This is a genomic window from Paenibacillus oryzisoli, from assembly GCF_050467285.1.
GTDB lineage: Bacteria > Bacillota > Bacilli > Paenibacillales > NBRC-103111 > Paenibacillus_E > Paenibacillus_E oryzisoli_A.
Map to the genome: position 1 here is coordinate 1 of NZ_JBCMUN010000007.1, position 230,686 is coordinate 230,686.

165 protein-coding genes and 3 pseudogenes (1 of these 168 cut by a window edge) are annotated in these 230,686 nt (G+C 51.6%); 46 read left to right on the forward strand and 122 right to left on the reverse strand.

Annotated elements, in window-relative coordinates; all coding sequences use genetic code 11:
* Positions 1-70: 70 nt before the first annotated feature.
* Positions 71-2,953: a cellulase N-terminal Ig-like domain-containing protein gene (locus tag ABE504_RS12675; RefSeq protein WP_430088715.1), complete on the reverse strand. Its 2,883-nt coding sequence runs from the start codon at positions 2,951-2,953 to the stop codon at positions 71-73.
* Positions 2,954-3,125: 172 nt separating this feature from the next.
* On the opposite strand from ABE504_RS12675, the gene ABE504_RS12680 reads away from it, so the two are divergent.
* A complete protein-coding gene (locus ABE504_RS12680; RefSeq protein ID WP_430088717.1) occupies positions 3,126-4,355 on the forward strand; it encodes an MFS transporter in 1,230 nt (409 codons plus the stop codon).
* A 437-nt stretch (positions 4,356-4,792) separates the two neighbouring features.
* Here ABE504_RS12680 and ABE504_RS12685 read toward each other — a convergent pair whose 3' ends face one another.
* From ABE504_RS12685 to ABE504_RS12735, 11 genes are all read right to left on the reverse strand, one after another.
* Positions 4,793-7,390 (reverse strand): DUF5054 domain-containing protein, encoded by a 2,598-nt coding sequence (locus tag ABE504_RS12685; RefSeq protein ID WP_430088719.1) that lies wholly within the window; start codon positions 7,388-7,390, stop codon positions 4,793-4,795.
* Position 7,391: 1 nt separating this feature from the next.
* Entirely contained in the window at positions 7,392-8,171 is a 780-nt protein-coding gene (locus tag ABE504_RS12690) for a glycerophosphodiester phosphodiesterase (protein ID WP_430088721.1), read from the reverse strand.
* A 14-nt stretch (positions 8,172-8,185) separates the two neighbouring features.
* Positions 8,186-8,905: a ThuA domain-containing protein gene (locus ABE504_RS12695; protein WP_430088723.1), complete on the reverse strand. Its 720-nt coding sequence runs from the start codon at positions 8,903-8,905 to the stop codon at positions 8,186-8,188.
* Positions 8,902-9,993: a Gfo/Idh/MocA family protein gene (locus ABE504_RS12700; protein WP_430088724.1), complete on the reverse strand. Its 1,092-nt coding sequence runs from the start codon at positions 9,991-9,993 to the stop codon at positions 8,902-8,904. The genes ABE504_RS12695 and ABE504_RS12700 overlap by 4 nt, the downstream gene beginning before the upstream one ends.
* Before the next feature lie 28 nt (positions 9,994-10,021).
* The gene (locus tag ABE504_RS12705; RefSeq protein WP_430088726.1) at positions 10,022-11,053 is read right to left on the reverse strand and encodes a LacI family DNA-binding transcriptional regulator; all 1,032 of its coding nucleotides are present in this window, start codon (positions 11,051-11,053) and stop codon (positions 10,022-10,024) included.
* A gap of 34 nt (positions 11,054-11,087) precedes the next feature.
* Positions 11,088-11,657, reverse strand: a complete 570-nt coding sequence (locus ABE504_RS12710; RefSeq protein WP_430088728.1) for an HAD family hydrolase — start codon at positions 11,655-11,657, stop codon at positions 11,088-11,090.
* Positions 11,650-12,666, reverse strand: a complete 1,017-nt coding sequence (locus ABE504_RS12715) for an ABC transporter ATP-binding protein (protein WP_430088730.1) — start codon at positions 12,664-12,666, stop codon at positions 11,650-11,652. The genes ABE504_RS12710 and ABE504_RS12715 overlap by 8 nt, the downstream gene beginning before the upstream one ends.
* Positions 12,659-13,723 (reverse strand): ABC transporter ATP-binding protein, encoded by a 1,065-nt coding sequence (locus tag ABE504_RS12720; RefSeq protein WP_430088732.1) that lies wholly within the window; start codon positions 13,721-13,723, stop codon positions 12,659-12,661. The genes ABE504_RS12715 and ABE504_RS12720 overlap by 8 nt, the downstream gene beginning before the upstream one ends.
* Before the next feature lie 24 nt (positions 13,724-13,747).
* The gene (locus tag ABE504_RS12725; protein WP_430088734.1) at positions 13,748-14,893 is read right to left on the reverse strand and encodes an ABC transporter permease; all 1,146 of its coding nucleotides are present in this window, start codon (positions 14,891-14,893) and stop codon (positions 13,748-13,750) included.
* A 3-nt stretch (positions 14,894-14,896) separates the two neighbouring features.
* Entirely contained in the window at positions 14,897-15,901 is a 1,005-nt protein-coding gene (locus tag ABE504_RS12730; protein ID WP_430088736.1) for an ABC transporter permease, read from the reverse strand.
* 83 nt (positions 15,902-15,984) lie between these two features.
* On the reverse strand, positions 15,985-17,958 hold the full coding sequence (locus ABE504_RS12735) for an ABC transporter substrate-binding protein (protein ID WP_430088738.1): 1,974 nt from the start codon (positions 17,956-17,958) through the stop codon (positions 15,985-15,987).
* A gap of 498 nt (positions 17,959-18,456) precedes the next feature.
* On the opposite strand from ABE504_RS12735, the gene ABE504_RS12740 reads away from it, so the two are divergent.
* Positions 18,457-18,729, forward strand: a complete 273-nt coding sequence (locus tag ABE504_RS12740) for a hypothetical protein (RefSeq protein ID WP_430088740.1) — start codon at positions 18,457-18,459, stop codon at positions 18,727-18,729.
* A 55-nt stretch (positions 18,730-18,784) separates the two neighbouring features.
* On the opposite strand, the gene ABE504_RS12745 is transcribed toward ABE504_RS12740, so the two are convergent.
* The 9 genes from ABE504_RS12745 to ABE504_RS12785 all read right to left on the reverse strand — a co-directional run bounded on the left by ABE504_RS12745 (position 18,785) and on the right by ABE504_RS12785 (position 35,557).
* On the reverse strand, positions 18,785-21,136 hold the full coding sequence (locus ABE504_RS12745; protein ID WP_430088742.1) for a helix-turn-helix domain-containing protein: 2,352 nt from the start codon (positions 21,134-21,136) through the stop codon (positions 18,785-18,787).
* Positions 21,137-21,149: 13 nt separating this feature from the next.
* Positions 21,150-22,721, reverse strand: a complete 1,572-nt coding sequence (locus tag ABE504_RS12750) for an extracellular solute-binding protein (protein ID WP_430088744.1) — start codon at positions 22,719-22,721, stop codon at positions 21,150-21,152.
* A gap of 221 nt (positions 22,722-22,942) precedes the next feature.
* The gene (locus ABE504_RS12755; protein ID WP_430088746.1) at positions 22,943-27,340 is read right to left on the reverse strand and encodes an S-layer homology domain-containing protein; all 4,398 of its coding nucleotides are present in this window, start codon (positions 27,338-27,340) and stop codon (positions 22,943-22,945) included.
* Between the two features lie 27 nt (positions 27,341-27,367).
* Positions 27,368-28,273, reverse strand: a complete 906-nt coding sequence (locus tag ABE504_RS12760; protein ID WP_430088747.1) for a hypothetical protein — start codon at positions 28,271-28,273, stop codon at positions 27,368-27,370.
* 2 nt (positions 28,274-28,275) lie between these two features.
* Positions 28,276-29,868 carry an extracellular solute-binding protein gene (locus tag ABE504_RS12765; protein ID WP_430088749.1) on the reverse strand — a complete coding sequence of 531 codons (1,593 nt, stop codon included), beginning with the start codon at positions 29,866-29,868 and terminating at the stop codon, positions 28,276-28,278.
* Between the two features lie 46 nt (positions 29,869-29,914).
* The gene (locus tag ABE504_RS12770) at positions 29,915-30,790 is read right to left on the reverse strand and encodes a carbohydrate ABC transporter permease (protein WP_430088751.1); all 876 of its coding nucleotides are present in this window, start codon (positions 30,788-30,790) and stop codon (positions 29,915-29,917) included.
* Complete coding sequence (locus ABE504_RS12775) at positions 30,784-31,758, reverse strand: ABC transporter permease (protein WP_430088753.1); 975 nt, start codon at positions 31,756-31,758, stop codon at positions 30,784-30,786. The genes ABE504_RS12770 and ABE504_RS12775 overlap by 7 nt, the downstream gene beginning before the upstream one ends.
* Before the next feature lie 278 nt (positions 31,759-32,036).
* Positions 32,037-33,095, reverse strand: a complete 1,059-nt coding sequence (locus ABE504_RS12780; protein WP_430088755.1) for a peptidyl-prolyl cis-trans isomerase — start codon at positions 33,093-33,095, stop codon at positions 32,037-32,039.
* Positions 33,092-35,557 (reverse strand): hypothetical protein, encoded by a 2,466-nt coding sequence (locus tag ABE504_RS12785; RefSeq protein WP_430088757.1) that lies wholly within the window; start codon positions 35,555-35,557, stop codon positions 33,092-33,094. The genes ABE504_RS12780 and ABE504_RS12785 overlap by 4 nt, the downstream gene beginning before the upstream one ends.
* A 341-nt stretch (positions 35,558-35,898) precedes the next feature.
* Between ABE504_RS12785 and ABE504_RS12790 the strand changes: the two genes are divergently transcribed.
* On the forward strand, positions 35,899-36,744 hold the full coding sequence (locus ABE504_RS12790; RefSeq protein ID WP_430088759.1) for a helix-turn-helix domain-containing protein: 846 nt from the start codon (positions 35,899-35,901) through the stop codon (positions 36,742-36,744).
* Positions 36,745-36,868: 124 nt separating this feature from the next.
* Positions 36,869-37,777: a haloalkane dehalogenase gene (locus tag ABE504_RS12795; protein WP_430088761.1), complete on the forward strand. Its 909-nt coding sequence runs from the start codon at positions 36,869-36,871 to the stop codon at positions 37,775-37,777.
* A 387-nt stretch (positions 37,778-38,164) separates the two neighbouring features.
* On the opposite strand, the gene ABE504_RS12800 is transcribed toward ABE504_RS12795, so the two are convergent.
* The 7 genes from ABE504_RS12800 to ABE504_RS12830 all read right to left on the reverse strand — a co-directional run bounded on the left by ABE504_RS12800 (position 38,165) and on the right by ABE504_RS12830 (position 46,632).
* Positions 38,165-38,899 carry a LamG domain-containing protein gene (locus ABE504_RS12800; protein WP_430088763.1) on the reverse strand — a complete coding sequence of 245 codons (735 nt, stop codon included), beginning with the start codon at positions 38,897-38,899 and terminating at the stop codon, positions 38,165-38,167.
* 45 nt (positions 38,900-38,944) lie between these two features.
* Positions 38,945-40,456, reverse strand: a complete 1,512-nt coding sequence (locus ABE504_RS12805; protein WP_430088765.1) for an extracellular solute-binding protein — start codon at positions 40,454-40,456, stop codon at positions 38,945-38,947.
* 61 nt (positions 40,457-40,517) lie between these two features.
* Positions 40,518-41,384, reverse strand: a complete 867-nt coding sequence (locus ABE504_RS12810) for a carbohydrate ABC transporter permease (protein WP_430088766.1) — start codon at positions 41,382-41,384, stop codon at positions 40,518-40,520.
* 19 nt (positions 41,385-41,403) lie between these two features.
* Complete coding sequence (locus ABE504_RS12815) at positions 41,404-42,354, reverse strand: ABC transporter permease (RefSeq protein ID WP_430088768.1); 951 nt, start codon at positions 42,352-42,354, stop codon at positions 41,404-41,406.
* 164 nt (positions 42,355-42,518) lie between these two features.
* Positions 42,519-44,117 carry a response regulator transcription factor gene (locus ABE504_RS12820; protein WP_430088770.1) on the reverse strand — a complete coding sequence of 533 codons (1,599 nt, stop codon included), beginning with the start codon at positions 44,115-44,117 and terminating at the stop codon, positions 42,519-42,521.
* Positions 44,114-45,856 (reverse strand): sensor histidine kinase, encoded by a 1,743-nt coding sequence (locus tag ABE504_RS12825; RefSeq protein WP_430088772.1) that lies wholly within the window; start codon positions 45,854-45,856, stop codon positions 44,114-44,116. The genes ABE504_RS12820 and ABE504_RS12825 overlap by 4 nt, the downstream gene beginning before the upstream one ends.
* Positions 45,853-46,632: a helix-turn-helix transcriptional regulator gene (locus ABE504_RS12830; RefSeq protein ID WP_430088774.1), complete on the reverse strand. Its 780-nt coding sequence runs from the start codon at positions 46,630-46,632 to the stop codon at positions 45,853-45,855. Before ABE504_RS12830 ends, ABE504_RS12825 begins: the two co-directional genes overlap by 4 nt.
* 132 nt (positions 46,633-46,764) lie before the next feature.
* On the opposite strand from ABE504_RS12830, the gene ABE504_RS12835 reads away from it, so the two are divergent.
* The 3 genes from ABE504_RS12835 to ABE504_RS12845 all read left to right on the forward strand — a co-directional run bounded on the left by ABE504_RS12835 (position 46,765) and on the right by ABE504_RS12845 (position 48,939).
* The gene (locus tag ABE504_RS12835) at positions 46,765-47,148 is read left to right on the forward strand and encodes a Rieske (2Fe-2S) protein (protein ID WP_430088775.1); all 384 of its coding nucleotides are present in this window, start codon (positions 46,765-46,767) and stop codon (positions 47,146-47,148) included.
* Complete coding sequence (locus ABE504_RS12840) at positions 47,145-48,212, forward strand: amidohydrolase family protein (protein ID WP_430088777.1); 1,068 nt, start codon at positions 47,145-47,147, stop codon at positions 48,210-48,212. The genes ABE504_RS12835 and ABE504_RS12840 overlap by 4 nt, the downstream gene beginning before the upstream one ends.
* A gap of 568 nt (positions 48,213-48,780) precedes the next feature.
* Positions 48,781-48,939 (forward strand): hypothetical protein, encoded by a 159-nt coding sequence (locus tag ABE504_RS12845; protein ID WP_164716331.1) that lies wholly within the window; start codon positions 48,781-48,783, stop codon positions 48,937-48,939.
* A gap of 771 nt (positions 48,940-49,710) precedes the next feature.
* Here the strand turns inward: ABE504_RS12845 and ABE504_RS12850 are convergent.
* The 7 genes from ABE504_RS12850 to ABE504_RS12880 all read right to left on the reverse strand — a co-directional run bounded on the left by ABE504_RS12850 (position 49,711) and on the right by ABE504_RS12880 (position 55,865).
* Positions 49,711-50,163, reverse strand: coding sequence for a universal stress protein (locus ABE504_RS12850; RefSeq protein ID WP_430088779.1), 453 nt, complete (start codon positions 50,161-50,163; stop codon positions 49,711-49,713).
* 66 nt (positions 50,164-50,229) lie between these two features.
* Complete coding sequence (locus ABE504_RS12855; RefSeq protein ID WP_430088781.1) at positions 50,230-50,394, reverse strand: DUF1328 domain-containing protein; 165 nt, start codon at positions 50,392-50,394, stop codon at positions 50,230-50,232.
* Between the two features lie 57 nt (positions 50,395-50,451).
* A complete protein-coding gene (locus ABE504_RS12860) occupies positions 50,452-51,351 on the reverse strand; it encodes a CheR family methyltransferase (protein ID WP_430088783.1) in 900 nt (299 codons plus the stop codon).
* A gap of 13 nt (positions 51,352-51,364) precedes the next feature.
* On the reverse strand, positions 51,365-54,106 hold the full coding sequence (locus ABE504_RS12865; protein ID WP_430088785.1) for a CHASE3 domain-containing protein: 2,742 nt from the start codon (positions 54,104-54,106) through the stop codon (positions 51,365-51,367).
* Positions 54,107-54,147: 41 nt separating this feature from the next.
* A complete protein-coding gene (locus tag ABE504_RS12870) occupies positions 54,148-54,930 on the reverse strand; it encodes a sigma-70 family RNA polymerase sigma factor (RefSeq protein ID WP_430088787.1) in 783 nt (260 codons plus the stop codon).
* The gene (rsbW, locus tag ABE504_RS12875) at positions 54,927-55,370 is read right to left on the reverse strand and encodes an anti-sigma B factor RsbW (RefSeq protein WP_430088789.1); all 444 of its coding nucleotides are present in this window, start codon (positions 55,368-55,370) and stop codon (positions 54,927-54,929) included. Before rsbW ends, ABE504_RS12870 begins: the two co-directional genes overlap by 4 nt.
* 57 nt (positions 55,371-55,427) lie before the next feature.
* Positions 55,428-55,865: a DUF948 domain-containing protein gene (locus ABE504_RS12880; RefSeq protein WP_430088791.1), complete on the reverse strand. Its 438-nt coding sequence runs from the start codon at positions 55,863-55,865 to the stop codon at positions 55,428-55,430.
* A gap of 155 nt (positions 55,866-56,020) precedes the next feature.
* Between ABE504_RS12880 and ABE504_RS12885 the strand changes: the two genes are divergently transcribed.
* Both ABE504_RS12885 and ABE504_RS12890 read left to right on the forward strand, forming a co-directional pair.
* The gene (locus ABE504_RS12885) at positions 56,021-56,479 is read left to right on the forward strand and encodes a Dps family protein (RefSeq protein WP_430088793.1); all 459 of its coding nucleotides are present in this window, start codon (positions 56,021-56,023) and stop codon (positions 56,477-56,479) included.
* 61 nt (positions 56,480-56,540) lie between these two features.
* Positions 56,541-56,795 carry a hypothetical protein gene (locus ABE504_RS12890; RefSeq protein WP_430088795.1) on the forward strand — a complete coding sequence of 85 codons (255 nt, stop codon included), beginning with the start codon at positions 56,541-56,543 and terminating at the stop codon, positions 56,793-56,795.
* Positions 56,796-56,805: 10 nt separating this feature from the next.
* On the opposite strand, the gene ABE504_RS12895 is transcribed toward ABE504_RS12890, so the two are convergent.
* The 3 genes from ABE504_RS12895 to ABE504_RS12905 form a co-directional block, all read right to left on the reverse strand.
* On the reverse strand, positions 56,806-57,237 hold the full coding sequence (locus ABE504_RS12895) for an ATP-binding protein (RefSeq protein WP_430088797.1): 432 nt from the start codon (positions 57,235-57,237) through the stop codon (positions 56,806-56,808).
* Complete coding sequence (locus ABE504_RS12900; RefSeq protein WP_430088799.1) at positions 57,234-57,566, reverse strand: STAS domain-containing protein; 333 nt, start codon at positions 57,564-57,566, stop codon at positions 57,234-57,236. Before ABE504_RS12900 ends, ABE504_RS12895 begins: the two co-directional genes overlap by 4 nt.
* A gap of 136 nt (positions 57,567-57,702) precedes the next feature.
* Positions 57,703-58,845, reverse strand: a complete 1,143-nt coding sequence (locus tag ABE504_RS12905; RefSeq protein ID WP_430089923.1) for a SpoIIE family protein phosphatase — start codon at positions 58,843-58,845, stop codon at positions 57,703-57,705.
* Between the two features lie 169 nt (positions 58,846-59,014).
* Between ABE504_RS12905 and ABE504_RS12910 the strand changes: the two genes are divergently transcribed.
* A complete protein-coding gene (locus ABE504_RS12910; protein ID WP_430088801.1) occupies positions 59,015-59,356 on the forward strand; it encodes a YtxH domain-containing protein in 342 nt (113 codons plus the stop codon).
* A gap of 45 nt (positions 59,357-59,401) precedes the next feature.
* Entirely contained in the window at positions 59,402-59,818 is a 417-nt protein-coding gene (locus ABE504_RS12915; protein WP_430088803.1) for a hypothetical protein, read from the forward strand.
* A 143-nt stretch (positions 59,819-59,961) separates the two neighbouring features.
* On the opposite strand, the gene ABE504_RS12920 is transcribed toward ABE504_RS12915, so the two are convergent.
* From ABE504_RS12920 to ABE504_RS12935, 4 genes are read right to left on the reverse strand one after another with little or no spacing between them, the layout of a single operon-like run.
* Positions 59,962-60,588 (reverse strand): hypothetical protein, encoded by a 627-nt coding sequence (locus tag ABE504_RS12920; RefSeq protein ID WP_430088805.1) that lies wholly within the window; start codon positions 60,586-60,588, stop codon positions 59,962-59,964.
* An 8-nt stretch (positions 60,589-60,596) separates the two neighbouring features.
* Positions 60,597-61,430 (reverse strand): amidohydrolase family protein, encoded by an 834-nt coding sequence (locus ABE504_RS12925; protein WP_430088807.1) that lies wholly within the window; start codon positions 61,428-61,430, stop codon positions 60,597-60,599.
* Positions 61,421-63,367, reverse strand: coding sequence for a hypothetical protein (locus ABE504_RS12930; protein ID WP_430088809.1), 1,947 nt, complete (start codon positions 63,365-63,367; stop codon positions 61,421-61,423). Before ABE504_RS12930 ends, ABE504_RS12925 begins: the two co-directional genes overlap by 10 nt.
* Complete coding sequence (locus ABE504_RS12935) at positions 63,364-64,287, reverse strand: aldo/keto reductase (protein ID WP_430088811.1); 924 nt, start codon at positions 64,285-64,287, stop codon at positions 63,364-63,366. The genes ABE504_RS12930 and ABE504_RS12935 overlap by 4 nt, the downstream gene beginning before the upstream one ends.
* 111 nt (positions 64,288-64,398) lie before the next feature.
* Here ABE504_RS12935 and ABE504_RS12940 point away from each other — a divergent pair, with 111 nt between their 5' ends.
* Entirely contained in the window at positions 64,399-65,229 is an 831-nt protein-coding gene (locus ABE504_RS12940; RefSeq protein WP_430088813.1) for an AraC family transcriptional regulator, read from the forward strand.
* Positions 65,230-65,497: 268 nt separating this feature from the next.
* Here ABE504_RS12940 and ABE504_RS12945 read toward each other — a convergent pair whose 3' ends face one another.
* From ABE504_RS12945 to ABE504_RS12960, 4 genes are read right to left on the reverse strand one after another with little or no spacing between them, the layout of a single operon-like run.
* Entirely contained in the window at positions 65,498-65,908 is a 411-nt protein-coding gene (locus ABE504_RS12945) for an AAA family ATPase (protein ID WP_430088815.1), read from the reverse strand.
* Between the two features lie 25 nt (positions 65,909-65,933).
* Positions 65,934-67,067 (reverse strand): Ger(x)C family spore germination protein, encoded by a 1,134-nt coding sequence (locus ABE504_RS12950; protein WP_430088817.1) that lies wholly within the window; start codon positions 67,065-67,067, stop codon positions 65,934-65,936.
* A gap of 11 nt (positions 67,068-67,078) precedes the next feature.
* Positions 67,079-68,584: a spore germination protein gene (locus ABE504_RS12955; protein ID WP_430088818.1), complete on the reverse strand. Its 1,506-nt coding sequence runs from the start codon at positions 68,582-68,584 to the stop codon at positions 67,079-67,081.
* Positions 68,574-69,680 carry a GerAB/ArcD/ProY family transporter gene (locus ABE504_RS12960; RefSeq protein WP_430088819.1) on the reverse strand — a complete coding sequence of 369 codons (1,107 nt, stop codon included), beginning with the start codon at positions 69,678-69,680 and terminating at the stop codon, positions 68,574-68,576. Before ABE504_RS12960 ends, ABE504_RS12955 begins: the two co-directional genes overlap by 11 nt.
* Before the next feature lie 132 nt (positions 69,681-69,812).
* Here ABE504_RS12960 and ABE504_RS12965 point away from each other — a divergent pair, with 132 nt between their 5' ends.
* Positions 69,813-69,980: a hypothetical protein gene (locus ABE504_RS12965; RefSeq protein ID WP_430088821.1), complete on the forward strand. Its 168-nt coding sequence runs from the start codon at positions 69,813-69,815 to the stop codon at positions 69,978-69,980.
* A 235-nt stretch (positions 69,981-70,215) separates the two neighbouring features.
* Here ABE504_RS12965 and ABE504_RS12970 read toward each other — a convergent pair whose 3' ends face one another.
* The 4 genes from ABE504_RS12970 to ABE504_RS12985 form a co-directional block, all read right to left on the reverse strand.
* Positions 70,216-70,407, reverse strand: coding sequence for a hypothetical protein (locus tag ABE504_RS12970; RefSeq protein WP_430088823.1), 192 nt, complete (start codon positions 70,405-70,407; stop codon positions 70,216-70,218).
* 130 nt (positions 70,408-70,537) lie between these two features.
* Positions 70,538-70,705, reverse strand: a complete 168-nt coding sequence (locus ABE504_RS12975; protein ID WP_430088825.1) for a hypothetical protein — start codon at positions 70,703-70,705, stop codon at positions 70,538-70,540.
* 74 nt (positions 70,706-70,779) lie between these two features.
* Positions 70,780-72,453, reverse strand: a complete 1,674-nt coding sequence (locus ABE504_RS12980; protein ID WP_430088827.1) for a ribonuclease J — start codon at positions 72,451-72,453, stop codon at positions 70,780-70,782.
* A gap of 550 nt (positions 72,454-73,003) precedes the next feature.
* Complete coding sequence (locus ABE504_RS12985) at positions 73,004-73,900, reverse strand: LysR family transcriptional regulator (RefSeq protein WP_430088830.1); 897 nt, start codon at positions 73,898-73,900, stop codon at positions 73,004-73,006.
* Positions 73,901-74,022: 122 nt separating this feature from the next.
* On the opposite strand from ABE504_RS12985, the gene ABE504_RS12990 reads away from it, so the two are divergent.
* Complete coding sequence (locus ABE504_RS12990) at positions 74,023-74,394, forward strand: CidA/LrgA family protein (RefSeq protein ID WP_430088833.1); 372 nt, start codon at positions 74,023-74,025, stop codon at positions 74,392-74,394.
* The gene (locus ABE504_RS12995; RefSeq protein ID WP_430088836.1) at positions 74,394-75,068 is read left to right on the forward strand and encodes an LrgB family protein; all 675 of its coding nucleotides are present in this window, start codon (positions 74,394-74,396) and stop codon (positions 75,066-75,068) included. The genes ABE504_RS12990 and ABE504_RS12995 overlap by 1 nt, the downstream gene beginning before the upstream one ends.
* Here ABE504_RS12995 and ABE504_RS13000 read toward each other — a convergent pair.
* From ABE504_RS13000 to ABE504_RS13015, 4 genes are all read right to left on the reverse strand, one after another.
* Positions 75,065-75,784, reverse strand: coding sequence for a YjgB family protein (locus ABE504_RS13000; protein ID WP_430088839.1), 720 nt, complete (start codon positions 75,782-75,784; stop codon positions 75,065-75,067). The genes ABE504_RS12995 and ABE504_RS13000 overlap by 4 nt on opposite strands.
* Positions 75,785-75,851: 67 nt before the next feature.
* Positions 75,852-76,754: an S-layer homology domain-containing protein gene (locus tag ABE504_RS13005; RefSeq protein WP_430088842.1), complete on the reverse strand. Its 903-nt coding sequence runs from the start codon at positions 76,752-76,754 to the stop codon at positions 75,852-75,854.
* A 555-nt stretch (positions 76,755-77,309) separates the two neighbouring features.
* Positions 77,310-78,092, reverse strand: a complete 783-nt coding sequence (locus ABE504_RS13010) for a putative protein N(5)-glutamine methyltransferase (protein ID WP_430088845.1) — start codon at positions 78,090-78,092, stop codon at positions 77,310-77,312.
* Positions 78,089-79,042, reverse strand: coding sequence for a DNA/RNA non-specific endonuclease (locus ABE504_RS13015; protein WP_430088848.1), 954 nt, complete (start codon positions 79,040-79,042; stop codon positions 78,089-78,091). The genes ABE504_RS13010 and ABE504_RS13015 overlap by 4 nt, the downstream gene beginning before the upstream one ends.
* Before the next feature lie 174 nt (positions 79,043-79,216).
* Between ABE504_RS13015 and ABE504_RS13020 the strand changes: the two genes are divergently transcribed.
* A complete protein-coding gene (locus ABE504_RS13020) occupies positions 79,217-79,579 on the forward strand; it encodes an ArsR/SmtB family transcription factor (RefSeq protein ID WP_430088850.1) in 363 nt (120 codons plus the stop codon).
* Between the two features lie 13 nt (positions 79,580-79,592).
* Positions 79,593-80,114 (forward strand): SRPBCC domain-containing protein, encoded by a 522-nt coding sequence (locus tag ABE504_RS13025; protein WP_430088853.1) that lies wholly within the window; start codon positions 79,593-79,595, stop codon positions 80,112-80,114.
* A gap of 75 nt (positions 80,115-80,189) precedes the next feature.
* On the opposite strand, the gene ABE504_RS13030 is transcribed toward ABE504_RS13025, so the two are convergent.
* On the reverse strand, positions 80,190-81,653 hold the full coding sequence (locus tag ABE504_RS13030; protein WP_430088856.1) for an RICIN domain-containing protein: 1,464 nt from the start codon (positions 81,651-81,653) through the stop codon (positions 80,190-80,192).
* Positions 81,654-81,819: 166 nt separating this feature from the next.
* On the opposite strand from ABE504_RS13030, the gene ABE504_RS13035 reads away from it, so the two are divergent.
* Genes ABE504_RS13035 through ABE504_RS13050 form a run of 4 tightly spaced genes read left to right on the forward strand, consistent with a single transcriptional unit; the run spans position 81,820 to position 85,984 of the window.
* Positions 81,820-83,427: a spore germination protein gene (locus tag ABE504_RS13035; protein WP_430088859.1), complete on the forward strand. Its 1,608-nt coding sequence runs from the start codon at positions 81,820-81,822 to the stop codon at positions 83,425-83,427.
* A gap of 13 nt (positions 83,428-83,440) precedes the next feature.
* Positions 83,441-84,637: a Ger(x)C family spore germination protein gene (locus ABE504_RS13040; RefSeq protein ID WP_430088862.1), complete on the forward strand. Its 1,197-nt coding sequence runs from the start codon at positions 83,441-83,443 to the stop codon at positions 84,635-84,637.
* Between the two features lie 8 nt (positions 84,638-84,645).
* A complete protein-coding gene (locus tag ABE504_RS13045) occupies positions 84,646-84,879 on the forward strand; it encodes a hypothetical protein (protein WP_430088865.1) in 234 nt (77 codons plus the stop codon).
* A gap of 13 nt (positions 84,880-84,892) precedes the next feature.
* Positions 84,893-85,984 carry a GerAB/ArcD/ProY family transporter gene (locus ABE504_RS13050; RefSeq protein WP_430088868.1) on the forward strand — a complete coding sequence of 364 codons (1,092 nt, stop codon included), beginning with the start codon at positions 84,893-84,895 and terminating at the stop codon, positions 85,982-85,984.
* Positions 85,985-86,053: 69 nt separating this feature from the next.
* Here ABE504_RS13050 and ABE504_RS13055 read toward each other — a convergent pair whose 3' ends face one another.
* On the reverse strand, positions 86,054-87,562 hold the full coding sequence (locus tag ABE504_RS13055) for an alpha-N-arabinofuranosidase (protein WP_430088870.1): 1,509 nt from the start codon (positions 87,560-87,562) through the stop codon (positions 86,054-86,056).
* 126 nt (positions 87,563-87,688) lie between these two features.
* On the opposite strand from ABE504_RS13055, the gene ABE504_RS13060 reads away from it, so the two are divergent.
* Complete coding sequence (locus ABE504_RS13060; protein ID WP_430088873.1) at positions 87,689-88,465, forward strand: helix-turn-helix domain-containing protein; 777 nt, start codon at positions 87,689-87,691, stop codon at positions 88,463-88,465.
* 67 nt (positions 88,466-88,532) lie between these two features.
* On the opposite strand, the gene ABE504_RS13065 is transcribed toward ABE504_RS13060, so the two are convergent.
* The 17 genes from ABE504_RS13065 to ABE504_RS13145 all read right to left on the reverse strand — a co-directional run bounded on the left by ABE504_RS13065 (position 88,533) and on the right by ABE504_RS13145 (position 116,075).
* Entirely contained in the window at positions 88,533-89,684 is a 1,152-nt protein-coding gene (locus tag ABE504_RS13065; RefSeq protein WP_430088876.1) for a hypothetical protein, read from the reverse strand.
* A 164-nt stretch (positions 89,685-89,848) separates the two neighbouring features.
* Positions 89,849-92,971, reverse strand: coding sequence for a glycoside hydrolase family 2 TIM barrel-domain containing protein (locus ABE504_RS13070; protein WP_430088879.1), 3,123 nt, complete (start codon positions 92,969-92,971; stop codon positions 89,849-89,851).
* 91 nt (positions 92,972-93,062) lie between these two features.
* Entirely contained in the window at positions 93,063-94,619 is a 1,557-nt protein-coding gene (locus tag ABE504_RS13075; RefSeq protein WP_430088881.1) for an ABC transporter substrate-binding protein, read from the reverse strand.
* 64 nt (positions 94,620-94,683) lie between these two features.
* A complete protein-coding gene (locus tag ABE504_RS13080; RefSeq protein ID WP_430088882.1) occupies positions 94,684-95,589 on the reverse strand; it encodes a carbohydrate ABC transporter permease in 906 nt (301 codons plus the stop codon).
* Between the two features lie 17 nt (positions 95,590-95,606).
* Complete coding sequence (locus tag ABE504_RS13085; protein ID WP_430088885.1) at positions 95,607-96,533, reverse strand: ABC transporter permease; 927 nt, start codon at positions 96,531-96,533, stop codon at positions 95,607-95,609.
* A 149-nt stretch (positions 96,534-96,682) separates the two neighbouring features.
* On the reverse strand, positions 96,683-98,794 hold the full coding sequence (locus ABE504_RS13090; protein WP_430088888.1) for a hypothetical protein: 2,112 nt from the start codon (positions 98,792-98,794) through the stop codon (positions 96,683-96,685).
* Between the two features lie 135 nt (positions 98,795-98,929).
* On the reverse strand, positions 98,930-101,053 hold the full coding sequence (locus ABE504_RS13095) for a hypothetical protein (protein ID WP_430088891.1): 2,124 nt from the start codon (positions 101,051-101,053) through the stop codon (positions 98,930-98,932).
* A 110-nt stretch (positions 101,054-101,163) separates the two neighbouring features.
* The gene (locus ABE504_RS13100) at positions 101,164-102,735 is read right to left on the reverse strand and encodes a response regulator (protein WP_430088893.1); all 1,572 of its coding nucleotides are present in this window, start codon (positions 102,733-102,735) and stop codon (positions 101,164-101,166) included.
* 17 nt (positions 102,736-102,752) lie between these two features.
* Positions 102,753-104,498 (reverse strand): sensor histidine kinase, encoded by a 1,746-nt coding sequence (locus ABE504_RS13105; RefSeq protein ID WP_430088896.1) that lies wholly within the window; start codon positions 104,496-104,498, stop codon positions 102,753-102,755.
* Between the two features lie 197 nt (positions 104,499-104,695).
* The gene (locus ABE504_RS13110) at positions 104,696-106,360 is read right to left on the reverse strand and encodes an RICIN domain-containing protein (protein WP_430088899.1); all 1,665 of its coding nucleotides are present in this window, start codon (positions 106,358-106,360) and stop codon (positions 104,696-104,698) included.
* 282 nt (positions 106,361-106,642) lie between these two features.
* Complete coding sequence (locus tag ABE504_RS13115; protein WP_430088901.1) at positions 106,643-108,004, reverse strand: sulfatase-like hydrolase/transferase; 1,362 nt, start codon at positions 108,002-108,004, stop codon at positions 106,643-106,645.
* 204 nt (positions 108,005-108,208) lie between these two features.
* On the reverse strand, positions 108,209-109,807 hold the full coding sequence (locus ABE504_RS13120; RefSeq protein WP_430088904.1) for a xylulokinase: 1,599 nt from the start codon (positions 109,805-109,807) through the stop codon (positions 108,209-108,211).
* Positions 109,808-109,958: 151 nt separating this feature from the next.
* Positions 109,959-111,161, reverse strand: a complete 1,203-nt coding sequence (locus ABE504_RS13125; protein WP_430088907.1) for a Ger(x)C family spore germination protein — start codon at positions 111,159-111,161, stop codon at positions 109,959-109,961.
* The gene (locus ABE504_RS13130) at positions 111,158-112,684 is read right to left on the reverse strand and encodes a spore germination protein (protein ID WP_430088908.1); all 1,527 of its coding nucleotides are present in this window, start codon (positions 112,682-112,684) and stop codon (positions 111,158-111,160) included. Before ABE504_RS13130 ends, ABE504_RS13125 begins: the two co-directional genes overlap by 4 nt.
* Entirely contained in the window at positions 112,681-113,802 is a 1,122-nt protein-coding gene (locus ABE504_RS13135) for a GerAB/ArcD/ProY family transporter (RefSeq protein ID WP_430088910.1), read from the reverse strand. Before ABE504_RS13135 ends, ABE504_RS13130 begins: the two co-directional genes overlap by 4 nt.
* Positions 113,803-114,229: 427 nt before the next feature.
* Complete coding sequence (locus ABE504_RS13140; protein ID WP_430088913.1) at positions 114,230-115,150, reverse strand: polysaccharide deacetylase family protein; 921 nt, start codon at positions 115,148-115,150, stop codon at positions 114,230-114,232.
* A gap of 100 nt (positions 115,151-115,250) precedes the next feature.
* A complete protein-coding gene (locus tag ABE504_RS13145) occupies positions 115,251-116,075 on the reverse strand; it encodes a phytanoyl-CoA dioxygenase family protein (RefSeq protein ID WP_430088916.1) in 825 nt (274 codons plus the stop codon).
* Positions 116,076-116,254: 179 nt separating this feature from the next.
* Between ABE504_RS13145 and ABE504_RS13150 the strand changes: the two genes are divergently transcribed.
* Entirely contained in the window at positions 116,255-117,139 is an 885-nt protein-coding gene (locus tag ABE504_RS13150) for an AraC family transcriptional regulator (protein ID WP_430088919.1), read from the forward strand.
* A gap of 7 nt (positions 117,140-117,146) precedes the next feature.
* Here ABE504_RS13150 and ABE504_RS13155 read toward each other — a convergent pair whose 3' ends face one another.
* The 3 genes and pseudogenes from ABE504_RS13155 to ABE504_RS13165 all read right to left on the reverse strand — a co-directional run bounded on the left by ABE504_RS13155 (position 117,147) and on the right by ABE504_RS13165 (position 120,420).
* A complete protein-coding gene (locus ABE504_RS13155) occupies positions 117,147-118,172 on the reverse strand; it encodes a zinc-binding dehydrogenase (protein WP_430088922.1) in 1,026 nt (341 codons plus the stop codon).
* A gap of 120 nt (positions 118,173-118,292) precedes the next feature.
* Entirely contained in the window at positions 118,293-119,126 is an 834-nt protein-coding gene (locus ABE504_RS13160) for a helix-turn-helix domain-containing protein (RefSeq protein WP_430088925.1), read from the reverse strand.
* Positions 119,127-119,485: 359 nt separating this feature from the next.
* Positions 119,486-120,420 (reverse strand): annotated as a pseudogene (locus tag ABE504_RS13165) (IS630 family transposase).
* A gap of 302 nt (positions 120,421-120,722) precedes the next feature.
* Here ABE504_RS13165 and ABE504_RS13170 point away from each other — a divergent pair.
* From ABE504_RS13170 to ABE504_RS13190, 5 genes are all read left to right on the forward strand, one after another.
* Complete coding sequence (locus tag ABE504_RS13170) at positions 120,723-121,115, forward strand: CHASE3 domain-containing protein (protein WP_430088928.1); 393 nt, start codon at positions 120,723-120,725, stop codon at positions 121,113-121,115.
* A gap of 88 nt (positions 121,116-121,203) precedes the next feature.
* Positions 121,204-121,707: a VanZ family protein gene (locus ABE504_RS13175; RefSeq protein WP_430089926.1), complete on the forward strand. Its 504-nt coding sequence runs from the start codon at positions 121,204-121,206 to the stop codon at positions 121,705-121,707.
* Between the two features lie 29 nt (positions 121,708-121,736).
* Positions 121,737-122,420: an ABC transporter ATP-binding protein gene (locus tag ABE504_RS13180; RefSeq protein WP_430088931.1), complete on the forward strand. Its 684-nt coding sequence runs from the start codon at positions 121,737-121,739 to the stop codon at positions 122,418-122,420.
* Positions 122,413-124,842, forward strand: coding sequence for a hypothetical protein (locus ABE504_RS13185; protein ID WP_430088933.1), 2,430 nt, complete (start codon positions 122,413-122,415; stop codon positions 124,840-124,842). The genes ABE504_RS13180 and ABE504_RS13185 overlap by 8 nt, the downstream gene beginning before the upstream one ends.
* A 542-nt stretch (positions 124,843-125,384) precedes the next feature.
* Positions 125,385-126,467: a stalk domain-containing protein gene (locus ABE504_RS13190; RefSeq protein ID WP_430088936.1), complete on the forward strand. Its 1,083-nt coding sequence runs from the start codon at positions 125,385-125,387 to the stop codon at positions 126,465-126,467.
* Between the two features lie 60 nt (positions 126,468-126,527).
* Here the strand turns inward: ABE504_RS13190 and ABE504_RS13195 are convergent, their stop codons facing one another.
* The 6 genes from ABE504_RS13195 to ABE504_RS13220 all read right to left on the reverse strand — a co-directional run bounded on the left by ABE504_RS13195 (position 126,528) and on the right by ABE504_RS13220 (position 131,213).
* A complete protein-coding gene (locus tag ABE504_RS13195; protein WP_430088939.1) occupies positions 126,528-127,349 on the reverse strand; it encodes a hypothetical protein in 822 nt (273 codons plus the stop codon).
* A 5-nt stretch (positions 127,350-127,354) separates the two neighbouring features.
* On the reverse strand, positions 127,355-127,846 hold the full coding sequence (locus tag ABE504_RS13200; RefSeq protein ID WP_430088942.1) for a zf-HC2 domain-containing protein: 492 nt from the start codon (positions 127,844-127,846) through the stop codon (positions 127,355-127,357).
* Entirely contained in the window at positions 127,843-128,385 is a 543-nt protein-coding gene (locus ABE504_RS13205; protein ID WP_430088945.1) for an RNA polymerase sigma factor, read from the reverse strand. The genes ABE504_RS13200 and ABE504_RS13205 overlap by 4 nt, the downstream gene beginning before the upstream one ends.
* A gap of 21 nt (positions 128,386-128,406) precedes the next feature.
* Entirely contained in the window at positions 128,407-129,021 is a 615-nt protein-coding gene (locus ABE504_RS13210) for an efflux RND transporter permease subunit (RefSeq protein WP_430088948.1), read from the reverse strand.
* 345 nt (positions 129,022-129,366) lie between these two features.
* Positions 129,367-129,843 carry a GNAT family N-acetyltransferase gene (locus ABE504_RS13215; protein ID WP_430088951.1) on the reverse strand — a complete coding sequence of 159 codons (477 nt, stop codon included), beginning with the start codon at positions 129,841-129,843 and terminating at the stop codon, positions 129,367-129,369.
* A 485-nt stretch (positions 129,844-130,328) separates the two neighbouring features.
* Positions 130,329-131,213 carry a LysR family transcriptional regulator gene (locus tag ABE504_RS13220; RefSeq protein WP_430088953.1) on the reverse strand — a complete coding sequence of 295 codons (885 nt, stop codon included), beginning with the start codon at positions 131,211-131,213 and terminating at the stop codon, positions 130,329-130,331.
* A 171-nt stretch (positions 131,214-131,384) separates the two neighbouring features.
* On the opposite strand from ABE504_RS13220, the gene ABE504_RS13225 reads away from it, so the two are divergent.
* Positions 131,385-132,581, forward strand: a complete 1,197-nt coding sequence (locus ABE504_RS13225) for a CynX/NimT family MFS transporter (RefSeq protein ID WP_430088957.1) — start codon at positions 131,385-131,387, stop codon at positions 132,579-132,581.
* Positions 132,582-132,613: 32 nt separating this feature from the next.
* Here ABE504_RS13225 and ABE504_RS13230 read toward each other — a convergent pair whose 3' ends face one another.
* From ABE504_RS13230 to ABE504_RS13315, 18 genes are all read right to left on the reverse strand, one after another.
* Positions 132,614-133,075, reverse strand: coding sequence for a DUF2269 family protein (locus ABE504_RS13230; RefSeq protein WP_430088960.1), 462 nt, complete (start codon positions 133,073-133,075; stop codon positions 132,614-132,616).
* A 15-nt stretch (positions 133,076-133,090) separates the two neighbouring features.
* The gene (locus ABE504_RS13235) at positions 133,091-133,819 is read right to left on the reverse strand and encodes an NAD(P)-dependent oxidoreductase (RefSeq protein ID WP_430088962.1); all 729 of its coding nucleotides are present in this window, start codon (positions 133,817-133,819) and stop codon (positions 133,091-133,093) included.
* Positions 133,820-134,013: 194 nt separating this feature from the next.
* A complete protein-coding gene (locus ABE504_RS13240; protein ID WP_430088965.1) occupies positions 134,014-134,346 on the reverse strand; it encodes a winged helix-turn-helix transcriptional regulator in 333 nt (110 codons plus the stop codon).
* A gap of 443 nt (positions 134,347-134,789) precedes the next feature.
* Positions 134,790-140,537: a polysaccharide lyase family 8 super-sandwich domain-containing protein gene (locus ABE504_RS13245; protein ID WP_430088968.1), complete on the reverse strand. Its 5,748-nt coding sequence runs from the start codon at positions 140,535-140,537 to the stop codon at positions 134,790-134,792.
* Between the two features lie 89 nt (positions 140,538-140,626).
* Complete coding sequence (locus ABE504_RS13250; RefSeq protein WP_430088971.1) at positions 140,627-142,270, reverse strand: extracellular solute-binding protein; 1,644 nt, start codon at positions 142,268-142,270, stop codon at positions 140,627-140,629.
* A gap of 25 nt (positions 142,271-142,295) precedes the next feature.
* On the reverse strand, positions 142,296-143,168 hold the full coding sequence (locus tag ABE504_RS13255; RefSeq protein ID WP_430088973.1) for a carbohydrate ABC transporter permease: 873 nt from the start codon (positions 143,166-143,168) through the stop codon (positions 142,296-142,298).
* A gap of 11 nt (positions 143,169-143,179) precedes the next feature.
* The gene (locus tag ABE504_RS13260; RefSeq protein WP_430088976.1) at positions 143,180-144,127 is read right to left on the reverse strand and encodes an ABC transporter permease; all 948 of its coding nucleotides are present in this window, start codon (positions 144,125-144,127) and stop codon (positions 143,180-143,182) included.
* A gap of 249 nt (positions 144,128-144,376) precedes the next feature.
* Complete coding sequence (locus tag ABE504_RS13265; protein WP_430088979.1) at positions 144,377-146,599, reverse strand: helix-turn-helix domain-containing protein; 2,223 nt, start codon at positions 146,597-146,599, stop codon at positions 144,377-144,379.
* Between the two features lie 154 nt (positions 146,600-146,753).
* A complete protein-coding gene (locus ABE504_RS13270; protein ID WP_430088982.1) occupies positions 146,754-150,659 on the reverse strand; it encodes a polysaccharide lyase family 8 super-sandwich domain-containing protein in 3,906 nt (1,301 codons plus the stop codon).
* A gap of 525 nt (positions 150,660-151,184) precedes the next feature.
* Positions 151,185-151,598, reverse strand: a complete 414-nt coding sequence (locus ABE504_RS13275) for a hypothetical protein (RefSeq protein WP_430088985.1) — start codon at positions 151,596-151,598, stop codon at positions 151,185-151,187.
* Positions 151,599-151,679: 81 nt separating this feature from the next.
* A complete protein-coding gene (locus ABE504_RS13280) occupies positions 151,680-152,549 on the reverse strand; it encodes an alpha/beta hydrolase (protein ID WP_430088988.1) in 870 nt (289 codons plus the stop codon).
* A complete protein-coding gene (locus tag ABE504_RS13285; RefSeq protein ID WP_430088991.1) occupies positions 152,546-156,349 on the reverse strand; it encodes a hypothetical protein in 3,804 nt (1,267 codons plus the stop codon). The genes ABE504_RS13280 and ABE504_RS13285 overlap by 4 nt, the downstream gene beginning before the upstream one ends.
* A 100-nt stretch (positions 156,350-156,449) precedes the next feature.
* A complete protein-coding gene (locus ABE504_RS13290) occupies positions 156,450-158,015 on the reverse strand; it encodes an extracellular solute-binding protein (RefSeq protein WP_430088993.1) in 1,566 nt (521 codons plus the stop codon).
* A gap of 73 nt (positions 158,016-158,088) precedes the next feature.
* Positions 158,089-158,964: a carbohydrate ABC transporter permease gene (locus ABE504_RS13295; RefSeq protein ID WP_430088996.1), complete on the reverse strand. Its 876-nt coding sequence runs from the start codon at positions 158,962-158,964 to the stop codon at positions 158,089-158,091.
* A 19-nt stretch (positions 158,965-158,983) separates the two neighbouring features.
* Complete coding sequence (locus ABE504_RS13300; protein WP_430088999.1) at positions 158,984-159,940, reverse strand: ABC transporter permease; 957 nt, start codon at positions 159,938-159,940, stop codon at positions 158,984-158,986.
* A 242-nt stretch (positions 159,941-160,182) separates the two neighbouring features.
* Positions 160,183-162,573: a helix-turn-helix domain-containing protein gene (locus tag ABE504_RS13305; protein WP_430089002.1), complete on the reverse strand. Its 2,391-nt coding sequence runs from the start codon at positions 162,571-162,573 to the stop codon at positions 160,183-160,185.
* 79 nt (positions 162,574-162,652) lie between these two features.
* A complete protein-coding gene (locus ABE504_RS13310) occupies positions 162,653-163,705 on the reverse strand; it encodes a glycoside hydrolase family 88/105 protein (RefSeq protein WP_430089004.1) in 1,053 nt (350 codons plus the stop codon).
* 569 nt (positions 163,706-164,274) lie between these two features.
* The gene (locus ABE504_RS13315) at positions 164,275-168,876 is read right to left on the reverse strand and encodes a fibronectin type III domain-containing protein (RefSeq protein WP_430089006.1); all 4,602 of its coding nucleotides are present in this window, start codon (positions 168,874-168,876) and stop codon (positions 164,275-164,277) included.
* A 230-nt stretch (positions 168,877-169,106) separates the two neighbouring features.
* On the opposite strand from ABE504_RS13315, the gene ABE504_RS13320 reads away from it, so the two are divergent.
* From ABE504_RS13320 to ABE504_RS13340, 5 genes are all read left to right on the forward strand, one after another.
* The gene (locus tag ABE504_RS13320) at positions 169,107-169,526 is read left to right on the forward strand and encodes an HIT family protein (protein ID WP_430089008.1); all 420 of its coding nucleotides are present in this window, start codon (positions 169,107-169,109) and stop codon (positions 169,524-169,526) included.
* Between the two features lie 240 nt (positions 169,527-169,766).
* A complete protein-coding gene (locus ABE504_RS13325) occupies positions 169,767-170,819 on the forward strand; it encodes an ABC transporter substrate-binding protein (RefSeq protein WP_430089011.1) in 1,053 nt (350 codons plus the stop codon).
* Positions 170,820-170,894: 75 nt separating this feature from the next.
* Positions 170,895-171,809 carry an ABC transporter permease gene (locus ABE504_RS13330; RefSeq protein ID WP_430089014.1) on the forward strand — a complete coding sequence of 305 codons (915 nt, stop codon included), beginning with the start codon at positions 170,895-170,897 and terminating at the stop codon, positions 171,807-171,809.
* Positions 171,809-172,603 (forward strand): ABC transporter ATP-binding protein, encoded by a 795-nt coding sequence (locus ABE504_RS13335; protein WP_430089017.1) that lies wholly within the window; start codon positions 171,809-171,811, stop codon positions 172,601-172,603. Before ABE504_RS13330 ends, ABE504_RS13335 begins: the two co-directional genes overlap by 1 nt.
* A gap of 176 nt (positions 172,604-172,779) precedes the next feature.
* Complete coding sequence (locus ABE504_RS13340; protein WP_430089020.1) at positions 172,780-174,309, forward strand: MDR family MFS transporter; 1,530 nt, start codon at positions 172,780-172,782, stop codon at positions 174,307-174,309.
* A gap of 102 nt (positions 174,310-174,411) precedes the next feature.
* Here the strand turns inward: ABE504_RS13340 and ABE504_RS13345 are convergent.
* Positions 174,412-174,557 (reverse strand): annotated as a pseudogene (locus ABE504_RS13345) (beta-galactosidase); the annotation flags it as partial.
* A 242-nt stretch (positions 174,558-174,799) separates the two neighbouring features.
* On the opposite strand from ABE504_RS13345, the gene ABE504_RS13350 reads away from it, so the two are divergent.
* The gene (locus tag ABE504_RS13350) at positions 174,800-175,582 is read left to right on the forward strand and encodes a hypothetical protein (protein WP_430089023.1); all 783 of its coding nucleotides are present in this window, start codon (positions 174,800-174,802) and stop codon (positions 175,580-175,582) included.
* Between the two features lie 68 nt (positions 175,583-175,650).
* Here the strand turns inward: ABE504_RS13350 and ABE504_RS13355 are convergent, their stop codons facing one another.
* From ABE504_RS13355 to ABE504_RS13375, 5 genes are all read right to left on the reverse strand, one after another.
* A complete protein-coding gene (locus tag ABE504_RS13355; RefSeq protein ID WP_430089025.1) occupies positions 175,651-176,820 on the reverse strand; it encodes an N-acetylglucosamine-6-phosphate deacetylase in 1,170 nt (389 codons plus the stop codon).
* 12 nt (positions 176,821-176,832) lie between these two features.
* Entirely contained in the window at positions 176,833-177,867 is a 1,035-nt protein-coding gene (locus tag ABE504_RS13360; protein ID WP_430089028.1) for a LacI family DNA-binding transcriptional regulator, read from the reverse strand.
* Positions 177,868-177,913: 46 nt separating this feature from the next.
* Complete coding sequence (locus tag ABE504_RS13365; RefSeq protein ID WP_430089030.1) at positions 177,914-178,912, reverse strand: Gfo/Idh/MocA family protein; 999 nt, start codon at positions 178,910-178,912, stop codon at positions 177,914-177,916.
* A gap of 11 nt (positions 178,913-178,923) precedes the next feature.
* The gene (locus tag ABE504_RS13370; RefSeq protein ID WP_430089033.1) at positions 178,924-179,673 is read right to left on the reverse strand and encodes a glucosamine-6-phosphate deaminase; all 750 of its coding nucleotides are present in this window, start codon (positions 179,671-179,673) and stop codon (positions 178,924-178,926) included.
* 800 nt (positions 179,674-180,473) lie between these two features.
* Entirely contained in the window at positions 180,474-184,076 is a 3,603-nt protein-coding gene (locus ABE504_RS13375; RefSeq protein ID WP_430089036.1) for a fibronectin type III domain-containing protein, read from the reverse strand.
* A 401-nt stretch (positions 184,077-184,477) separates the two neighbouring features.
* Here ABE504_RS13375 and ABE504_RS13380 point away from each other — a divergent pair, with 401 nt between their 5' ends.
* The 3 genes from ABE504_RS13380 to ABE504_RS13390 are packed head-to-tail and all read left to right on the forward strand — an operon-like array spanning position 184,478 to position 188,008.
* Positions 184,478-185,440, forward strand: a complete 963-nt coding sequence (locus ABE504_RS13380; protein ID WP_430089038.1) for an ABC transporter permease — start codon at positions 184,478-184,480, stop codon at positions 185,438-185,440.
* 18 nt (positions 185,441-185,458) lie between these two features.
* Complete coding sequence (locus ABE504_RS13385; RefSeq protein WP_430089041.1) at positions 185,459-186,349, forward strand: carbohydrate ABC transporter permease; 891 nt, start codon at positions 185,459-185,461, stop codon at positions 186,347-186,349.
* Positions 186,350-186,385: 36 nt separating this feature from the next.
* Positions 186,386-188,008, forward strand: a complete 1,623-nt coding sequence (locus tag ABE504_RS13390) for an extracellular solute-binding protein (protein WP_430089043.1) — start codon at positions 186,386-186,388, stop codon at positions 188,006-188,008.
* Here ABE504_RS13390 and ABE504_RS13395 read toward each other — a convergent pair.
* The 4 genes from ABE504_RS13395 to ABE504_RS13410 all read right to left on the reverse strand — a co-directional run bounded on the left by ABE504_RS13395 (position 188,005) and on the right by ABE504_RS13410 (position 194,559).
* Positions 188,005-190,344 carry a helix-turn-helix domain-containing protein gene (locus tag ABE504_RS13395; RefSeq protein WP_430089046.1) on the reverse strand — a complete coding sequence of 780 codons (2,340 nt, stop codon included), beginning with the start codon at positions 190,342-190,344 and terminating at the stop codon, positions 188,005-188,007. The two genes, ABE504_RS13390 and ABE504_RS13395, sit on opposite strands and share 4 nt — an antisense overlap.
* A gap of 110 nt (positions 190,345-190,454) precedes the next feature.
* Complete coding sequence (locus ABE504_RS13400) at positions 190,455-191,048, reverse strand: TetR/AcrR family transcriptional regulator (protein ID WP_430089049.1); 594 nt, start codon at positions 191,046-191,048, stop codon at positions 190,455-190,457.
* A gap of 21 nt (positions 191,049-191,069) precedes the next feature.
* Complete coding sequence (locus tag ABE504_RS13405) at positions 191,070-191,963, reverse strand: SDR family oxidoreductase (RefSeq protein ID WP_430089051.1); 894 nt, start codon at positions 191,961-191,963, stop codon at positions 191,070-191,072.
* A 286-nt stretch (positions 191,964-192,249) separates the two neighbouring features.
* Positions 192,250-194,559 carry a helix-turn-helix domain-containing protein gene (locus ABE504_RS13410; RefSeq protein WP_430089054.1) on the reverse strand — a complete coding sequence of 770 codons (2,310 nt, stop codon included), beginning with the start codon at positions 194,557-194,559 and terminating at the stop codon, positions 192,250-192,252.
* A 311-nt stretch (positions 194,560-194,870) separates the two neighbouring features.
* Between ABE504_RS13410 and ABE504_RS13415 the strand changes: the two genes are divergently transcribed.
* From ABE504_RS13415 to ABE504_RS13440, 6 genes are all read left to right on the forward strand, one after another.
* Positions 194,871-200,198 carry an S-layer homology domain-containing protein gene (locus tag ABE504_RS13415; protein WP_430089057.1) on the forward strand — a complete coding sequence of 1,776 codons (5,328 nt, stop codon included), beginning with the start codon at positions 194,871-194,873 and terminating at the stop codon, positions 200,196-200,198.
* Between the two features lie 190 nt (positions 200,199-200,388).
* The gene (locus ABE504_RS13420) at positions 200,389-201,999 is read left to right on the forward strand and encodes an extracellular solute-binding protein (protein ID WP_430089058.1); all 1,611 of its coding nucleotides are present in this window, start codon (positions 200,389-200,391) and stop codon (positions 201,997-201,999) included.
* A gap of 87 nt (positions 202,000-202,086) precedes the next feature.
* Positions 202,087-203,805 (forward strand): hypothetical protein, encoded by a 1,719-nt coding sequence (locus ABE504_RS13425; RefSeq protein WP_430089061.1) that lies wholly within the window; start codon positions 202,087-202,089, stop codon positions 203,803-203,805.
* A 51-nt stretch (positions 203,806-203,856) separates the two neighbouring features.
* The gene (locus ABE504_RS13430) at positions 203,857-204,903 is read left to right on the forward strand and encodes a glycoside hydrolase family 88/105 protein (RefSeq protein WP_430089064.1); all 1,047 of its coding nucleotides are present in this window, start codon (positions 203,857-203,859) and stop codon (positions 204,901-204,903) included.
* A 2-nt stretch (positions 204,904-204,905) separates the two neighbouring features.
* Positions 204,906-205,874: an ABC transporter permease gene (locus tag ABE504_RS13435; protein WP_430089066.1), complete on the forward strand. Its 969-nt coding sequence runs from the start codon at positions 204,906-204,908 to the stop codon at positions 205,872-205,874.
* Positions 205,868-206,719 carry a carbohydrate ABC transporter permease gene (locus tag ABE504_RS13440; RefSeq protein ID WP_430089069.1) on the forward strand — a complete coding sequence of 284 codons (852 nt, stop codon included), beginning with the start codon at positions 205,868-205,870 and terminating at the stop codon, positions 206,717-206,719. The genes ABE504_RS13435 and ABE504_RS13440 overlap by 7 nt, the downstream gene beginning before the upstream one ends.
* A 111-nt stretch (positions 206,720-206,830) precedes the next feature.
* On the opposite strand, the pseudogene ABE504_RS13445 reads toward ABE504_RS13440, so the two are convergent.
* A pseudogene (locus tag ABE504_RS13445) lies at positions 206,831-208,201 on the reverse strand (FAD-dependent oxidoreductase); the annotation flags it as partial.
* A 20-nt stretch (positions 208,202-208,221) separates the two neighbouring features.
* Between ABE504_RS13445 and ABE504_RS13450 the strand changes: the two are divergent.
* Positions 208,222-208,851, forward strand: coding sequence for a sensor histidine kinase (locus ABE504_RS13450; protein WP_430089928.1), 630 nt, complete (start codon positions 208,222-208,224; stop codon positions 208,849-208,851).
* An 87-nt stretch (positions 208,852-208,938) separates the two neighbouring features.
* On the opposite strand, the gene ABE504_RS13455 is transcribed toward ABE504_RS13450, so the two are convergent.
* The 4 genes from ABE504_RS13455 to ABE504_RS13470 form a co-directional block, all read right to left on the reverse strand.
* A complete protein-coding gene (locus tag ABE504_RS13455) occupies positions 208,939-213,417 on the reverse strand; it encodes an OmpL47-type beta-barrel domain-containing protein (protein ID WP_430089072.1) in 4,479 nt (1,492 codons plus the stop codon).
* Between the two features lie 117 nt (positions 213,418-213,534).
* Complete coding sequence (locus tag ABE504_RS13460) at positions 213,535-214,389, reverse strand: carbohydrate ABC transporter permease (RefSeq protein WP_430089075.1); 855 nt, start codon at positions 214,387-214,389, stop codon at positions 213,535-213,537.
* Entirely contained in the window at positions 214,383-215,357 is a 975-nt protein-coding gene (locus ABE504_RS13465; protein WP_430089078.1) for an ABC transporter permease, read from the reverse strand. The genes ABE504_RS13460 and ABE504_RS13465 overlap by 7 nt, the downstream gene beginning before the upstream one ends.
* 28 nt (positions 215,358-215,385) lie before the next feature.
* On the reverse strand, positions 215,386-216,975 hold the full coding sequence (locus ABE504_RS13470) for an extracellular solute-binding protein (protein ID WP_430089079.1): 1,590 nt from the start codon (positions 216,973-216,975) through the stop codon (positions 215,386-215,388).
* A 278-nt stretch (positions 216,976-217,253) separates the two neighbouring features.
* On the opposite strand from ABE504_RS13470, the gene ABE504_RS13475 reads away from it, so the two are divergent.
* Entirely contained in the window at positions 217,254-219,608 is a 2,355-nt protein-coding gene (locus tag ABE504_RS13475; protein WP_430089081.1) for a helix-turn-helix domain-containing protein, read from the forward strand.
* A gap of 485 nt (positions 219,609-220,093) precedes the next feature.
* Here the strand turns inward: ABE504_RS13475 and ABE504_RS13480 are convergent, their stop codons facing one another.
* From ABE504_RS13480 to kdpA, 7 genes are all read right to left on the reverse strand, one after another.
* Positions 220,094-222,742 (reverse strand): family 16 glycoside hydrolase, encoded by a 2,649-nt coding sequence (locus ABE504_RS13480; protein WP_430089082.1) that lies wholly within the window; start codon positions 222,740-222,742, stop codon positions 220,094-220,096.
* Between the two features lie 142 nt (positions 222,743-222,884).
* Positions 222,885-223,580 (reverse strand): response regulator, encoded by a 696-nt coding sequence (locus tag ABE504_RS13485; protein ID WP_430089084.1) that lies wholly within the window; start codon positions 223,578-223,580, stop codon positions 222,885-222,887.
* Complete coding sequence (locus ABE504_RS13490) at positions 223,577-225,115, reverse strand: DUF4118 domain-containing protein (RefSeq protein ID WP_430089087.1); 1,539 nt, start codon at positions 225,113-225,115, stop codon at positions 223,577-223,579. Before ABE504_RS13490 ends, ABE504_RS13485 begins: the two co-directional genes overlap by 4 nt.
* Before the next feature lie 6 nt (positions 225,116-225,121).
* On the reverse strand, positions 225,122-227,422 hold the full coding sequence (locus tag ABE504_RS13495; RefSeq protein ID WP_430089089.1) for a histidine kinase: 2,301 nt from the start codon (positions 227,420-227,422) through the stop codon (positions 225,122-225,124).
* Between the two features lie 25 nt (positions 227,423-227,447).
* Positions 227,448-228,008 (reverse strand): potassium-transporting ATPase subunit KdpC, encoded by a 561-nt coding sequence (kdpC, locus tag ABE504_RS13500; protein ID WP_430089092.1) that lies wholly within the window; start codon positions 228,006-228,008, stop codon positions 227,448-227,450.
* A gap of 26 nt (positions 228,009-228,034) precedes the next feature.
* Positions 228,035-230,077: a potassium-transporting ATPase subunit KdpB gene (gene kdpB, locus ABE504_RS13505; protein WP_430089095.1), complete on the reverse strand. Its 2,043-nt coding sequence runs from the start codon at positions 230,075-230,077 to the stop codon at positions 228,035-228,037.
* 41 nt (positions 230,078-230,118) lie between these two features.
* Positions 230,119-230,686: the final stretch of a potassium-transporting ATPase subunit KdpA gene (gene kdpA / locus ABE504_RS13510; protein WP_430089931.1), read on the reverse strand. 1,103 nt of this gene lie beyond the right edge of the window; 568 of the gene's 1,671 nt are visible here — the last part of the coding sequence; its start codon lies beyond the right edge, outside the window; its stop codon occupies positions 230,119-230,121.

Here is a 230,686-nt window from a genome sequence, read left to right on the forward strand (position 1 = left end):
AGATGGGCTGGGCCCTCTTAACTTCACCGATTCGGGCCTTTTCGGCGGATTAGCTAGGGCTAGACGCACACTACGTGACGGACACCCGCACCGTCTTTTTAAACAGCCCGATGCCGTACGACACATCGAAATAGCTCACCCCGCTCGGCACGGTCAACGTGGCCGTAAAGTAATAATCGTTCACGCCAGCCTCACTAACCGTGATCTTGCTGACAGCGCCGGCGCTCGTCGTAACGACGACCTGGCCGGTCTCCACCGCCGCCTCATTGAAGTTCAGCGGCGCTTTCAATTTGATGCCGACGACCGAGCCGGCGGCGGCGGCGCTCACTTCCGTGCTGAAGGCAGCGTTCATCACCTTCAGCTCCAAATCGTCTGCGGCGGCATACGCCAGCGAGTCGTTCCACGCCGTGTTGAACGCGACCCAGCCCTCCGTGTAGCCGCCATCTGCGGTCGGCGAGAACGGGTACGCCGACTCCTTCGGCGCGCCGTCCAGCACACCGGGGACGCTCATCAAATGGCCGTAGCCGCCATTTAAGAACGTGAACCATCCCTTATCCACCCCGGCAATCTCGGTTGGCGCGTCATAGCTGAAGTGCCGCCCGAACGGGTTGCGGCCGAACACATCATCGATCTGCGCGATGCCGATTTGCTGCAGCCTGCTCTTCACAGCCGGGTCCATCAGCACCCTGCGCGCCGCGTATGCGGACGCTTGGAAGCCGGCCGGGCTGCCCGGCTCATTGTACGCGCTGAGTCCGCCGGTCCACTGGTCCAGCGTGCCGGTGCCATCCTGCGGATCGGCGTATTTGCGCAGATCCCACAGATTGGCAGATCGTTTGATCATCAGATCGCTCCAGTTGGCAATTTTCGCCGAGAGTCCCGGCGGCGCTTGCGCCCCATACATCTCTTGAAAATAGGCCAACGCTTCCATCGTCACATGCTCGCTCATGCGCTGCCCCTTGGTGTTGGCCGGATCATTCAAATTCACACTGTTCACAAGCCACGCACAGTTGTTGTACGCCGCATCCCAGAACGCCTGCGCATTCGGGAGTCCGTCTCTTTTGGCCACTTCGTACATCATCAAGTTGGGAACAATCGCGTAGCCAGGCGGCTGCTGGCCTTTAATCGTGCCGATGACCGACTGCGTCGCGAATAGATTGTTGTCGCTCGAACCGCCGACATCGTACCACTGCAGACTGCTGTTCGGATTCGACCACTGCGCGACAGTGAAGTCCCGAATTTGCGTATACAAATTGGAACTCACATACTGGCTAATCTCCGGATAAATGTACAGGAAATACGCCAGCTGCCCTTTAATCAAGGCGTGCAAATCCTTGCCTTCATTAACCTTCAGATCGTAATACCGCTCGGCGGCAAATTTCATGAGCCAGATGATGTCGGGTTCATTTTGCACGCGAAGGTCGGGGTACTCGGTCGTGCTCAGATTCGAAATCCCGTACGGCATCCGGTCGTAGGCGCTCGGGTTTGCCATGTACTGCAGGACAAGGGAGTTCAGCTCAAAAGAAAACTGATGGCTGTCCCGCCAGCCATACCCGGTGTTGCCGCCGACATCGAACGTGTCCTGCCGGGATTGGTCCATAAACCGGAGCGCAGGCCCAATCGATACCCGCTGCATCCAGTACTTGCCGATGGCGAACGGGTAGGAGTTTTTGCCGCCGCTCTGCACGTAGTATTCTGCAATACTACTTGGATTCCACGCCGAAAAATCCGCAATCTGCCCGCTAACACTGCCTGTAAACACCGTGCTGTTGTCCGAAGCCTTTTTCACGTAAAAAGGGGTCCCATTCGCTACGTTTGTCACCGTCGCCCGCTTCGGCTTATCGAGGTCGTAGCCGCTCTGATTCACAAAAACCGCCACCGTTGTCGTGTCCCCGTTCCCGCCTGGCGGCGTCTGCGGCTCCGCGCTGTTCGCGGTGTATTCATACTTGATGGCATTCGCCCGCGTATTGCCGGAGATGACTTTCAGCGTCACGGTTAACGCTGTCCCTGAAGCAGCGCTGACGGTCGCGATGAGATTCCAGCCGTTTGGATTCAGCGTCTGGTTCACACTCTTCGTCCACGTACCATCCAGCGAGTTGATCGTGTACCGGGCGTTTGTCGTGTTGTTGCTCGTCGGATACCAGACGTACACGTTGTAATTGCCGGTTGCCGGGGCATACTGACTCCATTTGGCCGTGCTGCCGCCCGCCGTCGAATATCTGGTGGCGCTTCCATTATAACCGGACAGCGAGCTGTTGAGCCAAGTGCCGGTCTCCATGTAACTGGCGTCGCCGTTCAGCATCACGACGGGAGCAACTGCCGCTCCATCATCCACCGTCAATGAATCGAAGCTGGCGCTCTGCCCGTACGTACGCAGCCCGACCGCCCCTTGCGTGATCGTCGCATCGGTCACCGTAATCTTGGCTGTTGCGAGATCATCCACATACCCCTTCAGCGTGGAGCCGTTCATCTCCAACTTCAGCGTATGCCACGTATTCAAGTCCATTGCAAAAGAGGAAGAACCCAGCAGCGTAAACGTCCCCCCGCTTTTGCGGTACAACTGAAGACCGCTCGTGGCGTGCAGCCGCAGCAAATAATAGTTATTGCCGTCCGCATAACGGCCAATGACGCCGGAAGCCGCCGTCGCGTTCATCGTGTTCAGCTTCATTTGCGCCGACACGGTGTAATTCGCCCAGCTTGAATTCCCTGCAAACGTGAGCGATTCAGCCGTCGAGCCTATGCCGGCCTGTTTGTACACATAAGTGCCGTCGTTCACCACCGACCAGCTTCCGCTCGAAGCCGTCCATCCCGCCGCATTGCCGTCCTCCCAGTTATCGCTGAATATCGCAGCCGCATAAGCCGATCGCTCCAGGGGTAATCCCCCGAACGCCAAAGTCAGCAAACAAACCAGCAAGACGCCAATTCTCACCTTTTGCCCCCAGCCCCTCCTGCTCATTACCTGCACCTCCCCATGGTTCGGTTTCGCACTTCACTTTACTCATATGACGCGAAAACAGGGAAAAGCACGTATGGAAGGGGCTTGATGTAAACGTTTTACACGTGTATGCATGAAAAGGCAGGATCGGTGGAAAATAGAGGTAAACGCCGGTGGATAGGAGCGCGGACTTATGCAAATGACGACTTTACTGCGGGAACCCGCAAAGCGAAAATTACTGCTCAGCGCAGGGCTCAGCTGGCTGTTCGATGCGATGGATGTCGGCATCGTCTCGTTTGTCGCAGCGGCGCTGGCCGCGGAGTGGAAGCTGGGCCCGCAGCAGATCGGCTTCCTGGCTGCGATCAATTCAACGGGCATGGCTGTGGGCGCAGCCTTGGCGGGAGCCTATGCCGACCGATTCGGGCGGCGCGCCGTGCTGGTGGCGACCTTGCTCATTTTCTCCGTCGCCAGCGGACTTTCCGCCTTCGCGACCGGCTTCGCCATGCTGTGCGCGCTGCGCTTCGTGACCGGCTTCGGGCTCGGCGGCGAGCTGCCGGTAGCGTCCACGCTGGTGTCGGAATCTTTTCCCGCTCGGGACCGCGGGTCTGCGGTCGTGCTGCTCGAGAGCTTCTGGGCGGCGGGCTGGATTGCGGCGGCGCTGATTTCCTTCTTCGTCATCCCGGTTTACGGGTGGCGGGTGGCTTTTCTCATCGGGGCGATCCCGGCGATTTATGCCCTATACATACGGCGCGCCGTGCAGGACTCCCCCCGATTTAAAGGTGAGCGCAAGCTGCCGTTCCGCACGCGGTTTGCAGCCGTCTGGTCAGCGCCGTACCGAACCTCCACAGTGGCCTTGTGGGTGCTGTGGTTTTTCGTCGTTTTTTCGTATTACGGCATGTTTCTGTGGCTGCCAACCGTCATGGTGCTCAAGGGCTTCAGCCTTGTCAAGAGCTTCTCCTACGTGCTGATTATGACCTTGGCGCAGCTGCCAGGTTACTTTACCGCTGCCTATTTCATCGAAAAATATGGCCGCAAGTTCGTCCTCGTTACCTACTTGCTGCTCACCGCCGCGAGCGCGCTATGGTTCGCCTCGGCGGTCAGCGAGGGCATGCTGATTGCCGCCGGGCTCTGCCTCTCCTTCTTCAACCTTGGCGCGTGGGGTGCCATGTATGCGTACACGCCCGAGCTGTACCCGACCGCCATCCGTTCCACGGGGGCCGGGTTCGCAGCGGCGTTCGGCCGGATCGGCGGCATTCTGGGGCCGTATCTGGTCGGTTATTTGGTGGCGCGGGCGTACAGCGTTACCGCCGTGTTTGGGATTTTTTTCGCGGCGATCGTGATCGCGGCGCTGGCGGTGCTCCTCTTCGGCCGCGAGACGAAGGGGACAGATCCGGACGGCTTGGCGACAGGCCAGCCGTCGTAATGGAAAAGAGCTCATCTCCGGTTGGAGATGAGCTCTTTTCCATGCTAACGGTTACCAGCGAGCTTATTGCAGCGATAAAGTGTCGTTACACGAGCTAACGGTTGCAGCAGCGAGACTGTCGATTAATTGTTTATACTTTGGGAATCTGTGAGAGAACACAAAATGTATACGAAAAATCATATATAATGTGCTGCATTNNGATTTTGAATATGTATTCGAAAATTCATACACATTCTCTACGCGTGTCCGTTCACGGATAAAACTGTCCACAATTAATCGACAGTCTCGCAGCAGCGCCTATCGGGTCGTTAAGGGCTGCATTTCAATGCAAATCAAAGAAATAAGCCCCATGGCAACCGCTAGCGTTACAAATTCGGTATTTGGCGGCAAATAAGCTCCACTGCAACCGTTACGCTGTCCGCATCCCAGCGTCCCTCTCACGCCAGCCCCGCCGCGTGCGCTGCCAAGAAGAGCTTCAGCGTCACGATGCCAAACGGCTGCATGGTCACCATGAGGGTGTCGCCGCCGCTGAAGCCGGCAACCGCCTGCACGTCTCGCTCCACGAGGTCGCATGCAAGAGCTTTCGCGATCGGCTCCGTGAATGACAGTGTCACGGTAGAACCAACGTCGTGCAGATTTTGAAATCGCAGCACGTACGCACCGTCTCTCTCGGCCTTTTTGAAGGCCAGGATCTGAACTCCCTCCGCGCCTTCCTTCAGGAAGCCATAGCTGGGAGGGCCGGAAGGGTCCCAAGCGGCTGTCGCTTGGAGCGGCGTGAACGCTTCCAGTGCCATCTGCTGCACGCACCCCTGCTGCCAATCCCCGGCATGCGGCGCAAGCCGGAACGCGTAGTGAAAGCTGCCGCCGATCCACTGCGGGAAGTTGGTTCCCCATTGATTGTTGAACAAGTTAAAATGCAGATTAGCCTGCTGCGGTGTATACGTCTTCGAGTATTGGTAAATCCCTTTTTCACCGATGGAGAACAACGGCGTATCCATAGGCATAATCGCCAGTCCGACAGGGCCATCCTGGACATCAACCCAATGGCTTGCGCAATGGAGACGTGTATTCGCACCTTTCTCGATGTCTGCCAAGGGATTCACAACGCTGCCCAGCTTCTGAAAGCGATAGCTCGGATGGGCTGCGTTCAAAGCAAAGGTGAAATGCCCGCTCTCGGCATATGCGGTAGCAGCTTTGCGAAGGACATGAACCCCCAGATCCGCAAAGGACTGCCCCTCTTCCAAACGGATCGTCAGACGAACTTCCTCCCCATTGCCGAACGTCTCCCAGCTTTCGACGGGGGTTGTGAAGTGAACCTCAATCGCGCCCCAGCCTTCACCATTCGAGATGCTAACATCCTTGATCTGAACCGCATAGCTTCGATGATCGATTCGCGGGTAGCCGGGTTTGCCGAAATCGTTAACATACCAATCGGTTAAATCGTAGCTGTACGCTTTGACGAAATCCAGAATCTCCTCTTTCCCGTAGACATCGTACGCGTAGCGGCCGAAGCTTCCGCCCGCGGCCCATTCTTTCTGATTGTGCTTATCATAAAAGCTGACAATCGCACCCGTAGCCTGGCTAACCTCAATGCGTATCGCCGAGTTCTCCAAGACGGCATTTCCCGCTACAACCACAGCAATTTCGCTGGCCGGCCCCGCTTCCGTATTTGCTTCAAAAACAAACGTCCGGTAACTCATCGGACCGATCCTGTCCAGATACGCCTCTCCGGCTTCATTCACCCGGTACGTCTCCTGCGTCTCCCGGTCTCTCAGCGTACCGCTTCCAGGAGAATCCAGTGTCACCTTCACCTGCCTGCGTTCCCAAGCAAGCGGGTTGTACACCCCGACGATTGCGGAGCCCTCCGCGGTCAACGGCCGAAGCCGGCTTAACGCTTCCTCGGCACGGTCGACGTACGCTTTCTGCTCCAGCCAGGACGCTTCCGTCTTCGCATAAGAGTCCGGGAATCGCTCACGGTCCTTCGCCATCGCTTCCTTCCCGAAAGCCCGCATGCTGTTGCGCCCGGGCAGCAAGTTCGACTTGATATCGATCCCCCAGGTGTGCTCGCCAAACAATAATGTATGCTCATAGGCATCCGCGATAACCGCAGCAGCTCTCCGATCGCCTGCACCCTGCATGGCTGCTAGCGTCGACAGACTCTCCCGTGCGGCAATCGCCGAGCGCAGCCTCCGCACACGGGCTATTTCCTCCGGATACGTGCCGATGCCATGAATCCAGGTATCCGCCAAATCCTTGCGAACCACAGGGATATCCTGGAAATCCCTGCGCATAAAATCCTGCGCAAAATCATCCATCGTGCCGATTTTCACTTCGGTATCCGGGTACTTCTTGGCGATTTCGGCTAACAAGCCCCGCACGACATGGCCGTCATGAGGCCCGTCGTTATCCGACGTTTGCAGCAGCGCGAGCCAGATCGGATACGGCCAGTCGTCGGGAGGCGTCAAGTCCGTGCCGTACGCACCTTTGGAATAGTAGGTCAGCACCCTGCTGCCATCCGGCCCCTCCCAATGGAACAACCGGGGCACGTCGACAGGCGACGAACAGGCATTGACACCTAAATGCAGAAAGGAAATCCCTGCTTCCTTCAACAGGGTGGGCAGCATCCACGTGTGACCGGGTACGTCCGTCATTTTCGCGGATATGGCCGTATGCCCGTATTGATTGCGCAGCTCCTCCGAGTAATAGAGGCCCCGGATGTATTCCTCTGTCCCGCAAAACTCCGTATGTGTCGTAAAAGGAAGCCCATGCCACCGCAGCTGGCCGTTACGAATGAGCGCCTCCATCCGCTCTTTCCTTTCCGCATCCGGTGTGTCCAAGCACACGCGCAGCATCCAGGCGGGAAGCGTCCAGACATAATGATGATCAGGCCCATCCGCTTTCGTTTCTTCGCACACCGACGCCACTTCGTCCATCATCTGCTCCTTGTACTGCGTGACGACATGGCTGGCCAAATCCGTAAAGCCTAGATCTACGTGGGTTTTAAAAACAATATAAATTTTCTCCAACTGTTTCACGTCACACGCCTCCGCTGTCTTTCAATTGATCACCCATTCTCATTTGCTTAAGTGCTATCAACGCCTGGACATTCCGAGACGTAATCGACTGCACGCCCATTTCGACAAACGGCTTCATCGCTTCTTGCTCATCCACGGTCCATACATAGACGGCCAACCGATGATGTGCCGCAATCTCGAGAAGCGCCGGCTGTACAAGACGATAATTCACATTAATCCCGAAACAATTGGCGCTCCTCGCATCTTCGCAGCTCAGATGCGCAGCCTCCCCGTAAGCGTTAGCTTCAAATAACGCCGGATCGACGTTCAGCAGCTTGCTGAGACGCGGGTTCGAGCGCTGAACAAGATGGGCGCGGGTGGCCTCGCATCCGCTGAGCAGCACCTTTTCGTATAAGTCATACTGATCAACCATACGGGAAACGGGTTCGATGCAGGCGTCCGATTTCAGATCCAAATTCATCTTTGCGCCTGAAGCCTGCAGAAGCGGCAAAACGGACGCTAACGTTAAGAGACGCAGGGCTTCGCTGGATTTCCCGTCACGCGCCTTGAACACTCTCGTCTCGATGTCCGCATAACTCGTCTGAGCGATGCTGTATGCCGTTCCCTCCGCGGTGATTATGCGATCATCATGCGCTAGAACTAAGACGCCGTCTGCAGTAACGCGGATATCGTCTTCCACAATGTCCGCACCGCTGCGGAAGGCGGTTTCGATGGACAACCGGCTGTTCGCAGGCGTCCCCATACAGGCGGTATGTGCCGTAATCAACGGAAACGGCTTCATGCTTTTCCCCTCGCTTACTTTCGAATTTCCTCCAGAGGCGTATGATGACCATAGAAGGTTTTCGCTCTTTGGATCGGGGCTGTCCACTTCACGGCATTCGCAATGACGCGCTGAACGTCCTTATTGTGGTAAGTCGGGTACGTCTCATGGCCAGGGCGGAAATAGAAAATTTTCCCTTGACCGCGCCGGTACGTGCAGCCGCTGCGGAACACCTCGCCGCCCTGGAACCAGCTGACGAAGATTAATTCCTCTGGCGTTGGAATATCAAAATGCTCGCCGTACATTTCTTCCTCTGCCAGATCAATGTAAGGCCCTACTCCCTCGACGATGGGATGAGACGGGTCGACGACCCACAGCCGTTCTCTCTCATCCGCCTCCCGCCACAGCAGATCACAGGATGTACCCATCAACTTCCGGAACAGCTTGGAGTGGTGACCGGAGTGCAGCACGATGAGTCCCATGCCTTCATGCACACGCTTACAAATTCGATCTACAACGAGATCCTGAAAGCCCTTGTGCTCCACGTGCCCCCAATAAATCAGAACATCCGTCTGATCCAGCCTTTCTTGCGTCAAGCCATGCTCAGGCTCTTGAAAGGTCGCGCACGTGATGTCAAAATCGTCCTGGCGGATCCCGTCCGCTATCGCACCGTGCATGCCTGCCGGATAAATGCGGGCCACTTCCTCTTTGCGCTGCTCTTGCAGAAATTCATTCCATATCGTCACTCGAATCACACAAGCCCCTCCTTCTGGTTGAGATCTGTATGCAGTGTTCTCGACATGCCGTCTTTCGCCGAGTCGATGATCGCTTGCAGCACTTGTTGGTTCCGATAGCCGTCCATCAGCGTAGGGACCGTAGCAGAGCCGCCTTGCTCCAGGTAATCTACGAAATCCTGCAACATCGGCTTAAACGTTTTTTCATCCAAATGAAGACATGTCTCGGTCAACTGATGGCTAGCCCCCGCTCGCAGCGTCAGATGCACTTCATTCGGCCGTTCGACGGCAATCCGAACCGTGCCCAGATCGCCAAACAAGGTGACGTTGAACTGATTGCCCGTGCCGATCGCATTTTTATGCGTATAAAACGAGCCCATCACACCGCCTTCGAGGACGCTCTGAAAGCTGGTAAAATCGTCTACATCGACCTCCTGCAGCTCACCCGTGCGCACATCCGGGCGCCGATCAATGAACGTGCTCATCAGCCCCGACACCTGAACGAACTCGCCTACAAAAAAGCGCGCCGCATCCACCATATGCGATCCGATATCCGCCAGTATACCCGACCCCGCCGCCGCTTGACGGAAACGCCATGTATAAGGCTTGTTGAACATCGGCGCATTTTCCTCTTGCAAATAGTGCGCCGCGATATGCCGAATACGGCCCAGCGTCCCGTCAGCGACGAGCTGCTTCACATATTGGAAGCACGGCCGATACCGGTAGGAAAAACCAATCATGCATGGCATCGGGTTACTGGCATATAACGCAGCCAGCTCCTCCGCCTCTTCCATCGTTCGAGTAAAAGGCTTCTCCGAAAAAATCGGCTTGCCGCAGGCAATCGCTGCTTTCAAAATCTCCGCATGAAACTGATTGGAGACGCCGGAGATCAGAACATCAACTTCAGGATCCGCGATGATCGCGTGAAAATCCGTATACCGCTTCCCCGCCGGCAGTTGCAAACGGTCTCCAGCTTTTTCAACCGCCTTCGCATCGACATCACAGATCGCTGCAACCTTTACGTTTTCGATTTTTGACAAGTGATTCATATGGTAGTCGCCAATCCCGCCTAATCCGATGATACCTGCACGCCACGTTTTACGATTCACCCCGTTCACTCTCCTCGTCGTTCAAGCTTCACCGTTCAATCGTTGACACAGAGCTTCGCTCAATAATTTTACTTTCGACCATGAGATGTTCAGGGAACTCCCCTTGCAGCACACCCAGCTGATTCATCAGCAGTCTGACCGATTGCGCTCCTAATTCCGTAGGCTGCAAATCCATGCTCGTCAGAGAAGGATCCGACTGCACCATCATCGAGAGATCACCGCAAATAACAAAAATAGAGACATCGCCGGGCACTTGGAGATTCAAAGCCTTGAGCGCCCTGAGCGTACTGAAGGCCGTCCGATCGTCATCGGCGATAATCGCCGTTACTGGATTCCGCTCGTTGCCGAGAATGCGGATGGTCTCTTCATAGCCGTAATCCATGTACTCGCTTGAATTCAGGGCTGGCTTATGATGAATCATGTGCGCTTCCACGGGTATTCCATGCGCCTCCATCGTCGCGATGAAGCTGGCCTTTCTTTCAATTGACACAGTCATGAGCTCATTCGCATTCAGAAACATGATGTTGGTATGACCTTTGTCGATGAGATAGCTGCAAATGCTGCGCATAATCTGGGGATTATCGTTATCCACGCTGGAAAAATGCGTAATCTCTTCGTTCATCACCCGCCCGACGGTCACGAAAGGAATCTGTCCCGCATGCATCATTGCGATCCGCTCATCATTCGTGGTCGGACTCATGACTACCGCACCGTCAATGGGGTAGCTTGTCAAAAACGGGGTCTGCACCTGCTGCTCAGGGATAATATCCAGCAATACCCGGTATCCGTAATACGAGGCTTCCAAAATCACCCCGTTAATGAACTGGGTATGGAACACGCTAAAAAAGAAGCTGCCATGTGGAATGGTAAGTCCAATCGCCATCGTTTTCTTCGTGACCAAGCTTCGCGCCGTATGATTCGGGACGTAATTCAACTGTCTGGAAACGCGCAGCACACGCTCTCTGACCTCGTCGCTTGTCGGTCTTTTCTGGCTAAACACATTGGACACCGTTCCCTTGGAAACTCTCGCCAGTTTTGCAACATCATCGATTTTTGCCATGTTCGGATAAACATCCCTTCATTCCAAGATCCCTTTATGCTAATTGTTCATTTAACCGCTCTACCAACTCGATTAGTTCAACCGGATGCCCAATCGTATAGGTCGGCATTTCGCTTTCATCTCCGTGCACCTTCGGGTATCTTGGCGTCCAGCTCAAGAAAATGCTGGTGATCCCCATCTGATTGGCCCCTTTGATGTCACGGCTCAAATTATTGCCCACCATCACAATCCGGGAGCAATCCTGTTCGCTGAGGTCAAGCGCCCCAAGCGCTGCTTTAAACATACGCGGGCTCGGCTTGGCGGCCTTGATCGTTTCCGAATAAATCATCGTTGTAAAATAATCATATAAGCCATGATCGGTCAACATGTTTTTGAACGATTGCGCTCTCCCGTCAGCAACTAGCGCAAGCGTGTAGCCGCGTTCGGCAAGCGTCCGTACCATGACATCCGCGCCTGGAATGAGGTCCGCCTGAATGACAATGTCCTGATCGTCTCTGATTTCCGTGCCTTCATCGATAATGGTATCTCCGCAATCCAGAAACACAATCAGCTTCTTCGCATTCGGATTAATCTCGATTGAATCTTTGAACGTCCGACTAGCCATGAACGACACCTCTCAAGTTTAATTGGTCTGCATAGTGGCACGCTGCATAATGGTTGCCGCCCAAGTCCTGCAGCTCCGGTGCTTGCTGCACGCACTTATCGGTCTTATATCTGCAACGGGGATGAAAATGGCAGCCGCTCGGCGGGTTCGCCGGATTCGGCACCTCACCCTCCAGAATAATCCGCTCTCGCTTATAATCCGGATCCGGCTCTGGCACCGCAGACAGCAGCGCTTCCGTGTACGGATGCTTCGGATGGTCGAATAGCGAACCCACCGGCGCCAGCTCCACGATTTTACCCAAGTGCATGACAGCCACGCGATCGGATATGTTTTGAACGATAGATAAATCATGGGAAATAAAGATATAGGTAATCTGAAATTGCTTCTGCAGATCCCTCAGCAAATTAATAATTTGCGCCTTAATCGATACGTCGAGCGCGGATACCGCTTCATCGCAGACGATCAGCCTTGGCTGTGAAACCAGCGCCCGTGCGATCGCAATACGCTGCCGCTGCCCGCCGGAGAACGCGTGCGGATACCTTTTGAGATAGCTGACGTTGAGTCCCGTTTTTTCCGCAATCAACGTCACCTTCTCATCCAGCTCCGCTTTCGACAGCTTGAAATTCGCGAGCAGCGGCTCGGAAATAATGTCGTAGACGCTCATCCGCGGACTAAGCGAGGAATATGGATCTTGAAAAATCATTTGAATATTTTTTCGATATGGTTTAAATGCCTTGCCGCGAAGCCCCAGAAAGTTGACCTCTTCGTCGTGCTCCGTATGATAAATCACCTGTCCCGAGCTAGCGTCCATGCCTCTGACGATACAGCGGCCTAGCGTCGTTTTGCCACAGCCCGACTCGCCGACGATGCTGAGCGTCTCCCCTTCCATGAGCTCGAAGGAAACGTTATTGAGGACCTGTACGGAGGAAGGCCTACTGAATAGCTTATTCGTCGCTTTCACTTCAAAATGCTTCGTGAGTTCTTTTACTTTTAATATCGGCTTAGACATTCGGCTTCTCCACCCCTTCCTCCTTGTAAAGAAAGCATCTCACCATATGGTTATCGGATAGCTGGGTTTTCGGCACGGCTCTCGAATTACAGACGCCTTCGATTCTGTCCTTGCACCGATCGTAGAAGCCGCACATCGGCGGCATGTCAATTGCCATCGGAACCGTTCCCTCGATCGACTCCAACCGTTTATGACGATCCCCCGCCAGACGCGGCATCGAGCTAAGCAGCCCTTTCGTGTACGGATGTTTCGGGTTATTAAAAATTTCGCCTACCGTCGACTGCTCGACGATTTTGCCCAGATACATGACAGCGACTTCGTCGCACATCTCTGCGATGATGCCAAGATCGTGCGTCACGAGCAGGATCGCCATGCCGAACTCCTTCTGAAGCCCCTTCATGAGCTCCATGACCTGAGCTTGAATCGTAACATCCAGTGCGGTTGTCGGCTCATCGGCGATCAGCAGCTCCGGATTGCAGGACAAGGCCATGGAAATCATGGCGCGCTGGCGCATGCCTCCGGAAAACTCATGCGGATATTGATCGAACCGCTTCTCCTGATCCGAAATCCCGACTTTTCCGAGCATTTCCAGGGCAATTTTCTTGGCTTCTTTCTTATTCTTCGTCCGATGGATCAGAATCGACTCCATGATCTGATTCCCAATCGTATACATCGGGGAAAAGGCGGTCATCGGCTCTTGGAAAATCATGGCGATCTTACGGCCGCGAATGCTGCGGATTTGCTTGCTGCGCGGATTCAGCGAGAGCAGATCCAGGTGCTGCAGCGCCTTTTCCGAGTCGGAGTGATAGACGATTTTCCCGGAGGTCTCGCATTCTTTGGGATTGATGCTAATGATAGCCCGGCTAGTCAAGCTCTTCCCGCATCCGGACTCGCCGACGAGTCCGAGCGTTTTTCCCTTTTTAATTTCAAAATCAACACCATCAACGGCTTTCATTTCCCCGTTATCCATTTGAATTCGAATTTTCAAGTCCTGAACGGACAGCAGAGGCTGCTCGGCTAGTGCATGGGCAGAATCGACTGCAGCTTTCAACGTCATGGCATTTCCCCGCCTTACTGTAGTTTATTTCTTGTATGGATCGGCTGCATCCCGCAGACCGTCGCCTAGAAAGTTAAACGTTAACACGGCGATAATGACAAACCCCAGCGGAATGAGCTTCCAGGGATATAAAGCAATATTCTCAATCTGCTGCGCCTCCTGCAGGAGCACGCCCCAGCTCGTCGCCGGAGAACGAATGCCGAGTCCCAGGAAGCTCATGGCCGTCTCGCCAAGAATCATGCCGGGAATGGCGAGTGTTGTCGCTACGACCAGATAGCTGATAAATCCGGGCAGCAGATGCTTAATAATGATCTTGGCGTCGCTGACGCCGGCGATTTTTGCAGCGAGCACATATTCTTCATTTTTTAAAGAAATGAACTTGCCTCTCGCGACCCTCGCTAAATCCGTCCACCCGATGAAGGCGAAAATAATAACGATATACAAGTACATCGTAACGACCGGAACGCGCGCTGGAATGGCCGCCGAAAGTGCCATCCAAAGTGGGAGTGTTGGGAAGGAACGAATGATTTCGATAAAACGCTGAATGACCGAGTCCAGCCAGCCTCCGAAGTATCCGGATACGCCGCCGATAAACAAGCCTAGCACAAAGCTGATGGACACCCCGATCAAAGGGATGCTCAAGGAAATCTGACTTCCGAGAACGACGCGCGACAGTAGATCCCTGCCCATGCCGTCTGTCCCGAACAAGAACAACCGCCCCGGCTCATCTACACCAAACAGGTGAATCTTCGTAGAAAATAAGCCAAGGAACTTATAGCTTTCTCCCTTTACGAAAAACCGGACCGGATGGCGAAGCTTCTCGTCCTGCACGAAAATCTTTCGCAGCGTAACTGGATCCCGGCCCGATTTCAGCTCATTTACATACGGCCTAAGATGAAAGTTCCCTTCGGCATCCTTGAAGCTTAACTTTGTGGGCGGCGCGTTAACGTATTTGCTGTCATAGCTTTGCAAGCCGTAAGGAGCGATAAACTGAGCGAATAAAGCAACGAGATAGAAGCAGGCCAAGATGATTAAGCTGATACGAGCTAATTTATGTTTTTTCAACCTTTGATAGATGAGGCGCCACTGGGAGCTGTAGTACACATCGTTGTTTTTGGGGCGCTTGACGGCGGTCGAAAGTTGTTTTCCGATTTGTGTAATTGGTTTCATAGGTCACGCACCTCTGAATGCCGTACGGATTTTGGGATCGAGCCAAGCGAGCAGGATGTCGGAAATCAGCGTCCCAATAACCGTTAACACAGCCATGAATAATAACCAAGTTCCCGCTAAATACATATCCTGGGCGAGCAGGGCGTTGTACATGACTGGACCTTGAATCGGCAGGTTCAGCACAATCGCTGTAATGGTCGAACCGGTGAAGATCGAAGTTAAAGACCAGCCAATCGTGCTTACGATCGGATTTAAGGCTGCGCGCGTCGGATACTTCAGTAAGATTTTGCTTTCCGATAAGCCTTTCGATCTTGCTGTCACGACGTTCGGCTTGTTCAGTTCGTCCAGCATCTGACCTCTCATCACGCGTATGAGCTCGGCCGTATTCGCCAGACCGATGACGATGATCGGGATAATCATATGCTTGAGCAAATCCAGCACCTTTGCGAAGGACCATGCGGCATTGGCATAATCACCCGAGAACAAGCCCAGCATAGGATCGCCGAGATACACGTACGACAAATACATTAAAATAATTGCCATTAAGAAATGCGGAGTTGCCATTCCGAGGAAACCGAATGCGGAGAAAATATAATCGCCGATAGAATACTGCTTGACTGCGCAGTAAATGCCGATCGGAATCGCGACACCATAGGTAAAAATCATCGTGGCCAGCGATACAATCAACGTCAGCGCCATATACTGCGAAATCACGGACAGCACCGGTTTGTTGTAGCTAAAAGAGTGTCCGAAGTTGAAATGAAACACGATGTTCTTCATCCATTCCAGGTATTGAATGAACCAAGGCTGATCCAGCTTTAAGCTTGCTCGCATGAGATCGATGTCCTGCTGCGTCATGACCTCTCCGGCTGAAGACATCTTCGCAGCATAGGAGGAGACATAATCGCCTGGCGGCAGCTGAATGATGTAGAAGACGATAATGGATATAAAGATTACAACCGGAATCACTAAAATAATTCGTCTTAAAATATATTGAAGCATCTCCATCCTATCCTCTCCGATTAAGTCGGTGATTCCTTGAAAGCATAATGGGGAAAGAAAGCTTCCCCATTATGCCGTGACAGAACGAACTATGGCTTGATAAAGAATTGAGCCGGATGCCCGTGACCGATACTGCGGAATTCATCAGCAAAGACCAGGCTCTTCGGTACGTTGCCCATTTTGTTCGAAGCCACAATCAGCTTCGGCGTCGGGCCTGCATAGCCGATTATCCATTGATTTTTCTGGTGCAATTTAATGATCTCGTTGCTCCACTTTACAATGTCTTCCTTCGTTGTAGAGGACTTGACTTTATTCCAGTAATCGAGAATCAGCGCGATGTCTCCTTCCGGTTTCACCCCGTCCTTCCCGTTCGACGATGTGTACAAACCGTAATTCCCGAGCCAAGGCGTTAGTACACGCAGTGGCACTAAGGTATCCGGTCTGAAGGCGACGTTCACAAGCGAAATATTTTCCGTTGTAACCGGAATCTTGTTCGCATATTTGAGATCGTTATGCGTGCCGGTATCGACAACCTTAATATCTACCTTAAGGCCGACCTGCTCAAAATATTTTTTGATCAACTCCAAGAAAGAAGCGCTGTTCGTATTCGGTTCAATGATCGTAATCGTTAAATCCGAGCCGTCTGCGTTTAACCGGAAATTGTTTTTATCCCGTTTCGTAAGCCCAATTTCATCCAGCAGCTTATTGGCGCGCGCCTGATCGAATTGACTCCATTGCTGCGCCCAGCCTTGTTGATACCCGACCAAGCCTTCCGGAACCGAAGCTTGCTGCGTAGCTCCCAGGCCGTTCGTGACAATCTCGGATACTTCCTTACGGTCAACCGCGACGGATACAGCCTCTCTAAAGCGAATGTCTTGGAACAGCTTGCGCAAGTTCGGATCCTCAATCGTTTGGTTGAATTGAAGGCCTGCGCTTGACCAGGTTGGCGTCGTCCAGGACAGGACCGAGAAGCCTGCTTTCTTCTCATTTTCTTTGAGTACCGTGAAGTCCTTGAAATCAAAATCCAGCAAATTATAATTCCCCGCCAAAGCGCCGAGCACCCGTTGGGCCGGATCCTGAACCTTCGTCGCCACGATGCGGTCCATGTACGGCAGCTGATTACCTTCGCTGTCCACTTTCCAGTAGTAAGGATTGCGCTCCATAATGAATTGATCGCTGTTCGGATCGTTCTTGGCTACCCAAGCTCTGAGCGTCGGGATTTGCGGGTTGATCCAGTAGTAGTACCCTGTCGCAACCAGGAAAGATTTCGTATCTGCAAAGCCCCATTGCTTCGCGATTTCAAGCGCCTTGTCTTCGCCGACAAACTCAGGCAGAATTGTTTTTTGGAAATGAGCCGGCGCGAAGAACCATTTGTTATCAATCGCAACGCGCTCCAGGAATTGGACGCTCGGATATTTATGCGTCACTTTAAAGGTGTAGTCATCCACCTTGGTTACTTTCGCCAGCGCTTTTTCGCCGGTTACCGGATCGACCGAATAATAGGCGTCATAGATTTTTTTGCCGAACGTCTCTTTCGTCAGCATGTGCTCCCAATAGAAAATGACATCGTCCGCTGTGAACGGCACGCCATCCGACCATTTCATGCCTTTGCGCAAATGAATCGTGAACTCCGTCGAGTCCTTGTTCACTTCATAGCTTTTGGCCACGTTCGGCTCTACCGTACTTCCATCCTTGTTAAAACGGAATAACGCTTCCTCTGTCGGCTGACCCACTGCCCAGCGATCATTCGGTCCGCCCCACGGCATTTTCCAGTCGCCGCCGTATTTCCCAATCTCATCGGTTACCTTTTCAACCATGATGTCGTCTTTGTCGGGCAGCCGCTCCGCTACAGCCTTCAGCGTTCCTGCGCTCACAAGCTTGGTTAACATCGGGGCTTCCTTGTAACCTGCAATATTCGCAGGCGCTGCTGCAGTTGGACTTGCGCTCTCTTTCCCTGGTGCGCTTGCGCTCGGTGATGGGCTACTTGCACTGTCCTCACATGCCGTAAAAATAATTGCAGAAATCAACAACATCATGGCCGTTAACACCGTGTTTCTTTTCAAGCCAGTCCCCTCCAACGTGTTAGACTTGGTATTCACTTGAATGGCCTTGCTTCACCCCAAGGCAGCATGGCATTAAACCGGTTTAATAAGGAGGCAGAGGCGTCCATCGCCTTGGCGGTAAAGGATGAACCGAAACGTTTAAACCGGTTTAATAAAAGCTGAGCTACATCCTAACGATGTCTGGGATCCCCTCCTGCTCCAGTACTTAAACACCGGATTTATTAAACCGGTTTAATAAATGTAAGCGTTTGCTCGTTGTTACTAGTATCTTACCTCGGTATTCATTCGCCTGCAACCGCTTTCTTTGTCAGAATATGGATATCATTGTCGTAACGATCAGGCATCTGTATCTCCGGCAAAAAAACTTATCCCCGCGGTTAGGCCGGGCGCTAAGATTTCTCCCTTGTCGGAATCCATAGAAAAGTATACACTTTCAATAGAACATCGCAGATTCGTGCTAGATACCATTCATCCAACTTTATAGGGGGACGTTGACCGATGGCAGCTAATGAAATAAAACGCGTACAAGCCCTGCTGAACCATGCTCAGCAGCTGGCTGGCAGCAGCAAAGGCGTTGACGAAAGAGTGAAAAGCCTGAGCAGCCGTTTGGAAGCTCTGAAGCAGCTTCAAGGCGGACAAGCGACAGAAACGGAAACAGCTGCTGCAAGCGAAGAAGCAAGCGTTGCGGAAGAAGCGAAGGAAGAGACGGCTGCCGAAGAGGAAGCCGCAGAATCCGAGGAAGCAGAAGCTTCCGAAGAAGAATCAGCCTAAGCGGTGAAACAAAAGGCGGTGCTCAGGATCAACATCCTGGCACCGCCTTTCTTCCTTACCCATTAACACGCAGCAACTCTGCACGGTACTCCCCCGGCGTCCTTCCGGTTTCCATTTTAAAAGCTTTGGTAAACGATTGGACGGTCAAATAACCTACTTGATCCGCAATCTCCTGGATTTTCAAACGTTGATCGCCCAGAAGCATCCTCGCCGCCGCGATCCTGCGCTCCGACACTCTGTCCTTAATCGTCATGCCGGTTTCATCCTTATAAATTTTACGCATATGAGAAGTGCTAATCGCAAAAATTTCGCTCAATCGTTCGATGGTCAAGTCATCCGCAAGATGCGCGTCAATGTAAGCCGTAATGCTATCTGCCAACTCCTGATTTTTCAGAGAGCGCTTCTGCTCCAGCTGATCGAGCACGAGTTCATACAGCGCCTGCATATAGTTGACCATGCTCTGCATCGTTTCCATCTCTAGCAGATCGGTATGTCTCAACTGCTGGATGATCGGCTGAAAGCCGAGATTGGCGTCAATTTCGTAAACACAGCGCAGCGATGAGGAAAATAACTGCAGGAAGTAATGCCGGACCACCTCGATTTGCCTCGCATGATGCGCAATCATATGCGCTTCGAATTCTTGCAAACCAGAGACAAGACCATCGCGGTTACCCGTTTTGAAATTCGTCAATATTTGCTTCTCCAGACCAAGCGGGTACATGACAATGCCAGCTTCCGGTCGGACAGCTTCATAATAAATGACCGTATTGCCTCCGTACACGAGCTTTTGTCTTAGTGCAGAGCCCGCTTCCTGGTAGCAATCACTAAGCTCCTCAATACCTGCGTGCAGAGCGCTGACGCCAATTGTGAAAGTCATCGTCGATTCCTGAGTTAGCAGCGTCAGAAGTTGACGCAGCCAGGAGCGCAGACTGTCGGGCAGCATCTCCGAATCGACTGGCTCTTCGGCCAAATGGAGCACCAGCACCATTTCGTTCGGTTCTGCTTCCACGAGATAGCCTTGATAGCCCATCTTGCCAAAGGCTTCCTCCTGAAGTCTTTCAGACAGCTGCAGGAGGAATGTATTCCGCTCGGACTCATGCATTTTCTGAGTAAACTTGCTGTACTCGTCCATGGATATGAGCAAGACGACGAAAGAGCCTGTTTCGGGCAAGCTCAAGCCATAATAAGTTAGACGCTCCATGGTATGAGGCGATATCTGTTCATCACCACATACCAACCGCTGCAAAAATTTGTTCCGGCTCTGGATTTCATAATCCATAAGCAGTGTCGTTAAATCCCTGTTTTGATCCATCAAACGGCTAACATTACGCTCAATCTGTACGATTTCTTTGGCATGCTCCGATTTACTATCGTAGGATTTCTGGTCAATGCCACGCATCATATTCAGCAAGCGATGCATCGGATTAACAATTCTTCGCGACAGCAGCAGCGAGCCAATTAGGCTGAGAACAACAGCCATCAAGCAGATGGCGACCGTCAACCGACTCCACAAATGCAGGCTGTGCGTCACCACGGACTTTGGAATCATATAAGTGTACACCCAACCACTCGTTACGGAAGTCACATAGCAAACCAACGAGTCTACGCCGTGCACCTTGGTAAACAAGCTGCCTGATGGTTCACTGAATTGGGAAATATCCAGACCGCTAACAAAATCGCCAAAATCGGAGCTCTCCTCCTCCTCCGAAGCTTTCTGCGACAGAATATGTCCTTCTTTGTCAGTAACAACCAATTGAACATCGGGATTCGTGCTCAGGGATTGCATAATTTGCGCTAAATAATTGCCTTTGATATTGATCACCACATAAGCAGACGGTGTACCCGTTTGAATGATGGGCAGCGTCTTGACGATTGAGATGACAGACTCTTCCTTCGCTGAGGATATTTCCGGAAGAAATCTTGTGCGGACTGTCGATTTGTTCGACGTTTGTTCGACCATGGAGCGAATAAAGTCCCGATCCTGAAAGCCACTGAGCGGTAATGCCCCCTGAAGCGAGGACAAGATCATCTGCGAGCTGGCATAGTAGATGGATACCGAGTGGATATAGTCGCTGGACAACACGACATTCTCGAGCCGCTGCCTAAGCTGAAGCTGCATGTAAATATCAGCCTGATCGTAATAATCCATAAAATGGAGAAATGAGGAATCCAAGAATACCGCTTCCATGGCTTTATCGACCTCAGCCAGTACGATTTCTTGCCCATTCTTGATTAAATTCAGCGTATTACTGCTGTTCTGGATGGCATCCCTCCAGAGTAAAGTCGAAGATGAATAATACAGCGCCCCCCCTGAGATCGCTGCTACCAGTAAGGAAAGCGCCAGAAAATAGTTGAAATATTCAAACAAACTGCTCTTCATAAAGCGCTTTTCTTTTTTTTCTTTCATAGTTGCTGTCCCCCTAAATACCGGGACTCACTTTGCCCGATTTCAACGCATTGTATCTTTTAATTTTGGAATTGAGCAAATCTTCGCCACCTTTTCTCTTCCATGCAGCGACATATTCGTCCCATTTAGACAGCGGCTCCTTACCTGTAACGAATTTAATAAACATCTCTTCCTCGTATTTCGCCACATCTGGACCGTATGATTTTTGTTCATCCGTCAATGGGATGCCATAGAAAACGTCCTGGTATAAGTTGTACTTGGCTGCCGTTTCGATAAAGCGGTTATTCTCGAGCTGTACAGGATCTTTCGATGAGGCACTAATTTTGTCTGTGAGTTCCTGTCTCGAGACAATTTGGCTCAGAGGGTCCAGCCATTTCTCGTCGAACGCCTGCTGCCCTACCGGTGTCCGCCCCGAGTTCATATCGCTATAATGCTCGCCTTTGATCCCATAGTGACTAAGCTCCCAGCCCTCGTCCGTGGATAAATAATCGAGGAAACGAAGAATCGCTTCCACATTTTTCGTCTTCGACGAAATCGCAACGACAGCGCCTAAGTTGCCAAAAGACAACATGCCGCTTTTCCCTTCCGGTCCTATAATACCCGGAAAGATGGGCTCCCAGTTCACATTCGGAACAATTTCCTTCATTTTAAGTTGTTGACCCAGCGTTTGCGGCGCGATCGACCACCAGGCAGTGAAGAAGCCAATTCTCCCTTGCGCCGCCTTCTGCGTCGCTTGATCCGTCTTGATTGTGAAAATCTCTGGATCAATCACCTTGGCGTCCCACAGGTTTTTGATATAACTAAGGGCAGCCTTGTACTCCGAAGAGATCGCAACGGGATAAATCTTGTTCCCCTTTAAATAACTATTCATCGGCACACTGTTCGCAAACATCCCCGGGGAGATACCAAATGCTCCGAAAATCGGCATGAAGCTCTCCGCGTACGTGTTAACGTTGCCTATGCCATACGTATCATCCTTGCCGTTTTTGTCTGGGTCTTTGTAGGTAAACGCTTTCATAACCTGCTCAAACTCATCCAGATTTGTCGGCATCTTCATATTCAGCGCGTCCAACCAGTCCTTGCGAATGACCGGAACTTCCTTTCCTGCCGCGTTCTCATAAGGAATCACGTACTGCTTGCCATTGTACTTCGTCAACTCCCATAACTCAGGCTTTAGATTCTTCTTCAGATTAGGCGCATATTGATCCAAATAGGGGGTCACATCCAGAAACAAACCTTGATCCACAAATTTCTGATAGTCAAACGATCCCAGCCTGCTCATATCCGGAATTTCACCTGATGCAGCAAGCGCATTGTATTTGCTGTTGAAATCGTTATTAGGCAGCATATTCACGTTTAATTTCACGTTAGTTCTCTTCTCGATCAATTTCGTAACCGGATTGTCGTCCTTCCATACTCGACCTCCATCCGGCTGTATGAGCGAGAGCGTCACCGGAGCCGCAGATGCCTGACCACCAGTTGGTGGATCACTGACTTCCGTGCGGCCGCAGGCTGAGGCCATTGTTGCGACCAACGAAACCATGCATAGCCAGGCGATAGCTCGCTTAGATGAGTTGGTTTTCATTAATGGACATCTCCCCTTTTCTCTTGTCTATATTATAAGCCATATTATCCATTAATCACGTCTATTTTTTCACGAAAGCGATTTCATTCCTAGATGACAATGTGCTTTTTTGTGCTCGTTCTGCCGAATCGTCAATTTTGATAAAAAAAAGCAAAAAGTACAAGAAAAAAGATTGCCCTCCCCCTGAACCTTCACGGCTAGGAGATTGGCAACCTTTCCTATTATCTAAGCATCCAAAGCATTTGAACCGCTTCTGCTCGGGTTGCTGTACCTAACGGTCTGACCGAGCCGTCCTCATAACCGTTTAGCAAGCCGGCACGAGCCGCTTTTTGCATATCTGGCAGTGCCCAGTTCGATATCTCACTTTGATCGATAAAAACGGGCTGTTGCACAGGATCTCTGAGCTTAGCGACTTGGCCGCCTGTATAGGTCAGCCCCCGCATCAACATAACGGCCATCTCCTCACGGGTAATTCTCGCTTCAGGCAGGAACAATCCTTCTTCTTTCCCCGTTACAATTCCAGCTTGCTGTGCTGCCGTAACTGCACCGGCATAATACGCCGAAGCCGCTACATCCTTGAAGCTCGCATTTCTATCTGTTACTGCCTGCTGCTCTAGTCCTAATGCTCGTACGAGCAGCGTAACAAATTCAGCCCTCGTGACCGAGCGGTTTGGCACAAAACGGCCATTGTCGTCCCCCTCCACAACATGTGCCGCGGTTAAGGCTCTAACGGCAGGATACACCCAATGATCTTTGGAAATATCGTTGTAAGATTTCGTATACGTCATTAGGGAGTAGGCGCTGAAATGCTTCAGGATAGCCGATATCGTATGTTGGCTTGCGTCATACGTGCTTCGCACATATTCTGGCGCCCCAGTGCTCGCATTCCAGTAATAGATGCCCGCTTCATTCGGCTCTGCCAGTTCATTCGTGTTGAAGATGAGCGTGACTGGCGCCGCAAATGAATCCACCAACACTTGCTCGCCGCTCGCATTCACCGCATAAAGCGTTAGTTCTACCGGCTTGCCCATCGGTGTCAGACTTCCGCCCCATTGGGTTTGGGTGCCCGATAATCCCGACAACTGTCCAGGGGTAAAGTCTCCCTGCTCTTTGATGCCAATTCTAACACTTTTGTTGGCTTGTTCATTTCCAAACAGCGATTGCAGGATTGCCGGCGGAAGGATCAGACTCACTTCCTTCGTATCTAGCTGTAACTCTTGGCCGTTCAGCTTGCCGATCAGCTCCGCTCCCAATTCTACCATGTGCGTGCCAGGTGGAACGGAGGCCAGAATGGTACTTTTACCCGCAGGCTTCAGGTCTTCGGCTGTCAGCTTTTTCACATTATCCACATTGCCTGGTGTTCCAGCGCTTGGTGTACTCACTGGCGAAGGTGTTGCTGCTACTGCTCTCACACCGGATTTAACAGAAATTAATCGTCCCAGCACATCGAATGCTTTCAATTTCAAATTATGAATGCCAGGCGACAGATTAGCGGAAGCTGTGATGGTTTGCTCATTCATCTGATAAGAGACGGGTACGCCATCTAATTCTAGCTCTGCTGTCCCCTCTGCGATCGGAATCTCACCTTGCACCAAATCGGCTGAGATGGCAACATTCCCTGCCACAAGTTCCTGATTATTTGCCGGAACCAGATTAGTAATTTTACTGTACAGACCTATATCAGGCTGCGTATAGACGCCCACATTCTCCACTTTGAAAGAAACATCGGTTGCCGTTCTGGAATTGATGCCGATACTAAACCTCTGGATCTGATCAGGATCGAGATGGAAATTGTCATCCGGCGTTCCGAAAGCAGCGAAATCCGACCAAGGCAATTTAACTTGCTGCCATCCACCGACTGGAGTAATGCCCGTTCCTGTGAAATAGCCGGAACCATTGCTTTCATAAATAAAGCTTCTAACAACTACACCGTCTACAGGAGCTGGGAAATAGACATTGAAGGTAACCCCTTCCGTTCCAGCAAATGACAGCTCACTTGGCAAATCATAATTAGGATAGGTCCATTTGTCCCCGCTACCGAAATGGTAATCGAACTGAATGACCCCAGGGCTCGGCTGCGTCACCGTAGCGGTAGAACCTGGCGAAATGTTTTCCCCCCACTTGGCAGGATTATCATAGTCAGGCACCAACAGACTCGGCGTTACTGCCTTGTTCTCATTCGAGGCAATCAACGTCACCGACTTGGAGGTAGCCTCTCCGCTGAACATTCCTTGGAAAACGACCGGGAACTTCACATCTGCCGCAATATCCTGACTTCCTGTTAGGGTAAACGTCAGTGTCTCTTTCGAATATGGAGCGACTGTCACGTTCTGGGATGGTGCTGACAAGCTCCAGCCGCCATAAACGGTGCCGCTGACGGTCCCACTCATAGGTGCCCCGTTGAAATTGTAAACTTCCACCTCAATGTTGGTTGCTGCTGTCTTATCCAGCAAGTACCCTTTGGCTTTGGCCTTAGCCGCTGCAGCTTCGGGATACTTCTGCGTGACGACGATCCTATCCGCATTTGAAAGCTCTGCCGCCTTAGGTACAGGAGCTGCGTACACAGAAGTGGTCAAGCCTTGGAAGCTGCCAGCGATCCTCAAATAATGGATATCAGGAGCTGACGTCAAGGCATAGCTGCCGGAGGAGGATGTTAACTGCTGCTCTTTCCCCATAATATCCGTTAAGAGTGCCGTGTTCGTGCCTGTCGACAAGTTCAATGGTGTCTCATGCTCGCTCCAGTAAGCGACCACACTGTCTGTTCCGTCCTTGAACACATAACCCGCCACGCCGTCAGGCAATCCAGTCGGCTTACCTAGATAAATGGCTTCACCTAGCGCATGTGTCATTGCTGCTTCTGCATTCACAGCGGCGTATGGCGTCCCTCGGGAGGTGAAGCTGCCATAGTTCCCGATGGTTTCCTGGTAATTCGGGAACACGAACCAAAAATGCTTATCCACGCCTGAAGCGATGGATTGAATCGTGGAGGTGGTCAAATACCGCGCCTGCGTCTTTAGCTGCTCGCCATACAGCGTCTGTGTGCTGTCGGAGAACATTTGGGCTACCCCTGCTTCCGTCACATAAATAGGTTTCGTATCCAAATCGTAGCCCTGAATAAACTCCGTATGGGCTGCGAAGGAAGGGGGCATGTCCAATATCTTCTGAGTCTCACTATCGCTACGGTGACCGTGATAGTTATAGATGTCGATATAAGGAGCGATATCGTTCTCCATGAGAAGCTCTGTATACCCCCCTGGCGGATAGGCGATTCCCCCCAGCGCTACCTGAGTGCCTGATCCCGAATCCCTCGCTGCGATCGTCGTCGCCTTCACGAATGCGGCATATTGATCGGCAGGCTCACTATCCGCTGTATAGGAGATATCGGGCTCATTCCAAAACTCCCAATCCGATTGGCTTCCATAATGGCTGGCGCTTGCTTTCGCCAGTTGATAAGCATCCAACAGGTTCCGAGGCAGTTTTTTATCATCACTCTTCGTCCATGTAGGCGCAATGTGGTTCAGCTCCAAAACCCGAATGCCATTCGCCGCATAGGCGTTGTTGTAAGGATCATATTTACTGAAATCATAGGTCCCGCTGGCACTGCTAATGGAATTCCAATGCATCCGCTCTCGCACATAATCGACCCCAGTCAGCCTGACCGCACGAGCGTAATCCGCCGCTTGTGCGACAGGTATCAGCGAGCCTCCCGCCACATCCAGGGCAAAGGGGGTGTTTGCAGCAACATGGCGATCTGACGTATTCATCACGACTGAGAAGTACTCGCTGATCGGCTTGCCGTTCTGATCCGCTTCAGCGGTTACCGTATAATGGCCGCGTTGCAGCTGCGGCAACGTAACCGCATATACAGCTGTGTAGACATTCATCGTCACGCTATTCTCAAGCACAACATTGCCATCATAATCTTCCACCTTATAATCAAGGACATGTCCCTTGCTGGCGGAATCCGTGAACTGGATGGACAATTCCTTTACATCTTGTTCTTCAAAGATATTGTTGGGTGCATTTGTTGTGATTTTGTTCAATCCCCAAGGGAGCTTCGTAAATTCCATATAATCAAGGAAAAAATAGATGCGCCCGTCTGACGCTCTCCCGTTTGGAATACGAAAGGAGATGGTGTTGCTGCCAGCTTTGAGCGTCACCGGATTCAACTTAAACTTATGGAAAATATTCGCCGGCGTATCAATTTGCCCGATCTTTGTGGCGACGGTGGAATTTACAGCAAAATAATCGCCATCATTAATTTTCATTTCATAGGGCGGGATCGATGCCAAACCGATTGGGCTTCCCATAATCTCCAATCCATAAATGCCGGGAACGCTAACGTTCACTTGATAGTCGACACTGTAGTTGGAAACAGGGACACCGCTTAAGCTCTTGAGATAAAAAAAGTCACCATTGCTCAGCGAGCTGACCTTATAACCGTCCTTGGTACCACCGATCTCGTTGCCAACTTTAGAGGTGTAATTCTCCCCTTCGATTCTAATCACAGTAGAATCTGAGCCTGTTGCCGTTTCACCCGCAACGAGAGATGGATTTGCTTGTAAAATCAGCGTGAATACCAAAATGAAAGCTAGTAAAAATGATAATTGTTTTTTCACAGGTTACTTTCCTCCAAGTCGATAGTGTCACTTGCACGCCTTGCCCGGCCAATCCCACTCCTTCAAGTCCCGGCTCCAAGCTATACCAATCGAAGCATGCGTATCAAACAGCACACGCTCATCCTCGGGGCCGCTGCCGTGAAAAAACATCACAAATGCTTCCACGCCTTTCATATCCCTGAGGTCCAAGACAAATCCAGCTGTCAATCGGCCTTTCGCCCATTCCCACTCTTGCTGGCCCAACGTAATGAGGAGGTCTTCCTCATGCCAATGAACCAAATCATTCGACGTCATGACGCCAATCCCGTTCTCGGGAGAATGAAACATTACATATTCCCCTTGATCCCGAATGATGCAGACGTTCTCTCCTGCACGTTCGTTGCTGCCGCAGTAGGTCCACTGCCGGAAATTATCCGTTTTCGAGAGGCTGACGCCATTTTGCTTATAGAAACAAAACCACTCCCCTGGCCTAGCTGCATGCTCGATGAAGTAAGGATCGATCATCCGGCCCATATCCTTGTCGGCCACATGGTCATCTTTGACACGCAGCAGCTCCGGAGCTGTCCAATTTACCAAGTCTTCACTTTCCATCATCCAAATGCGGCAATCATTGTTGCCATATTTCTCGCCATTTGGCCGTGGATAGGATTGTAGACACATTCGCCAGCGGTTGTCGACACGAATCACATTGCCGGGACTGGAGAAATTCAGGTGCTGATCCCTCGGAGTCAGAAGAAGCGGCTCGCTCCACTCGCGAAGATTTGCGCTTCGGCTCATCGCCGTATACAAATAGACGCGACCATCTTCTTCTGTCTCCACAAGGGTGTAGTACAGCCACCAAATACCGTCCTGATAAAGCGCACACGGGTCCCGAAATGCTCTCTTGTGATCTCCCCTCAAGAGAATGGGCGACGTTATTTGGCAGCGTTCCATCCTTATAGGCCTGCGCTTACATTGCTTGCCTTCAGTTCATTGTACTTTTTGATTTTGGAATCCAGCAAGGATTTGCCGCCCTTCTTCTTCCATCCCTCTACATAAGAATCCCAATTAGATAGCGGCTCGGCGCCTGTAACGAACTTCAGAAACATCTCAACCTCATATTTCGCGACATCCGGTCCTAACGTATTTTGCTCATCCGTTGCCGGGATGCCGTAGAAGATGTCTGAAATCAAGTTATAGCTGGCTGCTGCATCAATATATTTGTTGTTTTCAATTTGAATCGGATCTTTCGTAGCCGCATTGATTTTGTTTTGGATGTCTACTCTGGACACGATCTGGCTTAGCGGATCGAGCCATTTCTCGTCGAACGCTTTTTGACCCTCAGGTGTGCGCGCCTCTGTGATGCTCGTATAATGCGTGCCCTTAATACCGTAATGGTTGAGCTCCCAACCTTCATCCGTGGACATGTAATCCAGGAAGCGCAGAACAGCTTCAGGATTTTTCGTTTTTGCGGAAATCGCGATTGTCGCGCCTACATTACCGAAAGACAGCATGCCGCTTTGCCCTGCCGGCCCCTTGATTCCCGGAGCGATTGGCTCCCATTTCACATTCGGCACAATCTCCTTCATCTTCAACTGTTGAGTAAGCGTTTGCGGTGCGATGGACCACCACGCGGTGAAATAGCCGATTTTCCCTTGCGCGATTTTCTGCTGCGCTTGATCCGCCTTAATCGTGAATAGTTCCGGATCGATGACCTTGGCATCCCACAGCTTCTTGATATAGGCCACTGCTTCCTTGTATTCCGGCGATACCGCAACGGGCATAATCTTGTTGTCTTTCAGATAACTGTTCATTGGCACACTGCTGGCAAACATACCGGGCGCAATGCCGTACGCTCCGAAGATCGGCATGAACGTTTCCGCAAAGCTGTTTGCCATACCCATGCCGTACGTATCGTTCTTGCCGTTTTTGTCGGGGTCATTGAACGTAAACGCTTTCAGCATCTGCTCAAACTCGTCCAGATTGGTAGGCATTTTCATATTCAAGGCATCCAGCCAATCTTTCCGAACCGCAGGTACTTCCTTCCCCGCGCCATTCTCATACGGAATGACGAACTGTTTGCCTTTGTGCTTCGTCAACTCCCACAGTTCCGGCTTCAGGTTCTTCTTCAAGTTTGGCGCATATTGATCAATTAGCTTGGTAATATCCAGGAACAAGCCTTGATCTACATACTTCTGGTAGTCAAAAGAGCCCAGTCTGGTCATGTCCGGAATGTCGCCAGAAGCAGCGAGTACGTTGAACTTACTGTTAAAATCGTTGTTGGGCAGCATCGTTACGTTCAATTTGACATTGGCTTTCTTTTCAATTTCTTTGGTGGCTGCATTATCGTCTTTCCAGACACGGCCGCCATCGGGCTGTATGAGCGAGATTGTTGCTGGGGCAGCGGATGCAGATGCGGATGGCTGACTGCCTCCCCCAGTTGCTGCCGGATTGCCTGGTTCCGAGCTGCTGCATGCTGCGGTCAATGCCGTAGCTACCGAAACCGTACATAAGGATGCGATAACGCGTTTTGTGGATTGTTTTTTCATTGTTTTGTGTCTCCCCTTTGGACAATTTTTTATGATAAGTCACTGCTTAGCCCTTCACAGACCCGACCATAACTCCCTGCACAAAGTACTTCTGCAGGAAAGGATAGACGATGATGATTGGCAAAGCTGACAGAATCACCGTGGCGGCACGAATGGTCTCTACCGGTGGCGGCAGGCTGTCGCCGTCAAGCTGCTCTACCGAAACCGTGTACATTTTGCGCAGGATCAGTTGCAGCGTCGAAAGCTTCGGATCGTTGATATAAATAATCACGTTGATATATTCATTCCAATGTCCAACACCATAGAACAGAGCCAGCGTGGCGACGATTGGAAGGGACAGCGGCAGCATAATGCGGACGAGTATGCCCAGCTCCGAGCAGCCGTCCAATCTGGCCGATTCGCTCAGGCTAACGGGAATGCCCTGAAAGAAGTTGCGCATCAAGATCAATAGCCACGCATTAATGGCGAATGGCACCATGAGCGCCCACACTGTATCGACCAAATGCAGCGATCGGACGACCAGATACGTGGGAATCAATCCGCCATTGAACAGCATCGCAATGACGATAATGGTCATCATCACATTACGCCCCGGCAGCTCCCGGTTAGAGAGCACATAGGCCCCCAAAGAAGTCATGATCAAATTGATCAGCGTGCCGACAATCGTAATAAAGATGGTGACGCCATAGGCGTCCAGCAGCCCTGAATGACGGAGTACATAACGATAACTGTCCCAGTGTATCGAGCGCGGGTAGAGTAAAACGCCTCCTTGCTGCACGTAATCCTTCATATCGGCGAACGATACGATAAGCACATTCACAAACGGGTACAAGGTGCTTAAGCATAGCAGTGTCAGGAGGAACCAAATGATATAATCCACGATGCCAGGCTTGGACATGGACTTGGATTTTCCGCTCACCATATCGCCCCCTCCTCATCAAGTTTCTTGGATACAAAGTTAGCAATTAATACGAGGACAAGTGCGATCAGGGAACGGAACAAGCCTACGGCAGTTGCGTAACTGTAATTATTCGTATTCAGTAGTCCGATGCGATACACATAGTAGTCGATGACCTCGGCCACTGGAGCTACTTGTGGATTGATCATGACCAACGTTTGCTCGAAGCTGACACTGAGAATGCCTCCCAGGCTTAGTACAAACATAATGCTAATGACGCTTCTGATGCTGGGCACGGTGATATGCCACAATCGCTGCCATCGGTTCGCACCGTCAATCGCCGAAGCTTCAATCATATCGGGATCAACTCTCGTTAAGGCAGCCAAAAAGATAATGGCCCCCCAACCAATTTCCTTCCAAATGGCACTGCCGACAAACATCATTCGGTAAAATTCCGTGGATGACAGAAACTCAAGTGTATGGCCGATGGAAGATTTGAGCAGCAGATTGATCAATCCGCTTTCCGAGAATAAGTTGTACATGAGCGCATACACGACAACCCAGGATACAAAATGCGGCAAATAGGAGACCGTTTGAAAAAAACGCTTCCATTTTGTGAATCGCATTTCGTGTATGAGCAGCGCAAACAGAATAGGTGCCGGAAAACCGAATAAAATGCGGTAAAAAGCCAACACCAATGTATTTCTGAAAATCACCCAGAAGTCGCCGCTCTCAATAAACCGTCTGAAATGCGTGAGCCCTGCCCAGCGGCTTCCGAAGATGCCGTCCATAAAGCTGTATTGCTTGAACGCGATCACCACGCCGGTCATTGGTGCGTAATGGAAGACAGCGTAATAGATGAGCACGGGTAGGAACAATAAATAAAGCGGTAAAAAGCGCTTCATCGTTCGCCAAGTTTTGCTCCGCTTCTCTGCAGCCGAGGGCTCCCGGATCAACGACTGGGGCATGGCGTGATCAGTAGCAGGTTTCATCTCATATATCCCCTCTCCGATTTCTAACAAGGCAATTCATAAAGCTGCATTCGTTTCATGATGTAAGCGATTGCGTTTTACAATTCCCTGCTGTGACCCCATTGTTACACGAGTATCGCGGCAAATATAGAAACGAAATCGCTTTTTTGTGCCCATATCGCCGATTCAGCAGTTCGGATAATAAAAAGCAGTCGTTTTAAACCCATCGAAATAAAAAAAGATCACCACTCCCCAGCATTCATGGCTAGGTGGTTGGCGATCTAATATAGAAATGATGCTTATACTTTTATTTTGTTATACAGGTTATCACTAATCTTAACTTCTGCGTGTCGAGTAAGATGGTCAATCATCTCATCATATTTGAGATTGACGTATGTCTCTAATAGTCCATTCTTTACTTCGTCGAATGTTAAATATCCGCCACCTATACTCTCCGTGCATCTGACAATGTGCATTGCGCCATTTTCATCAAACACCTCACTCATTTGTCCTGCTTCGAGTCTTTGCACAATGGATTGCATCATCGGAGATGTCCTATAGCCAAGACGCTCAGCAGTCTTATCCCATACTTGTTCCGCGTATGATATCTTCATGCTGGGATTCTTTTCATTAAAATAATCCATAATGGATTTCAAACTTTGCCCTTCATTCATTGGATTACGAATCATTTCCATTACGATCTGAGCATCATGTTGCTTACGATCCGTATCATAAGCGATGGCTATTTCTTCTATTTTCTTTGTAGCGCTAGCTCTAAAGTTCAGCTTATTCTCTTCATAGTAGCGCTTTAGCACATCATCCGATGTCAAAATTTCCTTTTGACTTTGCAGTGTTGCTTTCAGTTCTGTGATCATATTGGATAATACATAGTGATAGTAGTCTTTCTCCGCGTATTGCACAGGTCCATAAATGACTTTGTTACTTTTAACTGCAGCCTGACGTCTGCTATTCTCTTCTTTCCATTTCGTTAAAAAAGAGGAGTAACTGATCTCATCGATGACGCCCTTTTCTTTTGCTAATCGTTGTTGTACCTTAATTTTTTTTAGACTTTCCAGCGTCTTTTCTTTCACTACGGATAACGGATTTTCGCCACTATAGGTGCTCTCCCAGAAATCTTGATTGTCATCAATACCGTATTTATCTTTAAAATAAGCATAGGTGTAGGCTAAGTTATCTTTGAGAAGCAGGTTGAACTCCGCTACGGTTACAGGCTCTCCGTTGATAAGGACTACCACATCCTGAGGATTTTTCAATTTATCATAAGTGCCGATACCAGCCATAATACAAATGAGTAGAAGAAGGGGTAGGCCAAACAAATGAAGGGCTTGCCGAATCATGAATTTGAAATCCTTATATAATCAATGCTAAAGGAACCACTAGACGCAGAATTTGGATCAAGTCTGATTTGTTTGAGTATTCCCGTCCATCCTGGTACATTCGACATATCCAAGATGTATTCGGTGTAATTGGCATCATTCGCTTTAATAGTAAAAGACTTGCTCTTCGCTTCATCGTAACCGGTGCTTGAAGTTGTGGTAAAGTAGAGCTTTGCCCCTGTGCCTGACGTACTGTTCTTCATCATGATTCTAATAATTTTATTGCTGGTAATCGCTGTCCCAATGGCATCAGCTGAAGTGATATAGGGATCACTGTTCGCATTCGTGCCTCCTATAGTTCCCGAACTTTGCCATCCAAAACTAGTTACATTGGTACTGACAAAACCCTCAATCGTATGATTGAATTCCCAGGTTTGAACAAGGGATCCGTTAGAGATTCGGATATAGTCCAAGCTGAAGGAGCCGCTGGCTGCCGAGTTCGGGTCTAATCTCAATTGCTTGAGTGTTCCCGTCCACCCCGCTACACTTGACATGTCAATCGCATATTCCGTGTAATTTCCGTCATTGGCTGTGACGGTGAACGTTTTGCTTTTGGCCTCATCAAAGCTCGTGCTTGAATTCGTTGTAAAATAAATCTTGCCAGAAGTACCTGTCGTACTGTTTTTCATTTTAATTTTCATTATTTTATTATTCGTTAAATTAACGCCAAGATTATCCGCAGAAACGATATACGGATCACTGCTTCCATTCGTACCCCCGATAAATCCACCCGACTGCCATCCAAAACCACTAACATTGGCAGCTGTAAAGCTCTCGGTATTCGATGTAAACTCCCATGACTTTCCTAATCCGATGCCACTTCCATTGTAGGCGCCTCTGTTAGGAGCTAACGTAGATGAAACAGCGTTCCCCCAGTAATCTTGACCTCCGTTCCCATTGTGAGGCGCGTAAGTCTCTGTGATAAGAACGCCCGAATGTAATGCAGGGGAATTGGCCCACAATTTATAGCCATCATTCGTATTTAGTCCGTTCTGACCGAGTCCCGGGTTCACCAGCTTAGGATCCGTCGTTATTTTATGCGAATCGCTTGGCTCTCTAGAAGGATGATCCCCATAAAAGACATTATAATCATATACACCCGATGCATCTGGCGGGAAATAGTCGACCGTATTCAGCTTGTAGACGATATTATTTTTGAACGCCATATCCGTTGTTCCCGTTACAAAGTATCCGCCGTTGGTGCAATTACTAATGATTGCCGCCGTTGAACTGCTGGATTGATAGATCGTATTATTATAGACCTTTAATCGTTCGGGTGTTGCCAGCTGGGAAAATGTCAATACGCCCCAACCATTCTCATTTTGGAAAATGTTATATCTGACTGTAATATCGCTAACATCCGCTGGTTGATCCCCGCCTAAACTGCTATGCATCATCAGCATGCCGCCGCCTGCATTGTTATGGCTGTAATTGTATTGAAATACAGCTCCTTCTTGCAAAATATCCGCATCAAATCCCTGACCGTCACCACTGAATTGTGTATTATAAGATTCATTAAACTGAACAGTGGTATCATAAGACCTTGTAGGAAATATCCCGGCGCTATATTTATTGCTCGCTTGTAACAGGGGATTGTTGGTTGCATAGCTGCCAACGTTGTGATCCAAGATGGAATCCCTTGTTCCATACAAAATGATACTATCTCCCCCAGCGTAGGAAACATTGTTGTTACTAATGGAAACGGACGCACTAGCACTGCTTCTAGGTTGAAAGCTGGAATCCCAAAACACGATCCCTACGCGGTCCGAATAGGAGACGTTGTTATTCCTAATTATGGCATTAGGGAAAGAATCATTGGTCCCTTGCGCATACATGGAAATGCCCCCAAATTTATGGGGATCAATGCCGACTGGCTCCACATTGCTAACGACATGATGAATGGTATTGTTTTCAATAATGATAGTGGAGAGACTTCCTCCGCCATTATTATCAACCATGATACCGCTTCTGTAATTTCCATTGTTAGCCGCATTATTGGTCACTTCAAGATTTCTTATCGTCCAATAACTTTGATTCAATAAGTAGACGGTCCCCTGTTTGGTAGGCATCGTGCCTGCACCATTAATAATGGGAAGATTGCCGGAACCATAGGCGTCAATGGTAATTTGAGCGGCCGATGTACCCGATCCCTTCGGAGTAAGCTGTCCTGTCCACGAAGATCCTTTTGCAAAAAGAATCGTATCTCCCGCACTAAACGTGATGCTGTTTACTTTGGAAAGCGTTTGCCATGCACTGCTTGAACTTGTACCTGAATTGCTGTCATTGCCTGATTGCGAATTGACATAGTAAACCGTTCCCGCTGCATGCACCATATTGCCCTTGATTGGAATCAAGAAGGAGAACAACAGGGTAAAAACCGTGATATACACATGTGCCAGTTTGCTTAACTTTGATTGTATCAATATAATCCCTCCTCAAATTGTGTTCTTGAAGATTGTTATAAACTGATCATTTCCTCCTTTCTGATCATTAGCTGGGCATCTTACACTTCAAACGAATCACCCGTGGTAAGCGGTTACAATTCGTAAGACCCTGCTTGATTCCCATTCTGGCATGAAGGGTTCGGCAAATATAGAAAATAAGTTGCTTTTTTGTGCCCATTCTGCCGATTCAGCAGTTCGGATAAATAAAAGCGGTTTGGAAACGAATGAGGCAAAAATCATTTTAAGCAATCGTGGATTGCTTATTTGCTCGGGATTGGATAAATTATTGACAACGCCCCCCGCCGAAAGGAGATCCGCAGATGCTGCTTCTGATGTTCAGCCCTGAGCCCCGTTTTGCCCCTTATATCGACCGTATCCTGGTACAGGAAGACTTTCAAGCGGTCAATTATGCTAATCAGAATCCGGTCAAAGTATTGCCGTCCGCCTTCTGTGTAATCGGCATTCAATACGGTCATCCGATGAAACGGGTCGAAGGCGACACCGAACAGTCGATGGGAAGCAGCGGCATCACTGGCTTGCAGACCTCTCCTCGTTCTTACCTGAGCACGGGCAGCATCGGCACGATTATCCTCACGTTCAAACCCGGTGGATTGGCGGCATTTACCCCCTACTCCATCCAGGAATTTCAGGATGCGAATGTCGATTTGGACTGTATTTTCCCCAAACAGCTCGTCGCCGATATGGAGGATCGTCTACGGGAAGCGCTCGATGCTACCGAGCGGGTCAGCGTTGTGCAGGAATTTCTCGCTTGCTGCTTGCAGGAGCGGCAGCAGGACGCGTGGCTGGTCGAAGCCGCTCAGCAGATTCAACTGCTGCAGGGGAACATCTCCGTCGAGCAGATGGCGAAGGACTGGTTCGTCAGCAAGCGAACGTTGGAGCGGAAGTTCAATCGTCACGTTGGGTTGACGCCGAAAAAGTTCGCCAATCTCGTCCGTTTTCAGCACGTGATCGCTTTAAGAAAATGTGGGCTCGATTATCTGGATATAATCGCAGCGTGCCAGTTTAGTGATCACGCGCATTTGATTCACGATTTCGAAGCGTTCGCCGGCTGCAGTCCGGAAGTGTTTTTTCGTACGATGCTCCAGCCCGACTTGGCGGACCGTTTCAATGGGCAGGCAGCCGGAGAGCCGACTATATATCAATAAACGTAAATCCCCCTCCTGCCGCTCAAGAGGGATTTTTTTGTCGCTTTTTTACAATGCGCTTTTGGGGCACGCTGATAGGATAGAAAGAGGTACTACAAAAACGGAAACCAAGGAGCTGTCTGACATGTCCAATCTCGAAACACCGGCCATCCGTGCCGATTTCCCCTATGCGTCCCATTATCATAAAGTGAACGGGCATCGCCTTCATTACATCGACCAAGGAGCCGGAACGCCAATTGTGCTGCTGCACGGCAATCCCACTTGGTCCTATATGTACCGGAATATGATCCCGTACCTAGAGACGTCTTTCCGCTGCATCGCGGTGGATCTGATCGGCATGGGCCAGTCCGATAAGCCGGACATCGGCTATACATTTGCAGAACAGGCTGACTATGTCATCCGTTTTATTGAACAAATGGGGCTGCGGGATGTGATCCTAGTCGGCCACGACTGGGGGATGGCGCTCGGCTTGCAGTATGCCGCGAAACATCCTGACAACGTAAAAGCCATTGCGATGATCGAGCCGCAAGCACTCTATCCTTGCCCGGATTGGTCGGCGTTTACGCCCGCGGAATCTGCGGAGCTGTTTCAAACATTGCGCGATCCGGAGAACGGTTGGCCTTTCATGCGAGATAACAATGTTTTTGTAGAGGGAATGCCGCATATCATCATCAATCGGCCTTTTACACCTGAAGAGCATGAACATTACCGAGAACCGTTCAGAGAGCTGGAGTCGAGACGGCCGATGTGGGTGTTCCCGAACCAGATCCCGATTGCCGGCACGCCGAATGAGGTCGTACAGGCAGTTGAAGCACGAAATGCATGGTTCACCCAGTCTACGATTCCGAAAATATTGTTCTATGCTTCGCCGGGCTGCACGATTCGTGAGCCACAGCTTGCTTGGTGCAGAGCGCATTTGCAGCAATTAACGCTAGTTGACATCGGCAAAGGTTTCCACCACTTGACGGAAGAGAATCCGCATGGAATCGGACAAGCATTGCGGGAGTGGCTGATGCAGCTTCAGTTGGTGTAAGCCTTAGTTTACGATTCACCGGGAGAAAGCCTCTACGCAAGCTGAAAGACCGTCGGTCGCCCGTCGGTCAGTAATCTCGACGACGCCATCCAATAAGAGAGGTAAGCCACTCTTATTTCCCCGCGCACCACGTTCCATGCCAGGCTCGCCAGCCCAGCGTTCCTCCAAGTAGCTTATCCTGACCTCCGCACATTGAGGGAGGAGTTATTCCTCCAACACTAGCTACTCAAACCAATACACTCTACTTTTCCAACACACGCCTCTCTCCTATAACGCCAGTTGCTCCTCCAACACGATTCTGCTCCTCCCCGCCACGCAAAACAACCCCCGATCCGCCACAACGGATCGAGGGTTTCTGAGCTGCGCCGCCGCCTCACCCGGCGGCGCCTACACCAACCGCGCGAGCTCGTCATCGCCGAGCGCGCGGTTGAACACCGCCAGGCCGCCGAGATGGCCGGCGAAGAAGTTGCCCATGGCGCCGGAGCGGTACACGGCGCCAACGGTAAAGTCGGCGCCGGCCGCGCCGCCGTCGTACAATCCCTCCGGATACGCGTAGGGATTGTACGTCTCGCGCACGTCCAGGCGGCCGTCGAGGTACGTGCGCGCGTCGGCGCCGTCATATGAGAAGGCGACCGTGTGCCACTCGCCTTGCGAAACCGGCGTTGCGCCGATGGCCGTGGTCATGCACCACGGATGGCCAGGCGTCGGCCCGCCGGTGGAGGAGACGTGGCCGCACACCTGATCGGCGCTTTCCCAAATGTGCAGATCGAGGAACAGGCAGTACTGCCGCTTTTTGTCCGTCTCGTTCCACATGCCGGCGATAGCCTGACATTCGCGGTTGTCCCGCTGCTCTCTTTTGACCCAAGCAATGATCGTCAGCGCCGTATCCTTGCCATGGAAATCAAGCGCCGGACACGCAGCCCGAGGCAGATTAAACCACTGGCCGAAGCGCAGCTTCGCTGAATAAGGACCGAACACGCCTTCCTCCGCACGCTCGATCGGCCCCTCCTGCTCCGAAAGCACGTAGCCGTAAGGCCCCTGTGCCTGCCGCAGCTCCCCCGCTGCCTCCTGGAAATCCCAGAAGGCAACGAGCGACGGATGCCCGGCAATCCTATTTTTCACATCCTGCTTATGCATCCCAACCTACCTCCATCGCGCTCCAAACAGCTATTTTTTCTTCGTGTACCACTCGTTCATCGCATCGATGGCTGCTTTTCCGCCTTTGGCGTTAAACTCCTGAACAAATTTGTCGAACTCGCCAAGATCGCGCTTGCCCATAATAAATTTGAGAGCATTCTCTTCCGTAAAATTGCGAAGCTCTGTAAATTTCGTATCATAGGCATCGACAGCCGGCGCATAGGACGTTTCTTCACGGTTTTGCTTGAATTTCAGCAGCGGCTCGTAGTACGGCAGGAAGCCTTTCGCTTTCAAGCGGGCGTTAAAGCTCGGATCGGTATCGCCGAAGAAGTAGAGCGTCCGCCATGCGATATTGTTGCTTTGATCGAGCGTCTGCACAGGCTGGCCGTTCTCTACCTTGTAATCCTGACCTTCAATGCCATAAGTCAGGAATGTATCTGTTTCATTGCTCAGAATATAATTGATGTACGCTGCGGCGCCTTCCTTGTTTTTGGCCTGCTTCGGAATGACGATATAGCCGCCCGGGATGCCTTCCTCCTGGAAGCCAGATTGACCGTTCTTGCCGGTAATCGGGGCAATGTACTGGAGCGTACCGCCGGTTTTCTTGTCCGCGATGGACTTGTCAATCGTGTAGGCATCCGCCCAGTACAGCGTGCCGAACGCAGCCGTGCCGTTGATCATTTTATCCTTAATATCTTTATTAATGGCAAATTCCTGATCGATCAGCCCTTCCGAGTACCATTTTTTCATTTCGGTGAGAAATTCCTTATACTCCGGCTGCACCCAAGAGAAGGCCAGCTTGCCGTCTTTTACCACGGTTGCATTGCCAACGCCGTACGCTGCCGCATAAGGGGTGAACGAGCCCATGAACGAGCCGGGATTGCCGCCGGTTGCGGTGAGTGGAGCGATGTTTTTCTTTTCTTTGATTGTTTTCAGCGTCGTATACATGTCACCGATAGTCGCAGGATCTTTCAAGCCGAGTTCTTTCAGAATATCGGAGCGCTCCAGCATCCCGTTGCCAACTTTTTGCGCAACACGGACTGGAATGCCATAGATTTTGCCATCCAAGCGGGCGGCATCGGAAAGTTCCTTGGACAGGTAGGTGGACATGTTCGGGATATACTTCTGAATCAGATCGTCCAGCGGTTCGAAGGCCCCTTGCTGCGCCAGCTTAAAATAATTCGATTTGCCATTAACCCACAAAATATCCGGGACATCGCCAGAGGCAAGGATAATCGAAACCTTTTGATCCCCATTATCTTTCGGCAGCGATTCATACTTGACGTTGAAGCCGGATTTTTCTTTTAACACGTTGACAAGCTTGTTGTTATTGATGTTGTCGTCGCCCTTGAACTGCTCCATCGACGCATGGTACGTTCGCATGACCGTTACATCTTTGTTCTTCACACTGCCAGAGCCGGCTGATGGGCTCGAAGCCGTGGACGTGCTTGCCCCACCGCTCTCGTTTCCGCCACACCCGGCCGCAACGCCGGCCAACAGAATCGTCGATAACCCTAAGACTGCCATTTTTTTCATATTCATGCTTATACCCTCCCTTTTCATCTCATGCTTATGTTAAGCTTCGCACAGGTCCAGGGCAGCGCTACCCTTTTACCGCACCAATCATAACCCCTTTGACGAAATACCGCTGAATAAACGGATACACGAACAAAATCGGCAGCACCGCACATAAAATCGCTGCAGCCCGCACGGTCTCGGGCGTCACTTCGCGAAACACATCGCTTACGACCATATCTGCCGACTTCTCGTCGGTCACGAGCTGGAGCAGGAACATTTGCAGCGGCATCCAGGTGCGATCGGTAATATACATCATGGCCTGGAAAAATTGATTCCAATACCCGACGGCGTAGAACATGCCCACTGTCGCAAGCGACGGAACGGAGAGCGGCAAGTAAATCGCGAACAGAATGCGAAAGTTTGAAGCGCCGTCCATCCGGGCCGATTCCTCCAACGCGTCAGGGACGCTCATAAAGAAATTGCGAATCAGAATCAAATTAAACGGCGCCAGCGCACCTGGCAAAATTAGTGCCCACAGCGAGTTGAGCAGCCCGACTCCTTTTACAACCAGATACGTCGGAATGAGGCCGCCGCTGAAAAACATCGTGATGACGAACAGCAGCATCATAAAGCGCGTATACGGCAGTCCCTTGCGTGATAAGGGATAGGCCGCCAGCACGGTCAGCGCCATCGAGATCAGCGTGCCGACCACGGTGATGAAGATCGAATTGCCGAATGACGTGTAGAACTGTTTGTTAGACAGTACATATTCGAATGAAATCGTTGTAAACCCCCGAGGCCACAGCACAATATCTTTCGCCAGCACATGCGCCTCGGAGCTGAACGATTTGGCGGCGATATGGATAAACGGCAGAATCATCGTTAATGACAGAAGCGTGAGCAGCACCACGTTGATATAGCTGAAGACGTTTTCCCCTTTTGAACGGAGCATCTTGCCGCCCCCTTTCCCTTTAGTATATCCCTTCCTCGCCCATGCGTCTGGCGATCGTATTCGCCATTACGAGGAGGATGCAGCCAATGACCGATTTGAACAAGCCGGCGGCCGTCGTCAAGCCGAATTGCATCGTCCCAAGACCCACACGGAACACGTAAGTATCGATAATATCGCCGACATCGTAGACCGTCGGGTTATACATCACGAGCACCTGCTCAAAACCCGCATCCAGCACGTGACCGATCCGCAGCAGGAGCAGAATGACAATCGTCGAGCGAATCCCCGGCAGCGAAATGTGCCAGATTTGCCGCAGCCGGCCTGCACCGTCCACCGTCGCCGCCTGAAACAATTCCTCGTTGATGCCGAGAAGCGCCGCCAAATAAATGATCGCTCCCCAGCCGATTTCCTTCCACGTGTCGGAGAAAACGAGAATCCAGCGGAACAGCCCCTCGTCGGATAAGAAGAAAATCGGCTGGAAGCCCAGCGCCTGAATCACTTTGTTCACGATGCCGCTGTTCGGCGACAGCAGATCGACGGCGATGCCGCCGATGACGACCCAAGAGATAAAGTGCGGCAAATAGGTGACGGTCTGCACGGAGCGCTTAAACTTCTCCAGCCTGAGCTCGTTCAGAAGCAGCGCCAAGGCGATCGGTGCGGGAAAGCCAACAATCAGCTTCATGAGACTGATCAGCAGCGTGTTGCGGATGACGCGTGGAAATTCATCGAACGTGAACAGCTCGCGAAAATATTGCAAACCCACCCATTTGCTATGAAACACGCCTTGAATCACGTTGTAGTCCTTGAAAGCGATGACCACGCCGTACATCGGCACATATTTGAAGACGATTAAGAAAATAAGTGCGGGAAGCACCATCAGATACAAATCCCAATACCTCAGCAGCGGATGTCTTTGAGCACGTTTCTCCCGCTGCCGGGCGCGAAGGGATGTCAGCGTTGCAGCCTTCATGGGGTCTCTCCTCTCTTGGAAGCGTTTTTATCTGGTATGAGAACATCATAGCCCTTTTTCCGTTCTTTTCGTATTCACCTTCTTTTACTATCGTTGCAACTTTTTTTACTTGTTCAAAACATGTAGGGCAAATAGAAAGAAGCCGTCACCGGCTCCCCTCCCCGCTACTTATTCATCTCGCTGGGCTTAACGCCCCAGTATTTCTGAAAGCTCTTAGAAAAATAATTGACGTGCTTGTAGCCGACCTGCTCGGCCACATCGTACACTTTGAGCCCCTTCGCCAGCAGCTCCTTCGCCTGCTCCATCCGCATTCGCAGCACATAGTCGGAGAACGACTCGCCAGTGACCTCTTTGAACGTCCGGCTCAAATACGAGTAATTGACATAGAGCTGACCAGCAACTGCATACAAGCTGAGCTCTTCCTCGTGCAGCCGTTCCCGGGTATAACGAATCACCTCTTCAACCGTCAGCTGGGCGCCGGATTTGCGCTGTCCGGTGATGGCGTCGCCAATGCGCGCTGACATGCGAAGCAGCCATTCTTCAATCTGCTCCCGCGCGAGCAGACGGCCAAAACTTTCAAAATACGCATACTCATCCCGCAGCGTTTCGTTCAGTGTCCAGCCCTGCCCATGCACGATGCCGGCAAGCAGGCACATCAGGCGCAGCAGCTGCTCCTTCGCTTCGGCAAGCGGCTTGTCCGGCCCGAAGCCTTCTTCCATCAGCCTGGCCACGATTTCCTGCCTGCGCTCCGCGTGTCCGGACAGAATGGCCAGTTCTAGCTCCTTTTCCAGCTGGCCGAGCTCCGCCTGCCGCTTGGCGCCGCTGCTTGCGCCCCGGTATGGAATGGCGACATCGTGCCCCAGCACCATCCGTTCCTGAAGCGCAGCGCGACTATGCTTATACGCTAACGGCAGCAGCGCTGGCATCGTGGCGATGGAGCCGATACCTGCGCTGGCGGTCAACTTCAAGATGTCCTTGACCGTGCCCAGGAGCCGGGCGATGAGCTGATTGACCAAGCTGTGCAGCTCGTCTTCGCCGTAAGCCGGCGGCTTGATGAACAGCGCGACTACCATGCCGTCGTCGTCCTGAATGACCGCGCAGCCCTCGCCTTCGAGCAAATCCCTCGCAATCGTATACAGCGAAAATTGCACAAGAGCCCGGTCGTCCGCTTTGAATCGTTCATTGTAGGCGAGAATCGGATCCATATCCAGCGTCACGGGCAGCATGAGGCCCGCTTGCTCCTCCAGCTTCAGATCGCGGCGGTGCCTGTCCAGCTCCCATTCCGCATAGCGGCCATGGAGCCAGCCTTTATAGAACATCGCCTTCAAATGGGGCACATGCTCCTGCCACCGGCTCTCCAACTGCGCAAGATGATGCGCCTCACGCAGATCTTTTTCGCGCTGCGCTTTCGCTTCCAACACCGCACCTGCAATCTCCTCATTGTCGGCCGGCTTGACCAAATATTTCAGCACACCGTGCTCAATGCCTTGCCGCGCGTATTCAAAATCATCATAGCCGGTCAAAATGATCAGCTTGATATAGGGAGCCTGCCGCCGCAATTCGCCGGCGAGTTCGAGACCGCTCATTTCCGGCATTTGAATGTCCGTCACAATAATGTCGACATGATCGCTGCGCACAACGGCAAGCGCTTCGCCCCCCGTCGACACGGCATCGACCAGCTCGATCCCCAGCTCCTGCCAATCAATCCCCTCCGCCAGACGCTCTCGAACATGCCGTTCATCCTCCACAATTAACAGCCTCATAGCTCCTCATCCTCCTGTTTCACCGGAATTGTCAGGGCAACGGTCGTCCCTTGACCGACTACACTTTCAACCGTAACATCCGCCTGCTCGCCGTAGTACAGCTTCAAACGGGATTTCACATTTTTCAGCCCAAAATACATCTTGGCCGGACTCGCCTCCGCTTGCCGGTACGACTGGCTTGTAATCTGACTAAGCGCCTCCTGCAGATCGGCCAGCTTCTCCGGCGATATACCCTGCCCGGTATCCTTAACCTCGATCCTCAGCTTGTCCGCCTCAAGCGAAGATCGAATGGACAACTCGCCGCCCTGCCGGTTGCGTTCAAGTCCATGCACAATCGCATTTTCCACCACGGGCTGTAAAATCAGCTTAAGCAGAACAAGCGGCTTCGTCCGCTCCTCCAACTGAATGCTCACCGTAAGATGATCTGACCGCAGCTGCTGAACCCGAATGTAATACATGAGGTGCTGAATCGTCTCCTCCAGCGTAAACGTCTCTCTCCCTTTGCCCAGACTGACGCGGAAAAAGCGAGCCAAATTAATGACCATATCGCTAATCACATGCACCTTATGCTTCAGCGCGACGGAGTAGATGGAATCCAATGTGTTGTATAAAAAATGCGGATTAATCTGCGACTGCAGCAAGCTGAATTCCGTCTTGGCGAGCCGCAGCTCTTTGGCGTAATCCTCCTCGATCATACGCCGCTGCGCTTCCGCCATGCGGTTGAAGCCGTTCATCACATAGCCGAACTCGTCCTTGCGGCGATGTTTCACGCGGGCGGACAAGTTCCCTCCGCTGAACTGCTTGAACGCGCCGGACAGCTCGCGCAAGGGCTTCGAAATCGCGGCATAGACGAGCCATGCCGTCCAGACGGCCAGTACGATACTGACGGCGATAATCCAGTAGGTGATTTGCTGGAGCTGGTGCGACAGCTTGAACAATTCCGCGCGCGGCTGCTGCAGTTGAATCGACCAGAAGCCGTTGCCCGCCTTGATGGACAAGTCTTTCTTCTCCCTATCTACGGCGGCCGCCGCCTGCTGCATGTTCGTGTCCAGCACGAACTCCTCGTTGTAGTACAGCGTGATGTTCATATTCGCTGACGTCTGTAAATGTTGAATGATTTGCCGAAAAGAAGACTTATCCACCGCTAGGACGAGCACGTTCGGCTCCTTGTTGCGGCTGAGCACGTCCAGCAGCCTGGCAAAATAGATCGTATCCCGCGTCAAATACTTGGAGGCGCCGGAATTGGAGGCAGTCGGCACGTACACGACGAGGCCGCCGTTCGCGTCCAGCGTCCGCCTGAACCACGTTTCCTGCTTCACCCCCGGCCATTTTATGCCGCCGGTCGCCGTGGAGAGCCCATTTTCGCTGCTGCCATGCAAAATAAAAGCCTCTTTGATCGCGCCATTGACGTTGGTCAAGGCCGACAGCTGCTGCTGCACCGTATGAAGCTCATACAGGTGCTCCGGGCTTAGCGGATCGTCGATATTGTTCCATACGTCGACGATCGTCGGGTTCGAGCCGATCAGCAGCGTTTGCTGATCCATATTTTGCGTCAACTGCTCAATGTACTCGAGCGTCGTCAGCAGCGCGCCCCGCGTGCGGTCGTTGATCTGTCCGTTCAGGATGCGCTGCGAGTAATCGTTAGCGAAAATGCTGACAAAGACCAGCGGCAGCAAAATGAGCAAAAACGTGCCGGTCAGTTTGAACTGAATGGAATGTAAGCGCTCTACAATTTTCATGAAAGACGCTGCACCTCCCGCACGATGGACGAGGGCGGGTAGCCCATCATTTTTTTGAATACACGGTTGAAATGCGCCTGGTCGCTGTAGCCGAGATAGTCGGATACCTCACGAATCGTCATGCGGGTATTGAGGATCAGATCCCGCGCCGCATGGACGCGAACCTGGTGCAGGTAACTGATCGGCGTCAAGCCCATCACTTCCTTGAACGACTGCGTAACATAATTCGGCGCGCGATCGACAAGCTGGGCCAGTTCCTCAATGCGAATCGGCTCCCGGTAGTGCGCCGCAATGTACTTCTGAACCTCGCTCATCAGGCGCAGCTTGACGGAGGTGAACCGGCTGTCCATCGTTTCCTGGACGAAGCAGCCGAGCAGTTCAATCGCGATACCGCTGCAAATCACATCGGCGCAGGGCATTTGCCCGAACCAGTGCTGAGATAAAATCGCGAATCGCTGCTTCATATAGTCGTAGCTTCGGGCTTTTAGCATGCGATAGCCGCCTGCTTCCGCAACCAAATCTCGTCCCCGCTCATTCAGATGGAAGTGCGCGGAATATTTTTGATGCGGACCTTCGGCCGCATTCTCACCGGAGCGCATGACTCCTTTGCGGATGAGCAGCAGATCCCCTTTTTCCAATAGCAGCGTCTCCTCCTCCAGGGTATACAGCACGCTGCCATGCGTAACTAAAATCAAAATATCCGTCAACGTCGCTTCGGCTTCCTTGCGCCACTCCGCATTCATATCGTCCAGATACACCGACACCAGCTCCAGCACAGCTTCGCCTCCTCTCAGCTACAATCTTTTTATAAACCTTAGAATCGTTCAAATAGAAGTTGTTTCCTCAATGGCTTTCGATGGTTATTGTCTCTACAATGAAATCATAAACCACTAAGGGAGCTGAGGCAAATGGATTTATATCCAGTCTCCGCAGTAGACGATCTGCCAGAGGGGAAATTTAAAATCGTTCAAGTAGGTAAACGCTCCATCGGCGTGTATAACGTGAAGGGCGACTATTATGCCGTGCTCAATTACTGCCCTCATCAAGGCGCTGAATTGTGCAAAGGCCCGGTATGCGGGACGACGCTGGAGTCGGATGTCTTTGAATTCATCTACGGCCGCGACCAGGAAATTGTCCGCTGTCCCTGGCACGGATGGGAGTTCGATCTCAAAACGGGGAAATCGCTGTTCAGCGAGAAAGTCCGAACGCGCAGCTATCCGGTCGTCGTGGAGAACGGCACCGTACACCTGGTCATCGGCACGGAAATGAATAAGGAGGGTGTTCAAGTATGAAAACCGAAACTAAACTGCCCGTCATCGATTGCGACGTCCATAACCAGCTTCGCAGCGGCAAGGATTTGCTTCCTTATCTGGATGAACCGTGGCGCAGCCATGCCGCCCAATTCGGCATTCCCGGCGCAGGCCTGCCTTATTCTTCGCCGATCGGCAATAAACGCAAAGATGCCAATCCGCCGGGCGGCGGCCCTGTCGGCTCCGATCCCGCGTATATGCTGGAGCATTACGTCAATCCGTTTAATGTCGAGTACGCGCTGCTGTGCTCGGATTCCTTTATTAGCGCATCGGGCTTGGCCGATGCCGACTATGCCGCTGCCCTATGCCGCGCCTACAACGACTATGTGCTCGCCGAATGGATTCCGCAGAGTCCAAAGTACAAAACATACATGTGCATAGCCACGCAGGATCCCCAGCAAGCGGTGCGAGAAATCGACCGGATCGGTCCGCACCCGGACATCGTCGCCGTCAGCGTGACCGGCGGTTCGCGCATGCCGTACGGGCAGCGCTTCTTCCACCCGATCTATGAAGCATGCGAGCGCCACGGCCTGCCTTTGGTGATCCACCCCGGCTCGGAAGGCGCCGGCATCTTCAACGCCCCGACCGCCGTTGGCTATGTGTCCAACTACTTGCAGTGGCATACGTGCCTCTCTCAGACGTTCATGGCGCATCTCGTCAGCTTCGTCTGCGACGGGGTGTTCGAGAAATACCCGAACTTCAAAGTCGTGTTGTGCGAAGGCGGAGTTACGTGGCTGCCTCCTCTGCTGTGGCGGCTTGACAAGAACTACAAGGCGCTCCGCTCCTCCGTCCCTTGGCTGAAGCGGCTGCCGAGCGAATATGTCCGCGATCACTGCTTTATCACAACGCAGCCGATCGAGGAACCGGACAATCCGAAACATCTAGCGGCGATGTTCGAGATGTTCGACGCCGAGAATATGCTGCTCTTCTCGAGCGACTATCCGCATTGGGATTTCGACGATCCGACGAAAATCCTGCGGTGGCTGCCCGAGGACAAGCAGCGCAAAATTTTTAGCGAGAACGCGCGGAAGCTGTTCCGGTTGTAAAAAAGGGAGAGCTCTTCTCAATGTTGTCAGGTTAAGCTGTACTCAGGCTGAATAAGCATTCGAGGAGGGCTTATTCAGCCGCGAAGTGCCGGATTTCGGCCAATAGACACTCGACAAGTGCTTATTACTTCCAAATCTGCCCGTTAAGCAGCGTATTGGGTTCAATAAGCACTCGCGGGATGCTTATTCCGTCGCAAAGCGCCGACTTTCATTCATTAAGCACTCGAGGCGTGCCTATTTCACCAACTGCAAGCCATTTGAATTGCCTTTCTACCCCTCAGTTTGTAAAGAAATAAGTTAACTCGTATTTAAGATAAGACTGTTATCTTATTCCTGGAATTCAAGGGCAACCCGTGATAATAAGTTATTAAAAGTAACCTATTTCGAAGAGCCGCCAGCTTTCACATGGGAAAACCGACATCTCACTCTCAGCCTACGGCCTTAACCTGACAACATACGGGCTTCCCTCACTCACACCTTCCTTGGGCCTGCCTGTGATTCAGCATCCCTCCAAACGGGTACTGCTAAGTAGGGTGATTGACCATTCCAAGCGAGGGAGCTGATCGAGATGGAACCGATGAAAAGCGTAGACATTGAAGAGAAGCATATCGAGCAAAAGTATGACAAAGGCCTTGTCGCCTCCACCTTCATCAAATATGCGGCGTATATCGTGATCGTCTTCGGACTGCTGTATTTCCTGGTTCGTTACGTGTTTCCGTTATTCTAGAAACCGTTTCGCAGCACAAGCCCCTGCGTTCGTTCAGCGCGCAGGGGCTTGCTGCGCGTTGCGGGAGGTTGCCTCAAGTTCACAAGCTCTTGGTCACTTGTATTCCCGACTCCGCCGCTCCGTACCGCAAGCTCTTTCCCTCGTCCTCCCGTCCCCCGCCGCTCCGTACCGCAAGCTCTTTCCCTCGTCCTCCCGTCCCCCGCCGCTCCATACCGCAAGCTCTTTCCCTCGTCCTCCCGTCCCCCGCCGCTCCGTACCGCAAGCTCTTATTACTCGCACTCCCACCACTGAGTACCGTATCCTCCCCCTCCCCCAAAGTTTTCCTGTATTTTGTACAGTTCTTTTCCGAAAAATGCGCTATTCCAAGCGATTACCTGCAAATACTACATCAAATTCGGCCGTATTTTCCAAAACCAGCCCAAAATCAGCGATTAGCAAGAAATTAACTGTATATTTCGCAGGTAAACTACGATTCTGGCCCTATTTCTTCAGAATTTGCTGTATGTTTTGCAGGTTCATGTGAAGAAGTGCTGCCTGCGCGACCTTAGTACGGTGCGAGAGCTAGAGAGATGAATTTTCCCTGGGGGAGATGGCGGAAGGTTGGAGGAGATAGCTTATGTTTGGGAGTTACATTGAGGCTCAGCGACTGCAAGCACATCAAAACGCCCCTTCCAGCTCACACTTGAGCCGAAAGGGGCTTCTGCATACATGCGCTTGGCTCCGGACCGCCGCCGAGCGTCGACGGCGCAGCTTGCGTCCTGCGTTTGCGCACTACATATCTTCCTTAACCACCAGCACCGGAATCGAGGCGTTCTGCACGACATCGTGACTGACGCTGCCCAGCAGGAACTTCTTTAAGCCGCTTAATCCCCGATTGCCGATCACGATCAGGTCGCAATCGTTGGTTTCGGCAAAGCTTACGATAGCGGCAGCCGGATTGTTATCGATGAGCGATTCATACGAGCACATCGCATGCAGGGCAAGCCTCGATTCCGCTTGTTCCAGCGTATGCCTTGCCTCCGCTTCCAATTCGGACTGCACCTCCACCGATGCGATGGCCGGCATCATGTACGCCTCGCCGGCGGCAACCAGCTTCGGCTGATTCACGTTCAGCACATACACGTGCACGTCTTTATTCCATTTACTGAGCTCAATCGTTTTCTCGAGCGCTTTGTTGGCTCCTTCGGAACCGTCATACGCCAGAACAATTTTTCGACAAAACATAAGATACACCTTCCTTCCAGAATTTGAATGGAAATGATAGCTGCTCTTCTGCTAGCCTAGATTCGTCTACACATTGCTGCGTTTTCCGAAAATAAAGGAGAGGATCGACATAATCAAGAAGACGAAGAACAATATTTTAGCAATGCCTACCGCCGTGGATACGATGCCGAAAAATCCGAAAACAGCTGCAATCAACGCAATAATCAGAAACATGACAGCCCAACCTAGCATAGACAACACCTCTTTTCATTATTGTAATTCGGCTACAAGATCTATTACCCGCTCTGCCTATCGCTGAAACATACCCGATGTTCCAATCGCTTCAGCTGCTTTTCGATAAATTTTCTCGCGAGGAGCAAACTCCTCATAGAGCTGCCGATCCATACTATTAAAGATCGATTCTTTATTGCCGAGTCCCAGAAATCCGCGCTTGGACAAGCTGTTGTACAATAGGCGATGCACGTGCTGCTGAAGCTCGTGATCGAAGTAGATCAACACATTCCGGCATAGAATCACATGGAATTCATTAAAGGAGCCGTCCGTCACGAGATTGTGCTGGGCGAAAATCAGCGACTTTTTAACTTCCTCGTCCAAATAAGCATATTGGGAATCGGTCGTGTAATACTCCGAAAACGACTTCGTGCCGCCAGACTCCTGGTAATTCCTGGTGTATATTTGCATCTGCTTCAGCGGAAAAGCGCCTCTTCGCGCGGCTTCAAGCGCTTTCTCGTTCATATCGGTCGCATAAATTCTCGTCTTCTCCGCCAGCCCTTCCTCCAGCATCATAATCGCCATGGAGTATGCCTCCTCGCCGGTTGCGCATCCCGCATGCCAAATGCGGATTTCGGGATACGCTCTCAGCTCAGGGATGACCTTGGATCGGAAGACCGCGAAAAAGTCCGGATCCCGGAACATTTCCGTGACACGAATGGACATGTCGTTCAGCAGCCTCGTCAAACACGCTGAATCGTGCAGCACTTTATTGAGCAGTGCGGTAATTGTCGTCAGGCCCTCAGCCTTCATGCGGTTCAGGACACGCCTGCGAAGCGAAGTTCGCACATACTGGCGAAAATCGTATTCGCATAGCTGATAAAGCCCTTCCAGTAGCAAACTCAGCTCAATATGCTCTACGCTTCTCACTTCCTGCTCCTCTGGCTCCATCAAGGGACTCATCGGTTGAATGGTCATCAGGCGCCCCCCCTTACTTGGCCAGCCACACTCGCATCAGCGAGAACAACTGCTGGATTTGAATCGGCTTCATAATATAGTCCGAAGCGCCAGCTTCAATGCATCGCTGACGTTCTCCTTTCATGGCTTTGGCCGTCAACGCAATAACCGGCAGATCCTGCAGATCCGGCTGGCTCCGAATCGCTTTCATCGCATCATAGCCGTCCATGACCGGCATCATGATATCCATCAGCACCAGATCGTAACGCTCCTGCTCGAGCTGCTCCAGTGCCTGCTTGCCGTTGCTCGCGGTATCGACGTTGATGTTCTTCATCTCCAAAGCGGTGAGCAGCGCGTAAATATTGCGCACGTCGTCATCGACAAGCAGCATTCTTTTTCCTTTAAAAATAAGATCATCGGGGGAAATCGCAGCTTCCTCCTGAGGCACTCCCGTCAACTCCGCTTCCGTAGCAGTTGCGATGTGCCGAGGGGCGAGCGCCAGCTCCCGCTGCGCCGTCATCTCCTCCGTCAAGCTGCTGAGCTGCTCCGACATGCTAGGAAGATAGAGCGTAAATGTACTGCCTTTGCGCACCTCACTTCGCAGCACGATGGCGCCGCCGAGCAGCCGCGTAAATTCACGGCAAATGGACAGCCCAAGTCCCGTTCCGCTATACTGACGGTTCATCGTACCGTCCACCTGTTGGAACGCCTCGAAAATAATCTGCTGCTTATCGATCGGAATTCCGATGCCGGTATCCGTAATTGAGATCGCAAGCACGTCTGTCTCTTCCTCTAATCGCAGCACTTCCTTCACACGTGCAGCGGTTGCACGCTCAATGCGCATGTGTACCGAGCCTCGCTCGGTAAATTTAAAGGCATTGGACAGCAGATTTTTCAAAATTTGCTGCAGCCGTTTCCCATCCGTGAAGAGAACAGCGGGCACATCCGGCCCGATCGTTGCTTGGAAGTCCAGTTGCTTCTTGTCCGCAATCGGGCCGAACATCGCCTGCATCAGCTGCGGAAGCTCCGTCACATTCAGTTCCTCGGTAAAGATCTCGACTTTCCCTGCTTCCACCTTGGAAAGATCCAGAATATCGTCGATCAGCGACAGCAAGTCTCTGCCTGCATCATAAACAACTTTGGAATACTCATGAATATCCGTTCGCTGCAGTTCCTCGCTGTTCTCTGACAGCATTTGCGACAGGATCAGAATGCTGTTGAGCGGCGTTCTCAGCTCATGCGACATGTTCGCAAGAAACTCGGACTTATACCTGGAGCTCTTCTCCAGCTTAATGGAATAATCCTCCAGCTCTTGCTTGGTTCGTTTCAGTTTGATCGCTTCCTGCTCAGCCAAATAGTTCTGTTCCTCCAGATACTTGTTCGTCACTTGAAGCTGCTCTTGCTGCGTTTGAAGCTCCTCGGATTGCATCTGAAGCTCTTCCGCTTGGGCCTGCAGCTCTTCGGTCATAACTTGGGACTCCCCAAGCAGCCGCTCAATCTCCATATGATCCAGCACGCTGTCCATGACTGAACTGAATTTGTCCTGCAGCCGATCCAGCAATTCCAGATGCTGCGCCAGGAACGGCTTCATCCCCGCCAGCTCCACCACCGCCTCAACCCGGCCGTCGGCCATAATCGGGGCCACAAGCAAATGGCATGGGGCCGACTCCCCTAGACCGGAGACGACCCGTACATGCCCTTCAGACAGATTATCCAGCAAAAACATTCGCTGATCCGCCGCGCACTGCCCCACGAGACCTTCGCCCATTCGGAAGCTGTCGACCGCACCGGCTTCCCCGGAAGCGGCGTAGGCCGCGGTTTTGCTGAACATCGTCTCGCCGTTCTCCATTTTACGGAAATAAATGACGCCATACGTCGCATCCAGCAGGCGCCCCAGCTTGCCGATGAATGCTTGCGCCAGGGAATTAAGATCCGTGAGCCCCTGATACATAAAAGAAACGTCGGTAACGCTCTTCTCAATCCAGCTCTTTTTGCTGAGCGTATCCAGCAGCCGATTGGTCGCTTCGGCGAGTTCCCAGATTTCATCCTTCGTGCTGACATGGATGCGGGTGGCAAGCATACCATCGGATTTGCGAATGTCCTCGATCGCGCGCGTCACCTGACGAATCGTCTTGACGATCGTGCTCGACAGCACCACGCCTATGGCAACCGAAATGACGGCCGCCAGGCCAACAAGAACGAAAATAGCGATACGAAGATTGTAGTTGCTCTGTTCCAGCTGCCGCGTCCGAGCGGTCGTCAACTTCTTCTCCATTTGCAGCATCGTATCCATCTGCGTGCGCAGTTGATCCATCAGTTTTTTGCCCGTGTTCTGTTGGAAGTACTCATTCACAGATGTGATCTGGTTCTCCTTTTTGAACCCAATCACGTTGTCGCTGCTTGCAATCCAGTTTCGAAAGACAGGCTTAGTCTGCTCCAGACTGCGCAATTGCTCCGGATTATCTTCCAAGAGCTGATACAGCTTGTTATAGTTGTCCGTCCAGGTTCGACTCCCGAGGTCGTAGGGTTCCAAATATTGCTCGTCCCCAGTGATGATATAGCCGCGAACCGCCGTTTCCATATCCAACATATTCTTCTGCACGAGATTGAGCAGATCGTGAACGTCAATGTCGTGACCAGACACATAGTCAACCTCTTTTTGCAGCGTCGCAATGCGCCCGCTAATCGTAATCAACGACAGACCTAGACACAGAAGAATGAACAAATAACCTGCAAGAATCTTGGTGCGAACAGTAAATCTTATGGGTTGAAACAACAATGACGCCCCCTGCTTTCATTTTATCCGTTGCCGCCTGATCACGGCGTTTCGGCTTGCCATGCGCCTGCTTGCAGCGCCGCCTTCATCTTGGTCATCGCCCGCTTCTGAATTCGGCTGACACTCATTTGGGACACTTGCAGCCGGCTGGCAACCTGTCTTTGCGTCTGGCTCTCATAGTATATCAATTGGAGCACTTGGCGCTCTTCCTCCTTAAGTCCTTCCATCGCCTCGCGAAGATCCAGATGGTGTTCGAGCTGCTGATAGTCGTTGGAGGGAACCGCCACCACATCTGCAATCGTTGCGCTGTCCGTTTCGCTCGATAACGGTGTGTCCAAAGACGTGTAGTGATAATAATCGCGCCCTGCGAGAATTTCAATTGTTTCCTCCAGCGACAGGCCCAATCTTTCAGAAATTTCCTCCAGTTTCGGCGAGCGTTCCAGCTGCACGGTCAGCTCATCGATGGTTCGTTGAATCGCAGTCCCTTTCTCTTTGATCCGTCTGGGCACTTGAATGTACCAGGATTTATCGCGCAAGTAGTTTTTCAAACTTCCGACGATGCTCTTCATCGCATAGGCTTCAAACGGAACACCCACCTCGCTGTCATACTGCTTGAACAGCCGCAGCATCGCCAATTGCCCCACTTGGAACAAATCCTCGTACAGATCGGGACGACTGCGCGCTATTTTCCCCGCAGCCATGCGGACGACAGGCTCGTAATGCTGCAGCAGCACGGTCGCCGTATCCTCGCAGTCCGTCTCCCTGTACAGCTTCATTTTACCGTAAATTTCATATAACGGGTTAGCGGAAGAATGAGCGCTCATAGGATGACCTCTTCTCCGTGCAAACGCTTGGTCAGCACAATCGTCGTTCCTTTACCACTCTCCACCGCAACCTGAACGTCATCCATCAGCGCTTGCATCAAGTAGAGCCCCATCCCGCTCGTACGTATCCGGGCAATTCCCGTCGGCGGAACAGGCGCTTCGAAGGACGAGGGGCTCACTTCAAAACTGCGGCCGTAATCCTGGACCGTGATGGCCATCTCCTCACCGATAAGCTCCATCCGTATGTCTACCGAGCCGCCCGGCTCCTCCCCATACGCGTGCAGAATCGCGTTATTGCAAGCTTCCGCGACGGCCACTTTCATGTCTTCGACATCTTCGTACGAGAATCCGGCCTTGGAGGCAAAGCCGAATAAATTCAGTCTGACAATATCCAGATACTCGGCTTCCGCCGGTATCGTTAATTGAATGTAGGGATGCATAGAATCTCTTCCTTTACCACTTGTTTAGACGTACATCGCCACGATCACGACCCTGCGCTACGACATCGGCTTCTTTCGTTTGGAATCAGCGAAAGACTTGCGGCTGGCACGTATGGTCTGCCAGACGTCCCAAGCGATGCCGAGCCCGCTTAGCACAGCGTTCGGCTTGGCCGCCGATGCCGACGGCTCGGTGCCGACGGCCATTTGCTTCACAGATGACGTTAGACTGTGCACAACCCGACCGATGTCATTTGCGGAACCGAACCAATGATTCAGCGTGGACAGCTTGGACTTCACATCGATGGCGAGTTCATTCGTATGCTGGATGACGCTTCGCACGTCTCCGCCGATTTCCTTCACTTCCATATTGACTTGCCTCATCGCCGCAGTCGTCTCCTCGAGCGACGCCCTAAGCGACCTCAGCGTTTGAATTAAATAAACAACAAGTACAACAAACGCAATGGCAACAATCAAAACACTAATCTGCAGCAGCATCAAGATCTACCTCCTCTTGCAGCTATACGCTTTAGTTACCCCGAAAGCCGAATACCGAAACACGCTGCTTTTCAATTTTTCTGGTTTCAATCCGCACTATGCGGGGTAATAAAACGTGTCAGCAACATTACTCATATTCGGAGGTGCTTTCTATCATGAAGACAACAACGCAAACCAAGCCTGACTTGAACGTCATTATGGACAAGCAGGTTGCCAACTTTTCCATCCTGTATATGAAGCTCCATCATTTTCACTGGTATGTGAAAGGGCCTGACTTCTTCACGCTGCATATCAAATTCGAGGAATTCTACAATGAAGCCGCCCTGCATCTGGACGCGATCGCCGAGCGCATGCTCGCCCTGGGCAAGCGGCCGACGGCCACACTGAAGGAGCAGCTCGCCCTATCCTCCGTGCAGGAAGCGAGCGGTCACGAGAATGCCCATCAGATGGTGCAGTCCCTGAGCGACGATCTGGAGATCGTGCGGGCCGAGCTTAGCGAAGGCATCAACTTGGCTGAGCAAGGCGGCGATCAACCGACAGCCGATCTGTTCATTGCCGTCCGCGCCTCGCTGGAGAAAACCGGCTGGATGCTCCAAGCCTACTTAGGCAAATAAAGCGCAAGCGGTGATTAAGCAAAGAAGCCTAGCGAGAATGTGCTAGGCTTTCTTTGTGCTTTTGGCGCAGCGGATAGCGTTCAGTCTAAATTCGCCGCATCCCGCCGGAAATCCCCCAGCCATTGAAATGCTTGCCGAACAGGGAAGATATATTCCTGCGAAAAGGCAGGCTTTTTTTCACAACAATGGTGGTTTTCGCACAAAACCTGCAATAGAGCAGTTTTTTAGTCCAAACTCGCTTAAAAAAGGCCGTACCGCCGAAAATACCTGCCTTCTTGCAGGCTTGCTGCTCCAGTTGCCCGTCGATGGCCGTTAACGGACAACCGTCACGTCGTGGTGTTTATGTTCGTATACTTAATGAGCGTAACTTCCATGCCATGCTGCGCATCCACTTCAACTTCGTCCATCAAAGCCTTCATCAAATAGAAGCCCAAGCTGATCTTGCTCGCCTCCGCCTGAAGCCCGGCCTCAGCAGATCCTGACGGCGCTGCCAAGAAAGCTCCTGATCCAGGCGCTTTAACCGTCACGGCCAAAGCTTCCGTGCGCGCATCGAAACGAATCCCGAGCTCGCCGGGGGCCGCATTGCCCGTCAGCTCGGCATGCAAGATCGCTTGATTGCACGCTTCCGAGACGGCTACCTTCAAGTCTTCGATATCTTCATAGGTCAAATTCAATTTCGACGCAATCCCGAAGACGGTTAGTCTGACGAGCTCCAAATAATCCGCTTGGGCAGGTATTTGCAGGTGTACTTCGCTCATTTGCCGCCTTTAACTCCTTCGTTCAAATATGGAGAAATGCCTGTCATATCAAAAAGTCGTTTAATTTTAGACGGAATGTTCGTCACATACAGCGGCGCTTTCAGCTTATCGCGGGTTTTCACCGCAGACACCAGGATGCCGATGCCCGTACTGTCGATATACGCAAGCTTCTCCAAATCGAGCGTAAGCTCGCGGTCTGCGCTATACACGACGGACTCCAGCGCCTCGTGAAATGCTGCGGCAGCAGCCAAATCCAACTCGCCGCAAAGGTGAAGCTTAATGGCCGAACCGTTCTCTTGCCTGTCAATTTGGAACTTGTTCACTGTCATAAACCTCACTCACTCCTCTTGTTTGCTCTCATCACATGATTGTATGCGCTTCTTCCTGTATAAAAAATATACCCTGTTTCTATACTCTTCGTAAATAGGAGCGTATATATGACCGCCGCCGGCTCGTACCAGCACCTTAGGAAACCGAAACCATAATCAAACACATATCATCCGGTGCCGGCACCGGCTCTTCACCCAAATCCGGCTGCAATTGCTGGAATAACGCTTCCGCGTCCTGCGCCTCAGTCGTCTGTATGCGCTGCACGATCCGATCTGCCGCTTCGTCCAGATCGCCTGACATCCATTCGGCCAAGCCGTCGGTATAGAGCACAATGCGGGCCTCCCGCTCGTAAGTCATGCTGCCGGGTTTGACCTGAATGTGGTCGAACAGTCCTAGGGCGCAGCATCCGGTATCCAGCTTTTTGACCTTGCCGTCGACAAGCGCAAGTCCAGCAGGATGACCCGCATTGACATACTCAATCGTGCGGGCTTCCGTGTCCACGACCAGGTAAATCGCCGTAAAATAATAATTCATTAAGTTGTCCGCCCAGTGCAGCTGCGTCATACGCCGGTTTAATTCCTGCATGACGCCCTCTAAATCGGATATACCCGTGAGGGTATCTTTTAAAAAAGAATAAATATACATGCACACCAGCGAAGAAGCAATGCCATGCCCCATCATATCCAATAGAATAATACCGAAACGATTGGCGCCGAGCGGATACCAGGCGTAGAAATCCCCGGCAAGCTCGGAAGAAGGCTCGTATTTAACCGTAACTTGCACCTGCTCGTTCGCAAACGGCTTGCTGAGCACGTTCTGCTGCACCTGCTTCGCCAGGCTCAGCTCATACTGAATTCGCTTGTCCCGCTCGCGATGCCAGTCCTTCTCGTATTTCAAACGCAGGGCTGAGCGAATTCGCGCCAGAAGCTCCGTCTTGTTGATCGGCTTCATCACATAGTCGGTCGCTCCCGCGTCCAGCGCCTCCGCCATCTTATTCGAGTCCCCCAGGGCTGTTACGAAAATGATCGGAATGTCCCGAAACCTTTCCTGCGCCCGGATCGCTCGACAAGCTTCGATACCGTCTATTTCGGGCATCATCATGTCCATGAGAATCAAATCGGCAATGCTCTCCGAAGCAAGCGCCGAATCCATGCCCATAAACCGGTATAGTTCCTTGGCGGATGAGAACATCGACAGATTTCTGTAGCCGGCCATTTGTAAAATTTTCTCAATAATGAGCAGATTCGTTTTATTATCGTCCACGATGGCAATGTTCATCTCGTTCATAGAGCGATTCCTCCGATTCCCGATCGCCAAAGCTTGCTAACGGACGGGATATTTGAAAAGAATATAGCACACTTGCCCCCTGTTTCAAATCACTTTCGATGGGGTACAGGCTAGTAGGATCGGTTGCCTACTTATACCCCAATCAAAGGAGAGATGAAACATGAATACAGAGACGACAGGACAAAGAAACGGACTTCTATCCGGGATGATCATCGGTGCGGCGTTAGGTGCGGTCGCCTCCTTGTTGTTCGCTCCCAAGAAAGGCGCGGAGCTGCGCAAGGAGTTGGCCGATACGTGCCTGACCTTCCGCGATCACGCGGTGCAGCTTGCCAGCACGGTGAAGGACAAGGCGGAGGATATGGCGCAGAGCACCTGCGAGCACTCCCAAGAATTGGCCGACGAGGCTCGTGAGGCAGGACAGCAGATTGCCGAAACGGCAGGGAAAATAAAAGACGAAACTTTGGAACGTCCGAACCGGGAGTTCACGACAGAGTCGTTATAGGGCCTGGTCTCGAAAGTACCCATTCTGATCGAGGAGGGATTTCACATGGAACAAGCCGCACTCCAGCGACTGCTCACCGAGCATGGTTTTGAACGTACCCGACACGCGGAAATATCGACCTATCGACTGAACATCTCCCACAGCACTTCCGGGAATGACTATCCGTTTATCGTCACGGCGGTTTCAAGCGAAGAAGACGGCGTCGCCATTCACTGGGACGAAGCACGCTTCGAGGGAAAGGAATTTGTCCCGCTTCAAGTCCGCAAGACGGCACTGGAGAAGCTTATCGAGTTGGAAAAGATGCTGAACCGACCGACCGGCAAATCGATCGAGGAGGCGGATAACGGCTCCATGTCGCAGGACATGCAAGAGGTCAAAAAGCTCGGCGCAGAGATGAAACATATGAAGACGAACAGCGAACTGATGGCCCAAGGATTGATTCCAGATCCGATTCAATCATAGATAAACGGCTCCGCCGTCCTGTCGAGGACGGGCGCGTTTACTGATGGCATAGAGCCACTTCGAGGATATACTTACTGATATGCAGGAAAAGCCGCCCCGCCTCCAATAGGAGGTTGGGTCGGCTTTTTTGCTGTGCCTGAACGTCAAAAGCTGTAGATCAGATTCATTTTCTCCCAAAGCACCGGCCCTTGATCTCCCCCAGGCCATGGCTGAAAATGCGGCTCCATAAGCTCATGCCAATCGGCGCTCGGCAAGATCGACGCAGGCCACGTCTGGCGGGTCGCGCCAGACTCGAACGCCGGCGCAGGCCGCTCATGATAGGAGAAAATCAGCTCCTCATGCGCGCCGATCACATACGTAGGGTTAAAGCTGTTCGGCTTCTCCTCCTGGAGTGCGAAGTGATAGAAAATGTAGGAACTGTACATCTCCGGCCGGAGCCTCGCCAGATGGCCCAGCCGCTCGTGAGCGCCCGTTCGCCGCACATCCACTGGCTCCCCGTCGCGGTAGATCGGCAACAGGGGCACCGTGTCACGAGGGTTCCCCTCTGCCTTCGGCCAGACCTCGAGATGATCTCGACAGGCGTAGGGCCAATGCCAGAGGGCAGCCTCGTTCATAGCCTCCAGGTAGACAAAGAGGCTGCTTTCCTTCGCGAAAATCGCGATGCTTGCTATGCTTTGCCCGCGCAGATCATACTCCCAGTCTCTAGCAGACTCCGCGAGTGCTGATACAAAATCCGTTTCGCTGCCCGCCTTCACCTGTGCTCGATACATCCATCGCTTCATCGCTGTATCGGGTAGAACCGCCGGGCATTGCCTGCGCGAATCTTCCCCTTCTCCTCCTCCGCGAGTTCGTCTCCCAGCACTGCTTCAAACAAGCGGATGACGTCGCCATAGCCACCGGCCTGCAAAGCAATCGGCCAATCGCTGCCGAACAGCAGGCGATCGGGGCCGTAGAGCTGGACCAGCCGGTCGACATACGGCTGGAGCAGGGCCGGGCGGTACCCGCCGGCCATCGTGATCATGCCGGACAGCTTCACCGCTGTCCGGGGCAGCTCGGCTAACCGCGCCATGCCGGTTAGCCAGGGGTCTGAGGGCTGCTCCCGCACAGGCGGGCAGCCCAGGTGGTTCACAACAGCCGGGAGCTGCGGCTGTTCCTCAAGATAGCCGGCGACCGCTGCGAGGTCGCCGGGCTGCACGAGCAGGTCGAGCGTCAGCCCGGCCTGCTGCAAGGACGCGAGCGCCGCGCGCAGCCGGCGCTGCTCCGCTGCGGGGCGGCCGGCGCGAAACGCGCTGCCGCCGAAGCGGACGCCGGCGAAGCGCGCGCTCGCCTGCAGCTGCGCGAGCTCCGCGTCGAAGCGCTCCGCAAGCGGGTCGAGCCCGCCGCTGACGCCGGCGATGGCCGGCACGGTCTGCGCCAGCTCGAGAAGGAACGCCGCTTCGGCCGCCGTTGGCGCCGCCTGTACGGCGATCACCTCCTCGACGCCGTGCACCGTCAGCTCCGGCAGCAGCTGCACAGGCAGATAATCCTGGTAGAGCAGCGGATTATCGGGCTTGAGCCAGCCGTAGTCGCCGCGCGCCGGCTGCCAAAAATGAACGTGACTGTCTACATACATGTCGCGTCGACATCCTTTCGCCCGGCCAGCACGCTGTCCCGATAAGGGCTCGGCCATGGCATGTCATAGCTCGGCGCATTCGCATAGCGTTTCATGCCGAGCTTCAGGCGAATGCCGGTGCCGCGCAGCAAATGGACAGCGAGCCATTTGCCTGCGATGGTCTCCGCGTCGCTGAGCGGCTCGCCTTCGCGGTCCAACCGCTGCACGCTCGTGAACGCATGCTCGCCGAACGTCCCCGCCTGGATGACGACCTCGCGCTCGTCGAACAGGCTCGTGTTGCACAGCTGCAGCGTCACGCTGTCCGCCGTGAGCGCCTCGACGAGTGCCGATACGCCCTGCGGCAGCCCCGGTCGCCGCTCCTGCGCGTCGAAGTAGCGCACCCGCGCATGCTGCAGGCCGCCGTGCGAGATATGCATCGGGCCGCCAAGCGTCAGCTGCACCAGCGACTCGAAGTACACCGGGCACATCTCCTGCCAAATATGAATAGAGGAGTAATTGCCGTCCGCGTAGCCGATACTCCACTGGTACGGATCGCCTTTCTCGGAACGCATCCGTTCCAGCTGCCGGCCGATCAGCTCCATATTGGCCGACAGTATCCGGCTCGGATAATCCGGGTTCAAGCCGCGAATGTATTGGAACCACGGCTCCGTATTGCCGATGTAGTGCTTCGTCTCCCGTCCGGTGCGGCTGTCTCTGCCGGAGACGACGGGCACCGTGATTTCGTTCCAATCAAGGTCCTTCGGAATGCGGTCGATGCGCTCAAGGTCTTCGTCCGCCATCGACATCGTCCAGAGATAGACCGGATACTTCGGCAGCGCCTTGCGCCAGTCGTGCCAGCCGTGATCGCCATGCTTGTTCGGCACGAGCGTCAGGCCGTTCTCCTCCTTGCGCAGCGCCCAGTTGGCGTCAAGCTGATTCCGTGCCAGTGCCAGCTTGCTCATATCGCCGGTCAGCAGCACCGCGTTCATGCAAGCGTTCGTAAGCGGCTCGATGATCGTCATAAAGCCGTGCGGCCAACGCCAGCCGTAATATCCGCCCCACCATTTGCCGTCGTTGTATTCGCCGATCTGGCCGGAAAGCCCGACATTATCGGGAATGATGCCGCCGTTATTGCGTGTCCGCTCTTCCCAAGCGGCGAGATACTGCGTCACCCAATCGCGCAGCGCCGGATCGCCTGTGTGCATGTAAGCGTGTGCAATCAACCCGCTGGCATTGAGATTCAGCGGTACGTCTCCGCGATTCATCCGCTCGTTCATCATGTTGAGGATTTGCCCATAGACCTCATCGTTCGACCACGGACATTTGCGGCTCTCGTAGTCGACGCCGGGAATATCCTCATACGGCGCAGGATAGTGATCCAGAATCGCGCGATGCGTGCTCCAGTCCTCCGCCGTGACGACAAAACGCGGGCCATCGCTGCCGGTAAGCGGCGACCGGATCAGCTTCAGCTCTTTATCGTAATTCGGCGCAGCCGGGTCGTCTCCCGTGTACATGCGGGCGAAGTTTACGGCTCTTTGCCGATCCTTCAGCGTTGCCGGCCCCGCCAGGCCAAGGAAGTACAGGAACAGATAGCCTTCCCCGTGATGCATCCAATCGTAATAACGATCAAATTCGCGGTTCACCTGCCCGTATTCCGTCCATTGCCACGTGATCGCCTCCCATAGCTGACGGGAAACACCGTGCAGTTCCTTGCTGCCGCCCAGCACATAAAGCAGCGCCAAGTTCATGAAGCCCTCGTACGGATCGTCCGAGCCGTCCATGCCTGGCCATTCCTTTTGCCAGATGAGGGTTCCATCCGGTTCCGTATACCGCGCCACAAACTCCTTCGCCGCCTCATTCAGCGTTTGAAAAAGCCACTGCTCCTGCAGCGCCCACGCCGGGGGAGCCATCCGCTCCTCTGCGGTAATTCTCGGCAAATTGCTTTGCTGCTGACTCATTTCTGCACCTCCTTCTCCCCAGGAAATAAGCTTTGCCCTTGAAAAAGAGTGTAAACCCGGCTCAGCTCATCTGGCTCCAGCCCGCGCCCGTCGCAGTAGGTCATATTCGCGCGGAGCTTCTCACACGTCGTTGCGCCTGTTAACGTCACATGAATCGCCGGCTGGGTTAAGCTAAAACGCATCCCCGGCTCCACTAGACCGTGCGGCTCCGTCTTCCGCAGAAATTGAAGCTGCGCCATTCTGCGTGCGGCTTCCTCCACAATCGGCGGCCGCAGAAACGCTGCCGGCGTATCCGCCAATAGGCCGAGTCCCAGCACGCTGCCGTTAATGACGCCGATGCCCTTCTCTTGCGTTAACGGCAGTAATTCGTCTTTCGCCGTGTGATCGATCAGCATATACCGCGTGTAAAACTGGATGCTATCGAACCGGTCGAGCTCCACAAACCGCTTCAGCAGCGAAAGAATACGCGTCGAGATGCCGATATAGCGGATTTTCCCGTCTTCGCGCAGCTTTTCGAGCGCTGGAAGCGTCTCGTTCACGACAGTTTCATAAGGAACCTGCTCCGCATCGTGAATTTGCAGCAAGTCGATCCAATCCGTCTGCAGGCGGGCCAAGCTACTTTCAACCGAACGAATGGTGTTGTTGTAATCAAACGATTCCCCCGGACCCACCGCTTTGGACGCTAAAATAATGTCGTTCCGCCTACCGCCTGCCAGCGCCTGCCCGAGCCTGCGCTCGGATTCGCCCCGGCCATAGCTCGGCGCCGTATCTATAAAATTAATGCCGCCGTCGATCGCCTCATGGATCATCTTCTCGATCTCGCGCTCATCTGCTGGTCCGAAAACGCCGCCTAACGGCGCCCCGCCAAGCCCCAGCTTTGACACGCGAAGCCCGGTACGGCCAAATGTTGTATATTCCATCTCGATCCCTCCTACTGTAAATTGTAGCGGGCATCCGCTATAATCAGAATAGCCAGAGTTCCCCATCTTATAGCATATCTTCTCTATGCACAGGAAAGAGCGGAGGTTCGTATGGAGTTTATTTATACCGATGGGATCGGGTTGACTGATCTGAACGTCTTGGAAGTCGGCACGCAGCAGTGTGTGCCGACTATGACATTTGGTCCCAGTGTACGGGATATGTACATTCTGCATTATGTGCACAGCGGGTACGGCACTTACACCGCGGGCGGACATACGGAGCAGGTCGGCCCCGGAGGGCTATTCCTCGTGGTACCGGACACCGTGCATACGTATGAAGCGGATGTGGACGAGCCCTGGCGCTACTCGTGGTTCGGCTTCGTCGGCACGATGGCTCCCCGGCTGGCCCTGCTGGCCGGCTTTACGGCCCCGACGCCCGTTCGCGAAACGCCGCCCTCGGACGCGGTCGCCGCTCTTTTCGCGGATCTTATGCGCCTGCGCGACGAGCCGGCCAAGGAGCTGCTGCTAGTCGGCCAGCTGTATCGGATTTTCGGCCTGCTGGCGGTGCCGGACGACACGCCTGCGCTGCAAGCCGATGTCGGCCAGCATGTGCGCAAGGCCGTCTCCTATATGAACGCCCGCCATGCCGAGCGCATCGGGCTGGATGACATCGCCGCCTACGTCGGGCTGGATACCAAGTATTTGTGCCGGCTTTTTCAGCAGCGGCTCTCAATGTCGCCGTACCGCTATTTGACGGACATCCGGATGCGCAAAGCGTGCCGGCTTCTCCGCCGGCAAATGCTCGGCATCGCCGAAGTGGCGCGTGCCGTCGGCTACCCGGATCCACTGCTCTTCTCGCGGATGTTTAAGCGGACAATCGGCGTCTCCCCGACCGCTTACCGGGAAAAAGCGAAGCTGGAGAGCGCCGCCGGCTCTCCATGAATGAGGACCGTGTGCCCGCCTCAGCCAGCTCTAACGGTTGCCAGCGCGCCTATTTTAGCGAATATCCGCCTTTTTAACACGTAACGGTTGCCGTAGAGGCTATTTGCTCATAATTGGGCAGATTTCGCCGCATTTAGGGAAATAAGCGCTGTGGCAACCGCTATAATTTCAAACACATTATTTTGGGACAAATAGGCGTTGTGATAACCATTACAACTGTAGTCACGTTATACATCACCAGCGTACTCATGCTGAAATCCCCCCTCGTTTACGCCAAAAATGAAAGGATACTCGCGATGTTGATCTCCATTGGCAGAATCGTATCGACAGGCAGTTCTTCAGCCAAATGCACGTCCGGCGCGTCATAATGCCTCTGCAGCGTTTCCAAATCCGTGATGCGTTGATTTGGCAGCGGGTTCACGCTTCGAGCAGCAAGTCGCTGCGCCCACACACGCTCGTCGCTGCAATGGCAATGGATCGTTGCCAGAACGCCGCCGCGTTCAGCAACCCACGACTTTAAACGCAGCACATCATCCACCTGATTGAATCCAAAATCCAAGATGACATGCGCCTTTGCAGAGATGACGTCCGCCAGAAACCGGTACAGAAAATCAAAACAAATCTGATTCCTGACGCTGATCTCCTGCACACTGCCTGCTAAGTCTATTTGGATGGTCATCCACTGAACGTTGAGTCGCCTCCCATCAATATTTGATCTTACCCGAGTGGTTTAATTTGACGTCTACGCGAATACGAAGAGATTCTGGCGTCAGTTGTAAGCCTCCTCTATCCTGCACGAGCTTCCATGTCCGGTTATTTTGCCGGTAGAGGGCGTGCTCCAAACGCATTAAATCCAAATTTGCTTTAAGCCCTTTTTCATAGGTATCCCTGATTTCTTTTTGGACCTCAGCCGCAACCTTTCTCTCCAGCTCTTCCTCAGGTAGCGGCTGTAAGATTTCGCTGATGTATCCTGAAAGTTTAACCTCCATGTCAAACGTAACTTGATCTTTATTGATCGAAGGTAGAATTTTAATGTCAGGACTTTCCAATGATACGGATGCTTGAGGCTTCCCTTCAGATCGGATCAGCAGCGGACTTCGCTGGGTCTTCGGCTCGACCCACCTAAGCCCTAGAACGTTTTCCCATCCAAACCAATTTTGGGCACGATTCTCCTTAAATATGAAGATACCATCGATCGTCAGCATAGGCTTTTGCTGATTGTTGCTTTTCCAAGTGTGATTTGAGACGGATAACGAAGGCAGAAAGGTCGAATTGCCTGGTTCACGTGTCTCCGAAATAAACTCTCTCATCGTTAAGGGCGCAACGAGAGATTGCTGCTTATAGGATTCCATAGGCTGATTCAACACGGACATTAAGGGAGAAAGATAAAAAAAAGGAGTGATCTTAAAGAGATCGTCGATGGGTTGTTTCGTTCCAAACAGCCATGGCGTGTATCGGAATTCATAATAGCGGGTCAAGAGCTCCCAGACATCTTTCATCCCTGTTTTCATAAGGTTCTCGCCAATGACAACCGTGATCAACTGACCGAATACGGTGCGCATTTGCGTGGTTCTATACAAATCATTAAAGGCGCCAATCAAGGTTTCTCCTTTACCGACTCCCACCAAGACGGGTAACGCTTGTGTTGGTTTGCCTGATTCTGTTTTGGCTACGGAGGAGAAGTCAAGCATTTGTACATATGCCTGGTATTGGTTATTCTCAAGCTCGAAACCAATGGACGTCACATAATTCATTTCCTGTATATCTTTAATGTCCCAACATCCGGATAGCAGCGTCATCAACAGACACAGAATAGCCAGTTTCCCTATTCTTCGCATTGAGATTCCTCCTATTGTCGGGTAGAGTCTTTGGTCTGCAAGATTTCCGATCGCAGGGTTTTCTTATACCAAGGTTTTCGAAACAGCGCCATGATGGCATCTTTCCAGTGAATCGGCGATAATGGCGCAAGGTAAGGCACGCCAAACGATTTGAGTGAGGCAAGGTACACGACAATGGTGATGACGGATAGGTTAAATCCATAAATGCCCAGCGTTGAACTGCAGATCAGGACAAATAGCCGGAGAATACTGACCGTACCCACGAGGGACTGATTCACCAAAGTGAAGCTGGAGACAGCTGTAATCGCGCCTATGACGAGAAAGGTCGTGGACGCAAGCCCGGCCCGGATCGCGGCATCACCGACGACGATCCCTCCCACAACGGCAACTGTCTGTCCTACCGCTTTGGGCAGGCGCTCCCCTGCTTCGCGGAATAATTCGAACAGCGCGATCATCAAGAACCCTTCTAGTGGAGCAGGCATAGGGAGCCCGATACGGGACAGGGAGATGGTCGCCACGAACGGATAAGGGAGCTGATCCAGGTTGAATGACGCAAGTGCAGCCCAAAACCCGGGGAGAAACAAAGAGATGACAAGACCGGCGAAGCGAAACAGTAGTCCGAACGAGCTCATATAATAGGGAATATAGAAGTCTTCCGGGGTTTTCAGCAGCAGCGTTAAGTTCGCCGGTCCGATGACTGAGGTAGGGGATCCCTCGACGATCACGACAAACCGGCCCCGTGTCAGACAATCTACGACAAAATCGGGACGCGTCGTATAATGCAGCAATGGAAATAGTGAACGGGACGAATCCGAAAGGATTTCTTCCAGTTGACTGCTGCTGAACAGCAGGTCCATATCAATATGCTGCAGTCTCAATCTGGCTTCGTCTACAATCTGCGTTTGTGTAATGTCCTCCACGTAGAGCAGCGCTACCTTGCTTTGGCTCCGTTTGCCAATGGTGAATTGCTCATAGCACAAGGAGTTGCTGCGGAGCCGTTTGCGTACTAATGCCACATTGGTGCTCAGTTCTTCTACAAATGCGTCTTTCGGACCCTTAATGGAAATCTCCGTATTCGATTCTTCGGGCAGACGTTTAGGAGGAGCGGCTGTATCGACCGCGTAGATGATATTCAGGTTTTCAAAAAATAGGACAATTTCCCCGGAAAATAAGCGTTCGATAATTTCTTCTTTTTGATACAGGCGGGACAGCTTTAATTTTTTATCCAGCTCCATACTGAAATTATCATTGATTAATTCGGTCAGCCGGGGAAGCAAATATTCGTTCATCGGCTTGGTATCCGTTAACCCGTCACAATATAACAGCAGTATGCTTTGCATATGCGCTGTGTCACCCAATTCGTACGTCTCCATTTGGATGTCCGCAGACTTGCGGAATAACTGACGAATCGCTTCCGGCGTCCACTCCTGAGCTTCAGAAGGTGAGGTGAAGGCTTCAGTCGCTTCCTGTGGACTCTCCTCATTGGCCAAAAGCCTCCGAAACCAACTAGATTTCATTATTGCCCACCTTCCTTTTGGAAAAGAGTACCAGGAAACCTAGAACGGCCAGCACGGAAGTGGCGCACCATAGAGACCCAGGCAGGTAGTAACCCTTCAGAAATGCGGTATACTGCATATCGCTGAAGGGCAGTTGTACTAAAATGACGATCAAGATACCGAGCAGGACCAGAAATATAAAGGAACTCTTCTTCTGCTTGGCTGTTGTGATCAAATCGATGATTAGATACATCGCAATCGCGATACGGACAAAGGCGCCCGACAACCATTGATAAATCGATAAAAAGTCTACATGACGGATGTATTTTCCAATGGCGACCAGTCGCCATTCTTCGTACGCAGGGTATCGCAATTCCGCCGCTTCAAAGGGACCGAATTCAGCGATAGCCCCCGTTACGGGACCGAAGATTAAGAGGACCAAGAAACAAGCCAGCACATATAACGACCAGAGTGGCACTTTCTTTTTGATTCTATGTTGGAAAAGCAGAAGGATCAGCAGTTCGACAAGCCCGCCGCCAACGTACAAGGTCCCACTCAGCATGGGTCCCACACCATGTTCAAACGCAGGCGAAAGCAAGCTGTAATTTTTTTGAGGGAGGTTTGAGCCCATGACAAAGTCTCCGAAAATGATGACGAAGGGCAATAAAATGCCGGATGCAATCGCAATGGTCTGCAAGCCACGTTGTGCCGCAAAGCCGGAGACGAGTACTAAGGATATGGAGAGAGCCCATTGCGGCGTCCGCGGCAAATAAGAAGCATGTGTCCACATGGCCGTTTCTTTTAACGTCATCACGAGAATAAGAAAGAGGTATAGGATGAAAAACAGCCGGAATGCTTCGCAGACGACTCTCCCATAATGTTGAGTCAACCAAGGAAACAGCGGCTGCTGGCTTGTTTTTCTCATGACGGCGTATAGAAGGCTTGCCCATACTAAATAGGGCAGTATGGCCGCTAATATACTGATCCAAGCATCCCTCTTGGCCTCATGAAGGAGTGGGGGAATCACCATGACGTGGTTCATCAATCCGACGGCCAATATGATGATCGAGTACGCTGCAAGAATGCCGATAAGTTCGCTGTCTGATCTGTTCTGCACTTGTATCCCCCGTTTATTCCAACCGATCTCTTCAGTAAATTATTTCCACCTACCCCTAAATTTAAACAAAATACGACACGAGAGAAGCTCTACATATCCGCTTGGAATCGAAAGACCCTGGATGAACGCGAAATGGATCATTCACTCACGGCGAGCCTGCAGTACTCTCCAGCTTCGCTTACCGGGAAAAGCGAAGCTGGAGAGCGCCGTCGGTTCTCCATGAATGAGGACCGTGTGCCCGCCCCAGCCAGCTCTAACGGTTGCCAGCGCGCCTATTTTAGCGAATATCCGACTTTTTAGCACGTAAAGGTTGCCGTAGCGGCTATTTGCTTATAAATGGGCAGATTTCGCCGCATTTAGGGAAATAAGTGCCGTGGCAAGACTGTCGATTAATTATGGACAGTTTTATCCGTGAAAGGACACACGCAGAAAATGTGTATGATTTTTCGAATACATATTCAAATTCAGGCCTCAAATCACAAAATGTGTATGATATTTCGCATAGAATTGATTGATTTTATGTGAAGGCAGCACATTATATATGACTTTTCGTATACATTTTTGTGTTCTCTCGCAGATTCCCAAAGTATAAATAGTTAATCGACAGCTTCGTGGCAACCGCTATAATTTCAAACACATCATTTTGGGGCAAATAAGTCGTATCGACAGGAAGTTCTTCGGCCATATGCACGTCCGGCGCGTTATAATGCCTCTGCGTTCTATCCATCTGAAAACAACTTCACTAAGAAGACTCCCGGCCGTTATGAAAAATTCATCGCGTTTCGCTCTGCGGCAGCAGCCTTGTAACGAACAAAAAGCTTCTCATTCGCATAACGAATGAGAAGCTTTTACTGTGTTTACTCTAGCTCATCCAATTCGGAGCTATCCTCGTTTGCCGCCGCTTCGACAGCCTGATCGACCTCGCTGGCTCCCTGAATTTGCTGTGCGGCTTCCGCTTGTTTGTTCAACTGCTCCACAATCTGACCTGCGCCATGCGCGCCTTGGTGTCCTCTGCTTGATGTCATGGGCTCGACTCCTTTTGCCATAATCATGTAGTACTCGTATAGTATGGCGTGAATTAGAGCCGCTATGCATTCCCTTACACTTGAATAATGATCGGAAGAATCATGGGCCGCCGCTGCGTCTTCGTGAATAAGTACTTGCCCACCGCTTCCTTGAGCGCCTGCTTGTACAGCCCCCATTGCGTAGCTTCCTCGTCCTGCAGCTGTGTAACCGCCGCTAGCGCAATACGCTGAACTTCGTCCATTAATGCTTCGGACTCTTTCACGTACACGAAGCCACGCGAGATTACATCAGGTCCCGATACCAATTTTGCGTCCGATTTGGCCAGGGACAGGACAAAGATGAGAATCCCATCCTCGGACAGCACTTTCCGGTCTCGCAGCACAATGTTGCCGACATCTCCGATCCCGAGCCCGTCGACCAGCGTATTGCCGTTTGGCACCCGACGTCCCTGCTGCGCCTCGCCATTCCTGAAATCGACAGCCTCTCCATTGTTGACGATAAAAATGCGCTCCGGCGCCACCCCGACCGCTTCCGCCAGCAATCGGTGCTGATACAGCATCCGGTATTCTCCGTGAATCGGGATAAAATAAGTCGGCTTCATCAGCGTCAGCATTAGCTTCAGCTCTTCCTGACTCGCATGTCCGGAGACATGCATGCCGGTGACCGAGCCCGAGCCGTAAATGACTTTGACGCCTCTAATAAACAAGTTGTCAACGATCCGCGCGACGTTTCGCTCATTCCCTGGAATCGGGGTCGCCGCTAAAATGACCGTATCCCCGCTCGACACTTCCACCTGCCGGTGCGTGCCGCTCGCAAGGCGGGACAGCGCCGCCATTGGCTCGCCCTGGCTTCCCGTGCACAGCACAGCAATCTCATGCGGCTTGAAGCGGCCCACATCGTTCGCCTCAACCAGCATGCCTGGCGGCATGGTGAGGTAGCCCAGCGCCAAGGAAATGTCGACCACATTCACCATGCTCCTGCCGAGCAGGGCGATTTTGCGGTTCGTTTTCGCTGCGGCGTCGATGACTTGCTGCAGCCGATTCACATTCGACGCGAAGGTGGAGACAAAAATTTTGCCCGTCGCTTTACTGAACGCCTCCTGAATATGATCCCCCACGGTTCGTTCCGACGGGGTAAAACCCGGCCGCTCCGCGTTCGTGCTCTCGGAGAGCAGCGCAAGCACGCCCTTTTGCCCGATCGCCGCCATCTTGTGAATATCCGCATGCTGGTGATTGGCCGGGGTCAAATCAAATTTAAAATCCCCCGTATGCACCACGGTTCCCTGCGGAGTTTCAAACACGACCCCCAGACAGTCCGGGATGCTGTGGTTCGTGCGAAAGAAGCTAAGCGGAATACGGCCCAGCGTCAAGACGGCCTCCGCATCGATTTCGTGCAGGCTGGTCGCGCTGAACAGGCCGTGCTCCTTCAGCTTGATCTCGATCAAGCCAAGCGTCAGCCGGGTCGCATAGATTGGCATGCTCATCTGCTTGATGATATACGGGATGCCGCCGATATGGTCCTCGTGCCCGTGAGTGATGACGAGCCCTCTGATTTTCGAGGCATTCTCGAGCAAATACGTAATATCCGGGACGATTAAATCGATGCCAAGCAAGCTCTCGTCCGGAAATTTGGAGCCGCAGTCAATGACGATAATGTCGTCGCCGTACTGGAGGACATACATGTTTTTGCCGATTTCATGGACGCCCCCGAGGGCAAAAATAGATAGCAGATCTTGGTTGGATGCCACGCCGAAAACCTCCGTTATCGCTGAAAATGTGCAGCTTTAGTGTGCCAAAAGCACCCAGTTTGCATGCATGCTCAGGCGTTTTCTGGCGGAAATCGCTCTGCTCTTGCGGCTAGCCCCTAGTTCTCCTGCCCTGGCCTTGCGCGCCCCCCTCTGCTCCACTCTTTGCACACGTTCCTCGACTATCTTGCTGTTGCTGGCAGTCCATGCGCCTTCCTGCCCGCCCCACCGACCGCCAACTGTAAAAAGTACAGCAAATTGGGCCGAAAAAGGCCAAATCGCAAGAAATCCTGCATTTCTTACAGTAAAAATTCGGACAAGCTTGAATGAAAGCGATTTCATTTGAGTGGCGGCTAAAATCACCTGTACCTTTTACAGGTTGTTCCACGAAAATGAGCCTGAATGGCGAAATTTGATGTACAAAATACAGGATTACGCAAGGGTACGCCCAGGGCAATGCGTTTGTATGGTGCCGCCCCGCCCCACTTCACCACTAATTCCATCTACTTTGCCACTCGCCCCCTACGATGACCCGCCAGCCCCTCACCAGTTGCTATTCCCCGGCCTTCCCCCCAAAGACTTCCTGCGTGAACGAAATCCACGCCCGTGTCGCCAGCGACAGGTACCCGTCCCGCTTCCAGACCAGCACCAGCTCCCACGGGATAACGGGCTGCACCAAAGGAACGGCGACGATTCTCTCCGCGGACAGCGTCTGGCAAATCGTCTGCGGCAGCATCGCGATGCCCAGCTCCGCGCCGACCATGGCGACGATGAAGTCCCACTGCGAGCTTTCGTAGACGATCTGCGGCTCAAAACCGGCAGCCCGGCAGCGTCCGATAATCTGGTCATGCAGCGCAAAATTCCGGTTGAACAAAATAAACCGTTCCTCCGCGAGCTCCGCCAACTGCACCTCTGAGGTTTGCGCGAGACGATGCGACGGAGGCACGACCACGCTAAGCTTGTCCTGGATCAGCGCGAACGAATCAAACACATCCGCCTTGATCGGTGAAATGACGACTCCAACATCCAGCGTCCCTTCGATCAGGCCTTCTTCGATTCTGACCGCGCCTTCCTCAATCATCGTAATGGCGATGCCGCGGTAGCGGTCCTGGAACCTTTTGATCACCGTCGGAAAAAAACTCGACCCCGCCATAGGCGGAAGGCCGATGCGGATGCTGCCTTGGTTGAGATAGTTCAAGTCGTTCAGCTCCGACTGCAAGCTCTCGAATAGTTGTAAAATCGGCCCCGCATATTTGAGGATCGCGCTTCCCGCATCGGTTAGCCTGAAATGCTTGCCTTCCCGGATAAACAGCTCCGTACCCAGCTCCTGCTCCAACTGCTTGACCGCCTTGCTGATGCTGGGCTGCGTAATGTGCAGCGTTTCTGCAGCTTTCGTAAAACTATTTAATCGCACAATTTCTTGAATGTATTGCAGATGACGAATGTCCATTGCGAAGGCCAGCCCTCTTTTCCATAGCTAAAAGGAATGAAAATCATAGTATCAATTCATTTTACCCATGCGAATCGTTTCTGTATACTAATTTCAACGAAGCAAAAGAGGCGGCGTACACAATGAAAAACCTGACGTTAACCATCCTGCAAGTGTTGTTCTTCCTCGGCATCGCCAAATTGTCCGACGCATGCGTCGCTTGGCTGCATCTACCGGTGCCAGGGAGCGTCTTCGGCATCTTCCTGCTGTTCGTCCTGCTCAAAAGCCGAATCGTCCGACTCGACTGGATCGCAGCGGGATCGAAGTGGCTGCTCGCGGAGATGCTTTTATTTTTCGTACCTGCGGCGGTTGGCATTGTGAATTACAAAACGTTGATCGTCCATAACGGACTGTGGATGCTGCTGACGATTGCGGGGAGCCTGCTGACGGTCATGGCGTTGACAGGTCTGCTGGGAGAATGGATTTCGCGGAGAACCGGGAGGCATGCAGGGTGATGGAAGCATTAGGGTGGTTCGTTGTGACTGTTGCGATGTACGTGTTAAGCAAGAAACTGTATCGAAGCTATCCGAAAATATGGCTGTCCCCCCTGCTGGTGACACCGATCGTGGTGATCGCTGCCGTTGAAATTAGCGGCGTCTCGATGACGACGTACAACCGCGGAACGGGCGTACTCGGCCAAATGGTCGAACCCGCTACGATTGCACTGGCCGTTATGCTGTATAAACATGGGGACGTGATGAAAAAGCATGCCTGGCCCATCGTGGCCAGCGCCTTGTGCGGCGCAACCGCCGCTATCGTCACCTCGGCAGGCCTCGCCCGCTTATTCGGTCTGTCTCCCGAGGTGATGGACAGCTTGGCGCCGCGTTCCGCGACGACGCCTGTCGCGCTCGCGATCTCCGGCTCCATCGGAGGGGTGCCGACGATTACAGCCGCCGCCACGATGGTGACCGGGCTGCTCGGCCTGATCGCCGGCCCGCTCATCGTCAAATGGTTCCGCATCCGCGGACCGATTGGCCGGGGCGTACTCTACGGCACGGGCGCACACTCCGCCGGCATCAGCAAAGCGATGGAGGATGGCGCCGTTACCGGATCCGTGGCCGGCATCGCCATGCTGGTCACCGCACTCGTCACACTGATCTTGGCGCCGTGGGTGGTTGCGCTTTTTTAACCTGCCATATTGTTGACGGAATGTATCGTATCAAAAACCGAAATATGATCAACCTTGCCGGTGGATTGCGGAATGACAAATTTAAGTTGGAACTCGTCAGAAGCTTTGTAAATATAAATCGTATCGCTGCCGTTTACCTTCGTATCCGCCGGTTTGCCCAGCGCCTGCTCAATCTGGCTCAGCGTGATCGTCTGGAGCTTGGGATCGTACGAGCGGATGTCAATGATCTGGCTGCCTTTGTTGTAACCGATCGCGGCATGCTTCTTGCTGTACGTCGCATAAATGCCGCTGCCTGCGAACTCGCTCGTATCTGCTTTCCCCCAAGCTTTCTCGACGTCTTCAGTCAGGTTCGTCTTCGCGGCAAAGGCGATGCCCTCCGCTTTGCCGCTCTTCGCGAGTTCCAGCATCGCCTTAATCGAAGCCGCTGACACCGACGCCCCGGACGATGCCGCGGGAGCCGGCGTACCGCTTGGCGCAGCTGTCGCAGCAGGCGCGGACGTCGATGGCACCGTGCTTGGCGTCGCAGAAGGCGCAGCGCTTGGCGCTGCACTCGCCGGAGCGCTCGGCGCCGCAGATGGCGCAGTGGTTGGCATAGTGCTCACAGCCGGCGCTGTCGCGCTGGCTTCCGGCGTCTCCGTTGACGAGCAGCCGGCGGACACCAGCAGCCCCGCGAGCAGCGCCGGGTATATAACCGCTTTTGTATAATTGATTGGCATAACATTCTCTCCATTCTAAGTTGAAATGGCAGGCCCGCTCCCCCAGGGAACGAGACCTGCCTATTTTTTATTGCGCCGCTTGCTCCAGAACGACTTCATAGGAGGCCGGTACATACGTAACAGCCGTTGGCGTCGTCACCGCTTGCGTCGTCATATCACCTGCGGCCGGATCTTGCAAATCATATTGAATAACCGCTTGCCCGTCCGCTTTAAATTGGATATTCGTGACCGAGATCGCGTAGCCGCCTGTCGGTTTTTGCTCGCGGCTGAGCGTCACCTTGTTCACTTCGCTGTTTACTTTCTCCACGTTGAACGTCACTTTTTCCGTTTGCACCGGCGTTTTGACGTTTGCCATCACGTTCAGCGCATTGTACACCCACACCGCCGATTCACCGCGGGTCAGCTCGCGTTGCGGATTGAACAGGCCGGCTTTATCAAGGTCTGCAACTTTATAATGAACCAGACGCAGCACGCTGCCTTGGTACCCCGGCGTAATCGCGCTGTCGTCTTTCAGCTCCGATTTAATATTAATCATCGGCAGCTGTGCCTTGCGTTCAAACGCCGTATCGAGCAGCTGCGCAAACTGTTCCCGCGTAACCACCGCGTTCGGATTCACGTCTTTCGGAATGTCCACGCCGTTGTAGTGCGCGACGATAAAGGCATCGGCATACCACGCGGAGTCACCGACATTAGTGAACAACTGCGAAGCCACCGGCTGCTGCACGAAACGCATCGTGTCCAAATTATAGCCAAAAGCCCGTACCAACAACTGCACGCTTTCAGCATAAGTAATTTTGCCAAGCGGTACAAAATGATCGGCATCCACGCCGCTGACGATCCCGCTCGCTTGCAGCTTCGCAATCGCGGCTGCCTGGCTGCCGTCCACATCGCTAAACGCGAACGCGCTCCCCAAAGACAGACTGCTCACTATCATGGTCGCGGAAAGCGCGACAGCTAATTTCTTTTTCATACTCCATTACCTCCTAGCGTTTTTGACTCTTCCCGATTGGGGGAGACAATCCCTAAACGGCAATGTTACGAAAAAAGTTACAGTTTCGATGTAAATGTTTTGTAAATAATATGACGTGCATGCAAAAAGCACAAAACAATCGATGTAAATCCCGCTTCATCACAAAGAAGCCTGGCGAACGAAATGCTAGACTTCCTATACCCAGTACGTAGAGGGCATCAGCGATGGTGCCTCCAGCATTAAACAGGTGCTGTGAAGATACACAACTTCCGTCTATCCAGCTCGAGTTCAATTCGCCGTCAATCTAACGGTTACCTCAGCGCTTATTTGGCTCAAAACACTTCGTTTCGCAATCTAGCGGTTGCCATGGCGCTTATTTCACCTAAATGCGGGTAAAAACGGCTCCCACTCCACCAATAGCCGCTGTCACAACCGTTATACGTCGAAAAGCGGTCTTTCGGGCGAAATAAGCTCACTGGCAACCGTTAACCCCCTGATTCGTTGGATTGACCGCTGGCAAGCAACGCGAGCCCAGGGCTCGCATGGGTTGGGAAATCAACCGCTCGCCCCATCCCACTTCCCGATCATCACATTCGCGTCCTCCTCCTCAGAGCTCACCCACTCCGGCTGCAGCCCGTGCGAGGCAAAAAGCTCCGCAGCCACCGGCGCCTGCTTCTCGCTCATCTCGATGAGCAGGCAGCCGCCCGGCGCCAGCCAGGCATGCGCCTCCGCAACGATGCGGCGCTGGATGTCCAGCCCGTCCGCGCCGCCGTCGAGCGCCAGCTTGGCTTCATGGATGCGCGCTTCCGCCGGCATCGTGGCAATGGCCTCGGTCGGCACGTAGGGCGCATTGGCGACCAGCACCTGCACATGCCCGCGAAGGCGGAGCGGAAGGGGATTGAACAGATCCCCTTCGTAAACAGCGCCCTGCTCGGGCAGGATGTTGCGCCGCGCGCAGCGGACGGCCGCGGGGTCCAGATCGGCCGCGTGCAGGTCGAGCGGTCCTTTCGCCGCCAGCAAGGCGGCGCTGAGCGCACCGGAGCCGCAGCACAGGTCGACGACAACATCCCCCGGCCGCACAAGCGCCGCCGCCTGGCGCAGCAGGAATTCCGTTCGCCGCCGCGGGACGAAGACGCCCGGCTCCACGGCGATGCGCATGCCGCCGAACGCCGCCCAGCCGACGATGTGCTCAAGCGGATAGCCGTCTGCTCGCCGGGCGACCCCTTCGGCCAATTCATCGCTGCTTCCCGCCCATTCCAGCAGTATGGCCGCCTCTTCTTCCGCAAACACACAGCCGGCCATACGCAGCTTGTGGACAATTTCATTCATACTCTTCATGCGTTCCTCACCACGATCGGATACGGCCCGTCAATGTCATCATCCTCATCGACGTAGAAACGGCCTGCCACATCGTACCACCGCCCTGCAATCAAGTTCTCGTCGATCATATGGTTGCCGTTACCCGCCAATTCCGTCTCAAACTCGTCCTGATCCTCATACGTATCGTCGATCAAAGCACGCATCGCCACTGCCTGCTGGGCATTCAGGCCAAATTGACGCAGCCGTGCGTTCGTAATTTGCGCTGCCGGCAAGTAATGGTTGTTGTCGTTATCGTCAGGATTCACCTGACCGAGATTGGCTGTGCCCGCCCTGCGCCATTGGTTCGCCTGATCCAAATACCCCCACTCGGCGGAAATGCTCTCCGGAATGCCTGCCGGATAATCGTCGTTGTAGTTGAGGTCAACTTCCACGTAAGTCCAGTCATCATCATTGATCGCGCTCGACTTCGCTCCCTCTTCAAGCTGACGCCAGCCTGCGTTATGGTTGAGCGCCGTCGTTGTCGGCACGAGATTGGTCGTATCTCCACCCGGCCCTCCGAGCTCAGCATTAATAATGTGAAAGCGCACCCAGCTGCCTTTCAACCGGCCATACTTCGTCTTCAACCAGTCCCAGCCTGGCGGGTCGACGCTCGGCGTACCGCCGTAGTCGGGATTTTTCATGACGGCGAGCACCTGACTAGGCACAGTTTCACCGTTATGATCCTCAGTCTCGTCCGTTTCCCAATACGTGCCGTCTGCCTCATTCGTGTAATCCTCGCTTGGCGCACGCTGAATGCGCGGGCTTTGCCCCTGCATCATACTGGAAACTGCGCGATTCCCGATCGTGCGCTGCAATTGCATAATTTGCGAATAAGGGGACGCGGGCTGCTTACCCACCGACTGGGAACGCTTGCTTTGTTCAGTCGATTCGCTTTCCTTCTTATCTGATCTTGCGTTATCTCTGATCATGTTAATCTCAACCTCCGCTTCCGTCACTTAGGTAAAATTATACCATAATGCACGGAGGAAACGCCTTTGCGAATTTCTTTAATATTCCTTGACAGGAATATTCCCCTTAAGGTATATTGTAACTATCAAGAAGAAACAGTCACAAGAAAGTTGAGATTCATCGAGGTGAGCGGCATGGCAGGCAACGATACGGGCATGGACATGAACACGCTTAGCGTGCTGGCTGAACCGAATCGCATGCGAATCGTCGAGCTCTTGCGCGCTGGCCCCCTCACGGTAGGGGAAATTGCCGAGCGGCTTGAGATGCGCCAGCCCCAAGCCTCCAAGCATCTGAAGGCGCTGAGCGAGCATGGGATTGTGGTCGTGCAGGCGGACGCCAATCGCCGGATTTACAAGCTTCGGCCCGAACCGTTTCAAGCGCTGGAGTCCTGGGCCCAATCGTTCACTCGTCTTATGAGTGAACGATACGATAAGCTGGACGCCTATTTGCGCGAAGTGCAGAACAAAACCAAAAAGGAAGATAACCCAACCACTTAAAGGAGGATTTACAATGGCTAACAACACTATGGTTTCACGCGTAGAAAATGATCGGGTACTGGTACTGGAGCGCACGTTCGAGGCGCCTCGCGAGCTGGTCTACAGCATGTTTAAGGAAGCTGAGCATCTCAAACACTGGTGGGGGCCGCGCGGTTGGGAAATACCGGTATGCAACGTCGATTTTCGTCCAGGCGGCGTGTGGCACTACTGCATGAAGTGCGCTGACCCGAATCAGGGCGACTTCTATGGCATGGAATCTTGGGGCAAAGCTATCTACAAAGAGATGGTCGAACCAGACAAAATCGTCTACGTCGACTTCTTCTCGGACGCGGAAGGCAATGTGAACGATGCCATGCCTTCGACAGAAGTTACGCTGGAGTTTATCGACCTGGGCAACGGCACGACCAAGCTCGTTAACCGCGGCGTGTACGCTTCCGCCGAGTCGCTGAAAGCTGTCATCGATATGGGCATGATGCAAGGTATCACAGAAACTTGGGATCGTTTGGAAGAGCGTTTGAACGCGCTCAAAGCTTAATTACTGCATCAAAAAGGAGTGCGCTTGCAGCAACTGTGCTGCAAGCGCACTCCTTTTACTATGATGCTGAATCGGTCAAGGACTGACGAGCTGCCACTGCTGGTTCGTGCTGCCGCTGCTTGCATATTGCCCGAGATCGCTGCCGTTTGTCGTGCGGCCCATGCCGTCCAGGTACAGGCCGGTGGCGACATTTTTAAAACTGACGTTGGCGCCGGAGGCGACGAGCTGCCAGATTTGATTGTTCGATGAGCTGGCGCTGTATTGGCCAGTTGCGCTGCCGTTCGTCGTACGGCCCATACCGTCCAGATAGAGGCCGGTAGCACGGTTCTTGAGCTTGTAGTTGTAGCCTGACGGCTCAAGCGCCCACTGTTGGTTCGTACTGCTGCCGCCGGCGTACTGGCCAGCTGCGGAGCCGTTCGTCGTGCGGCCCATACCATCGATGTACAAGCCGGTTGCGGCATTCTTGACTTTCACATAAATGACCGTCGGATCGTTCGCGCCCATTCCCCACGCATACTGGAGGCGGTTCAGCCCGGTTGCGTTGTTCACGGTCAGGTTGATGCTGGAGCCGCTGCCGGATTTGGTCGTCATGCTGTAGCCGTCACCGTCACGCAATCCCGGCCAGTAGATGCTGCCCATCCCCCATGATCGAAGCTGATTGCTGATGCCTCGCACATAGCTGACCCAGAGCGATCCGCCCGGCGTCGTGTAGTCCTGCAGCGGATACGTAACATTGTACCTGGAGCTGAAGCCCGCCTGCATCATCGCGCCCCACTCCGTCATGATCGTGCGAGACGCGTAGCTGCCCACATAACCTTTAAGATGATCGGCCCACTGGGCTTCGCTCATATAAGGCGTACCAACGAAGAACGCATAGTCGTGCACGGCTAGCAGCGTGTTGTTCAGACGCGAATCTCCACCAGGCACAGAAGCGTTCTGCGCATAGCCAGCGCCATCCAGAATGACCCTGCCCTTTGGCACGCTGGCGTACTTCGTCAACCAGTCGTTGTACATGTTGTTCAAGTCCGTGTTGCTGTAGCCGTACGGCTCGTTAATGACTTCAAAATACACGTTGGCATTGCTGCCATACTTGTTCACGACCGTCGTCCACATGTTCCAGAAATCGGTCATGTTAGCCGGCTTCCCATTGCTGTACGCCCAGTACGCAAGAATAACGTTCCCCTTGGTGATCGCCTTGTCGATCGCCCCGGTATAGGTGCCCCAATAACTGGACACCGTCGATTCATTGATCGGCATGCGCACCGTGTTGGCGCCAAGCGTAGACACGAATTGGCCGACAACCCGATCCGCCACTGTCGACGCTGAGGCATACGTATCTGTCGAGCTGAGACCTGACACATACAGCACCCCGTTCACGAAGTTATCCCTGGAGTCTGCCCAGTTCACGCCTTTAAACGAACTGGTTGCCGCCTCCGCGGCCTGCGGCTTACCCAGCCCCAACACGCTGAGCAGCATCAGTGAAACGGCAAGCAGCAGGGCGAGTGTGAGCGGCAGCCTTTTGTTCCCAGCAATCATCATTCCATTCCTCCTCAAATATGATATCGCTTACATTCCCAATCATATCCAAAAGAATGAACGCACGGATACGCTTCTTTTTACCGCTTTTGCAAAAATATTTACTTGCCGGTATAAACGTATATTCCTTTGGTAAGTATTACACATAAACACGTTTGGAGCGACTGTTATGGGTAAGATCATCAAGACACTGCAGGCTATTTTTAACCGTGAACGGTCAAATTCCGTCAATGATAAGCAAGGGGCACCAGGTGAAGAGGAACGACTTGACTCCCATTTAGATACGAATTTTACGAAGATAAAGAATGATTTTGGTCACAGTACAGATGTCGTTATTGAAGACATAGTTCTAGGCATTGACCCGATATTGGCATGCAAAATAGGATTTATTTATATGACTGGATTAACGAGATCAACTTCTGTGCAAGAATTAACCAAAGCCCTACTAGATAGAAGTAAAGATTTAACCGAAGAACTGTCAACTGCCTCAACTGATCAAATAAAAATGATTAAAAATTACTTGCCTGGTACCGGGAATACAAAAACGATTTTTGACTATACAGCCTTATACGCTTCCATCTTGTCAGGTGAAACCGTTATTTTAGTTGAGGGATATCCTTATGGTTTAGCGGTTAATACCATAGGCGGGAACAATCGTGCCGTAGAGGAACCCATGACGCAGTCTGTTGTCAAAGGACCTCGAGAAGGCTTCAATGAATCCATAAGTACAAATATCTCCTTAATTCGGAAAAAAATTAAATCCCCTAATCTGTGGTTGGAGACCATGACGATTGGTAGAGTAACGCAAACTTCAATTGGGGTTATGTATATTAACGGCATTGTAAATGACAAGCTTATTGCAGAAGTGAATGAACGACTTCAAAGAATTGATATTGACGGCATATTAGAAAGTGGAAATATAGAAGAACTGATCCAGGACGAAACCTTTACCCCGTTCCCCACTTTGTATAATTCGGAACGGCCCGATGTCATAGCGGCTGGCTTGCTCGAAGGGCGAGTCGCCATCCTTGTAGATGGCACGCCTTTTGTCCTGTTGGCACCTGCCCTTTTTGTACAGTTTTATCAATCTGCAGAAGATTATTATCAGCGTGCCGAATTCGCTACGTTAATACGCATTTTAAGATATATTTGCTTCTTTATTTCCTTACTGGCGCCCTCTCTCTACATATCGATTACAACGTTTCATCAAGAATTACTGCCCAGCTCCTTGTTATTGAGTTTAGCTGCCCAGCGTGAGGGCATTCCATTCCCCGCTTTTGTTGAAGCCCTCATTATGGAGATCACGTTTGAAATTCTGCGTGAAGCCGGGGTGAGACTCCCCAAAGCGGTGGGACAAGCGGTGTCCATCGTTGGTGCCCTAGTCATCGGACAAGCCGCCGTTGAGGCAGGATTGGTATCGCCAGGTATGGTTATCATCGTAGCCATCACGGCAATTTCGAATTTTGTCATTCCTTCTTTTAACATGGGGATTTCTATCCGTATTTTACGATTTATTCTTATGTTGTTAGCAGCGTCTTTCGGTTTGTTTGGCGTAACGGTCGGTTTAATCGGCATCGTCCAACATTTGTGCAGCCTGCGCTCATTCGGTGTTCCTTATATGGCTCCTATGGCTCCGTTTATTTGGGCGGATCAGAAAGATACCATTTTGCGGTTGCCTCAATGGGGGTTATTTGCAAGGCCGCGGTTCATCAGCTCCAAAAATAACATTCGGGAAAATAATGCTCCAACGACGAAACCAGCATCGAGAAGACCTTGAAGGAGCACGGACCATGAAGAAAAAATGTCAAGTTGTATGCCTTCTGTTGATTGCCTCGCTTGTGCTCACAGGCTGCTGGGATCGGCGGGAATTGAATGAGCTTGCCATTGTAGTCGGAATCGGATTAGACAAAAGCGGCGATAACATACGGGTCACTGCGCAGATCGTCAATGCCGGTGAAGTCGCTTCAAGTAAAGGCGGTGCGGGGTATAGTACCCCCGTAAGCATTTTAACGGCAACAGAGTCAACCATTTCCGAAGCGTTAAGAAAGTTAAGTACCGTTGCACCCCGAAGAATTTACACCTCTCATCTCCGTGTATTAGTGATTGGTGAAGAGTTGGCTCATCAAGGCGTAGAGAATGTGATGGATGGCTTGTCCAGAAATCGCGAATTCCGCACAGATTTTCAATTGATTATTGCCAAGGGAACCAGCGCAGAAAATGTACTTGAGATTTTGATGCCTACGGAAAAGATTCCAGCCAATAAGATTTACAAAACACTGGAGTTATCTGAAAAAGTCTGGGCCCCGACGGTCAACATGCCTTTAGATAAAATTTTGGCCGATTTATCCAATCCAACCAAAGAGCCTGTGATCACCGGCATTCAAATTGTAGGCGATCAAGAAACAGGAAAAACGAAAAGAAATATGAGCCGTTCCAAAGCCTATGCCAATTTAATGGTTCCGGGCGTAGCCCTTTTTAAGCAGGACAAGCTGGTCGATTGGTTAACGGATGAAGAAAGCAAGGGCTATAACTACATCATGGGAAACGTGAAAAATTCGGTTGGCCATATGGCATGTCCTCAAGGTGGAAAGATCGCCGTAGAGGTGGTTCGAACCAAATCAAATATTAAGGGTGAAGTTGTTAGAGGAAAGCCCAAAATTACGGTTTCTCTTTATTCTGAAGAAAATGTTGGAGAGGTTCAATGTAAAATTGACTTGACTAAACCGGAAACAATTCTGCAGCTAGAACAGCTTGCTGTAGAAAAATTGACGAATATCTTGGAGGCCACGATTCAAAAAGCCAAAAAAAACAAGGCGGATATTTTTGGATTTGGAGAGGCTATTGAAGACGTCAATCCTGGGGCGTGGAAAGTCTTTAGAAAAGATTGGGACCAATATTTCGCTGATTTGGAGGTTTCGGTCCATGTGGATGTGCAAATCCGAAGACTGGGAACGACAAACAATTCTTTGCTTGAACGAAAGGAGTGAGTTGCTCCGTGTGGACCATTTCAAGCATTCTTATCGTTGGTGGAATTATTACCTGTCTGGAGGCTCCTAATCTTGTTAGAAAGAAGCTTATCAAGGAGCTTTGCATGTTTTTAGTCCTTTTGGTCATCGGAGTAACCCTCAGTATTTTACAGGAAATTCGAATCCATTTGCCAAATCCGCTTGATTGGATCATCGCTGTTCATAAACCAATCAGTGATTTTATTTTTGGCATGCTTACATAGAGGTGAAGTAGATATGCTGGAAAAAGGGAAGATCGGTGTTCATCAATTCACCATTTTAGCCATTCTTTTTACTGTGGGAAGTTCTATTCTGATTGCACCTGCTGGCATTGCTCATGAAGCCAAGCAGGATGCATGGATCGCTTCAGCGACAGGGTTAATTGGCGGTTTGTTGATGGTCGCCCTGTATAATAGGATTACAACCCGATTTCCAAAAACGACTTTCGTCCATTATAGTCAAGCGATCCTCGGTAAGTGGCTTGGAGGCGCCATCTCTTTTCTTTATTTTTGTTATTTTTTCATCCTCTCCGCGCTTGTACTGCGAAATTTAGGCGACTTTATAACGACCCAAGTATTGCCCAACACACCGATCCAATTCGTTCATATCTTTTTTTTAGTCGTTATCATTATGGGAATTCGCAACGGACTTGAGACGTTCACCCGAACGGCGGAAATATTTTTGCCCTGGGTAATGTTCTTTTTTTTCATAATGGTTGTACTACTGCCGCCCAATTTTGAATGGAGAAATCTAACGCCTGTGTTTGGCTACGGCATGAAACCGATCTTGCGTGCGACAATCCCCGTTTTAAGTACACCTTATATGGAACTTGTTGTATTTTTAATGTACTTCCCTTTCGTGAATAATTCTCAAAAAGCGAAGAAAGCATTTCTGGTCGGAACGCTGATCGGTGGAATGCTGTTGATCATCATCTCTCTTTTATCCATATTAGTTTTGGGTGCCGATCTAACAGCAAGTCAAATGTACCCCAGTTACAGTTTGGCCAAAAAAATAAGTATCGGTACTTTTCTGGAGAGATTAGAGGTTATTATGGCTGGCATTTGGTTTATAACGATATACTTTAAGCTGGCCGTCTGCTTTTATGCCTCTACGATGATGTTCGCCGAATTGTTCAAAATGAAAGACGCCCGCCAATTGTATTGGCCATTTGGCATGATTATGATTGTGCTTTCCATTGTTGCCTATCCGGATATTCCGTATTCGATGAATTTTGGAGCTAAAATTGATTTTCCCTACTCGCTGCCTTACGCGATTATTTTTCCGTTGCTATTGCTTGTTGTCGCTATTGTCAGAAAGAAGAAAGAATAGAGAAGATTTGTCGGGGAGTACTCCATTAGAACATGATCGTTCTCCCCGATTAATCTTCTCTAGGTCGTTTTATGACACCTTCACACGAATGACGTTCCACGACGCTTTGGCCAGCTGCGCGCTAATCTTGAGCCCGTCAACGGCGGCGTTCCCGTTCATATGCGGCTTTACATTATCCGGATTATGCTCCGTATTGACGGCTTTCAAATCCTCATGCTGCAGCACGAGATGCTCGATGAGACGGCAGCTGCCGAAGCTGCGCAGATCAACCTCCAGCGCCAACGCTTCCTCCAAGCTGCGGTTCACCGCGAAAACCGTCACCTCGCCCGCTTCCTCGTTGTATACTGCAATGGATTCCAGATACGGCACATCGGTAATCGTCTTCGTATCGTACTTCGGCGACTGAATCAGCGGCACGAGCGCTTTCCCGCGGCCATAGACGGAAGCGTGCAGGAACGGATAAAAAATCGTCTGCCGCCAAGCCCCACCCCCGTTGGAGGTCATGATCGGCGCGATGACGTTGACCAGCTGCGCCAGGCACGCCATTTTGACCCGATCCGCATGTTTCAGCAGCGTAATGAGCATGCAGCCGACCAACAGCGCATCTTCGTGCGTATAGACGTCTTCAAGCTGCGGCGGCGCAATGCTCCACGGCTCAATCCGCTTATCGCTCTGGTGCGAGTGGAACCAGACGTTCCATTCGTCGAACGAGAGATACATCGTTTTCTTGCTGCGCTTCTTCGCCTTGGCAAAGTCGCAGGTCGCTACCAATGTACGGATAAATTCGTCCATTTCTACCGAGCGCGCCAGGAACGTCCGTGTGTCGTTGTCCGGATTGCCGTAGTATTGATGCATCGACAAATAGTCGACGTGGTCGTAGGTATGATCGAGAACCGACGCTTCCCAGTCCGGAAACGTCGGCATCCCAAGGTGGGAACTGCCGCAAGCCACAAGCTCCAGCGTCGGGTCGACCCATTTCATCACTTTGGCCGCTTCGGCCGCAGCCCGGCCGTATTCCACCGCCGTCTTGGCGCCGATCTGCCACGGCCCGTCCATCTCGTTGCCTAGGCACCAAACCTTGATATTGTGCGGCTGCTCGTAACCATGCTGACGGCGAAGGTCACTCCAGTACGTGCCGCTTGAATGGTTGCTGTATTCCACGATATTGCGCGCCGCATCCGCCCCTCGCGTGCCGAGATTGACGGCCATCATCACTTCGGTATTCGCCTTCCTCGCCCAATCCACGAATTCGTTGAAACCGAACTCATTCGTTTCAATCGTCCGCCAAGCCAGCTCCAGCCGGTGTTTCCTCTGTGCGACGGGGCCTACGCTGTCTTCCCAATTGTAACCGGATACGAAGTTTCCGCCGGGATAGCGGACGATCGGCACTTGCAGTTCATTGACGAGGCTTAGCACATCGCCGCGCAGCCCCTGCTCATCCGCCGAGCTATGGCCCGGCTCATAAATGCCGTTATACACCGCCCGACCCAAATGCTCAATAAACGAGCCGTAAATCCTTTTGTCCACCTCGCCGACGATAAAATCCTTATCTACAATTACAGATGCCTTCAATGTCATCGAACATTCATCTCCTGAATTAAGCGTTTTCTTCCTGTCTCTATGGTAATTTGTGCGATGGCTGTGTACAATAAATTATCATGCTCAAAAACTGACCAATCGTGCTTTTTCAGAAGGAGAAGGCTGATGAATTTATTAAGCTGCGGCTATAATTATATCCACCCGAGCGGAATTACCATTGATCGCACGGCAGGGGCGGGGAACTATGCGTTTGTGTTTTTTAAAAGCCAGGCGGAAGTCATCGTGAACGGCAGCCGCATCGCTGCGCCCAAGCATGCCTACATCCTGTTCAGCCCTAACGTGCCTCATCTCTACCGGGAGATGGAGATGCCGTTCATTAACGACTGGTTTCATTTTGAAGGTGCGCAGGTGGAGGAGTTTCTGGCAGAGGTGAATTTTCCGCTGAATCAACTGGTCACAGCCGTCGACCCGCATCTCATCGGCCGATACGTCATGGAATTGCAGAGCACCAAGCGATCCGGCGGTCCGCTGTGCGATTCCATCCTCGACGCCGACATCCGCACGCTGTTCATGAAGCTCAGCAACTTGCAGGAGAAGCCTGCCGCTGCCGACAAAGCAAGGCGCTATTACCGCCAGTTCGAAGAACTGCGAAGCGAGCTGTACAGCTCGCCGCAGCGCCACCGCACCGTCGACTCGCTCGCCGCTTCTCTGAATCTGAGCAAGTCGTATTTTCAGCATATTTATAAAGAACTGTTCGGCTGCTCCGTCGTCCACGATATGATTACCGGCAGACTGGAGTATGCCAAATATTTGCTCGACAACGGCTCGCTGTCTGTTGCCGCCATCGCCGATCTGTGCGGATACGAGAACGACACCCATTTCATGCGCCAGTTTAAAAAATATGAAGGGATGACGCCCCGCGAGTACAGGTCTGGACGTTAATTACAGCATTGTGACCAGGCGTTGTGCCGCTTTATCCGCGCCGTACAGCATCCTTGCTCACGTCTTCTTATTCTTCTTCAATAGCTGTGTTTTTTTCGTGGTCTACGGTCTTCCCGGTCAACTCTTCATACATGGCAATAATTTCTTCTTGAGAAGGCTGAGGCAGCATGTCTTCAAATTCTTGCAGCAGCCCGGCTCCTACGGAGGAGAGGACAGGTGTGCTCCAATATGGCCCTTGCCCAGGTGATCGCTTAAACCCGTACGTACCGTAGTTGAGATTGCAAAATTGCAAAATGCTCGCCATTTCTTTTTCGGTCAAGCTGTTATCCAGTTTGTCATGCATAATTGCTTTCAATCCTGCCCTGCGGGTAGAGTAGCTTGAATAATTGATCGGAACTTCCTGGACCCACTCCTGAACAACAGGTTTCCACTTTTGCGCCTTCGCCAGCCATTCCGATCTGCGCCACAGGTACCGTTCCGTAAAATCTCCCACGTCTATCGTCTCGCCGGATTCTTCAAACTGTTCCATCGTGGACGCGATAAAAGCGGCATCCACAGAAGGATAGCAAATTTCTGCTACAAACGGCTTGTTTTGCCAGCCAGCCCCATTCTTATCCTGAATATGACCCTGGCTGTTATCTGCCGTAATATCGAACCAAGCGATATCATGACCCATATACGTCAAAACAATGTCAGGTCTTGTATTTCCTCGGGTTGCTTGGAGTTCTATCATCAGATCGCCATAAACAGGAGGCATAAACAGTTTGGTTGCAATGGATTCGATGGCGTACCCCGCCATCGCCGGAACCAGATTCACCGTGGACATGTCCAACAATTTCCATTGGTCAGCCCAACGCTGTGTATACCCGTCGACAATCTCTTCATCTTTAAGCGGGCGGCTGACAACCAGCCTCCACGCATTTTGGACGGCTTCATCCAAAGCATCGGCAAATTCGTTGACCGCACTTAGTGCTTGATGGTTCTCGTCAACTTGATATGGGACAACTTTTCTCTGCAGCATCTGTGAAGGAGCAGACTGTTGTACATGCCCACGTAACATTCGGCCAACCGCTCTGTTGCCAACTTCTCTTTGCAGTTGCAGCACATGCCTTGACATTAAGGCAGTTGCCGCAGGCGTCTGTGCGCCTTCCCGCTGAGCCGTCAAGTTATCGGAACGAGAATTGGAGGATAGCCGTTTACTATTAGGAAACTCGCGCAACCAAATCACCTCCGGATCAGAATAGTACTAAAGCACCTAATGAATATCCATTATTCTACAATTACCGACTTTTTTCTGCAAGAATATTCCTGTCCACAAGGCGATGACGACCAGGTAAATAAAAGGAGCTAAGCGCTTGTAAGTGCTTAGCTCCTTTATCCTAATTAGTTAACCTTCCCCTGCAGCGTAAAGCTGAAGGAATAGCTCTTGTCCGCCGGCAGCAGAAATTGCGGGTGTGGCTTCGACCCCCAGCTATCATCGCCGCCAACGCCCATTTGCCGATTGTTGATCCGAACAACGGTCTTGTCGCTTGCCGGCAGTTTATAGACATGGTCATGCGCTTCAAGCTCAAATGGCGTATAAGGCAGCACGTTCAGTTCAAAGGTCGGCTCTCCGATAAGGTGGAGCCGCGCGCCGTTTGGATGCGATAGTTCAGCGCGGCGAACATCCATCTTGTTGCCGCACTCCTGCGGCCGTAGATAAGGCACGAATTGCTCGGCAACTTTGCCCTGGTGCAGTCCAATTTTGGCGCTCAGCTGGCGATCCCAATACGATTCATGCGGCCCTTTACCGTACCACGCCAGGTCTGCAAACGAGCTGTCCAGGCTAAACATGATGCCGACTTCAGGAATTTCCGGCAGGTTGCGGCCTGGCGTGAGCTGCTGCTCCACGCGGATCGCCCCGCTGCCCCAAACGGTATACGTCATGACGCAGGCCGATTCCGTGGTTGTTGGCAGCACATAAGCGGCATGTACGATGACACGGTCGGCAAGCGGCTCCCAACGCAGCGAGCGGAGCTTGCGTTCTTCGCCAGCACGCCTCCACGTTGCACAGCGCTCATGCTGCTTATTGCCGCGGTCGTTATCCGTGTAAGCGCGCCAGAAATTCGGTTCGAGCGCGCTCTTGAGCAGTTCGCTTCCGCCGACGGTATAGGAAACCAAGCTGCCGCTCCCCGTATCAAATCCGGCGCTGAAGCCCTCGCCCTGTACAGACAAGCGGCCCGCTTCCAGGGATACATGAACCAGACTGCCGCTCTGCACAGGTTCAATAACCGCGACAACCGGCTCCGCAGCTGGCAGCACGAATTGCTCGAACGCCACTTCATGACCGGCTTCCGCCCACTTCTCCGCTTTCTTGGTCACAAAGCTGATCGTCAGCACAGCTTCTCCGCTGTGCTCAAGCTTAGGCAGTGCAAGCTGGATCTCCTTACTCTCAAGCGGCCCGACCGCTACGGTCAGGTTGCCTTCAGCGCACACAACGCCGTCTACGGCAATCGTCCACTCGAGCAAGTATGCATCCAGATCCGTAAACAGGTTTTTATTGGTCATCTTGTAGATGCCTTGTTCGCAATCGACTTCGGTAATGCTTATATTTTGATAGCATTTCTTGGCTTCGATCAGCTTCGGTGAAACGGATCTGTCGGCAAGCAGCAGACCGTTGCCACAGAAATTGCCGGAATGCGGCGTTTCGCCGAAATCTCCACCGTACGCCATATAAGTTGTGCCGTCCTTTTCCGTTTTCCAGAGACTTTGGTCGACCCAGTCCCATATAAAGCCGCCCTGCAGCACCGGATAGCGGTCAAACAACTCGGTATAAAGATGCAAACCGCCCAGGGAATTCCCCATCGCATGGCTGTACTCGCATAGGATGTACGGCTTTTTCTGCCCTTTTTCATTCGCATATGCAATCAAGCCCTCCGGCCTAATATACATGTAGCTTTCAACATCTGTTGCGTCGGCCGATGCCTTCCAATTCACAACGCCTTCATAGTGAACAACACGTGTCGGATCCGCCTCGCGCAGGAAATCATGCATCTTGATGAAATTATCGCCGCCGAACGCTTCATTGCCAAGCGACCACATGACGATCGAAGGATGATTCTTATCCCGCTGCATCATGGAATTGGCCCGGTCTATGACGTTCGCCGTCCAAGCCGGATGGCTGCCCGGCACCGTATTCGGCAGCAGTTCGGTCTGACCGCCGCTCCAGGTGCCGTGCGACTCCAGATTAGTCTCATCTATCACATACAAGCCGTATTCGTTGCACAGCTCGTACCAGAGCGGATTGTTCGGATAGTGGGAAGTGCGCACCGCATTCATATTGTGTGCCTTCATCAGCTTAATGTCCGTCACCATATCGTCCAGCTTCATCACGCGGCCGGCGTCCAAGCAAAACTCATGGCGATTAACGCCTTTGAACACGATTCGCTGACCGTTGATAAGCATGAGTCCATCCTGGATCTTGAATTGACGAAAACCGGCCTGCGTACTGACGACTTCGAGCAGCCTCCCCTTCTCATCCTTCAAGCTGATGACAAGCATGTACAGATGCGGCGACTCCGCGCTCCATTTCAGCGGATTGACCACAGGGGCCGATACCTCAACTTGCGCTTCGGCCATGTCGCTGTTAAGCGTTGTCGTCACTTTCAGCGGCATGCCAAACACAGCTTGCTGCTCGGCATCATACAATTGTATCTCACAGGTAACGGAACCCAAATCGGCTTCCCAGTAATTCATCAGCGTCGCTTTGACGTTAAGCGCCGCGTCCTTGCAAGCTTCGTCGAGCTCCGTTGTTACGAAGAAATCATACACATGCGCCTTCGGGATCGTGTACACGTAAACATCGCGGAAAATACCGCTCAGCCGCCAGAAGTCCTGATCCTCCAGCCAGCTCGCGTCGCACCACCGGTATACTTCGACCGCAAGCGTATTCTCGCCCGCTCTTAAATAAGGGGTCAGATCGAATTCGGCCGGTGTAAACGTATCCTCGCTGTAGCCTGCGAGTTCGCCATTGACCCAGACGTAGAAGGCCGACTCCACCCCTTGAAAGCTAATAAAGACAGGCTGTCCCTGCCAATGATCCGGCACCGAGAAGGTACGGACATAAGCGCCTACAGGATTGTAAATGGTAGGTGCGAACGGGGGAGCAAGCTCAGGTTCCGATGTCTCCCACGGATAGCGGACATTTGTATACTGCGGGTAATCGTACCCTTGCAGCTGCCAGTGCCCAGGCACCTGAATGTCATCCCATCCCGTATGATCGAAACGCTCCTCATAGAAATTGCTGATGCGTTTGGCCGGCGATGCCGCCCAAGCAAATTTCCACGTGCCGTTCAGCGATGCGTAACTGCGGGAGGCCGGGCGGTCATTCTTAAGCGCTTCCTCCACGGAATCGAAAGGCATCAGGGTCGCGTGTGCTTTCATTCGGTTCAGCTCAAAAATGTCAGGATTATTGTTCCATTCCGGATAGCCGTTGGCTGGCGGAGTATACCTAAGCTTATGCTTCATCATCGATAACCTCTTTCGTCATTAATAAGCCCGAAAGAAGGGCACCCTCCACTGAGGGGCATCTTTCGGGCTGCTGTATTCTCGGCCTGTCTTATTTATTTTCAGCCAGGAACGTGTTGATTTGATTTTGAAGCTCGGCCTGAATTTTGTCCATTCCCGCTGCTTTAAGCTGCGCTTGCAGGTCGGCCAAGCCTTTGTCTGTATCTTTAATAAGACCGTATTCGAGCGGCAGACCGTAACGCGTCATGACGTTGCTGACATTCGAAACTTCATTCAAAACTTTCGTAGAATCGAATACGAACGTTTCCAGTTTGAAGTGCGTAACCTGGTCTTTCCATTTATTCTCGATGTCTTTCGCTCCTTGCGGGTACGTTGCCTCTTGGCGGTTCAACGGTGACTGGAAGCCCCAATTCGTGAATGTATTGAAACTGCCGAATTTGTCCGTTTTGGTAAAGAGATCGCTGCCGTTAGCTGTGTAATGCGTACCTTCGATGCCGTACATCATCAGATCGTGCAACTGCTTATCGTTTTGCAGCAGGTCAAGCACCATCAACGCGCGCTCCGGCGATTTGGACGAAGCGTGGATGGACATGCCGTTTTGCGTGGAAATAGCAATCGTTTTCTTGCTGTCCGGTGCAATATCCGCGATGCCGACTTTCCAGTCAGGGTGCGCGGTTTTGACAGCGGCCACGGCTGAAACTGCCGAAGATAAGGTATGTGAAAATGACGCGATCTTACCCGACTTAAAGTCCTCGGACTGGCTTCCTTTATAAGTCAATACATCTCTCATCCATGTTCCGTTGTCGGCAAGATTCTTGTAGTACGTGAGCAATTCTTTGAATTGCGGTGTATCGTAAATATCAAACACTTTGCCCGATGCATCGCCAATGCTGACTGCGAACGGTGTTCCGTCAATCGGCTTCCAGTTGTTCTTCTGCATCAGCAGCGGCGTGTCTAACGCATTCATGCTCGCCAGTGTAGGGCCAAATGGGGTAACGCCTTTCTCATTTTTCACAATGGCATCCGTAAATTTCTCGAATGATGCTCCGTCCGTGATCGGCGGCAAGTTGTACTTCTCACGCAAGTCTTCGCGGTAAATGAGAAGCTTTTCCTTGTATTCGTTCGGAATGTTATAAGGGAACATATACAGCTTGTTCTTCACTTTCGCTTGATCCCATTTAACTTTGTCCATGGATTTCCATGCCAGCGGCGCATATTTGGCAAGCAAATCGTCAGTCAGCTCGAGGAAGCCGCCTTTATTGGCTTGGTCGGCATACATAGCCCAGTTCGCCGTATAGACGAGGTCGAAATCTTCATTTGCCGCAAATTTAAGCGGATATTTCTGCTTCCAGTCCGACCAGTCCAAGAACTCCGTTTGCAAGGTAGCGTTTACTTTCTGCTTCAAGACTTTGTTAATTTCGCCGAAGACCAAGTCGTAATCCACCGGTTTCGGTCCGAGCAGGATCATTTTCAGTTCAACGGGTTTCGAGGTATCGGCCCCTGTATCTTTCGAATTGGAAGAAGACGTGCCTTGCGGCGTGCTTGTTGCGGTGCCCGAATTGCTGTCTTTGCTGCCGCATGCGCTAAGCATCATGGATGCCGCCAACAGACTTGTCAATACAATCCCCCATGATTTCTTTGTTGTCATTGTGTTGCTAGCCCCTTTCTGTTCCAGTTGTCGTATTTTTATTGATAACCAGGTTGCCCTGAGATTACCCCTTGACGGCGCCGATCGTTAATCCTTTTACAAAATATTTTTGGATGAACGGATAGGCAAGTATGATCGGACCTGTAGCGACGACGGTCATGGCCATTTTCAAGCTTTCACCAGGAATCGTGACCGTCACGCCCGAACCGGATCCCAGCACGGCATCGCGCATGCCCTCCAGGTTGCCGAGCATTTTATACAGGTAATACTGCAGCGGTACGAGCTTCTCGTCGGAAATAAACAATAGGGCCATATACCAATCGTTCCAGTGGCTGAGTGCGATAAACAGACCGATCGTCGCCAGCGCGGGCTTGGAAAGCGGAAGGATCAGACTGACAAAGATTCGGAAGTCGCCGGCGCCATCGATTTTGGCTGACTCGGAAATCGCATCGGGAATCCCGTTCATGAACGACCTCATCACCAGCATGTTGAATACGTTCACAAGCGTCGGCAGGATCAGTACAATCAATTTATCTTTCAGATCCAGGTAATTGACGATGAGCAAGTACCACGGGACAAGCCCGCCGCTAAACAAGGTGGTAAAGAAGAAGTAAAAGGCGAAATGGTTGCGCCACTTGAAATCTTTGCGGCACAGCACGTAAGCGGTCATGGCCGTCAGGAACAAGCCGAGTACGGTGGAGATGACTGTGACCGTGATGGTAACGCCATATGCCCTAAGTATCGATTCAGGGAATTCAAAAATAATGCGATAGGCTTCTGTTGAAAATAATTTCGGAAACAGGCTGTATCCGTGCAATCGGATTTCGTTCTCATCGTTGAATGACGAGGCCAAGACGATCCAGAACGGAACGATACAGAGAATGGCCATAACAATCAGCAGGACGTATCCGATGGCGGAGAGAAACAGCCTATCCTTCTGTTGGCCGCGTTTCACGGCTGTCGCGTGCATATAAGTTGTCCCTCCCCTTAGAATAAAGCGCGGTCTTTATCGTATTTGCGTACGGCGTAGTTGACTAACAGAATTGTGACGAAACCGAGTACCGATTGATAGACGCCAGCCGCGGCAGACATCCCGATCTCGTTCGTGGTCATCAGCAGCCGGAAGACAAATGTATCAATGACGTCCGTTGACGAGAACAGCATACCGTTGTTGCCAATCAAGTTGTAGAACATGCCGAAGTCGCCGCGGAAGATGTGACCGATCGATAGCAGCACGAGAATCGTGAGTGTCGGCATCAGATTTGGGAAGGTCACATGGAAAATGCGTTGAAACACGTTCGCCCCATCGATTTCAGCCGCTTCATACATTTCGGTGTCGATACTCGTGATGGCGGCGAGGTACATCACCGTGCCATACCCGAGCGACTTCCAGATGTTGAAGAAGAGCAAAATGTAAGGCCAATACGCCGGCGTGTTGTAGATGTCGACCTTCTCCATGCCGAGCGAGGTCAACAGGTTGTTGACGGTGCCGATGTCATAGCTGAAAAAGCTGTAAGCGATGGAACCGACGACGACCCAAGAGATGAAATATGGCAGAAACATCGCGGATTGAATAATTTTACGAAACCATTTGCCGCCGACTTCGAACAGCAGAATCGCCGCCGTAATTTGCAGCAGGTTGCCGATGATGATGAAGCCGAGGTTATAGAGCGCTGTATTCCTGGTCACCAGCCAAGCGTTGCCCGACTGGAAGAAAAACTTAAAGTTGTCTAGCCCTGCCCACGGGCTTCCAAAAATACCGCCTGTGTAATTGTATTTCTTGAATGCGATGACGATCCCGGCCATCGGGATGTATGAAAACAGTAAACATAGCAGCGCAGTTGGCAATATCATGAGCAGCAACGTTCTACTTTTTATCAACTCATGCCAAAATCTCTGTTGTCGCTTTATCATATCTCTGCTCCTCTCTCTATTCATCATTATAAAGGGAAAGAAAATTCGATAAAATTCAGCAGAACAACAAAAAATAATACGAAATCTACGATTCGCACAAAGAAGCAGTAGAAGATCGCTCCTCTACCGCTCATCCTGTTCATCCCTATTTACTGTTTCACAAACTTCACCGCATCGGCAATCGTATACCCCGGCGCGGACGCTATAATTTTGACGGCATTCTCTGTTGCGGAGGCCGTGAAGACATACGTGCCGACTTCCACCCATGTGCTGCCATTGATCGTTTGATTTACGGTTTTAGATGTATCCAACAAGCCGCCATATTTGATTTCCAGCGGAGCCGCGGTTGGGCGATTCGAAGAAGCCGGCCATCTCATATAGACTTTGTAATTTCCCGCCTCTGTGATCGTCGGTGTCCACACGGCGGATTTGTCCGGGTTGGCAGCGGCAGCCCCATCGTTCAAATAATTCGTGTTGTAAAAACCCGAATCAAAAGTGCTGGATGTCCAGGCCCCCGTTGTTGCGAATGCCGGCCCCGGGTCGTTATTATCCACGGTCACTTCAACAGGAACACCCTTTACTTGAATGTTATCAAACACAGCCTGCTGGTTGTAGGCACGGAGACCGATTTTTCCGGCTGCGATCGAGGAATCGTTAACGGTAAGTTCTTCAATGCCATTCACTGAACCTACAAGGGTATTGCCTCGCATCGAAAGCTTGAGGCTGTAGGCCGTATTCAAGTTCTCCGTATAGGACTTGGCAGCCAGCGTCGTAAATGTACCGTTCACCTTTTTGAGCAATTGAACTTGATTCGTGCTCAGGCGCAGCAAATAGTAATTGTTATTGTCTGCATATCTGCCGATGATGCCTGTCGCCGCCCCGCTTGTTGTCGACTTCGGCGTCATATCCGCCAGTACGTCATAGTTCGTCCAGTTGGCATCTCCCGTCGCGGCAACAGCCTCTGCAGCCGTATTCGCGGACTGTTGGTAGGCATACGTTGCATCCGCAACAACCGACCAATTGCCGCTTGACGCAGACCAGCCCTGTGCATCGCCATCTTCAAAGTTATCGGACACCAATGTCTGTAATTCGGGTTCCGGCGCCGCAACCGGCGGACTCCACGTTCCTGCGGCGGTATCAATCGTCCAGCTTGAATAACCGTGAATTGTCGGCACGCCCGTAGCGCTGAACGTGAGCGGATACCAACCGTTTCTGCCAACTCCCGTACTGCCATTGAACCCATTATTTGTCCAACGGTCGCCCAGATACACATACATCGTTCCCTCCGTTCCTTGGAGCGGAAGAATTTGATCGATCTGCGTGTCAAAGGAATTCCCGGAGGTTGGTGATGTAAGAATATCCCATTTGTATGTCCAAGTTCCACTCAGGCTGGTCGTCGTATAATAATATGAGGGCGTCGATTTGAAACCATTCGTCTTCGAGGCGAACAAATAATATTGGGACCCTCGCTTGATTAACGTCGTTGCCTCCTTATTTCCTTCCGTCCATCCAAAATGTTTCGTGCTTTCCGCAATATCCAAATAGTCGGACGTCAACTTGCTCATCTGGAAGGCTCCGTTCCAATTCGAGCCGGCATCCACCGTAAACGTAAGGTACGTACTGCCGTCATCGTCCGTGAAAATCGAGCCTAAATCGCCCATGCTGTATCCATTGGGTCTCGCAATGTAATTTTGAAAGGTAAATGGACCTTCGGCCGAAGAACTTGTGAAAAACGCTAATTTATTTCGTCCGAAGACATCGATATTTTTATCGAACGTATTCCATTCTGTGATCATGACATACTGGGACGTCGAGCTATTGTAGGCAACGACAGGTCTTCCAATCCATTGACTAGATGCAAAAGGTATTGTTTTCTGTTCAGGCGGATAATTCGCTTCGAGCTCAGCCAATTTGGGGTTGATTGTACTAAAATCAACGATCCCCTTCCCGCTTGGAACCGTACTTGCTTGCTTCGTCCAATGAACCATGTCGGTGGATGTAAGCAAGTTGACATTCTTGACTCCCGATTCGGAATAATTCATGCCATACCACAGGAAGGTATCTCCCTCCTTCATCATCCAGCCGCCTTGCGCCCAAATCGGATTCCCCTCAGTATCATTCCATACGCTTTGGTCCGGATTCATGGTAACTGAAGCCGCTTTGGCAGCGGTGGCAACGCCGAATGACAATAAAATAAATAACGCGGCTACCGCAGCCGTCCAAATTTTTCTGGAGCCTAGCATTTTCTGCGCTCTTAACATTACATTCACCCTTTCTACATTTTCCAAACTGACACCGACTGACCTGCTGACACGATGACGGATTTTTTTGTGCACATCCCCCCTTTCAATAAAGCGCTTACAATGAATGTTTAAGAAAGAGGGCCTCAGCCCCCGCTATATGTTGGAATTCAGGATCTTGTCGTTTGCAAAAGGAGCTCTGCCCCTAATCGACATATTGTCATATTGCGCATAATTGTAGCCGCTTCCCAAGCCTGCCGCGCCGGAAGCATACGTACCATCGTCAACCGATGCTACAAGCGTCCCGTCAATGTAGGCCTTAATGTTCGTGCTTCTGAAACTAAGCTGCATCGTGTGCCAGATCCGCACCGAGAAAGATACCGATCCCGAGGCCAGGATGATGTCGGCGTCTTTTAACGGGTCTGTGATCCGCAAGCTCCACTGGCCCGTCTCATCTGCCTGAAGCCTATAGCCGCCGATCAATGTATCATTGATGTAAGTGCGTGCCTGTGCGCCTGTACGGCCAACGATGGCTACCTTTCCGGCCGTTTCATTGCCGAACATATCTTTTCCGGAATCTTCAATAAACACATCCGCGCTGTAGTCGTAATCCGTCCAATTCAGGTCACCGAACTGCGTGTGTGTACCATATCGAATTCGAGGCGTCATCCACGCATCCCACTGCTTCATCGGACCTGCAACAACCTGGCGCAACACTTTGCCGCCGCCGTCAAATTTATCTGCAACTTCGAATACGCCTTCCACATCAAAGGTATATTTGGGCGCCGTCCCGATGTCGCAGTTTTCAACGTCCACCCGGTAGCTGCGGGGGAACGCTTGAGATTCCGGAACGGGATGAGGCGACAGCCCTTTCTGCTGACCTGTCGTTGTTGTCAATGAATACATCGAATTCGGTTCAAGATCAATTGAATAGGAATTGTCTGTCACCGCAATACTCGGCTGCTGCATCAATTGCTCCTCTTCATTTGATTTCCAGACGTGAACCGTATCCGTGGATAACCCGCCTGTCAGCTTAAAGATCAGCGTCTCCGCAGAAGTGCCGGTTACCAGAATAACACTGTAATGGCCGCTGCCATCCGGCTGCCTCAAGGTTACATATGCGGTTCCTCCTGCCGTAACCCCGCACCCGCTGTCAAGATATCGCCAACCCGGCTGGGCAAATTGATTCGTGTGCGCGGCGGCCCAGATTGCGGGCATAACCGTATAATGTCCCGACCAAGGTTCGTCGGCGATCATCACGCCTGTTTTCGGAAACGACAGATTGAGGTAAGAGGACGAGATCATATGCCAGACATTGGTTTTGGTAACCTTGGCTTGAATATAGTTGGTATTCATGAGCTTGGCCAAATCCAGTGCGCCCTTCTGACCGTTAACGGCGTGCCAATGACCGGACCCTGTCCAGCCCTCGCTCTCCCAGAGCGTCAAGCCGGAGTTCTGAGCGGCTTCCGTAGAAGTGCTCTTCACGTAATGGTAACCAATAACGGAAACCGCATGCTTCAAATCAGGATCTGCAAGGACCTCGTCCACAAAAGCCCAAGGTGAGCGAGGGTTATACGGTTCTTTTTCCCTGCCGCCAATATCCGGGGCGACAATCTGGACATGCTGTAAGCCATTTCGATCCAGCGTGGGTCTCAATATGTTGACGATGTAGTGCTTTAAATAAGAAGGACTGTTCGGGTTGCCAGGGTCGACTAAATCAAGACCAACAAAGCTTTCGTTCTGATTGCCCCCTACATAGTCGATGTCCAAGTCCCACTCCCTCTTGGCTCCCAGGATATAGCTCACCAAATAATCCGCATTATCCTGCGAGTACATGGCATACTTGCTGGCGTTATCGGCATAGTAGCTGATCTTATCTTTGCCGACGCTGCTGCTGTAGTCATTGATCCACCCGGGGGCGCCCCACTGCAAAATATCCAGTTTGATATTCGGATTCCGCTTCTTCGCTTCGCTCATTAACCAAAGCTCGTAGCCGCGGCGCATATTCGGATGGGCAAGCTCCTCCCTCGTTCGCGCATGGCTTGGCTCTGTTCCCGTCGTGGAGAAGACATCTCCGCCGACCTCGACTTTCAGATGCGTATAGCCGGCTCCATAATTGGGCTTGAAGAGATAATCCAGAATGTCGCTGCGATAAGGTTCGGGATAATCGATCAACAGACGGGTATTGCCGCCGCCGCCGCTAACCACGCCTTGTCCCTCAAACATTTTCCCCGCGCCATTGCCGTCAATCATGATAGAAGTAACAGAAAACATCCGCATGATAGGGTGTTGTCCTCCCTCTGTTTATTTACCTATTATTATAGAGGGTCAGCCCCGTTGACATCATTCAGCTAAACAACAAAAAGTAATACTAAATCTACGAGGGTTCGTTATATTTTGTTCTTTTTACGATATTCCCTTGGCGTCATACCGGTAGCCTGTTTGAAAGAACGATTAAAATAGATGACATTTTTGTAGCCAATCCGGTCTGCGATTTCGTAGACTTTCAGCCGGGGATCGTCCAGCAGCTCGCAAGCGCGCTTCATGCGGACGTCATTCATAAAGTCGCTGAACCCCATCCCTGTCTCCGCTTTAAATAAATGGCCCAGATAGTTCGGCGTAAAATCGAATTTCGCGGCAACCTCCTTCAACGTCACTTTATTGTCCAGCCGCTCCCCCACATAACTTCGAATATCTGCAATCAATTTACGGTCGTGCTTCCTTCTCTTCACAAACAGCAGCTCAGACAATTCAAATAATCTTCTGCGCAGCCAGGATACAATATCATTCATCGTCTCAAATTCGAATAACACGTCCGGCTGATGCGATTCCCAGTTCAGGAGCTCGTACAAATTCTCGTTGAGTTGCTGCAGATCCCCGTGTAATTTAGACGTCATACGGATGATTAGATCATACGCCTCGCTCTTGCGATGCGGCGCATAGTCCGGGCGGAATATGGCCGTTAAGCCATCATCGATCTTCACCAGATCATAGTCCAGTATGGCTTGCAGCACTTCCTCGAAGATGCGTTCAATATGCACGGTTCCCGATTTAACGGGCTGCTGGGATGTGATGTCGCGGATGACTCTGTTTTTGCCCAGCACCCACTTGATACTGAGGGCCATCTCTGCTTGACGATACGAGTAATGAAGCTCATCCTGGCTGTACGCGCGATCGCCAAGCCCCACGGTTAGGGTAAACGGAAACCTCTCGCCAAAAGCGCGGATCAGTTCTTCCAGCTCTTGACCTATGCCTACGCCGCCTGTAGCGAGTAGAACGAACCGATTCGCGAAACCGTTCATCAGGTTTCCCAAGCCTTTCGTCCGAACACTATCCATCAGATGCTGCTCGACGCTTGTCCACAACGCACGCCGCTCTTCTACCGTCATTTCCTTCGAGTATCTTTCAAGGTCGTCCGCGTCAATCAAAGCCACCGCGGTTCCCTTCTCGATAAAAGGCGCCATATACTCGGCCAACCGCTCTTCGGCTGTAACCGGCGACGCTTCCTGGAACCATCGAAGCAGCAGCTCCCGCTGTACGTAAGGCAGCGCTTCCGAGAGAGAGGAGCGGTGGCGGCGGTCCTCCTCGACCTTGGCGCATAATCCTTCAATCATTGTAGCCAGCTCGTCGTCATCGACAGGCTTCAATAAATAGTCATAGGCCTCCAGCTGTATCGCTTCCTTCGCATAACTGAAATCTTCATGTCCGCTTATAAAAGCAATCCGGACTTCCGGGTTGATTTCTTTCGCTTTGCGCGCGAATTCAAATCCCGACATGATCGGCATCCGAATATCGGACAGCACGATGTCAATCCTTTCTTCCTTCATACAAGCAAGTGCGGCAAACCCGCTCTTCACTGTTCCCGCCACTCGCAGCCCTGGACACTGCGCAGCTTCTACCCGTACTCGCAGCCATTCCAGATCGATCGCTTCGTCATCGACAAGCAAGATGTTAATGGTCATAATAGATCGCCGCCCTTTCATGTCTTATTGCGTGAGTAATCCGTAACGTCCACCTCAGGAAAAGCGTCCATCCGAAACGGCAGTATTATGTGAACTGTCGTCCCGCCGCCGAAAATACTGGCGATTTGCACGCCATAATCAGCGCCATATCGGAGCTTAATGCGTTCATTGACATTCTTCAGTCCATACGCATTCGATTGTGCCCCACCGTGGAGCGCCTTATCGACCGTATCCGGCCGCATGCCGATGCCGGTGTCGATCACCTTCAGCTCAAGCCGCTCCCCTACTCGCTTCGCTGTAATACGGATGGCAATGGTATCTCCGAACCAGGCATGCTTGAACACATTCTCAACAAAAGGCTGCAGCAGTAATTTGATGATCTGCACGTCCTTGACTTCGGGATCCATCTCGATAAAGACTTGAAACGCATCCGCATATTTGACCTTCTGGATGTCGAGATAGGCCCCGACTTGATCCAACTCTTTCTCAAGAGGGATTAGAACCTGCCCTTCGTTCAGCGTCAATCGATAAAAGCGGGAGAGCAGCTTGACCATCTCTGTCACCTCGCGTGTCTTGCCCAAATTGCTTAAGGAGCTGATGGTCGACAAGGTATTGTATAGAAAGTGTGGATTGATTTGCGCTTGCAGAGCCTCCAGTTCAGCCTGTTTTTTTTGTACACCCTGACTATACACATCTTGAATGAGCTGTTTAATACTGCTTGCCATACGATTAAATGAACGGGCGATAAGTTCAAACTCGTCGTTACCGCTCACAGAAATGCGCCGATCCAGCTTTCCATCCTGAAAATAGCGAATGAAAGAGACAATTCGTTTCATTCTTCGTCCAGACAGCGTAGCTATGATAAACCCGATGATGCCCATCACGACAAAACTTGCCGCACAGATCAGCCCGATCGTCACTTGCAGCCGTTTGGCATCTTTATTCAAATAGTCAAGCGGCACGCGAACTTCAATAGCGAAGGTCGTCCCTTCAATCACTTCCCGTAAATTCAGAAACGTATCGTCCATGTCACCGGGGAGTCGCTCCAACAAGGTCTGCCCTGTCCGCTGGTCATAGAAACGCAAGCCAAGTCCCTGTTCCGGATATTTAATGATATTGCCTAGCAGACTATCGAGACTGACCGTAATTTTGATATAGCCGATGACGGTTCGATTGTCCGTTAATAAAACGAGCTTGCGAAACAAAGCCACGTTGTCATGCTCCCGATCCATGTCTGCCTGAAACCAAAGATTATCCGCTTGATCCGACTGCAGCTTCTGAAACCACGGAGAGCTCTGCAGCGCAGAAAAAGATAAAATAAAATAATCGCTTTTGGTAATTGGCCCTGTGTCGGACGAGCCGCTGGATTCACCGATATCCGGATTGGTTGTATAGAGCGTCAGCCGAATTGGACTGCCGAACAGCTCTAGCGGCGCTTGAAGCATGGGAACAACTTCATCAATAACCGTTAAGTACATCGTCAACCGGTCGCCATGCTTCGTAAGCGCACGTTGAAAAGGCAAACTGCCAAACAGCTGGTCGGAAATTCGCTGAATCTCCGCCATGCGATACTCGGCATTATTGCGCGTTTGCTCCAGGGCCGAGCGAATCCCCGTTTGAGCGACTTCCGTACGGGATTTGACCAGCATCGTGTACGAAGCATAACCGATGGCTGCATCAGTGACCAGCACGAGTAGGAGATAAGGAATCATCATTTTATACGTAAATGGCATATACCTGCTTGTAAAGGACAGTCGTTTCATCCAAAGCCAACCCTTCCAAATCGACATCTTTCGCAGAACCTTATATTCTCAGTTTAGCGTATACGAGCAAGTGTAGAATATACAAGGAAACAACGAAAAAAGGTATGAATTCAACGATTTATACAGGAAAATAAAACAACCGGAGACATGTCAAATGTCCCCGGTCAAATTGTATTGAAAACTATGTCTTGTTCAAATCAATGGGGAGCGACCACGTCGAAGCGCCACGTTTGGTTCGTCGAGCCCGTTTCCTCCCACTGGATGACAAGCGCGTTGTCATCTGTCGATCCGTTATTCATGCACAGCACCTTGCTGCTATTGCGGTTCTTGATTTTATAATAACCGCCGCCGGCATCGATAAGCTGCCATTGCTGACTCGTATTGCTGCTGGCCGTCCATTGGATGCCATAGCCCCCATTGCCTGTCGATGCGTTGCGAATATCCATATACAAGCCGCTGTTCGTATTTTGGATGTTGTAATAACCGGATCCGGCATCGACGAATTTCCAGGACTGGCTGGCTGCGCCGGTATAGGCTTTCTGCTGAAGCAGCGCGTCCGCTGTCGTCAGATTGTTCACAATGCCCAGCGCCTTGCCCGAATTACCGTTCACAAGCGCGTAGGTGAGCAGCGGATCAACAGGCACCGCAGGAGCCGTCCCGCTCCATGTTCCGGCAGCCGTATCCAAATACCACTGATGATACCCGTTGATAATTGGTTTGCCTGTGCTGTCAAAAGTAAGTGGGTACCATTGATTCCGGCCAGGCCCTGTGCTCGCAGGCTCACCATCGACTTTCATATTGCTCCAGCGATCACCGATAAACATATAGACAGTGCCTTGCGTTCCCTGGAAATGGAAAACCTGATCAAACTGTGTATCAAAAGAGTTCGCACCCGTTGGGCTCGTGCCAGCGTAAGACGTTCCGTACCAAGGGGTGGTCCCGGCCCAGTACGATGAAGTCCACGGCCCGGAGATGGAAGGCGCGGTATAGTAGTACGTTCGGCTGGAGCTCCAGCTTTTCGTCTCGGACGCCATTAAATAATATGTGGAGCCTTTCTTGAACAGAAAGCTCGCTTCTTTATAAGGGGCCGTCGATTGCAAATCGATGGAGGAGGTCACCACAATCTCATAGTCATTGTCGGCATTCAGCAACGTGTCCAGCTTACTTATTTGCAGACAGGAATTTGTAAAATATTTATTTTTTTCGTCACTCCAGTAGCAATCGCTGGTATACGAAATGTACGTGCTGCCGTCGCTATCTGTGAAAATCGAACCCAGGTCGCCCATGGTGTAACCGCCTGGTTTGCCGATTTTTTTCTGATAAGTAAACGGCCCCGTTGGCGAATCGCTGTACCAGATTGCAATGGAATTGCGATTCCCATCGTTGGCTCCCCATTCACTGTACATCACATATTTGTGGAGAACGCCATTATACTGCACGAACGGTCTGCCGACCCATTGCCCCAGTACGTAAGTGTCCGTGCCTAACTTATCGTTAATAGAATCGAAGTCGACGACTTCCCGGTAGGCCGTCCAGTTCGTCAGATCATTCGATGTGTATACACTGATTTTCTTTTTCCAGTTGGGATTAAGGGTACCGTCCGGCAAGTTCATAGGTTCAGAAACGTCCAGACCATACCAATAGTAGGTCCCTCCTTCCTTCATCATCCAGCCCCCTTGGGCCCAGATCTGCTCACCGTTTGTTGCGTACTTCAGCGTATCGTTTACAATCTCAGTAGTTGCCGCTTTCGCTGACTGCGCAAATGCGAACATAATCAACGTGATGAATGCGGCTAGCAGCATAGGCAGTACTTTCTTCTTGGTTGGCAGCCAAGCTGGGCTTGGCAGACGTGTCCCCCTCATCATGAACACCTCATCTTTTCAAAATTCATGTAACCCGTTTCGTTAAAAGAACACCGAACAGATCCAGTGCTAGCCTTTAGCCGTATCCCCTCCCTTACCAAGAATGTAGATGAAGCGTTTTCATCAGTTTCAGTGTAGTTAACTTTTGGAAGTGCGAATAGACAGCCAAGCAACGATTTCTAAACGTTTTCAATGAAATGGCTTGCGAATATAGAAAAAGCCGCGATTTACGCGGCTTTTCCAAGTTAGGTCCCGCTATCTCATGCCCATGCTATCGAGCGCTTAAAGCTTCTTTCTCAGCTCAAGCACCGACACCCGTCTGGCTCCGGAATTGCGAAGCGCCGGTGCAGCCTGAATGGACGGAGGGACTTCGCCCGCTTCCTCCATACGCCGAATCAATCGTTCACGCAGCTCATCCGCTACAGCTTGAAACGACGCCATCCCAATCAGGTTGTTCAACTCATGCGGATCGGCCTGCAGATCGTATAGGAACTCCTCTGCATATACCTCCGAACCTGCTTCCCGATTCGAGTCACCACTCGACGCCGATACGCTGTATTTCCAGCGATGCGTCCGGATGGCCCGTCCAATCTGCGACTCGCTGATCTGGACGAACACTTCCTCCGGCCAGCCCTCCCGCTCTCCGCGGAGCAGCGGCAGAAGTGAGCGCCCTTGCATCGCCCGCGGAACGGAAATCCCTGCAGCATCCAGTAGCGTCGGCGGCAAATCAACCAGTGAGACCAGCTCTTGCAGCCGCCCTCCGGACTTGAAGCAGCCTCCGGTGAACGCCGTTGGGACACGAATTGAGCTATCGTGACAGGACCGCTTGTACTCGCTGTTGCGAGTCTTGAAATGGCAGCCATGGTCTGAGGTAAACATAACGATCGTGTCCTCCTCCAGCCCAAGGGAGATCAGGCAGTCGAACAAGCGGCCCAATGCTTCATCGAGCCTTTTGACCATGCCGTAATAGCCCCCAAGGTGGGCATGCGCTGTGCCGCCCAGCGCCGCGAGGTCGCCCGGCACGAAAGCACTGCCGCTGTAACGCGCTTCATAGCCTCTCGGCGCCGGATAATTGTCGCTGTGATTCTGATGATGCGGTTCCAAATACGAGAGGAACAGGAAGAACGGCTCTTCCTGATGCCGATCAATGAAGCGGATCGCCGCATCCGTCTGCGCATCCACGCGATAACCGGGCAGCTTCACCGGCTCATTCTCCCCGTTGTACAACACGGTGTCGTACGCATCGGAGGCGTATTCGAGCACATTGGCGCCGAGCCACTCCTGATAACCGCCGCGCTGCGTTTCCGGTACCGGCTCCTCCCCGGCCAGATGCCATTTGCCGATATACCCGGTATGGTAGCCGGCTTCGCGGAAATAGTGCGCCAGCGTCTTCTCGTCCTGCCGCAGCGGAATCCCGTTCACATAACAACCGGTTGCCGTCGCATATTTGCCCGTTTGCAGCGATGAGCGGGCTGGACCACATACTGGTTGACAGGTGAACGAATTGAACACATGTGTCCCTTCCATCGCCATCCGGTCAAAATTCGGCGTGAGGCCAAGGGGATTTCCGTGAACGCCTGTTGTATCGAAGCGCTGCTGATCAGTAAAAAATACAATTACATTCGCTTTTTTCTTCGTGGTCATCTCTCTACCTCGGATCCGTTAGGGTGTGCTTCCATTCAGCAAGAGCCGAAAAGGTGTATCTGTTTCAGATTAGTAAGTATTCTGGCTATTGAACAGGGAGCTAAACAATGATTTCTAAACCTTTAACAAAAAAAACCAGCCTCCCGCCCAGGAGTTGCTGGTTTTTTCACGATTTTGGTTTGCCTGCGCGACTATACTCGACCGTTACTTCAAATTCGCCACGGCGGCGCGCTCGATCGCGAGACCGCCCGTATACCGCTGCATAAACGCCTCGAAGCCTTCCACGCTCTGCGGCTGCGGCGCAAGCGTTGTGCCCGCTTTGTCTGCGAACACCTTGCGGCTCAAGTAGTCTTCGAGCGTCTCGCCCTCCGACTTCCGCAGCATATAGGACGCCAGCAGCGCAATGCCCCAGGCGCCCCCTTCTCCCGCAGTTTCCATCACCGTCACCGGAACGTTCAAGGCGGCCGCCATGATGCTCTGTCCTACACCCTCCGTCTTGAAAAAGCCGCCATGACCGACGATCTCCTCCAACTGCACCTGTTCTTGCTTCAGCAGGATGTTCATGCCCAGCTTCAACGCGCCCAAGGCGGTGAACAGATGCACGCGGATAAAGTTCGCCAGCGTAAAGTTGCTGCCGGAGGAACGCACAAAGAGCGGGCGGCCTTCCTCAAAATGCGTGATATGCTCGCCCGACAAATATCCGTATGCCAGCAGGCCGCCGCAATCCGGATCGCCTTGCAAAGCAAGGTTGTACAGTGTGCCGTACAGCTGGTTCCGGTCCGCATTCATCCCCATCGCCTTCGCGAACTCATCGAACAGCCCCACCCAAGCGTTGAGATCGGAGGAGCAGTTATTCGAATGCGCCATCGCGACCAGATGGCCGGAAGGCGTCGTGACCAAATCGATCTCGTCGTAAACGCGGGAAAGCTCCCGTTCAAGAACGATCATCGCAAAAACAGACGTCCCCGCAGACACATTCCCCGTCCGCCGTGCTACGCTATTCGTCGCGACCATCCCTGTGCCGGCATCGCCTTCCGGCGGGCAGAGCGGAATACCGGCCTGCAGCTCGCCGGTCACATCCAGAAGCCTGGCTCCCTCTTCGGTGAGAACGCTTCGGCGATCCCCTGCCGTCAATACTTCAGGCAGGATATCTTCCAGCCGCCAAGGAAGCCCGCTGGACGCGATCCTTTCATTGAATTGCCGGACCATGCCGGCGTTGTATGTGTTGCTGTTCAAATCGATCGGGAACATGCCCGATGCTTCCCCTACGCCGAGCACCTTGTGCCCGGTGAGCTTCCAATGGATGTACCCAGCCAACGTTGTCTGAAAATCGATTTCCGCGACGTGCGCTTCCTGCCCCAGAATAGCTTGATACAGATGGGCAATGCTCCAACGCTGCGGAATCGGGTAATTGAACAAGCCGGTCAGCGCCTTGGAAGCCTGTTCGGTCATATTGTTGCGCCAAGTGCGGAACGGTACCAGAAGCTCTCCGTCTTTATCGAAAACCATATAGCCATGCATCATACCGCTGAAGCCGATGGCGCCAACCGTTTGCAGGGAAACACCGTATTGCTGCTTCACTTCGTCAGTCATTTTACTGTAACTGTCCTGCAAGCCCTTCCAAATGTCCTCCAGACTGTACGTCCAAACGCCATTCACATAGCTGTTCTCCCAGTCATGACTGCCCGACGCGATCGGTGCGTGGTCTTCCCCAATCAGCACCGCTTTGATCCGAGTAGAGCCAAACTCAATGCCGAGCGCCGTTCGGCCTTGCTGAATCGCATTCCGAATGTCCATACTCATCCCCTATTCCTCCATCCCATTATTTAGGATCATTATAACTTGTACGTACAAGTTAATCTACTGTTTTTTCTCTCTCGCACCTCTTCCCCCTAACAAGGAATCTGACTGCTGCTCCAACATCTGCCTCGTTGCAAGCAGCAGCTTCCCTCAACTATTTTGCGGGAGGCCTCGCCATTGGACTTCCCGCATTCATGCCGGTATCGGTTAAACGAGCCCGGACCGTAACAGATACCTCCGCTTGCGAGAACAGTTCGTCCCATTCCCCTTTCCATTGCTTCCATAGACGAGGATTCTTTCTTTGAAGGTGCTGACCGACGAGGAGGACATCCGCTTTCATCCCCTGTACTTGACGAACCGCTTCCATGGTTTCCTTCTGGATCGTCTGCTCGACACGGCTGATGAAACGCGCGTGCTCCTCTTTCGTGAGAACGCTGGAACAGCTCATTTCGCCAACTTTACCATCGACCTCGAGATGAATTCCGATGTGGGGCTTACTGCCCGCAGCCGAAACCCGGATGGAAGAATTGGACTTGTAGATCCTGTAAGAGTCTGCCATCTTCGGGGCTTGTTCAGATTGGCCATCTGCTTCGCAGGGAATCGAGGCCAGCCCTTCCTTGAACTCATTGCGAATCATCAGGATGCTGTCCGCAATTTCAGCAGGAATGAGCCCATCGTCAATTGTGCCTGAGGGAAAACGCAAAACATTCATACCGTCAATCAGGAGTATCGGGTGTACTTGGTGAAGCAGTCGAAGATGAGGCAGCATCGTCACGGAAGCCGGGGATTGCGCGAAGATATTCAGATCCAGCAGGGACACCTTCGCTGCCATGCCTGTCACGTAGTTGGACATCCCTTCAACCGTCTTCACCTGCTGACCGATTGTGTTCTCAATCAGCGGATCTACCACTAGAAATCGATCAGCTTTCCCATCTGTTGTCAACACAGTGACAGCTCCGCGAGGTCCTCGCGAACGGGAGAAAAAATCGAGCACCTCCCCGATGTTCCGTTTACGAGCCATCGACTCGCTAATCAGAAGCGCACGCATATGGCTCCACTGCAACCTTCTTCCCAGCTTTCCCGAGATATGTGCCGCCGCATCCGAGATCGTCATCGCATCACTCGAGAAGGTCAAGTAGGAGACGCCCTTGACTGCTCGATTATTCCTCGATTCAGACGATCCGGGACGGTAGATCTGGGTGGTGACCCGGAACTCCCCCTGCTCCGTCTCATCGATGGCAACCGCTTGAACAAATCCCCACCCCGTCAATTCGTTCTTATCCCAACAGCCGCCCAACAGAAGGAGCGCCACTCCGCACATGGCGAGCAGAACTCCCCTGTGAACCAAGGTATTCATTGTAATCCCCCCTTCTTACGCCGAGTCTCTGGGGAACCCAGCAACCGACGATTTCGAGGGGATAGCAAAAATTTCCGAAGCGGGGCTCGTACGACAATATCCCGAAAATCTCTGACTTTAAATGGAGCAATCGAAGAGAGATAGGGCTGCCCTAGCGTATGCAGGCATGTCATGTGCAGAAGGGTAAGCAAGCACATAATCATTAGACCAAATCCGCCTAGCAGTGTCGCTGCAACCATAAACGGGAATCGAAGAATCCGAATGGCAATGGCGATATCATAGTGCGGAATCGCGAAGGAAGCGATTCCCGTGAGCGCTACGACGATCACCATAATCGGCGATGCAATCTTGGCTGTAATCGCGGCTTGCCCGATCACAAGAGCCCCGACGATACTGACAGCGGAGCCAACCGGCCTAGGCAGCCGAATTCCCGCTTCCCGCAGCAGCTCGAAGGACACTTCCATGATCAAAGCTTCGATGAAAGCAGGAAACGGAATTCCCTCTCTGGTATCCAGAATGGCAAGCAGCAGAACAGATGGAATTAACTCTGAATGGAACGTGGATAACGCGATATAGATACTGGGCAGCGTAAGCGCAATGAAGAATGCCAACAGCCGCAGGAGACGGATCATCGAAGCGAACAGCGTACGGACATAATAATCCTCTCCCGTCGAGATGAAATCAACGAAAAACGCGGGAGCGATCATCACCATGGGTGAATTGTCCACAAGCACAGCGATCTTGCCATCAAGCAAAGCGGCGGTGATCGCATCCGTCCGTTCGGTGTACCGAAACTGGGGGAAGGGCGTGTACGAGGAGTCTTGAATCCAGTCCTGAACATACGACGTCTCTGGAACATCATACTGTTCGATTCCTTCTATACGACTTCGGAACTCCTCCAGGATCTCCGGAACAATGACCCCTTCCAGGTAGCAGAAGGCGATAGTTGTCTTGATGGTCTCCCCCGCCGTCAAAAATTCGATCTTCAGCTGCGGTGTCTGGAGCCTCTGACGGATCATCCCGAGGTTGGTACCGATGGCTTCAACCGTTCCTTCGCGGGGGCCTTGAACCACCGGTTCGCTGACCGGTTCTGTAACTTGCCGCTTGTCGAAAGTGGCTGCTTTATGCGCGGCAGCCCGATGCCAGCCGTCGAACAATAACACGACGAACCCTTGAAGCACAAGATTGACGGCTGTCTCCAGTTCGATCGTGATGGAGAAGCCTTGCGAAGATTTACCATTGGGGCCAAAATAGTACTCGATGGCCTCAGGATCAACCGTAGCGGGATCCGCCGATTGAAGAAGGGTCAGATCGGTGATGACCTGCATCACGTAGCGGTCGCTGCCATCCGTAATCAACGAGCGGCAATATACGGCAAGGAGCTCATGATTCAACTCGCCGCCATACGTCCGCCTTTCAAAAACAATGTCCTGGCAGTTCTGAAATAACTGCGCCATACGGAGACGGTTAGTTTCAAGATCCGCCTCAAGCAAGGTGGGTTGGTGATTGGAGTAGGAGGTCATCGTTCGTCTCCTTGTGGCGTCTGGATTCGCTGGCCCATGACCCAGGTCAGCCCGGTCAGAAAGAAAATTAACGTGCAGCCAACTGCAATGACAGTGAACGGCCAAATCGTATATACCTGATATTGGAACTCCGCCGGCCCTGAGAATAACGTCAAGGACAGCATCGTGCATGTCAACGTTAACGGATAGATATAGGCACGAGCATCTTGGACATTGGTTAAGCGAACCAAGAGCTTATTCAACGCAATTAGATATAATGTGGCTTTCATGTATGAGCCCACAATGATCGCGATGCCGACAATCGCCTCAATACGTACATTGTTCCCATTGACCTCAATGTTGCTGGCCAACTGATAGAGCGAATAGCTGAGATAGCCCGCAGCAGGGCCGAAAGCTACGATCGTGCACACCGTCGCAGCAATCATCGTCACACCTGTCAGCGTGAAGGCGAGAATCAGCCTGCGGAACAACACTTTCGTCTCCTCCTTGGGAGCGAAAGAAAGGAGGATTGGGAATAGGCACACCTCCCCGAAAGGAAAGCCGGCTGCGACATAAAAGCCGTGCAGCAGATCGCCGATCCCTTTGTCTGGCAGAGGAAGAAGTCTCCCCCAATCATAAACCGGGAATGCGATGAGCAGAACAGCCATGGTGAATACGAACATAACCGGAACGAGCAGCACGAACATGCGCGCGGCGATAACAACTCCCGCTCTTGCCGTTAGTGCCGCCACTAACAGACTGAACGAACAAAAAACGTAAGAAGGTGTTTTGGGCATCATACTGCTGGCGAAAAAATCCCCAATGCCCGTAACAATGGCGGAAATCGCAAAGAGCAGCATCGCCACAACCGGGAGCATGACGAATATGGTGGGAACTTTTCCAATTAGACTGCGGCAATAGTCAATCAGTCCTGTGCCTCCGTGACGCCGATGCAAATACAGGACACAGAGCAGCACGATCAGGCCGAAGCCAAAAGAGCCGAGCATTGAAAGCCAGGCGGCATTGCCCGAGAATCCGACAATCGGCGTAGGTATATAGATAATGGCGGAGCCCATTGTGGCTGCGACTAGCAGGCTCGCCATCTGTCCTGTCGTTAGGATGGATGGACGATCGTTCATCATTCTTCTCCGTTCTCTATGAGGCGCTGAAAGCATCGAACAGCCGAACTATGGCGTCGGAGGGGCCTCCATACAGCCACTCCAAACACTGACCGGGACTCGGCCACGTGGGATGATACAAGAACAACATCGATAAATAAAACGAAGGGGAAGCGATAAGAAGACTCCATAAGAGGGCTTTCCGCTCTGTTCTGCGCCAGTCGAGACCATACCCGACAATGCACAGTGCAAAGAGCAGAATTAGGAATATATAACTCGCCACGTGCTTTCCACCTCACATTCGAAGCCTCTGGCGTTAGGATGCTATGTTTTTCCAGATTTCATTCATTCTTCTAAAATGCAAAAAGAGGCCATTCCAAAAAGGAATAGCCTCTTCCTTAACCGCGAGCATCACGTCATCCCCGCCGCGTTCAATGCCTGTTACGCCTTAACGCTCAGCAGACAACTCAGGAACCGTGACGAGCTCGAAATCATTCTGCTGCAAAAACGCAATAATCTGCGGCAGCGCTTCAATGGTGTTGTCCAGCTTGCCATCTTTGCCACCGAAGCTGTGCATCAAAATGATGCCGCCTGCTTTGGCATGCGTCTGCACATTGTACACAATATCCGTAACCGAGGTGCCTGCCCAGTCTCTGGGGTCGACGTTCCAACTGACTAGCTGACGTCCCGTCAGCTCGACCTCTTTCTTGAGCGCAGGCGACACTGCGCCGTAGGGGGCTCTGACCATGCTGGGCGATACGCCAATCAATTGCTTGACATAATCGTCTGTCTGCCGGATTTCTTGATCGATTCGAGGCACTGAAAGCTTGCTTAGATCCGCATGATCCCAGCTGTGGTTGCCAATCGCATGCCCCTCCGCATGAATGCGGCGAAGCACATCGGGATATTTTTTCACTTGGTCTCCTACGACAAAAAACGTAGCTTTGACACCGTTCTCTTTTAGAATATCCAAAACTTGGGGCGTATACTTGTGATCCGGTCCATCGTCGAAGGTTAACGCAATTTTCTTGCTGCCCGCCGCCTTTGGCGGCACTGGGCCAGTCTGGTTCGTCTGGCTAGTCTGAGTGCTAGATGCCGGTGGCAGCTCAAGTGAGGCATGTTTCACGGCTGGCTCTTCGTGGGGAGAAGGCAGCGGTTGCTGTTCCTGCGGCATGCTGGGTTTCTGTACGGCGGCCACGTCGGGATGCGGCGTGGACGCACTCTCGCTGATCGCGGTTGGGCTGATGTGCGGGATCGGCAGCACACTACCCGTCACCGAATAATTGACGAGCATCATCCCTACGGCTCCGCTGCAAGCAATGCCCAGCAGCCAGATTTGCTTTCGTTCCATTGTAAATCGAACGATCATGGTAAGACCTTCCTTCGACAGTATACAAGATAAGATTTTGTATATATATGACGAAGGATGACGATAAAAAGTTGTTAGTTATATAAACTTACTTCGCAAACTAGACACTCCTATTTGTCGTATAGACAACAGGAAAATCCGTTCCGTTCAAAAGCTCACCGGGTTGTACATGGATGTGTTTGCTCATAGGGTGATTGCCGGTTGGCTCATAACGAATATGACCCGGCATATAATGAACTGCAATCGCACGCCGCTTCATCTGAGAAGTGTTCGGCAGCGAGCCGTGCCAAGTCATACAGTGATGGTAACCGACCTGCCCTTTCTTGATCTCGAACGGCAACGGTTGTATCTCCACACCTGCGGGCAGCAACTCAGGATGCTTATGCTGCGGCATATGGTCTGGCCCGTGAAGCAAGTGCCTTTGCTGATCTCCCCATCTGTGACTGCCGGGTACCATCCACATGCAACCGTTCTCAACGACTGCATCATCCAACGCCACCCAAGCGCTGATCAGCTCCGCAGGTTTAATGATCGGCCATAGCGGGTGATCCTGATGCCACTTCGTAGGCCCCCCCGTGACCGGCGGCTTATATTGAATCTGATCATGCCAAATGCGCAGCGTGTCTGCACCCGCGAGTTGTGCAACATCTTCGCATAATGTGTGATTGGCTGCATGCTGCAAATATAGATCACTGGCCATCCAAATGTTTACCACCTGAATGATGGTTTCATTGGCTTCCATGCTCATACCATAGTCACTTTTCTCTAATAAATTACGGTTTAACACTGGTTTCTTCACTGTTCTGCCTTCCAATACAAGATCCAGCTCACGACGCAGCCGTTCAACCTCCTCATCGTTCAGCACAACCTCGCCCTTTACATAACCGTCACGCTCAAATGCCTCCACTTGTTCCGCTGTCAGCATGCATACTCCCCCATTCACAATTTCTAGATAGCCGCTGTTCGGCTCACAAGATCAAGTGTAACAGCGCACAGCTCGCAGGTCGTTGCAGGAAATATTAGATGAAGTTGTACTTTTCAAAGGTTTCTACCGACAGGCCGCGAAATAGTGTAGAACAATTGATGGATAAGGGAGAAAGTCGCATGGAACATTTTCGCTCGCTCGGGTCAATGGACGTATTACTTCCTGCAGTGAACTATGCTAATATACAGAACATTCCAGCAGGTATCGTTTACGGTCCTCGAACGATTCCTGATTATCAGTTCGTTTATGTGATCGCTGGCCGTATGGATTTGTGTATCGGCCGGGATATATATACGATTCTTCCAGGCGAATGCGCTTTTTATGGCGCGGATACCATCCATAAGCTTACCGCTCATCCCGATAAACCGGTAACTTTTATCTCCCTTCACTTTGATTGGCATCGCCTGTCCCCTGAACCTGTTCATCCGGGCCCCAAGCTGCAAAACTATGCCGTGACTCCTCCCTTCGAGCCAGCGCTGCGCTACACGGTTGACGTTACGGGTTACGGCAGCGTGACCCTGCCCGTTCATTTCAAATTTTCGGACGGTGAGCGAGTCCTTCATCAGATTGTTCAAGAATACAAAGAAGAAGAGCCTGGCTACGCCTTCGCACTGAGAGGGCTTCTGATACAAGCCTTGAGTGAAATCATACGTCGTCAAAAAGACGTTGCTTCCACATATAGCCCGAAAAGAAGCATGATTCAAAATGCGCTGCAACTGATTGTGGAACACCCTGAGCAGGCGTGGAGTATATCAGAACTGGCCGAGAGCTGCGGCTATCATCATATCTATTTTTCCCAGTTATTCAAGGAAGTCATGGGCGTTTCCCCGAAGCCTTATATGATACATAAACGCATACAATTGGCGAAGAAGCTGCTTTTGAAAGAGGAAAAGATTGAAGTTGTAGCCAGCAAGCTTGGCTATGCCTCTATCCATTACTTCAGTCGGCATTTCAAATCCATTACCGGGATGTCACCGTCTACGTTCAGACTGTATGGGGACTAATCCATATTCACTTTGATGCCTCCTCCCCCGTAATGGCATGCCCTTCTGTCCAATCGAAAAGAACGCCCATCGCCGAACTGCGATTGTGCACGAGCAAATCGTACGCCTGCGGCGCTTTCAGCGGAGAGAAGCGGTGCGTGATTAACGGTTTGACGTCCATTCTTCCTTGCGTTAGGTAGGTTAAAAAGAGAGCCACCATGTCCGGGTGATGCCAGCCTTTGTAGTTCATTTGAGCGTGAATGCCCAGGATGGACACAGAATTGGACACGACATTGCGGCCCATTTCCTGCATGGATGGGGTCGCCGTATCTCCCAGCAGGATGACGCGTCCCAAAGGTTTAACAAGCTGCGTCGCTTGCGCCAATACAGCGGGATGCCCCGTAATATCAAATACAACATCCAGCATCCTGCCCTTGGTTTGCTCCGCGATTTGCGCACGCGCCTGCCCGGCATCCATCGCCAATCGATGAATGCCCGGTTTGTCCGCAACCAACTGGACGCGGCTTTCGGCCGGATCCATCGCATAGATCTCTTTGGCACCGGAGAGATAAAGATATTGCGTTACCAGTTGACCGAGGGGCCCGAGGCCGATAACGCCGACCGTTTCTCCGAGAAACAGCTCGGCTCGTCTTACGCCCAGCTGTGTCGTTTTGGACAGATTGACCCAAACTCCTTGTTCGGGGGTGATCTCATTTGGCAGTAATACAGCACGCTCCGCCGCTGCCTTAAAATACTGCGTGTGCGAGCTTTCTACAAACACGCGGTCGCCCTTTTGCAAATGATGAACCGCTGTTCCCACTTCCAACACTTCCGCTACCATCGAATACCCCGGATGGAACGGATACTGCACCCAACTCGACCAATTAGTGCCTGGATCAAAGACGCCGCGCAAGCATTGCAGCTCAGTTCCCGTACTAATTAGCGAACATATGGCAGCACATAAAATCTCATTCTCTCCCAGCGTAGCGTCAAAGACTTCCGCTTTGACTTCCACTTTCTGCTTTTCCGAAAAAACGATGCGGATTGCTTCCATTGAAATAGCCTCCTTGATCGGGAATCTTTTCCCTTACGCTAAGTGTAGAGGGGGCCGACCATGGAATACAGAGCAAACGTTTGTCGAAGTTTAACACTTTTACAGGTCATTCCCTATCGCCTACATCGTGCGAACAAACAACTCTCTATATTGGCGAGGGGAAATGCCCGTATACTTTTTAAAAAGCCGGGTGAACGTTTGAATATCGTTAAAGCCGAGCCATTCGCTGATTTCTGTAATGTTCATTTCACGCATTTCGAGCAGCGATTTCGCTTTCGAAATTTTGATTTCCCGGTGCAGCAGAATCGGCGACTTGCCGAACGCTTCTTTAAAATGATTGCTGACATAGGTCGGATTCATATGCAGCTCCGCAGCCAGATCGGCGAGCGAAAGCGATGCTTCGGGTTGCGTAACAATTTTCAAAAGAATTGATAGAAAGCTGTGGGATGGCTGGCCCTCCATGGCGGTCTTGACACTGCCCAGCGCGTTATCCAGCAGCAAATAAAGCAGCTCCAGCGATTTGGCCTTTTGTAAAATGATCGCAGGCAGATGCCCTTCCCTAGACATGGAAAGCATCAGTTCGTCAAATACAGCCCCGAATTTCTTGGGATTTTTCAGGGGATAGATGTACGGGATCTGCAAAAATGGCAGCACATCCACCACCTGCTGAATCGTATAGGTGAAGTGCCACCACAGGAATTCCGTCTCTTCATCGCTATCTTTGTACTGATCGTGCTTGAAGTGGGGAGGGATAAAGATGACAGTGCCCGGCTGCAGATCGTATACCTTCTCTTGTACTTTTAGCTTGGCCGTGCCTTTTCTTATGTACGTCATCATGTAGAAGTCCTGGAATGTCCGATTGCGATAGTTCATTTCGACACGGTTGTGGCTATCGAATTTCAGGATTTTCAAATCGGCTGTTTCCAGGAGTGCGGAAATCAAATCTGTTTGCATTAGCGCCACATCCTTCTTGGGGGCTCTAGCCTGATTATAGCTTAACTGGGCAGCAAGCGCATCCGCTTAACATGAAAGAACAACCGAACATACAGCAGATGACGAGATGAACCAGATTAATATTTCGGAGTGACAGAGCCGCTTGCTTAATGAAAGAGAGCCATCCCATTCTGAGGCAGCCCTCTTTTCTTTGCATAATTGATGTATTGTGATGTGCTTATGTATGTTTGTAATACTTCCCTTGTTAAATTTATAAAATATAAATCTTTAAGAGCTTTCATTTAATTCGTCTATATTGAACTTCTGAAATCTCAGAAGCATCAGAAAGTATATAAGTTGAACTGTAGACTATAGCTGTACTAGTACCCGATCAACGTAGTTTGAGAGGCTGCGTTCAGACGGCGAAAAAAATCCAGAACATGAATTTTTATGTGATAGAATTTACTGAAAAATACATCGTATCTTTTTTCAGCCACTTCCATACGCCCTCGATGAGATTAAGCTCCGGGCTATACGGTGGGAGAAACACGTTCCTCCCCTATAAGCGTCAAGCACATCGGTCAGTAACCGTTGAAAGGCCGCGGTATCCGCTTTCTCTTCCTCCCGGTGATGGATCATGCCGGTTTCATAGTTAATCGCTCCGAGCAGTGTAGCTCCTTAGTGCCAACCATACGTCGGGATTTTACGTTGTTACCCTTTAAGAAACTAATTATACTGCAGGGCTTGATACGCACGAATCGTGGACTCATCCTCGAAAAGCAGATGATCAATTTCACCTTCGAGGAGTTTCTGTTCCAAAGCCGGGAACGTTTCCTCACGGAATTCCGCCTGTTTGGCTTCTTCCGCGTTTTCGAGCGTATAGGTCGCCTTGGTAAAGCTGAAGCCCAAGCGATGAAGTACTTTGCTCATGCACCGCAACGTATACGAAATTTGAAAGGTATGTTGGACCCACGCCGCAATCAGAGCAAGCGTCCACGTATAATGTGCTTCAAATCCGGCATCGACGGGATGCTGGTGTAGTACCGTATGAGCCAGTTGTTCCAGTTGTTCTTCAGACAGTTTGGGGGGTGGGTCCCGGTACGCAGTCCATCTCGAATCCAGCGAGTCCTCGCTCTTAATAATTGGCCCAATAGATGCTAATCGTCTGAGTACTACGTCCAAGTAGTTGAGCAATTTGTAAAAAGGTATGTCCCTCAACAGAAAGTCGAACGGCCAGATACCTTTCATATAATCGCTTATCCGTTACGCTTCTCATTGCTTGATTCAATTCATCGATTTTGGCTTGCATTTCCATCCGGATCCCACGTTCCGCGTCATGTCGTGTATACTACTAGGATTTGAGAGTTTAGAATCTCTGATTCAATTTATCTAGCAAGACTTTATTATCCCTTAACTCATATAATCAACCATAAAAGAGATTATTTGTGAAAAAATGTTGACGGAATCCTATATTATGGATATTATTACAATGGTAATTAATGGTATTTACTATTAAGAATCCGAGAATCATATATTAATTTCCAATATGGTTATTTCACCCACTCGGATCCTTCAAGCAGTAAATAACCAAAAATTTACTTTAGGAGGATTTATTTTATGAAAATGAGAACAAAGATTCTAGGTACTGCTGTAATTTCATCGTTACTTTTAGGCGCTGTGTCTGCTTCTGCTTACTCGAAGTCATACACATTTGAAGTACATGCTTCCCTGTACGGAACAACGGTATTTAGTCTCCAAAATTTATCAACAAACACTCAGGTTTCGGCAGACACATATCAAGCTAGTTATGCCTTAAACTCTACCAAGTCTCAGTACCAAATAACATTGTATAAATCTTACTTACAACAGTACCCACAGTATTCGACCGCAAATGGTACAACTAGTACACTAGGTTTTGGTGTAGTACCAGCAGGTGATTACACCCTTAATATCACAAAAAGTGGAGCAGAAGGTTTTTATGTAATAGGAAGCGGTTCAGTAAATCAGTAATTTCAGAAAATAATGTCAAAAAAACCTTTTAAATTAAGGTTTTTTTGACATTTAAGAAAGGAGAACTTTTATGAGATTCATAGTAGATATGCTTTCCTTCGCGATTCCCATCACACTTATTTATTTTATTATCAGACTGTGCCTCATCAAAAGGTATAGAATAATTTGGAAAAGGGAAATTTTACAGATCTCATTTATTCTATATATTTCTGCATTAGTGTTTATCGTTTGGATTTATAATTTAATTCATACTGACTATCTTCTATACAATATTATCCCTGTTAAAACTATAATTGGATACATAAATGACTTTCCTTCTAGCACAGCTATTAAAAACATTTTTGGTAATCTAGCAATTTGCCTACCGTTTGGTTTCTATTATTATTTCAACGTTAGGATTTTACCCAAATTCAACATAGTAATTCAATCTCTGATGATTCCATTAATCATTGAATTGATACAGTTATTGATTTATATATTTAACCTGGGAATGAGAACTGTAGATATTGATGATATTATTTTAAATTCATTCGGCATTTTAATAGGCTATTACATAACACGAGTTGTTTTTAAAAGATACTGTAAAATTTAAATTATTTTAAAAAGAGAAGGGAAACAAAGATGTCTATATTATTAAAAGCAAACCATATAAGCAAAAAATATAATACTAATATCAACCATTTTGAATTAAAACCATCTTCAATATCACTAGAAAAAGGAAAAATCTACATTTTAAAAGGGAAAAGCGGATCAGGCAAGTCAACCTTGTTAAATATTATTGGAGGAATGGATCGACCAACCTCTGGGAGTGTTTTTTTCAATAACCATTCATTCTATGATCTATCGGATAATGAGCAATCAAAAATTAGAAACGAAAAATTCGGATTTATTTTCCAATCATTCAATTTAATTCCTGAAATGACAGTAGAGGACAATATTATATTACCAAAGTATTTCAATAAAAACCTTAAAATTGATACTAATAAAATAAGCACAATTGCTGCAGAACTAGGGATTAAATCGTTGCTACATAGCAAACCGTCACAATTATCCGGTGGAGAACAACAGAGGGTCGCAATTGCGAGAGCCCTAATTACATCACCTGAAATCATATTTGCAGATGAACCTACAGGTAATCTAGATAGCTTTAATAGTAAAGTTATTGCTGAACTGTTAGTCAATGTAGTATTGAGCAGAAACACAACCTTGGTTTTAGTTACTCATGAAGAAAATCTAATTGAACATCAACATGTTAAGTTATGTATGCTAAACGGAGAATTAGTGGTGGAGGAAGAACATGTGTAATCTCGCATTCAAATTATTGCTATCAAGAAAGAAGTGGCTGATACTTTTAATAATGAGTTTTGCTTTAATAATTTCGTCGATTGTTGCGATTTACTCCTCCACAGAAACTATAAAGTCCAATTTATTAGCGCGATCATTTCAACAATTCGGTGAATTTTCCGGGGTATTATTAAATATTTCAAATGAAAATAAAATAAAGAAATCATCTAGTAACTATGGTGAATATAAATTATTTGATTCATATACAATCAAAGATAATATTATACTCAATATTGGGTGGGCTGATAATAATTTTTTTAATATCGGACACATCTCACTTAAATCTGGTAAGCTGCCCATGGCTACACATGAAGTAGCAATTGAATCTTTCTATTTGGACACTTTTGATCCTACATGGAAACTTAATCAAATTAGAACAATAAAAATTGGAACAAAGGAAATTTCTCTTAAATTAGTTGGCATTGTTGAAAACTATTCTTCAAGATGGGTCATTCAAAATAATTACTATCCCAATATGTTTTTATTTAATTCGGATGACATCTCGAATAATATAAAGAGTAATTATCTTATAGCTTTTAAACAAAACTATTCAATTAGTAAAAATATTGAATTTGTTCAAAATCTTCTTGGTGAGAATGAAGGTTCTGTAATTAATGATAGGTTACTATTTACGGGGCTAAATGATTATGAAAAGATTACTGTCTTATCCGTATGTTTACAAATTATAATTTTAATAGTGTCATCGTTATGTATACTTACAATGTTATCTTTCTTCAATGTAAATCAAAGAATTAAATTTGCAATATTCAAATCTTTAGGGTGTTCAAATAATCGCTTATATTTAATTTCTATATTACAAACAACATATGTGTATTTTGGGGGAATATTAGCTTCAACCCCACTTGTCATACTACTTCATTTTTTAATTATTAAACATACATATGGTTTTGCGATCATTAATAAAAATAGTATTACTGGAATCTTGATTGGAACTACTGTTTGGCTATTAATATTATATATACTAATAACTTTATTATCTTTTTTGACAATAAAAAAGAGTAAAAAAAGTAGTATTAGTAAAGGAATGCAAGCCGGAGGCCTTTTAAATGAAAATTATTCAAACAAACTAAATTACTTCAAAAGCTTTACTTTAAAACAACTTACGATTCAGATTTTTTCGCACCCTAAAACTAGTATCTTATCTACGCTAACTTTAAGCTTCTCTATTCTTTTAATACTATTTTCGGTAACTGTAGCCAAAGAATCTCAAGGAATTTGGAATACCAAAATAGAGTATTACTTGGATTCTCAGCAATTAGTGAGCACAAAAATGGTTGATGGACATACCGTCGTTGCTAATAAAGGACTAACTTACTCGCCCGATGAGGTTAGAAAAATCGAATCCCTCAAAGGAATTGCTTATATAGATAAATCTCCATATATGCTAGAGGTTCATCCGATTATTAACAAAGATCTTTTAACCTCCTCATTAATTTCATGGATAGATGAAAATAAATTTGCAAATACAGAAAACGTCTCAAATGATACCATAATGATTCCTAATGTAAAGTATGTTTTAAAAACTACCGAAGAATTATCTAAATTAACTTCAAATAGTAATAAAGAAGAGTTACAGAACTTAATTGTCATTCATATACCTGGAATTAAGGCTGAGGAGAAAGAAAAGTTAGAAGAACAGAGTATAGAATTATCGAAAACATCTCTATCAGTAGATAAGTTAACTACAAGTACTTGGAAGTTTAAAATTGCAAAAATCATCGACACTCCATATAAAGCTGATTTTGATGTTACCTCGAATATAAATAACGAAATTACAATTATTTTAGATGAACAAACCGCAATCGATTATGGAATTACCCAGGGGTACAAACAGTTAATGATTTACACGGAAGAAAATTTATCTAAAGAGGAATCTAAAATTATATATGATAAAATTTATGGTTTAACCGTAGGCGTTCCAGGCTCCTTATTTCAATACATTCCAGAGTTAATTTTTGACCGAACTAGAATTACCGAGTTTTTAGATTTTTTAGGAAGTTTTTCGTTTTACATTTCTTTGACATTATCGATTCTATCAATTAGCATGGTCATATTTGGGAAATACCGTTTACAAAAAAGATATTGGGGAATTTATAGATCCCTAGGATTAAGTACAAACAAACTGTTCTACTACCTTATTCTTGAGCTGAGTGTCTATTATATTTTAGCAATAATTATTAGCAGTATACTCTACTTCATCTATTTATTTCTAAACAGATTAGACTATCCTTTATATTCTTACTTGTTGTTTTTTACTTCAACAATATTTACAGTACTACTGGTGTTGATCGTATCCGCTATTATTATTAGAGGAAGAATTAGTAATGATTCAATTTCAGAATTATTGAAAATCGAGGAGTAGTTAGCCCACCCAGCTACAAGTGGACTTCGGTGAGCTTTCATGGAAGTTAGATGGAGAAGCGTATGTGCAAGTCCCTGTGCTCTAGTTTCCCCGTACACTTCACGTCGACCCGGGTGATTGTACAGTGATGATCTTGAGTCTGGCAATGCAGACAAATGGACACTCGACACCGACTGTCATCAGTCACTGATCTCGCCTCTCCTGTCCAATCACGGTCAATGTCAATGACTCTGGTATCGGAGGGAGCTGCAAATGGTCGGCAAAAAATTTGAAAGGCTACTTGAATGGCGAAGAAAAATTAAGCGCTACAGACAGTACGCATCTTTCTGCTGGCAGGGGTCGGTGTTCACGCGTGGACCACTAGGTTTGAAATTGATAACTTATTTGTAGAAGCAAGGTATATAGGTGAAGACTGCACAGACATTGTTGTCCGTGCAGTCTTTTTCGCGTGGCCCCCTGCAACCTATTCGAACCAACCTCCGTCTGAAGGATAGTCAACATCCATGACACAGCATTTCAAATATCGGAAGGAGTTATACAAGATGAAGAAGAAACTGACTGTCCTACTAACATTGGCGGGGATTCTTGGCACGACGGCCGCTGTTGGAGCTGAGGATGTGGTAGAAAAGGTTACAGGATATTTGCAAAAAGATGTAAAAGTGCTTGTCAACGGGCAAGACAGCGCGCTTACGCCTGTCTACATCGATGGAAAAGCCTACATCCCCGTACGCGACGCTGCGACGAAGCTGGGATATACCGTAAATTATGATGAAGCGAACCAAGAGATTGAGCTGGACGAGGCGGCTGATTTGATGCGTGCATCCGGTGTCATCGTAAGCGTACAGGCGAAAGAGAACGGGAATACCCGCATTGAGCTGCTTGGCAGCACGTGGGTTATTTTGAACGTCGATAGCTCGACGTCCATTAAGAACAGGGACGGCAAAACCCTAACTGCCGCTGATCTGAAAGCGGGTACGCAAATCGATGTCGAGTTCGGACCTGTTATGGCCATGAGCTACCCGGGTCAATCGCAAGCTGTCAACATTAACGTCCAAGCCGATCGCACGGTCAAAGAAGATACGATCAAAGAAGTGAAACAGACAGATGACGGCTGGCAAGTTCAATTGGGTGACAATCTGATCCTTAACGGCGGCAAGGAAACTCGTGTCATGACGTCGCAGGGCGAATCCCTGAAATGGGAAGACTTGAAAGCCGGCACCAAAGTAAAAGCCTACTACGGCCCATTTGAAACGAAAAGCCTGCCTCCCCAAAGCCCTGTGTTCCTCCTCGTCGTTCAGGCGCAAGCACCTATAGCAGGCCTTCCGAAAATGTCGCCTGCAGCTGCACAGGAATACCGCAACTTGGCATGGGCGCAAGTGAAGGAGCAAGCATCCCATATTACAACGAAGCAAGATGAGGCTGTCGTGCAAATCGTCTCCTCTACAGAAGTAGGCGCCCTCCCTTCCACAGACGAGCAGAAAAAATTGCTCGCAGACGTTCAAGCAGCGAATGGCGCTGTCGTGACGGTTACTTACAATACCGATCAGGATGAACTGCTCGGGCCGCTGACGGCGGTGTTCGATTTCAACACCAAAGCTTTTATCGGCTTTAATGTTAGGAAGTAAGCGCTGATTGCTGAAAAGCCCTGAAATTCAATCTCCGTTGAATTTCAGGGCTTTTTACAATCATGTTCGTTTTCGTCTTGAAGCAAGACCTTCCACGCAAACGCCGAACGATATCAGGATGACCAGCAACAGGACAATCCACCCGATGAACGGTACGTTGGCGAAGGCAGCAATGAGCATGGCTCCCATCATCACTTTAAGCCAATCCGGCTTATGCGCCGCTGCGCGGAGCTGCTCGCCAATGCGGTGACTGACGATCGTTAGTCCCGCAAATACAGTGATCGCAAGCAGAACAATCAGCACAATCAGCACGGGGATGCCGATGATGGTGACGAGCAGGAGTGCACTGATGGCCGTGAGCGCCACGCTGCTCAGGAAGCCCATATACAGCAATCTGCTCCATGGAATTGTCGAGAAGCGTGCCGTGTAGCTCTCTGTTTTCTTTTTGGCAATCAGACTAATCAATAAGGGAATCAAGACCAGCAGCAAGGTTGCTCCGAGCTGTACGACCCATAGTCCAACCGCGAGCCCCCCGCCGATCAGCAAACTGTTCTGTGTCTGCCCGTCCAATGAAAAAGCATACACATCATCACCTAATGCCGCACCCGGCGCCTGATTCACTTTCCCGCCGACAACGACAATCAGGCCGTCAACTTGTGCCGTGCTTTCGACACGCAGGTCCCCATTAATCACCACCACTACCCCTGTCACATGACCCTGAATCTCGGCATCTCCTCCCACCACATACACATCATCTACGGTTTGATCCGTTGGGACAACCATATGCTGGTGCTCAAAAATAGTCGCCGCGGAGGTCGTCTCAGGAATCAACAGCATGAAAAATAACAGGAACATGCCTAACACACGGGCTGCATATCTCATTATGATCATCCTCTCTCCATTGACGTAGGCTGCAGTGCTCTTCGAAGTAAATAGATCGATGCGCTTAGAACGCATATAGACACGCCACCCACCGTTACAGATGCCAATGGAATCGTCGATATCGCCTGCATCATCATGTAGAGAACGACTACGAACAATCGCGCGAAACTATGGAAAAGCTTAATAAACAAACTTCCTGCCGTAATCCCCAATACGCTCAAAAAGAGGGCTGCGATCAGCGGCAATGTTAGCCAACGTTTCGCCCTTGTAAATTGCTGTCTCTGCTCCAGCGTTTGCATGACTTGGTTCTCGAAAGCAATTGGAGCTTGAATAGATTGAAAAGCATCTTTCATCTCCGCTTGCATGGCCAACCATTCCTTCAAAAGCGCTTGGCACGATTCGCAATGCTTGAGATGCGCTTCAACAGCTTGCTTTTCCTCTATGCTTAATTCATCGTCCACGTAGGCTGACAATTGATCCTCAGGGTGATGGTTCATGGCTGCTCCCCCTTTCTTAATTCTTTCCGCAGCGCCATCCGAGCCGCAAATAAGCGTGATTTAACGGTTCCGAGCGGCACGTGGGTCACCTGAGCAATCTCCTCATAACGATACCCTTGTACATCATGCAAAAGAATCACCTCCCGATGCTCAGGAGAAAGCCGGGCCAGCGCCTCCTCCATCGAGAGCTTTTCGAACGGATCCGGTGTCACCTCATCGATCATCATCGTATCATGAACATCCGTTTGGAGATCACGATCCCTCATCCGTTTTTTCAACCGATTCTTGGCTAGATTAGAAGCAATCCGGAACAGCCATGCGGTAAAAGCAAATTCACTTTCAAGTCCCGCGATCGCGGAATACGCCTTTACAAATGCTTCTTGCGCGATATCTTCGGCATCCATACGATCGTTCAACATGCCAAACGCATAACGATATACAGGATCTTTGAAATGCTTGACGAGATGAGCGTAAGCCTCTTTATCCCCGCGCTTGGCACGATGAATGATCTGATATAACTCCTCGTCCACTTGTTTCATCCCCTGGCAAAGTTCAAATGTTTAGAGCTGCTCCACACTTCGCCGATTCCTTTGAAGCCATTCATAGATAATCGGAATGACCACAAAACTATTCAGTGTAGAAGTAATCATCCCCCCGATGACAACAATACCCAGAACTTGCGAGATCACGGTATCGGCGTGGTGGGTTAGCGCAAGAGGCACAAGGGTTAATACGGTCGTACCGGCCGTCATAAAGATCGGTCGTACCCTCGACAGGCTGCCGTCCACAACTGCTTCTCGAACCGTCATCCCGGCTTTCCGATTGCGTTCAATTTTATCGATGAGAACAATCCCGTTCGTGACGACGATGCCAGTCAGCATTAGAACGCCGATGAGAGCCGCGAGATTCCGTTGACCATGGATCAGATATAGCGCGATAACGATACCTGAAAGGGCCAGCGGTATGCTCATCAGTACGGCCATAGGCGCTCTCCATCCTTTGAAAACGAAGCTTGTGATCATGAGAACCAGCATAATCGATACCACGACAGCAATGCTCATTTCAATGATCATCTGGGTAATCTGCTCGGTGATCCCTCCCGTGGAATAAGTAACGCCGGCAGGCAGCTCGAGCTGGGACAGCGTGTTGCTGACAGCTTTGGAAACCTGGCTCATGTTCGTTGACGTAATCCGCGCTCCCGTTTGACCTGATCCGCTTGATACGAGGATGCCCTCATTGAGACCATTAAAGTCGTATTATTCATACCTGGCAGGTTATCTCGCTGCATTTGAAAGGCGGAGGCGCCTCCCCACGCTAAAATAAGCAAAACGCAGATCAATATAATCGTAGAACGCTGCATGAACGCTTCAACTATTCGCTTCATATTCATGTCTCCACTCCTGTATAGAAAGAAAAGACCATCATCTACGCGAGAATGTTCATTGCTTTTCAATAAAAAAAACGCCCAATTTATGTGTCGGTTTGGATGGCCCTGTTTGCTCACTCTATCGTAGATCGTTTCAGAGCGGCAATACGGTGATTAGCTCGTCGCCAATCGTTTCGCCGTTGTCGCGGAATCCGAAGCTTTCATAAAGCCTTTTGGCAGGTGAGTTGTCGGCCTTATAAGAAATCCAGCAGTAATGTGCAGGCCCGGCCGGGAAAGTGCGGATAAATTCCAAAATTGTTCGCACCGCTTCCCGACCGTATCCCCGGTTCTGGTGGTGCTTGTCAATCATCAACCGCAAGATGCAGTAGCTGTCGTGTGCGATGGACGGAAGATCGTATCCGGTAATTCCATAAGTCAACATAACAAAACCGACCGGCTGCCCCTCCGAGTAAATGGCAAATGGAAATGGATGTCCCCCATTGGTTGTAAGGACATAGCATGAAGCCACGCTTGACAGATTGGAAGCAACGAAGCGCCTTTGTTCCTCTGTTACTTCCAAGTTAAATATGTCGCGTCGATTGTCCAACGTTATCTTTCTGAGCGTAATCATGAGGTCTTCTCCCTTCACCCTTATCGTTTAGCGTCGCGGTCGCATAACTAACATACAATTTTCTCCAAAAAATGAATAGACTTATGTTGAATTTTTTTATATACTATTATGTACTCATGTCTTTTTAGGGTTCTCCACTTTCGCATATTAGCAAAATTGTTAACTGGCACAGTGATGTGCCGGTCTTATTTTTTTCAACGCAATCTAACCCCAGAGTAGGCATCAAGCCTGCAAAAAAGCAGGCATTTTCCCTTCCCCATCTTGATCCGATGAAATGCCTGCAAAAAGGCAGGCATTCTGGCTAAGAACCCTCACTTTGGGCGAGTTCGGCCCAAAAGCCTGCTGAATCGCAGGCATTCTGCGAAAAACGCCATTTTTATGATAAAAGCCTGCCGATTCGCAGGAATTTCCCTCAGATCTCTTCGACAAGTACCTAGTAGTTGCCAACTATGATGCCACCTTAGCCCTGCCCTGGCCATCCAAACTCATTGTTCCTTCAACTGCTCCTCCGCAAAATGAATAAAGGCACGCGCCGCATGATTGAGGTATTTGTCTGAGCGATAAATGATGCTCATCTCCCTGACAGGCGGATAGTCGCGAATCGGGAGAAAGCGCAGGTCCAGGCTGTCAATAGAGGCCAGAAGGGAATTCGCGACGATGCCCACCCCGATATTGGCTTTGACGAAATGAAAGAGCGATGGATTGGAGCTAGTCTCCACTACTACATTCAGGCTGAACCCATGCTGCTGGCACCAGCTATCTATAAATTCTCTGCCCCATAGCCCCTTGGGATACGTGACGATGGGCAGCGTCTGCAGATCGGCCAAAGAAATCGATTCGGCCCGTGTCAACAGCTCGTGATCTTTGGACACGACGATCCCATACTCCTCCCGGGCTAAGGGACGAACGACCAACCGCGGGTCGAAAAGAGGCTTCACCGCGATGCCGATATCCACCTCTGAGCCCAATACCAACCCGGTCAAATCGACCTCCGAGATGATCTTTAGCCGAATTTTCGGATATTGTTGGAAGAAACGAATAAACATCGGGGTGAGCCGATAATCCAGTTCCGATGGCAAGGCCCCGACGCTCAGGTTTCCCCCATTCTGACGATAAAGATCATCCATCTCCTGAACCGCGTTGCTGAGATTCTGCATGACCATCCTGGCATGCTTCTTCAATATTGAACCCGCGTCCGTCAGCTCGATGCGCTTGCCAATCCGGTCGAACAGCGGCATTCCGATCTTTTCTTCCAACGCTTTAATCGACAAGCTCAAATTCGGCTGGGAAATCCCCATTTTCTCCGCCGCCTTCGTAAAATGCAGTTCCTCACACACCGCCATAAAATACTCTAATTGTCTAAACTCCATGGTCCCCGCTCCCGCTCCTGACCGAACTAGGTTTCAATCATTTGAATTACTAATGGTTATTATAAGTTCAATATAATTGATAAATACTCTTTCCTCAAGTAAGATGTGCTCACTGGCAATCACGAAGTGGATAGGGGTTACGCCAGTATAGATAGAAAGGGAGCAACCGTCATGAAAAAACACATCCTTATCGCAATCGCCTTGTTTGTAGCCTCGCTGAATTTACGTCCGGCGATCAATTCAATCGCCCCTTTGCTGGATAGCATTCGGACAGATCTCGGAATGAGCGGGGCCGTCGCTAGTCTGCTCACCTCCATTCCCGTGCTCTGCATGGGACTCTTCTCTCCCTTCGCCGTGAAAGCCGGCCACAAGTGGGGAATGGAGAAAGTCATGGGGGTATCTCTGATCATTATCGCGGTCGGTACCTCCATCCGCGTGTTCACGAGCTCCGTCTTCTACCTGCTCATCACCGCCTTGGTCGCGGGGGTTGGAATCGCCATTATCGGGCCGCTGTTGGCAGGCTTCATTAAGAAGCATTTTCCCAAACATGTTCCTTCGATGATCGCCGTGTATACCGTCGCCCTCACGTTAGGGGCCGCACTCGGTTCGGCGCTGTCCACGCCGTTACAGAATATCTTCGATTCCTGGCAGTACGCTCTGGCCTCTTGGGCTGTCGTCGCTGTCGTTGCCGCCGTTCTCTGGTGGTCGATCGTGCATCCGCATGTCGCAAGTCTGAAGCCTGCCGCGGGAGCGGCTAGCGCCAAACTGCCATGGGGGAACCGCAAGGCTTGGCTCCTGACGCTGTCCTTCGGATTGATGGCGATGCTGTTCTACTCGTATACCGCATGGCTGCCCCAAATCATTCAAGGCATGGGCTATTCAAAAAGCTATGCCGTGACTGCTTTGACCTTATTTGTCGTCATTCAAATCCCGGTAAGCCTGCTGATGCCCCTTCTGCTCAAAAGGTTCCCGTCCCGCCGGTTGTGGTTGGTCGCCTCCGCCTTGATCGAGCTCATCGGGCTTGTTCTCCTGATGCTGAAAGCCCCACCCTCCGTTGCCGCTTCGTTTATCGGAATTGGCGCCGGCGGATTGTTCTCCTTGAACCTCCTGCTTCCGATTGACGCAACGACCAATGCGCAGGAGGCCGCTTCGTGGTCGGCCATGGTGCAATCGGCCGGCTACGTTATCGGCGCCACCGGCCCGATCCTAACTGGCAAAATCCACGATGCCACCGACAGTTATGCGTCCGCCCTCGTTGGTATGATGGTCATCGTGCTGTTGATGATCGTCGTCCAGTTCGCGGCTACAGCCGCTAAGCGCGGACAAATCAGCCCCCAACCAGTAAAACCACCATTTTTCTCTGCATAAGAGAAAAGTGGTGGTTCAAGGTTACCGCTTCCTTAGAATGGTTTAAGGACCATAAGTACGGCTATGGCAATCACAAGCAGTTGTGACGCCGTCTCGATCGGTACGAGCTTTTTCATCAATCGACCGAGCTCGGAGGGGACTTCATCCCCTTTGCTTTGACTTATAGATACAAGCGCCATCATCTTTTTCATCCGCGGCCCGATCAATCCCTCGAGCGTAGCGATCATGAGCAGCGCTAAAAGAATCGATATATTCAGCCACATTTGTGATAATCCCATCTTTGTAAGGAGCATGAGCCAAATACCCGTAATAATAAGCACGGATCCGCCAATTTTAGGCAGGATGGCAAGCTTATTCGTTAAATCAAAAGCAAAGCGCAACTGGCCGACGGTTCTAGCGGACCTTCGAATGAAGGGCACCACGAAAGCGTGACCGATAACCGCGACAGAAGACAAGATATGAAAAACGAGGAGCCATCCAAACAAACTGTTCATCCCCCTTGTTGTTCCTTAGTTCACCGAACTATGGCTGTGATAGGCGATACCGACCCTTTTTTTCTTAAAAGGCCCTCCGAGCTCGAGATGATCCAGCATGCATTTCACGACATCCTCATAAGCAACATCCAGTTCTTGAAGTCGACTGAACAGGTAACCCGCTAGATCGGCCTCGGATAGTTCCTTGATCGTCTTCGGAACGGCGAGGGGCAAGGTTTCCATTGTCACATGCGGATGAACCGATGCCGCAGCCTCTTTTGAATCTACCATCGTTCCCGGACACATGATTGACCAATCAAGCTCGGACTGCAGCAGCCGTTCAAAATTCCGGTTGTGATTCTGAAATGCAGGCGGGAATCCCGGCAGATTGTTGCCAATGAGATCCGTATTTGGAATATTGAGCAGGCCGGCACCTCCCATAACCCATACCCTCCCGGAAAAACTAGGGTGGATTTCACATTGGCTGATAATGTTATCAACGAGACGAACGAACTCATCCCCTTGACCTGCATGGCCGGCTGCAATAATTGCGGCGTCTTGATGCGAAAGCGCTTCGCCGACGCTAAGTGGATTTAAAATATCGTCCACGACCACCTTCACCTGCTTGACGGAACGTTCATCTTGCTGTTCATAAAACTTCTCGGCGTTTCGCACGAATGCGGTCATTTCATATCCCATTTGGATCCCTTGTTTAAGCGCCCTTCTCCCCGTATTTCCCGTTGCTCCGAAAACAATAACTTTCATCATTTTTTCCTCCTTTATCCTGACTTCCGATTGTTCATCTCTGGATTGACTCAAGCTTAGCATCGTTTAGAACTCTTGATAAGAACGCACTTTCATGTAGGGTCCTTACTTAAAAGTAAGTATTAAGCGGCATGCGGGTCCACGACGAAAAAGCCGCCAGGGCAAACCCCGTGGCAGCTTGTGCTATGCGTCTTTTAAGAAGCAGATTCTTCGTGTTTCCGCTTATTATGGTTTTCTCCCCAGGCACACATGACTTCTGCTACAGGAATCAATGTTTGGCCATATTCACTGAGGGAATATTCTACTTTTGGAGGGACGGTGGGGTAGACCGTTCTATCGATGATGCCTTCTCGTTCCAAGTCGCGCAGATGTTGAGAAAGCATTTTTTGAGAAACGTCAGGTATAAGTTTTTCCAGATCGTTGAATCGCTTGCTGGATGGTATCAACTGCCATAAAATCATTGGTTTCCATTTGCCGCCTAGCACATGAATGAGTGTCTCCACTGGACATTCAAGCTGATGAATCATTGATAGATCATCCCCTTACCTTTATCGCTTAGAAAAATTTTACAGCAAGTTTGCGATTCGGTCAATCAAAGTCTTATTTGTTCGTCGAAATAAGCGAATTCGCGTCGTTGCCGCTGCACGTGTCCATGAACTGGAAAACCTCCAGTATACTTCGCCCGGAAACAGCTCACGTGCCGACTATACTGGAAAACCTCCAGTTCATTTCAGTAGTTTTCGGAGAATTGCTGCCAAAACGGCAAATGTACGGGAAGAATTCCAGTTCAACACCCCCATTTGATCGAAAATGCGAAAATGGCCTGGAGAAATTCCAGTTCATTGGAGGAGCGGTGGCAGGTCGAAGTTAGGCAGCCTTCTTATATAGAAAATCACCCTGCACCTGGTCCAATCGACCGGTGCAAGGTGATTATGGGATAAAGCGGTGTTACGATTCGCAAACTTTCAACCTAGTTCAGAAGATTCGCGATCACTTGCGTGCTTTCCGCTCGGCTCATCGAGGCTTGCGGCGCGAATAGGTCGTTGCTGCGGCCGCTGATCAGGCCCAAAGCTTGCGCAGCGGCCACCGCCTCCTGCGCCCAGCTTTGAATCTGGCTCTGATCGCCGAAGGCGATCTTGCCAGATGCAGCTGCGCTCTTGCCATGCAAGTAGGCATACGCGCGAACGATCATTACGGCCATCTCTTCGCGCGTCACGTCAGCATCCGGCGCAAAGGCGATGGCGGTGCGCCCGGACACGATGCCCGCTGCACTTGCTTTCGCTACGGCATCGGCGTACCATGCCGCTTCGGCCACATCCTGGAAGCCCGCAGGGCTGCTTCCCTCCGTCAAGCCCAGTGCGCGGGCGAGCATCACCGCAAATTGCGCGCGCGTGACGCGGCCCTGCGGATCAAAGTTCGCGCTGTCCACGCCATCCAGAATATGCTTCGCCGCCATTTGTTTAATCACGGCATGCGCCCAGAAGTCGGCGGCGACATCGGCAAACGTTTTGTTATACGCCAGTACCCCGTAGGAAGAGAAATGACTCACCTGGGCGGTCATCGATTCGCCATTCAGCTTCCCGCCGATATATTCCAGCTTGCCGTCTTCCGCCATATAGTAAATGCCGAGCAAATCCGGATTTGCCTTCGGATCTACCTTAAATGTAAGCACCAGCGGCGCTTTGAACGTCCGAACCGCCGTCTTCGTGCCATTCGGTGCAACAATATGCAGCTCGAAGTTATACACTTCGCTGGCTGTTGTCACTTGGACACCGGTAGGAGGGGCCAGCTTGCTTATCGAATTGTTCGCAAGGGCAACAACCGAAATCTGAATTTGCGCTCCGTTCCCAAGAGTACCCGCCGCCGCTTGAATACCGCTTAAGACTTCCTTGGGAAGGGCAATGGACAAACTCGGCAAATCCAGTTGGAGTGTATGGTCGCCCAACTGACTGGCAACATCACTCGGAAGCACCACAGTTTCAACGTGCTCGGGTACTCGGACGACTACGGTGTTCCCGTCCTTCCCCTGTACGGCATCTGCACCAAGCACCAGCGTCTTCGCTGGCGCCCCTGGTGCAGATGTACTCGGCGGCGTCACCGTCGACGACTCTGTACCTGTATTGTCGCTGCTATTCGAATTGTCGGATGGAGGCGCCGTAACTACCACATCACCTTCAACTTTCCTGCCGAAATCAATAACGACTTTGCCAATTTGCGGATTCCAAGGGTTGACACTCGTGTTGCGGAAAGCAACCTTCAGATACGTCATTCCTGCTGGGATGGAGGAAGATTGATAGACGATTTTACTCCAGTAGGTGCTATCCGGAAGCTGCGGTCCGAGGTTGATCTTTTCCATCGGAAGCTGCTGAAAACTGACACCATCCCCCGAGCCATACACGCTAAAATCGACCGTCGGCTCGCCTTGCCAATAATAGCTCGTCATCTGATAAGACGTTATCTCCAGTGGCATTCGATACATAATCTCTTCCTCGGTGCTAGTTCTCCTGGTGAGCCGCCCCGTGTCTCCGTACATCTTATCGCTATTGGCTGTGTCAATCTTCATATCGGTTCCGTTCTTGTACAACTGACTAAACGAACTCAGCTCATCGATGAGTTGGCCGGGAATCACGACAACAGCCTTCACGGACTTCCATTCGTAAATTGCCGTAATCTCCGCCAGCCCGCTGCTTACCGCCGTCACTAAGCCGTCAGCGCTAACTGCAGCAATGGCGGGATTGGAAGAAACGTAGCGTACGCCGTCCGTTACATGTCCTAACGATTGATTATTGTAGAAAGCCGTTACAACGGTTTGATGTGTTTGCCCTACGGCCAACTCATAGGAGGTACTGTCCAATTGGAGGGATGAAACGGTCTCCACAGGAACACCCAGCTTCAATCTGGCCTTCATGGTTTTTCCTGCCGCCTGGTTCACATATACCTTCATTTTGATCGTCGGATAAATTTGCGTGACGGTAACGTTCGGATCCGAAGACAGAACCGCTGCCGCACCTTGATCAACCTCAATCTCGAGACTGCCAGACTGCGCTTGCGTAGGATCGGAGACGCCAATCTCAAGCTCATCTCCAATCTGCCGGACCATGACGGAAGATTGGCCTGATGCCGTGATGCCTCCCGCTGTCTGGACTTCATCCCTCCAGAAATTAGCTGCGGTGATTTGCAGCTTATTTTCTCTTACAGCCTGCACCGTCGGACTGTTCACTAGAATGTCTACGTCTGGATTAACGGCATATTGTCCGACTTGGGCTGCCGTTTGGTTCGGAAGAAATACATATTCGTACGATTGATTTGCCGGGTTAGCCCCATGATTAAGCCACAGTGTCGCATAATTCCGCGTAATGGGCTCTGTTGTTCCGTACATTTTGTTCAAGCGGTTCCATGTACCGGTTCTTGCTTCTCTTAATCCGTTAACTGTCGCGGATTGCGGGAAGTAATAACCTCCTGTCCCTTCGAGATGAATCCAATTCACGTTATTCATTTCCTCCTGCCACCCCAGGGTGGAGGACTTCACCGTGCCGTTAACCGTTAGCGCCTGATTGCCTTCTGCATTCAACATCCGGTTGTCTACAATCGTTTCGATGGGACGATTATCGGTGGATTGAATGCCTGCACCAAGTGCGACGATTTCGTCATCGAACATAAACCAGGACTTTTTAGCCGTAAGTGTCGAGTTGTACGCTTTCAGATCCATGCCGGCTGCGCCGAATTGATTGTCGAGCTCCGTTCCGCCAACCCAGTTATTCGGGGTCAGCTTATTCGCTTCCGACTGATTCTCCGGGCGTACACGTGTATCTACCGTCGTGCCTGGCATGCGATACGGATTCACAGTCGGCCAGAAGCCATCCGTATAGGGACTGGCATCGCCGTTATAAAAATACGTTGTCCCTTCTCCTGCATACCAGCCGGTGTTGTTCTCATCATTGCCTTGCTCGTAGTTCAGAATTCGGCTTGAATCCATGGCGAGCCCGAAAGCATAGTCAGTTCCTGTATGGACGACCCTGTCCATGCTGGCATAATTGCGATGGATGGCTGCTGTTTCCCGCGGTTCGATGGCAGGATTCTGCATGACATTCTTGGCTAACGAAATCACATTAAGCGGTAAATCTTTATACAAGCTCTGTGCTTCCGCTTCTCCTTGAATCCAACCTTTCACCATACGCTTGTAGGCTTCAGCCTGAGGAGCAAATCTGCTCAATTTGAGAATCGCTGCGATAATGTCATGACCTGCGTTCAAATCGGTCTTCTGCGGCCGAGATATTTCGCGGCCTCTCACCATATCCATCACTGCGCCTTTATACATAAACGGGTCGAAGCTGTCAGACACCGTTTGAAACAGGAACTGTTTGGCATTCGGATTTAAGTCCCATTGGGACTGATCGAATACATACACCAGGTCGCTTAAGCTGGACAGCAGCGACTTGCCGTATCCACCCGTATACGGGTGAGCCACATGGGCAATAAAAGAACCGTCAGCGTAGAAGCCATCGCTATAAGTTACATATTGCAGCACATCCTCAAGTGCTTCTTTGGCCAACAGGAGTAAGGCACTATCTTGCGTAATCATGCCTCGTACGGCAACTGAGGTTGCCCGCCACACCCGGTTGGCTCCCTCATCGGTATACCCTACGCCATTGGCAGGCGTGGGACAAGCGTTGGCAACGGCATCCATATAATGCTTCCGTTGCTGAGGGGTCAGCTCGTCATACAGCAGTGTTGTGATATCCGTCACTTGCATCGGGGTGGCAATTTGGAAGTTATAGAATTCGTTATTGTACCCCTCCAGTGTCGAGGACTCATTGAACCAGTTCGTATATAACCAATCCATCGCACTTACAATGTCCTGTGCAAGCGTCTCATTCTGATACAGACTGCTGCCTGCGGTTGCGTAGGCGATCGACATCGTCCGCAGTCTGGCATAGCTGGTAACGAGCGACGTTGAATTTGGCGTGCTTAAATCGCTCCAAATCGACGTACGCGTCGGCGCTTTAAGCATCGAGCTCCAGAGCGTTTGCGCCGAGTTCGTTAACTTTGTCAAGGCCGCTGCCACATCCGTATCATTCAGATCCAGTGTTTCGCCGCCGATCAGCTGCGCTTTCCATTTCTCTCGCATCAGACGATACGCATCCGTCACTTGCACTTGCAAGCTGACTGTTTGGCCCGCAAATTGAATTTGAATCTGTGCCGCCCCCTCTGAAATCGCCGTTAATTGGCCTCGCGTGTTCACCGTGGCAACACCGGGTTGATCGGAAATGTAGGCAGCCGTATACGTTACATCATGGACCGTGGCATCCTGGAAAACTGCCGTGACAGACAGATCGCGAGTTTGATGCAGTTCGATCTGGAAGCCGGGCGCTTCACTGACCTGAATAGCTTGGACTTGCGCTGGCTCCACCACCATGACCGTCGTCTGCGCGACTTGACCTTGATAAGTAGCTGTAATCGTTGCGCTGCCTGCTTGCAAGGCACTTATCCCTCCAGTCTGCGCCTCGACGGCAGCAACCTGAGGCGCGGATGAGCTGAAAGAAGCGCCGCCCGTAATCACTTCCGTCGTTCCCCCCTCATACACGGCCTGCAGCACCGTCTGATTGCTTGTACCAGCCGTCATGTAAAGCTGATTCGGACTGAATTGAATATGATCCAGTCGTTTGCTGACGGTTACCGGCACCGTTGCCGACTTTCCTTGATAAATAACCGTGATGAGGGCGGTACCGATGTCCACGCCTGTCAATTGTCCCGTACTCGCATCGATGGAGGCGATGTTCGGATCGGATGACACGTAAACCGCATCGGCCGGAAGCGCCATAGACGATTCATCTGCAAGCACGGCGTGGGCAACCGCTGCCGTCTGGGAACCGCTGTTTACGGAATATGCCGGCTCAGCGAACGCAATAGAGCTTATCACCGGCTGCGCAGTTGGGACCTCGATCAGTTGGATATCATCGATATAATGATAGCTCCCCGCTATCGCTGCGGTCGTATCCGATAGATAAATCGTGATGGTCGTATAGACGCCTGAGTTGAACGTCCCGCTCGTGTACGCTTGCCAAGTCGGGCTGGCGTTGTTGGCTGTCTGTACACGGCTGTTGCTAAGTTCCACTGCTGCCGCATCATTCCTTGCATAGACACGAAACCCGCCGCCGCTCTTGGCGTAGAAGCTGAGCTTGTAGGTTGTATTCGGCAGCACGGGAATATTCACTTTCTTGGAATTGCCGAAACTGGCTTGTGAAGTAAGTCTTAATGATTTGCTCCCTGTGTATTTCTCTTCTGTAACGATCGCAGAGGCTGAGCCTACACTCCATCCGGCTGCATCCTCTTCAAAACCAGGATTGACGAGCGAATTGACGGTCACCACAGCACTTGCCGTCATACCCTGATATAACGCCGTTACGTAAGCGTTTCCAGCATAAGCCGCTGCGGTCACGACGCCTGCGCTGTTCACCGTCGCCACTGTCGGACGAGACGTGTAGAAGCTGGAATGCGCAGTCACATTGGCTTCACTGCCGTCGGCGTACTGGGCGGTAACGACGGTAGCATGCGTCTTGTTCCCTGACAGCGTATAGGCATTCGAGTCCAGACGAATGGAAACCAGCTCAGAGCCCGAGCTGGCGTGAGCCGTAGGGCTGCTCCATGTCGTTATTCCAGCTAGCTGAACGAATAAACAAATGATGAGCAACACAGAACTTGCGGGCTTGCTTCTCATTCAATTCCCTCCTGTTTGTTAGGGGAGTACTTTACATCGTAGTCAAACGCGGATCACTGCCTGTCAGACAATGATCCGCTCTGTTTTCCTTATTTACCTGCTTGCTTCTGCTGCTCCACCAAGAGGTCGTAGACATCTTTAATGGAGACCGCATTCGTTTTATTTTGCTTATACCAGTTGTTGTAGAATTCATCTACCTTGTCGCCGCCCGCTTTTTTCCATGTATCCTGAATGTTCGTGATTACACTGTCTGCGGAATAGTTGCCTGTCACGACGGACTTTTTCAACTCATCGTCAAAGTTCACACTTGAGAGTATGGTATTCAGCTCAGAAGGCAAGGATGGCAGGCTGAGATCGATCACAGAGCCCGGCATCGGGTTGCTCGGGTTCAGGTAGATTTTCCGCGCTGCTTCCACTACCTTCTTGTAATCCATCTGTGTCGCGTTGTTGACATCGAGCAAATCTAATACCGGGTCACACTTCATCATGGATTCTTCGCTGACGAGAATGGAGTAATCGGCATTCCAGCTGCGTTCTTGCGTGTTTTTCGCAGCATCTGTCGGAACCGGGCAGCCATTCGCATTCGGCTTATAATGCTCGCCTTCGATTCCCCAACGAAGCGTCTTCACCGTTTTCTCTGTGTTCAAGAAGTCAATGTATTGAATTACCGCCTTCGGATCTTTCGCCTTCACATTCACAACACCAGCCATCGTAAACGGCGTATTGATCGCCGGGCTGAATTGACCGTTCGGCGTGCTCGGAAGCGCAATCGGGATCACTTGGGCATTCGGGTCATTCTTTCTCAGCGATTCGAATACCGCCTGCGCCTCGCTGCGCTGTGTCATATAAAATCCGAGCTTACCATTAATAAAATCGCGTTTCGCTTTGTCTCCGTTCTGGTCGGTTAAGAAATCCTTATCGATGAGGCCCATATCGAACATTTGCTTCTTATAGGCTGTGGCTGCTTGCATGTTTTTCCAGGAGACAGAGAAAGCGTTGTTCTGATCCTGATAGTTCGTGTTAAACGGTACGCCGAACATATAGTCAGCCACTTTCCAGTTCAAATACCCGCCAAGCGCCAAACCATACGTATCTTTCTTGCCGTTTCCGTCCGGATCTTGTTCGACGAAAGCTTTCGCTACTTTCAGCATATCTTCGGATGTCTTCGGCACTTCCAGATTCAACTTCTTCAGCCAATCCGTCCGCACCCACAGCATCCAGTTGATGTCGCCTTGACGCACGGCGCCGATGTCGTACAATTTCCCGTCTGCCCGGGTACCCAGCTTTTTCAAGACCGGATATTTCTCAAGCTGCTGCTTGTAGACGGTGCTGTATTTATCAATATAGTCGTTTAGCGGCAGCAACTGCTTGCTTTCATACCAAGCGGAACGGTCGGGTGCGTTATAGTCTACAATTATATCCGGCGCACTTCCCGACGCGAACAACACGTTGATTTTATCGGCGGTTTTGTCCCGTGGAATCGGAACGAATTGAAGATCGACAGGGCCGTTTTTGTTCATATAGTCGGTCCAGCGATTTTTCTCAAAATTGCCTTCCTCCGCAGGGATTTTAGCGCGATCGTAGACGGTAACAGATACTTTGCCTCTTGCAGCCGGAGCAGCCCCGTCCGTAGGTGCTGCCGTTTTCTCCTCCTTCGCGCAGCCTGTCAAAACCAATCCTACTGCAGCTGTAGTAACCAAGCCTGCGTACACCCATGTCTTTTTCTTTTTCATGTTAACCCTCCTGAATTTTTTTTAGTTACCCTTTTATGGAACCGACCATAATCCCCTTGACAAAATACTTTTGCAAGAACGGATACAAGATCAGCATAGGGACGATCATAATAAAAATACTGGAAGCCCGAATCGCTTCAGGGGTGACCATCTGTACCTGATCTGGCTGCACCTGGTCCATCTGACGCGAAAAGCTATTGGTAATCATCTCTTGCACCATAACTGCCATGTTCTTCTTATCGCTAGAGTTGATATAGAGCAGCACATTCAGGAATGAATTCCAATGCCCAACGGCATAAAATAAAGTCAGTGCTGCCAGAACCGGCATCGAGAGCGGCAGAATGATTTGAAGGAGAAGCCTTCCTTCGCTGGATCCATCGATTCTCGCCGCTTCTTCAATTTCTTCCGGAAGCGTTTCGAAAAACGTTTTCAAAACCAGCATGTTGTATACGCTGATAAGCGAGGGCAGCCAAAGTGCCCAATACGTATCCACCAGCCCCAGATTTTTTACCAGCAAGTAGTTGGGAATGAGTCCTGCGTTAAACAGCATCGTAAACAGAATGAGCATCGTATAGAATCGCCGGCCTTTGAAAGCTTTCTTGGCAAGCGGATAAGCAGCCAGAATGGTAAAGCCCATATTCAAGCAGGTGCCAAAGATTGTAATCACAACGCTGTTCCAGAACGCCTTGCCAATGTTAGAACCTTCAATGACGAGCCGATAATTATCAAAATTAAACCCGACCGGCCACAGCCCTACTTTGCCTGAAACGACGGCTTGCTCTGAGCTTAGGGACACGGCCAACAGATAGATTAATGGGAGTACGCAGATAAAGCCGATGAGGCCCATTACCGCATAATTGACGGAGTAAAAAATCCGCTCTCCAGATGACTGTTTCATGCGATCCCCCCTCACCATAACCCGTGATTAAATTTGCGTGCAATCGTATTCGCCGATAATACCAGAATCAATCCGACGAGAGATTGGAAAAATCCAAGCGCAGTCGTCAAGCTATATTTCGCCTGGCCTAAGCCGATGGCGTAGCTCCAAGTGCTGATGACGTCCGCAATATCCCGAACACTCGCATTGCCTAGCACATAAATCGCATCAAACCCAACATCCATGACGTGCTCCAGCGACAAGATCATCATCAGAACAATGACCGGCATGATACCAGGGAGCGTAATGTGCCAAATCTGCTGCCACTTATTTGCACCATCCAGAGAAGCAGATTCATACAAGCTAGTGTCAATGCTGCTCAAGGCGGCCAAATAAATAATGGAACCGTATCCCGCTTCCTTCCAAATATGAGAGCCTAGAAATACAGCCAGCCAGGACCCTTCTTTGTATAAGAAAGCATACGTATGTCCCGTCAAGCGCTCCAAGAGGTTATTCACCATGCCATGCTCCTGCGCCATCAGCAGGACGACGAATGAACCGACGATAACCCAGTTTAGAAAATGCGGCAAATACAGAAACGTTTGAATTGTGCGTTTGAACAGCTGCGCCCTCATTTCATTCAGCAGGATGGCAATGATAATCGGAAATGGAAATCCAACGACCACGGTCAGCATACTGATGACAAGCGTGTTACGAACGACTTTCAGCATATCCGGATTTCTAAAAAGCAGTTGAAAGTTATCCATGCCGATCCAGCGGCTGTGCAGAATGCCATCGTGCAGGTTGTAATCTTTAAAAGCCAGTACCAGTCCGCCCATCGGCACGTATTTGAAAACTACAAAGTAGATCAATGCCGGTAAAAACAATAAGAACAACCAGCGATCCTGACGCCTTCTCTTCTTCACCCTCAGTGCGCCAGACGACATGATTCCTGGTATCGCCTGTTCTAAGCTATCCATTCAATCCTCTCCTTGTTTACGTTCTGTGCGTTGCCTGTTGTACCCTTATTAAAACGGGCGCACCCTACCCAAGACAAGAGCTCATTTTCAAGCTTTACGCACGATATTCTGGTTCGAAAGGATGAGGTGGATTTTTGATTATGACCCGGAAAATTGTATATGAAGCCAAAAAAGGTTCAAAAAGCGCATCCGTTCATACGGAATCGCCTTTTAAACCTTTTTTACACAACAGCTGCCTCCAGCTCCTCTTTACTCGTCCTTCCCTAACTTGCGATAGTCGCCAGGCGTGATCTGTTCAAGCTTTTTAAACATACGAATGAAGGATAACGTATTATCGTAACCAACCCGTTTGGCAATGTCTTGAATCGAAGCATTGGATTCCTTTAAGAGAATTTTGGCTTGCTCGATCCGCAAACCCGCCAAATACTCGGTAAACTTAATACCGATTTCATCTTTAAACAATTGACTCACATACTTCGTGCTAAGATTAAAATGCTCGCTGAGCAGATTCAAAGAGATATTGGAGTCCCCATAATGCGCGTCAATATATGCCTTTATGCGAGGTGCCGTAGAATGTTCGCTCCGCCGATCTCGCAATTCCTTCAGTTGATCGTCGGTTCGCTCGATCCAATAATAATAACGATTCATCGTCACATCGACAATCTCCAGCTGCGCGGTTTCTGCTTGCAGCTGAGGAAAAGCAATCTCTTCCCAGTATTCCCGGTATTCAGGCAGCATTTCCTGGAATACCGCATGCCATTGATAGTTCATGTAATCGATCATCATCCGTAACTCTTGTCGGGACATAGAGTCCTGCTTCATCGACTCCGCCAAACGGCGAAACAGCGGCTTCCACTCTGTATTACCTTGCTTGAATTGACTCGCAATGATTCGAATTTCATGGTAGTGACTGTAAGCCGCCTGGCTGTTCACCCTCACTTCACTGGAGGAAATGACCTGGTCCGCGCCCAGCACTAATTTATAATCAAGCGCATTGACCGCCTCTTCATAAGATAACGAGACTTCGCTCACATCCGTAACACCACTGCCAATCCCAATGGAAATCGTAAATTTCAAATGATTACGAACCCATTCGTTAAGTTCTTCAGCTATGCGGGCAGCAGCTCTCGTTCCTTCCTGCGTAACGGGCAGCACTTGTACGGCCGCTCCAAGACGCGTTGCATCCATCCACGTCATCCAGATTCGACACCCCTGCTTATCAGCGATCTCTTGCAGTGCATTATGAACGACGAACTTTAATAACACTTGATCTCGATAATCATATAACTTCGCAAACTCCGCGTACCCATCGATTCCGATGGCTAGTGTTTGCCAGTAGTCATACGCATCCGGACCATCCAAAAGGCCTGCCTCCAATCTCCAATCACCATCAGAGAACATCCGATTGCCGGTTAATAAATCATGGATGAAACGCTGACGGCGATATGCCGCCTCTTGCTCTTGCTGCTGTTGGTAGGCATTGGACTGCTCGATTAAACTCGTAATTGCCTTATCCAGCAGTTGCAATTCATCCTGGCCTTCAGCACCTTGAAATAACTTGCTCTTCGACGAGGAGGAGCCCTCCAGCTTATCCATGATCGCCTTCAATGGCTTATAATTGTGCCTGGTCACAAACACAATCCATGCAATACCTAACAGAACCGCCAGAAGAATGATCACCAGCCAAATCATCGGGATCGTTGCAAACAGCTTAAACGTACCGCCGTCGTGCAGCCCGCTCTCAATCTGCCAACCCGAATAGCTTGAGACCAACGTTGTCAACGTCGTTGTGTGCTCGATCCCGCTTTCCTTGACGACTTGATTCCCCGCTTGGTCTCGGATATCCACATAATTGAATTTAGAAGCCGACATATCCCGAACCAAATTGGCAATCGTCTTCACATTGATGTTCACAACGACGAACCCTTTCTCACCCGTCAGCAGCGGAACACCCCTGACCAAAGAAACAACGGAATTAACAGGCGCATCATCGGATGACTTGAATAAGCGGACTGGAACCCATTCCGAGGGGATGCCTTCCTGCAACAACTTGCGAATAAACGTATACTCCGTTGAATCGCTTGCTTGAAGCAGGGAATCCTTCATCAACACAGACTGATCGGTTGCCCTATATAAATACAAGGAGTCAATTTCAGGGATGAGTGAGGTCAGCTCTCCTATTTTTTTAGAAGGAATAAATTGCGAGTTATATCGATCTTCCGGTGTATTATAGAAAAATAAGTGAGCGCTTTCATCATTGTTGAACGCATTGACAACGAGCTGCTCGACTTTCTTCAATGTAAAATCAACTGTACTCAGGACTTGTTCAGTAAACACGCGATTCGCCTGCTTGGCTTGGTTCGAAGAAACAATATTCACCATATAGAAGAATACGAAAGACAGAACGAAAGTAACCAAGATCAATACAGGTATATAGGACAGCAGTAAGCGATTAAACCATCTTTTTGTCATCATTCCAATCCCCTATGTCCGTATTCTCAGTGCCCTCACCCTATGAAAACGCTCGTTACGTTCACTGATAATACTCTTCACTCTACACAAAAAGGGAATATTCGTCTAGTTCCAGTTGAACTATTGAAATATCCCCTCGGCATAACGCATAAGGCTACTGTAAGCTGATTCCGTCGATGTAGAAGGTCTGTCCGGCAGGTATCGCATTCACGCCTAGATATAATCGAACCACATCTCGATTGCCCGGGTTAAAAGTTAACGTATATGGCGTCCATGAAGTACTTGTGCCGCTGACTTGCGCTGTACCGATAACCGAATTGTCGGATGGATCGAGGATTTTGTAAGCAAAGCCCTTCGTGCACGAAGCACTGCACTTTCCATAAATCGTTAACGTATACGTTTCATTTCGGCTAACATGAAAATCTTGCTTCGTATTATCATAGCCGCCATTTCCCATTATTTTCAAAGCATAGCTGCCATGATAGCTATCTGTGGATGAAATCGCAAACCCGCCGGAGGTGCCGATAAGCCAGCTTTCGCCAGTGCCATTTCCGGCCTCGAAGTCAGGGGAGCGAATCAAATTAGGGAGCAATGTGACATCATCGACATAGGAAGTACCCGCAATTCCTTCACCAAAATAGATGGAAATCTTACGGTTAGAGCCGCTGTTGAAGTTATAGCTATAATGAGCCCATGAAGTGCCCGGCAGCACATAGACCTGAGACGCGCCGCTGATCGGGCTCCCATTCCCATCAAGAACTTTGGAAACGACGGAATTGGCTGTATTTGTTTTGGCATAGAACGATACCGTATAATCGGTTCCCGGCGATACATTCAATGTCTGTTTACTAAAGCCCCATCCTCCTGTCCCTGGAAACTTTAAGGAATAGCTGCCGCTATACTTGTCTGCGCTGCTAACGGTAAATCCGGTCCCCAGCGCCCATCCGGTTCCATCTCCCGATTCCAACCCCGAATTGACCGCTAAATCCGCTTGCGTTAAGGTCACATCGTCGACGTAATACGTTCCCGCCCCGCTGGTTCCGCCATCGCTAAGGAATAGTTTAACACTGGTATTGTTTCCGGAATTGAAGTTCAAATTATATTTGCCATAAGTTGAACTTCCATTGACCCGACTGGCTCCCGTACCGGGAAGCGCATTGTTGCTGGTATCCGTCACTTTGTAGATCAAACCATTGCTGGGCCCTTTCGCGTAAATGCTGAACGTATAGTTGGTGTTTGGCAGCACGGCAACCGTCTGATTGATATTGGCATAGCTTCCTGTTCCGGCATTAACCATCTGCAGTGCATGGGTGCCGCTATTACTGTCAGCAGCGTTTGAAACGACGGAGAATTGCGCTGGTAACGTCGTCCAGCCTGTAGAGCCCATCTCAAAACCTGGATTGATGACCGGGCTTTTCAGAAATTTCACATGATACGATTTTCCTTGCGAACTGGCGTTTGTTGCAACCTGGAATTTAATCGTTGGGCTCCACTGGGTCACCGTAATTTCCGGGTCCCCCTCCACTAACTCCGCTGCCCCGCCTCTGCCGGCAACTTCAATGTCAATGCCTGCTGTGTTCAGCTGCGTAGGATCAGAAACGGAAAGCTCGATATCTTGCGAAGATTCTTTGATCATGACAGAGGCTGAAGTACTGCTCGTAACGCCGTCTACCGTATAAGTGCCATTAGACCAGAAGTTAATCCCCTCGAGGTTGAGCATATTTTGTTTAACGGCTTGTGCGCTTGTTGAATTCTCCACAATGGTCACATGAGACGGAAGATTGGCCGCATAATCGCTGACTTGAGACACTGTGTAATTAGGCAACAAAATGTAACTGTAAGAGGCATTTGAAGGCGCACTGTTATGATTGAAGAAAATGTTTAAAAAGTTATTCGTTTTCGTCGCTATGTTGCTGAACGACGAATTTTGATTAATGCTTGACCACGCATCGGAACGCGTCTCCCTGTACGTGCTCACCGTGGCAGCGCCTGGAAAAACATATCCGATATCGGATCCGCTTGAGGTGTTTCCCGCCAAATGCACCCATTGATTCGTACCGATGAGTGTTTTGGTTCCGTTCGCGGTGTAGGCTGTGGCTGAAGTCGTAGGGGATCCTACCGTCATTGTGTTATTACCCGCGCTGTTCAATTTGCGGTTATCTACAATCGTTTCCACACGAATCGGTTGTCCGTCCCATCCGGTTGCGGTATTCGTATCGCTGCGAGTAATACCTGCCCCTAACGCTACCACTTCATCTTCAAACATGAACGATGATTTTTTTGCGCTTAAATTTTCATTAGCCGCACTTGACTGCCAATAACTATGCAAATCCATACCAGCGGCACCGTATAAGCCAAGGATATCCGAACCGCCAACCCAACTTCGGTCGCTCGTCTTATTCGACTCGTTCTGGTAGTAGTCGGCTGCTCCTGAAGTCAGATTCGTAAACTTGGCGCGAGTCTCGACCGTTGTTCCCGGAATCCGGTAACTATTGATCGTCGGCCAATAATCAGAAGTATACTGATCAAGGTCGTTATTGTATAAAAAAGTAGCGCCAGCATTGGTATACCAGCCCCGGAGGTTTTCACCGTTACCCGCTTCATAGTTGAGCGTTCGATTCGAGTACATCGATACCCCGAAACCAAAGTCCGGTCCCCGATGAAAGATCCGGTCCATGCCTGCGAATGTATGCTGAGCAATCGGATCCGGTCGAACAGGAATAGACGAGTCGGAAATGATCGCTTTAAGGAGCTTGATCATATCAATCGTAGATCCTGAATAACGGTTCGCATAAGCGTAATCGGCATCCCACGTTTTCACCATGCTTTTGAAATTTGCCGAATGATCCTCAGGAGCAAATTGCGCCAATTTGGCCATCGCGCGAATGATGCGATAAGCCGTATCATGATCGCTGCTTGAAAACCTTGCGATTTCCCTCCCCCGTGTCATTGCAGGCATAGAGCCTTTATAAACGAGAGCTTCATAAGAATCGTACATCCATTTATACACATTTGCCTGACTAGGATCCACAACCTTCCACACCGAAGTGCTTAAGCCATACATCAAATTCGCTATGGTGCCAGCTAATGAAACCCCATATCCCCCATTATAGGGATGGCCGGTATGCGCAATAAACGAGCCATCTGTATAAAAGCCTTCATTGTCCTGCGTCAGTTTTCCGCTTGTATCGTATACTTTCGCCCCCGTGACATAGGGAAAAATCTCGCTTAAACTATCTCTTGCTGTCACCATTCGATGATCGTTGGCCGAATTTGCCTCCACCGCGCCGGCAACTGCCCATACCTGTGCCCGCCAGACCAGATTGGCCCCGGAATAATTATAGGTTGTATCGCCCGGAGGCTGTGTAATCGAATTACAGTAGTAAAAAATATCAGCCGTATAGTTGGCGATTGTCGTTGAACTAAGATCGCTGTACATGAGCGTCAAGGTATCCGCATATAAGAGGGGGGTGCCGATCTCCCAGTCATAAAAATTCGTGCACGATGTAGAATTGCAGTCTGCCCACCAACCTGTACGATACCGTGTTGCACCTGTGGTTCCATTGGTGGTTCCGTCGCCTCGGGCGTACCAATTTTGCTTCAACCAGTTGAGCGCTGACATAATCTGTACCTTATAATCCTGGCTAGTCACATTATTGTTACCTTTATACATCGTTGTTCCCGGTGTCACATACCCCATTGCCATGTTTTTGATCTGGCTGTAATTTACCGTGATGTTGCCTGGCGACTGGTTGCTGCAGTAATTCGTCCATAAACAAGCTCGGGTGTCCGTATTGTAGGGATCTGTGTTCGGATCTTTGGTAAGCAAGTTATAGGAAGAGACTGCGCTGTTGTTAATTTCCTGCACTCTGGCAGAGATATCCGGATCACTTCCGTTAAAAGAACCCCCTGTCAATTGATTCGCCCAGATGGTGCGAAAATTAGTGTAATCGCTTACAGAAAAAGCCGCGGCAGATTTACCTGAAAATAAATTCAGCCCTCCTAACAACATACAGATGACAAGAAACTTGTGAATCCCTCTTTTCTTTCGAAAATTCAAGATCATCACCTCATTTTTTATTATTAATCGGTCCCTCCTGGCACCGTCTAGTCTTAACTATTAATAAAGCTTGGGCCGGATACAATATTCATTTTTCCGGAATATGATCAAATATCCATGAGATTGGTCACTTCTGTCATTTCGCTTATTCGTAAGAAAAGTGTATTGTGTGTTGGGTGATATAAATGGTATGACGTACAAGAGGCCAGCAAACGCAAAGGTTTGCTGGCTTATCGTTACTGCTTAGGTACTTGCAAAGAAGAGAAGAGGGACATTCCTGCGAAAAGGCAGGCTTCTTTTACAAAAATGGCAGTTTTCACAAAATGCCTGCGATAAAGCAGTTTTTTCTAAGCCGAACCCGCTCAAAAAGGGAGTTTTATCGGAAATTCCTGCTTTACTGCAGGTATTATATCGAACCAGGAAGGAATGAAGAAAATTCCTGCTCTTTTGCAGGCTTGATGTTCCATCCTAAAGCTGTCTCAGTTCCTCATTCCCGTGCTCTGGCCGAAACTCACCTTAAATTTCTTAGGCCCACCAACTTAACAGACCATTTACACCTTCAGTATGGATCTCAGTTGCACCTTTGCAAAAATCTAAAAATGCTTCTTTTAATTCATCGGTTACATCTTCCTGATTTACGGCCAATCCTTCTAATGAAATTCGAAAATCTCTGCGCTTTGGCGATACTGCATATCCATAAACAAACAGGGCAGGATGTTTCCTCATGAATTCAAGTATCTCTTTCACAGTAGGAGAATTGTTCTGCCTATCCTGCGGATTAATGAACTTTTGATTGACTAAGCTTTCAAGTATATCAACTTGGCATGGTTCAAACTTAATCACCCTATTCATTTTGTCTTCCCAGTCAACTTCTAGCTTTAAAAGCTTGTCTCTAGTCTCATAATCTAAATTGAAATTAAACGGAGCGGGTATATCCAAAATTCATAACCTCCAATTTTTTGGTTTAATACACCAAATATTTCGAACCTTGTATGGAGGTTTAAGGGGAGTCCCTGTTCATTACTGAGCCGGCGCCGGTAAATAATCATAGCGTGTTAAAAATTGGGCGATGCGTTGGATAACTTTCAACACTTCCTGCTCTTCCGTCTTGTAATCGAACAGGACGAACGCGTGAGAAAGATGCGGATACAGCACGAGCTCCGCTTCGTTGCCCGCCTCCGTGTACGCTTCGTAGAAGCGTACCGCTTCCTCCGGTACGACGGTTACATCCAGCAAGCCGTGCATGATCAGCATCGGCGGCTGACCCGCGCGCACGTGATTCAGCGGAGACAGCGCCTTCGCGTGCTCATGGCACATAAGCCAGGCTCGCACCGGATCACCGCCAGCCTCCTTCGCATCGACAGCAGGCACCATAGCTTTCCAACGGCCCGTGAAGTCGACGATGGCGTTGCAGTTAACAACGGCGTTCGCCATAGCCGATATGGATGTGTCTTCACCGGGAGCATCATAGCCGTTGATGGTCGCGAGGCTGACCGCCAGATGGCCGCCGGCGGAGTCGCCGACAACCGCGATACGCTGCGGATCAATGCCGAACTGCGCCGCATGGCGGCGTATGTAGCGCATCGCCGAGCGGCAATCTTCGATGCACGTCTCGACGCTGGGCGCCTGGCCCGACTCCGCATCATGCCCTTCGTGCGGCATGAGCCGGTACTCGACGCTGAACGTCACCACGCCCCGCGCCGCAAACAGACGGCAATGGCGCAGCAAGATCTCCGGCTGTCCGCCCCGCCAACCGCCGCCGTGAATCCAGACGATGGCTGGCCTTGCGTCATCTGCGTTCCATCCTTCCGGCCGGCACATCAACAGTCGAAGCCTGCGTCCATCCGCTTCTTTATACACGATCTTTTCGTACGTGGAGTCTGTATTCATTTTGTGTTTTCATCTCCCGGGTACGAAAGCACCGGCTTACTTTCGTTCGCCCAATGGTCAAACCCGTTGTAACCGTATTCGTGGCTGCGTGTGTAACGGCGGAACGCTTCCTCTGGCCGCGGGTCCCAATCGGCCAGACCGCCGGGCGCGGTGTCCCGAGGCGGCGAAGCGAGGCCCTCGCCGTTGCCGTTGCAGGCGGCGACGCAGTATTCGTAGACGCGCGCCGGATCGGCGGCCTCGTCGGCGTACGCAGGCAGCTCGCCTTCATACACAACCGCAAAGCTGCCCTCGCCTCGCTCCCGGCGGTACAACCGATAGCCCGTCGCCCCGAGCTGCCAGCCCCACGTCACCCGGAAGCCGCGCCCCGTACGTGCAACCCGCAGCCCGTCCGCCCGTTCCGGAGGTTCCCCGGTCAAGTAGACGGGGTAGTCATCGCTCCAAGGCCCCACCCGATCACGGTTGACGGCCCGTATCCGCACATGGCGCTTCGTGCCGTTCGTCCCGGCAAGCCGCCAGCGCAAAGGAAGCGCCGTATCCATTGGCTCGCCGGTGATACCCGCCGCTGCGACCGCCCAGGTCGCGCCGCCATCGTCGCTGACAGCGATCTCGTAGCTTTCCGCCCCTGCGGTCGGCTCCCAGATCAGCTCAGCCGAACCGGATGAAGCCCGGTAGCCGGCTACCTGAACCGCAGCCGGGATCGGCAGACGATCCGTCCATTCCCATTGGCCGCGACCAGCCGGCAGACGGAACGTGACGCAACACTCGCTTGAATCCAGCGGTTCAAGCAATAAACCATCGACGTACAGTCGGTACGCCGCCCCGAGCAGCGCTTCCGGCAGCGTCAACGTCACGACCGCGCCGCCGCGATCGGCATAGCCGCCAGTGAGCGAAGCGCCGCCCCGAGCAAAAGAAAAGCCCGCCGGCGGCAATTCACCGGTCGATTCGTCGACCGGACCGTCTCCAGCAACCTCCAAAGTAACACCGGCCGCACCAATCCGCGAGCCGACGAACAGCGCCGCTTCCGCCTTTTCCGCGCTGTACTGGCGAACAAGGCCGGCATGGCCGGTGAATGAAACACCACCTTCGTCGAACGCAATCGCGGCTTCGTCGCGGAACACGAAGTCGCGTCGGTCATTCAGCGTCACAACAGCTCCGTACGCCGTCGCCTGAACGCCCAGCAAGTAGCCGTAATCGCCCTTGCCGTGAGGAGAAACGAGCGTCAGGAAGTGACCGTTCCCATCGTAATGTTTTCCCTTCGACTCATCGTTGACGTTGCGGTAAGCGCCCGGCCCAACCTCGGCCGGAATACCGGGCGCAGCGTCGTAACTGGATACGCCCGGCTTCAGCTGGCAAATCGTCGGGAACGGATCGCGCTCATGTACGAACCAGGAGAACCTGCCTCTCACCCGCATGTCGCCGACCTGATCGTAAACGATGATATAATCGCTCCCGGACATCAACACACTGCGCGAATGATAGGCCGGACTGGCATACGGCCCAGCCAGCACGCGGGCGAACTGGGCGAAGCCGAGGTCGAGCAGCGGTTCTGTCAACTCACTGCGCCCGACACTGCGAAACTCGTGGCCGTACAAGACGCCAAAGTTGCAGCAAGCCTGAACGTCGCCCATATTGTCATCGCCGACATCCTCCTTGCGGTTGAAGCTGAGCCGTTTGCCATTCGCGAAGTAGGTAATAACGCCGCAGCCGCCCTGCCCCGCGCGACCCCAGCGGTAATTCGGTCCTTCATCGATCTGCTGCAAGTGCACCGAAGCTTCGGCCGGCGCGCCGACGTCAGCCCGCAGGACGAAGCCGTATCCGGTGTAAGCCGCCGAACGGAGCGGAGGCCGCGTGCCCGTGTTGCTGTCGAATGGCGCAACGTCCGCGCCGCGCCAGATGTCCGTATTCGGCACGCGCTCCGCATAAATCCGCGCATCTGCCGGACTTACATGCAGCAGATGCTCGGCCAGCAGCGGCTCGATGGCACGCAAGCCGAATCCGGCTGAGCGCAGCGTCAGCGGCGCCGCATAATCGTCGACGTGTCCGCCGGCGTGCGCGCCTTGCGAAGGTACATGACGCGCGCCTTCGACCGGGGCCGTCAGCGCATGGAGCAGCCACGACAACCACTTGGCATAATTCGGGTAAGCGACGGTATGCTCGCCCCATACCCGTTGAAGCGCGATGACCGGACTCAGCATTGCTTTCAGGTTATAGAGCGTATAACACGCTAAATTTTCCGTATGTCTTCCTCCTCTGGTCCCCCAGGAAGGTACGTCGGGCCTGACGTGATATTTCACATTCAGCGCCATCGACCGCTCAAAATCTTCCTTCCACCGACGAGCGTCGGGATGTGCGGGAAACAGCGCCGCCATTAAAGCAGGGACGCTTCTCACATCCACGAGAAAGTTCGGATGTCCAGCGAGCATCTTCACCACCGGCATGAAGGATTCCTCATTGTGCGCGTAAGCCATAAACGCCCAGGCGGCCTTCAAGCGGTTGAACTGGTCTGGCGTCATCGCCGGGGCCGCCAAATCGAACGTGGACGCCCAGGCATAAAATTCACGCGCGGCCACCGGACTCAAATCGCCCGGCTGATGCAGGCAAAAGGACAAGCGGTCGACAATCGCGGCCATATCGCCCGGCGTCGGCTTCGCCGTGGTGTAGCCGTACCAGGTATGCATCCGCTGCGGCAGCCGCTCTTCACGGAACAAGCGCGGATAGTCCGACTGCCGCTCTTCCCACGCCAGTGTCCAATCTTTCACCTTGTCGAGCGAAAGGAGCTCGTGCCACAGCCACAGCTCGTCGACGTACGATCCGTCCGCCGAGTCCCGCTGCGCTGGATACAGGGCAATCGCCGTACAGCGAGTCCCCGCAGCCAGCGGGTACTCCCAACGGAGTGCCCGGCGGTGCCGCGACCAACGGAAGCGGAGCGCCAGCGTCTGCGGCGAGCCCCATAACGCGTACTCGCCGTCGTCCCAGAAGCCGCTGTCCTTGACAAATACGGCGGCAGCAACCGCATCGTCGGCGAAAGACGCTGCTTTCGCCTGCTGCCAGCAAACCGCGTTGTCGTAAGGCTTTACCCGAAACGGCAGCTCGCCGCTTCCATTCAAGTAGCGGTCGATAGGCTCCGCGCTGCGCGACTTCGTATACCGCCGCTTCGGCGCAAACGAACGCCACTCGATCGCAAGCATCGCGCGCTCGCCAGCGGCAAAGCCGGACATCCGCTCGCGCAGCTCGATGTAATCCAGACCTGCGGCAACCGTTACGGTCGCGCGATACTCTGCGCCACCTTCGAAGCGGCATATAAACTCGCATTCCGCAAATACCGGTCCCTCCGCCGTTACCGTCCCTTCGGCGGTAAGCAGCTTGCGGCCGCCGCCATCCATGCGAGCGATGCCTTCCGCTGCACAGCCGACCATGCTCACCTCGAATAACTCTTCGCCCACGACCCTCCCCTCCGCGAACTGTACGATCAATCGGCCGTTATCCGCCTGCGCACGCCCGTTATCCCGCGCGACCGTCACTCGGCCGTACTTCGTTCCCGGCGCGGGCGCAGGTGCCGCTCCACTGCGCCATTCGAATCTTCGTTCTGCTCCCGTCGGCAGATCGGCAACCAGACATAACCGCGCCTCCGTATCCGTTCGCCGCCATTGGAACGGCACGGTATCCCCATCCGCGTCTGCGAGCCAGACCGATTCCGCCGCCGCTTCTTCATCCGGCCGGACGAAGCCGAGCAGCGAGGGCGGCCATGCGTATCCGGTCACCTGTAGTTGATCCTCAATTAAGATAGGCTTACATGCCATCGCAGTCATCCTCCCATTAGCTCTCAGGCAGCGCGCTCCGCCCCTTTCGGCGGAACGCAAACGGCGGCGCACCGCCGCACGCCGCCGTTATAACCGCCTCTTATTTACCGCTTTGCACGGATTTGTACAGCTCGTTCGCTTCCTTCTCCAACTGCGCGCCGCCCATGTCGTTCCACTGCTTGACGAAATCGTCGAAATACGAGACAGGCTTGTCGCCGCGCACGATCTGGGCGTAGGCATCCAGCTTCAGCTTCGTCAGGTCGGCCCAATATTTGCCCGATGACGGCAGCACGTCGGATTTGCCAAAGATGTCCCACACCGGCTTGTTGTACCGGCCCAGCAGCTCAACGCTCGATTTGCCAAGCGCCTTCGCAAAAATGTCAGGAGCCGGACCGCCAGCAAACAGCGTGTCGAAGTTATTTTTCAGCCCCTCGGTCGCAAGCTTGGCGACATCGTCGTAAGGAGGCAGGAACTTGATGCCGCTCTGCGGGTCGGAAGGTGTGTTGTAGTCCCACTGCGTTCCTTTCACACCGACGCCGGCATCCAGGAACACCTGCTCGTCATTGCGCATCGCTTCCATAATTTCAAGCACTTTCTTGACCTTCTCCGGCTGCTGCTCCATCTGCTTGCCAAAGGCGAAAACGCTGCCCGCCGTTCCCCATGCCCAGCCGCCCTGCTGACCGCGCGGCCCTTTCGGCAGCGGAGCCACTTGGAAATCTGCATCCGGGGCAATTTTTTTCATGGAAGAAAGCGCCGATTGTGGGTTGCTGGCGTCGAACGCAGCCATAGACGTACTGTGCGTATAAGCCACCTTGCCTTCAACCAGCTTCTTGTCGAGATCTTTGCCTGTGACGAATTCCGGATCAATGTAGCCCTTGGCGTACCAGTCAGCGAGAAGCGTCAGCGCTTCCTTCGCTTCCGGCACAACCGCGCCGTTGACCACCTTGCCGTCCTTCAGCATCCACTGCGTCGGCATGACGCCGTAAGCGCCGAATATGGACCAGAATTGGAAGTAGTACGAATTCCCGTTGGTCGTCATGCCGTACACACCAATTTGCTTCAGTTTGGCAAACGCAGCTGTCATCTCGTCAATCGTTTCCGGAATTTTATCCACGCCCGCCTTCTTCAGCAGATCCACCCTCCAGCCTTGCTTCGCGTTGAACTGACCTGTGTAATACGTGGTCGGCAAGCCGTAATTTTTGCCGTTCAGATTTGAATAATACCAGCCCTGCTTGGCGAAGCTGTCCAGCACCGCCTTCGTCTTGGGTGCGCTTTGCTCGATGGTTTTTAGCGGCAATTCAGCGATCAACCCCTGGCTTGCGTATTTAAACAGTTGATTCGGATCGAAAATGAACATGACATCAGGCACGTCGCCCGACGTGAGCAAAATTTGCTGCTTCTGCACATAATCAGCCTGCGGAATCGAGTAGTAGTTGATTTTGACGTTAAATTTCTCCTGCAATACCTGAACGGCTCGGGAATTAGGCGTCAAGTCCGCCGAAGGCACCATCCATTTGATTTCCATCGGCTTGGTTTGCGCCTCCGTTGACGCGCCTGGCGAAGCCGTGGATGCCCCTGTCCCGCTTCCGTTCGAGCATGCCGTAAGCGCCAACGAGCAGACGACGGCTAGCACTGTTAACCCTTTAACCCCTCTTTTTGCAAACATCTCGTAACCTCCTGTATGGATATGGTTATGGTTATATATCGGCATGTCAGTTCCGCAACGTCAGACCTCACGCCTAACCTTTGACGGAACCGAGCATGATGCCTTTGACGAAATACCGCTGAATGAATGGGTACAAAAATAGAATCGGCAGCGTCACAGCCACGATGGTAGCCGCTTTGAGCGACTCCGGCGTATATTCCTCGCGAACCCGGTTAATATCCTCGCCGGGTGTCAGCGACACGGTCGCATCGACGACGGTTCTGCGCAAGAACAACTGCAGCACCTGCCAACGATTGTCCTGCGTGTAGATCAGTGCATCGAACCAATGATTCCAGTGCGCGACGCCGACCCAGAGCGCCATGACGGCCATCACCGGCACGGACAGCGGCAGCACGATGCGCAGCAGTACCCGCATTTCCGATGCGCCGTCGATGCGCGCCGACTCAATAATTTCAGCCGGAATTCCCTCAAAAAAGTTGCGCATCACAATCATATTAAACGCTGATACCGCACCAGGCAGTACGAGCGCCCACAGCGTATTGAGCAAGCCAAGATTTTTCACCAGCAAAAACATCGGAATCGTGCCGCCGCTGAACAGCATGCTGAAGACGAACAGCTTCATGATCAGCTTCCGATGCGGAAACGTGCGCCGGGACAACGGATACGCAATCATCGCCGTCATGGTCAGCGAAATCGCGATGCCGACGCCGGTCCGAATCAGCGTGTTGACGTAAGCCGATACCAGATCAGGATGCGCCAGCACCTTTTCGTACGACATCAGTGTCGGATGCAGCGGAAACCAGTAAAATTTCATCGCCATCGCATCTGCCGGTGTGCTGAACGAAAGCGTGATGATATACAGCAGCGGATACAGCGTCGTCAATCCAAAAATCGTCAAGAAGAGGGCATTCAGCCCATCGAATGTTCGCTCGCCCCAAGTTGTTTTCACACTCTCCACCCCCTTCCCGCTACCATAATCCTCGCTCCTTGTCGTACAGCTTGACGACCGCATTGGCGACAAGCACCAACGTCAATCCAACCGTCGAATTGAACAACCCCGCTGCGGTACCGAGCTCGTAATCCATCGTCAGCAGCCGGCGCAGCACATACGTATCGAGGATTTCCCCTACGCCCGAAGTAGGCGGTGTTATCAGATTGTAAATTTGATCGAAGCCGACGGACAGGAAGTGACCAATCGATAACAAATACATGATGATGACAGTCGGCGCAAGTGACGGCAGGCTAATATGCCAGATGCGCCGCCAGCGGCTTGCTCCGTCGGCAATCGCAGCTTCATAGAGACTCGGATCAATGGAAGCCAGCACCGCAAAATAGACAATGGACCCCCAACCTGCGGATTGCCAGATGTCGGTCAGCACGATGGTGCCGTAAAAATAGTCCGGCTCCAGCAGCCATAGCTGCCCCGAGATGCCGAACAGGCTGAGCAGCTTGTTGAAGCCCCCTTCACTGCCGAGAAACGGAAACAGAATACCGGCGAGCACGACCCACGAGAAAAAATGAGGTAAATACGTTACCGTTTGAATCGTTCTTCGGAACCAGGTTAACCGGAGTTCGTTAAGCAGCAGCGCCAGGACAATCGGCGCCGGAAACACAAACACCATTTTCAGAAAAGCAATCAGCACCGAATGGCGCAGCGCATTCACAAAACCGTTTCCTTTGAACAACCGCTCGAAATTCTCCCAACCGGCCCAAGGGCTGCCAAGAATGCCCTCCGTAATCTGAAAGTGCTTGAACGCAATGACAATGCCGTACATCGGCACGTAGCTGAACAGCAGAAATAACGCCAGCCCGGGCAGCAGCATCGCAATCAGCGCACGGTGCTGCTTGTACACGCGCCATTGCCCTTGCCATCTGGACGTCCTGGCCGAATCGCCGGTCCTCGGAATCGCGCGCCGTATTGCCATCTTGTTCAATCCTCCTTTGTGCATGACGTTCGATCCTCCTTTGTACACGATCTTTCGTTCATCGGACGGCCCGTCAATACGTTTGCAAACCGTTCGTCCGCAGCTCGCTGCATAGGGCCGTCGTGTTGCCGATGTCATCAGCTTACGACTGCTTCCGATATCAACGCAATCGTCACATTTTCGTGGCCCTGGAAAAGGAAAATGCGCCGAAGCCTTGAGGGGCTGCGGCGCATGTCTCGCAATCAGGAACGGCTTCTCAGGCGATATTCGCCCGGCGTCATGCCTTCCGATTTTTTGAATACTCGTATGAGATGCGTGGCATTGCCATAACCGATCTCGACGGCAATGTCGGCGATGTTCAGCTCCGTTTTGAGCAGCAGGCTTTTTGCTTTGTCAATCCGGTAGCGAGTGACGTACGCGATGAACGTTTCTCCCCAGTGCTGCTTGATCAGCTCGCTCAAATACGATGGGGAGATGCCGAGCTGATCGGCGGCAAGCTGGAGCGATAAGTCCTGTGCGTACCGTTCCTCGATCAGCTTTTTGGTCCGTTCCATAATGGTTTCCATGCGCAGCCGCTTCAGCCCGTTCAGAAAGTCGATCCCCGGTGCGATTACGGTTTCGCTGAACCAGTCGCATATCGCAGGGGAGGCGTTCAACTGGGCAAACTCGGCGTACAGGCTCCGTCCGGGAAATGTCTGCGTCAGATCGGGATCGTACTCCTGCAGCAGCCGGATGACGGAAACGAGCAATTGCATGGCGTAGGTTTTGATCAGCGCAAAGGGAAGACGACTGCCGTTCAGTCCATCGAAGAAAGCATCCAGTTCCCGCACAGTCCGTGCGCTGTCTCCTTCGCGAATGGCCGCCAGCAGCGCGCTTTCGCATTCGGCCGGATACGGCACGGAGACAGGCGTCTCCAGCTCCTGACTCCCGCGCACGACCTCATTGCCCGCTTTCGGCCAATTTTCCTGGAGCGCATGCAGCGCATCCTGATACGAGACAGACAGCTCGCGGAAATCCGTAATCGGTCTGCCCACCGCGATCGTCACCGTCTGCTTCAGGTACGACGAAACTGCATAGCGAATCGACTCTGCCGCTCGGACCGTCTCGCGATCGGCCTCATACTGCGGCATGTTCAGAATGACGGCCACGTGCTGGCGGGAAATGACCGTTTCCGTGGCGAATTTGCCCCGCATTAATTCCTGGGAAATATTCGCCACGGCAAACAGGAACAGCTTCGTATCTTCACCGCTGCGAAAGCGCGCGGTCTCGCCGATCGCATCCATCTCCGCCACGAGCACGCAAAACACAGGGTCCGGGAAAAGCTCCGTCTCGGCCGGCTTCTGGCGCAGCCACGGGTCCATGCCAGCTTTGTTGCCAAGCAGCGCGGACATCAGGAAATGGTCGCGCAGCACCGGCAGTTGACTGTTCCATTGCGAGCGTACGTCCCCCATTTCCTTAATCAGTGCGGTAATGCCGTTTTCGATTCGGGCGAAACCCTCGGCGTAGTCGGCATCGAATGGCTCCGGTTCGCCCTCTGCATCTCCCTTACCGCGCAGCGTAAGGAAAATGCGTCGCAAGCCGCTCTGAAACCGCCGTGCATTGAAATACGCGACAAACAGCGACAACAGTGACAGCACCGCCGTCGCGGCAACAATCCATATTTTAAGCAATTGTGCATTGTGCGAAGCCGCTTCCGCAGGAATCAGCATGACATAGAGGAAGCCGTATGCCGCCGAGCGTTCGGTCGTCACGTACATCGCCCCGGCCTCCGTGTCCAGCTTTACCGGACGACTGCCTTCATCTGGAGTGCCGGCTGTCAGTTTGGCGCCAATCGCGTCGGGCTTCTCCAACCGCAGTTGGCCCGCCTGCACAATCGTCCGCCCCGCCTCTGACAAGACAAGCAAGCCGCCTCGACTGTCGAACGGAAAGGAGCGGATCATATCGGCGATGACGTTCGTCTTGACATTGACGATGAGCGCGGCATCAGGCTCCTCGTAGAAATACGGCAGCGGGAGTACATACGTAAGCGCTTCCGGGCTTTTACCGACATCGCCGCTCATCGCACGAGGCGTAATCCACAGCTTCGACTTGCGTTCCGCCGCTGCTTTCTGCAGGATGGGCAGCCACGACGTATCGGGGAAGCTGTCCAGATCGAACAGCGTATTTGAAGTCAGAACAAGCTTCTGCTTGCGGTGATAAAGATACACCGAGTCAACCGCATGAATCGAAGACGAGAAATTGACCAGGTCGCGTCTAATATCGTTGACCGTCTGCAGTGTGCCGAGCAGCGGCGTCTCCTGAATTTTGACGAACTGAAGCATTCCCGCTTGCAGCGAGAACTGCCCCGTCACTTCTTCGATTTGCCGAAGCAGTTGGTCTACCTGCTCCTTCATCTGGGAGATCGCCACCTCAGACGTCCGCTTCACTTCCGCTTCAATCAGGCGAAGGCTAGTGTAATAGCTGAACGTCCCGAAACCGATGACCGGCACGATGGAAAGGAGCAATAGCAAGGCGATTTGTCGTTGTCGAATCAGTTTGCGAACAAGGTTCATAGGCTTCTCACCGCTTTTCGTTCCAACAGGATGGTTTGTGCCGTTATTATAGCAAATATCCGTTTTCATCGGCATCTTCATCTTTTCGGAACCCCTCTCCCGTGTTAAAAAACGGCATGGCAAAGAGCCCAGGAGGTTCTGGGCTCTTTGCGGTAGTGCCTTATAAGACGGGATCGGCCGATCTCCCGTCCTCCGACGAATCGCCGCTTTCCTCCAGCATCGCCGACAGGAGCATCAGCAGCAAGCCTTGGCCATACCCTTCCGCCCGATGCTGTGCAATGACGTGGTACTCGCCAGCGTGCTTCTGCACGCCAGTTCCGGCGGAGACGCCGCGCAGCACGCCTTCCCAGTCGACATGCGCCAGCGCAGCACGCGCAGCGCGGTCGGCCATCGCCGCATAAGCTTCGTCCACATTGCCGAAGCACAGCGCCCGCTTCACGGCATACGCAATGCCGGCGGCGGCGGACGTTTCCAAATACGTATTCGGATCGTCGATCACCGTCGTCCACAAACCGGACATATCCTGATAGTACGACAAGCCGGCCAATTGCCGGGCTAAAATCTCCTTAATGTCCTTCCGCGCCGGCTCCGTTTCCGGCAGCAGCGCGAGCAGTTCCGCCGACACAATCGCCGCCCACGCGTTGCCCCGCGCCCACAAGCAGCCGATCGGACCGTTTTTCCACTCGTCCCAGCCGTGATAATACAGACCGTTCTCCTGCTGCAAATGATGCACATGCAGGAAATACTGGCGTAGCCCTTCCTCGACCACCGCCCGATCTTCGAATAACAACCCGGCCTTAACCAGAAACAGGCCGGCCATGAACAGTGTATCCACCCACATCTGCCCGCCGAAATTCGTTTCCACGAGCGTATGCTCAAACGCGCCATTCGTAAGACGCTCCGCCCGGTGCAGCAGGAAATCGGTTCTCGACTTGATAATATCCGCGTAACGCGGCTCGCCCGAAGCGACATACAGCTCGATCAGCGAAAAGCACGGCGCCGTCGCATTGACCGTTTCGAAGACGCGCCCTTGCGTCAATTGATCGTCAATCCACGTCTTCAAATAGTGCAGCAGCGCATCCTCTTTCGTCGCCTTCCATAACGAAACCAAGCCGTACAGCGCCACGCCTTCGCTCCAATTCCATTCCGCCATCGGCATCCGCCTCGTCGCTTGCGAGACCTGCCCAATGATGCCAGCCAAACTGCGTGACATGTCTGTTCCTCCTTCATTCTTGTGTCAGGCTCCAAACGTAAGCCAATCCCGATTTCATTTCAATGTTCATTTTTTTGGAGCGCCGCACACAGCTTTCCCCCGGACTGAAAGTCCGTCCGGGGGTGCTGTCTCAAGGTTGTCAGGTTAAGGAGCGAGGCTGCTCGCTCAAACGGGTAACCTTGAGCGCTGGAAGGTGACAAGCCGCCAGTAAGGTGGCTTCGTGCGTTCATGAACTGGAAAACCTCCAGTTCACTTCCTCTTCAAATGGCTTCCTTGCTCCCTCAACTGGAAAAGCTCCAGTTCATTTCAGCCATTTGAAGCGAATTCCCCCTGCAGGGCCACATAGACTGGAAGAATTCCAGTTGAGCATCCCATTTTGGGTGAAAACGCAAAAATGAACGGGAGAATTTCCAGTTCATTTGATGCGCATCGTACAGATGCGGCGACGGCGAGGGCTAAACGGTGAACGACAGGCACCGCGCACGCCTCCTATGCCAGATTAAGCGCAAGACAACCGTAGTGAGGGCTGCCTTACGCTTAACCTGACGACATTAGATGCTGTCTCACATTCAAGGAAGCGTAACGATCGAAGCCGTCAGCCGGTCGCGGGCCGCGTTACCTGCTGCGTCAACGGCTTCCACTTGAAAGACGTAAGCCGTTCCCGGCAGCAAGTCGTCAAACGCATAGGCGGTAACGTTCGATACCGTCTCATGGAGCACGCCGTTTACATAGACGCGGTACGTTACCGCCGCTCCTGACGTATCGACGGCCGACGGCCAAGTCAACTGCGCTTCCGTGGATGTCACGTCAGTAACGGACAATCCGCCGCTACCTCCCTGCCAGTAAGGCGCCCTGACATCCGCATACGCATTAGCCGTTGTGACGGTGTTCAGAGAGCCTGCGTCCACGAGCGGCGTCGTGACGTTCGTGAAGCTGTTGCCGCTCAGCACCTGACCGTAAATCGCTTTCGTCAGCGAAATGCCGGTTTTCACATTGACAAACTGGTTATTCTCAACAATGGTATTTCTAACGGCCGGTACATCGAACGTGCTGCCTTTCACGGCTCGGATGAAGAAGCTGGAAGCGTCGGCATTCTGATCAGCCACCAGCCGGTTATTGCGGAATTCGCTGCCGAAAGCTTCCACCGCATACGCCGTATTATCGGCTTGCACCCCTAATCCGAAGCCCGTACCTGGCAGGGAATCGATCAGCGTATTGTTATCAAAACGTGTAAAATACGTATTGTTTAATCGGCGCTGCGCCTCCGAATTGAAGCCATAGGTCACAGCTCCGCCCATATTGATGAGCACATTGTCAGCCACAACGTTATCAAACGAGTTGCCGTACAAGGAAATAGGTCCGCCGCCGTCCATGCCGGTATTGCGGTACACCGTCCCCCTGGCGTTCGGAACAACGAAAGTAAATTTACTCGTCCGATCAGGTGCAATATCCCAAGGTGTTGCGACCGTCATCGTATTCCCGGTCACTTGGGTCACATCGCGCACTTGCCCGATGCCCCGGCCGGCCAGGATGACGACCGCCAATCGGCCGTAACGGTGCGGATAGCTGTAGACGTTGCCGCTCACCGTTGCTCCGACACTGAGCGGGGCGACTGGCGCTACGGTCAGCTCCGTGCCCGCAGCCCCCAATACTTCGCCATAATTGAACGTGCCGCTTGGTGATTCATTTAATACGATCTCGCCATCGGTGTTATCGCGTTCCCCCGTGCTGATCCCTTCTATGATGTTGTTCGCCACATAGTAATCCGATTTGACATTGAAGCCATGGATGTCTACGCCGTCCACCGGATGCCCGATCAAGTGATTGTTCTCATCGATCCCATAGCGGGCCAGCATGTGGGTTGCTCCGCTTGCGTATTCGAACGTATTGCCCAGCACTTGGGCATAGGCGTTGACATAGCCCGTCACAATGCTCGCCGCCCTGCCTTTGAAATCATTGCGGACAAAAGCCACATGCTCGTCGGCAATGATGCCGATGGCACTCGCTTTACCCGTCATCGCTTCCATCGGCGTATCGATGGCAACCTCCGCAACGAACAGTTCACTCGCGGTGCGAAGCGAATTATCCGTCACCGTAGCTCCCCACGCATGCCCCAGCCAGATGAAGAAATCCGGATAGACCGATGGATTGAATACTTCCAGTGTCATACGCGCTACCCCTGCCCGGCCGACCGTCTGGCCATCGCCGGAAGAAACAATCAGCGACCCCGTACTGGTGCCGGCATAGGCAAGTACCGTATCCGATTGGCTTTCGCCCAGCAGCACGACGCCAGCAGGAAGTCCTATTGTTGACACCCGGTAAGTTCCGTTTGGGAACCAAACGACGCCACCGCCATCTTCATGCGCCTGATCGACGGCGCTTTGCACCGAAGCGGTATCATCGGTTAGGCCATCGACCACAGCGCCGTAATCCGTCACATCGTACACGTCGCCCCAGTGGAAGTTCGCAGCCCAGCCCACGCCAAGATCAAGCGGATCGTCGCCCGCTTCCATCACGGTCAGGAGCTGGCCGTTATCCAGCCGCACCCACTGACCGTCTGCCTGATTGCGTACCTCGACCCAATATGCTTGCGGCGGGGCCTCTTCAATAGCAAACGTGACCGCGAACGGGTTCAGCTCGGTGATCGGCATTGCGTACACGCTGCCGGCAGCGCTCTTCAGCCTGACCGCCGTCTCGGCGGCCGCGCCGCCGAATTCCCGCGCGTCAAAATTGCGGCCGACCAGCTTGATCTGCTGCCCTTCAAACGCTTCCCGCTCCGAAATAAACTGTGGGCGCGGATCGTTCAGCGGCTTCGCTTCGCTCCAGCCGTACGCATTGCGAACCCATACGGCATACGCGCCTGGGCTCATATCTGCAGGCAATCGCGATACGACAAAAGCACCCTGATCGTCCGTCTGCACGATATCCAGCGTGCGGGCGCCGGCGGACGGCGCACTGGCGCCAAGTTCCGCGTAGTCGTCGATGGCGACTTCGACGGCAGATGCGGTTATACCGTAGCCGGAAACGGTAAACAGTGTGCCAGGCACGACCGCATCCGACAGGCGCAGCACGACGGGCGGCTGCTCCCAAGCCTCTACCTGGACGATCAGCGGAATCGCGTCCGTGCTCCCCGTCAACAATTGGGCATCATCGACAGCAAAAGCAGCCTTGATCGTATAAGAACCCGCATATAACGGCGTATAATCGACTATGATCTCACCATTGGCATCCGTTATGCCGGAACCGGCGTCGCTGTCGATATACGTGCCAACATGCTCGCCTTCCAGCTCAAAGGCAACCGACTGACCGACAAGCGGAGAACCCGCGCTGTCCATCAATATGGCGCGAAGCTGCACGGTTTCGTTCGGATGATCAACGACGATCGATGCGTCTTCAAAAGTCAGGCTTGTGACCTCGTAAGCCGGAATCGCAACCGATGCGCGCGCTGCAATGTCCGAATAGCGGAATTGGTGAATGCTGCGAATGCCGTATTGGTATATGACGCCCGGCTCCAGGCCCGAATCGGTAAAGACATTCGTGCCTGAACTCATCGTTGCAATGCGGGCAAAATCGGCATCGCTCTGTTTTTTTCGCAGGAGGATCGTATCGTCGCTTCCGGCAGCCGTCCACGACAAAGCCACCTGACGCGTGCCTGTATTTACGGCTTGCAAGTCCGACACAGTCGGCGCAATCGGCGTATCGAAGAAGATACCTTCCACATTCGCTTGCGTGCCGGCAAGCTTTGTAAACCGCAGCTTGAAGCTGCCTCTCACCAAATAGGAGACGTATTTGCCGCCGTTTACCGTATCCACCGTCTGCGCATCCAGCACATTGCCACTGGCGTCCAGCAGTTCAAACTTCTCGACATTCACTTCGGTCGACCCGAAATCCGTGGTGTAGAAGCTCACCTGATGCGGGGTGCTGTCCGATAACGTAAACGAATGCGTCAGCGTAGTGTACGTGTAGACCGTCAGCATTTTACGAATGCTGCCATCCGGCATCCAGAGCGCGCGCACATCCGTAGACGGATTCTGCACGACATTATAGCCATTGGTTCCGCCGAGCGTATAGGCGCTCACATACGAAGGAAGGCTGGCGATGTGCGCCGGCGTCGTCGCATCTTTCCCTGATGCGGACGTTGCCGTAAAGAACGGCAGGATGTAGCCGTCACCGCCGTAGGTGCCGATCCAATTGCCCTTGGTCACCGTATCCTGCCCCAAGTAGTAGGTCGGAGCAGGTGTCGTCGTAGCCGTTTCGAACGGTCCGTCCTCACTCCAGTTGCCGGCTGCGTCGCCGGCCTGCACACGGAATGTGTATGCCGTCTCCGGCGCAAGCCCCGTCACATCATAGGCATAAACGCTGCCGCCTACAGTTGCAAGCTGCGTACCGTCACGGTAGATACGGTACTGGGTCACAGCCCGATTGTCCGTTGCTGCGTTCCAGGACAGATGAACCCCGGTCGCCGTCTCCTGCGACGTAGTCAATGCGCTGCCGGACGGCCATTCCGGCGCTGCCGTATCCGGTATGACCGGCGCATCGAAGAAAAAGCCCTGCGCCGGCGCTTGCGAACCCGCTTGCAAGGTCACGACCAGCTTGAAGCTGCCCTGCACGAGATACGTCACATATTTACCGCCGTTAATCGTCGCAATCGTCCGGGAATCGAGCACCGCTCCGCCCGCGTCGAGCAACTCGAACCCCATTTGCGTCGACTCCGTCAATCCAAAATCAGTCGTATACACGGAGAATTGATGCGTTGCACTATCCGACAACGTAAACGAAACCGACATCGTGCTATACGTGTACACGCTGAACCGTTTGCGCGTACTGCCATCCGGGGATTGCAAACCCCGCGGATCGGACTGATTGCCGGAAACCCAATAATTAGATCCCGTCTTTGTGTAAGCGCTCACATATGAAGGCAGCTGCACAACGTCAGCAGCGGGCGGCGTATCTCTGCCGCTCGTAACCGTCGTGGCGTAAAAAGGCAGCAAGTAGCCTTCACTGCCGTACGTCCCCACCCAATTGCCTTTCGTGGTTGTATCCGTGCCCACAAAGGAATCGGCGGACGCGCGAGCTGCCTGCGGCCCAAACGTCATACCGCCGAAGACAAGCGATAGGATCAACAAATAAACGAACCAACTCCACTTCTTCGTTCTCGGGGTTAAAGTCATTATCAACGCTCTCCTCCTTTTCAAACTTTACGAATGAGTTCGCCTGATTCCTGGCCCAATTCCGCTTAGCCCCCTTCCTGATTGTTACATGTATCCAGCCGAATACAGGCAAAGCCTATTGTACGGCGGATGCCTATCGCAAATATATCATCAAAAATTCGCACGATGATATGGTATGATACTGTAGAAGTCTTCACTTCATCCATTTCTAGCGAACAGGGGTGTCCGGCATGAATTCAACTTGCAATTATTGCAGCAAAAACGAAGCACTGAACAATCTCATGATTGAAATCGGCCAGTTACGTGTATCAACCTTGTATTTGTTTCGAGAGCAGACGTACCGGGGACGCTGTATTGTCGCACTGAACGAGCATGAAACGGAGTTTTTTCATCTGTCTCAGGATAAGCAGGATGCTTATATGCGCGATGTAGCGCAAGTGGCGGCAGCAATTGAAAAAGCGTTTCAACCGGATAAAATTAACTACGGTGCCTTTGGCGATACGATGCCGCATGTACATTTTCACATCGTACCGAAATATAAAGATGGCTACACCTGGGGAAAAATGTTTGAAATGAACCCCTCGGCGAATCTTCTTTTAACTCAGGATCAATATGGAGCGCTCATTGATCAAATCAAGAGTCATCTGTAACATTGTTGTACGAAAGGCAGCCTTTTCGCGAAGGGCTGCCTTTGATTTTTCAACCTTCTAGAGCCGATTTGAAAAACATTCCTTATGGAATTCCCTTGACGGATAGCCATGGGGCAATTAAACTATGGTTAATTATCACAACCCTTGGTTGCCTAACGCCCGGCACTTTGCTGGATGAAAGCGTTGAAGCGATGTGAGGGGATTGTGTCCAAGCAAACTGTATTTTAGAGAGGGGTCATTTTGTTGAAAAAGAAAGCGCTCTTATCATTTGCCTTATCAGCAGCACTCATGGTTGTGGCCGGATGTGGCCAAAAGGCTGAACCAACGCCTGCAGCAGGCGGCGCATCATCCGCTGCCCCAGCAGCTTCAGCTGGCGCCAAAACGTACAAAATCGCTATCTCGCAAATTGTCGAGCATCCTTCCCTGGATGCGACACGTCAAGGTTTCCTGGCCGCATTGAAAGATGCCGGCATAACCGAAGGCACCAACTTGAAAGTTGATTTCAACAACGCGCAAGGCGATCAACCGAATAACTTATCTATTGCTCAAAAAATTGCTTCCGCCGACTACGATCTTGTCCTCGGTATTGCAACACCATCCGCGCAAGCGATTGTCCAGCAAGTGAAGAAAGCTCCGATTCTTTTCGCGGCGGTGACAGATCCTGTTGCAGCTAAAATCGTTCCGAGCATGGACAAACCCGGCGGTAATGTTTCCGGTGCTTCGGACACCAACCCAATGGCAGTTGCCCAGTTGATGGATTTCGTTGCTGCCAATATGCCAAAAATTAAAACAGTCGGCCTTGTTATCAATGAAGGTGAACCGAATGCGGTGATTATGGCCAAAAATGCGGAGGATTCCTTATCCAAGCACGGCATTAAGCTGGTGAAAGCACCGGTTACGAACACTTCGGAAGTGAAGCAGGCTGCGCAGTCCTTAGTCGGCCGGGCAGATGCCTTCTTGATTACGCTCGACAATACCGTTGTTAGCGGTGTGGATGGCATTATTCAAGTTGCGAATGATAAGAAAATTCCTTTCTTCTCCAGCGACCGCGACACCGTTGAAAAAGGAGCTTTTGCAACGGTTGGATTTAAGTACTACGACCATGGATACCAAGTCGGTCAAATGGCGGTCGACATTCTCAAAAACGGCAAAAAGCCGGCCGATATGAAAGTAACCGTGCCAGACAAAATGGATCTGATCCTCAACCTGAAAGCAGCGAAAGCCGAAGGCATTGAGGTCACAGATGCGATGAAAAACGCAGTAAAAGATAAAGAAAACAACATCATACAATAAGCTAAATTGTTGCAATACTAGGGGTGAACGTCACTTTCGTTCATCCCTATTTTTTAAAGCAGGAGGTTATTAACCATGTTGAGTTCCCTAATTGGTGCCACCGAGCTGGGTCTTCTCTACGCACTGATGGCACTCGGTGTCTATATTACATTCCGAATTCTTGACTTCCCCGACCTGACGGTGGATGGAAGCTTTACAACCGGCGGTGCGATTGCCGCGATTATGATTGCGAACGGCTACTCCCCGCTGCTCGCTTGTTTAGCCGCTTTTGTCGGCGGACTTGCTGCTGGTGCTTGTACCGGTTTACTGCATACCAAAGGTAAAATTAACGGCCTTCTCTCCGGGATTCTGATGATGATCGCTCTGTATTCCATTAATATGCGCATTATGGGCAAGCCGAACATCTCGCTTCTCGGGGAAGATACGTTGTTCTCTTCCGTATCGCCAATAACGATCGTGCTGATCATCGTCATTGTATTCAAATTATTACTGGACGCGTTCTTGCATACCGATCTTGGACTCGCCCTTCGCGCGACTGGGGACAACGCCCGGATGATTCGCAGCTTCGGTGCCAACACCCACAACACCACGATTTTTGGGCTCAGTTTATCCAACGGCCTAGTCGCGCTGTCGGGCGCACTTATTGCTCAGCAATCCGGGTTTGCCGACATTTCGATGGGGATCGGCATGATCGTCATTGGACTCGCGTCCGTCATTATCGGAGAAGCGATTTTCGGTGCCCGCTCGGTCTTCCAAGCGACATTGGCGGCAGTTCTCGGCTCCATTATCTATCGCATCGTCGTCGCCTTAGCGCTCCGTATCGAGTGGCTCAACGCATCCGATTTGAAACTGATTACGGCAATCATCGTGATTATTGCGCTCGTACTGCCTTCCATACAGCGTTCCATTAAGCAAAAAGCGTTGACAAAGCGGCGCACAGCTGAACTGATCGCCAGTTCTGCGCAAATGAACCGAGGAGGTGAGCGTTAATGCTGCAGCTCTCCCATGTCTCCAAATTATTTAACCCCGGGTCTCCCGATGAGAAAATCGCTCTGATCGATATCCAACTAAGCCTAAAACCCGGCGATTTCGTCACCGTCATCGGCAGTAATGGCGCCGGCAAATCGACGCTGATGAACACCATCTCCGGTGTCATGACCCCGGATGCCGGCGAAGTGCGTATCAACGGTGAAGTGATTCACCATCTGCCGGAACACGAGCGCAGCCGTTGGATCGGCCGCGTCTTCCAGGATCCGATGGCGGGAACGGCTCCGCGCATGACGATCGAGGAAAATCTCTCCATGGCGTATGCCCGCGGCAAGAAGCGCGGACTGAGCTTCGGTGTCAACGCGAAGAAGCGTGCGTTTTTCCTGGAACAGCTGCAGCGCCTCGGCATCGGCCTGGAAGGGCGTCTCCGCGCGAAGGTGGGCATGCTCTCCGGTGGCGAGCGCCAAGCCCTCAGCTTGCTGATGGCGACCTTCACCCAGCCGCAGATTCTGCTGCTGGATGAGCACACCGCCGCGCTGGATCCTGCGCGCGCAGAGCTCATCACACGATTAACCAAGGAAATCGTAGCCGGGATGAAGCTGACCACCTTGATGGTCACGCATAATATGGAGCAAGCCATCCGCCTTGGCAATCGCCTCATCATGATGGATAAAGGCCGCATCATCCTGGATGTGAGCGAAGAACGCAAGAAAACGCTCAGCGTCGAACAATTGCTCGGCGAATTCGAACGCATCAGCGGCAACAAATTGTCAGATGACCGCGTCGTTCTCGGTTAACGAAATAGGGCAGTCCCTGAAGTCAACGAATATGACTTCGGGGACTGTCCTTTTTTTGCGGCATTTTTTTTCGCGAACTCTTTCTTCCCTGACAGACTGTTGTCAACAAAGGTAGCTTAAGATGAACTTAGATGAAGTCACCAATTAATTAAGGTTCAGGAAAGGAATGATTACGCATGTCAAAACTACAAAACAAACTCGGCATCATCGTTGGGGGACTGCTGCTTGCCATACTCATGGCCTCCATGGATAACACGATTGTTGCAACAGCGATGGGAACAGTCGTTGGAGAAATGGGGGGACTCGACAAGTTCGTGTGGGTCACCACGGCTTATATGGTTGCGGAGATGGCCTGCATGCCGATCTTTGGCAAGCTATCCGATATGTATGGCCGCAAGCGTTTTTTCATCTTCGGGATCATAATGTTTATGATCGGTTCCGCATTGTGCGGGATGGCCATGTCTATTGTTCAGCTAAGCCTCTTTCGGGCTGTTCAAGGGGTTGGGGCAGGGGCGATGGTGTCCATCGCATTCACAATTCTGTTCGATGTCGTTTCGCCTACGGATCGCGGAAAAATGATGGGAGCATTCGGCGCTGTGTTCGGCCTGTCGAGCGTTATCGGCCCTCTGCTAGGGGGGTACATTACCGATCACCTCAACTGGTCATGGATCTTCTACATCAATTTGCCCCTCGGCTTTATTGCCCTACTGATGATTGCCTTGTTCTATAAAGAAACCCAAACGCACTCGAAGCAAACAATCGATTGGGCCGGTTCTATTCTCCTCGTCGGAGCTGTCGTCTGCTGTATCTTCGGACTTGAGCTTGGCGGCAAAACATACGCATGGAGCTCGCCTCAAATTGTCGGCTTGTTCTCTGGTTTCGTGGTTCTTACGATCTTACTTATTGTGGTGGAAAAGAAAGCTGTGGAGCCGATCATTTCGTTCCGCTTGTTCCGCAGCAGACTGTATACGACGAGTAATCTTGTCGCCATGCTCAGCGGTGCTGCGTACATGACGGCGGCGATCTTCATTCCAATCTATGTACAAGGTGTGCTTGGCGGCTCGGCGTCCAATTCAGGGTTGACCTTATTGCCAATGATGATCGGTTCGGTCGTAACCGCGACACTTGGCGGAATTCTAATGACCAAGCTGCAATACCGAACCATTATGATGGGGACGCTTGTCCTGTTACTGACGGGTCTTGTTCTCCTATCGCAAATCACCGCAGATTCTTCTAGACTTCTCATTACCATTATTATGATTCTCATCGGTCTTGGCATTGGCGCCTCATTCTCGGTGTTAAGCTCTTCCGTGCTTCATTCGTTCCCCATGGCGCAACGCGGGGCGGCAAGCTCGACATTGAATTTCAATCGATCGCTCGGCATGTCGCTTGGCATCACGATCTTTGGGATTGTGCAAAGCCATAGCATGCTCTCTAAGCTCACGCAATCGCTTGGCGCGGGCAATACGGCGGTCCCTTCAGAATTGAATTTAAACGATCCGCACGCCTTGCTGATCCCAGCGTTCCGTGAATCTCTTGATCCGCAACTGCTTAATACGGTCACCTTGGGATTGTCGAGTTCCATTGGCACAACCTTTGCATGGAGCCTCATTCCTGCTGCGTTGGCGTTAATCGCTGCGTTCCTGATGACGAAGGATAAAATGGACCCGGCTGCCGAAGGAGAAGGATACGCGGCGGCGCATTAAGCGCCCCGATCTTTGCCGAGCTCTCTTGGGAACAATTCGAAAAACAGCTGACGGATGAATTGAAGGCAGCCTTCATGCCAATGAAGGCTGCTGTTTCTGGTTATAACCTTTTTCATCCAAGGCCAAATGTGGATTCGGCGACATCCCCACCATAGTCCGAGTAAGATAGACCTGCTCCCATTCGGTATAGGTCTGACTCCAGAAGACAGTGCCCAGGCTTTGTTCAGATTCTCTAACGTCGCATACCGTGCCTATACAAAACGCCATCCACATCTACTATTGTACATACCGAGATGCCTTGATGCTATGAAAGAACAATATACCGTAATGCACCGCCAAAAAAAGAGGCATTCCCTTGTTTTTACTAGGGCATTTCATGAAATTTTAGATTGATGTCTATTTTTCACAAACGGTAACTATTTGAGAATTTGTCCTATATCGGAATAGGAAATCTAACATACATTATTGTATTGCAAAGGAGGTGCTAGCAGTGCCACTTACACAACAACCTATTTTAGTAAGGATTCAAAAACAACTTGCAGCTATTAACAACGCCGTGCTTCTCAATAGAAAGAAAATCATTGAATTTAGTCAGGCTTGCCCCAAAAAGGAAAAAGAGATCTTACTACAGATTCGAAGACAACTAAGGGCGATTAACCGAAAAGTCCTCATTAATCAGCACACGATTGGAACTAAACTCGTTCTCTCTGGCAAAAAATTCGATAAAACGGCCTTGAAGAGAATACGACAACAACTTAAAGCAATTAACCGAAATGTTCTTATTAATCAAAAGATGGTAGAACGCCTCATAGCTAGTAAAAAGTACAACGCCGAAATCAAAAAGACTTTGAGAAAGATCAATCTCCAGCTCAAAACGATAAGCAAAAACGTCCTTCTGACTCAACGCATCGTTGATAACTTGATTCAACCTCCGATTACCACATGCCCTCCGGGACATAATTGTCTTTCAGTGCGGTTGATCGATGGCTTAGGTCTAGACCTAGATGTTGATCCGAAAGAACCAAGTATTAAAATCACAGTGAAAATTTTCGGAGCATCCGTTATCTCTGGAACGATAAGCTTGCGAAATCCAACACTTAGCCTAGGCGGAGAATTTGGTCTATTCCTCTTAGAATTGACGTTGCGAGGGGAATTTGGAGACATCGCTCATGGTCATTTTAGACTTATCTTAGGCGGTAGAGCTTGCATCGGTCCGCCCATTGACTTTTTGCGTACCTGTACGAGTTTCAATCAAATCATCTATGATCAATAGCGACTAAAAAGTCACGACCTGTCGCCTGCCATTCCAGTATGGAATAAGCAGAGGAACAGGCCGTGACTTTAATTTTTCCCTTCAGCTTCAAGGTTACTATAAACCGTCTTGGCATGCAGCACCGTTTCTCGAACATGCAGCTTTCCGCCGGAATCCGGGTAATCGAACAAAGTCAGGTTAGCGGTCATCCCTTCGGCCAGCTTGCCCAGCCTGCTAAAGCCCATCACGGTTGCAGGGCGGATGGTTGACGCTTCGATGGCCTCTCCGAGGCTGATCCCCGCCAGTTGCACCGCTGCCGCAATTCCCCAATCAAGAGCTTGTGCCGAACCCGCTAAAATATCGGGATTTGCCGCCGTCGTCAGCCTGCCGTTCGGATGCAGCTCGACTTCCGAGCCGATGTTGCTCTTGTAGCGTCCTGCAGGCATGCCGCCGAATTTCACACAGTCGCTGACGAAGATCGCTTTGTCGCGTTTGGCTCGAAGCATGGCCTTTAATACGTTAGGCGCAAGATGATGTCCGTCCGGTATGAAAGTCGCCCACAATCCATCATTGGCCAGTTGGTCCCAAATATAGTTCGGATGACGCGGCAGCATGGGATGGGATCCATTCCCCAAATGCGTGGAGAGAACCGCACCCGCTTTGACCGCTGCTTCAATCTGCTCCGTTGTCGCCTTCGTATGCCCTAAGCTGACAACAACGCCTGATTCGGCCAATTTGCTGATAAATGGAATCGCGCCGTCCCGTTCAGGTGCAAGGGTCACGAGACGGATCCGGTTACCCGAAGCCGCCTGCCATTCAGCAAATTCCGTCCAATCGGGATTACGGATATATGCCTTGTCATGAGCCCCGCGCGGACCGTCTTCTTCGGACAAATAGGGTCCTTCGAGATGGATGCCGGGGACGCAGGCTCCGACCTTCTCCGATGAATCGCAGGCTTCCGCTATGGCGGTTAATGCCTGCGTGATGCGCTTGGAGCTGCCGGTGATCACGGTCGGGAGATAGGTCGTCACTCCCCTTGCTAGATTAGCGTTCGTTACACCGATAACGTCCTCCGCCGTTGTCACTTCCCCATTGAAATCAAACCCGGCGAAGCCGTTCACTTGCAAATCGATCCAACCGGGAGAGATCCACGGAGCATTCTCCTGCTCGTCGATTTCGGTCACAGACCGAATAACGCTCTCCTCCGCTGTAATTTCAACATACGTTCCCGTATCCGCAAGTCGTCCTCTCCATTTCAATGTCTATGCACCTCACTTAAAATCTGCCACTGTACTGCGCTCGATCAATTTGGGCTGCAAGACAATATCGATCTCCACTTGCCCGCCTCTCATTAGCTCCATCAGCATGTTGTACGCCAGCTTCCCCATCTCGTAACTCGGCTGATGAATGGTCGTCAAAGGCGGCGTAATCATTTGACTAAAATCAATATTGTCGAAACCGACGACAGAAATTTGCTCAGGTATTTTCACACCGTGGTCAGTCAGTTCATTGATGACACCGAAAGCGGTCATGTCGTTGCAAGCAAAAACGGCCGTTGGGAGTTCGTCGAGCTCAAACAGTCGTCGCGTCAGCAGCTTCCCATTTTCGAATTCGCCTCTTGTCTCATCTCCCTCTGTAGGCTCCGACACTTTCACCAGCTGTTCCTCCTCGGCAATGCCCGCTTCCTGCAGCGCGTCGCGGTAGCCGTGATAAATGCTTTGTCTGCTTGGTCGGTCCAACGGGGCAGAAATAAAAGCGATACGGCGATGGCCTTTTTCCACCAAATGCTTGGTCGCCATGTATCCGCCTTTGCGGTAATCAAACTTGATTTGGAAAACGTCCGGCAGATCGATCGGCTGATCGATCGCGATAACGTTAAGTCCCAACCTTATCAGCTTAGCCAATAATGCGCGATTGAACGAGATCGACGACAGGATGACGCCTTTCACCTGATTTTCAAATAACTTTTCCAAATATTCGTCTTCCTGTTCAGGACTCTGCAAGGAATTGCACAAGAAAACATGATAATGATTTCTGCGCGCCATTTCTTCGATACCTAGGACGACCGAGGAATAAAATGGGTTGCTGATCGTCGGCACAATGACGCCGATTGTCATGTTCTGATGCGTTTTTAACTGCTTTCCGACCATGTTTGGCATATAATCGTGCTCTTCGGCAAGCTTCTCAATTTTTTTCCGCATCTCACTGCTTACTGGATAGCTGCTTTTGCTTAATACTCGTGAGACGGTAGCTGGAGAAACGCCAGCGATCCGGGCAATGTCGTGAATGGTTACGCGCTTGTTCATGGAAAATCACACGTTCCTTTAGTTGTAGTAATCGATTTCTTTTATACTACACTCCCCCAAAGGCAATAGCAACCTCCGATTTCACCTCATGTGAGCGGTAAATGCCCTCCAGAACGGCAATGACATCTCTGGAATATCCCATCGAGCATTGGGGTTCGCGCCTCTCTTCGATGCTTGCGAGCAGCTCACGGAACTGCAGGACGAAAGGCGCCTCTGCGCGAGGTACGGGGATTTGTTCATACACGCCATTGCGGCTGATCCACACCCCTTGGCCAGGAACAACTTTCACCATCCCTTTCGTAAAAACAAGCTCAAGCTCGTTCCTCGGCACGCCGCCGTACCCCGACTGCACAATCGTGGAAGGCACGCCTCCCTCATTCTCAAGAAAAATCACTCCGCTGCCCTCTACGTCGCCTACTGATCCATAATGGCTGATCGAAGATCTGACCTTTATGATGGGGGCATTCCCGAACCACATGATCCGGTCGACGGAATGGGAGCCCAGATTAAACAGGATGCCGCCTCCCGAACGCTGCTTATCGAGAAACCAAGCAGGCCGCTCCGCTGTGTAGTATGTGGTGTGGCGCGTATCATTCATCATGACAAGCTGCCCCAATTGCTCGCTTTCGTCTTCAATCAGCTTTTTCGCCAGCACGTTTTCCGCAAGAAAATGCTGTGTATGGCCGACCATCAGTCGAACGCTGCTGCGCCGCACGGCATCCATGATATCGTTGCATTCCTGCACGTTCAGCGCCATTGGCTTCTCCAGCAGCACGTGACAGCCCGCCTCGGCGCAAAAGACCGCCGCTTCCTTATGCAAATGATGCGGCAGCGTAATAACGACGATATCCGGCTCCTCCCTCATCACCATCTCGCGGTAATCCGTATACGCCGTAATGCCGGCCGCTGCGGACAGCAGCTCCGACCGATCGAGCCGGATGTCCGCTACCGCAACAGGCTTCAATTGCTCCGGCAGCTCACGCATCGCCTTCAAATGGCCTTCGGCATTATGCCCGGCTCCTATGACCGCTATTTTATATGTCATTTGGCTCACCGCTACACTTGATTCAACAGTCCGGCATCCACCGCCGAGGCGGATTCCCGATCGAGATACAGCGTCCACTGCGGATGGGTTTTCAAAATCGTGGAAGGAACCTCGTTCGTCAACTCATTTTCCAGCGTAAGCTTGATCGCGTTCGCTTTCACCCGATGCGGTACACAGGAAATAATGACGGCGCTTTTCAAAATTTGCCGGATACTCATCGTTATGGCCTGCTTCGGCACATCTTCGTTCGAAGGGAACCAGCCTTCGCCCACCTGCTGCTGTTTGCAGGACTCGGCAAGATTGACGATCAGATACGGCTCCTCGGTATCGAAATCAGCCGGCGGATCGTTAAATGCGACGTGCGCATTTTCCCCGATGCCAATCAAAGCGAGGTCGATCGGCGCTTTGTTCAATCGCGCGTTCAATGCCTCGATATTGCGGCGAATATCGCCCTCACCGTTCACCAAGGCATAGCGCTCGACAGCGACATGGGCCAGGAACCGCTCCTTCAAATATTTGCGGAAGCTGGCTGGATGCGTCTCCGGCAAATCGACGTATTCATCCAGATGAAACATCTCGACCTTCTCCCAATCCAAATCCGCTTCCACAAAATATTTAAAAAAATCGAGCTGCGACGCTCCCGTGGACAGCGTAAGACGGGCTCTGCCGCGCTCCCGGATCGCCGTGCGCAGCACTTCCGCCGCATGTATAGCCGCCGTTTTTCCCAATTCATCCGAGGTGTTCAGCACTTTTACTTCCATTTCGAATAGCCTCCCTTAGTTTTCCCATGGTAGATTAACCGCTCATCACAGCGGAGAAATCGATTTCTTAACAAAAAATAAACTACTGACATGGCCGCCGCCGCTGAGTGTCGCGCTTGCCTGAAGGACGGATCATGCCCCTCATCGCTAACGGTTGCCCTAGCGCCTATTTCGCGCCAAACGCCACTTCTCCAGGGCTAACGGTTGCAACAGCGGCTATTGAGGTCAAATCAGCCAGATTTCGTTGGTTTTTTAACAAAAAAGCGCTGTGGCAACCATTACAATTTGAAATGGTTGATTTTAGGCTGAATAAGCGCTATGGCGACCGTTACACCTCTGCCCCAAGGTCTCTCGTTCGCATACAACCAGTCAGAAGCTTGCTGCCGCTTCCCTCCTCTAAATCCTTATCCCCCATTTCGCTGAGTAAGGGGAAGCTCGACTGGACCTACAAATTTGGATGCGCTGTGGAGCAAGCATGGAAGAAAATGTCCGTTAGCGGCACTGCTTTCGAATCATGTGTGGTTTCACGGACAAAAATGTCCGTTAGACTTGTGAAACCTCGCTATTATGGCCGTTTTCAAGTTTTAATGGTCATTTCTGACCGTTAAAACTTGAAATCGCTGATCTCGCGGTTCTAACGGCCGTCAATGTCCCATACATGAGTCCGATGGAGATAGAAATCGATTTCTATTGTGAAGAGTAACATACCCTTCCCGCAATTGTCATCTAAAAGTTTCTCAGCAAAAGATCGCCGTAAGAAAGCTCCGCACCGGTGAATGCGGTGCGGAAGCTTTAACGATTTAATTTCTAGTTACATTGAAATTATCGAAATACACATTGCCCGGCGACCGCTGGTTATAGACGCGGAAGGCGCTGATTTTGGGACTCGCTGCCGTATAAGATTCCTGGGCTTGCTGCGTCAGCGTCCCGTTCTGTAGTCCCGTACGGAACGTTACGGTATTCGTCGTGAAATCCAAATCGATCGTCACCGTATACCACGTGTTCAATTGGAAACCTGGAATCAGATTGCGATACGTGCTGCTCGTGCCCAGCCGGTATTTCAGACCGTTCGCCGTATCCGTCTGAATCTCCAGGAAGTTCGAGCCGGTATAGAGCAGAATCTTGTCTCCATTGAAATTCGCTTCCCGCATGTAGTCGAAGCTGAAATGCGCGGTCGGTCCCTCGGCCATGAAGTCGTAGACGAAGTTGCCTGCTGCTCCGTTCGGAACGCTCAAGCTGCGGTTCGCATTGCTTGGTACCGCTGCGATCAGCCATGGTGCCGGCCAAGTGGTAGGATAGGCGGAATACGGCTGACCTACTGTGCCGTCGTTAAAGTCAACGACCAGATCCGAGGACTGTCCACCGACGGTTGCTTGCACGGGGAACGACGATAGCGATTCGCCCTCCGCATTGATTGCAGTGATCTTGTAGTAATACGTCGTGTCCGACAGCAAGCCCTTATTCCGGTAGGAAGTGTCCGTGATCGCTCCGACCTCCAGCTTCCGGTACGGTCCGTCCAGGCTCTCTGCCCGGTAGATCGCGTATGCGTCCGCTCCGCTTACTGCATTCCAGCTGAGCGCAACTTCATTCCTTCTCGCCGTGGCGATGACGCCGGACGGTTCTGCCGGCCCGTTCCAGGATGTCACGTTATCGAAGTATACATTGCCACTCGAGCGCTGGTTGTAGACGCGGATGGCGCTGATTTTGGCGCTTGCTCCCGTATACGATTCCTGCGCCCGTATGGTCAATGGTCCGCCCTTTGGCCCCGTGCGGAACGTCACCGTATTCGCGACGAAATCGAGATCTATCGCTACCGTATACCAGCTATCCAATTGGAAGCCTGGAATCAGATTGCGGTACTCGGTCGTCGTCCCTAGTCGGTAGCGCAATCCGTAGACGGAATCTGCCACCGTTTCAAGAAAGTTCGTCCCCGTATAGAACAAGAGCTTATCCAGATCAGAGTTCGCCTCCCGCATGTAATCGAACTGGAGATGCGAAGTCGTGCCTGTCGATGTGAAATCGTACGTGAACGTCCCGATCGCATTAGGCGCGACACTGAGGCTCTTGTCGGTGGAGCTCGGCGTAGGCGATACCGTCCAGGCCGTCGGCCATTCGGCCGGCGCGTAATAAGGCGCTCCATTCGTTCCGTCGTTGAAATCGACGGCGATCGGCTGAAGCGGCGCTTTCGTCGTGGCGGCTGCATGCAGCGATAAAGCGGATTCTCCGCTAGCTGTAATAGCTGTCACTTTGTACGCATATTCCGTCCCGGCGGTCAAACCGTTGTTGATGTATGCCGGAGCTGTCAGTGCCGTTGTCGTCAGCTTTGTGTACGCACCGTTGACGCTGGCCGCCCGGTAGACGTGATACCCGGTTGCTCCAGCTACGGGCGTCCATTCCAGCCGGACTGAATCTCGGTCCAACGCCTGAGCCCGCAAATCGCTAGGCGCACCGCTCACGGCAACCTTCGACACTGGCGGAACAATGCCTTCCGGGAAGGTCCCTATCGTCAATTCGTTCAAGTATTTCTCCAAATTCGTATACCCGTCGCCGGTAAAATCGGCTTTCCCGTCGAGCGCGCTGTTCGGATTCAATCCGTGCTCCAGCTCCCACACATCCGGCATCCCGTCGCCATCCGTGTCCGCAGGCACTTCGGTCGTTTGCAGCACCGGCCACTGCAGCGTGACTTTCGTTGCATGCTTACTGTCCAGGGTAGCTTGATCCTCGGCCGTTACGTTGTTCGCCGTATAGATGACGCTCCCCGTCCCGTTGATAACGTCGTTCACGAGCGTGCGATCGACTTCATCCCGCTTGAGGCTGGCACCTGCGTAATTCAGCACTTTCTCATAAGCGACGTCCGGGCTGTCCTGCGGTGACGGATTCGGCATCGCGAACGGCGTGCTGACGAACATCTGCGGATTTTTGTAGATGCCGCTGAAGTTGTTCGGGTGGCTGCTGGCGGACAAGCTGCCGTCCCGGCGGACACTCTTGTTGCCGGTGAGCGCGATATTGGAACTGTACGGTGGACTCGCATCAACGATATCCGTCTCTGCCATCCGGTCCTCAATCAGGGTACTGATCCCGGCTTTGTAGTAATTGTTGACCATGTTGCCCCGATCGTTCTGGCCGTACATGCTCTTATAACCCCAGTCGTAAATCACATTGTTGCGCACGTCCATCGATTTGCCGGAAAACCGGGGATTGCGGCTGTCGTTGTGAGCGAGCAAATTATAGTAGAAGGTGGCATTGTCACCGCCCCAGATGCCCCCGTAACCGTGAAACCCTTTGCCTTCCACGTTCGATTTTACGATCGTCGGGCCAACCGTACTGTATTGCAGCGTAAAGTCGACGTTCTGATAAAAAGAAAACGACTCATCGCTTCCCCAACTCGCTGAGATATGGTCGAAGATGAGCTGCTGGCGGTGCCGCCCAGTGACGCCGTCCATATCGACGCCCGCTCCGTCTCCTGTACGGAAACGCAGATAGCGAACAATCAGGTTATCGCCTTGGAATACAACGGTATGCTTCTTGAAGGTAATGCCATCCCCAGGCGCGCTTTGCCCGGCAATTGTCAAATTGGAGGCTGTTACGTACAGCATCGATTCCAGCTCAATCGTCCCGGACACCTTAAACAGAATCGTCCTATTGCTCTCGCTGACCGCGTCGCGGAACGAGCCAGGGCCGGAATCGTTCAAATTCGTGACGTAGTACACGTCCGTTCCGCGCCCACCAGTTGCGAATTTGCCTCCCCCTTCAGCTCCGGGGAAAGCGGGAATCGTACCGGGGACTACACTCGGCGGCAGCGGAGGCGGATCTAGCGGCGTACCGACCGCAGGACCGACCAGCACCGAGTACATCAAACCAAAACCGATATGACCCGTGGCTTGGTTCCCGCCCAGGGCGACGGTCCCTGCCTTGTACATGCGCGAGTAGACACGATAGATGTTCGTCCCCGTGACGTTGCCGTCCGCGTCCTTGATTTGGGTTTCGATCGTATTCCCCGTATACGTCCAACCGTATTGCGGGGTCAGCCAGTAATCGGAATTGAAGGGTTCCGTTGAAGCGTCATCGGCGTGCATGGCCACATAAATCGTGGCATCCTGGTCAATCTCGAACGTGAGGAAGGGATTGGTCGGTTCATTCTTATGGTCTGTTCCTCCGCTCGTTTGGATAAACGACAAGCCGGCATAGGGACCGATGTTGGAAAAAGTCGTAGAGGGATCGTTGACGTACATGGCCTTGCCGGTTTGCAGGTCATCATATACGGCGTAGGTAACTGGCGCGTACCACAGATCGTTCTGCGCAAGATTGCTGATGCCAATCGACGAAGCCAGTGCCGGTAACGCAGGCAGCAGCTGCATCGCAAACAGGAGTGTAAGTAGTAAAGAAATCGTCTTCTTCTTCATCTTGTTCCTCCTCTAATTTATAAGCCATTCTAAAACTCAGCTCATTCTTTTCCCCCGACTTCCATCCAACCACCTCCTTTTCACCACAGGAGCCATGCTGTAATCGCTTTCTTTTTGTGATGAGCTTCTCTTCGCTCCCATTCCTGTCGATCATAACCCTGTTCGCCCGTACACACCACTTCCATCTGCTGCGGGCACCGTACAATTTTTTAGAAAAAGGGGCCTTCCCTTATGGAATCTAATGAATAGTACCCCGCTTATGAGATGTACCTTGTGCACTTGCAATGGGCTTTGTAAGATGGCGGTAAGCGCTGATGGAAACGCTGTCACAAGTCGAAACGACATGGCGGCCTCCCGTACAAGAAGTGCATCATCATGCGAAATGAAAGGAGCTGAAGCAAGTGAATCATGTTGCGCCCCTTGTCAAGAATCCGGTAAAAAGACGGAGCAGCTGGGCATCTGCGTTCAAGAAAGGGTGGGCGCGCTCAAAGTATCTTCATTTATTGGCATTGCCGGGGGTTCTGTATTATCTGATTTTCAATTATGTTCCGATGTATGGCATCCTGATCGCGTTTCAAGATTTTCAGCCGATGAAAGGGGTGTGGGGCAGTACTTGGGTCGGTTTTGATCAATTCAAAGCGTTTTTCCAGCATATGTACTTTTGGCGGGTCATCCGCAATACGTTGCTGCTCAGCTTTCTCGAATTATTGTTCGTGTTTCCGCTGCAGATCCTGTTCGCCATCTTCCTGAACGAGATCCGAAGCCGTTTCTATAAGCGCTTCGTGCAGACGGTGAGCTATTTGCCGCATTTCATCTCATTGCCGGCGATCGTCGGGATGCTGTTCATGTTCCTCTCGCCCCAGGATGGTCCGTTCAATATGCTGCTCGTCAAAGTGTTCCATATGGAACCGATCAACTTCATGGGAATGTCGGAATGGTTCCGGCCATTGTACATTCTGTCCGATATTTGGACGACGCTCGGGTGGGGCGCGATCATCTACCTCGCCGCCTTGACGAACGTCAACCCGGATATGTATGAATCCGCCTCGCTGGACGGGGCAAGTCGCGTGAAGATGATCTGGCACATTACTCTGCCGGCAATCCAGCCTACGATCATGATCATGCTGCTGCTCCAGATCGGCAAAATGATGTCGCTCGGCGCGGACAAGGTCCTGCTCATGCAGTCTCCCGTCACGTACGAAGTATCGGATGTGATCAGCACGTTCGTGTACCGTCGCGGTCTCGAGTTCGGCGAGTACAGCTTCGCGACAGCGGTTGGATTTTTCAACTCCGTGATTAACATTTTTCTGCTGCTAAGCGCCAACTGGTTCGTGAAGAAGACGACCGACAACAGCTTATTCTAAATCGAAGGAGGTGATTCTATGATCCGAGATCATTCGTTATCGTCCAAAATATTGGACATTGCGGTGCATGCCGTCATGATTGTGATCCTGATCGTGACCATTTACCCGGTGCTCTATGTATTGTCCGCATCGCTCAGCAGTCCGACCGCTTATAATCTCGGCAAAGTGACGATTTTCCCGGTGGATGTTACACTAAAAGCATATCGTCTCATCTGGGAAGCCAAAACCGTCCCTCTTTCTTTCCTGAATTCGGTCGTCTATACGACTATCGGCACTGCGATCAGCATGCTGCTCACGACCTCGCTCGCTTACGCCATTTCGCGAAAAAAACTGACGCTGCGCCGTTTCTACATGGTGTTCGTACTGATCACGATGTATTTCAACGGCGGCATGATTACCAACTTTATACTCGTGAAAAACTTGGGCTTGTACAACACACTCTGGGCCATCGTCCTGCCAACGGCCGTATCCACGTATTACTTGATCATCATGCGGTCTTACTTCCAATCGGTTCCTGAAGAACTAAATGAATCCGCTTACTTGGACGGAGCCAACGATCTTGTCATTTTCATACGCATCACACTGCCTTTATCAATGGCGGCGTTGGTTACCATTGGTCTCTTCTATGCCGTGAACTATTGGAACGCCTGGTTCTCCTCATTGCTATACTTGAAAGATACGGATAAATACCCGCTGCAGATGGTTTTGCGACAGATCATCATCCGCTCGGAACTGCTCATGCAATCCATTAAGGCCGGCGAAGCGTCGGCTAGCGAGATGGCTTCTACTGACGTAACGTCGATCAAATACGCAACGTTGTTCGTGTCCATCGGTCCGATGATGATTTTGTATCCTTTTATTCAGAAATATTTTGTCAAAGGTGTCATGATTGGTTCGTTAAAAGGTTGAGCTTGCGAAGATTACGAAACCAAGGGGGAATTACACATGTTAAAAAAACCGTTTACACTTGTGGTAGCCATCGTCCTGCCGCTCACACTTGTCGTCGGCTGCTCCAAGAGCAGCGACACGCCGCCGTCCGCCTCGCCAACTGCAGCATCTTCCGCATCTACTGGCAAATACGATAAGGAACTGACGATTACCGTGTCCAGAGCGATATTGGATGCTTCGACAGTGAAGGATGATTTGGAAGCAAAGATGTTGAAAGAGAAATTCAACCTTGTGTTCAAGGCAGAGGACTACAGCCGCAACGACTGGGCGACCAAGACGACCCTGCTGTTCTCCACCGGAGACGGCCCCGAGTTCATCCCCTACTCCCGCGATCAATGGAAATCGATCGAATGGATGTCAGCGGGCTACCTGCGCCCCTTTGAACTGGACGAAATCAAGCAAAAGCTGCCGAATTACCTGAAAATTTGGAGCGACGAAGAATGGGATACCGTACTCAAATCGACGCGCTTCTCTGATGGCAAACTGTACTTCCTGCCGAATAAGCGGACGATACCGGTGCAGACGGCATGGCAATATCGCAAGGATCTTTTCGACAAATACGGTTTGAAATTCCCGAAAACGCCGGACGAAATGATCGATACGCTCAAGACGATCAAAGACAAAACGGGTCTCATTCCGTTCGTGGTGCCAGGCAACTCGTCGTCGCCGCTGTGGGCCGTCAGCACGTTCTTCCAAATGTTCGGTTTTCCTGACCTGCTGCTCACCTGGAACTCCTATGTGGACCCGGCCACCAAACAGTTTTATGCTTATCCGCTTGCTACCGACCAAAGCCGCAATATTCTTGTATTCCTGAACAAAATGTATAAGAACGGCCTGCTCATGAAAGATTTCGCCACAGCCACTGCCGACCAGACCAACAAACTGATTGCTCAAGGCAATCACGTCATTGCGCAGACGATCAACGATCCTTCCTATATGGACGGACAGCAAAAGGCCGCCGCTCCCGACGCCAAATGGGCGTGGGTCGACAATTACGACCATCCGTCCAGCGACCCGAACAAGACGATTTACAAGAAAGAATCGTATTATTCGTTCTGGGGACCGGCGATCAAGAAAGGCACAAGCCAGGAGAAGGTCGACCGTCTGCTTGATTACTTGAACTGGGCCGTCTCGGATGAAGGCCAGCTCTGGTACACGTATGGCAAGGAAGGGGTTACGTACGAGAAGAAGGACGGCGTTCCTACGTTCTTACCAACCATGAGTACGCCTGTCCAGGCACAGGGCGAAAAGCTGGCGAACTACGGCATCAATATCGGGGTCATCGGCTTGGGCGGCTTTATTAGGCCTTACAAAACTTTTGACCAAACCTTCAACAAAGCGAAGCTGGAAATGAGCAAGGTCATCCCGGCCAAGCCTAATTACTACGGGCCCATCGAGCCAATCCTGCAATTAAGCGACGCGGACCGCAAGAAACTGGTTGGCCTTGAAACGACACTGAACGGGGTGCGCGACGAGTACTGGCTGAAATTCATTATGGGTGCGCTCGACCCATCCAATGATGCCGACTGGAAGAAGTTCATGGACGCTGCGAACAAAGCCGGCCTGCCGGAAGTCGTGAAGCTGCGGACGGACGCATACAACAAAGCGAATACCAATTAACTTTGCATGTCCTTATAGGACGATGGAGATACGCCCATCGTCCTTTTGAACGCTCGGCGGAATGAATGCGTGCTATTGTAGCCTGCCTGTACCGCGATATTGTCAATGGACAACGAACCTTCTGCAATTAATCGGCAGGCAAGTGAAATACGCAGCTGCTCCAGGTACGAGCTGAACGTCTCCCCGGATTGTTCTTTGAAGAACTGCGACAAGTACGATTCCGATAAATTAAAATGAGAAGCAATCGCGTATAAGCTGATGTTCGGATCCTGAAAATGATCGTTGATATACGCCGCGATTTTGTCCAGGAGATGCGTGTTTCGGCTCTTCTTGTTTCTCTCGTTCGAGCTGCAGAGGTGATGGAATTGAAGAAAAATGTCTCGCAGGCTTGGCTCGGCGCCTGAGAGATCCAGCGCGAAATCAGCGTCGTTCTCCTCCACGAGAACGTGATGTCCAATCTCCTCCTTCAGCTTAAGCTCCGTCGCCTGCAGCTCGCTGAACAGATGCTGCTTCATGCCGGCAGACAACGTCCGGGTCAAGAAGTTCTCGTTGTACAGATGCTGCACAATATGCGCAAGCTCCGTGGCGTTCCCCGCCTTAATGACATTCATAAGGCGGATCTCCACTTCCGTCGGGTAATAATAGCCCGTCTGCTCTTTGGCCATCTGGGCATACCATCCGATCGCCGACTTGCCGCTGTCTGCCACATGGCTGTCCGTGACCGCCAGCTTCGCTTCCTGGTAAGAATAATGCACATCGAGCAAATCCTCATAGATGCTGCCGATACCAATCATCGGTACGATGACGTACCGCTCCTTGATGTCCCGGTTAATCTGGAGGAAAAGGTCGTCCAGGTCGCCAACAAACGCCTTCTTGTCCATCGCATGGGATCGAATCAAGATCGCGAGTTCATTCTCGTGCATCGTATGAATGTAGCCTCTCTCCTGAAGGTGATCGCGAAGAATCCCCTCGATCACGGCCCGGAGGATATTCAATTCTTCCAAGCTCTTTGCACCAAGCACTTCGTTTTGTTTATAAATATGGAGTACAGCAATGACAAAACCGTTCCCGTGCATCTGGAGACCTGCATGAACCAGCATCGCATGCATCTGTGCGCGGTCCTCAAACTCGCCCTTGAACAGACGCTCGATGAACACGTTTTTGAGCGTCTCTGCTTGTCGCTGCAGCATGTGCTGCAGCGATTGATTGTTATCGATTAGCCGGGTAATGCTCGTCTGTAAATAATCGACCTCATTCGGCCCATCGGACGGTTCCGACTTGCTGCCGAACTGGTCGTTGCCCCAGAACGCTTTGAGGACCTTGACAATATCTTTCCACGGCTTAGAGTGCCTGTTAGCCATCCACAAGGAAATGATCGTGCCCACGATGAGCGTTGCTGCGGCGACAGACAGAGCAATCGTGCGGATGTAATTGACCTTGCCCATCACTTGTTCAATCGGCAAGGACACGACGTAGGTCAAGTTGTTGTAAGCCGACCGTGTGTAGACGAAAAGGTGATCTTCTCCCTCCACTGCCGCATGCATATAGCCGTGCTGCTCGGTCGCACTGCGGATTTTCGCCGGAATCGGAATGTCCGCACTTGCGGTGACAACCTCACCTTTGTCATCCAAAATGGCAAACGTCTGACCTTCCGTCTCATCGGATCCTTCGGTTCCGTCGATGCCGATAAGCTTCATAATATCCTTATCCTCCATCGCGAATACGACCACGGCCTGGATCTCCTGGTTCGTGCCTAGCGGCAGGGATGTCATGTAGGTGATGCCGGATGTCTCTTTCCCGCTCACCCATACGTTCCGCGAAGGGAGCATGTCGCGCAAGTGCGGCTTATCGAACAATAAGGCATGCCACTCTTCGTACGACATGCCTTCGTAATGAAACTCGTCTTCATAAAAGGTCTTTGACGAGTCGGTCATTTGGACTTTGGAGAACACAAGGTCGCTATTTTTCAGCACAACGAAAAAGGTATTCGTGAATGCGCTTCCAGTTATAGCCGACGAATGAAAGTCTTTATAATAATTCCAAATGTCAAAGAGTTCAGGCGAGTTGCCAAGCGGCTTGCGCAAATAAAACAGCCCCATCAAACGTGAATCGTAGGACAGTTTAATCGCTGCCTCGTCCATATCCGTCCACTGTTTGTCGAGCAAATCCCGGGCTTGTTCCAACACATACAGCTTGGCTTCACGGGACTGCGTCTCTACGATTTGAACCGCTTCGTAGTAGGTAAAGCTCGACAGCACGATCGGGATGATCAACATGAATAAGAAGGAGATCATAAAGCGTTTGAACACATGGTTTGTACGGGACTTCCCACGCAAGAGCATCCGAACCACCTCAGCGATATGAAGTATTATCGGGTTATTTTAACACAATAGAAAAAGCATTGCGAAAGAAAATGAGCAAATGGGCTAAAACCCGCTTTCTCCTATCAATGAGAGAGCAGCTTCATGAGACGGTCGACCTCCTGCAGCCAATAGCCTTGGGTCGGTTCCGAATCTTGAAGCATAAGTCCGGTAATCACGGAGAAATAGAGAAATAATATTCGTAGGGGGTCGCCCGTGGTGAACTCTCCCATCTGCTGTCCCTTGACAAAAATGGGTACGATTAGGTCTAGGGTGTCATTCGGACCGTATCGCTCAATTGCCTCCCTGGCTTGCATCGGCACCTCCTTCGATGTCCTCGCGTGCTGCAGCAGCATGAAATAATGCTTATGCTCTTCGTCCAGCATATTCCGGGTAATCGCTGCTAACTGCTCCTTTGGCGAACCGGGAAGACTACCAAGATTCACAAGTGCTAGGTGAGCATTTTCGAGCGCTTCCTCTACCAAAACGGTAAAGATTTCTTCTTTAGATGCGTAATAACGGTAGGAAAGACCTTGACTGATTCCCGCTTCCCCAGCAATCATGCTCATTTTGGTTCCATCGATCCCATGCTTAGCAAACACTTTCAAAGCAGCCTTCTTAATCTGTTCTCTTCTTTCGTCAAATAGGGCCTCCACTTTAGTTTCATTGTTCTGTTTCAATGTTCATTCACGCTCCATTTATTAACCAATTTGTGCGGCACTTACTTCCCACAAGCGTTCGGCGGCTTTCTCATCCCGAGCTTGTTCGGAAGGGACAACGGACTGCTTATCTTTGTAGTATAGGCCGGTCGCAGAAGTCATTTCATCGGAGTCCGCCAACCAAACCAGTGTTTCAGCACCTTTCTCAGCGGTGCGGGAGAATCGTTTCATCACGCTCATTGTCAAACGGGCCAACCAACCGTTGTCTTGATTGAAGTTCGTCGAGACAAGTCCCGGATCGTAACAAGCTGTTGAGATGCCGCTCCCTTCCAAGCGCTTGCCCACTTCAGCCGTGAACATGATATTGGCAAGCTTTGTTTCTCCATATCGTAAATTGGCACCGCCCATCACATTTTGCGGAAAGCTGTACAGCTTCTCGGCGCTAAGATCGTCGAACCGGATTCCCCTCTTCGCCATTTTGTGTCCGTGCGAAGCTGTTGTGATCACCCGAGCGTGACCGCTCTCCTTCATTCGGTCTGCAAGTAACGTCGTAAGCAGGTAGGGAGCCAAATGGTTGACCGCCCACGTCATCTCGATGCCGTCAATACTCAGCTTGCGGGTAACATACATCGCGCCCGCGTTGTTGATTAGAATATCCAGCCTTGACCATCTATTCAGAATGTCCGTAGCGACTTCTCGAATCGACGCCTGAGAAGCCATATCGGCTATAAAAACATCTACTGTTGCTTCGTGTTTCGCTAACGCCCTCAGTTCAGCCGCAACCTTATTAGCTTTGGTCTGGTTGCGTGCGACGATCCCAAGATTGGCACCGCGGCTTACAAGCTCTTTAGCTGCCGCCAAACCGATGCCGCTTGTTGCTCCGGTAATCATAACGTACTTGCCTTCCACAGTCCAACTTTCATCTCTTGTATGCATTGGCTTCAAATCCTCTCTCATGATAATTGAATGAACGGTTCATTCATTTATAATATTAGAATAACCTATCCTCACTGTCAATAGGTGATTTGTTATTAATTGACGCGATGATTCAACAGGCAACGAAGCTGATTCAGGCGCAAGCATTTGAACGATTGCCTGGTCGCTCCCATGCAATACCGCAAAGCCCATCGTCTGTAGCAAGAACGGCACAAGCAAAAGGCTGCCGATACAGTGAGATCGGCAGCCTTGGGTACTGCATGATGAGCTTGACATGGACAGCAGGTCAATACTTCCGCTCCGCCTGCCGATATTCCGAGGGCGTCATACCAGCATATTTTTTGAAGCTCCGCATAAAGCTGGTGACGTTGGTGTAGCCTGCCTGCTCCGCAATCAGGTTGACTGTCGCATTGCCTTCAAGCAGCAGCCTTTGGGCCTCCCGCATCCGTACGTCAATCAGATAGTCCACGAAATTGACGCCGGTGCTTTGCTTGAATATTTTGCTTAAATGATTGGAACTGATGGCGAATTCCTCTGACAGCAGATTCAAGGACAACCCGCTGTTGCTATAATGCACGGAAATATAAGCCATAATGCGGGCAACCAGCTCATCCGCTTTGGTTTTGGAGTTACGCTTTTCAACTAATGCCTCCACCATATCCGTCATCAACTCAAGCAAATATTCCTGCATGACCGACAGGCTTCCGGCCTGGGTCAGCCGTCCCTCAATTCCGGTATGGTCGGACTGAAGGCGTTCCAAAAGAGCCGGGTCCGCCACTTTTTTGCCGGTTCGGTAAATGAGCTGAAGGGCGAATTGCACCATGGTCTTGTCGGTCAATCGGCTTTGCGCGGCCAGAGCGAATATGGCGGACAGCAGCTCCGTCATCTTGTCTGGATTCGTCTGCCAAACCGCCTCCTGCAATTGGTCGGCCAGATCGAACAGTTCCATCAAACCCACCCCGTCCAACACGGATATGTCGCCTCCGGTAATAATCGTACCCGGCCCGGTCACCATTTTGTAATGGATGCACGCCTGAGCGACTTGGTACGAGTCTTTGATGTCTTCAAACCGACGGCTGTATGCCCCCATGCCGATGCTTAGGGAACGCTTAATATACGTCTGGACGGCATTCAGCAGCGACTGTGCGAAAGTCACAGCCTGCTCCATATTCGCAGAGGCATCCTCATCCCGGAAGCTGACCAAAATCACCACCTGGTACTCGTTAATTTGCACAGCTCCGCCCTTGAGCGCCTCCCCCCCTTCTCTCATCAGCTCTTCCGCCACATTGCAGACTGCGTAGAGATACGGGTTCAGATCGGACATTTTCTCCAGAAGGGCCTTATTGTCCAGCTCCGCCAGCATCACGATATAATGATCGGAATAAAGCTCCAGGCCGATATGGTCAAAATAGGGCTTGGCCAGATCATACCGGGTTCGATGACCCGTGACGACGTCAAACAGAATCTGAAGCTTCAGCGCGGGCTTGCTCTCCTGAATCTGGCGTACCGCATCGGAGTAGCCGACCAGCACGTCGTGAATTTTGCCCTCCAGACCGTTGAAATCCCGCCGCAGACTCCCTGCGCCTGCCGCAAGCTCCCCCTCGCGTTTGCCGAGCAGGGACTCCACCTTATTAATGAACCGCTCCATGGGACTGAACCATGTCCGGTTGACCAGCGTCACGGACCCCACTGACAGGAGCACCATGACGCCTGCCAGAACCAGGAGAATATTGCGGACGGCGAGGAACAGGCCGCTCATCTGCCCCTGAGACACGACATAAATCAGCTTCCACCCGGTGTAGGAAGAAGAACTATAGAACACCCACTCCGAACCCTTGCCGTTCTTTTGCCTGATGAAGCCGCTGTTCTTCTGGGACAATACTTGCCCGTCAAGCTTGTATTCGGCGATATTCCGGCCGATGCGGGATTTATCCGTATGAGACAGAATGGTTCCCTGCTCGTCCGTAACCAGCACATTGCCGCCGTCGCCGAACTGCAGATCAGAGAACATGTCCGACAGTATAGCTTCAGGTAAATTGATGGCGATAACCCCGGTGCGGTTCTCCGGCTTTTCCGTCATGGGGTAGAACCGAATCAGCGTAATGGTATGGCGGTTGACGGATTTTTCCTTAAAAGAGGGATTCACCAACCATTTGTAATAGAAGTTTTCCGTGTAAAACGTGCTGATCCAATTCTTGTCCGCCTCCTCCGAGGTAGGATTATACAGCTCGTCGGACAGGAGCATTTCGTTGGCCCGGGAATACAGATACACGGACTGAATGGCGGGATACGAGCGCTTGAGCCCGCCGATCTGGGACTGGATGCCATCCAGTCTGATCAGATAGTCAGGATTGCTTGAGCGGGGCGTATTGAAGAAAAAAGCCGCTTCCCCTGTTTGCAGCATCTGAATGATAGCCCGGTCGATCTCCGACAGCGTGCTCTCCATCCGTTTATTGATCTGGTTCAGCATCTGCAGATTGGAACTGACGACTTCCAGTTCCAGACGCTGCGTGCCGCTCATATATGAAACTAGCACCGTACTGGCGATAATCAGAATGAATAGTGAAGCGTAAATCATCTGGATCTTGTATGCCATATTCCGCCTCACCTGTTGCCGCCCCCCTCATGTTGTCGCTTTATCTATCATAATTCCCGCAATTGGCCAAGGCAACTTGCAGTTTACGCTCGGACTTGCATTTTCAGTGCTTCGCGGCAAATCCGGCATTCGGCAAGCTTTGAAAGTAAAGTGCGACTACACGGTTTTCAAGGATTAGCCTACATTGTGGAGTGTCGGGAGAGGTATGCACACGTTTTTCCTCGACGGGTCTTTCCATCCGTGTTACGAAAGGGGGCTCCGATGGTCCGGTCAGGAAAGGCTGCAACAATATCAATTCGGGAGGGAAAAAGATGGGTAAAAAGGTAAGTTTATGGTTCTTGTCCATTGCACTGCTGCTGGGGATGGCGGGCCCGTGCTGGCTCTCGGCCTCCGTTGCCCATGCGTCTCTTCAGACAGATACGAGTCGGATTATTCCTGCATGGTCCTTCACTTACAAAGGGCTTCCGGCTGCGAATCTCGGGCTGGATACTGCGCAAGCCCATGGGGGAGAACATTCGCTGCGAATCTCGTATACATCAGCGAAGGCGTCCGAGGTCTATCTGAACATAACCCAGACGGTAGCAGTCAAGCCCAATACGGTTTATGAACTGAGCCTATGGGGCAAGGGCACAGCGGTAAAAGGCGTCAACATGATGGTGAATTGGGGAACAAGGACCCCTCTGGGAACAGGAACGTTTGACTGGAAGCGGGTTTCGCAAACCTACACCACCGGAACCAACGAGACCTCGCTCACCGTCCGCATTGTGGTGGATGACAAAACAACGGTCTGGCTGGATGACATCGCCTTGAAGGAGGCTGGCACAGAGTCCAATCTTCTTCAGAATGGAGACTTTGACAGCATTGCGGAAATCAAGCCCCTTGACGGCTTTGAAACGCTGACCGCCTGGACGCCGACAGGCTTGGCCGGCATGACAACGGTCGAAGCGGTCTATGCGACCATGACAGAGGGAGCGCAGGCCGCCAGACTCACCTTCACCAATGGAACGGGCCAGCCCAACCAGACAGGGATGGTTTTGAATCTGTCTCAGCCCTTGGACTTGGCCAAAATGACAACGGTTACAATGGATGTCTATCCGCTGTCTCAGACGGTCTCCGGCACTGAGCCTGTCTATTTGAAACTGACGGATGCCTCCGGTTCTGTGTCCGAGCTGCAACTGCCCAAGCTGATCGCCGGACAGTGGAACGGAGTGACGCTGGAGTTTGCCGCCTCCGCCATGCGGAGCGGAATTGTGCAGATCGCGCTGTATGCCAAAACTGGCGCAAGCGTTGCTGGTTGGGACGGGCGAACCTCTGTCAGCTATCTCGTCGATCAGGTGAGCGCCGTGCGGATGAAGCAGGCAGAGAGCGGCACAGGCGTGGACGGAGAAATCCTGGAAGGGCGGAGCTCGTTCCTCCAGCAGTTGGGCTCCGGCACCCATGCTCCCGTCTTTCAGGCGCAGGGGATTGCCATTGACGGCAGCCTGGGGGATTGGGACAGCTATACCGGAATTGCCTTGCCTGCCTCCGGCACCTCCCAGAACCAGGTGGCCGGTTGGAGCGGAGCGGAAGATCTGTCCGCCAGCGCAAAATTCGCGTACGATCAGGACTATTTTTATTTGTCTGCCAAGGTAAGGGACAACACTCACTTTACAGTAGCCGGTGCCGATATGTGGAATGGAGACAGCATCCAGTTTGCCTTTGGGGAAAATGGGGTGTACGGTGCGGAATATGGCCTTAATCTAATCAACGGACAAACGCAAGTGTGGCGTTGGAAGAATGGCAGCGCCTCCCTCGGCAAGGAAACGGTAACTGCCGCAACGGGCAGGACAGGCAATGACACCTATTATGAAGCCCGGCTGCCGTGGAAAGCGATTTTCGGGTCGGGTATGCCGTCGGATGCGCCTATCTCCTTCTCTGCTCTAATCAATGACAATGACGGCGCTGGCCGCAGGGGCTGGCTGGAGTGGACCAGCGGCATTGGCAAGGTCAAGGACGGCAAGAAATTGGGAAGCCTGTACCCCGTACCCGCCGAGGACCCTTGGAGCTTCTGGGTGGAAACTCCCGCCGAGGGACAAACCGGAAGCTTGCTTCCCTACAAGCTCCATCTGATCAATTACAGCAATGAGCCCAGGAACGTTTCGATCCACTCCCAACTGCTGGCCATTGACCGTGAGGTGACGATCCCTGCCGGAATGGCGTTTACCAAAGAAGGCACGTATTCCGTTCCCGTCAAGGGCACGTATTGGGCCGAAACCACGGTGACAGATCAGGATACGGGCATGGAGAGAACATGTCGGAAGCAAGTGGTGGTGGTCACCAGCGCAGCCGAATTGACCGTACGTCTGGAGGCGCTGTCCGCCAGATTGCCGCAGTTGCTGGCCTTGCTGGAGCAGGCAGAGGAGCAGGGGGTGGCCACGGATGACGAGCGGATTATTTATGCAACGCTGCAGGATTTTGTTGTCTACGGCAAGCAGGATGCCGCCAACGGCAGGCTAACCCGCTCATTATATGTCACCGAGACGCTGGAGAACCTCTATCTGGAGGCGGAAACGAATCTGCAGGGGTATCTGAATGGCACTCAAACTCCTCAGGCGGCGCCCCGCTATACCACCGGCCCGCTGGAGCAAACGGAGCATGGCTTCAGAGGTACCGCTCAAGTGCGCAGCACAGGAGAAACAGCGGTACAGCCGATTTTCCTGAACGGATATCTGGGCTTCAACCAGGTTCGTCTGGACATCGGCAAGCTTCAGGATTACGGCGCCAATGTGATTCAGGTGGAGACGGGACCGAAGAATGTGATTTTTTCCAAGATGAGCTATATCCCCGAATTTACGACAAGCGGCAGCGCTTTGGGGAGCATCAGCCTGGATGAAGCTGTCACCCATAGCGGTAACAGGTCCCTTAAAATTGTCAACCAGTCACCCAAACAATCCAATATATATCTGCTGGCCAGCCAAACCATTCCCGTCAAGCCCAACACCACCTATGAATTCAAAGTGTGGGTCAAGGGGGAGAATGTAAAGAATGCCTGGTTCCCGGGAGGCCCCGGATGGACGCTGAGAAAATCTATGCCTGCGGGAACCTATGACTGGCAAGAAATTAGCTATACTTACCAGACAGGCCCATCAGAGCTGAACTTTACCCTGATGCTGGCTTCCGAGAACGAGCAGACTCTGTGGCTGGATGATCTCCGGGTCACAGAGCAGGGAAGCGCGGTGAACCTGGTGCGCAATCCGGGATTTGAGCAATCGCCGGAGGTTCCCGGAGCCGATCCGAACAAGGACTATGTGGTGGCGGTCTCCAATGTGGCGAACGACATCGGCAGGGTGCTGGAAAATGCGCGGGACAACAATATTGCCGTCAACTTGCTGCTCTCCCCTCACTATTTTCCCGATTGGGTGCTGAAGAAGCATCCCGAAGCAGCAGCCACCCAAACGGGCTTTCTGAAGTTCAATATTGATCATCCCTTGTCCAGGCAGATTATCGAGGACTATTTGCGGGCTGTGATCCCTCTGGTAAAGGATTACAGCTCTCTGCAAAGTGTCACCCTGACCAATGAACCCGTGTACCAGTCCAACCGCAATCCGTACTATCTCCCCATCTGGCAAGCTTATCTGGAGGAGCTGTACGGAAACAGCATAACCGAGCTTAACCGGATTTACGGCACCGCCTATACCTCCTTCGGGGAGGTACAGATGCCTTCAGCCATCGCTCCGTCGCCTGTTGTTTACGATTGGGTCATCTTCAATAATCGAATCTTTGCCGATTGGCACCAGTGGATGGCGGATATTATTCATGAAATGGCGCCCGATCTGCCGGTTCAGGTTAAAACGATGGCCAATCTGGAGTCCAACCTGAACTGGGGCGTAGACTATGAACAGTTCTCTGAGCTGAGCGATATCAACGGCAATGATGCCTACAATCTGATCGGAGATGGTCCGGAGGGCTTCATCAAGGAATTAAGCTTCTATGATCTCCAGCGCTCCTTCAAGCAGGCTCCTATCTTCAACTCGGAGCATCACTTTATCAAGGACGGGGACGACCAGTATGTACCGGAGCAGGCCAAGCGGGTACGGGCCGTCCTCTGGCAGGGAGCCGTTCATGGCAAAAGCGCCTCCACCAGCTGGCTCTGGGAGCGCACCTATGATTCTTCAAGCGACTTCGAAGGCAGTCTCCTCCACCGTCCGGATGTCGTGGTGGATATCGGCAAGACCAACCATGATCTCAACCGTCTGGCGGAAGAGGTAACAGCCCTGCAAAATGTCGCCCCGCGGACGGCCATCTTGTATTCCCTGGCCTCCGGCGTGTATAACACCAATTATGATGAAACGCTCCGCCGGGCATACCAGGCGTTGGCCTACAGCGGCCAACGTATCGGCTTCGTGACGGACAAGCAGGTTGTTGCCGGGAAACTGGCTGACTATGACCTCCTGGTTGTGCCGGATGCCGCACAGGTCAGCGCAGCAACCTTGGCCGCAGTGGACAACTTCAGTCAGACAGGAGGCAAGGTGATGCTGATCGGCGAGGAATCCCTGACCACAGATGAGCATAACCAGCCTCTGAATGCGGTTGTACACGATCAGCTTGCCAGCCGCTCCGTCATCCTTCCCGCCTCCGCCGGAAGCGGCGATATCCGCACGGCGCTGCTTCCGCTGCTGGAGCAAATGAACGCCCTTCCGGTCGCATTGACAGACCTTGCCACAGGCCAATTGGTATGGGATGCGGGCTGGCAAATCGCGGAGCATAAAGGACGGCTTCTGCTGAATGTGGTGAACTACACAGGAGAAACAAAGCAAATTCAAGTGAGCCGCGATGAACAGCCCGCCGGCATCGTCAACGAGCTGATTGCGGGAACAACGGCGAATGCCGCTCAGTTGGAACTCGCTCCTTACGGGGTTTATCTGCTTGATCTGGGCGCCGTGCCTTCGATGGAGGAAAATGCGAGCCCCCCTCCGTCTCCTGCAGAAAGCCCAGCAACAGATGAGCCGCCTCTTGCCCCGAAGGCTGGCGAAGAAACTGACAGCTCCGCGCCCCCTGTGCAGCAGTCCCCAAACCAGCCTCTTCCCGAACAGGAAGTCGTCTGGTTGCAAGACATCCAAGGTCACTGGGCGGAAAACATCATTCATGAAGCAGTAAAAAAGGGCTTGATAAGCGGTTACGAGAATCTTACCTTCCGTCCCGATCAGCCTGTAACCCGCGAGGAGCTTCTAGTGTTGCTGACTCGAGCCCTGAAGCCGGAGCAAACGGGAGAGGCCTCGACAACTTTTGCCGATGAAGCCAGCGTCAGCAGTTGGGCCCGACAAGCTATGACCTTGGCGGCTCAAGCCCACTGGGTGACGGGTTACGAAGACGGGACGATCCGTCCCCAGGCTCCAATCACCCGGACGGAAATGGCGGTGCTGCTTATGCGGGCTTCCGGCAACACGGCGGCTGCGAAGAGAAACACAAGTTCCCCTCCTCCCTTCGCTGATGACAAGCTGATTCCGGTTTGGGCCAAACCCGCGATTTATGAAGCCCTGCAGGCCGGTCTGTTGGAGGGGGGCTCCGGAGATAGGTTTAATCCGGATAGCGCCGCAACTCGGGCGGAAGCGGTAGCTGTGCTCTTGCGCCTCATGGCTGCACGCGCCCTTGCCGAATAGTCCAAAAGCTTGCAGGTTACACTTGTGGCGACAAGCCCCAAAAACGGCAAGCTGTTCTATAATCATGTTACTACCCCTGTGCAAGTAATCTGCTGTATGGTTATGCCGGAGGGAATAAGGTGACCCGGACGACGGGTCTCCTTTTCCCGGCAAAAGATACATTTTATAGTTAGAGGGAGGCAAACGAATTTTGAGTACAAACTGTTCTGTACAACGTTCAAAAGCAATCCGTTCCAAAACGGCGGCCGTCCTGATGCTCGGCGGCATCCTGCTGGTGGCAGGCTGTGGAAGCGACAAGGAGGGAGAGTCCGCAGCAAACGCCAGTCCGTCCGCAGGCGCAAACGCCGCTGCCAGCTCCACCCCGGCGCTTCCTATGGCCATTACCGCATCCATTTATGATCGCGGAACCGTTCCGGCAGAGGAGGGCACCTACGAAAGCAACCGCTGGACCAAATGGATGAATGAGCAATCCGGCGTGGAGGTGAAGTGGACCCCCATTCCCCGGAACCAGGAAACCGACAAGTTCAATGTGCTGGTCGCCTCCGGGCAAGCGCCGGAGCTGATTACCTCCTACGACCGGAATATGCTGTCGCGGTTTGTCAGCCAGGGCGTAGCCCAGCCCATTGATGAGTACATTGAGAAATACAGCACCAGCTACAAGGAATATATCAAGAAGCACCCGGAATTGAAGCCTTTCGTCACCTTCAACGGCAAAACCTACGCGATTGCCAGCATGCGGAACACCCAAGCCGCCACCATGATCTGGATTCGTCAGGACTGGCTTGACAAGTTGGGACTGAAGCAGCCTACCACTGTAGAGGAGTTGGTGGAAGTAGCCAAGGCGTTCCGGGATCAGGACCCTGACGGCAACGGCAAAAAGGACACTACCGCCATCGCCATGTCCAACGCCTATTCCGCCGTATTGGATGATCTGTTTATGGCCAGAGGCGGAGACTGGTTTGTGGAGGACGGCAAAGCAACCCTCTCCTTCTTTACCGACCGCTACAAGGAAGCCCTGACTCTGCGCAAAACCCTGTACGCCGAAGGATTGGTGGATAAGGAATATGTGACGGACAAAAACTGGGCCCGGCAAAAACAGCTGTGGATTACCGGCAAGGCGGGAATTCTGTTCGATACCTACAACGGCGGGCCGACAGTGGACTTCTACAAGAGCCAGCCGGATGCCAAGCTGACTCCCCTGCCGCCTCTTGCCACCAAGTTCGGCCGGAACGGGTATCAAGAAGAGGTGCCCAATTATCAGCTGACCATTTTTAACAAGGATATGAAGAACCCCCAAGCGGCCATGAAATTTGTGGACTGGATGCTGGACAAGGGCTGGTACAACCTGAGCTACGGCATGGAGGGCGTCCACTACCAGTTGAAAGACAACATTCCCGTTACGCTGGACACGGATAGGCTGAAGAAGGAAGTCAGCTATGCCAGCGAATACCGCATCGTCCACCAGCAAATTCTGACACCCGAATTTCTCATGGCCCGGGCGAGCAGCGATCCCAATGACCAAAAGGTGCAGAAGGCCGTCGGAGATGCCGTTACTGTTGCGAAGAGCGTCAAGTATCGCAAGGATTTCCCTTACACCCCGGCGGTGGATGAGTTTACGGATGTCTCCGGACAGTTCCAGAAAAAATGGGATGAGATTGTCACCAAGGTGACCATGACTCCCGATCTGAATGCCGAGTGGGGCATCAGCCAGATCCGCAGCGAGTGGGAGAAGCTGAACGGTAAAGCCATCGAAGCCAAGGTTCAGGAATGGTACGAGAAGAATAAAGCGGACTTTAAATAAATAAACCGTGCTTCCGGCGGCGGCCGGGTCGGGACTGTGCTCCCTCCCCCGGCCTGCCGGATAGCAATAAGGACAGGTGAGAAAAGGATGGAGCAAACCGTACTGAATGAGGATGCTGTACTGCTCGAGGTCATGGAAGCGCGTTGGCGGAAGATCAAGATCAGCCAAGTGCGAGACAAGAGCAGTTACTGGCATGGCGCTTTCACCGAGAATGGAAACGGCAAACCTTACGAAGGGCTGACAAGCAGCGACGCCCTGCTGTCCCTGACCGTTTCGCTGTATGCCCACCCTGGGTCAGCCTATCACCGGGACGCCGGGCTGTTGCGGGTCATCTGCGACCAGATTGGCTTTTTGAGAAGAGCACAGCTGCCTTCGGGCTGTATTTCCCTGCACAACTGCAACATCGACTCTCCCCCGGATACGGGCTTTGCCGTGCATTTCACCGCGTTGTGTCTCCATGTATTGGAGAAAATGGATGATCCCGCTGTAAAGGAGCCCTGCACAGAGCTACGGCTTTTCCTGCAGCGAACGATTCCCGGACTTATGGCCGGAGGCATTCATACCCCCAATCACCGGTGGGTGTTGTGCGGAGCTCTTGCCCTTTTATACGAGCTGTTCGGTGATGAACGGCTACGGGAGCGGGCCGATCGGTTTCTGGCCGAAGGGCTGGATATTAACCCCGACGGCGAATGGACGGAACGAAGCAACGCTATTTACAATGCCGTTTGCTCCATTTTTTTGTATCAGACGGCCCGTGTGTTCGGTTATGACGATCTCTATGAGCCCATTGCCCGCAATTTGCGCATGATGCAGTACATGCTTCACCCCCGCTCGGAAATTGCCACGGAATATTCCAGCCGACAGGACCGGGGTGAGATCATGAGGCTGAATGCCAGCTATTATGTGGCTTTCCGCCTTATGGCTGATCGGAACGCTGATCCGCTGTTTCATAGTTTTGCCCGGGAGGCGCTTCTCACTCTCCAAGCCGGAGGAGAGGCGCTGCTGTACCGGATGTTTCTCCCGAAAGCAATGAACGCCGTTCTGCCCCTGCAGCCGCTGCCTGACCGGTATGAGGTATTCCTGAACCGGGAGCGGACCGCGCCTGTGACGGGAACCATCCCCTATCAGCGCACCGCCTTCCATGCCGGGTCTCCGCTGATCCGCTACAGGCAGGGCGAGCTGAGCGTGACCGTGATTGCCGGGCAGCCGGAATTTCTGTATCTGCAGTTCGGGCAAGCCCGGCTTCTGGGCGTCCGGCTAGCCTTAGGCTGGTTCGGCGTGGCAGGAACGCCTTTTGCCGCCATCCGGCAGACCGGAGACCATGCGTATGAGCTGTCCATGGAGCTGGAGGGCAGCTACCGGGACGCTCTGGAAGAGGACGCCGTCAGCCAGACAGATCCCCTGCACTTTGCCGAATCCATCCCGCTCCGCATCAAAACCAATGTAACGGTTCTGCCTGTCCGTGTAGGCATCCGTCTCGATCCGGCGGGCGTCGATCTTCATTACAGGGTCGAGGCAGGCACTCCTCCCCTCTTCGCCCAGGCCGTGTACGCCTTCGCCTCGGAAGGCTCCCTCGAGGGCCCGGACCTCGCGCCTATCCATGCTCATGCCTCCTGGTTGAAATCCGGGCACTTGATTTACAGCTGCGGGGAGGACTGGATCACCGTGGACGGGGGCGCCTTCCAGCACGGCTTTGAAGCTCTCCGTAATGACGGGCTGGACCCCGGCGTACAAAGCGCCGCAGTCAACTATTTGACCCCTCTGGAGGCAACCGTCCGCATTCGCTGCGGCAAAGCGGATACTTAACGCATAAATCAACGGCTGCCAGATCGGCAGCCTGGCAAAGGATGATGAATCATGTTGAACCGGCAAGACGCAACCGTGAAAGAGCAATTGGCCAATCTGGCCCAGTACACCATGCGCCCGCAGGAACAGGACAGTGCCCATATGATGGTCTGGCAATGGGGCCAAGGTGTGGCGCTGTACGGCTTAGGCAAAGCATACGACGCTTTGGGGGACACCCTTTATCTGGATTATATGGAGGAATGGCTGGACGGTTTTCTCCCGGAGCATCCCCCCGGCAAAAGCATCAACACGACGGCGCCACTCCTCGGAGCCTTGAAGCTGATCAAGGAGCGCCGCACCGATAAATATACAGCAGTTTGCTCCGCCTTTGCCGACTGGTGCTTGCATGATGCACCACGCTCTGTAGAAGGCGCCTTCGAGCACTCCTGCACGGAGAATCGCTATCCGGGGGAAGTATGGGCGGATACTTTATTTATGGGCTGCCTGTTCCTTGCGGAATGGGGCACTTTGACCGGCGAGAGACGCTATCTGGATGAAGCAGCCAGACAATTTAAACTCCATTACCAATATTTGCGCGATCCGGCCACAGGGTTGATTGTACACGGCTATAACGGAAATAACAGCGCACAGATGGGCGTGCTTTGGGGCAGGGGCAACGGCTGGTTCGCCGCTGCTACCGCCGAGATGCTGGAGTTGACGCAGGGCTCGGATGCCGCTGCCTCCATCGCGGAAAGTTATCTTGACCATATGGCAGGCGTGCTCTCCACTCAGGACCCCGAGGGAATGTGGCATACGGTGATGGATCATCCCACTTCCTATCCGGAAGCTTCCTGCACCGCCGCTTTTGCCTATGCCATCCTGAAGGGGCAGTCCCGTGGGGTTCTTCCTGCGGCCAGTCGGGTCAGCGCCCTGCAGGCGGTAAGCGCTCTGCACCGCAGGATCGACCCGGACGGACGGCTTACGGAAGGTTCCGGCGGCACCTGCGTCATGCCCGCAGCCACAGATTATAATGCCATCGGTTATGCCTATTCCCCATTTACCCAAGGGCTTGGCATGATGGCGCTGGCTGGAGCGATTTTATATGGAAAAGAGGGATAACGATGGAGGAGCTTGCGGCTATGGAAGCGGTTGGCCGTGGCAGTATGCCGGCCGTGAAGAAAAGGAAGCATCTCTTGTATTATCTCCGGCGGGATCGATATCTGTATCTGTTCTTGCTGCCGGCGCTGAGCTTTTATCTGGTTTTCAAGTATACCCCCCTTTACGGGGAACTGATCGCCTTCAAAGATTTCCAGATTATGAAGGGTATCTGGAACAGTCCCTGGGTGGGCCTGAAACATTTTCGGGCCCTGTTGTCCAATCCGGATTTCTGGCAGGTGTTCCGCAATACGATGCTGCTGAATGTCTACAAGCTCCTGTTTGTATTTCCGGCCCCCATCCTCTTGGCGTTAATGCTCAATGAGGTCCGGCTCAATGGCTTCAAACGGCTTATCCAGAACCTGCTGTATCTGCCCCACTTCATCTCCTGGGTGGTGCTGGGCGGCATCATTGTGGCTGTCTTGTCCCCCAGCACAGGGATTATCAACACCGTTTTGGAAAAAGGGGGTGGCATGGAACCCATTTATTTCATGACCCATGCGGGCTGGTGGCCTGTGGTGTTCACCCTCTCCTCCATCTGGCAGAGCGCAGGCTGGGGAACCATCCTGTATCTGGCGGCTATGGCCAACATTGATCCGCAGCTGTATGAAGCCGCCAAAATCGACGGCGCCTCCAAGCTCCGCCAGATTTGGCATGTCACCCTGCCAGGCATCCGGCCCACCATTGCCATCCTGCTGATTCTCCAGATGGGGCAACTGACGGACGTCGGGTTCGAGCAGGTGTACAATCTGCAAAACGAAGCGGTATTCAGCGTGTCCGATGTTATCAGCACCTACGTATACCGGATGGGCTTGCAGGCCGCCCAATATAGCTATTCCACGGCAGTAGGGCTGTTCCAGGGGGTCATTGCCTTGATCCTGATGCTTACTGTCAACAAGATTACCAAAAAGATGGGAGAGGGCGGCTTATGGTAACCAAATGTCTACGAGGCTTAAATGGACTTTTACTCATCCTGTGCGCCTTCGCCACCACCTTTCCACTATTGAATGTGTTGGCCACCTCCCTCAGCAGCAGCACGGCCATTCTGTCCGGTGAGGTTTTCCTTTGGCCTGTGAACTGGACCACCACCGCCTTCTCCAACCTGTTCAAGGATGGACAGCTGATGAACGCCATGAAGAACTCCGTCATCATCACCGTGGTTGGGACCCTCATGCAGATGACGGTCACCACGTTGGCGGCCTACGCCTTGTCCAAAACACGGCTGAAAGGGCGGCGTACGGCGCTGCTGCTGATTTTGTTCACCATGATGTTCGGGGGCGGGTTGATCCCGATGTTCCTGCTGCTGAAAAACCTGCATATTCTGAACACCTTCTGGGCCATCTGGCTGCCGGGACTGATCAGTACCTACAACCTTTTTGTGATGAAATCCTCCTTCGAGGGACTGCCCGGCGAGCTGGAGGAATCGGCCACCATCGACGGCGCCAGCGATCTGACCATCTTCACCCGGATTGTGCTCCCACTGTCCAAGCCGGTGCTCGCCGCCATCTCTCTCTTTTATGCGGTGGGACTGTGGAACGTGTATGCACCGGCCCTGTACTTTATCACGGATTCTTCCAAAATGCCTCTGACCGTAAAGCTCTACCAGATGATTCAGCTCCCTGACACCAATCTTCTGGACAGCTCCGATCTGAGCTTTGTGCCCCCGGAAGGGATGAAGGCAGCGGCCATTATCATTACCGTCATGCCAATTCTGTGCCTGTATCCGTTTCTGCAGAAATATTTTGTCAAGGGAGTGCTGCTCGGCTCCATCAAAGGCTGAAGAAAACGATCACCTGCGGGTGGTCTTTTCTTTTTCCCCCCAAGCACCTCGCTGATCGTATCCAGCAAAACCAGGAGCCCGTCTAGCGACGAGCTCCTTCATGTCGATCATCTATGATTTCATCGTAAACGGATTATGGTGGGAAGCACTGGTCCCCGATCCCTCAATGCGGTGAAGTTTCAACGCTTCATCCCCTGCGTCATCCATTCCCTCATTCAGCAAGTATTGCCCTTGTGCCAAAAGCGCCTCACGCACTCGCCTCACATTGACCTGCCGATTGGTTGCCCCATCTGCAGCGGCAAGCGCTGCTGCCGTTCCTGCGCCTTGCCCGATGCCCATTGCGGTAGCCATCACGCGCACAGAACCGAAAGCGTGATGCGTTGCCGATATGCAGCGTCCGGCCGCCCACACATTATCGAGCCTTTGCGGCAGCAAGCTGCGATAAGGAATTTCGTATACCGCTTTGCCTGAACCGGTAAATACTTGTTGTTCGCCTTCCGGTGGATGAATATCGATCGCGAAAGTACCGCAGGCAATACCGTCCTCGAAGGCGCGACAGTTCAGCACATCCTCCTCGGTCATCGTATAATCGCCGACGATATGCCGAGTTTCCCGAACGCCTACTTGCACGCCGGTGTCCAGAATATACGAGTGTTCAAACCCGCCTACCCTGTTTTTCAAAAATTTCGCAATCTCCCAGGCCTGACGGCGCGTCTCCATCTCAGCCCTCGTCAATTCGCGCACATCCGTACCGTCAATGCCCTGCAGTCGGGTACAGTTCACAGCGAATTGGCCTTCTCTTGGCAGCTCATACATGAGAATGCGCGGTGCTGCATCTTTCGGATACTCTCCCTTTTCCATCGCATCTTTAATAATCTCTTTCATGCCCAGAAACGCTAACGCGCTTTGTGCATCGATCTCTGTATCCGTAGGAGAATCCTTGAGCAAATGGCGGTTCGCCTTCATCCACGCTTTCAATCCCGGAATATCGATGCCCCCGATCCGATAAAAGAGGGTTACCGGCTGCATCGCTCCGTCAGCTTCTCGCCCCTTCACAAACGGCGCACCCGCACGGGCTATGACATCGGCATCCGCCGAGCAGTCAATCACATACTTGGGGCAAATCGCCTGACGGCCGCTTTTGCTCTCGACCAGTACAGTCGTGATCCCGCCATTCTCCACCAGCACGTCAGAGAAAGCGCAATGCAAGAGCAGTTCGACTCCCGCTTCCTCCAGCATATTAAGCAAGATGAGTTTCATTCCCTCCGGGTCAAAAGGGGTCATAGAAGCATTATCAAACGTTAGATCCGTGACATGTCCGGGGGATGAGGTCATTTTCACCAAGCGATCTACCACTTCGCCCGCAACGCCACGAATGACTTGCTTGCCGTGGGTATCGTGGAATGTAAACATGGGATTGACCATGGCGATCGTCAAATTTCCCCCTACAAAGCCGTAGCGCTCGATCAGCATGGTCCTGGCCCCCGATCTAGATCTTGATTATGCTCACGGCGACCTTGATCGCGAGCCTAATCAGCAAGCCGCTGCAGATACTACAGGACTTAATGTATGATGTGAACGGCGGAAACTTTGAAGCCCGGATGAATCACAAAAGGCGAGATGAAATCGGCGCACTGCAGCAGCAGATTAACCCTCATTTTTTATACAATACGCTGGAATCGATTAAATGGATGGCTTTCAGGCAAGGTGCCGACGAAATCGTTGAAATGACAACCGCGCTGGGGCAATATTTCAGAGGAAGTATTAGCAAAAAAAGTGGTCTAGTTCGCATGTCAGAGGAATTAGATCACCTGGAGCAATACTTGCGCATTCAAAATATTAGAGCGAAGGACCGATTCATCGTAATTTGGGATGTGTCCGAAGCGCTGCAATCTTCCTTAACGGTCAAATTGATTTTGCAGCCAATCGTGGAAAACGCAATTTTACACGGCCTGGATACGATCGAGGCGTACGGTCTGCTGATGATCAAAGGGTACGATGGAAGCCATATGCATATCGAAATTCTTGATAATGGCACGGGGATGAGCGAGGTACAATTGCAGCGGTTGCGCATGATCAAAGAGGAGTCCCGGGAAACGAACTATTCCGGAATTGGACACCTACATCCCTGATCTCTTCTTAATTTCAAAAATAATTAGTTACGTATACTTATCAAACAACCCGCTCCATCGTCATCGATGAGAGCGGGCTATTTTCCTTTATTCCAATCGGGCTAGCAGGTAACGGGCGTCCCTGAGCAGGAAGCTCGCAGCCGCGTCGGAGATATGCTTCCCGAGCTGTGCCTCCACTTCCTGAATAAACGGCTTTACCTTGCCGTTTCTCAATTTGGCTTGCAGGCTGTTGGCGATTCCGGGCTGATCAATCTCCTTGCTCCCGGCGAATCGGTTCACCATCGCCATGAGGGTCGGAATGCCGGTCACCGTCTCAAATTGGATCGTGACGCTCGCCATGTTGCCGGCCTTGTCCCCGGCTGACACAACAATCGTATGCATGCCGGGCGACAACGTATAGAGCGGGATTGCCGTTCCTACTGCGTATGCATATGTGTCCAACGTCACGGTAGTCGCGCTACCTTCCACGCCGGACAAGTTATCGTCCACCTCGATCAGTGGCGTCAACTCCCCCGAGCCTTCGTAAGTTGCATTACCGTTCGGCAAGGTAACCGTAATCGACGGCGCCGTTTGATCCAGATTGACAGCGACCGTCTGGGGCGTCTCCGCATTTCCGGCCCGATCCGTCGATCGGATGCTGACGGCGTAGCTGCCGTCCTGATTGATCGTGATCGGTCCCGAATACGAATGCCAGCCGCCATCCCCGTTCATGCGATATTCACTTCCCAAGATACCGGACTGCGTGTCCTCTGCCAATAATTGAAGTGTTACCGGATGGACGTACCACCCATTCGCTCCGTCCGGCTGCCCCGGCTGCACGGCTGCCGTTGTGACAGGGGGCTCCGTATCCCGCAGCTGCAGGAGATACGGCGTCAGGGGCTGCAGCTCAAAGCTCGTTCCCGCAAATGTTTCCCCTGTAATCAGATTCGTAAATCCGGTCAGCGGGATGCCGTCCCGTTCCGCGGATACCGTAACGGAAGATGAACCATAATTGACTGTGTTCACTAAGGGCGCTCCGTCGTAATCGACGCTTCGCCACTCAACCCCATAAACCGGCTGCTGGGTAACCGAATCGATCAGTCCGATACGGCCAGGATCGACGTTCTCCAAGAGGGGGAGGAGTTCCAAACGGATCTGTTCGGCCGTCCGGTCGGTTGAGGCGATCGTAACCGCATGGGCAAAAATATAGTCTCGGTCTGTGGTGGATAACATTTCGCCATGAGGGCTATATTTCAGCGAGCCGGAGCCGATCACAAGTACCTTCCCTCCCTGTTCCTGGAACTGCCGAATGCCTTGCAGCGTAGACGCATCTGCGCGAACCGCATTCGGAACGATCAGCAGCTTGTAATCGTTCAAGCCGCCGCTTGCGATCTGCCGTTCCGAGACGTAGCCGGCCTTCCGCCCGCTGTAGGACAAGGCCTCATAAGCCCGCAAGTTGACCTTGGCATAATCGCTTGTAAACACGCCCGATGCCAGCGAGTACAGAATGGCAACTTGCGGCTTTTCATTCTGCAGGGCGGTTACTTCCTTCGCCAGCCGGTTCAGGTCAAGATTGGTGCGGCCAATATCGGCAACCACATCCGGACGGTGAAGAATGCTGCCTTCCCGGCTTGATGCCGCATCGTAGGTGCGTTCCCAGATCCAATACGTAGTGGCGCTCTCGCCGTGAATGGAGCTCTGCCACAGGTCGGTACGGACATGGTCGGCCTGCTCCGGAATGTACGATTTGTCCCCGTCTGCAATGACATGATGCTCGGAATTGAACACCGGCGCTTGCTTGAAGGAAGTCTGAAGATCGTAAAAGCTGAGCTCCTCCATAAACCCTTTGGGTCCTTCATTGATATAGTTCCAGTTATCGTTGCCGTTGATCTGGCTCCAACCGGAGAACCGTTCCACGTCGATTCCCCAGGACAGGCTGCCTTGCGGATCGCCCATGATCTTCGCATGCATAGGCAGCTCCGGAGCAAGTTCATGAATAATGCCGGCCATCCATTCATGCCAACGGGCAAAATAGTCCTGATTGAACAGCACGTAGTCGTAAGCGGCAGGAGTGGCCGTGATTTGCGCCGGCATCATGACCTCGGCGAATGAACCGTAAGTTTTGTTGTAAACCAGGTTCAACGACTGGATATCCCCGTTATAGATACTGCTCAAGTAATCCTGCCACGCGCCAACAGCATAGGGATCCTGATTGGCTTGATAGGTCGGCTCGTTGCTTAGTGTGACGCTATGCAGCGAAGGATACGTTCTTATCTGCGGGATCAGCGCCCTCAGGTAGTCTTCGACGATGCTCCGTGCCATCGGTTGCATGATCGAGAATTTGATGCCACCGCTATTCGTCGTTTTCAGCTCGGGCCATTTATCCAAGGCCCACGCAGGAAAATAGTGCGGTGACAAAAGCAGGTTGACGGCAATATCGTGATCTGCGGCGCGCTGAAGCACCTGTCGGATATCCGAGTCGATTTTTTTCGTCGATACGATGTACGGTTTATTCTCCGAATAGCCTCCCAGCTCTTCAAAACCGGGATTCTGCACGAGATTGACCGCGCTCCCCGCTTTGACAACGGATAGATCGTCGATCCAAACCGTCCCTGCATTCTCGGAAAGAACCGTCAACCGGTAAGAGGTTTCGGCCGCTCCTGTCGTGTACGTGTAAGAGACTTCCGTCCAATTGTAAGTTCCGCTTGGGAATGATTTGCGCTGCTTCCACCCCGCTCCTCCTGGAAACCAGACATTTTTGGCATTCTCGCCCTTGACCCATACTTTAAACGTGTAGGTCGTATTGGGCTCTACCGGAATGGTCTGGCCAACATTCACATAAACGTTGGATTGGAACGGACTGCTGTTCACGATCCGTAGCGAGTAATCGCCCGAATGGCTGACGCCGCTAACCGGATTCACCGATGCCGTGACGCCGCCCGAACGGCCGACCTCGTATTGATTCACGAAATCCTTATTGTCAACAATTACGTCGCGGGGACCCATCTCAATCTGAATGATGTTGGCGCCGAGGTCCTGGAACTTTGGAATATCGCTCCTGACCTGATTGAAGTGCCCGTAGCCCGTAAAGAAAATCGGCCTCCGCTCCGTCGCTCCGGTGCTTCTCACCTTGGTATTCCCCAGAAAGGAATAGCCGGAAATATCGGACTGCCCGGTGACATATCGCGGAGCGGCTTGTGGCGCTTGCGCCCCGCTCAAGTAGCTCTGCAGCTTAGCCATCGCTTCGTCGTACAAGCGCTGCAGTTCAAAGGCTACATATTGGGCTCGGCTTAGCCTGCCATTGGCAATATCATCTTTGCCGTACTGGATAAAATCCTTGATGACCGTGTAGTTGATCCGTTCATAATCGGTCGACAGCCCCTGCGCTTCGTTCTGCAGAAGCAGCTGCTCCAGCTGCGGAAGCTTCGCATTCACACTATCCAGGATCACGCCAACCGCTTGTGCGCTCAAATTGGCCTCCACTTGGAAGCTCTGTTGCTTCGTTTGGCCGGATACGGCATCCGTCATCGTAAAATCAAGCTGATACGTCTTCGCCTCCGTCGCCGTAAAGGGCAGGGTCAGCTCCGCAGCAGACTGCCCGGGGATGACGACCTGCTGCTGAACGCCGAGTACCTCCGAGGCAAGTTCCAGTGTCTGGGGCGTGTTCTTCCAGTTCACTGCGTACAGTTTGTAATCGTTTGCAATCATGGTATCGGTCTTGCCCGGACCTTCCACCCAGAAGCTCCATGGCTCAGCAGCCGGAATAAGCTGCAGGCGGGCGTGATCGTCTGGGCTTTTTGCCTTCCCGATGCCTGGTGTCCACTCGATCCAACCCTTCCGGCCTGCCCCGTCATTGTCATTGATCAGCAGTGTGAAAGGAAGAATGCCGTTTGCCGGCTTTCCTGTCGATATCGTCATCCACGGCATTTTGACCTCGTAGACCGTTTCATTCCCCTGCTGCGACGCGGCCGCCGTTATCTGATCCTTGCCAGCTACGGCCTGCCCTTCGCTGAACTGCCATAGATGGGCCGTGCCATCCATGTAGTTGATCCCGTATTCGGGCCCGTAGATTCCGCCAGGACTGAAGGCGAACTGGATGCTATCCCCTCGCCACATCGTGCTGTCGGCAACGGGGGTATGCACATTATCCTTCACCCGAGCCGCCCAATAAAAAAAATCATCATCGTACGCCAGATAAACATCGGCGGACACATCGGCCTCTCCAGTCCATCCGCTCATGACGACTTGCCCGGATGCCGCCGGCAGATGCAGCCCCGAATAGGAGCCCCACTCATTCAATGTCCCGTCAATCGCGATATTTCCAGCGTGAATGACAGGTATAGCGGTATGTCCGCCAAAGGTGTGTTGGAACGAATCCCATGCCGTGATGACCGGAGTAACGGTTTGGTAGGTGGCACCTGTAACTGATGTGCCGGAACCTCCATCTGATAACGCTTCCAATTGCATCCCGTGTGCAGCCGATTGAAAGACTCCTCCCATGCCGAGCAGCCAAGCCAGCGCCAGACTGCAGCCGACTTTCCACGCTTTCCATGCTTTCCATGCTTTCCATGATGATGCCTTCCCCATTGCTTCAACCTCCTAATGGTCGCCATTTAAGAATGGCGGTTGTTTGTTGCACAGCCAGAAGAGACGAGCGGACGGTTTCTCGCCCGCCCGGTTCTCCCATGACCAATTCGTCCTGCGTTAGCCCTTCACGGAACCCAGCAGCACCCCCTTGACGAAATATTTTTGCAGAAACGGGTACACACACAGAATCGGGCCTACCGTGATCACGATCGCGGCCGCTTTAAGCCCCTCCGGTTGAATGTACTGGGATGGGTCCGTGCCGCCAAGCAAGGAATCGATCGGCGTCTGCAGCATCTGGTACAGCTTGACCGTGACGGGCAGCAGCTGGGATTTGGTAATAAAGTATAAAGCGCTCGAGTAGGTGTTCCACAGCGCTACCGCATAGAACAGGGAGATGGCAGCCAGAATCCCCTTGGATAAGGGCAGAACCAGCTTCGCAAACACGGTGAGATCGCCCGCTCCGTCCATTGTCGCCGACTCTTCCAGCTCTGCCGGCAAGCCTTCGAAGAACGATTTCATGACGAACAAATTGTAAGCGCTGACCAGCCCAGGCAGCCAAATCGCCCAGAACGTGTTGAGCAGATGCAGCTGTTTGACCAGCAAGAACAAAGGAATCAAGCCTGTGCCGAACAGCATGCCGAACAGCACGATATAGGTAAACAGGCGCCTGCCCTTCAGCCTTTTTTTGGACAGCGCGTAGGCTGCGAGGGTCGTCGCGAGCATCTGGAGAGCAGTTCCGATGACGGTGATGACGACCGTATTCCCCATCGCCTTCAGCAATTGCCCGTCCAATAACAACTGCTTGTAGGCAAGCACATTAAATTCCACCGGGATCAGCTTCACTTCCCCGGAGATGATCGCCCTGCTACTGCTGAACGACATGGATATGACATTTAGAAACGGAAACAGCGTGACGAACGCGCACATCGCCAGGAACGCGTACAGAGGCGCGTATGCAAGTCTTTTTACCATAAGCCGCCCTCTCCCAGTTTCTTCACGATTTTGTTCACAAGCACCACCAGGATCAATCCAATAACTCCTTGAAACAGTCCGACGGCGGTGGCCATGCTGTATTGCGCGTTCTGGAGCCCGGTTCGATACACATAGGTGCTGATCACGTCCGCCACGCTGAATACGGCCGGATTCTGCAGATTGTACACATGCTCGAAACCGACGTCCATGACCTTGCCCATCTGCAGAACCAGAAGGACCGCGATCGTGCCCCGAATACCCGGAATCGTGATGTGCCAGATTTGACGCAGCTTGCCCGCCCCGTCCATCTTCGCCGCTTCATATAGGCCCGGATCGATGGCGGAGATGGCTGCCATATAGATGATGGTCCCCCACCCCGCGCTTTGCCAGACGGTGGACGCGCTGAAGGCAACCGGCCACCATTCGGGCCTGGTCATGAAATAAATCGGCTCCCCCCCGAACGACCGGATCACGACGTTGACCACGCCCGTTGAGGGCGACAGCAAGGAAACGATGATGCCTGCAAGTACAACCCACGATATAAAGAATGGCAAGTAGAGCATATTTTGGATCATGCGTTTGTACCAATTCACCCGCACCTCATTGAGGAGCAGGGCGAGCACGATCGGCGCGGGGAATGCGAAGACGAGATTGTACAGGTTGAGCAGCAGCGTATTGCGCAGCACCATCCAGAAGTCGTGACTAGCGAACAGCGTGCGAAAGTGCGCCAGCCCGACCCATTCGCTCCCCCAAATCCCTGCGATCAGACGAAAATCCTTAAACGCGATAACCTCTCCGTACAACGTTACGAACTTGAACAAAAGAAAGTACAGCATGGCCGGCAACAAAAAGAGGTAGAGCACCCGGTCGCGGTACAAAGTCTTTAGCAGGACGCCGCTCCCTCGCATAGGGCCGGCTGCGGCAGGGACGGCACCGGGAACCGTACGGCGCTCCATTGTCTTCTCCATTTTGATCTCCCCACTCTCCCTGGCCGAATTACTTCAGCTTGTCTTTATTGGCGTCGTACCAAGCCTGAACCTTCGCCGTTACGCCGTCTCCTCCAAGGCTGTCCCAGGCTTTGCGAATTTCTGTAACGGCCGCATCGGCGGTTATGCTATCCGTCATGGCCATTCGGGTGATGATCTCTTTCCATTTGGCTTCGAATTGGCCGGAGATCGCCGAATACTCCGCAACGGACGGGACGTAAGGAATATCCTTGCGGAACTTGACGGTATTCGAATAGTTGATGATGTCTCCCTTGAGTTTGGCGAATTCCAGGCCGACCGGATCGGTTCCCGCTTGCGTAATCAACGTTTGCGGCGTCATTTGCTCCTGCTGGACAACCCGATATTCTCCGGCGTAGCTGACTTCTTTCTTCCACTTGTCGGAATCGATCGTAACCGGAATCTGGTTCTCCAGCTTATAGTGGACTCCCTCCGTTCCGTAAGTCAGCGGCTTCCAGCCGTTGTCCAGCATCCAATCGACGAACTCGATCGCCGCCTTCGGGTTTTTCATATCTTTATTGAAGGCTGTCAATAGATGGTTAGGCACCTCAAGCTGATAACCGTTCGTTCCGTACTTGGTGGAAAGCGGAGGTACAACCGCAATCTTCGCGTTCGGATTATTCTTCTTCAAGTCGTTGATCGTATTGTCCATGTTGATGTTGCTGAAAAAGATGCCGGATCTCCCGGTCGTCCACAGCTGCTTCTGACGGGAAAACTCTTTGTCAGTGGCGAACTCCTTGTCGACTAGACTTTCCTTGTAGGCAAGTTGACGGAAATTAAGTGCATCCTTGTACCTGTCGATGAAGAAGCTTTGCACAGTCTTGCCATTCTCGACGAACCATTCCGCGCTGCGCGCCATAAACCAGTCGTCCGTTATCGCGTTGTAGGATGTGGATATCGCCATCGGAACCGTATCGTTTGCCTGATTCCCGTCAGGATCTTTGTCACGGAACGCCTTGGCTACGGCAAGCAGGTCATCCACTGATTTAGGCATGGCCAATCCCAGCTTATCGAGCCAGTCCTGCCGAATGAAGATGGCCGTGTTAGCGCGCGTAGGCCTCATGCTGGCGATGGCATACATCTTGCCGTCATCCAGCGTCAAATAAGGCTTCAACTCCGGATGCTCCTTCAAATATTTCTTATAGCTCGTGCTGTACTTCTCGATATACGCGTCAAGCGGCTGAATCGCACCCTCATTCGCCCAGCGGACGATGAAGTCGTGATTGAACGTGGTCAGCATGTCAGGCGCTTGCCCGGAGGCGATCAGCACATTGAATTTGTCCGCCTCCTGATTGCGGGGGATCGGCACCCACTTCACCTTGACGCCCGAATTGTCATTGATGTACTTCGTCCAACGGTTGTCTTCATAACTACCTTCTCCGGTGGCCACCTGCCCCCTGTCATAGATCGAGCCGGATATCTCTTTAGGGAGCGACGCATATTTGTCCCCGCTTGTAGCCGGTGCGCTTGCCCCCTCCTTCGAAGGCTCCGCCTGCTCGCTGCAGGCGGATAAAACGGCCGTTCCGCAAAGCACAAGCGCCAGCAAGCCCATCCCGGTTTTTTTTGCCTTGATACCTTTCATTTGTTTGACCTCCTGTTAGTCTTTGTTATGTTCGGATTAATTGGCGAGGCTGCCATGCTTCGTATCAGGCCGTCGCCGCCTCCAATCACAAGGCTAATATAGCTGATCGATCGCGGACAACGAAAGTGGCACAATCTACGATCAGGTTCGATTTGCCGCTATTCGCCGCGTTTTTGTAGAAAACGCAAGTTCATGACGGAATGTGACACTCGACTCCCCCTCCGGCCGACTATATAATAAAAGAGCTTTGGAGTAGGATTCGGGGGAGTGCATGTGCATTGAACAGAAAAATATCCGTTAAGCTCCAACTCATCAATATCGCTTTAATTGTAACCATCATACTGTCGACTGTCGCCATTTCCTATATCAGCTACATCCGGCACCTGGAAAGCCAGGTGATCAGCTCCAACCTGAACGTGCTCAGCCAGATCGGCAAGCGGGTCGACAGTATGCTGCAGGAAATCGATCTGACGATGCTTACCTTTCTTCGGGGCAGCGAAAGCCTTTCCTTCTTTGACAGCCCGGCTTCGAACTCGCCGCAGTCCCTGATGGGCATCTCCGCCTTGCAGGACAGGCTCGGCAGCATTCTCGGAGCCAATTTCAATATGAAATCCGTCATGCTCTACGCCAAGAACAGCGGGAAGCTCGTTACTCCAGCCGATTATTATAGCTTGAAGGATGCGCCCCAGATGAGCTGGGTACAGTTGTTCAGCGGCCCCGTCGCCAAATTCGACAAATGGACAGCCCTGCCCCCCGGGAACGATGGGGGGGCTATCGGTAGCGATTTCCTAATGGTTCGCTCTTACCCATTCCCGGCCGGAACCGTTGACAGCAAAGGAATCGCAGTGACCCGAATCAACGAAAGAAGCATCTCCCGCATGTTTGAGGATTTGCAATTCAACGACAGCTACAACGTTTTCCTCGTGGATCGGAACGGAACCATCATGTCCCATAAGGATCCGGAGCTCATTCATCAGAGCATACGCGACAAGAGCTACAGCGAGAAAATATTGGCCCAGCAAGGGCAGGGTTATGTCGTCGATAACACCGATCACGGACGCATTCTGGTATTCTACAACCATTCGTCTTATACCGGCTGGACGCTGATCTATGTCGTGTCCCGGCAGCAGCTCGGCACGTTGTCCTTCATCATCCGCAATATCCTGATCGGCGCAGCCTGCCTGCTAGCGGTGCTGGCGATCGCGGTAACCCGGTTCGTCAATAAGCAGTGGTTCGTGCCGATCGAGAATTTCGTCGCAAAACTGGATGATCTCGTCAGCCGCAGCCACCCTGTGCCCGGGAATCATCGTACCGCGTCTTCGTTTTCATACAGCGACCTTCAGAATAGAATCCAGCAGGTGTTCATCGGCTATTCGGATGCAGAGAGACGGCTTCACGAGAGCCTTCCGGCCTTGAAGCTGCAAATCATGTTCGAGATGCTCACAGGCAAACGGACGAAATTCGAAACGGCCGAGCCTCTTCTGAAACATGTCGGGATCGGCCTGCACCCAGCCAACTATATCGCGCTCACCGCCGAATTCGATCACAGGTCGGTGCAGAGCTCCGGCGATTTGCATCTGTATCTTTACGCACTGTGCAACGTTGCCGAGGAATCGATCGGGTCCCTCCATGACGGGGATGTCGTGAAAGGGGCCGCCGTTCAAATCAACGATTATCAAGCGGTCATCCTGCTGAGCTTCGCCTGTGACCGTCCCGCAAATAACGCGGGATTGGCGTTGATCTTTGCGGAAAGATTGAGAACCAATACCGAGCATCTGTTCAAAAAAACAATCAGCATCGGGGTAGGCTCCCCTTATCCCGGTTTTAAGGACATTCGAACGTCATACCTGGAATCGGTGGCTTTTGTTGCTTATAAAATTTTGACCGGCCCGAATGCAATCATCACTTCGGAGCAGGCTGGTTCGTGGGATAGCGGCAAAATGACGGAGGTGTTCGAGACGGTGGATGGGGTGCTCGAGGCCATCAAGCAGGCGGATGCCGGTCGGACGAACCTTAAGCTGGATGCTTTGTTCGACAACGTGGCGGCCACGAATTTAACCAAAGATATGATGGTGCAGCTCTGTCTTCAAGTGCTGCTCAAGGCGCTTAGGATCGCGGCGGATTCGAGTCTGGACGAGAGGTTTCAAGAGGATAAAGACACCGTGCTTGATCGGTTTCAGCATTGTGAAACGATGCAGGAGATGCAGGCCGTGCTCGGCGGGCAGTTGAACGGGCTGATCACGGCATTGATCGAAAAGCGGAGCACCCGCAAGAAGTCAAACGATCTCATTGAGGCCATCCAAGCCTATTTGACGGTTCATTATGTGAATAGCGATATCTCCGTCAATTATATGGCGGATCTGTTCGGCATCTCCCCCAATTATTTGAGCAAGCTGTTTAAAGAACACACGACGATGAATTTCATCGATTACCTGATCGAGATGCGCATGAAGGCCGCCAGTAGCCTACTACTCGAAACCCCTCTCAAACTGAACGAGATTGCGCTGCAAACCGGCTACGCCAATTTTTCAAGCTTCCTGCGGAACTTTAAGAAATATTACGGCATGACGCCTACGGAATTCCGGCAAGTGTATACGGACTCGATTGCTAAGTTCGATTCTTCAAAATTATAAGATTGTCGATATGTATGGTGTTGTTCATGACATACATGTTGAATAATTATAAGCACTCCAGAAAAAATGGTAAGTTTAATATATAAAGGGGAATAACGCTATGAATCAAGAGGATGTCAAACAACGTATTCAAGATTACCAGCAGGCAGGCGGCGTGCATCCTCTGATTTGTGGAAATAATGCAAGCACGAGAAACTATATCCTAAGGTTCTTGAACAAGGACTGGTTCTTCTTTGTCCGAACTGCAGCTATACGCAGACTTACATCCCTGATCTCTTTTTCGATGATGGTTTTTTTGAGTGGCTGCGAGGTATGAAGAGCTTGATTTAGAAAGATGCCCTATGCTCATTTAACATTTGAAGAGATAGCATAAAAAATCCGAACCATCAAAGGTTCGGATTTTATGATCAAACGTCAATATCGAAATTACTTGCAAAGTCTGCAACCATTCCTCTCACTCAAGACGGAAATGGTGTTTCTTGACACTAATTAGAAGTCAGAACCAATGGGTTATCAAAAGCTACATCTACCGAAGTGGTACGGAATCCGATTTTCCCTGTTGTCAATTCCGTTACAGGATTGGTCCAATTTGTCTTTAAGACTCCATCTACATAACCTTTGATCGTGTTGCCTTGAACGGAAGCCTTTATTGTATACCACTGGTTCGCCTGAGCTGTGAAAGATGTACTGGATACCAGGGTCAGCTGTCCGTTCACGGCCTTGTATAATTCCAGCTTTTGATTCGATGAATTGATACGATACATATAATAATTATCCGCATTCTGCACCCTGAAGACAATGCCTGCATTGGCATTCGTGATCGGCATTTTCGCTTTAGCTTCAAACGTATAATCCTTCCATGCATCGCCGGCGGTAATCAGCGCAGTCGCCGAATTATTTTGATTCAGAACTTTCGTACCGTCTGTTTTCACACTCCAAGAACCGGAAGATGACGTCCACCCTGTCGTATTGCCATTTTCGAAATTATCGCTAAACAGAATGATTGGAGAAACGATGACATCGTCAAAATGGACGCCCGCCGAAGTGGTGCGGAATCCGACTCCTCCTGTTGTCAGTTCTGATACAGGATTGGTCCATACCATTTTTAATTCGCCATCCACATAACAGGAAATTTTGTTGCCTTGTACAACCGCCTTCATGGTATAGAACTGCTTCTCCAGGGCTGTAAACGGCGTATTGGCTACAGACGTCAATTGTCCGTTCACGGATTTGTACAGCTCGAGCTTTTGATTCGATGAATTAATTCGATACATATAATAATTATTGGCATTCTGTACCCTGAAGACAATGCCTGCATTGGCGTCGGTAATCGGCATTCTCCCTCGAGCTTGAACCACATAATCCTTCCATGAGCCGCCGCTATTAGCGGTTATCAGGGATGTGGTTACCTGGCTCCCGCTGGACAACACGTTATTCGTGTCGACGGTCGGTACGCTCCAGCTGCCTGCAACGGATGTCCATCCAGCCATATCTCCATCTTCAAAATTATCGTTGAACAGCGGAGTGGAGTTGGCAAAATTGACTCCGTTTACATTACTATTTACGGTTAATTTTAAGTCAGTCAGGTTGGTGGCGAGCTTGCCTTTAACAACCACATCCGAGAAGGTGACCGTGTTAACCATTCCGCCCTTGGTGACATTACCGGAAATTCTGGATTGCTGAGATCCCAGCTCGCGAACATTAATGTTCTTTAATAACACATTGCTGACATCGCCGGAAGTGCTGGTAGAAACGCCCAGCCAATAGTTCCCGAATTGATTGATCCCGACACGTTCGATGTCGATATTCTCAAACGTAATATTTTGAGCGTAACCTTCCTCCGGAAGCGTATTATACTGATAACCATGATCAATCAACAAAGCTCGGGCACTTTGAAACACATACGAATTACGGATAGTCACGCCGATCTGCGGCTGCGCTACGCCCATTCCAATCTTGAAAGCCGCGCATCTTGTCCAGGCAAGGGCATCATCAAAGACCACATTCTCCACATGTTCAAGCGCTCCCGGCCACCCTGAAGACATCCCTGTTTGCAGCCAGGTTTTCGTAGAATAATTGTCATCATCGGATATGGCAATGGCATGTTGAACAAGCACGTTCTGACTCTCGTTAATATCGATGACGTCATCCTCAATTTTGTATAGATCCTGGAATCCCTTAAGATTTTTTATGGTCACATTGTCGGAACGAACGACCATGAACGACCAGAAACCGGCATCCCGCAATATGAGACCGTCAAACGTAAAATGGGAGGTTTGCAACGGGACAAGCAGGTTATTCAAGAAGCCTTCGCTTTTATTCGGTGCCGGCATGATTCTCGCCCGCATCTCCATCCCTTGTCCGTCAATGGTTCCCCTCCCCCGTATGGTGATATTGCTGGAGTTTACGGCAGTTCGTATAAAATACGTGCCATCCGCATTGCGTGAATCCTTCCGAAAATCAATCGCGTAGTCTTCACCTTTGCCTGTGCCGACAATGACGGCGCCTCCGGCCAGGTAAAAGGTCACATTGCTTTTTAAAGTCAGGTTCCCGCTCTTGTAGACACCGGCCGGCACGTATACAGTGCCGCCGCCAGCTTGATACGCGGCATCAATGGCTTGCTGAATCGCACCCGATGCCATCGACGTCCCCGTCTTATCGGCGTTGTATGGCGATTGGGTTACATTATAGATCCCGGCACCTGTGGACGGGGGAATATTCGTCTCCAAAGGATCTGCTGCGATGACAATCTTTTTCGTCAAGTCATTGATTTTCACGATCACATAGGTGGAGGATGAAAGCGAAAACGTCAGTTTGTTACCGTTGACCGTACCCTCGATGTTTTTGGCCATTGGACTGATGGAATAAGAGGTGATAGGTTGATTGACCGTAACTTCGATACGAACCGCGCCGGAAAAAGAAAATTGAGCGTAGTCATAGTCATCCAGATAGCTGATTACCGGAACGGATTCATCATCTGCTTTCAATGAATAAATACTTGACGCGGTATAGATGGAGGGCATCGGGTAGTTCTGAATCGTCGCGGCTGCATGTGAGGTCTGGGGTAAAAATCCTAGCGTTGATATAACGACAGCAAGAAATAATAAAAAACCATAGACTTTAATTTTTAACATAAAAACCTCCTTTGAAGATGTGATGAGTTCAGTATAGTCAGCATCGCATTCTCCCAGAAGGTGGTAATCTTTGTATTTCTGGTGCTATTTTATGGAAAACGAAATAAGGCTGCTTCGAATCTTTCTTCAAAGCAGCCTTGGTTCATTCTTGCCAAGCAAATCTGTATCCGATTCCGGGCTCCGTAAGAATATATTTGGGCCTTGTCGGATCTTCCTCGATTTTTTTCCTTAGATGACCGATATAAACCCTTAAATAATGGCTATCCGATTCATATTCTGAACCACCCCAAACTTGCTTGAGCAAGTGTCGATGCGTCATGACTCGTCCCGCATTTAGAGCAAGTTCTTTGAGCAGATCATATTCTGTCGGGGTCAATTTTATTTTTTCCTCATTTAATGCGACACTTCGTTGGGATAGATCAATCAGAAGATTGCCAAGCTTCAAAACAGGTTCTTCCGGTGTTTTCGCAATATGGCGCAAGGCTACCCGCAGGCGGGCCATAAATTCCCCCATGCCAAACGGCTTCGTCACATAATCGTCAGCACCGCAATCTAAAGCCGTAACCTTATCCTGTTCCTGATCCTGGGCAGTAAGGATAATGATCGGCACTTGCGACCACTGACGAATATGATCAAGCACTTCCATTCCGGTCACGTCTGGCAGTCCAAGATCCAAAACAATAAGATCCGGGCGTACCATGGCCGCTTGCAGCATGCCTTCCTGCCCCGTGGAGGCTTCATATACCATAAAACCATGCGCGGTTAACGTAACCCGAAGCAATCTGCATATTTGTGGCTCATCGTCAATAATTAGAATTTTCGCCCCTGTTATGTTCAAGCAGAATCGCCGCCCTTCTCAGTCAAACGTAAAGGTAAACTTATTTGAATAACCGTTCCTGTATGATGCTCTTGGCTGGCGTTTGCAGAAATGTGTCCGCCATGCGCCTCTATAATACTTTTGCATATGGCAAGACCGAGTCCTGTGCCAGTAATATGCTTCGTGCGGCTGCCGCGATAAAATTTTTCAAAGATTCGCTCCCTGTCGGCCGGAAGGATACCGACTCCCTGATCCGCAATGGTCAAGCTCAGCACATCGCCCTCCTCCTTCGCGCCTATACGAATCTCGCTCCCTTCAGGCGAATATTTAATCGCATTGCTGATGACGTTGATCAGGACTTGTTCGATGAGCACTTCATCGAGCGGAATTGAAGGAAGGGCCGGCTCCAGATCGACGATAACGGCTCTGTTAGCAAGAGAATCTCTCAATTGCATTAAAGCAACACCAACAACATCTTCAATGTCGCACCATTGTTTATTTAAACGCAGCATACCGCTCTCAATGCGGACCATACCGAGCAAATTCACGACGAGCCGATTCATTCGAGCTGCTCCCTCTCGCGTCGTAAGCAACAGCTCTCTCCGATCTTCTTGAGTAAACACATGCTCACCCTCAAGTAGACTGGTGACCGAGCCTGTGATCGCGGCCAGCGGAGTTCGCAGTTCATGAGACAGCGAATCCAGTATGGCCGTTCGAAGCTTTTCGGACTCAGCTGTCACCTGCGCTACCTTAGCTTCATTCGCAAGCTTAACTCGGGAAATGGCAACGGCTGCAAGATCAGCCAGCGCTTCAATGATTCGAATAAGCTCCGGCATTTCCGGCAAAGTCCGATGACCAACATGCACGACAAGGATGCCGTGCACCTCATGATCCGTATTTAAAGGGACATACAGCTGAGCAGATTCGCGCAGCGCTTCCGTCCCTCGACCTGCAATTGTAAGGTGATGATACACCCAGGAAGCAATAGACAAATGCGATTCATCAATCGCCCAATCCATGCTATCCTGCGAAAAGGCTTCAACCTGTATTTCCCCCGCCTGACTGCGCACCAGGATTGCCGCCTTCGTCTCCAGTGTTTCTGAGAAATGCTGGATGATCTGAGTTAATAATACTTCCAGATCAGAAATGGCTGTAATTTTGCGACTTAACGCATATAGAGCAGCTGTATTGGCTTCTTTCTGCTGCGCTTGTTGAAATTGCTTTCTAAGCTTTGACGCAAGATTAGAGGTAAGACCTGCCACACACAAAAAAACAACAAAAGTGAGCAGGTAGCGTAAATCAGCTACCGTCAGACTGAACATTGGCGGAACAAAGAAGAAATCAAAGGCTAGAACGCCCAGTCCCGCAGCAAAAAAAGAAGGCCCCTTTCCCCATCTGACCGCACTAAAAAGAACAGGGAATAAATAGAGAAGTGCGATATTGACGCTGTCAAAAAAGCGATAAAAGCATTTTAAGAAAATCGTCAATAGAATGATAAGTAACACAGTCACACCGTAGGATTTCCAATTTTTATATTCATACTTGGTCATATTCATTTATATTTATCTCACCCTATTTCTCGAAGATTGCCATGACTCGTAATCCGCAATGATGAGCACATCCATTTGACGCGCATAGGGCAAAAGCTTCTTGACCATCATACTCTTTCTAACGATAAGTTGTGTAGCTCCAGCTTCACTTGCTTTTGTCGCAAAATAACGCGGAATGTGATTGCGATTTACGACCGCTTGAAAGGAAAACTCCCCTCCCAAGCGTTTGGTTAGCTTTTCAAGAGCCTCCAACATGGGCTTCAATTCCTCAAGATACCGGGCAGCGATAAAGCTTACCTGCCAGGCTGCTTTCAACCGATGCGCAATGCGAAACCCCCGCCGAATCAACCGGTCGGCTTGTGTGAATTCGGTGATACACACGTAGATGACTTCTTTTCTTCGCCACGGCCCTCGTAATGAGTTCTTTCGCTCCATAGACTCCAGACGCTCATCAACATCATCGGCAATTTCACGCAGAGCTAATTCGCGCAAGGCGATAAGATTTCCTGTTTTAAAAAAATGATTTAAGGCCTGATCCACTTTTGCCATCGCATAAATTTTTCCGTCTCTCATTCGGAGCTGCAGCGCTTCCGGGGAAACATCGATTAACTGGACTTCATCGGCTGTTCGGAGCATGCTGTCAGGAACGGTTTCCCGCACACGCACGCCCGTTATATGTTCGACAGCATCATTTAAGCTTTCCAAATGTTGAACGTTTACCGTGGAAATGACGGAAATACCGGCTTCCAAAATTTCGAGCACATCTTCGTAGCGCTTCTTATTCTTACTTCCGGGTACATTGGAATGGGCAAGCTCATCCACCAAAACCACTTCAGGCCGCAGACGGATAATCGATTCGGTATCCATCTCTTCAAGCCTCGCACCCTGATAGTGAATTTCTGCCCGCGGTATACTGACAAGATCGCTAACCTGCGCGATCGTTTCTTGTCTGCCATGTGTTTCAAGCAGGCCAACTTTTACATCAATCCCCTTTTTGAGCAAGTCATTGCCTTCCCGCAGCATCGTGTAGGTTTTCCCTACACCAGGTGCAGCGCCAATGTACACCTTGAATCTGCCGCGTTTGATTTTCTCAATTTTTTTCTCAACTTCCTGCTTGCTCAGACGCTTATATTTGTAAGGCTCCTTGGGCGATTGCATATGAGCAGGCAAAATACGCTCCCCCTCTTTCGAGGCACGATCCGCAACAAGAAAGACATCAACGTTCCTTGCCCTCTTCAACAAACCGTTGATGACAGATCCATAGAGAAATGTTTGCCATCTGGTTTGTTTAGAATGCCCCAAAACAATACGTGTAACATGATGGGTATTCGCATAATTCACGACTAATTTTGGAATACAGCGGCGATAAGAAAGTGGCAGCTCTTTAAATTTACCTCCAACTTTCTCCACCAGTTTCATCATTGACCTGCGAAAAGCAGCCGCTTCTTTAGAGAGTGTTTTCCCCATTTTCCGCAGCGTGACGACATGAAGATCACCATTCAATCGCTTGGCGATTTGCTGGCCTCGGCGGACATAAATAGAGCCGTTCCAGTGGTACTGCGTCGTAACAAGGATACGCTCTGTGGTTCCCGATGGACCCTGAAACCCCATTTCCTCCCGATGAGCTTCCAGGGAATCATTCACATCCTCTGCTACGAGTCGGAGGGCCAGCTCTCTCAGTACACCTAAATTTCCACGCTGAAATAAAGCGGAATCTTTATTTCCTTTTAGATGACCTTCTTCCAATCTAGTGAGAATCGTTTCCGGTGTAGCATCGATGAGTCTGACCTCATCAGCTAACTCCAGTATGTTGGAGGGAACGCAATGTCCCACCTCTACGCCAGTTAATTTATGCGCAACTTCCATCGCTTCTTCCAGTTCATAAACATTGACTGTCGTAATCACACTGATGTCGTGTGCAAGCAAATATTTAATATCCTCAAGTCGTGTTGGAAAAAGAGCATCGCTTCGATTATGGTGTGCCAATCCGTCTACGAGAACAACCTCCGGATTTCGTTTAAGTAAAGCATCCAGGTTCAAATCCTTTTGTTCCACGCCATCTTTCATCCAATGGATACTCGGAACCCGTTCCAGATCCCCTAATTGTTCCACAGTTTCCGGCCTTTGAAGCGTCGACACCGCACAGATAACAACATCAATCCCTTGCCCCTTAAGGTTATGCCCCTCCCTCAGCATGTGATAGGTTTTACCAGACCCGCTGACGGCACCGATATAAATTTTTAAGCTGCCGCGGTGCAGCTTGGAAATCGATAATAGGATTTCCTCTGGTGTCTTTCGCTTGAAACCATCCAACGAGCACCGTCTCCCTCTTTCTTCCCTATTTCACTTTGTGCAGCAGTTCCATATTCAATTCAGTCACGTTGACCCTAGGCTCACCAAAAATTCCGAGCTGCCGCGCTTTTGCAACCTGATCAACAAGCTCATTCAATTTGCTCTCCGAAATTCCTGTTTCTCTACTTATCCGCGGGATTTGAGCTTTGGCTCCTTCCCGAGACAAGTCAGGGTCAAAACCAGAACCAGATACAGTCACGATGTCTGCTGGAATTTCTGTTAGATTCGGGTTCTCTTTCTTCCATGCCTCAATTTTATCTGCCATTGCCGCAGCATAATCACTAGAAGCTACTGCAGTGTTTGAACCTGCTGTAGCTGTAGGATCATAATTGGCGGCTGATGCTCTAGGATGAAAGAACTTTGGAGACTCGAAGTTTTGAGCCAGTAATTCCGAACCAATGACGGTACCGTTCGATTCGATGAGACTGCCATTTGCTTGTTTGGGAAATAAGACTTGCGCCACTCCTGCTGTAGCAAGCGGATAGATAAGTCCACAGACGATCATGAACAATAGCGACACCCGAATAGCGATCATAACCGATTTCATAATGTAATCCCCTCACTTCTCTTCTTTTACACGATATTTAAGCCGTGAATCACCATATCAATGATCTTAATCCCGATGAATGGCACCACAACGCCGCCAACCCCGTACAACAAAACATTGCGAGACAGCAAGCGATCAGCCGACATCGCCCGGTACTTCACACCCTTCATCGCAATTGGAATCAACAGCGGGATGATGATGGCATTGAAAATTAAAGCAGACAAAATGGCCGATTCCGGTGAGGCCAGATTCATAATGTTCAATGCCTGCAACTGCGGCATGGCAAGAATGAACATCGCTGGAATGATCGCAAAGTATTTGGCAATATCGTTCGCGATGGAAAACGTCGTCAAAGCGCCGCGGGTGATTAATAATTGTTTGCCGATGGAAATTACGGAAAGCAGCTTGGTTGGGTCAGAATCCAAATCGACCATGTTGGCTGCTTCTTTCGCCGCCATCGTGCCTGAATTCATTGCTAATCCTACATCTGCTTGAGCAAGCGCAGGGGCATCATTTGTTCCGTCGCCTGTCATCGCTACAAGTTTACCTTCTTGCTGCTCTTTTTTAATAGCAGCAATTTTATCTTCCGGTTTGGCCTCAGCGATAAATTCATCAACACCAGCTTCAAGTGCAATCGTTGCTGCTGTCAACGGGTTATCTCCTGTGCACATGACCGTTTTTATCCCCATTGCGCGCAGCTCGGCAAATCGTTCCTTCAAGCCCGGTTTTACCGTATCTTTGAGATAAATGACGCCAAAGATCCGCTCGTTAATCGCGACTGCGAGTGGCGTGCCCCCGGCTTTTGCAATTCTGTTCGATACTGGTTCTAAGTCATCTGGAATTTTACCGCCAAGCGCAGTTACATATCTTTTGATGGCATCTACCGCACCTTTGCGGAATTTCATACCGTCCGCCAGATCAAAACCTGACATTCGCGTTTCAGCGGTAAACGCCACGACTTCTGCATCCGAGTCATGATTCGCTTGCCACGACTCGCCAAGTTTATTCGCAAGCTCAACAATCGAGCGCCCCTCCGGTGTTTCATCTTTCACTGAAGCTTGCAGAGCTGCAAACGTAATGTCTTTCACAGATTTTCCGCCAACCGGCACAAATTCTGAAGCCATCCGATTACCGAACGTAATCGTCCCTGTTTTATCCAAAATCATCGTGTCGATATCACCGGCCGCTTCAACCGCTTTACCCGACATCGCAAGCACGTTAAACTGTGTCACACGGTCCATGCCTGCGATACCAATCGCTGACAACAGGCCGCCAATTGTCGTCGGAATGAGACAGACCAACAGGGCAATCAACGTGGAAATTTCTAATTTTACATGTAAATACTTCGCCATGGGAACCATGGTCATGATGACGATTAAGAAGATCAACGTCAGTACAGCAAGCAGTGTCGTAAGGGCAATTTCATTTGGCGTTTTCTGCCGCTTAGCCCCTTCGACGAGTGCGATCATGCGATCAAGGAACGATTCACCAGGATCCGTCGTTACTTTAACAATGATATAGTCAGATGCTACCCGCGTACCACCTGTAACGGAAGAAAAGTCGCCGCCTGCTTCTTTAATAACCGGAGCGGATTCCCCTGTAATCGCTGACTCATCAATGGAAGCCAAGCCTTCGATGATTTCACCATCCGAGGGAATGATCTCGCCGATTTCAATCCGGACCACATCTCCCTTACGAAGAGAAGTCGATGGGACCTGCTTATAAGCACCATCCTTTTGAACCAAACGAGCCATGGTGTCGGATTTCGTTTTCCGAAGGGAATCCGCTTGCGCCTTTCCTCTACCTTCCGCTAATGCTTCAGCAAAGTTGGCAAAAAGTAAAGTGAAAAGCAGTATTACAAACACAGCGATGTTGTAGCCTCTCCCTACCTCAGAGCTTTCAAACAGCTCAGGTACGAACGAAAGCAGCAGCGTAATGACCGTGCCCACCTCAACCACAAACATAACCGGATTTTTCATCATAATCCAAGGATTTAATTTCTTAAATGAATCCACGATCGCTTGATTCACCATTTCTTTTGTTACTGTTTTTTTACGTTCCGCAGCCATATCAATCACTCCTAAAGTCTCTCAGAATCTACGTCTGTCCATTAACGTGCTGCCAAATGTTCAGCAATCGGCCCCAATGCGAGAGCCGGGAAAAATGTCAGCGCACCGATAACCAGAATGATCATCATTAAAACTCCCATAAATAAAGACGTGTCTGTCCGCAATGTACCGGTCGTAACAGGAACGACACGTTTCGCAGCAAGTGAACCTGCAATGGCCAACATCGCAAAAATTGAAACGTACCGTCCGAACAGCATAACCATCCCAATCCCCAGATTGTAGAAGTTCGTATTCGCGGTCAACCCACCGAAAGCAGATCCGTTATTGGCCGCACCAGAAGTGAAGGCGTATAACACTTCTGAAAGACCGTGCATACCTGGATTGGCTATGGACGCAACGGATTCAGGACGAATCAACGCCCAAGCCGTCGGCGCAAGTATAATGAGCGGATGCGTCAGAATTGCGATGGCTGCCAGCTTAACCTCTTTACCTTCAATCTTTTTACCAAGAAACTCTGGTGTTCGCCCAACCATGAGCCCGCAGATAAAAACGGATAAAATCAGGTAGAGCAACCCGTTTAACAGGCCTACCCCTTTGCCTCCAAACACA

Excerpts from the sequence above, each read along its gene's own strand:
- ABE504_RS13180 (WP_430088931.1), top strand. The coding sequence starts at position 121,737 with ATGTCTATATTATTAAAAGCAAACCATATAAGCAAAAAATATAATACT.
- ABE504_RS13080 (WP_430088882.1), bottom strand. The coding sequence starts at position 95,589 with ATGCACGCGACAGCCGTGAAACGCGGCCAACAGAAGGATAGGCTGTTT.
- ABE504_RS13280 (WP_430088988.1), bottom strand. The coding sequence starts at position 152,549 with ATGAATACAGACTCCACGTACGAAAAGATCGTGTATAAAGAAGCGGAT.
- ABE504_RS13415 (WP_430089057.1), top strand. The coding sequence starts at position 194,871 with ATGGGTAAAAAGGTAAGTTTATGGTTCTTGTCCATTGCACTGCTGCTG.
- ABE504_RS12730 (WP_430088736.1), bottom strand. The coding sequence starts at position 15,901 with ATGGAGATGCTTCAATATATTTTAAGACGAATTATTTTAGTGATTCCG.
- ABE504_RS13240 (WP_430088965.1), bottom strand. The coding sequence starts at position 134,346 with ATGATTCATCAGCTTGAATGTCCAGTGGAGACACTCATTCATGTGCTA.
- ABE504_RS13340 (WP_430089020.1), top strand. The coding sequence starts at position 172,780 with ATGTCAAAACTACAAAACAAACTCGGCATCATCGTTGGGGGACTGCTG.
- ABE504_RS12675 (WP_430088715.1), bottom strand. The coding sequence starts at position 2,953 with ATGAGCAGGAGGGGCTGGGGGCAAAAGGTGAGAATTGGCGTCTTGCTG.
- ABE504_RS13235 (WP_430088962.1), bottom strand. The coding sequence starts at position 133,819 with ATGAAAGTTATTGTTTTCGGAGCAACGGGAAATACGGGGAGAAGGGCG.
- ABE504_RS13455 (WP_430089072.1), bottom strand. The coding sequence starts at position 213,417 with ATGGGGAAGGCATCATCATGGAAAGCATGGAAAGCATGGAAAGCGTGG.
- ABE504_RS12930 (WP_430088809.1), bottom strand. The coding sequence starts at position 63,367 with ATGAGTCAGCAGCAAAGCAATTTGCCGAGAATTACCGCAGAGGAGCGG.
- ABE504_RS12880 (WP_430088791.1), bottom strand. The coding sequence starts at position 55,865 with ATGCTGCTGCAGATTAGTGTTTTGATTGTTGCCATTGCGTTTGTTGTA.
- ABE504_RS13425 (WP_430089061.1), top strand. The coding sequence starts at position 202,087 with ATGGAGCAAACCGTACTGAATGAGGATGCTGTACTGCTCGAGGTCATG.
- ABE504_RS13245 (WP_430088968.1), bottom strand. The coding sequence starts at position 140,537 with ATGAGAAGCAAGCCCGCAAGTTCTGTGTTGCTCATCATTTGTTTATTC.
- ABE504_RS12995 (WP_430088836.1), top strand. The coding sequence starts at position 74,394 with ATGGAAGCATTAGGGTGGTTCGTTGTGACTGTTGCGATGTACGTGTTA.
- ABE504_RS12920 (WP_430088805.1), bottom strand. The coding sequence starts at position 60,588 with ATGTATCGAGCACAGGTGAAGGCGGGCAGCGAAACGGATTTTGTATCA.
- ABE504_RS13160 (WP_430088925.1), bottom strand. The coding sequence starts at position 119,126 with ATGCAAACAGATTTGATTTCCGCACTCCTGGAAACAGCCGATTTGAAA.
- ABE504_RS12870 (WP_430088787.1), bottom strand. The coding sequence starts at position 54,930 with ATGAGCGCTCATTCTTCCGCTAACCCGTTATATGAAATTTACGGTAAA.
- ABE504_RS13150 (WP_430088919.1), top strand. The coding sequence starts at position 116,255 with ATGGAACATTTTCGCTCGCTCGGGTCAATGGACGTATTACTTCCTGCA.
- ABE504_RS13335 (WP_430089017.1), top strand. The coding sequence starts at position 171,809 with ATGCTGCAGCTCTCCCATGTCTCCAAATTATTTAACCCCGGGTCTCCC.
- ABE504_RS12860 (WP_430088783.1), bottom strand. The coding sequence starts at position 51,351 with ATGACCATTCAACCGATGAGTCCCTTGATGGAGCCAGAGGAGCAGGAA.
- ABE504_RS13060 (WP_430088873.1), top strand. The coding sequence starts at position 87,689 with ATGAATTTATTAAGCTGCGGCTATAATTATATCCACCCGAGCGGAATT.
- ABE504_RS12765 (WP_430088749.1), bottom strand. The coding sequence starts at position 29,868 with ATGAAAAAACAATCCACAAAACGCGTTATCGCATCCTTATGTACGGTT.
- ABE504_RS12710 (WP_430088728.1), bottom strand. The coding sequence starts at position 11,657 with ATGGCTAGTCGGACGTTCAAAGATTCAATCGAGATTAATCCGAATGCG.
- ABE504_RS13300 (WP_430088999.1), bottom strand. The coding sequence starts at position 159,940 with ATGGCAATACGGCGCGCGATTCCGAGGACCGGCGATTCGGCCAGGACG.
- ABE504_RS13125 (WP_430088907.1), bottom strand. The coding sequence starts at position 111,161 with ATGAATACCTTGGTTCACAGGGGAGTTCTGCTCGCCATGTGCGGAGTG.
- ABE504_RS13410 (WP_430089054.1), bottom strand. The coding sequence starts at position 194,559 with ATGGCATACAAGATCCAGATGATTTACGCTTCACTATTCATTCTGATT.
- ABE504_RS13050 (WP_430088868.1), top strand. The coding sequence starts at position 84,893 with ATGCTGGAAAAAGGGAAGATCGGTGTTCATCAATTCACCATTTTAGCC.
- ABE504_RS12985 (WP_430088830.1), bottom strand. The coding sequence starts at position 73,900 with ATGGACATTCGTCATCTGCAATACATTCAAGAAATTGTGCGATTAAAT.
- ABE504_RS12885 (WP_430088793.1), top strand. The coding sequence starts at position 56,021 with ATGAAGACAACAACGCAAACCAAGCCTGACTTGAACGTCATTATGGAC.
- ABE504_RS12770 (WP_430088751.1), bottom strand. The coding sequence starts at position 30,790 with ATGGTGAGCGGAAAATCCAAGTCCATGTCCAAGCCTGGCATCGTGGAT.
- ABE504_RS13155 (WP_430088922.1), bottom strand. The coding sequence starts at position 118,172 with ATGGAAGCAATCCGCATCGTTTTTTCGGAAAAGCAGAAAGTGGAAGTC.
- ABE504_RS13085 (WP_430088885.1), bottom strand. The coding sequence starts at position 96,533 with ATGATAAAGCGACAACAGAGATTTTGGCATGAGTTGATAAAAAGTAGA.
- ABE504_RS13130 (WP_430088908.1), bottom strand. The coding sequence starts at position 112,684 with ATGACCTCCTACTCCAATCACCAACCCACCTTGCTTGAGGCGGATCTT.
- ABE504_RS13390 (WP_430089043.1), top strand. The coding sequence starts at position 186,386 with ATGTTAAAAAAACCGTTTACACTTGTGGTAGCCATCGTCCTGCCGCTC.
- ABE504_RS13145 (WP_430088916.1), bottom strand. The coding sequence starts at position 116,075 with ATGCTGACAGCGGAACAAGTGGAGGCATTTGAGCGTGACGGTTATGTA.
- ABE504_RS13190 (WP_430088936.1), top strand. The coding sequence starts at position 125,385 with ATGAAGAAGAAACTGACTGTCCTACTAACATTGGCGGGGATTCTTGGC.
- ABE504_RS13140 (WP_430088913.1), bottom strand. The coding sequence starts at position 115,150 with ATGATCGTTCGATTTACAATGGAACGAAAGCAAATCTGGCTGCTGGGC.
- ABE504_RS13015 (WP_430088848.1), bottom strand. The coding sequence starts at position 79,042 with ATGATCAGAGATAACGCAAGATCAGATAAGAAGGAAAGCGAATCGACT.
- ABE504_RS12900 (WP_430088799.1), bottom strand. The coding sequence starts at position 57,566 with ATGACAGTGAACAAGTTCCAAATTGACAGGCAAGAGAACGGTTCGGCC.
- ABE504_RS12935 (WP_430088811.1), bottom strand. The coding sequence starts at position 64,287 with ATGGAATATACAACATTTGGCCGTACCGGGCTTCGCGTGTCAAAGCTG.
- ABE504_RS12950 (WP_430088817.1), bottom strand. The coding sequence starts at position 67,067 with ATGCGAAGAATAGGGAAACTGGCTATTCTGTGTCTGTTGATGACGCTG.
- ABE504_RS13370 (WP_430089033.1), bottom strand. The coding sequence starts at position 179,673 with ATGGAAGTAAAAGTGCTGAACACCTCGGATGAATTGGGAAAAACGGCG.
- ABE504_RS13385 (WP_430089041.1), top strand. The coding sequence starts at position 185,459 with ATGATCCGAGATCATTCGTTATCGTCCAAAATATTGGACATTGCGGTG.
- ABE504_RS12820 (WP_430088770.1), bottom strand. The coding sequence starts at position 44,117 with ATGAGGCTGTTAATTGTGGAGGATGAACGGCATGTTCGAGAGCGTCTG.
- ABE504_RS13470 (WP_430089079.1), bottom strand. The coding sequence starts at position 216,975 with ATGAAAGGTATCAAGGCAAAAAAAACCGGGATGGGCTTGCTGGCGCTT.
- ABE504_RS13100 (WP_430088893.1), bottom strand. The coding sequence starts at position 102,735 with ATGACCATTAACATCTTGCTTGTCGATGACGAAGCGATCGATCTGGAA.
- ABE504_RS13075 (WP_430088881.1), bottom strand. The coding sequence starts at position 94,619 with ATGACAACAAAGAAATCATGGGGGATTGTATTGACAAGTCTGTTGGCG.
- ABE504_RS12915 (WP_430088803.1), top strand. The coding sequence starts at position 59,402 with ATGGAACAAGCCGCACTCCAGCGACTGCTCACCGAGCATGGTTTTGAA.
- ABE504_RS12970 (WP_430088823.1), bottom strand. The coding sequence starts at position 70,407 with ATGGATAGAACGCAGAGGCATTATAACGCGCCGGACGTGCATATGGCC.
- ABE504_RS13035 (WP_430088859.1), top strand. The coding sequence starts at position 81,820 with ATGGGTAAGATCATCAAGACACTGCAGGCTATTTTTAACCGTGAACGG.
- ABE504_RS12715 (WP_430088730.1), bottom strand. The coding sequence starts at position 12,666 with ATGTCTAAGCCGATATTAAAAGTAAAAGAACTCACGAAGCATTTTGAA.
- ABE504_RS13005 (WP_430088842.1), bottom strand. The coding sequence starts at position 76,754 with ATGAAAAAGAAATTAGCTGTCGCGCTTTCCGCGACCATGATAGTGAGC.
- ABE504_RS13460 (WP_430089075.1), bottom strand. The coding sequence starts at position 214,389 with ATGGTAAAAAGACTTGCATACGCGCCTCTGTACGCGTTCCTGGCGATG.
- ABE504_RS13435 (WP_430089066.1), top strand. The coding sequence starts at position 204,906 with ATGGAGGAGCTTGCGGCTATGGAAGCGGTTGGCCGTGGCAGTATGCCG.
- ABE504_RS12690 (WP_430088721.1), bottom strand. The coding sequence starts at position 8,171 with ATGAAGCCGTTTCCGTTGATTACGGCACATACCGCCTGTATGGGGACG.
- ABE504_RS12775 (WP_430088753.1), bottom strand. The coding sequence starts at position 31,758 with ATGAAACCTGCTACTGATCACGCCATGCCCCAGTCGTTGATCCGGGAG.
- ABE504_RS12805 (WP_430088765.1), bottom strand. The coding sequence starts at position 40,456 with ATGAATATGAAAAAAATGGCAGTCTTAGGGTTATCGACGATTCTGTTG.
- ABE504_RS12945 (WP_430088815.1), bottom strand. The coding sequence starts at position 65,908 with ATGACCATCCAAATAGACTTAGCAGGCAGTGTGCAGGAGATCAGCGTC.
- ABE504_RS12845 (WP_164716331.1), top strand. The coding sequence starts at position 48,781 with ATGGAACCGATGAAAAGCGTAGACATTGAAGAGAAGCATATCGAGCAA.
- ABE504_RS13095 (WP_430088891.1), bottom strand. The coding sequence starts at position 101,053 with ATGCGGATGTTTTCTGTTACTTCTATCATGATTGACGGCAATGGCGCG.
- ABE504_RS13055 (WP_430088870.1), bottom strand. The coding sequence starts at position 87,562 with ATGACATTGAAGGCATCTGTAATTGTAGATAAGGATTTTATCGTCGGC.
- ABE504_RS12740 (WP_430088740.1), top strand. The coding sequence starts at position 18,457 with ATGGCAGCTAATGAAATAAAACGCGTACAAGCCCTGCTGAACCATGCT.
- ABE504_RS12975 (WP_430088825.1), bottom strand. The coding sequence starts at position 70,705 with ATGACATCAAGCAGAGGACACCAAGGCGCGCATGGCGCAGGTCAGATT.
- ABE504_RS12745 (WP_430088742.1), bottom strand. The coding sequence starts at position 21,136 with ATGAAAGAAAAAAAAGAAAAGCGCTTTATGAAGAGCAGTTTGTTTGAA.
- ABE504_RS12815 (WP_430088768.1), bottom strand. The coding sequence starts at position 42,354 with ATGAAGGCTGCAACGCTGACATCCCTTCGCGCCCGGCAGCGGGAGAAA.
- ABE504_RS13070 (WP_430088879.1), bottom strand. The coding sequence starts at position 92,971 with ATGAAGCATAAGCTTAGGTATACTCCGCCAGCCAACGGCTATCCGGAA.
- ABE504_RS13220 (WP_430088953.1), bottom strand. The coding sequence starts at position 131,213 with ATGGAGTTTAGACAATTAGAGTATTTTATGGCGGTGTGTGAGGAACTG.
- ABE504_RS13115 (WP_430088901.1), bottom strand. The coding sequence starts at position 108,004 with ATGACCACGAAGAAAAAAGCGAATGTAATTGTATTTTTTACTGATCAG.
- rsbW (WP_430088789.1), bottom strand. The coding sequence starts at position 55,370 with ATGCATCCCTACATTCAATTAACGATACCGGCGGAAGCCGAGTATCTG.
- ABE504_RS13010 (WP_430088845.1), bottom strand. The coding sequence starts at position 78,092 with ATGAAGAGTATGAATGAAATTGTCCACAAGCTGCGTATGGCCGGCTGT.
- ABE504_RS13200 (WP_430088942.1), bottom strand. The coding sequence starts at position 127,846 with ATGAACCATCACCCTGAGGATCAATTGTCAGCCTACGTGGACGATGAA.
- ABE504_RS13215 (WP_430088951.1), bottom strand. The coding sequence starts at position 129,843 with ATGATTACGCTCAGAAAGATAACGTTGGACAATCGACGCGACATATTT.
- ABE504_RS12925 (WP_430088807.1), bottom strand. The coding sequence starts at position 61,430 with ATGTATGTAGACAGTCACGTTCATTTTTGGCAGCCGGCGCGCGGCGAC.
- kdpB (WP_430089095.1), bottom strand. The coding sequence starts at position 230,077 with ATGGCTGCGGAACGTAAAAAAACAGTAACAAAAGAAATGGTGAATCAA.
- ABE504_RS12705 (WP_430088726.1), bottom strand. The coding sequence starts at position 11,053 with ATGGCAAAAATCGATGATGTTGCAAAACTGGCGAGAGTTTCCAAGGGA.
- ABE504_RS13040 (WP_430088862.1), top strand. The coding sequence starts at position 83,441 with ATGAAGAAAAAATGTCAAGTTGTATGCCTTCTGTTGATTGCCTCGCTT.
- ABE504_RS13210 (WP_430088948.1), bottom strand. The coding sequence starts at position 129,021 with ATGAGCCAGGTTTCCAAAGCTGTCAGCAACACGCTGTCCCAGCTCGAG.
- ABE504_RS13260 (WP_430088976.1), bottom strand. The coding sequence starts at position 144,127 with ATGGATAGCTTAGAACAGGCGATACCAGGAATCATGTCGTCTGGCGCA.
- ABE504_RS12940 (WP_430088813.1), top strand. The coding sequence starts at position 64,399 with ATGGAGTTTATTTATACCGATGGGATCGGGTTGACTGATCTGAACGTC.
- ABE504_RS13195 (WP_430088939.1), bottom strand. The coding sequence starts at position 127,349 with ATGAGATATGCAGCCCGTGTGTTAGGCATGTTCCTGTTATTTTTCATG.
- ABE504_RS12990 (WP_430088833.1), top strand. The coding sequence starts at position 74,023 with ATGAAAAACCTGACGTTAACCATCCTGCAAGTGTTGTTCTTCCTCGGC.
- ABE504_RS12840 (WP_430088777.1), top strand. The coding sequence starts at position 47,145 with ATGAAAACCGAAACTAAACTGCCCGTCATCGATTGCGACGTCCATAAC.
- ABE504_RS13320 (WP_430089008.1), top strand. The coding sequence starts at position 169,107 with ATGAATTCAACTTGCAATTATTGCAGCAAAAACGAAGCACTGAACAAT.
- ABE504_RS13305 (WP_430089002.1), bottom strand. The coding sequence starts at position 162,573 with ATGAAGATGCCGATGAAAACGGATATTTGCTATAATAACGGCACAAAC.
- ABE504_RS12750 (WP_430088744.1), bottom strand. The coding sequence starts at position 22,721 with ATGAAAACCAACTCATCTAAGCGAGCTATCGCCTGGCTATGCATGGTT.
- ABE504_RS13465 (WP_430089078.1), bottom strand. The coding sequence starts at position 215,357 with ATGGAGAAGACAATGGAGCGCCGTACGGTTCCCGGTGCCGTCCCTGCC.
- ABE504_RS13375 (WP_430089036.1), bottom strand. The coding sequence starts at position 184,076 with ATGAAGAAGAAGACGATTTCTTTACTACTTACACTCCTGTTTGCGATG.
- ABE504_RS13440 (WP_430089069.1), top strand. The coding sequence starts at position 205,868 with ATGGTAACCAAATGTCTACGAGGCTTAAATGGACTTTTACTCATCCTG.
- ABE504_RS12680 (WP_430088717.1), top strand. The coding sequence starts at position 3,126 with ATGCAAATGACGACTTTACTGCGGGAACCCGCAAAGCGAAAATTACTG.
- ABE504_RS13255 (WP_430088973.1), bottom strand. The coding sequence starts at position 143,168 with ATGAAACAGTCATCTGGAGAGCGGATTTTTTACTCCGTCAATTATGCG.
- ABE504_RS13185 (WP_430088933.1), top strand. The coding sequence starts at position 122,413 with ATGTGTAATCTCGCATTCAAATTATTGCTATCAAGAAAGAAGTGGCTG.
- ABE504_RS13290 (WP_430088993.1), bottom strand. The coding sequence starts at position 158,015 with ATGTTTGCAAAAAGAGGGGTTAAAGGGTTAACAGTGCTAGCCGTCGTC.
- ABE504_RS13250 (WP_430088971.1), bottom strand. The coding sequence starts at position 142,270 with ATGAAAAAGAAAAAGACATGGGTGTACGCAGGCTTGGTTACTACAGCT.
- ABE504_RS13170 (WP_430088928.1), top strand. The coding sequence starts at position 120,723 with ATGAAAATGAGAACAAAGATTCTAGGTACTGCTGTAATTTCATCGTTA.
- ABE504_RS12855 (WP_430088781.1), bottom strand. The coding sequence starts at position 50,394 with ATGCTAGGTTGGGCTGTCATGTTTCTGATTATTGCGTTGATTGCAGCT.
- ABE504_RS12835 (WP_430088775.1), top strand. The coding sequence starts at position 46,765 with ATGGATTTATATCCAGTCTCCGCAGTAGACGATCTGCCAGAGGGGAAA.
- ABE504_RS13310 (WP_430089004.1), bottom strand. The coding sequence starts at position 163,705 with ATGTCACGCAGTTTGGCTGGCATCATTGGGCAGGTCTCGCAAGCGACG.
- ABE504_RS13020 (WP_430088850.1), top strand. The coding sequence starts at position 79,217 with ATGGCAGGCAACGATACGGGCATGGACATGAACACGCTTAGCGTGCTG.
- ABE504_RS13230 (WP_430088960.1), bottom strand. The coding sequence starts at position 133,075 with ATGAACAGTTTGTTTGGATGGCTCCTCGTTTTTCATATCTTGTCTTCT.
- ABE504_RS13450 (WP_430089928.1), top strand. The coding sequence starts at position 208,222 with ATGCTCACGGCGACCTTGATCGCGAGCCTAATCAGCAAGCCGCTGCAG.
- ABE504_RS12955 (WP_430088818.1), bottom strand. The coding sequence starts at position 68,584 with ATGAAATCTAGTTGGTTTCGGAGGCTTTTGGCCAATGAGGAGAGTCCA.
- ABE504_RS13000 (WP_430088839.1), bottom strand. The coding sequence starts at position 75,784 with ATGCCAATCAATTATACAAAAGCGGTTATATACCCGGCGCTGCTCGCG.
- ABE504_RS13205 (WP_430088945.1), bottom strand. The coding sequence starts at position 128,385 with ATGAAACAAGTGGACGAGGAGTTATATCAGATCATTCATCGTGCCAAG.
- ABE504_RS12760 (WP_430088747.1), bottom strand. The coding sequence starts at position 28,273 with ATGGAACGCTGCCAAATAACGTCGCCCATTCTCTTGAGGGGAGATCAC.
- ABE504_RS13490 (WP_430089087.1), bottom strand. The coding sequence starts at position 225,115 with ATGAATATGACCAAGTATGAATATAAAAATTGGAAATCCTACGGTGTG.
- kdpC (WP_430089092.1), bottom strand. The coding sequence starts at position 228,008 with ATGAAATCGGTTATGATCGCTATTCGGGTGTCGCTATTGTTCATGATC.
- ABE504_RS13105 (WP_430088896.1), bottom strand. The coding sequence starts at position 104,498 with ATGAAACGACTGTCCTTTACAAGCAGGTATATGCCATTTACGTATAAA.
- ABE504_RS13135 (WP_430088910.1), bottom strand. The coding sequence starts at position 113,802 with ATGAACGATCGTCCATCCATCCTAACGACAGGACAGATGGCGAGCCTG.
- ABE504_RS13330 (WP_430089014.1), top strand. The coding sequence starts at position 170,895 with ATGTTGAGTTCCCTAATTGGTGCCACCGAGCTGGGTCTTCTCTACGCA.
- ABE504_RS13025 (WP_430088853.1), top strand. The coding sequence starts at position 79,593 with ATGGCTAACAACACTATGGTTTCACGCGTAGAAAATGATCGGGTACTG.
- ABE504_RS13030 (WP_430088856.1), bottom strand. The coding sequence starts at position 81,653 with ATGATGATTGCTGGGAACAAAAGGCTGCCGCTCACACTCGCCCTGCTG.
- ABE504_RS13315 (WP_430089006.1), bottom strand. The coding sequence starts at position 168,876 with ATGACTTTAACCCCGAGAACGAAGAAGTGGAGTTGGTTCGTTTATTTG.
- ABE504_RS12795 (WP_430088761.1), top strand. The coding sequence starts at position 36,869 with ATGTCCAATCTCGAAACACCGGCCATCCGTGCCGATTTCCCCTATGCG.
- ABE504_RS13265 (WP_430088979.1), bottom strand. The coding sequence starts at position 146,599 with ATGACAAAAAGATGGTTTAATCGCTTACTGCTGTCCTATATACCTGTA.
- ABE504_RS13110 (WP_430088899.1), bottom strand. The coding sequence starts at position 106,360 with ATGAGGGGGACACGTCTGCCAAGCCCAGCTTGGCTGCCAACCAAGAAG.
- ABE504_RS13480 (WP_430089082.1), bottom strand. The coding sequence starts at position 222,742 with ATGTTAAAAATTAAAGTCTATGGTTTTTTATTATTTCTTGCTGTCGTT.
- ABE504_RS13175 (WP_430089926.1), top strand. The coding sequence starts at position 121,204 with ATGCTTTCCTTCGCGATTCCCATCACACTTATTTATTTTATTATCAGA.
- ABE504_RS13225 (WP_430088957.1), top strand. The coding sequence starts at position 131,385 with ATGAAAAAACACATCCTTATCGCAATCGCCTTGTTTGTAGCCTCGCTG.
- ABE504_RS12725 (WP_430088734.1), bottom strand. The coding sequence starts at position 14,893 with ATGAAACCAATTACACAAATCGGAAAACAACTTTCGACCGCCGTCAAG.
- ABE504_RS13430 (WP_430089064.1), top strand. The coding sequence starts at position 203,857 with ATGTTGAACCGGCAAGACGCAACCGTGAAAGAGCAATTGGCCAATCTG.
- ABE504_RS12720 (WP_430088732.1), bottom strand. The coding sequence starts at position 13,723 with ATGACGTTGAAAGCTGCAGTCGATTCTGCCCATGCACTAGCCGAGCAG.
- ABE504_RS12825 (WP_430088772.1), bottom strand. The coding sequence starts at position 45,856 with ATGAAAATTGTAGAGCGCTTACATTCCATTCAGTTCAAACTGACCGGC.
- ABE504_RS12910 (WP_430088801.1), top strand. The coding sequence starts at position 59,015 with ATGAATACAGAGACGACAGGACAAAGAAACGGACTTCTATCCGGGATG.
- ABE504_RS13365 (WP_430089030.1), bottom strand. The coding sequence starts at position 178,912 with ATGACATATAAAATAGCGGTCATAGGAGCCGGGCATAATGCCGAAGGC.
- ABE504_RS13360 (WP_430089028.1), bottom strand. The coding sequence starts at position 177,867 with ATGAACAAGCGCGTAACCATTCACGACATTGCCCGGATCGCTGGCGTT.
- ABE504_RS13285 (WP_430088991.1), bottom strand. The coding sequence starts at position 156,349 with ATGGCATGTAAGCCTATCTTAATTGAGGATCAACTACAGGTGACCGGA.
- ABE504_RS12780 (WP_430088755.1), bottom strand. The coding sequence starts at position 33,095 with ATGATTCGGCAAGCCCTTCATTTGTTTGGCCTACCCCTTCTTCTACTC.
- ABE504_RS12905 (WP_430089923.1), bottom strand. The coding sequence starts at position 58,845 with ATGAACATTGCCATCGTGGACGATAATAAAACGAATCTGCTCATTATT.
- ABE504_RS13120 (WP_430088904.1), bottom strand. The coding sequence starts at position 109,807 with ATGAGTATGGACATTCGGAATGCGATTCAGCAAGGCCGAACGGCGCTC.
- ABE504_RS12895 (WP_430088797.1), bottom strand. The coding sequence starts at position 57,237 with ATGAGCGAAGTACACCTGCAAATACCTGCCCAAGCGGATTATTTGGAG.
- ABE504_RS13090 (WP_430088888.1), bottom strand. The coding sequence starts at position 98,794 with ATGTTAAGAGCGCAGAAAATGCTAGGCTCCAGAAAAATTTGGACGGCT.
- ABE504_RS12850 (WP_430088779.1), bottom strand. The coding sequence starts at position 50,163 with ATGTTTTGTCGAAAAATTGTTCTGGCGTATGACGGTTCCGAAGGAGCC.
- ABE504_RS12810 (WP_430088766.1), bottom strand. The coding sequence starts at position 41,384 with ATGCTCCGTTCAAAAGGGGAAAACGTCTTCAGCTATATCAACGTGGTG.
- ABE504_RS12965 (WP_430088821.1), top strand. The coding sequence starts at position 69,813 with ATGGATCATTCACTCACGGCGAGCCTGCAGTACTCTCCAGCTTCGCTT.
- ABE504_RS13405 (WP_430089051.1), bottom strand. The coding sequence starts at position 191,963 with ATGCATACAAGAGATGAAAGTTGGACTGTGGAAGGCAAGTACGTTATG.
- ABE504_RS12790 (WP_430088759.1), top strand. The coding sequence starts at position 35,899 with ATGCTGCTTCTGATGTTCAGCCCTGAGCCCCGTTTTGCCCCTTATATC.